The sequence below is a fragment of the Desulfoferrobacter suflitae genome, from assembly GCF_022603395.1.
Taxonomy (GTDB): domain Bacteria; phylum Desulfobacterota; class Syntrophobacteria; order Syntrophobacterales; family Syntrophobacteraceae; genus Desulfoferrobacter; species Desulfoferrobacter suflitae.
Genome location: NZ_JAIBKA010000001.1, coordinates 286,384 through 517,069 on the forward strand (window position 1 = coordinate 286,384; position 230,686 = coordinate 517,069).

A 230,686-nucleotide genomic window follows, 5' to 3' on the forward strand; every position below is an offset into this window, starting at 1 on the left:
AAAAAAGGCTGTAGAGTGCGTGCTAAGGCAGGTTGGTCTTGATGTTAACCGGCGCTGCCTCCTGGTAATGGGTCCCTTTATCCCCTTTAACGGCCACTCCGGCATGTTTGTAGAAATCGTACTCGGCGTTCTTGCCGCCATGATCCACCAGCAAATCTTCTTTCTCATAAACTAACTTAAGAATATCCCGCTGGCAGAACTCAAAGTCGGGAGTCAGCTGAATCGCCAGGGTCGGGCACGCCTCCTCACAAAAGCCGCAATAGATACAGCGGGCAAAGTTGATGCGAAACCACTGAGCATAGCGTCGTCCATCCTCCCTTTCGCCTGATTCCATGGAAATGCAGCTGACCGGACAAACAGCGGAACAGAGGAAACAGGCAACGCAGCGCTCATCGCCATCCGCATCCCTGGTAAGAATTATTCTGGCTCGACTGCGCGCGGGAAGCGGCCTTTTGTATTCCGGATACTGTTCGGTAATGGGTTTTCGAAACAAATGCTTCAACGTGATCCGATAGGCACTGGCCAAGCCAGCGACTCCCTCATAAAACGCCCTCAAAATGTTCACCTCGTTCCCCGCCATTTGTGCCTATCCTCGATTTTCACCCACGCAGCCACAGCATCACAGCACCGGTTGCCAGTATGTTGAGCAGAGCAATGGGTATCAGCAGTTTCCACCCAAAATGCATGAGTTGATCGTAGCGCAACCGTGGAAGTGTTGCTCTGGTCCAGATCAAGAAAAACGGAACCATGAGCGCTTTCAATACCAACCAAACCACAGGAGGCAGCCACGGGCCACGCCATCCGCCCAGAAAAAAGACTGCCACCAGGGCACCGAGCACCATCATGTGCACGTATTCACCAATAAAATAGAGGGCAAACCGCATACCGCTGAATTCTGTATGGTAGCCCGCATTCAATTCATTCTCGGCTTCCGGAAGATCAAACGGCAAACGCTTCGATTCGGCAACGGCGGCTATGAGAAAAATAACAAAGGCAATCGGCTGAACCACCACAAAGGGATAGCAGGCCTGAGCATTGACAATGTCAACCAAGCTGAAGGATCCCGCCAGCATCACCACCGGTACCAGGGACAAACCCAACGGAAGCTCATAGCTGACCATCTGGGCCGCCCCCCGAATCCCCCCCAACAGGCTGTATTTTGAGTTGGACGCCCAGCCGCCCAGTGCAACGCCATACACACTCAAAGAGGAAAGAGCCAGCACGTAGAGCAGACCGACATTGAGGTCAGAGATCACCATGGGGATGTCATAACCCCACAGGATCGCATCCCTGGAAAAAGGAATGACCGCAGCGATCAAAATGGCAACGGTCGCAACGACAGCGGGGGCATACTTGAAGACCACACGGTCGGCGCCCTGAGGGATGGTGTCCTCCTTTAAAATCATCTTGATGCCATCGGCAATCGGCTGCCAAATGCCAAAAGGGCCTGCCCGGTTGGGACCGAACCGAATTTGGAAACGGCCGAGGAGTTTTCGCTCCACGAGTATCAGGTAGGCCGCCAGGCCAAGCAAAATCGTCAGCACAATGGCGGTTTTTAGCAGCAGCAGAACAAATCCCAAAAACCACATGACTCAAATCCCGGTCAGGGTGTACAATTCCCTATCTTTTCCACCGGCAAACCTTGCGCAAAACAGTGCAGCTTTTGCCACTCGAAACGGCTGTGCCGCGGCAAGATGAGAAACCCCCTGGCCATCTTGTCTGACACCGTCAGGTCAATTTCCAAAAAACCGTCGTCCACCGCTATCCTGATTCGATCACAGTCCAGCAGACCGCACCGTTCAGCGTCATCCGAGTGCAGGTAAGCGCAGGGAGACCCGATCACCCTCTGAATAATCTCCGAATAGGAAGCCAGCTCCTCGGTAGCAAAGGTCGAGACGACCGGCAACAAGGTCAAGTGCCCATCCATCGGCTGCTTTGGCTGGAGATCCAGGTCGCCGTCAAAAAACGCGGCAGTGCTCGTTTGAGGAATGATGCGAAGCCCATGGAGCGGCCCATTGTGTTGGTGGTGCCGGGCAAGAACCGCGCATTCTCCGCCAATAACGGGCCATGGATCATTCTCGCTAATCTCATTTTGCGAATGAACCAGTGTGTGGGCAATTTGCTGCAGCACTCGCCAGGCAGCCCTGGGTTCACCCCCGCAGATGCCTGTTCCATAAAGCCTCGGAGGATGGCCTTTGTTGCTCACCTGCCAGATGGGAGTGCCGGGAGAGTGGATTTTTTCGGCAACCTGCAGACGCCCTTCCTGATTGATAAAACTCGAACGGGTTTCAAAAATGGCTCTCGTGGGCAAAAAGATATGAGCCTTGCGCACGGTTTCAGAGGGAAGGTAGTCCAATACCAGCAACAGCTCAAGTTTGTTAAGCGCCCGCTGCAGCCGGTCCCGATCCGCGACATAACGGAACGGATCACTTTCGGCAACGATCAGCGCCTTTATGGCCCCATCTTCGATTTCCTGCACAACACTTTCAAATGAGGAGCCATTGGCGGCATCAAACAGGGCGGCACCATATGCATTGGCTCCGGGCAAAACATAAAAAACTCCGCTCTGATCCTTAACCTCACCCATCAGCAGCGCCACATCGGCGGCAAAGGACACGCTACTCGCCGGAGCAATGTCACTGCCACAGATGATGATTGGCCTCCTACACCCTTCGACAACCGCAATCAACGGCTCCAGTCTTGCTTGAACGGATGCGTCCAAGGGGTCACATGAGAGCATCCGGTCATACAGTGTGACGGCAGCTTCCCCATGTTTGCCCACCCGCTCCCGGTCGAAGGTGGATTTGACCAGTGCGCTCAGGCAAACATCAAAGAGCTCGGGGGAAACGGAGAGATGTTCAAAATCGCATGGCAGAAAGAGCGGACGAGGATCCATCATCACCACCTTCGCCCCGGCGCGCTGCGCCTGTCGCATGGCCAGGGCGAGCATGGGCGCTGCGTTAATGGGGTCCGCCCCTACCCCGATGAGCAAGTCCGCCTTTTCGATGTCGCGCAGGGAAACGGCCGTGCGCCCGTCCAGTTTTGAAACGATTTCACCCATCTTGAATTTGACGGCGGCATCGTAAAAGCAAACAAAATGATCGCTTCCTACCCTTTTGCTCAAATACTTGAGCGTACCCAGCGTCTCGACGCTGGCCCTGGCCGAGCTCAAACACGCGATGGACCGTGGCCCCAACCTGGCCAGCCTGTCGCAGGCAACGGCCACGGCCTCCTGCCAGCCGACTGCCTGCGAACCGATCCGGGGCGACCGTGGACGCTCAGGATGACCGGCATAGGCAAACCCGTATCTCCCCAAGTCGCAGATGAAATAGCCGTTCACCTCTTCATTGAGGCGCGCCTCCTGCCGAAGGACTTCGCGATAGCGGGCTCCGGCGACGGTATTACAGCCCAGGGAGCAATGGATGCACAGGGATGGCCCGCGCTCCAGGTCCCATCTTCTGGCGCGGAATCGTGCCGGCTTATCGGTGTAAACCCCGGTTGGACAGAGATCCACCAGGTTGCCGGCAAAAGGGCTTTCCAGGGGACCGTCGGCAAGGCGGCCAAAATAGACCTTCTGCGCAATCTGCAGCGCACCGAGATCGCGGTAGCCGGCGAATTCGCGGTAGAAGCGAACGCAACGGTAGCAGTGAATGCAACGGTTCATCTCGTGCTGAACCAGCTCCCCCAAATACTGGTCTCGATAGGTTCTCTTTTCCCCGGAAAACCGGCGCATTCCATGGCCGCCGGAAACGGTCATATCCTGCAGCAGGCAGTGTCCGCCCTCATCACATACGGGGCAGTCATGAGGATGGTTAAGCATGAGCCACTCTATGACATGTCTGCGAAAATCCAGGGCCTCTGCATCGGTGGTTGAAATCACCATGCCATCCTGCGCATCGATCATACAGCTCATCTGCAGGCCCTTGAACGGTCCCTGCAGAAATTTGACAGCACACATACGGCAGGCGCCGACCGACCCCAGCCCCCTGTGATAGCAAAAACGGGGGATCATAATGCCGAGACGTTCGGCAGCATCAATCACTTTGGTTCCGTGCGGAACTTCTATCTCGATATCATCAATCGTCAACCGGGGCATGAAACTCTCTTCACGTCAGGAGTCAGCATTCCGAATTCGGCATGGAAGTGTAGCTTCCATGGCTGTGCATTATAGTCTCCCGCCTTCTCTCCTCCGTTACCTGAACGGACATTTCCGTTGACTGATATGCTCGCGCACCTCATCTTCAAAAAATGTCAGCAAGCTCTCCACCGGTGAAGCGGCTCCCGGCGCAAGCGCACAATAGGCATTCCACATGTGCTTGGCCATAGTTTCCAGTCGGGGAATGTATTCTTCTCTGCCCTCCCCGTTTTCGATCCGCCACAGCAAGTCCTGAATATACGGCAAACCTTCCCGGCAGGGTGTACACCACCCACAGGATTCCCTGCTGAAAAACTGTATGAGGTTCAGCGTAACTCCAACCAGACAGGTCTTGTGATCAAAAACCATGATGGCGGCGGTTCCCAGCCGATGCCCAATGGCCTTGAGAGAGTCAAAATCCATCGGCACGTCATAATGCTCTGGAGTCAAGTAGCGCGTAGAAGCACCTCCGGGAAGACAGGCCTTAAATTGCGAGCCATCCAGCATTCCTCCACAATGGTCTTGAATGATTTCGCTCAGTCGCGTGCCGATGGGCAGCTCGATGCAACCCGGTTGCCTGACCTTGCCGCTGATGCAATAAAGTTTGGTTCCGGCTCCGTTTTCCGTTGCTGCAAGGTTTTTGAACCAATCCGCGCCGTTTCTGATGATGTGTGGGACAAAGGCCAGGGTTTCGATGTTATTGACCACCGTCGGCTGCCCCCACAATCCTTTCACCGTCGGATAGGGAGGCGGTTTCATCGGGTTGGGGCGTTTGCCCATGATGGCATTCAGAATGGCGGTTCCTTCGCCGCAAATGTATCGCCCGCCGCTTCGGTGAACAACGATTTCAAAGGAGAAATCACTGCCGAGGATATGCTTCCCCAGGTATCCCGCCTGCCTGGCCGCTTCCACTTCCTGCTCCAGGATTACGGCGCTTGTCTCGTATGAAGGCCGCACAAAAACAAACGCCTTTTGGGCGGAAACGGCATAGCCGGTGATGATGATGCCCTCGATGATGGTGTGCGGGTCGGTGTGGATCAATACCCGATCCTTAAAAGTCCCCGGTTCCATCTCGTCTGAATTGACCACGATGTAGCGAGGAAAAGGCGCATCCTCGGCAACCAGCGACCACTTTTTACCGGCGGGGAAACCGGCACCGCCGCGTCCCAACAGGTTGGCCTCGGTTACGCGCTGGATGACATCGCGGCGGGACTTGTCCCTGAGGATCCCGCTTAAGGCCGTATAGCCGCCACTCCGGCGATATTCGTCGAGGGTGGCGATTCGGTCAGGCCGGCGGTTTTGAAAGAGCACCTGTACACTCATGACATCGTCGCCTGATCGGTCTGGACGGATTCGGCAAGGCTCCTCAGCCGGTCCAGTATCCGGTCAATTTTTTCAGCGGTCAAGCGGCCATACACCCTGCGATTGATCAACATTGCCGGGGAGCGGTCGCAATAGCCGATGCAGCAGGCGGGCAGCAGTGTGAACAGGCCGTCGGATGTCGTTTCACCAAGCCTTATGTTCAGTCGCGCGCAGAGATGCTCCAGGATGGACTCATAGCCGTCCAGCCAGCACATGGCGCTGTCACAAATCTGAATGACATATTTCCCGACCGGTTCGCGAAAAATAAAATCGTAAAAGGTCGCCAATTCCTCCAGTTCCACGGGAGCCATGGTCAGCAACCGGGCAGCCTCCTGCATCGCTGCATCGCTCATGTAGCCAAAGTGTTTCTGAATCTCATACATGACCTCGATGGCCTTTTCCCGGGGGTATTCCGCCTCCGATATGACTTTCTGCAGATGTTGCCTCAGCTGATCCGGTAGCATGGCCAGAAAATCCTATCGATCCACGTCGGGCATGATGAAATCAACCGAACCGATAACCGCCGCCAGATCCGGGATAGTCCGTCCCACGGTCATGAGCGGTACGGCCTGCAGATTGGCGAAGGCGGGGGTCCTGATGCGCATGCGGTAGGCCATGTTGAGTCCGTCGCTGACCACGTAGTAGCCCTGCTCGCCGTGCGCAATCTCGACGGCGTGGTAGGCTTCCCCCCGCGGTATCCTGGGACCCCGGGTGGAGTTGATGAAATGATGAATCAAACTTTCAATGTCGTTCAGCGTATCCTCCTTCTGCGGCAGGCAATAGCGATAGTCATCCGTCATGTAGCGGCCCGCAGGCATTTGGGCGGCTGCCTGCCGGATAATCCGCAGGCTCTGGCGCATCTCTTCGATCCGAACAAGGTAGCGCGCATAGCAATCGCCTCCATCGGCAGTCGGGATATCGAAGTCGAAAGCTGCATAAGCGGCGTACGGCATTTTCTTTCGCAAGTCCCACTCCAACCCGGACGCCCGCAGATTCGGCCCGGTCACTCCCCACTCCATGGCATCCTGCAACGACAAACAGCCGACACCCCTGGTGCGGGCTTTAAAGATGGGATTGCGGTTGAACAGGGCTTCGTACTCTTTGATACGGCCGGGAAAAATGCGCACCAACTGATCGATCGGCTCCTTCCACCCCTCGGGCAGGTCGGCCGCCACCCCGCCGATGCGAAACCAGGCCGGATGCAGCCGACCCCCTGTTATGTGCTCAATAATATCGAGCACCATTTCGCGCTCCCGGAAAGTGTAGAAGGTGGCGCTCATCATGCCGATATCGTGAACAAACGTCCCCAACCACAGGAGATGATTGCTGAGCCGGAACAACTCGGAGAGCATTACGCGGATGTATTGCGCTCTGTCCGGCACACGGATCCCCGCCAGCAGTTCGACGGAACTGAGATAGGCCAGGTTGTTGGCCACCCCACTGAGATAATCGACGCGATCCGTGTAAGGGATAAACTGGTGCCAGGACTGGCGTTCTCCTATTTTTTCCGCGCCGCGGTGGTGATAGCCTATATCGATGTCCATGTCAGTGATCTCTTCACCCGACAGGGCCAGGATAAAGCGGCAGACGCCGTGAGTGCCGAAATGGTGAGGGCCGTAATTGAGAATGAGCTCTTGATCGATGTTGCGTCCACGCAGATGAGCCGCCGCATCCAAAGGTTGATGAATGCGTGCATCCTCCAAGGCATAGGGCGGCATGTCGGTCGCTCGACCGGGGTGGGACTTCAGCAGTGGATGGCCGGGCCAGTCGTGCGGCATGATCAGGCGGCGCAAATGCGGATGCCCGGCAAAGTGTATCCCGAACATGTCGAATACTTCCCGCTCATACCAGTTGGCGCAAGGCCACAGGTCGGTGATGCTTGTCACGGCGGCCGCATCGTTGCCGAGGGGCACTTTCAGTCGAATGCGGCTGACATTCTCGAAACTGAGCAGGTGGTACACCAGTGTGAAATCAGCACCATCTTCCACGTGGCGCGCCACTGCCGCGCAGTCGCCGGCGCCGCTGTTGGTCGGATCTCTGTAGGGACGACGGGCGCGCCGGGCCGATTCATCGATGGCAGTGACATCCTCGAGCCTCAGAAACCTGGGCGCCGCCTCATTTTTCAAATACCGCAAAACCTCTTTGACACGCTCCTGCCTTACTGTAAAGGTGATCATGTCCGATGTTTCTGGGACCTGGGCGACGGCATCGCCAAAGCGCTTGGCAAGAACCCCGGCCAGCGACTGGTCGGCTTCCGACAGCTCAATTCGCCTGGCCGGTGGAGTCCACATCACATCGGATCGGCTTCCCCAAAACCTGGGAGGAATGACCGAGGTTCCCCTGAACGCCGTCCCGTCATATCCCGGCCCACGGGTATCGCGGGATTTTGTCTTCCCGTCTGCGAGGATGGGCCTGGTGGTGCCCTGGCTTCCACCGCCGAGATGGAAAACCGCACGCGACGGTCTCTCCTCGGCCACGATTTTATGCTGCAGCAGTACAAGACCCTGCAACAGCGCTTCAGGACGTGGAGGGCAGCCCGGCACGTAAACATCGACAGGGAGGATTTGATCCACCCCTTGAACAACGCTGTACACGTCGTACATCCCGCCGCAGTTGGAGCAGGAGCCCATGGACATCACCCATTTGGGCTCGGACATCTGTTCATACAGCCTGACAATAGACGGGGCCATCTTTTTGAAAATCGTCCCCGAAGTGATCAGCAAATCCGCCTGCCGCGGTGATGCCCGGAACACTTCCGAGCCGAAGCGGGCAATGTCGTAGCGGGAAGTGAAGGCTGTGGACATTTCGATGAAACAACACGACAATCCAAAAAAAAACGGCCACACGCTGTTCTTGCGCGCCCAGTTGATGACGGTATCGGCCATACTGGGCGCCGGACCTGCAGACGCTGCTAGTTTCTGCCCCTCGATGGTCCCCACTCCAGTCCCCCCTTGCGCCATACATAGAACAGACTGATCAGCAAAATGATTATGAAAACTGATATTCTCAGCCAGCCCTGCCATCCCAGCTCGTGGAAGGCCACTGCCCAGGAAAAGATGAATGCCGCTTCGACATCGAAGATCAAAAAAAAGACCGCCACCAGATAGAACGGTACCGGATAGTTGAAACGTCCAGACCCGGTGGGGATAACCCCACTCTCGTAGGGCCTGAGCTTCTCACAACTCTCCTGCTTCACACCGAGCCGGCTGGTCAGAAAAAGAATGACCCCCATCAGAACCAATACGATGGATGCAAACACGCCCAGGGCAAAAATATTGGGATGCCAGGGTGATAAGGCTTCTACCAGATGTTGCGGGGCACGCTCCATAATGCAGCCTCAGGATCACACTCGTTGTCGCGCATCAGCCAAAAAATTCGGCAGCCGAATTATCCTTGCACCAAAACCATAGAGGATACAGCGGAAAATTTCCACCCACAGCCAGGGGTACGCTCGTTTTCCATTTTGCCTTATACTATCAATCCGTTGCTCCGAGGAATTGTTTTCTTTGGCGTAACAGGGACAAAAGGTAAAATCTTATGCTACAAAGTCAAGAGTCACCTTGATGCACAGCTTGAAACCCAAAGGGTGAGGTTGCAAAACAATGAACAAATCCTTTCTGGAGCGATTGGCCGAACCGCAGCCCGATCCTGGAGGCGGGGCCGCCGCCGCCTACGGAGGATCGCTCGGCCTCGCTCTGCTGGAAAAAATTGTCCGGCTGGAACACGCGCGCAATCGAGGCGCCGGCGAATCCGTGGACGACTGGCGGCAAATGTTGCAGGAAATTTCCGAGCTGTCGGGCGATTTTTCAAGACTCATGAAAAGCGATGTCGAGGCTTACAAAGCCCTTGTCGAGGCCCGCCGCAACGGCGATGCAAACCAGCTCCGGGAAGCAGTTGAAAATGCCATCCATTGCCCCGAGAAGATCATGTTGACAGTGCGCCGTGCATTGCAGCTGGCCTGCACGGTGGCAGAATCATGCAAACACCACCTGGTGGCCGACTTGCTGGTTGCTGTTGGGTTTTTGGGAGCGGCGCTGCGCGGCGGGCATCACATCGCGCTAGCCAATCTCCCTTTGATAAAAGAGATCGGCCATCGGCAGATGCGTCAATCGGAGCTTTCACAAGTCCTTGAGTCCGCCCGTGAACTTGAAGATCAGACCACGGGGGAACTGCTCGGGCGCCTCCACTGCCGCCTCAATAGCGAATGCCACGGGAAATGTCGCGGCGAAAGGCATGACCCGTAGGGCAATTCGACCCGGGCATGTCGCAATCCTTGATCACTCCGATCCCTGTGCTCAATTGCCATTTGGACTCGCTGCAGGCAGTGGCTGCAGCCTCGGCATTTGCAGGCGCTCTTGCAGTCGACGCGTCATCTTTTCGAGGGCAATCTCCAGAGACGGCTCCATCACAACCACATCGCCCTGGGTGACAATGAGCCGCGTCAATTGGGGAATCTTCAAACGCCCTGCGGCCTTCAGATAGATTGGTAGAATATATTCCACCGTGCCCCCGAAGGGCAAAATGATCAGCTTGCCGCGCTGTACCTCGGTGCCGATCTGATCCCAGAGGGTGAGCTGCTGGGCCACGTGAGGATCTTGATCAATGATTGCTTCAATTTGAGAAGGTCCGTAGACCACCAACCCCTTGGGAAAAGAGTAGACGATGATTTCACCGTAATGAGGCTCATCGCAGCGCACAACTGCCATGGCGCGCAGATTGTCGAGCCCCTTGGGACGCATGGGAACCATCAGGATGAATTCTTCGCGATCCTTTTCGATCAGGTTGAGTGTCAGATAATAGGGTTTGACCTCGATAGCTTTTTCGCCCCTGAATTCCCTGGCAAATTCCCAGATGTCCTCCTGTTTGTAGTAGGTGTCCGCATTGGCCTGATGGTATTTGGCATAGATACTCATCTGAATCTCGAAGATATCTTTCGGGTAACGCAGATGAGGTTTCAGCTCGGCATCCATGGCAACCATGGATTGCAGTAACCCCGGGTACATCCGGCTGTAAGCCCGAATAATGGGATCGTTTGGATCGGCTATGTAGTAAGTCACGCTGCCGTCGTATGCGTCCACTACAATTTTGACCGAATTGCGAATATAGTTGAATTCTTGTGACGCGCCAGGAAACGGCTGGGCGTTGGGATACCAATCAGAAGTCGTGTACGCGTCCTGGATCCAGTAGATCCTTTCCGAGGTGACCACGACATACGGGTCCTTGTCGAGAATGAAAAAGGGCGTGAGGGTCGTGATTGCGTCAACGATATTGCGCCGAAACAAGATACGACTGTTTCTGTTGGTTTCCGGCGTGAAGAAGATATTCTTATCTTTGAAATACACGGCAAACATCAACTTGCTAAACAGAGAGGAAATGGGAACTCCGCCGGTACCGCTGTAATCAGTCATTGCGAAGGAATCGCCCGAGGGATAATCAAATTCGTGGTTATCGTTTGGGGCGATGGCGTACTCGTAAGGTTCAAGTCCGTAATAGATCCCCGGTTGTTTAATGGTCAAACCATAGCCGGATCTGGGCGGGAGGTCCCCGATAAACCACGTCATCGCCTCCTCCCCCCGTTGGGCCGCAGGGTTCATGGCCACACCATAACCATGTGTGTATTTCAAGTGCTTATTAATCCAATTTTGGGCCCCTGCCGGAAGCTTTTCCAAGATCAGGTCCCGGGCCGAGATGAACACCTGCTGATAGACCCCATTGACCGTGTAACGGTCCACATCCACCCCGGTGAACTCATAATACGGCCGAATGGCCTGCAACTGCTCATACACCTCCAGCAGCACATCCTCGAACCAAACAGGAATATTGCGAATGCTGTCTTCCATTTTTGGCTCTTTGTCGATTTCAGGAATCGGAGAGACATTATATTCTCGAATCTTCGCCTTATCCAGATTGTAGGAAGCCATGGTGGATTGAATGCTGCTTTCGATGTAGGGAGTTTGCTTGGACAGTTCCGCCGGTTTGACCCAATACTGCTCCACGAATTTGGGCAAAAAGGAGGATTCGCGTGCTCCCAGAGCTAGCAGGAACAATACCGTGGAAGCAATCAACACCCTAAGACCCCGTTTGGTGTTGATATAGAATATGAGGGAAAGAGCGGTACTCATGAGCAGCAGCAGGGTAATCCAAATGAGCGGCAAAATGACGCGCATTTCGATATAGCCGGGGCCGAAGAAAAGCGGTTCGTTGTTGACGCTGTAGAGCAGTTCATAACGCTGTAGAATGTAGTCCCAAATTTCGATTGCAAAAATGACCAGAATGAGCAGGCTGAGATGGATCTTGGCACCCTGGGGCAGTTTTTGCTCGTGCTGAAAAAGCACACGACGTTCCATCCAGTAGAGCACAACCAGGCCAATGAAGAGTAGCCCAAAAGCCAGCAACAGGCGATTCTGCAAGAGGCTGTAGATGGGAAAGGCAAACAGATAATAGCTTATGTCCTTGCCAAACACCGGGTCGGTCACACCTTGATTGGGACCAAAGATGTACATCAGGGAAGCTTCCCACTGTTCGAACAGGGGCAAGGCAATGATGATTCCCAGAATGAGCGAAAGCGGCAGATAAAATTTCAGGGAACCGCTGCGAAACAGCCTGAAGATATCGCGATAGGCTTGCCGTATTTTGCTGTTGGTTTTGGATTCGACGGGCTCGGTGGTGCCAAGGAAGCGCGAGGCAACCCAGAAGTTGAGAAAAAAAATCAAGAAGAAAAGGCCCGTGACCGCCAGGAATATAGCATACCGGTAAAGCATTCTCAGCCAGAAATAGGCGCCGTAGTTGAGTGATTGAAACCACCAGAAGTCAACTATGAAATTAACGAAAAAGATATTGAGTAGAACAAAAAAAACGGCAAGAACTGAGAGACTGATTCCGATCAGCAAGACACTGCGTTTCAACTGCTGCATGATGCTCCCCTCTGGAGATGAAAATATTTTGCGAGAAAAAGCTCAGCTTTTTTCAAGTTTGAGTGTAATCACCCGGTCCATATAAGGCAATTCAGGGTCTGTTGTCCATGGGCAAGCACAATGATGCCGTCCATATACCTGACCCGACGACCCTGCCGGGAATCCAAGACCAATAAAGCCATGATCGTTCTTCTGAATCAACTGTAAAATCAATCATGGCCAATTGAACCGTTACGTATTAATACTACAGCAAGGCTTCTGGATAGAAGGTTGAATGACACAATCTGAACGGGGCCGGAAAATGTTCATTGAGTCAGGCAAAAAAGAGAAGTTTCCTATGGAGCGTCATGGCATGCTGCTGTTGAACCGCATTTTCCATCGCTTTCTGCTGCTGTGTCTTTTATGGTGGGTGCTTACGGAGGGTTATCCCGGATCGTGGTGGTTCGGTTTGCCCGGAGTGACTGTGACGACCGCTGCCACTCTTGGGCTGAGCAGCCGGTTCACGTGGCATTGGCGCCCGCTGGGAATGATCCGCTTCGTGCCGTTCTTTTTTCTCCAGTCTCTGCACGGCGGAATCGATGTGGCCTGGCGCGCTTTGCATCGGCAGACGCCCATGAATCCGGCACTGTTCGATTTCCCGCTGCGTCTCCCGCATGGGCCGGCGCGAGTATTCCTTGCCAACACCGTCAGCCTGTTGCCCGGCACTTGCAGTGCCGACCTGAGTGAGGAATGTCTGAAAGTGCATGTGTTGGATGGATCCATAGCGATTCATACCCGGCTGCAGGCAGTAGAAGAGCATGTAGCCGCGTTGTTCGGCCTGAGCATTCCACCTGCTGAACGCTTTGAGGAGGCCTCGCCGCATGAATGATTTTTACCTGGCAGTGAGTGCCTTTCTTCTGGTGAACATACTGGTTGGACTGGTGCGCATTCTACGTGGTCCCACGCCACCCGATCGAATGCTGATGGCGCAGATGTTTGGCACCACGGGCGTGGGCATTCTGTTGTTGCTTTCCGAAGCCATGGGTCTCCCGGTGCTGCGTGATGTCGCGTTGCTTTTCGCCCTGCTCGGAGCTCTCGCTACCGTCTCCTTTGTCAGGCGGTACTGGCCCGTGGAATTCGCAGAGGAGGAATCAAAGGAATGATGTTTGAGGAATGGATCTCTTCTGCTCTGGTGTGTGCCGGCGCGTTTTTCTACCTCGCGGGGACTCTCGGCATGCTGCGCTTTCCAGATATTTACACCCGACTGCATGCGGTAACCAAAGCGGACAATCTGGGTTTGGGGTTACTGGCTGCAGGTTTGATGCTGCGCGCTGAATCATGGCCCGCCATGATCAAACTGGCCCTCATTTGGATGCTTGCTCTCGTAACAAGCGCAACCGCTTGCTATCTGGTTGCAAACAATGCCTTGCGGGCGGGGTTGCCTCCCGTCCTCGGTCGGTACCGTTCCGGGAGCAGGCCATGACTGCGCTGACCTGGATATTCGACGGATTGCTCACCGCCGCCATGGTGTACCTGGCATGGTCGCTTCTGTCGGAGCGCGATCTGTTCAAGGCAGTCGTCTTGTTCATCGCTTTTGGACTGCTCATGGCCCTCGCCTGGGTTCGATTACGGGCGCCCGACATAGCCCTTGCGGAAGCCGCCATCAGTGCCGGCCTGAGCGGAGTGCTGCTGCTTGATGCAGTGGGCGCCATCCGTTCTCCCAACCCGGTTCCTGAAGACACTTCCTCTGACTCCGGGTAAGGCGCTGTACCTGAACCCGCTGCAATGAGCCACAACCAACAGGAAATGATCAACCCGTGACCAGCAACAAATCGCCGACAACCGAGCCCGCTTCCACTCGAAGACCAAAGAGCTCCTCCGGCGCTGCAGGAGTGAGGGAGTTTGCTGCTGAAATCGGCTTTGCCCGGGTGGCATTTAATCTGCTGGTTGTGCTGCTTTTGGGTCTACTCTTCTGGACCGTGCTGGATTTGCCGCCGCAGTCTGCGGGGCTCCATGCCAAGGTTAAGGCGCACATGCATGTGAGCGGTGTGGCTTCTCCCATAACCGCTGTGCTGTTGAATTTTCGCGGATACGACACATTGCTCGAAATCGTCGTCCTCCTTTTGGCCTCCATTGGATGCCTGATCCTGCGCGATGCACCCCAATCGCATCCCGCCTTGGCTCCAGGCCGGCCGGGAAAATGGGTGCTTGACGGCATGATTCATGTGTTGATTCCAGTCATGCTGCTGACCGCCGGATATCTCCTCTGGGCGGGAGACCATGCACCCGGCGGTGCTTTTCAGGCAGGAGCCGTTTTGGCTGCAGCGGGCTTCCTCCTCGTCCTGGGGAACAGAATGCGCTTTTGGCGAACCCCGGAGTGGCTGCTGCGGCTCTCCCTTTCCTTCGGCATGATTGTTTTTGTGCTGGTGGCGAGCGTTGTGACCATCCTAACAAAAAACCTTCTGCAGTATCCGGAAAATTACGCTGGCATTCTGATTTTATTAATTGAAATTTCTGTTGCCGGGTCCATTGGCTGTGTTTTGATCACGCTTTTTGCAGGGCATCCGCCTGTCACTCGTACGCCTGCTGCCGATCAGCTTTGGCATTCCAACGATGAACCGAAGGAATAAAAACATGAATCAACCGACCTGGTATGCTCTGACCGGAGTCATACTTTTCTCTATGGGAATCCATGCGTTCGTAATACGCACCCACCTGGTGCGCAGAATTCTGGCATTCAATATCATGGGAAGCGGAGTGTTTCTTCTCCTTGTGGCGATTGCCCACCGCATCCCCGGTGCCGCTCCGGATCCCGTACCGCACGCTCTGGTTTTGACCGGTATCGTGGTTTCCGTGAGCTTCACAGCATTCGGTCTGGTACTGCTGAAAAAGATTTATGCAAAAACGGGAAAGACTGCACTGATTGATCCAACGGAATCGACCAGCGACCAAACCAACTGAAGGAGAAACAATCGTCGACTCGATAGCCTGGGAAGCATGGACTCTGATCCTGCCTCTCGCGACAGCAACTCTGACCTTCATCACGAAGAGGCATATACGCACCGTGCTGGTTTCGGCCGGAGCCGTTTCCACCCTGGTTTGCGTGGGTGGCCTGCTGCGGCGCGTGTGGCTCACCGGACCGATCCGGCACACGGTTGGCGGGTGGAGCTCCCCGCTTGGCATTGAACTCTATGCCGACGGCTTGAGCACCGCTCTGCTTGCAGTGACTGCGGTCATCATGGGCACCGCCGGTTTTTACGTGGTCGATGCAATCCGTCACAAGAACGGCCACACCGAAGGGTACGACAGTGATTTTTTCTGGCCCCTGTGGTTTTTCCTCTGGACCACGTTCAACGCGGTTTTCCTGTCCCGCGATGTATTCAACCTTTACATCACCTTGGAACTGCTGGTGCTGTGCGCCGTACCCCTCCTGATCCTGGCCGGAAGCGGCGCCGCTTTGATCGCCGGCATGCGTTATCTGCTGGTGGCCATGCTCGGTTCCATGTGCTATCTGCTGGGAGTTGCCCTGCTCTATGCTCAGTACGACACGTTAAGCATCCCGCAACTTGGCGCCCTCATGGTGTCATCACCGGGCACTGCGGCAGCGGTTGTTCTGATGACCCTGGGACTACTTCTCAAAACCGCACTGTTCCCCCTGCATTTTTGGCTTCCCAGCGCGCACGGCAATGCTCCTGCAGCAGTGAGTGCCCTGCTGTCCGGTTTGGTGGTGAAGGCCTCCTTTTACCTGCTCGTGAGGCTATGGTTCGGCGCCTTTGCCGGAATAGTTTCGGTCGGTGCGGGAAATTTCCTCGGCTTGCTCGGGTCGCTCGCCATCATTTGGGGCTCATTGCTGGCTTTGCGCCAGCAACGGTTGAAACTGGTCATTGCCTACTCGACGGTAGCCCAGATAGGTTATTTCTTTTTGCTGTTTCCTCTGGTGATCGGCGGAACCCAATTGTGTGCGCCGTCGGATCGGGTCGATTGGCTGACCATGGCGGGGTCGGGCGCCATGTATTTCATGTTGTCACACGCTCTGGCGAAGGCAGCCATGTTCCTGGCAGCCGGCTGCATCGCCCATGCGGCCGCTTCCGACCGTCTGAATGAAGTGATCGGAATTGGAAGATATTTGCCGGTGAGCGTGTTCGCCTTCGCGCTGGCCGGCGTCAGCTTGATGGGGCTGCCGCCCAGTGGCGGATTCGTCGGTAAATGGATGATGCTGAAAGCCGCCTTTGCTACAAATCAGTGGTGGTGGGCGATGGTGATCAGCTTGGGCGGCCTGCTGGCGGCGGCATACGTTTTTATGGTTTTGAAGCAGACGGTTGTTTTCCGCCTCGTTGACATCCGCTTTTATGAAGTCCCGCGCGGCATGCAATGGGCCGCACTGCTGCTGGCACTGTTCTCGCTGTTGCTCGGGGTGAGCGGGCAGGTCCCTCTGGATCTGCTGGCGGTAGGCTCGCCATTTTCCCCCCGGGCCGGCCAGGGGTGGCTGCCATGACCTTGCACGACTGGCTCCCGCTGCTCACTCTACTCACCTCTCTTGTGACCGGCCTGTTGATTTTTTTCCTGGCTGAGCAGCAGGTACGCCTGCGCACTTTTTTGAACATGGCGGGCGCCATCATAAAACTTGCGCTGGTGGCAGTGATGTTGTGGGGAACCTTTCACGGGCAAAGCTATGAGACCCGGTTGCCGCTGCTGGGGCAAACCGATTTGGTGCTGCGCGCGGATGCACTGGCGATGCTGTTTGTGGGGCTGTCGTCGCTGTTGTGGTTTCTCACAACCATCTATGCGATCGGCTATCTTGAAAAATCGCCTCATCGCAGTCGTTTTTTTGGTTTTTTCAGCATCTGCGTGACGGCCACGGTGGGTATCGCACTCGCCGGGAACTTGCTGACATTCTTTGTATTTTATGAGTTATTGACACTCTCGACCTATCCTCTGGTTGTGCATCGAGGTACGCCGGAAGCTCTGCGCGCCGGCGGCAGATACCTCGTTTATACCCTGAGCGGTGCTGCGCTGCTGTTGCTTGGAGTGGTATGGCTCTATGTGTTGGCCGGGCCAATCGAATTCACCGCCGGAGGCGTCCTGTCCCACCTTGAGGAAGAGTCGCACAGGGCTGCGCTCATTGCCATTTTTGTTCTTCTGGTAGGAGGACTGGGAGTGAAGGCAGCTTTTGTACCGTTACATGGCTGGCTGCCTTCCGCAATGGTGGCCCCGGCGCCGGTGAGTGCCCTGCTGCACGCCGTTGCGGTGGTCAAGGCCGGAGCTTTCGGCATCGTGCGGGTCGTCTACGACATCTATGGCATCAAACTGACTGAATCTCTGGGAGTCACGGGTCCGCTGGCGGCCGTTGCGGCCTTCAGCATCATTTACGGCTCGCTGCGCGCTCTCATGCAGGATGACCTGAAGCGACGCCTGGCCTATTCAACCGTGAGCCAACTTTCCTACATCACACTCGGAGTCGCCATCGTCGGACCGCTCTCCACCGTCGGCGGTGTAGTGCATCTGGTCCATCAGGGTATCATGAAGATCACCCTTTTTTTCTGCGCCGGTAACCTTGCAGAAACAGTCGGCATCCATCGCATCAGCGAAATGGACGGGGTAGCGAAACGCATGCCCTGGACCATGACGGCTTTCACCATAGCAGCGTTCGGCATGATCGGCCTGCCCCCAGTGGCCGGTTTCATCAGCAAGTGGTACCTGGGACTGGGAGCTTTGCAGGCGGGTCAAGGTTGGGGTGTTGGCGTGCTGCTCATGAGCACTTTGCTCAATGCGGGTTATTTTCTCCCGATTCTCTATGCCGCCTGGTTCAAGGAGCCGCATGCGGCGTGGAATGAGAAAGGCCTGAAAGATTGGTGGGAAAGCGATTGGCGTCTGCTCCTGCCGACTCTGGCCACAGCGGTTTTGTCGTTGACCGCAGGATTGCTGGCCGGCCTTCCCATAAGCCCCGTCGGCTGGGTTAGAATGATCGTCAAACAGGACTACAAGCTATGGACACCATTCTTGGGGATACCCTGACCCCGCATGGTCTGGCCTGGCTGTTGCTTTTCGGGCTGCCGCTGACGCTGGCGGCAGCGGCAGCCGCGCGCCCAGTGCGCAGGATGGCCCTGCCGCTTGCTCCCTGGTCGATGGTACCGGCCTTGGCTGTAGCTGTCTGGCCACTTCCGGCAGCAGATTATCCCTGGTTACTCCTGGGCCTCCGGTTGGGTCTGGACCAAACCGGGCGAATATTCCTTTCGTTCACCGCCTTTCTTTGGATCTGCTCCGGCATCTACGCCAAAAGTTACCTGGCGGAAGATCCAAAGCGCCACCGTTTTTTTGCCTTTTTCCTGCTCACGGCCGCCGGCAACCTGGGGCTGACCATAGCTCAGGATATGATTGGATTTTACCTGTGCTTTGTCTTGATGACCTTCGCCGCCTACGGCCTCATCATTCACCAGGGTAGTCATGCAGCGCGACACGCCGGGCTCATCTATGTTATTTTGGCGGTCTTTGGCGAGGTCTTACTGGTCACGGCCATCATCATGATCGGACTGGCAGGCTCCGGCAATGTGATCAATCCCGGCCAGGTGGTGTCGCAAGCAGTCCACCGCAACCTGATCATGGCACTGCTGCTCATGGGTTTCGGCATCAAGGCGGGCGCTGTTCCGCTGCACGTATGGCTGCCCCTGGCCCATCCGGTTGCGCCCACCCCCGCCTCGGCAGTGCTCTCGGGTGCCATGATCAAGGCCGGACTGCTGGGCTGGCTGCGCTTTCTGCCCCTGGGAGCAGCGGCTCTGCCGAATTGGAGTGCGTTATGCCTGGCGGCAGGGTTGACGGCTGCCTTGTACGGGGTGGCGGTCGGCCTCACCGAAGATGAGCCCAAGACCATTCTGGCCTATTCCAGTATCAGTCAAATGGGCGTCATGCTGAGCGCAATCGGTATCGGTCTGGCCCTTCCCAAATCATGGCCGCTGGTCATGGCAACCCTTCTGCTTTACGCGCTGCATCATTCCCTGGCCAAGGGCGCGCTGTTCCTTGCTGTCGGAATGACCGGAGCCGTCCATGCAGGTCGTTTCCAGCGTTTATTCTTTAGAGCGGGCACCCTGCTGCCGGCGCTTGCCATGGCCGCCGCTCCTCTGACCAGCGGCGCGTTGGCCAAAACGGCGATCAAGGAAGTCGCCCTTTTGCTTCCCTCCTTCTGGCGCGAGCTGCTGACGTGGGTGCTGACCCTGTCGGCGCTTGCAACCGCACTGCTGATGGCCCATTTCCTGTGCTTTTTCTGGTCTCGCAATGAAACCGAGCACGGCCACCATCAGCCGGCAGCCGGCCAATGGTATTCCTGGACGTTGCTGCTGATTGCGGTTCTGTCCGCCGCCTGGCTGCTCACGCCCATGCAACTCGAACCATTGAGAGGAAAACTCTTATCCCCGTCATGGTGGTGGGGCAGCACATGGATCGTGCTGCTGGGCGGCCTGCTCGGTTGGGCGCAATGGCGTCGAACCGGCCGCACCGGCAAGATGGTGCTGCCGGCCGTGCCGCCGGGAGATATATTAATACCCGTGGCGACACTCCTTAAACAACTGCACAAAGTTGGATACAGTGCCGTTCAAAGAGTCCGTGGGAAAGATTTGATGAGGCAGCTTTTGGCCTGGAGAACCGCGGTCCACCTCAGGCCCGCCCTGTTATCCATCCTGCGCGGGGGAGAGGAATCAATTTCTCGCTGGACTGCAGTCGGAACTCTGTTTTTCTTGCTGGCGATGATTCTGCTGACAATCATCCTTAGTTGATCACAGCCAAAGCCGGCGAACGACGCACCATGCTATAAGTATTCAAGAAGAGGCAGGAAACCCAGCCCAACCGAAAGCATTATCTTGGAAGCTATACAAAGAGACGGTCTTCAGCCCGCAAACAAGACCGCTCCCGCCGCCCAGGCAAGAACACCAAGTGTGGTCAAAGCAAAAACTCCGGCGGCCAGTTTGTGCACATACGCCTCAGGAGTTCTTTCGTTGTAGCCGAGCAGGAAACCCAGGAGGGCCCCTGCCAGCAGTCCGCCGCCATGCCCCCAGTTGTTGATGCCGGGCACCAGCAAGCCAAACACAAAGATGCCGACCGCCCAGCCGCCGACCTGCCCGAACAGCGTCCTGCCGTATTCCCCGCCACGGCTCCTGCCGTAGTACAGTGTCGCCCCGATGAGACCACATATGGCGGCAGAAGCGCCAATGGTAAAAGTTACTCCCGCCAGGTAGGACAACCAGTAGCCGAATACACCGCTCAGCGTGTAGATGATAAAGAAACGGTAGTTGCCATATTCACGGATGACCAGCGGTCCAATCTGATAGAGCGCAAACATATTGAACAGAATATGCAGCAAACCGGCGTGCAGATAGTTTGCGGAAAGGAGCGTCCACCAGCGGTGCAACCGGTCTATGGGAAGCGTTCCTGTCGCCCCCAGCAGCAGCAGGCTCCTGTTGTCCGGAGAAAGCAGCGCGAAGGGATTCAATGCCAGGCTCCCGAATCGGGGAACGAGCACGAGCGATAAGACGAACATTAGAATATTTAAATAAATTATATTCTTAATGAGCTGTTCGGGATTGTTGAAGCCCCGTACCAGCAGGCTGTTCTTCCACCACGATCCCGGTCTTGCCAGGCCGCAATGGGGGCACCGGGGCTCGTCTGCACTGATGAGCCTGCGGCAGTTGGGGCAAAGGATCGAATTTCTGTTAACTGTCATGCGCTGCCCTTCTTCGCGTATAAAAGTGTTCTTGGTCCCTTGAGCAAATGACTTACAGATATTAAAGTTGCTGTGGTCAAACCGCAACTGGACAGGAGGATAACAGAAAGTGAGCATCTTTTACCGCATTTTGATTTGTCTGGGCCTTGTCGTTTTGCACTATGCCGGGTTTTTCCTGCCGCTCACCGAGATCTTCCTGATCTACATACTGCTGTTTAATCCGCGTTGGTTCAGAGATTTTCTGAACAGTATGGCAGCGAGCGGCTGAGCACATAAGAAGCATGGGCACACTTTATTGTGCGGCGGCGTGCTGGATCTGGGAGCAGGCGACGCAGCACACCGATTCATGGCACCGTCACTTTCTCGGGTCTTGAGACGATGTCTTCTCCTCTATGTTTTCCGGGGAGTTTCCCTGCCGGTTCTTGCGGAAATACAACTGCCCTGTTCTAATGAATAAAGACACCGACAACCACACGCAGAAAATGCTCACCGGGATGGTCAGCACCAGGGGCCAGAACCAACTGAGCAAGGCGATGAGCAAAAGCAGGAGGCCGGCGGCGGCAGTGATTTTCGCCTCCGCATGGCCCAACAGGCGATGTTCCGTCAGGGCCGCCCCGACGGTATAGCCTATGCGGATCGTACCCCTGCCGGCGCGGCTCACACTGCCGGCGTGGACCTGCCGATCGCGGCGCTGTTTTCGAGGCCTGGCATCGACGAGGGCTACCCTGTTTTTTGTGCTCAGGACCACCTCCGTTGAATTCTCCAAATCCCTCAAGAACATTTCCTGCATGGTGCGCGCGACACCTGCATCCTCGATGGCAACATCGAGCTCATAGTTGCCTATCCAACTGGCGATGTTCAGGTTGGTCGACCCCACACGGGCCCACATGCCGTCTGCTACCGCTGTCTTGGCGTGCATCATGGTGCCGTTCCACTCGAACACCCGCACGCCGGCCTCGAGCAACGGTTGATACCCGGCCCTGGATACCGCCCGCAGGATGGGAATGTCGGTTGAACCCGGAACCAGCAGCCGCACATCGACACCATCGAGGGCAGCGGCTCGAAGCGCCTGCACATAGGAGCTCACCCCCACAAAATAGGCGTCACTCAGCCATAGGGAATGTCGCGCCAGTGCGGCAACAATATTGTCGAGCCGGTACAGGCCGGCCGTGTTGGGGACCGAGGCAATGACTCTTAGATCCACCTCTCCGGCCGTTGCCATATCCTCACGCGACGGCACCTCCTCGTCACGAATCGGTCGCCCGGTAGCCGCCCACACATCCGCGAAGGCCCATTCAATATCGGCCACGGCCGGTCCGCGAATCTCCACTCCGGTGTCCCTCCAAGGTCCGATCCCGCGCTCCGGATACCCCCGCCACATCTGTCCTATGCACAGCCCCGTTACAAAAGCCGTGCGCCCATCCACCACGATCACCTTACGATGATCCCTCGATAGCCAACCGAGAGGGCTGTCCAGCTGCGGCGGATTGAAGCACCTTACTTCCACCCCGGCCTCCCGCAACCTTTGCCAGTAGCGCCGCGAAGCCCTTAAAATCCCCCCCAGCCAATCGTATACCACGCGCACCCGGACACCGCGCCGCGCCTGCCGCATTAAAATTTCCGCAAACTCAAGCCCGACTTCGTCTTCGTGGATGATGTACATCTCGAGATGAATGGTCCTGGCGGCCGACGCGATACTGGACATCCAGGCCGGGTAGTTGTCAGCGGCGTCAGACAAGACACGGATGCTGTTACCCCCTACAAGAGGCGCCCCCGCCGCCCTGGAAAAGATTTGTTCGGCAAGTGCGCGACTTGCCAGCCAGGTCCGGGGTCTAGAATTCAAAGTCGCGTGGTAGGCCATGGCCGAGCAACCCTTTTTTCCCTTTTGGTGCAATTGACAGTGAGAAGAACTTGCCCACCTCCGTAACACTCCAACCAGGCATGCCGGCGCTCGGACCGAAGCGGGCAAACCCTGCTCCTGTTCCGGTCCCTGGCCTCGGCCTCCTGTGCTTTCGTTTCTGACCTGCGAGCTCTCACATGAACGAAGTTGGGCGCCTTGCGGGATGGGTACTGAATACCGTAGAATTTTCAGGTACACAAGATAACGGAACAGATGCTTATTCGATGGGCGAGCGGACCTTGCTCAAAAAGCTGATGGTGCGCTCATTGCGAGGATTGGCGAACAGTTCCCGCGGAGTGTTTTCTTCAACGATGACTCCTTCGTCCATAAAGATGACCCGGTCGGCCACTTCTCTGGCAAACCCCATTTCGTGACTCACGACCACCATAGTCATGCCCTCCTTGGCCAGAGTTTTCATGACTTCCAAAACTTCCCCGACCAGTTCCGGGTCCAAGGCACTGGTGGGTTCATCGAACAGCATCACTTTCGGTTTGAGGGCCAACGAACGGGCAATGGCAACCCTCTGTTTCTGCCCGCCGCTGAGCTGATCGGGAAAAACATGGGCCTTGTCCTTCAACCCGACTTTTTCCAGCAGCTCCATACCCAAGGCCTCCGCTTCTCTGCGGGGAATTCCTCTGACCTTAACGGGGCCGAGCGTGACATTCTTGAGGGCCGTCATGTGGGGAAACAGATTGAACTGCTGAAACACCATTCCCGCCTCGGTGCGGATCAAATTGATGTCGGTCTTCCTGTCGTTGATATCATAATCATCCACGATAATTTGACCTGAAGTCAGCTTTTCCAGACGGTTGATGCAGCGCAGCAAGGTGCTCTTGCCGGAACCGCTCGGGCCGATGATCACCACCACTTCCCCCGGTTGGACATGGAGATCAATGCCTTTGAGCACCTCGAGCGCGCCAAAACTCTTGTGCAGCCCGCGAATCTTTATCATTACCTGATTTCCAGTCTTCTTTCCAGCATGCGCAAAACCTTGGCTATGGTCATGGTGAGCACCAGATACATGACGGCTACCGTCAGCCAGACCTCAAAAGCCCGGAAATTGGCGGCTATGATTTCCTGACCGGTTCGGGTCAATTCGCCAACACCGATGACCACCAGCAAAGAAGTGTCCTTCAAGCTGATGATGAACTGGTTGCCCAAGGGCGGGATCATGCGCCGGAATGCCTGCGGCCAAATGATGTAGAGCATGGTTTTGACATGAGTCAGCCCGATGGAACGGCCAGCCTCCATTTGGCCTCTGTCGATGGACTGAATAGATCCGCGCACAATTTCCGCGATATAAGCACCCGAGTTTATGGCGATGGCCCCAATGCCTGCCGCCAGCGGCGGTATGCGTGCATTGAGCGCCAACGGCAGGCCAAAATAGAGGAACATCACCTGAACCATGAGCGGCGTACCGCGAATGCTTTCGATGTAGAATCCGGCCATGCGATAAAAAATGGGATTTCTGGAGGTTCTGGCCAGCCCGGCAACAGCTCCCAGACAAAAACCGATCACCAAGCCGAAGATAGTGATGAAGATGGTGTATTTGATACCAACCAGCAGTATCGGGATGGACTCCCAAATGACGCTCGCTTTGAAATTAAAGTGGCCGGCCATAACACTCCATTGGTGTAAACCTTCATTGATTTATGGTGCGTCGTTCCTGGTGCGCCAATTCCGCCTGGCGGCAGGCAAATACAACGGCTGGGGGAAAAGGGGTCAAGGGGTATAATGGATTTCACCGGCCGACGCTGCTGTGCTTGCCGCTCGGGAGACCGTCACCCGCCTGCACCCCCAATTTTTGAACCTTCGCATCCTGGTTATTTGGGTTCCGTTCCAAACCATTTCTTGTAGATTTGATTATACGTTCCATCTTCCATGAACTTGAGGATGGTGATCGTTACCTTCTCTCTCAGATCACTCCCCTGCGGAAAAGCGATTCCATAGGACTGTCCCTGATAAAGGGGGCCCACCGTCTTGACCGCTTCTTTACCTTCGGTCTTGATGTAGTAGAGGATTGCGGGCGAATCAAAGAGGACCGCATCGGCCCCGCCCCCACGCAATTCCATGTAGGCTCCGTCAATGTTGGGGAAAAGCTTGACCTCTTTGGTCTTGAGCCCCTTGGCAAAATCGGCGCTGGTGGTTCCCAGCTTGGTGGCCACCACTTTGTCCGCAAGATCCTCAACCCCGCTGATGCTCTTGTCGTCCGCCTTGACCATCAGGAGAAGTCCTGCATCGTAGTAGGGATAAGCAAAATCGACCACCTCTTCGCGTTTTGACTTGATGGTCATGCCGGCGATGGCCAAGTCGATGTTTCCCGTCTGCAGGGCGGGAATGAGGCCGTTGAAATCCATCGGTTGCAGCTTGTATTCGAGGCCTAGATCTTTGGCAATGGCATCCCACAGATCGATGTCAAAGCCAACATATTTGTCGCCCTCCTTGAATTCGAAAGGCATGAAATTGGTGTCGCAGCCCACTACCAAGGTCTTGGCATGGACACCAACAACGCAAAAGATGGAAACAAAAAACACAGCAACAAACAATCCGGCCAACTTCTTCATGGTACCCTCCTTCTTCTGTTGGTTTGCACTTGCCACCAGCCGCACAACTCACGCGCCCCGAAACCTATTCGGGAATATTGGGAAGCGTGGTGAGCTGTCCTTTGTAATTCCTCAAAACATACTCTCCGGCATTTTTTTCAACAATGTAATAATCCGGCATCAGTGGGATCTTGCCGATGTTTGTGGCGATCACATACATGGGTTGCGCCAGCCCGGTCGTATGTCCTCTCAGGCCGTCGCGGATGAGCTGCGCCCCTTTTTCCACCGGGGTGCGGAAATGGTCGATCCCGGGGGCCGGTTCACAATAAAAAACATAATAGGGACGGATTCGCACGGACAAGAGTTTTTTGTGCAGGGTTTGGAAGGATTCCATATCGTCGTTGATCCCTTTCAGGAGCACCGCCTGATTGCCGACGTTTACCCCGCAGCGCAACAGGCGGTAGACGGCCTGGGCAGTCTTTTCAGTGATTTCCCTGGCATGATTGCACTGGGTGTTGACCCAGACGGGCACCCGATGAAACCCCTCCAGGACTTTCATCAGCCCCGGGGTAATGCGCTGCGGCAACACGATAGGGGTACGGGTGCCGAACCGGATCATTTGAAGATGTGGAATCTCGCGCAACTTGCGAATCAGATATTCAATTTTGTCGTCCGAGAGGATAAAGGGATCGCCACCGGTAATGAGCACATCGCGTATCTCCACATGCTCCCGAATCCATTGCAAACCCTCATCCACATCGAAGCGCAGAGTGAGCTCCCGATCCACTACCAGTTCCTTGCGAAAGCAGTGCCGGCAGTAGTTGGCGCACATGTCGGTCACGGTGAATGCGACACGATCCTCGTACTGACGGGCGATGCTGTCCGGTCTGTTCTCGCCGTTGGCCCGATTCTCCTTGAAGATGAGATAATCTTTTATGCCGTAGCGATTTTCCTTCTCTTTAAAGGACGGGATCACTTGCCTGCGGATGGGGCAGGCGGGATCGTCCGGGTCCATCAGGGATGCAAAATAGGGCGTTGTCCCCCACTTGGTTTGAAGGCTTTCAATGGCTTGCCTTTCCCGCTCCGTAACATGGATGACTTTTTCCAATCTATCCAATGTATTGATGCTGTTTTGCAGCTGTTCGATCCACTCTTCCATCGATCTTTCTCCCTGAAAAAACGTCTCAATCGGACTGCTGAATTTCACCCGTAAGCGTTTACTCCAGCCTCCAGAATTATCTTTTGGGTTAGGTCGGGATTGCCCTCTTCCTTGTTCAGCCGGAACTCGCCGGCAATACGTCGGAACCAAACATGGTCATCATTTTTCCCGTCACCAGGTAATGGTTGCGGATGCACTGCTCTATGCCCTGGGGATCGCCGCCGCGCAATTGATCCACGATCACCTGGTGGCGTTGTCGCACCTGTTCGGGCTCGTAGACTTTTGTCCAGTGTTTGCAGAAAATGAGGTGCAAGAGCAGCGTGAGGTTCTTGGCAAAGGCTATCAGTTGTGCATTTTGGCATTTGCTGAAAATGATTTCGTGGAACTGGTTATCGATGTTGGCCAGCTGGTAATGCTGCTTTTGCCGGGCCGCTTCATACATTTTGGTGACCAGTTTCTCCAACTTGGCCAAGTCGCTCTCCTCGAAGCTCTGTACGGCGTAACTGGCAGCGAAGCCTTCCAGCAGCCCGCGGGTGACATAGGCATCGTAGATCTGCCGCGCCGACAGGGACGCGATGAAATTGCCCACTTGCGGCCGGTATTCCACCAGGCCGTTTTGAGCCAACTGCCGCAGTGCTTCACGAATGGGTGCGCGGCTGATCTTGAGCTGTTCCGCCAGCCAGGTCTCGGAGATGCGCTCGCCGGGATTGAGCCTGCCTTTCAAGATGGTGTCATAAATGAAGGCAATCACTTGATCTTTATAGGTGCTTTTGGTGAACTTGGCCATATCCTCTCCCAAAGTCGAACGTCGATTGTCGACAATAACTCATGGGTGATCGACTGTAAAGGCAAAAATCGGTCGGACACCTTGCCAGCACAGAGCACGCATACCTTCCCCAGCCCCGCGATCAAACGCCGGAAGTTTGCTCGAAAGCATCTCACCCGCCACTCAAGGAGCTTTCAATTTTATGCTTTTTATCATATACTTCCCCACAAGATCATAGCCACGCGCCCAAAACGCCGACAACAAAGGTAACTTGAAAAACAGGAGAACAGCGATGGAAAAAATGCAGGTTCGCGATCTGATGCGGCCCATCGACGAGTTTCCGCGTATCTCCAATCACGCCACCCTGATGGAGGCAGTGGAAGCTCTGCAGGAGGCCGACAAAGAATTCCAGGCGGGGCGTTCACCCCAGAGAATTCTGCTGGTTTACGACGAAGCCGGCCATGTGGTGGGCAAGATATCGCCCATGGATGTCGTGCAGGGACTCGAGCCCAACTACGATAACATTGAAGCCTTGAAGCACATGCCCCGATATCATCTTGCCCCGAGTGTGGTCGATTCCATGAAGGAAGAGCTGCTACTATGGCAGAGACCGCTGGCCGAACTTTGCAGCAAAGCCACCGGCGTCAAGATCGGAAACTTCATTAAGTTGCCCACCCCCGACCACATGGTGAACGCCAACGACAGGATGGACAAGGCCTTTCATTGGTTCGTGGTAGGACGTCACGATTCCCTGTTTGTCAAAGAAGGCGAGCGTATTGTTGGAGTCATCCGGTTTTCCGATGTCTATCGTAAAATCACTCAGACCATGCGCGAGTGCCCTGCGCCGCAATAGCATGCGCACAGGGGCTGCTTACATCGCCAGCGAGGCTCGTGCGCGATTGCGTTGCGAAGAAAACTTTATCCGCGCGCACTTTGAAAAACCATCAACGGCCCAAACCCATAATCGCGGAAGGAGAGACAACATGGCTTTTTCATTGCCCGAACTTCCTTACAAGAAAGATGCCCTGGCGCCCCATATCAGTTCGAAAACCTTGGATTTCCACTATGACAAACACCATCAGGCGTATCTCACGAATCTCAACAAACTGCTGGAAGGAACCGCTCTGGCGAGCGAAACCCTTGAGAGCGTCATCCACAAATCGGCTGGGAAAGCAGACATGATTGGAATTTTCAACAATGCGGCACAAGTCTGGAATCACACCTTTTACTGGCATTCCATCAAGCCGGGAGGCGGCGGCAAGCCGGCAGGGGCCATAGCTGAGAAGCTGCAGGCCGATTTCGGAGGCTACGATGAATTCGTGCAGAAATTCAAGAATGCCGGCCTCACCCAGTTTGGCAGCGGATGGGCATGGCTGGTTATGAAAGACCACAAACTTGCAATCACCAAAACAGGCAACGCCGACACTCCCATGGTTCACGGCATGACGCCGTTGCTCACGGTAGACGTTTGGGAGCATGCCTATTATCTCGATTATCAGAACCGCCGCGGCGACTATCTGGACGCTTTCGTTGCGCACCTGATCAATTGGGATTTTGTCAATTCAAACCTTGCCTGAACAGGCAAGACGGCGGGTTCGCTTTTTTCATCTCTCTTCGATGTTTGGGCTCCACTTGCTCGAATTATGGGTGCGACACGGCCCCGACCAGGTCAAATGTCAGGGTGTCTCCCGGCTCGAGCTGGTAGATTTGGTTTTGAAACGAGATCTTGGTCGCCTGTAGTTCGCACTGGTCACAAGCAATGGACAACAGCTCCGAGGTTGCGGAGAGCTCAAACCAGCTGCCGCGGTATTTGATTCTCATGGAAAGCCTGGGCAAGTTTTCAGGAATGCTCGGGTTGACAAAGAGAATGTCGTCGTGGAACTCCAACCCGGTGTAGCAGCGCTGGAGAATGTCTACGGTTCCCGCCATGGCGCCGAGATGGATGCCTTCATGGGTGGTACCCCCCTGGACATCCGAGATATCGCTCTCCAGGCCTCGGCAGAAAAGCGTGAGCGAGCGCCGCCGATCGGAGCGGGCCAGGACCCAGGAATGGACAATGTTACTCAAGGTGGAACCGTGGGAGCTCCGCTTCCCGTAGTATTCGATGTTGGCCGGTATGCTGGCGGGCTCAAAGGCATATCCCATACAGTCGAAGAGCTGTTCCAACTCCTCGGCCGAGAAGAGGTAAAAGAGCATGAGCACGTCGGCCTGCTTTGAAACTTTATAGCGGTTGGGAGTATCCCCCTCCGCTTCGAGGATGCGGTCCAGGCGCTGTATATTGCCGTATTTTTCCCGGTATTCCTCCCAGTCGAATTCCAGGAGCCGGTCGTACCCTTCAAACTGGCTGATGATATTATCTTCATGGAACACCACGCGCATCTTTCGGGTGATGTCCTGCCAGCGATCCAGTTCGACTTGTCCCAGACCCAGCATCTCCAGCAAATCATTCCTTCTTTTGGGGGCGAGCGTCTCAATGGCTTTGCGGGCCGTGCGCAGCACATAGACGGTCATGACATTGGTATAGGCATTGTTGTCGAGGCCGGGCTGCTCCGCATCCGGATAGCGGTCGTGATATTCGTCGGGCCCCATGACGCCGAGGATTTCGTAGCGGTCCAGTTCATTGTTATAGGTGGTGATGCCGGCCAATAGACGGGCAATTTCCACAATCATCTCCGCGCCGTAGGTGGAAAGAAACTCGCGGTCTTCGGTTGTTTTGAAATAGTGCCAGACATTGTAGGCGATGGCGGCATTGACATGGCGCTGCAAGTGGGTATTGTCCGGCAGCCAGCGGCCCGATTGCGGATTGAGATGGAGCTGCTGAGTTTCCTCGCGCCCGTTGCTGCCGCTCTGCCAGGGGTAGAGTGCGCCCTTGAGCCCTTCCCTCTGGGCCGCCCGGCGCGCCTCACCAAGGCGCCGGTAGCGGTACAGCAAGAGGGACCTCGTGAGCATCGGCTGGCGCAGGTTGAGATAAGGAAAGATGAAGAGCTCATCCCAGAAGATGTGTCCGCGGTACGCCTCGCCGTGCCAACCCCGGGCAGGGACCCCTACATCGAGGTCGATGGAGTTTCTCGAAACTGTCTGGAGCAGATGAAAGATATGCAGACGCAGGATCATCTGCGAACGGCCGCTGTTCTCAAGGGCAATGTCGCATCGCTTCCACAAATGGTCCCACTGCAGCAGGTGACTTTCCAAAAGCTCGGCAAAATTTCCGGCATGACCGACGGCCTCCGCCGCATCCAGGGCCGGTTCGGAAATGGCAAAATCCCTGGAGGTGAAAAACGCCACAATTTTTTCGATACGCACGGGGTGCTTTTCCACTCCCTCCACACAAAACTGTTGCCCGACATAGCCGGGCCGCTCGACAAGCTTCCTGGTCACCTCGATCTGTTCATCTCGAGCATAAACCCGAATCCTGGCGGCTTCGGCCACGCGCAGATGAGACTGGTTGGTCTCGGCCAGCAGAAAAATCGATTCGTCGTCCACCGCCCCGCTTTGGACGGGCTCGAGGTGCTTGCTGTTCAGCTTCTTATAGCGCTCGACCCCAGCGTTGACCACGGTCCCGTCAAGACCCGAAAAAACCTCGATCGATCCGCACCAGTTTTCCGGGATAATGATGGTTTCAAGTGCTGCCAGGTGCATCTGCTCCATGTGTACGAAGCGCCTTTGCATCAAACGGGTCTCCCGTCCCTGAGGGTCTCTGAAGTGGACCGTCCTGGAAAGCAGCCCCTGCTTCAAATTGAGCTCCTGGCGATAAGCAAGGATCTCGACCCGCTGAAGATCGAACCACTGGCCCCCTTCGGGACGGAACGAGGTTACCAGCCAGTTGGGCATGTTCACCAGGTCTTCGTTTTCGACGATGTGTCCTGCAATCTCAGTTTTCAGCCGGTTGTAACCGCCGGCCAGATAGGTGCCCGGGTAATGCACCTCGTCCGCCGTGGATTCGGGTGCCGCGCCGCGCGTGGCGAAATAGCCGTTTCCCAGGGTGCACAGGGCTTCACGCAGGCTCTCTGTCGATGGTTCAAATTCTTCATAAACTAGAGTCCATGGATTCATGACGACCTCCTGCTCGAATGGATCGGTTGGCGAGAAACCGGCGGATCTCGCTGGGGTCTTTCAGGCTCCGGGTTGAAAACGCAAGCGGTGCCTTGCAAACCGCACCGACCAAGCCCATTGGTTGCTCTTCGTGTCAGGGCTGACGCCCACCGGCGAATGTCACCCAGGTAACGGTGCATCACCGCGCCGCTGGATGGATACCAGGGTCGCCAATCCCGCACCCCGGTCCAGCATTTCCAGGCGGGACCTTCTTGAATTTGTCAACCTGTCGTTCGGTACTCCTGGTGATTTTGCTGACCGCCGAGGTGGATACGCCCAATGCCCTTGCCGCCGAGGGAACGGATCAAGCCGTCTCCCACCAACTCGGGCCGGCGCCCCATCGCAACGCCATCTTCTGTCAAATTTGCGGTAATTCCTGATGGCCGTCCTGACGGTTCCACCGAAACTGTGCAGCACGAACTCCCGGTCCCGGCAGTCGTTTTTGATTTTGCCGGTCACCACCCCATGCCCGTACCAGGCATTTCTTTGCAGGCCTGCAAGGTCGTCAACAAGCTTGGCACGTAATGGATTCAGGTGGATGTAGCGGACCAATTCCTGGAAATAGGTTGTTAATCAAGAGTCAGCAGAAACACGGGAATTATCGCTCGGCCGAACATGGATTCATAGGCACCCACGTCCACCCTGCCTTTTAAGATGCGCGCATTCCCTTCGAAATCCTCGCTTGGAATCTCGGGCGCCGTGTTGAGCCCTCTATTGATACAGGGAGAAGAGCAATCCAGATGGTAGTCCCCATCTACCCAGACATCATCTGCAGTATCTCCGGGAGTTCCGGCATCGTCCCAATAACCGGTTGCGATAAACCGGGGATCGGCATCCAGGTTACCTGCTCCAAAATCCCAGGGAGCAGAAAGACTGGTGTAATTGTTGTGGTAGCCGTAGGCAGTGCCAAGGGCCAAGGTGATATCATCGCCGCTATTTCCCCGAATGATATTGTTGTAGACATACAGGTTGTGTTCATCCGAGTTGAGATAAGCCCCCCCATAGCTGAAGGCACTGTTCTGCGTGATGGTGTTGTTGGTGAGTGTGACGGCGCCTGTGGCGCCTCCCACGTTTGTGGCAGAGTCGCACTTCAGGCCGCCGTAGGAGTTGACAGCCACATTCCCGGCGACCACGTTGTTGACCACACGGATGGAGCCGGCTGTCCCGGAGAGTGCAAAAGATTTGGCAAGTACTCCACCACTGTAGGAAGCCTTATTCCCCGATACATTGTTCCCCGTGAGAAAGATAGCACCGGCAGCACCCATATGTGTATAGGTGTTGGCGTATGCTGCGCCACCGTGCTGGCCGACGACATTGGCGCCAAGAGTGTTTTTCTCGATGGTAACCCCACCGGCGCCGGTATATCCATTCGATGTGGCATACAATCCCCCGCCGCTGCCGTCACTGGTGTTTTCAGTCAAGATGTTTTCCCGGACGCTGATATTGTCCGCTGCACCAGAGACTGAATGAGATTGACCGTATATTCCCCCGCCATGATTGCCGGCATGGTTTTCCGTAAACGTGTTTTTTTCTATGGTGACGGGTCCTGACGATCCTGGATCGGCATAGCTTGAGGCAATTATCCCTCCGCCATTTTCACCGGAGCTGTTTTGTGCAAAAGCATTATGGGTGATGGTGATCATGCCTGCACCGGCTTTGCCATACGATCTGGCATCTGCCCCCCCGCCCCCGCCCGGGGCGGTGTTCCCAGTGAAGATGTTGTTCGTGACAATGACATCGTTACCCCTCCCTGAATCGGAATCGGAGTCGGAATGGGCAGATAACCCTCCGCCACTGCCCAAAGCGGCACGGCCGTTACGGATGGTGAATCCGTCCACGGTAACGTTGCCTCCGTTGGAATTTTCAAGCACCAGAACCCTCCCGCTGCCGCCGCCATCGAGAATGGTGCTCGCGGGATCAATCACCCGGGTGGCGCATCCCGTACCGGGTGTGTATCCGCCGCGCAAAATAATAGAGTAGCCCTGGTTCGAGTAGCTGGTAAAGTGTCCGGTGTAGGTTCCCCGAGCCACCTTAATCAGATCGGGAGCTCCATTTCCTGTCGCAAAATCCAAGGCGCTCTGAAGGTCCGTAAAATCTCCACTGCCGCCGTGATCCACACAACGGGTTATCAGTTGCGCTGCCCATGCGCTCTCGTTCTCAATGACCACTGAGGTAACACTCAGAAAAATCAGCAGCAATGCTTTTTTCATCTCCGCTCCTCCCGATTGGTTGAGACCGCGGCCCCCCATGAGCCACAGGGCCGGACTGTTTCAACATGAGTATACCCGCTACTGGACAAAAAGCGGGTTTTCGGCCGGCAGCTATCACATGAAAGTCTGAAAAAGAGCGGGCGTTGAGTCCTCCGAAAAGAAGGCAGAGCCTGCGAGAACTGACCGGCAGGGCCAATAAGCAGATGAGGCAGGAGGTGAGGTGGCCGCATGAAACCACCCGATGCGCATACGCCGCCGTTGCATCAACGCGAATACTCTTTAATCCTTGCAACTTTACATATGAGACTACGGAAGCAGACATTCTCTGTCAAACAAAAACGGTGATCGTCCGTCGCCACAGCTCAGCCCTGTCCGTAACCCGTATCAGTATACCTTGAACTGAACTCTGATCTTTCCGTCAGGGCAGAGGTTTCTAGGCCAGGCTAAAGCAGTCCGCGATAGCGGATAAAGGTCAACACGATGGTCCAGGCTCCGAAGGTCACCTTGAGTGCGATCAGAACATTCAACAGAGGAATAAAGACATTGTCGAGGGGCACCCAAACCGGTTGGGCAAGCATCCTCAGACCGGACAAGCTCAAAATCGCCAGCAGCAGGAAAACCAGCACAGTCGCTTTCTCCCAGCCGCCGATATGCCATTTGACGTAGTGCTCGACCAGAACTGATGCCTCGGTGGTTATGGCCACCAGCCCGATGGCGGTGCCTCCAGCCACTCCCGCTGCGAATGCGCCGCCCGGCGCCAGGTGCCCTCGGAGGGACAGCTCCAGCGCCACCAACGCGGCCACCATGGCTCCAGTGCGAGCCACGATGACGGTGGTGTCGTCGGAAATATGAACAATTTCTTCCTTGGCTTCATGATGAGACAGGTAGTGTTGAACACCGAGCACCGCAATGGTGAAAACAAAGACTTCAAAAATGGTGTCATAGAGCCGGTTGCGCAATAGAATACCGGTCACCGCGTTAGGAATGGCGGCTTCCCCGGCAATCGTCGCCGCGATATCCAAAGGCGGCAACTGCACATTGGTCGGCGTCCAGGCGATGCAGCCAAAGATGGCCGCAATCACAGCGGCGTAGACCCAGCGCATCATGGGCAATTCTCCTCAGTGTTACACTAACAGGCTGTCTGCACACGGGTTCAAATTGCAACTCCGTCATTCCAACGAATGCCAAAATCCAGTACCCCTGCTTGGTTGCGAATTCCCATTTGGACCGGCATGATGCAAGCCCGAGGTTCTCGCAGAGGCTCCCAGGGTGCAAACGAACAGTTCGGCCTCAGCAAAAAAACTCTTCATCTTCCTGCCGATGGAATCACCGTGACGCGCCAGACAAACTGCATGGGCGGCGTCCCGCGGAGGTTCAACGAAGGTCAGGTGTGAGGTTTTTTCCGCAACCAGGCCGGCGGGCCCGTAAACGGCGTCAATGGCGCCTTTCTGCAACGCGTCCAACAGCGACTCCCAGTCATCAAAATAGAGATAGCGCAGCGCCAGCTCATGGTGTGCGCAGAACAGGCGAACGGGTTCAAACATCGGGCTGCAGGCCGGCCCGTCCGGCTCCACACCAAAGTCTGCCACCCAGCCGAATCGCAGCACCATGGAGGAACGGACGGCGATGGCATACAGCAGTATGGTCAGCAAGGTACCAATCAGGGCTTCGGTCAGCGCGACGTCGGGGGCACCAAGCAGAGCATAAATCAGGGTTGCGGCCACACCCATGATGCCTCTCGAGATCAGGGCGAAATAAGGCCTTCTCTGTATGACCGTAAACAATGCCGTGATAGGCAGCAAGGCAACTATGGCCAGTTCGATATAATTCACGAATCGCTCCGCCTGGCAACCGATTTGGCCAAAATAAAGGCAAGCATAACACCCCAGAAGAGGATTGATCCCAGCGGCAGCAGCAAATTGTGCCATTGGGCGGGTGAGCGCAGCAGCAATCCGACGACGATGAAAAGCGAGCCGAGGGTGTCCGAAATGCCCAAAGCGTGCAGCTTCCAGAGGTAGGATTTGTTGCCCGGCAGCTTCGCGGTGCCCCACAGCCAGAACAAAACGCCCACCGCCACCATGGCCGTGCCCATAATCAGTCGCATCTGTCTTCCAATCGTTTCAGTAAATGCGCCAGCAGCATGAGGTCCGCGTTGCCCAGGCTTAGGGCGACCACCGCCACCAACCCAATCATCGAATCGTCCCGCAAAACGGAAAAGACGATCACAATGACAGCGGCCTTAGTCGAGACGCTGGCATAGCACAGCATCTGCTCCCAGATATCCCCGCAGCGGACCGAATGGACAATGGGAATGAGCAGCGCCAAGAGCATCAAGGCCATCAAGTACATCATGATCGAGTCTTCCGCTCAAGTTCATGAACATTTATTTTTTCTTCCGATACTTCGCTGATGGCAAGAGACTTGGGAGTGAGCGTGATCAGGAATACTGCTTCGAACACTTTCCAGGCATTGCCGGACTCTTCGAGTCGATCGCTGTAGATGCGTTCATAGCGGTGCGGCAAGACCATGATCTGGATTGCCTGACCGACGGCTGCCGGCAGCATGGTCAAAATTCGAATCCCGGTGACGGACATTCGCCAGGCAGACACCTTATGTTTCGGCAGAAAGGCGACGGCCACCGAAGCCAGTGCCCCAACGGTGAGATTCACCCAGGAAAAATCGGCCGTCAACAAGACCCAAAAGAGAAAGCTTAGCAATATCGGCCCACTCATGGCATTACTCCAAACAGCAGAAGAATCAACAGCATCACACAGGTCATACCCACTAGATGTTCGAAATGCTCCCAGTCCGCCGGCAGTTCAATCCGGTTCAACCGCCCGAGAAACAAGCGGTGCAGCAGCCAGCCGACAAGCAACGTGATGGCGGCTTTGGCCCAGTCGGAGAAAGCTTCCGGTACACCAATGATTCCAAACAGCAGCATGATACCGGTCAGGAACAATAACGCCTGCCAGTGATCCAGCGACCCTGGCTGCGCATCACGCTCACGCACGGGCAAAAACAAGAGACGTGCCAGCAGCCCGGCGGTGCACGTCGCCGCCGCCAGCATGACCCAATACTGCCACGAGACGAGGGATTGAAAGACCGCGGTTTTTGCGTTGAAGCCGACCATCAGGGGCACCCCGCAAATGGACAGGCCGGCGGCGGTCAGCGCTGTCATAGAGATTGCTGAAACACCGTTCTCCCGCAACGTTGGCAAATCTCGCGTGGGCAGATTCGCAGTGGCAAGAAACAGTGAGGCTTTCGCCACTCCGTGGCCGAAGGCATACAGGGCTCCAGCCGCGGGCGCAACCAGAACAAAGCCCACCTGGGACAGGGTGGAGCACGCCAGAAAGCGCTTGATATCGCGCTCAAAGGCGGCCAAAGTGATACCCAGCACGGCAGCGCAAATGCCTATAACGCTGACCACGGAGCCCAACCCGGGGGAGAGCTCAGCCAATCGAATGAGAGGCAGCAGGCCCATTTTGACCACCACACCCGAAAGTATGGCCGACACCGGGGTTTCTGCCTGCGAGTGAGCATGGGGCAGCCACAGCCCCGGCAGAAACACCCCGCCTTTGACCAGCAGACCGGTGATGATCAGCAGCGAAGCGGCATGCGGCGCTTCTGTCAGGCTTGCCAGGGCAAAATCTCCTGAGGATTCATAAACCATGATGGTTCCGATCAGAAAAAAGAGCATGCCGATGTTGCTCAGAAAAAGGTAGCGCAGCGCGTTCCACAAATGCCGGTCCTTCAGCGTGCAGCCGATCATCAGAAAGGCAATGATGGTAGTGAGCTCCAGCACCACGTAGAGATTGAACAGGTCGTCTGCAACAAAGCATGCATTCAGCGACCCGTGCAGGAAAGCCATCAACATCAGGAAGAAGGGAAGGCGCTTGCGCTGGATGATGTAGATCAGCACAGCGGTAAACACCACACCATTGGTGAGCATGAACCACGCGGCGGTGGGATCGGCCATGATGGCGACACCATAGCTGTCGATCAGATGGTAGCGCAGGGTGATCCCAGCAAGGATAATGAACAGACTGCTGCTGCAGGTCAGCAGAAAGCTCAGCAGCAGCATCCCCACAGCGATCCGCGGAATGAGAACACCAATGACACCGGCAGCAAGCGGGCCGAGAACCAGAGCAAACAGCATTCAGTCCTCTCTGTACCTTTCAATCTCTTTGACATCAAGGGTGGGAAACCGCTTCGCAAGGGAAATAGCGCAAACGAGCAGCAATGCGACGATGGAAAATCCAATCACTATAGAAGTGAGTACGACCGCCTGCGGAACAGGGTCGGCATAGGGACTGGCAGGGTTTGTAACGATGGTCGGCGCGCGCCGTCCGGACCGGGCCGCGGTGAACACAAACAGGCTTATGATGCCGGTGCTCATGACGTCCAAAGAGAGAATCCGCAACAGCAAGTTTCGTTTAAACAACACCCCTACCAACCCGATAACGATGGTCATCAGTATCATGATCTTCATGGGTTGCATGGCCTATCGCCTCTCTGTCCCTGTTGCAGTAGATCCCGTTGAATTGAATTTACACTCGCATTGGAACATCTTATTTTAAAGATCGGAAGCAAAGAAAGAATCCTTTTTTCAAAGAGAAGTTAATCATGGCACCTGAAAAGTCTGTCCCAAAAATTTCCGAGGAGTCTCTCTCATCCCATACGGATGACCCTTTCATCAACTTTCTGCATGCCATCATTCGGCTGGCGGTCAGAGTTCTGGCGGTACTGATGATATTTGTCATCATCTGGGGGATCTGGGATGTCATCTATGTGCTTTATAACCAGCTGGGAGAACCCCCTTTTCTGCTGCTGAATATCAGCGACATCCTCAACACATTTGGCGCATTCATGGCGGTGCTGATCGCCATCGAAATATTCATGAACATCTCGCTGTACCTGAGAAAAGACGTCATACATGTCAAACTGGTGGTCGCGACCGCTCTCATGGCTGTCGCACGAAAGGTCATCATTTTTGACTTCAACAAACTGGACGCCCGGTACGTGTGGGCCACGGCCGCGGTCGTGCTCGCTCTGGGCATCACTTATTACCTGCTGATCAAAGAGGGCGAAACGGTCGTTTGCCAACCTGAAAATCTCAGCCCATTGCGGCACAACGAACAGGTTGCAGCGCAAGACTCACAGAGCAATCGAGTCGCTTGAATCGCACGGGAGCTCCCCGCCGTTCCCATACTGCATTAACAAGTGTTTGATTTACTTATCTTTTTACGATTTCTTCCGGTTTTTTGTAGACACGTGTAGTGCCTTCTTGATAAGTATACCTAAATTTGCTTCTACTTCATTTTGTTTGATGACCTCAACCCTTGGATAAGGGTGGGTGGGTGGTTGGGGGGAAATCAAAGAAAGGGGGTGGATGCCATGTGTAATCGAACACTGCGCAGGTATCTGGGAATGGTCTCACTCTTTTACATTCTCGGCCTGGCGGCAGCGCTTGGCAGCATAGCCGTAGCCAGGTTGGGACTCTAACAAGGAGCAGGTTATGCCAGACGTTAACCTTGAAGACCAACAACACATCCGTGACAGCTGAAGGTTCCTTATCACCAGCTGTCACGGACCCTTCCAGGCAAACCCTGAGCCATCCTTTTCTCTCCATTTCAACCGCATTTCATTCAGCCGGGCTTTGCACTGCCGCGGCAGACAGCCTTCAAATTCATTTGCAATATGCCAAAGTTTGGTTACTTTATTGCTGCATTGCGCGGCGGTGCGGGTAGCGGATCTGCTGCTGGACAGGATGAAGGAAACAGACGAATGCCCAATAAACTTCGCCTCTTGGATGTCTTCGAAGGAAAAAGGAACCTGAAGCTCGTTTTGGGAGTCAGCGTATTTTTGTTTCTCGCTATCGAGCTACTGATTTTCATCGCCGCGTCGGCTTCTTCCGGCGACCGCTCTTTCGTTGAAGTCAAAAACCAGAACGGCCAGGTAGTCTATCGCACCCCGGGCAGCACCGTCGGGCACATTCACCGCCCGTACTTTGAAAGGCACCACGGGGCACTGGATAATTACGTAATAGAAATCACCACCGAATACAAACCTTTCCCGGTAAGAGAATGGGTCGTGGCGTCGGTCGGTATTCCCATCGGCTTGATTCTCCTGGTTTCGTTCCTCATTAAAGTTTATCTTTCCCTGATCTATGGTGAAGAACCACCGGACAATGCAGATCCGCTCATGTTTGACGGCAGAAAGCAGGCCCTTCTTTCCTGGTCGCGGCTGATGAGCAGTGTTTCTGTGTTTACCATTGGAGCACTGGTGCTGTTTCTGGTATTGCTGTTCTGGCTGGTGCCCAATTTTTTCTGGAACATGGTCTCATCCAGCGTGTATGCGGTTCAGGAGCACAAGGGACTATTTTTGGGAGCGCTCATCTGCTTGGCTTTGTTCATTAGCTGGATCGCCTTTCTGCGCTACAAGCTTTCCAAAAAGATGATGGAAAATCAGCTCACCCTGGAGAAATATCGCATCGACAAACAGTTTCAGCTGGAACAGGAGCGGCGTGAACAGCTCCCGCCGCAAGAGGATAGAAAGCAGCTGGAGCCTTGAGGAGACCTGCAGAAGGAACGAGGCAATGATGGGACGATGAAACCGAATCTGACTCTCATTCGCGGCCTGGGGGCCAACAATTCATCGCACAAACCATTCCCCATGCCAAGATGACGGTGATTGAACACTCCGGCCACCAATGCGGAAGTTTGCGCGTACAAACCGGCGCCTTGCTCCACTCAGTCCCCTCCGGGGTCATCCGTTCTCTCATGGGCATAACTGCCCAGCTCCAGTTTGCATCGATCATAGCGATCGCACAGGTGGTCAATGATGGAGTTTTTCCAAAGGGGAACCTGCACGATGTAGGCTGATCGACCGATCATGTGAGCGGCCACCGGAGCCGTTACCACTACAAAGATAATGGTTGCCGTTGCACGGCTGCTCACCCCGAACTGACCAAAATGGACCGCCAGTGCCAGCAATATGAAGCCCACACCCAGGGTAGAGGCTTTGGTGGCGCATGACATGCGCATAAAAAGGTCGGGCATGCGCACAATACCCAGGCCGGCAATGAACATGAAGGCACTGCCGATGATCAACAGAATCGCACTGACTGCCTCTTGCATTGTCCTTTCCTCGAGTCAGGAATCTTCGATACGCTGCACCGACTGCTCTCGAGACAGCTCTTCAGCCTGCCCTCTTTTGGCAACATAATAAGCGAAAGCAATCACTCCCAAAAATGAGACGAGCGCCAATACACTGGCCACATCCAAAAAGACCGGAGCCCTGGTGGCGATGGCATACACGGCGACAGCCCCAATCCCGACGGTCGACATCAAATCCAGGGCCACCACCCGATCGGGAAGGCTGGGCCCGATCAACAGGCGCACAAAAGCCAGGACCACCGTGATGCTCAAAAGCAACACGGCCATACCCAGTGATATCTGCAGCAGACTCATTGAAACACCTCCCGAATCCTACGTTCGAATCCATCCTTGATTTGCCGCTGAAATTCGTTCACATCGTCGATATACATGGAATGAACGTAGAGTACCTTGCGATCGGTCGATACGTCCAAACTGAGGGTTCCCGGCGTGAGGGTTATGAGATTGGCGAGCAGGGTGATTTCGAGGTCCGATGTGAGCTCCAGGGGAATCGCCACCACGCCCGGTCGCATGTGCCATTTGGGAGAAAGGACGTCGTAGGCCACCTTCAGATTGGCTTTGATCAATTCCCAGAGGAAAAAGGTCAACAAGGCGATCATCTTGGGGACCCGGGCAAAATATCCCGAGGGATCGGCTTCCACCTGAGCCAGCCACAGGATCAGGTAGGCGACGGCGAACCCCACAATAAAGTTGGAAAGCAGGAACTGCCCGGTCAGGGCCATCCAGGCTATGGTCAGCAAAAGATTCAGCAAAAGGGTCTTCATGGCAATCTCCCCAGGACCGTCCTCACGTAGTCGGTTGGATTCATCAGCTGTTCTGCAGCACGGCCGGCAATGTCATAAAAAGGCTCAGGCAGGGCTCCGATGAGAACCATCAAGCAGGCCAGCACCCCCACTGGAATGAAGTACAACAGCCGGGAATGAAGTTGCGCTGTCGGCAACAAGGGCGCTTCGGCTTGCCGATCGTCCGGCGCCCTTTTCCAAAAGGCTTCCGACCAGACAATGGCCATCGAGTAAAGGGTCAGCAAACCCACCACCAGAGCCACAGCCACCATGAGATAGGCCTGCCGATCGAGGCCCGCTTTGATCAGGATGAATTTACCCCAGAACCCGGAGAGGGGCGGTACGCCCGCAAGGGAGAGAGCCGGAACGAGGAAAACAACGGCAACCACTGGTCGGGCTTGGTAGAGCCCTCCCAGCTTTGACAGTTTATACGTGCCCCGCAGACGGTAGATGATCCCCCCCACCAAAAACAGGCACGTTTTCACCAGCACATCGTGGATGGTGTAAAACACGGTGCCCGCAAGGGCCAGAGGAGTGAACAGCCCCAGCCCCATGATCATATAGCCGATGTGGCTCACCAGGTTAAACGAGAGGACGCGCCTGAAATCATTTTGTACGAGCGCACCTAAAATGCCGGTTGTCATGGTCAGACCCGCCGCAACGAGGATCAGCCGGCTCAGCTGTTCCGACTGTTGCACAAACATCAGGGTGAAAACTCGAACCAGGGCATACACGCCCACCTTGGTCAGCAGCCCGGCAAATATGGCGGAAACGGGAGCCGGCGGGGTGTGGTAAGAAGCCGGCAGCCAGAAGAACAACGGGAAAATTGCCGCCTTGATCCCAAATGCGAGCAAGAACAGAACGGACACGGTGGTAAGCATTTCCTGCCGATCGGCGCTTTTCAGCTGCACCGCCAGGTCGGCCATGTTGAGCGTGCCAACCATGCCGTAAAGAATGGCAATGGCCGTCAAAAACAGAGCCGAGGAAACCAGGTTGATGGTCACATACTTGATGGCGCCTTCCAGCTGGGCCTTTTCTCCGCCGAGCTGCAGCAGCACAAAGGAGGAAATCAAAAGGACCTCAAACCAGACGTACAGGTTGAAGATATCGCCCGTTAGAAATGCTCCGCACACGCCCATCAGAAGAAAATGCATGAGTGCATGAAACCCGAACGATTCGCGCTCGGGGTCGATTGCCGCCAACGAATAGACCACCACACCAAGCCCCGTCAGGCCGGTAAGAACAACCATCAGCGCGCTGAACAGATCGGCGACCATGGTAATGCCGAAAGGCGCCGGCCAGTTGCCCATTTGGCTGGCCTGAACGCCGTCCTGCCAAACCACAGCGAACAATGCCAGACTGACCCCAAACAAAGCACAGGCGCCGGTGGTACTGAAGACCCGCTGCAGACTGCGATTGCGCCAGGCCAGCAGCGAGGAGATGGCGGTCAGCAAGGGAATCAGGATTGGGAGGATCAGCAAAATGTTCATTGTTTAGTCCCGGCTGTTAGTCAAAGCTGTCGGTGGACCGCATCTCATCCAGATCGTCTGTGCCGACGGTTTCATGGGAGCGCCAGATCAGGACAATGGCAAAGGCGGATACGCCAAAGCCGATCACGATAGCCGTCAATATCAGCGCCTCTGGAACCGGATCGGCAAATTGACCGATCAGGTGAGTCTTGCCGTGGTCGATGATTGGGGGAGCACCCCGTACCAGCCTGCCGATGGTGAAAATCAGCAGATTGGCCGCATGCCCCAGCAATGCCAGCCCAATGATGAGCTTGACGATGCTGCGGCGCATCATCAGGTAAATCCCCGCAGCGTAAAGGCCGCCGATGACAAAGGCCAGGGTGACTTCCACTTTATTCCTCCGAGAGCGAATAAATGATTGTCAAAACCACACCAAGAACCACAAGGTAGACCCCCATATCGAACACCGCGGGCGTGCCTATCTTCCCCAGAATTGTCAGCCCATCACTGTTCCAGATGCCGGTCATGAAGGGCCGGCCTGCAAACAGCGACAGACTGCCGCTGAGGGCAGCGGTGAGCAGTCCGACGGCTATCAAGGTTCTCGGCTGGACGCGCAGCACACGTTTGGACGTCTCCACCCCGTGAGCGATGCAATGGAGAGCAAAGGCGGCTGCTCCGACCAAACCGCCGACAAATCCGCCGCCCGGCAGGTTGTGCCCGCGCAGCAACAGGTAAACCGACAACAGCAGCAACAGCGGCAGAAGGTAGCGGGTGGCTGCAGACAGAATCAGCGAGCTCATGGGTTCCCCTCCGACTCTCTTTTCCCCTTCAGAAATAATTTCAACAGGGAGAAGACGCCAATGGCGGCGATGGAAAGCACCGTGATCTCTCCCATGGTGTCCAGGCCACGAAAATCCACCAGAATGACATTGACCACATTCATCCCTTTGGCGTCGGGGTAGCTGTGTTCGGCAAAAAACGGAGCCAAACGGGCTTCCCTGGACAAGGCGGTGACGGTCAGCACAAGAATCGTCATCAGGCCGCCGAAAATCAAGGCCGGCACCGCATCGCGCACGCGTTCCGAAGTCCTGGAATAGCGCTCGATTTCGGGCAGTCGAAAGAGCACCAGCACCAGCAGCAGAACACTCAGGGATTCAATGGCAAATTGAGTCATGGCCAGATCCGGCGCACTAAAAAACAAAAAAAACAGCGCGACCCCATAGCCCACGACCCCCAGGGAGACCACCGCGGTGATCAGTTTCCTCGCACGCACCACCAGAACAGTAGCCGCCAGAACCAGAACGGCCAGAACAAACTCGTGGATGCGCACATCCGACCAGCGGGAAACCCCCAAAGGCAGGTGCTGGGTGAGCAGCGAGCCGCCGATCAAGGCGATGGCCGTCACCACGATGGTGAGCAGATAAAAATGCAGGTGGCCGCTCTGCAAAATGCGAGTCGTTGCACGGGCAGCGGCTGAAGTGGCGGTCAGCAGCAGGTCGTAACCGCGCGCCGGCCCAAATGACGCGGAAGCATCGAGGCTGGTACAGACCGCGCGAAATCCATCCCACCTGGAATAGACGAACATACCGGTTGCAAAGGCAAACAGGGTGAGCAGTAGATTATAATGGAAACCGTGCCAGAGGGCCAATTCGACCGCAACCGGTTGAAACCCTATGGCACTGGCGGCAGGGGCAACCAGCCAGTGTTCCACCAGGCCGGGCGCCACGCCGATGATCAACCCCAGGGCCGCGAGCAAAGCAGGACCCAGACAAAGACTCAACCCGGGCGGATGCGGTTCTCGCGCAACATCCCTCATCCCTTCAAAAAATGGACGGTACCCGACCACACCGGCGACGGCCACAAATGAGATGCTTGTGAGAAGCATCGCCCCCAACAAAATTGCGTTCAAAAGGTGCTCGGAAAGCGCCTGATAAACCAGTTCCTTCCCCACAAAGCCCAGGTGAGGCGGAACTCCGGCACTCGACAAGGCGGCCACCAAACCCGCTATGGCCACCACCGGCATCTGGCCAAAGAGGCCACCCAGTCGCGTGGCATCCCGCACCCCGGTTGCATGGTCAATGGCCCCGGCCACCAAGAACAGTGCACCCTTATACAGCGCATGAGCCAAAAGAAAGACGACACACGCCTGTATGGCAATCGGAGTGCCGATGCCAAGCAGCATGGTCATCATGCCCAGCGCGCTGATGGTAGTGTAGGCAAGAATCCGCTTCAAGTCCACGTGTACCAGCGCGAGATAGGCTCCAGTGACCATGGTGGCAGCCCCGAAGGTTGTCACGAGGGCACTCCACATTACCGTATCGCCCAACACGGGGTTGAGACGCGCCAGAAGATAAATGCCCGCTTTCACCATGGTCGCCGAGTGCAGATAGGTGCTCACCGGCGCCGGTGCCTCCATGGCATTGGGAAGCCAGAAGTGGAAGGGAATTTGCGCCGACTTGGTGAAGGCAGCGCCGGCAATGAGCAACACAATGGGAAGATAGAGCACATGAAAGCGGATGGCATCTCCGGTCAGCATCCACTGTGAAATCTCCAGCGTGCCGAACACGCTGCCCATGAGAATCAAACCGGCGAGCAGCGCCAGTCCACCCAGGCCGGTCACCAACAGCGCCTGCAGGGCTGCGTGTCGCGCGCCAGCCCGGCGATGGTCAAACCCGATGAGAAAATACGAGCTGAGGCTGGTCAATTCCCAGAAGATGAATAAAACGATGGCATTATCGGCCAGTACCAGTCCAAGCATCGAGGCCATGAAGGCGAGCATGTGGCTGAAAAATATTCCCTGCTCCGCGTGCCCTGCCAGGTAGCTCCCCGAATAGACGATCACCAATGCGCCTATGGCGGCGATCAGCAGAGCAAACAGCAGGCTCAGGCCATCCACATGAAATGTCAGGTCGATCCCGAGGGAGCCAAGCCAGGTGTACGCAAACCTGGGGGGCTCGGCCTCTGCAATGCGCCCTGAAAAACTCACAAAGTAGACGAATAGCCCCGCCGGCAGGGTAGCAAACAGCCACCCGCTGTAACGAGGCAGCCTGCGATGAATGAAAGGCGCAAAGAGAGCAGCAGCAAAACCGGAAACAACCGCCAATAGCATTTTTTACTCCCTCATTCTGTTTGCAGACTCGCTGATTCTATCGCTTCCCAGAGCAGACTGCCGCTATTTCATGACATGGTTCACATAGCCGTAAAGCTCGGCCGCCTGCCGCCTGCTCAAGGCCGATTCCGAAAATGCCGGCATGGGAGCATCGGGAGATCGAATCCACGTCAAGAACGTATCGAAATCAGTCAGCTTCTGGGAGCCTTTAACGGGTTTGCCCGCGTTCATGACGTTGCCCCCGCGGGGATGGCACCCCGCGCAATTGGATGCATAGAGTCCGGCTCCAGCTTGCTGCAGACTTTCCTGGGCACCTTTTCCCGCAAAAACTATCTCACCGCCAAAATAACCCAAACCACCGACCGTCAGAAAACAGCCAAGGTAAATAGCCGTCAGTGCTTTCCCCGGCAGCTCTTCACGCCGCGCCGCAAAAATTCCTGCGAGCAGAAGCACCAGCAGCAGCACCGCCAGCAGCATTTTCATTTTAAAGGCAAAGATCCACGCTCCGCCAAAGAAGTGCTGCCAGTCCATGAATCCGAACAAAACCGTTGGGAACCAAAAAAAGAGCGCCAGTCCCATGCAATGGCGAGCGGTCCTGAACAGTCCGGCGCGGCGCAAAAGTACCGCACCCAGGCAAAAAACAAAGGCCCCCACCACAAGGCCTATGGGCATATGGGCCTGGGTGGGATGAACCGGATGAGAATAAGGAATTCTCTCAAGAAATGCATAAAAAGTGCTGATCCATGAATCAACCATCGTGACTACCCTCTGGGAAGCGATTGCGCATCCATCATAATGCAAATGCCCGCCAAAAAGAAGAAGGACCATCGGTTGGGCCGGGAAATCCGCACCCCGTCATTTGCCCAAGGGCAACCGCCGCACTGCCCGCCGTCAATGCCCCAGCCTCAATACCTGGTGGGGCAAACCGGCCGCCTGGGCCAATTCCAGTAAATGAACATGGTGGGTGAAGAAGATGATCTGGGTCTTTTTCGAGAGATCCGCCAGTACTCTCAATGTGGCTTCGGCGCGCTGATCGTCAAAGTTGATCAGGATATCGTCCACGATAAACGGCATCGGCTCATTATGCTCCAAATACCTCTCAAGACTTGCCAGGCGCAGGGCCAGGTAAAGTTGATCGCGCGACCCGTCGCTCATGCCCTGCACGCCCACCCGCTCTCCTGCAGGACGAATCCCGAGGAGGATCGGCTGGTCGGCTTCATTGAAATCGGGCTGCAACCCGACAAAAGAGCGCAACGTCAATTGCGCAAACAGCTCCTCGGCTCTCCTCAGCACCGGGTCCTGATTCTCCGCTCGATAGCGCTCCATTTCCCGATTCAGGATGATACAGGCGAGCTTCAAACGAATGTAGCGATTGGCGTGTTCACGCATATCAGTCAAAACGGATTGCACTTGCTCAGCGGCTTCCGCCGCTTTGGCGCCGCCGTCCATCAGCGCCAACTGGGTCTTTTCTCGACCGATCTGCTCGAGATACTCCACTCGCCTGGCCTCCAATTCTTCACTCTGCTGCATCAGCGCGGCAATCTGAGCCGGCAATGCATCTGCATCCACCGCCTCCACTTCCGCCATGAGCTCATCCAGGCCGGCTCCTCCGCTGTAATCCAGCAGCTGTTTTTCAAGCGATTTCAATTCCTCCAGCAAGCGCTGTGCCTGGAGAGAACGCTCTTCAATCTCTTCCAGTTGGCCAAATTCCTGACAACCGGCTTCGCGGCACAGCTCTTTCAGTTTCAGTTCGGAATCGCGCATGACCGCACTCGCGTCACCCATTGTCTGTTCTCTTTCCTTCCGCTGATTCTGCAATTCCAGTCGAGTGGCCGAATCGGTGCGGGCCTCCTGAAGACGTTTGTGCAGATCCAAAACCGCCTGTTCCGCCGGGAGCGACCGCAGATCGGGTTCAAGCCTTTCCACCAGTTGAGTCACGTCCTTTTCGAACGTCTCGCCGTCTCTCGAAATCCCCTCGATGCGATGGTCCAGTCCGGTTATTTTGTCGACTTTGTTGAACAGCTCTTCAATCCTGTCGAGCACTGCATTGGCTTCTGCAGGCGAGGTCTCGACGGGCAATCCCAGAACAGAGAGGGCATCCTTCCATCGCTCGCGCCACTGGACCAGGTCCCCCTGGCAACCGGCAAGACTCTGCCGGGCGGCCGCCGATTCTTCCATCGTCGCCTTAACGGCCTCCTGCAAGAGCTTGTACTTTCCGGTCACTTCGTCGATCCTGTCAATCACCGCCTGGCTTCTGACAATGAGGGATGCCAGTGATTCATCCTGCACGCGCGGTTTTTCACCCAGGCTCTCCAGGCATCGGCCCAAATTGGCGCGATGCGCTTCCATCCGCTGCAGCAGAGCATCAATGCGCCCCTGTTCTTCTCTCAGTTTAACGCTTTGCACAACCAGCTTCTCCTGCCTGGCAAGCCACGGCCGCATCTCGGCAGGTGTCAGAGGATTTGCCCCAAGGGAGCGCCACAACTTCACCCATTCCTGCTGCAACGCGTCGATCTTTGCCTGCCTCTCGCGCTCTTCCCGCTCCCCCCTGGTGAGAGCTTCAGCACACTTCTGGGCCTGAGAAATGAGATGTGCCACCTGAGCCACCCGGTCAGCCTCCCGGCGCAGTCGATCGGCTATGCGGTCGGCTCTTTCGACACTTTTTTCATAAGCAGTCGCCAGCGGATTGTCGGGATCGAATGTTCGCTCGGACTCAGGGTCGGGATCGCTCTCGAGCCATGCCCGTTTCACCAGAGACCAGCCGTGCTCTCTTCTTCCGCGGGCCGTGTCGAGATCGACTTCGGTCGGCACCGGGCCGCTCAGCTGGAGCTCCCTGAGCCTGACTTCCAGCTCCAGCTTGAGGTTGTGATTCTCCCTGTTGCGCTCCTGCACATTCTGCAGGTGCTTGAGTTGGCTGCTCAATTCCAGGTCAAAGCGGTTGATGGTCTCAGCCGACGGGATTGGGACGGCTTCCAGCTCCTCGAGAGTTCCAGACCAGAGTTCCAGCTTGGTGAGCTCCAGCTGCGCCTGCTTCTCACCAGTCTCCAATTCACGGCCGGCTTTTTGTAGCTCCTGTTCGATTTTTCCTTCCTGCAGGGCGAGCGCAATGGCCGCCCGAAGCTCACCGCCGCCGGTCGGAGTTTGCATGGCGGACAGCTCCTGCTTTCTGGCATTCAGTTTGATCTCACATTTCTTGACATCCTGCTGAGCCCTTCGCAACCGCTCCTGGAGAGTCTGAAAGCGGATGCCCAAATCGCGAATTCTGGCTCGCCTGGCGGTCGAGAGTCGCAATCTTTCAACTTCTTCAAATGCCGCACCGGGGTTCAGCTCCTTCAATAGATTCTGAGCGTCCGAGGCGAGCACAATTCTTTCGCCCTGCAAGCGTGGTAGATCCCTGAACGCCTTCCGGTGGCTGCCCAGCCTTTCCACCAGCTGAGTGACCTGGTCGGCCTCGCGCAGAAGCTCCTCCGGAATAGTCAGGCTCGCGACTTTTTCCATGATCCGGCTCAAAGCTTCCCCGGCTATGCGCTCCGTTTCCTTGGCCCTGTCGAGATTCTGCATCGCTTCCCGACGTTTCTTGGAAAAGTTCGGGGAAAGTATTTTCACCTCTCCCAAAGCACCAAGCTTCAACATCAGCTCTTTACGCTCGGCGATTCTGGGGAGCGCTTTGTGCAGGCGCTGCAACCGGCTCTTTTCCTTTTCAATGGAGCGGATCTGCTGCTCCAATCGTTCTCTTCCGGATACGGCACTGCGCAGGGCCTGATCGTGCTCACTCCATTCACGACTGGAAAGAGACGCCTGCACCATAGCCTGCCGGGCATCGCGGTAGGCGTTGATGCTGAGGGGGATCAACTGCGTCCTTCCCCGCGGAAGAAACAGCCTGGCCGCCTCTTCCTCGAGCCCTCTGATGACTTCGCGAATGTTGGTCCTCCCCATACCGGCCGCAAACAGGCTCTCGCCGATGGCTCCGCCTCCGCACAGAATTTGTTCGCCCCCCTTGATGAGCACCTCATGGTTCAAACCAAACATGGTCGAAAAAAACGCTTCCTCGGCACCGTTCAAATATTTGTTCAGCGCCGATTCGGGTATGGGCCGGCCGGTTCTGTCGAGAAGAGTATCCTTTCTCCCCTTGCGCCGCACAAAATACAGCTCATCACCGTCGGAATGGATGATGCGGGCAGCGATACGCAGATTTGGATTGTCATGCAGGAAATTGTCGGGGGTACGTTCCGGAATGCCGAAGAAAAGTGCCGTCAGGGCTCGCAGCGAGGCGCTCTTGCCCGCTTCATTGGGACCGTAAATGATATGCAGCCCATTTGGGCGCTCGGCCAAATCCAAACTCAGGTCCGTAAAGGGACCAAAAGCCATGAAATGCAACTCACGAATTTTCATTGGGAAACCCGCGCCTTACGGATCAGTTGGGATCATCGTGAGAGAGCAGCCTCCCCACCAGAATCTGCTTGACATCCTCGATTATGCTCTGGTGCTCGTGCGGATCATCAAGCTCGATAGCCTGTTCACCGAAGTGCAGTTCCGGAGGAAGCTTGCGCCTGAATTCCGCCAGTTCGTCGAGCAGGGACAGGAATTCTTCGTCGTTGGCACTCAGCCGCTGAATGGAGCGGAGCAGACCTCCAATGGCATCTTCCCGCTTGAGCATTTCATCCAGGCTGGTGCGCGAGCGGGTCTGGATTGCTATTTTTTCAAGCCACACATTGCCACCGCTGAAATCTGTGGCCACCATTCTCATTTCATTGACCCAGCGGTCGGTTTCCCGCATCAGCCGGGAATGCGCGCGGCACATGCCGACAATGTGCAAACGCATGGCCAGCGGTCGTCCATCGCTCTGGTCGAGCTGTTCTTTCACGGCGGAACCGAGCATCTCCACCACTTCCTCGGGGCTGGAAGCGCCTGTCACATCCAAATCATGGACCACCCACCTCAGCACATCCAGATCGCGATGCTCGACGGCACTGATGCGGCCGTCTTGGACACCCACCACGGTGCATCCCTTGGCCCCCGTCTCCCGGATATGCCGCCCCTGGATATTGCCGGGGAAAATGATGAAAGGGTCCTGACACAGCACTTCGCGTCGGTGCACGTGTCCCAGCGCCCAATAATCGTAACCCTTGGTGAGGAGCCCCTGGATGGTGCAGGGTGCGTAGGGTTCGTGCCCTTCTCGGCCGTTCAGGCTGGTATGCAGCATGCCGATGTTGAAAAAACCGGGGACGGCCTGAGGGTAAGCGAGCGAAAGGTCTTCGGTCACCGCCCCTTTGGGAAATCCCTGGCCGTGAACGGCAACACTGAGATCATCAAGAACCACCGTCTGAGGCTTCCTTGCAGAAAATCGCACGACATTGTCCGGCATACTCAGCTGTCGGCTGATCTGGCTCGCAGCATCATGATTTCCGGCAACGACAAACACTTTGACGCCGGCTTCGCGCAGTTTCGACATCTGTGCGGCAAAGAACAGACCGGTGTTGTAATCTTTCCAATCGCCGTCGTAGAGATCCCCGGCAATCAAGAGAAAGTCCGCCTCCTCAGCCAACGTCACATCCACCAGATTGTTGAAAGCCTGGCGGGTGGCTGTGCGTATTCTTTCCACCGGGGCACCCTCATAGCGGGCCAAACCGCGCAGCGGGCTGTCCAGGTGAATGTCGGCAGCGTGGACAAACTTAAACATTCCGGTCTCCCCTGCTAACCTCTATGCCCTCTCGCACCCCACAAAACATGAAAGGGACTCTTTCTCCGTTCACCGAACACGGCCCTTTCACTTGCCCGCAACAACATCATTCTCCGAACCAGGTCACTTGTAGAGGATCGCGCACCGGCATCCGCTGGTAGCGATACCGCGGAAATCCCACCATCATCATCCCGGTTATTTTGTGCTCCTGCGGGATCTTCAAATAATCCGGCAAAGCCGGGTATTGCTGAGCGCAGACTTGGGCAAAACCGGCCCAGCAGGTCCCCAGCCCGAGGGTGGTGGCATACAGTTCGACGTACTCGAGGGCCAGGTAGGTGGTCACCTGGGCCGCCGGAAGGTGCCCGGGGGCGTGCGCCACCAGCAGCTGCGGCGCCCGGCGTAAAATGCGATCCTCGCCGCGCTCATGCGCCCTGATGATTCCAGGCATGTGCAGCCGGTTGGCCAGTTCCGGATCGGTTTCTATCACTCTGCCCATCCACGCAAGGACCATGTCGCACACGCGCTGCAGCGCCTGCGGCCGTTCGACAACGAGATAGGCGACCCCCTGGGAGTTGTGTCCGGAGGGAGCATAACGAGCTGCCTCAAGCAACTGCAGGGTGAGCTCGCGCGCTACCGGCTCCGGTTTGTAGCAGCGGATGGAGCGGCGCGAGCGCAAAAAGTCGAGCGCGCTGCCGCTGTCAATCACCGGAAAATGCTTCACCGGTGCCTGTTGGGCGAGTGGGTTGCGGACATTGTCCAAGGCCCCGTGCGGGCAAACCGCCACGCAGTGACCGCAGGCGATGCAGAACCGGGTCATGCCCGGGCGAACTTGCGGGCCGATGTCCTTGTCGAGAACAAGAATGCCCAGGGGACAAACCTCCACACAAAAGCCATCCTTCTCGCATTTTTCCTGGAGAACCTGTAGCAGCGGCATTTTGAATTTATCCTTTCAATCAGTTGGTGCATACCTTTTCAAGGTTAGCAGCATTGAGCGGATGTGTGAATGGAAAAAACGGTCGGCAGTGGCTATAATGTGTTTTGAAATATCGGTAACGCCGTGACGGCGTCTGATGCATTTTGGATAGTTGCAAAGGAGAGAAAGCTCTTATGGAGCGCCCCCTGGCTGTGAACCATGACGGCAGCGAACATTGTTCAAATCAGTCGAACAAGTGCGGCGATAACCACCCTCATGGTGCAGCGTGCGCGCATCAGCCGATCGAGGTTGAGGACACCAGCGGCCCCCGCCTGCTGATGACTCTCATTCTGAATGTTCTCATTCCGATAGTCCAGGTCATCGGCGGTATAGTCGCTCACAGCATGGCCCTGATCTCCGATGCGGCGCACAATTTCAGTGATTTCACCGCCGTCCTGATCGCCTATGTTGCCAACCGCATTGGGAGAAGGGGCGCTTCGGTCAGCAACACTTTCGGTTATCGTCGCACGGAAATCCTCGCCGCCGTCATCAACGTCGCCCTACTGCTGGGTGCGTCGGTTTTTATTGTGTACGAGGCCATCCACCGGCTGCACCACCCGACACCGGTGATCGGAAGCATTGTGGTTCTGGCGGCCGGCGTTGGAGTCATCGGCAATGGCCTCTCGGCCTGGCTGCTGCAACGGGACGCGCGTCACAACCTCAATGTGCGAGGCGCTTTCCTGCATATGCTGGGCGACCTTCTCACTTCCGTTGTGGTGGCGTTCAATGGAATCATCCTCATGTATCGTCCATGGTACTGGCTGGATCCGGTCCTGTCGGTCCTCATCGCCCTCTTCATACTGAGGAGCTGTTGGACCATTTTGCGCGAGGCCACGCGCATTTTGATGAACGCCACACCGGACGGACTGGATATCTCCAAAATTAAGGAATATCTTGAACGCATGCCGGAAATTCGGGGAGTTCACTATGTGCACGCGTGGAATGTGTGCTCTTCGAGTGTCGCGTTTTCCTGCCATGTGGTGGTGCCGGACCAGCGGTTGAGCGAGGTCGATGCGGTTTCCCGGAAAATCCGACGAGGCCTGCTCACGCGCTTTGGAATCGACCATCCCATCCTGCAGTTTGAATTCACTCCCTGCGGAGAAGGGGGCTTGTTGTGCGAAATGTCCTGCGGCAACGGAACTCGATCCGGGAACGCGGACCGAAGCTGACAGCCGCCGCCTTCGTTATTCCAAGCCAGACACGAAGTCGGGGGCTATGTGCCATACCGCCTGTTCATGCCGGTCTGTCTCAAAGTCATTCGCCACATTTAGGTGACCGTCGTCGAACCCGTTTGCGCTGTTCACCATGAATCCGGCAGGGAACGACCTCATTCCCTTGACAGTCACGGGAACACTTGCTACTCAAGTCGGGCAAGTAACACCGAGGGAGCAGGGGCAGGCCGCCAGCGTGCAAGCCGGCATATTTCTCGCCGGTTCAACCAGAATGAAAGGAGAAATCATAAGGTGATCCGATCACTCATTTCAGCCGCTTTACTGAGTTTGTTGCTGGTAACCGGAGCGAACTGTGCAGAATTTTCCGCAGACCTTTTCACACAAACCGTGGGAGGAACGGATAAAGGAAAGATCTATTTCAGGAACGAAAACATCAGCCGAACGGAAATGATGGGAATGATTTCCATTATGAAACGGCCGTTGATCTATCAACTGTTCACCGACACCCAAAAATATGTGGTCACAAATCTTGATGAGATCAAGGACAGGAATCCCCTGGCCGATACCGCCGACTTCGAGGAATGGATCGGGAAGAACCACCTGAAAAAAGTGGGATCGGAAACCCTGCAAGGATTTGAGTGCGATATCTTCGAGGGCGATATCCAATTCGCCAAAGATCACGACCCGGTTCATGTGAAACTCTGGCAAAGCCGGGAACTGGGCTATCCCATCCGCCATGAAGGCACGCTCCCCGAACAGGCAGGAACGGTCATTTCTTACCTGGAAAATATTCAGACGGGAAAGCAAGCAGATTCCCTGTTCGAGATCCCTGCCGACTATTCCAAGGCGAAGAACATGCAGGAGGCCCTGGGAATGGGCGGGATGCCCGCATTGGGCGATTATGACGAGGGGCAAATGCCCTCGCAGGAAGAACTGCAAAAAATGATGAAAGAGATGATGAAAATGATGGAAAAACAGTAATATGTGCGTCCACTATCAGCCATTCAGCGTGGCCCGAAAACCAGTTAGGTGAGTAACATCCCTGCTCTCCTTAAGCCTGGTCGAGCACCTTTCCATCGGGCCCAATCAGAGCAATGGAAAATTCCTGCTGCCCCAGCACATGCGTCGAGCAGCTGAGACACGGGTCGAAGGCCCGGACGACCGCCTGTATGCGGTTGACGGCCGCATCGGTCAACTTGGGGCCGTCGATGAAGCGTTTGGCCACCTGCAGCACTCCACGATTCATGGCCAGGTTGTTGTTGCCGGTGGCGACGATCATATTGGCCCAGGTCATGAGGCCGCAGTCATCCACCTGGTAGTGATGGAAGAGGGTCCCGCGCGGGGCCTCGACCACACCGATGCCTGCGGTGTAATTGGGCTGGGCGAAGGCTCTGGTGCGGGTGTTCAAGATATCCGGATCCTGCAGCAGCCGATCCAGGGTCTCAATGGAATAGAGGATTTCTATGAGCCGTGCGTAGTGATTATAAAACGAGCTCAAAACGGGGCCGCGCTCCAGGCTGCGGAACTCGGCCCATTCCTGGTCGGCCAGCGGCGTGCCGCAGCCGTTGCACACATTCAGGCGGGCGGCCGGCCCGACCCGGTAGATGCCTTCGGGATAGCCGAGGGGCTTGTAATAGGGGGACTTCAGATAGGAATATTCCTCGACCGCCTCCCCGATGTATTCCTGATAGCGCGCCGGATCGATCTGATCGGCAACGATGTTCCCCTTGGCATCCATGAACCTGAGTTTTCCGTCCACGTGATCGAGGTTGCCCTGGGCGTCGACCAATCCCATGAAATACGTTGGGAAATTGGCAAAGGTGCGAATTTCTTCCCGGTAATTTTCCAGGGACTGCTTGAACACCGCCAGGGTGCGCTGGATGATGTCCACCGCTTCGGGAACCAACGCCAGCATGTTTTCACGGTGATCCGCAGTGAGCGGAGCATTGACGCCTCCCGGGACCACCCAGGCGGGATGAATGCGCTTGCCGGCAAACCATTCGATGATCCGCTGCCCGATCTGGCGCAGCCGAATGCCGTCGCGCGCCAGCGCGGGATGCTTTTCCAGGACCCCTAAAATGTTCCGTTTGGCAGGATCCGAGTCCATTCCCAGCAGGAGATCCGGTGACGAGAGATAAAAGAAACTCACCGAATGGGACTGGATGAATTCTCCGCAGTTCAGCAAGCGTCTCAATTTCATGGCAGTGGTAGGCACCTGCACGCCCAGTATTTCGTCACAGGCCTTTACCGAGGCAAGGGAATGGCTGATGGGGCAAATGCCGCAGATTCTTTCCACCAGAGACGGCATCTCCGTGAAGGGCCGTCCTTCGCAAAATTTTTCAAACCCGCGATACTGGGTGACGTGCAGCCTGGCATCGGCTACCCTGCCCGCATCGTCCAGGATGATACTGATCTTGCCGTGCCCCTCGATGCGGCTGACCGGTTCGATAACGACCTGCTGACCCATGACAAACCTCCTCTTGACAACCTGCTCATGCTCCGAAACGGCTCTTGCCCGTGAGATCGGGGATGCGCCCCTGGAGCAATTCGGATAGCAGGAAAAAAATGGCATCCGCGGGCGGCGGGCAACCGGGCAGAAACACATCCACCTCGACGTATTCATGGACGGGGCGGACCTGCGGCATGAGAGCGGGGACTCCGACCCCGGGAATCTGACCATGACAGGAAACGTTTTCTTCATACCCGCGTTGGAGCACCTCTTGGACCCTGAATTCATTGCGCATGGCGGGCACGTTGGAAGTCACCGCGCAATCTCCGAAGGAAACCAGGATCTTGCTCCGTTCCCGAATGAGCCGCACTTTTTTCACATCAGCATCACTGCTGACGGCGCCTTCCACCAGCGCTACATCGACCGCCTCGGGAAACTCCAGCGCATCCACCAACGGACCGTAGACGATTTCGATCTGCTGTGCCATATCCGCCAGGCGATCATCCAGGTCGAGCAGCGACATATGACAACCGGAACATCCATCCAGCCAGGTCGTGGCAATGCGCATTTTACTCATGGCGAGCTCTCCTTTTCATCTCATTCCCTGTCGACACCGCGCATCAGCTGCAAATAGGGCAGAAACTGCCTGCGCTTGACCATTTCCGCCACCGACTTGCCTTTTTCCGAGAGCGCCCCGGTGGGACACACCTGAACGCATTTGCCGCACCCGGTGCAGGTTGACGAAGATCCCCAGGGCTGGTTGAGGTCGGTGATGACCCGCGAATTGATGCCCCGCTTCATCACATCCCAGGTATGGGCGCCTTCGATCTCGTCGCATACCCTCACACAGCGCAAACAGAGCACGCAGCGGTCATGGTCGAGGGAGAAGCGTTCGTGCGAAGCATCGATGGCCAGACGGGGATAGAGGTAATCATAGTGGACATGGGTCATGCCGAGGTTGACGGCCAGCTGCTGGAGTTCGCAATGGCCGTTGGAGACGCACACCGAACAGACGTGATTGCGTTCTGTAAATATGAGCTCGAGTATTTTCCTGCGGTAATCGGCAATCCGCTCGGAATTGGTGATCACTTCAATGCCTTCTCTACCACGGGTGACGCAGGCGGGAACCAGCTTCGGCGAGCCTTTGATTTCCACGATGCAGAGTCGGCAGGCGCCGCGTTCCGACAAGCCGTCGAGGTGGCAAAGGGTGGGGATGTAGATGTTGTTTTGCCTGGCAACCGCCAAAATGGTTTCATCCTCGCGGGCGCTGACGTCCCGGTCGTCGATCTTGAAGGTCAAGATGCGAACGGACCTGGCCTCGGTGTTGCTCTTTTTTCGAGAAAAAGCGTCGGCAGCTGTCATACGACCTCCTTGGCAGGCTGCATTTTGCAGGCCTTGGCGGGACAGACTTTATCTTCAATGTGTGCCGTGTACTCGTCGCGAAAATAATGCAGTGTGCTCATTACCGGATTGGGGGCCGTTTGCCCCAGACCGCACAAGGCCGTGTTCTTGACCAGGTCGCACAGTTCCTCGATTTTATCGAGATCCGACGGCTGAGCGGCACCGCTTGTGATCTTGCACAGCAGATGGTAGAGCTGCGTCGTTCCCACCCGGCACGGCACGCATTTGCCGCACGATTCCGACATGCAAAATTCCATAAAGAATTTGGCCACATCCACCATGCAAGAGCTCTCATCCATGATAATCATGCCGCCGGACCCCATGATGGAGCCCGCTTCAGCCAAAGACTCGTAGTCCACCGGCATGTCCAGGTATTGTTCGGGTATGCAGCCCCCCGAAGGGCCGCCGGTCTGCACCGCCTTGAACCGACCGCCGCGTGGGATGCCGCCGCCGATTTCAAAGACGATGTCGCGCAGCATCGTCCCCATGGGCACTTCAATCAAACCCGTGTGATTGACCCGACCGGCAAGGGCAAAGACTTTGGTTCCCTTGCTCGTTTCGGTGCCGATGCCGGCGAACCAGGCGCCGCCGTTGCGAATGATGGGAGCGACATTGGCAAACGTTTCCACGTTATTGATCAGGGTCGGACAGCCCCACAGCCCATATTCGGCGGGGTAAGGAGGCCGCGGACGGGGCTTCCCCAGACGCCCCTCGATGGAAGCCATGAGGGCCGTCTCTTCCCCGCACACAAAAGCGCCGGCACCCAACCTCACCCGCACATCAAAGCGGAACCGGGTATTGAAGATGCCGTTGCCAAGCACCCCCAGGCGCTCGGCGTGAGCAATGGCGGTGCGCAGCCGTTTGACGGCGAGTGGATATTCCGCACGGACATAAATGAAACCCTGAGCGGCGCCGACCGCGTAAGCGGCGATGGCCATCCCTTCGAGGACACGATGAGGATCGCTCTCCAAAACGCTGCGATCCATGAATGCGCCGGGATCGCCTTCGTCGGCATTGCAGATGACATATTTCGTGGCATTCACCGCTTTGGCTACGGTCGTCCACTTGAGGCCGGTGGGGTAGCCTGCTCCGCCGCGTCCGCGCAAACCGCCCCTGGTGATTTCCTGGATCACTTCGCGCGGCGTCATGTTGCGCAGAGCCTGATAAAGTGCATAGTAACCGCCTTCGGCGATGTAATCCTCGATTCTTTCCGGATCGATCCTGCCGCAATTTTCCAGCACGACTTTATGCTGCCTGGCGAAAAACGGCAGATCGGTGGAGCAATGCAGGGCATCGATCGGCTCCGCCCCCAGGGATTCGATGATGGGCCCCGCGTCTGAGACCTTGACCCCCTGATAGAGGATCCCGTCCGGTTCGACAAAAACCAGTGGTCCCGCGGTACACAGACCAAGACAGCCGACCCCCTTGACATCCACCCAGTTTTCCATGCCGCGGCGGCTCACTTCCTTTTCCATGGCCTCCTTCAGCGTTGCACTTTGACACGACAGGCAGCCGGCCGCCACGCAGATCTTGATGCGATGCTGAAATCCCTCCCGCCGATCTTTTTCGATTCTCGCGATCTGTTGCAGTTCCTCAAGACTCAGAGTCATGATCCGCCCACCTCGCTATTTTTTCAACCACTGTCGCGGCATCCAGTTTGCCCGCCACCTCTCCGTCAAACACCGCGGCCGGAGCCAAACCACACGAACCAAGACAGCGCGCCGTCAGGAGCGACACTTTGCCGTCCGGTGTGGTCTCTCCCGGGCTGATTCCAAAACCTTCATGGATGCTGTCCAGAATGGCGGTAGAGCCCCCGATGTAACAGGCGGTTCCCATGCAAACTACACAGGTGTGGTCGCCTGGCGGCTTGAGGGTGAAATAGTGATAAAAGGTCGCCACCGCGTAAACCCGGCTGAGTGGTACCGTGAGTTCGCGCGCCACGTACTGCATGGCATCCAGGTCAATGTATCCAAACGATTCCTGCACCGCATGCAGCGTCTCGATGAGGGCGTCGGGCTGATTGCCGTTGAGCCGTATGGTGCGATTGACCGACCGCCAGCGCCGGTCCTGCGACTGCTTAGGGTTAGTTTGCACCGATTGAGAAGCATCCGCCGCTGTCTGAGTCATAGGTCCCTCTCCGGCATGGCGTTTCCAAAGTGTTTCAGTGGTTGGGTGAGTAAAGTTATACGTGACTGTTGGTATGGCGAATTATATAAGGATAATGGTTAACATGCTACCAAAAACGGTGCGGGGAGGATTCACCTGTTCAAGGATAGCTCTCCCGCTGCCTGGCATTGGCTCGATCAATCGGCGGTTGTTTGTTACAGAGCGGACGAGGTTTGAGACAGCCCCTGGTTGGTAAAGTGATCCATCGACGTGACGACAAGAGGTGATCATGCCCAAGAAAAAACGCATTCTCATCGTGGGTGGGGTGGCCGGCGGCGCATCCTGTGCGGCACGTGCCAGAAGACTTTCAGAAGAGGCCGAAATCGTGATCTTTGACCGCGGCAGTCATGTATCCTTTGCCAACTGCGGTCTTCCCTATTACGTGGGCAATGTGATCAGGAGAGAAGAGGCGCTTCTTGTGGCCACTCCCGAATTGTTCAAGGATTGGTTCAACATCGAGGTGAGACTTGAGTCGGAGGTTTTAAGTATTGCCAGAGACCGTCAGGAAATTGAAGTGCGCAATCTCCAGGAGGGCCGAACCTACCGTGAAAGATACGACGCACTGGTGCTCTCACCCGGAGCGGCGCCCATCAAACCACCGCTGGCGGGCATTGATCTGCCCGGCATTTTTACCGTCAGAACCATTCCGGATAGTCGGCGCATAAAGGAGTGGATAATCGACAAGAAGGCTGCCAGCGCCGTCGTTGTCGGCGGCGGCTTCATCGGCCTGGAGATGGCTGAAAACCTGGTCAACCTCGGATTGTCGGTCACCATCGTGGAGATGCAACCACAGGTTATGCCGCTCTATGACCCGGAAATGCTGACCCCGGTACACAAACACCTGGTCCGCAAAGGGGTAAAACTCCACCTGAGCGAAACGGTAGCGGGATTCGAAGCAAACGGTGACCGCCTGACCGTTCAACTCAAATCCGGAGGCCAGGAATGTGCCGACCTGGCCATTCTGTCCGTCGGCGTGCGGCCCGAAACCGGGCTGGCCAGGAATGCCGGCCTGGAGATTGGCAAAACCGGCGGCATCCGGGTTGATGAACAGATGCACACAAGCGATGCGCACATCTGGGCCGTCGGTGATGCCGTCGAAGTCAGGGATGCGGTCACCGGGCTCCCGACCCTGGTGCCGCTGGCCGGCCCGGCAAACCGCCAGGGACGTATCGCCGCCGATGTGATATTCGGGCGTAACTCACGATTCCGCGGCGTTCAGGGGACATCGGCCGTAGTGGTCTTCGGACTGACCATCGCGTCCACCGGCCCGAGCGAAAAGACCCTCCGGCGTCTCGGCTTATGGGATGATTTGAGGTGCGAAAAGATCTACCTTCATCCCAACCAGCATGCCTCCTACTTTCCGGGTGCGAAGATGATGACCATGAAGCTCATCTTCACCGGGGACGACGGGCGCATCATAGGGGCCCAGGCGGTCGGCGAAGCAGGCGTGGAAAAGCGCATCGATGTGCTGGCCTTTGCCATCCAGAAAGAATCAACAGTCTTCGACCTCGAAGAAGCCGAACTGTGTTATTGCCCTCAGTCGGGATCGGCAAAAGACGCCGTCAATTTTGCCGGAATGATTGCCGCAAACGTGCTTCGCCACGATGCTCACATCGTCCATTGCGACGACTTGGCGAGCAGGGACTTTTTGCTCCTGGATGTGCGCGACCCGGCGGAGTTCAGAAGAGGCCACCTCGAGGGAGCCGTCAATATCCCCCTCAAAGAACTTCGAAACAGGCTTGATGAACTGCCGAAGAACCGAGAAATTTTGACGTACTGCCTGATCGGGCAACGCTCCTACTACGCCGATCGCATGCTGACAGAACACGGATTCAAGGCAACGAACATCAGCGGCGGTTACCTGCTACAGACTTTTCATAAGGAAAGTCGCCCCGGAGCCCCCTCAAAATGAATGCCGGGGGCCTTTGACCTATCTCGCCATGGCCTCCGCTTGCGGGGGACAAGGAGCCAAGAGCCTCATTGTAGTGACAGACGGGGACGTCATGGCCCAGCAACATGGAGAGGTTATTAAAAAGAGATTATAAGACATGGACTATTTTAAGGAATTCGCGCCGAATTTTTATTCGGCCGCTCCCGTGGACAGGCTGTGGCACCGGCGAGCGGATCAGGAATGGTTGGAGGCCGCCCTGCGCAACCCGCACACTCGCTTCCTCCCTGTGTGGCAGGCGAAAAATCTCGTGACGCCGGACCAGGAGCCTCACCCGCTTGAACTCACTGCTGCACAGGTTGCCAATGCCGTTTGCGATACGGGCACATTGGTACTGCTTGGAGACTGGAACAATCGGATTTACTTTGCGGTCGACTTGGCAACCAACGGTTCGACTGCTCCTGCAAGGTTTGCCGAGCTCGGACGATTTCGCGATCTGAGAGTCCTGGGCCCCTTGCTGGATCACCGTGAAGCGGCGCTGCTCGCTTATGCAAGAGCCATCACCTATTGGCATGGGCAGAATCGATTCTGCGGAACATGCGGCGCCGCAACCAAGAGCGCTCACGCCGGGCACATGAGGACCTGCACGAACGAAGGGTGCGCCAAAGAGCACTTTCCCAGGACCGATCCGGCCATTATCGTCCTCATTACTTGCGGCGCGAGCTGTTTGCTTGGCCGCCAGCCCCAGTGGCCGGAAAAGATGTATTCCACCATCGCCGGCTTTGTGGAACCGGGCGAAAGCCTGGAAGACGCCGTCATGCGCGAGGCATCTGAAGAGACCGGCATTCACATCAAGCAATTATGCTATCGGTCTTCCCAGCCGTGGCCGTTTCCTTGCTCGATAATGCTGGGGTTTAGAGCCGAAGCGGCCAATCACGAAATTCAGCTGAAAGACCAGGAATTGGAGGATGCCCGCTGGTTCTCGCGAGATGAAATCGAAACGGCACTGCGCGGGGGACATCTACGCCTGCCCACTGCCGTCTCCATCGCCTACCGCCTCATTGAAGAATGGTTTAATGAAGAACACTCCGAGGGTCTTCACAGCCTATTGCGGTGAAGCCGCGAGGAATTTGCCAGAGAACTGCCTCTGCTTCGAATGAGAGGGATAGGGTGAGGAGTGATCGGATAGACCGGTTGCTCACCCGCCATCACCCCGACCCTCTCCCCCCGCGGTGAGAGAGGGGGGCGTCCCCCGAGCAGCGCGGGGCTATATGTGGATAACTGTCAGCCCATGGGAGCCGTCAGGTGTTTAGAATTCGAAGAATTTTCGATGCAATCATGCCCGGCAATCGCGAGATTGTCAGACAGGTTCAACAAATATTGAGAGAGCAGCTGCCGGAGCTGAACCCGGCCGACATCGACAAGATTCCGGAACAGCTTCGGAATCCTCTCAAGCACCGCTTCCAGTCCATCCTGTACACGGCCGAAGGGTTCAAACGAACCGTCAAAGGGTTTGCCCTCCTGTCCTATGAACCAAACCTGCATTTCTGTTTCCTCGATTACATCTCCGCCGCCAGGCTGGCAACGGGCGCCGGGGTAGGCGGCGCCCTGTATGCCAGGATACGGGAAGAGGCAAATTCTTTGAACGCCATCGGCATTTTCTTTGAGTGTTTGCCTGACGACCCAAGACTCTGCCGAGACCCAGAGGTACTCAACTACAACAAGGCGCGACTGCAGTTCTATGAAAAATTCGGGGCTCGACCCATCATCCACACCGCCTACGAAACTCCCGTCAAGCCCGGAGGCGACAACCCTCCCTATTTGGTTTTCGACGGGCTGGGCCAGAACAGGCCGCTGAGGAAGGAAGACGCCCAGGCTATCGTGCGTGCAATTCTGGAACGTAAATACAAACACCTTTGCCCAAAATCATACGTCGACATGGTGGTGGATTCCTTCAGGGATGATCCCGTGCTTTTGCGAGAACCCCGCTACGTCAGGAGAGAAAAGTCGCGAGCGATCCCTGCTGTCAGCGGAAAGTTGCGCAAGATAGCTCTGGTCGTGCATGACAAACACACCATCCATCATGTGCATGAAAGGGGTTACGTTGAATCGCCGGTCCGCATCAAATCCATATTGAAGGAGCTCGAGTCCATTCATCATATCTTTGAAAAAATTTTACCTCGTGAGTTCTCGGAAAAATACCTCAAAACAGTGCACATGAGCAGTTATATCGAATACTTCAAGCGCGTCTGCAAGAAGTTGGAAGTCGGCAGGTCCGTCTACCCATACGTTTTCCCCATCCGCAACGCCGCCAGGCCTCCCAAAGAGCTGGTGGTGCGAGCCGGCTATTACTGCATTGATACCTTTACCCCTTTGAATGCCAATGCGTTTCAAGCGGCCAAAAGAGCTGTCGACTGCACGTTGACCGCCGCCGAACAACTGCTGGAAGGCTACCGGCTGGCCTACGCTTTGATCAGACCGCCCGGCCACCATGCCGAAAATCGCGCCTTCGGAGGCTTCTGCTATTTCAACAACGCGGCTATTGCGGCGCAGTTCCTCTGCCAATATGGCAAGATTGCCATACTCGACATCGACTATCATCACGGCAACGGTCAGCAGCAGATTTTTTACGAACGAAACGATGTCCTGACGGTTTCGATTCACGGGCATCCGCACTTCGCCTATCCCTATTTCAGCGGCTTTGAGGACGAGACCGGCCAGGGGCTGGGCAAAGGGTACAACATCAACTATCCTCTGGCAGAAACCATTGACGGCGAGCACCATCGGCGCCCGCTGGAAAAGGCGGTCAAGAAAATAGCGGCTTTTGCTCCTTCTTACTTGATCGTATGTTTTGGACTGGACACCGCAAAAGGAGACCCGACCGGCACCTGGAGCCTCGTCGCCAGGGATTACGACAAGCTGGGGACAATCATCGGGCAGATGCAGCTGCCCACTCTGGTGGTGCAGGAGGGGGGATATAACAATCGGGTCATCGGGGTGAACGCCCGGCACTTTTTCCTCGGCTTGTGGTCCGGCCGGTTCGAGCAGCGAAAACGATGACCATGGTTCCCGCGATCTTCACAAAAACATTGCATTTTCAGTGCTTCCATTGGTATAGTGTTTAAGAAAATGATTTCGGCTTTCAAGCAGGCTGGGTTGAGGTACGAAACTCATCAAAATGGGCGTTGAGTTTTGTCACGCGTGGCCCAACCTACGCCATACCCTGATTCCATCCACCATGCAGATTCATGATGTGACATGGACCGAAGCAGCCCCGCCGGCAAGAATGATCGAAGGCAGTTCCTGTTTCATATGCTCAAGGGAACCGCGCTTTTGCTGCTGCAGGGATGCAGCGGCCTGGCGAACCGGACATTGGACTACCTCCCGCCACACGCCTATCTTCCCTCCCGCCGCGCCATCGAAACGGCAGCCGCGGTGCAAACGGATCTCCCGAAAGAAACCTGTGTAACGCACGAAGTGGCTCCAATGGAGACTGTTCCCAGGCTCGCCCAGATGTATGGGGTGACCGAACGGGAGCTCACAGAGGCCAACCGACTGAAGCCCGGAGAAGCTTTGCAGCCGGGGCAGAAACTCATCATTCCTCACCCTGCTCGCTACAAGAATATCGTGCCGGTTTATGAGAATGACCGCTGGCAATACATCGTTATCCATCATACCGCCGGGAAGACGGGGAAAGCGCTGCTGGTTGACCGAATCCATCGCGAAAGAGGGTTTGACGAGGGGTTGGGCTACCATTTTCTGGTTGACAATGGTTCTCTTGGAAAAGGCGATGGGCAGCTGGAAGCGGCGCCGCGCTGGATCCGACAGGACGAGGGAGCGCACTGCAAGGCTTCAAACATGAACGTCAGAAGCATCGGCATTGGTCTGGTGGGCAACTTCAACGACCAAAAACCCTCGGCTGCACAAATGAACACTCTCATACAGCTGGTTGCCCTGCTGGCAATCCATTACCAGATTCCCGCATGCAACGTACTGGGGCACTGCATGGTGCCGGGCGCAAAAACCGACTGCCCCGGTCATCGATTTCCCTGGCAACGGTTCCAGCTCAGCCTGCAGCAGGTCATGCCGGCTTCTTCGATGCTGGCAAGATCCCGATAAATCCTCCTATCCTTCTATGCTTGTTAAGGAAAGCAACATGCATTTCTATGCCGGCAGTCACTGATGGGTTTCGTCACGCTCGGGCGTGACTCTATTCATCCTACATCAAAGTGGTTACGGGCAATGCCGGAATGCCGCAGGATGAGTAGAGCGAAACGAAACCCATCAACAAGGCCTGCAAACAATGAAACATCTCATGCTTGACCGGTAAAAATTGCGCTTCGGTCAATAACTTACAGGTGACGTTACGGATTTCGACTGAAGCTCACTCTTCCATCCTCTGCAAATAAGAAATTGATAAAAAGAGGTTTTTTTTGTACAAAAGCAGGGTTCTGGGCGGGCTGGTGCCTGCAGGATGAGAGACTTCCGGATCTGACAGGAAAGCCGAACATGGGGTAAGCATTGCGGGATGAAACGAGTTCCTTTTCAACAAGAAGAGATCGCCGTTCTGAGGAAGGCCATTGAAATCTCAGAGGAGCTCATCAGTGACTATTACAAGATTTCCACTTCCGAGTGGAAACGCTACCGTTACGATATTCAATCCCTGGCGGATCTGCAGGAAGATGAAATCATCGACATTGCTTTTGCCCAGATTCGCCGTTATGTAAAGCACCCGCAGTCGAAACTGCGCGGCAGCGAAGTGGGGGATTATTTCAAGATTTGCCTGCAGGATCATGTCATTCGAAAAGCCGTGCAGCGGGACTGTCACATACAGATGCTGCCGCTTGCAGCGTACATTGTGACCCACGAGTTGATTCACGTCGTCCGTTTCGCCAAGTTCGTACAGCGCTTCCACAGCACAAAGGCCGAACAGGAGGTCGAAGAGGCGAGGGTCCATGCCTTGACTCAACAACTGCTGGAGGGACGTAAGCTAGAAGGAATGCCGGAAGTGTTGGACGCGTTCAGGGACTGCCGTGCCATGGAGACATTCCGTGCCATCTAACGGCAACAGGATTTTTAGAAAGGAATGGGTTGTCCGCGATCATGAGAGAGAAAATCACCCGAAGTGAAATTCGCCACGTTGCCAAACTGGCCAGGCTGGAATTGCAGGAGGAGGAAGAGAGGCTCATGACCGATCAAATGAACAACATTTTGTCCTACATGGACAAACTCAACGAGCTCGACACCTCCGCGGTCGCACCAACGACTCACGCCATTCGATTACAGAATGTGTTCCGCAAGGACCAGGTTGAACCGTCACTGGAGCGTGAAGAAGTGCTGGCCAATGCTCCGCAAAGCGATGGAGCAAGCTTTGTTGTGCCCAAAGTTTTTTAGTGAGCGGCAAATCACATAAGAAAAGAGGTTTCTGTGGAAATATTTTCATTGACAATGCATGACCTGCATGAATTGTTGGTTCGCAGGGAACTGAGTGTTACCGAAGCCGTCAGGAGCTTTCTGGAGCGCATCCAAACATTCAACGGCAAATTGAACGCCTACCTCACCGTGCTGGCGGAGCAGGCGTTGCAAGAGGCCGACCGGTTCGACAACGGCAAAAAAGATCTGACAGAATCCCCGCTCGCGGGTGTCCCTCTGGCCATTAAGGATGTCCTGTGCACGCGGGGTATCCGTACTTCCTGCGGTTCAAGAATTCTCCAGCAGTTTGTCCCGCCTTTTGATGCAACGGCTGTCGAAGCACTGCACAGAGCCGGAGCGATTTTTCTTGGGAAAACCAACATGGACGAGTTCGCCATGGGTTCGTCCAACGAAAATTCCGCCTATGGCCCATGTCGCAACCCGTGGGACCTGGAACGGGTGCCCGGAGGGTCGAGCGGCGGTTCGGCTGCGGCGGTTGCGGCGGATTTGTGTGCCGGCGCACTGGGTACCGATACGGGAGGATCAATTCGTCAGCCGGCATCATTTTGCGGCGTCGTTGGACTCAAACCCACCTACGGCCGAGTATCGCGCTTCGGTCTGGTGGCCTTCGCGTCTTCGTTGGACCAGATCGGCCCCATCACCAAGGATGTCGAAGACGCCGCCATTCTTCTGCAGGCGGTCGCCGGCTATGATCGACGCGATTCCACATCGGTGGATCGCCCGGTTCCCGATTACCGGGAAGCTCTCCGGACCCCGATAGAAGGTCTCAAACTCGGCATTCCCCAGGAGTATTTCATTGACGGGATGAATCCGGACGTGGTGCAGGCGGTTCAGCGGGCCATCCAGACCTGCCGGGATTTAGGGGCAGAGATCGTTGACCTGTCACTGCCGCACACCGACTACGGCGTGGCCGCCTATTACATCATTGCGCCGGCTGAAGCCAGTTCCAACCTGGCACGTTATGACGGGGTCAAATATGGCTTTCGTGTTCCCGACGCCAAAGATCTGATGGATATGTACTGTCAGAGCCGCGTGAACGGTTTCGGATTTGAAGTGAAACGGCGCATTATGCTGGGCACTTACGCTTTATCGGCGGGTTACTATGATGCCTATTACAGAAAAGCATCACAGGTGCGGAGCCTGATCAAACAGGATTTTCTCGCAGCCTTCGAAAAATGTGATGCGCTGTTGGCGCCCGTTTCCCCTGTGCCGGCCTTCAAGATTGGTGAGAAGAGTGATGATCCGCTGCAAATGTATTTGAGCGATGTGTTTACCCTGCCCGCAAGTCTCGCCGGTGTTCCCGGAATTTCCGTACCTTGTGGTTTCACCGCGGAGCAGCTGCCCGTCGGTTTGCAGATCTTGGGACCTCATTTCCAGGAAGAACTCATCCTGCGGGTAGCATTTCACTACGAACAGGCGACCCGCGATCAAAGGCCAAAACCGGCCGTCCTGTGACAGGCCCTGACCTTAGCTGGTTCTCGCCCGGGAAACCCTCGCTTCCTCTCCGTTCATGCTGACAGTTACCGGCACACGGCCCCGCGGCACACTCCCGCTCCCCCCCCGCGGCTGATGGTTGGGCGCACTTGACAGCGCAGAGGGAGAGGGTCGGGGTGAAGGGGCTCTTTCGTGATTCAAAGGTGGCAAGGATGGGCAGAGTCACACGATGTGCGCGCCGAAGCCGTAACCCGTCACCGATCGGCTGGCAATAAGGGAAGGTTTGATCCCCGGCGTAAAACAGCATCTTCGCTCAAGGCCGGCTGTCAGGATGTGAAATGGCCTTTGGGCACCGTCACGATTCCGCGCGGGGTGACTTCGAAGTTCTGGCGATCCTCCTGCGGGTCGATACCGATCTGGGTGTGCGGCGGAATGACATTGTCCTTGTCGATGATCGCCTTTTTGATTCTGCAATTGCGCCCAATTTCCACGCCGTCCATGATCACCGACTCGTCTACTTCCGCCCAGCTCCTTACCATTACGTTGTAGGACAAAACCGAACTGCGAACGATGCCTCCGCTGATGATGCATCCGGGGGCAACCATGGAGTCGACCGCCATACCGATGCGCGGCGGGTTGTCGCCGTTGCGTTGATTGAAGACAAACTTGGCGGGGGGATACTGACGCTGGTAGGTGCGTATGGGCCACAGGCTGCCGTACAAGTTGAAGAAAGGATCGACCCCCGTGAGATCCATATTGGCATTCCAGTAGGCATCCAGGGTACCGACGTCACGCCAATACTGCGAGTCGCGTGTGCCGTCGACCAGTTCCAGCCGCCGGACCCCATCGGGTCCAACCATGTGAATGTAATCCCTGATCCTGTTCAAGCGCCGGTAAGGGTAGGCCAGCACCTTGAGCTCCTCGACGCACTTGGGGATAATGTCTTTGCCAAAATCTTGAAAGTCCGTTTCCTTGAGCATCTTGAGGAGGACTTCAGTCTTGAACAGGTAAATGCCCATCGACGCCAGCGAACGATCCGGATCGTCCGGTATCGACTTCGGTTCACGTGGCTTCTCCTCCCACGCCCGTATCTTGAAGTCGTTGTCCACTTCCGCGATACCAAACTCCGATGCCTGACCCCTATCGACTTCAAGGAGACCAACCGTTATATCGGCGTCATTTTCTTCATGATAGATTCTGAACTGTGAATAATCCATCTTGTAGACATGATCACCGGACAGAATTAATACCAGGCGCGGACGCTCTCTTTCGATCAAATAGAGGTTGTGCCGTACGGAGTCGGCCGTGCCGCGATACCATTCCGCTCCCATACGCTGCTGAGGGCCCACGATACGCAGATAGTGGCCGAGGTCACTGGAGAATATGTTCCAGCCGTCTTCCAGGTGATCGACCATAGACTGCGATTTATACTGGGGAAAGATAAGGATCTTGTAGAGTTGCGAATTGATGCAGTTGCTCAACGGAATGTCAATGAGGCGGTAAATGCCGCCAAAAGGCACCGCCGGTTTGGAGCGGTCGAGGGTAAGCGGCATAAGCCTTGTGCCACGCCCACCTGCCATTATGATCGTGAGTACGTCTTTCATGAGATCATTCCTGATCAGTGGATAGGTTCGGCAAGCTCTTCAACGGGACTCCACCACAACTACTCGACATGTTCTTTCAGATTCGGCAGTTCATGGCTCCGGTAGACAATCTCACCCTTCTTATTGACCAGAATGTATAAAGGTATTCCCTGCACCCGGTACAATTCAGTTACTCTTTCATCCTCATCATACAATATCGGCCAAGATACGGGATGTCCCTTGTGAAATCGTTTCAACCTCGCCAGAGAATCCCCTGCTCCCACGTTGATCCCGAGAATCTCCAAGTCCTCCGGAGATGTCTGTTCACGAATCTTGGCAATTTGAGGTCGAGCTGAAACGCATTGAGGACACCAGGTAGCCCAGAAATACAGAAGAACCGCCCGCTGATCCCTGAAGCCGCCTAAACGAAATGATTTTCCGTCCAGATCTTTGAGCTCGAAGTCGGGAGCTGGATATCCGGGCTCCGGTCTGTCCGACGACGCCAGGACCAGATTGCCGCCTGCAGTTGAAGCCAGGCTCAAGAAACCGCAGAATAGGAGTGTCAGGGAAACAGTTGCAAGGCACTTGATGATTTTTCCGGCACTTAAGCTCATAGCCAAAATTCTCCAGTCTTTATGAAAAAATATTCCGCCACCAGGATCATGACAAATCCAAAAAACCTCTGCACACGGCGCATCCATATGCCCGAACGGGGCAGCGAGGTGAGCAATCCGGTGAAGGTTCCGACAATGATGACCATGATCCCCATGCCATAGGCAAACACGAAGAGCATGGCGATCCCCCAGAGAACCTCCTGCCTGGTGGCGACCAGCGTCAGCAGCACTCCCAGTATGGGCGTGGTGCAGGCGGTGACAACCAATGCGGACGCCCCCCCGAGCATCAGACAGTTGATGACGTCATGGCCGGGGAGGTCCCCAACGCGAAGCCGGCTCAAAAAAGTGGGGTGCGGCAGTTTGATCACGTCCAGCATGACCAGCCCAAAGAGGAGACAGACATTACCCACGAACAGATTGATGTAAGGGCTGCTGGTCATGGCTCCGAACATTTTCCCGGTTAGAGCGGCAAAGGCACCAAGCACCGCGTAGACAGTCGCCAGTCCCAGTACATACAAGGATGAAAGGAAAAACCCCCGCCACTTGCTGCCCTGGGCTCTTGCCCCCACAAAAGCAACTGTTATGGGCAACATCGGGTACATACACGGGGTAAAACTAGCCAGGATTCCGCCGACAAATGACAAGAGAACGGCGACAAGAGGCTGTTGAGTCGCGATAGTCTCAAATTGCTGCATCCAGCCCAAGGCTTTTTCCCTCTAGACTCCGTTCTGTATCGGACGAATCTGCTCCAACAGCTTCAAACTGTTCAGATCTCTTCCTATCTGTCCCCGCATCCATTCCACCAATGCGTTGAAAACCCTAGACTTATTGTCCTGTAACAGGTGCAGACGCCAGATTTTTTCGAGCGGCAATTGCCTCAACTGGCGAATCAACATTAAAGTTCCCAAGTCCAATGAAACTCCCCCACCTTGCGCGTGGTGCTCGGGGCAGAACAGCGTGCCGCGGCCCATATTCCAATTCCAGCGGGTAGCCGATCGCACCCTTTTCTTGCAGACACTGCACTCGCCCAGTTCCGGCAGGTATCCAGTAATACTCAGAAATCGCAGCAGAAAAAGAAGTACCAGGTTTTCCGGGTCCTTGCCCGCCGCAAAACGGGGAAGAGCGCTCTTTAAAAGGAGAAACAACTCCTCTTCCGTGTCCCCTTCCGGCGTCATTTCAAGTACAACCTCACAGGCCAGAGCGGCATGGGCCCAGCGCTGCAAATCGGAGCGTAATGCCAGATGCGGCTCCAGCAACTTGCACGCTTCGATCCACACCAGCGATTTGGGGGCCCTGTAAGTCAAATTAACCAGGCTGAAGAGCTCAAATGTATTTGCGAAACGTTTCCGGCTTCTTCTGGCCCCCTTCGCAAGCCCTTTCAGCTTACCCGCTCCTCTCGTATAGAAGGTAATTAACCGGTCGGACTCCTTGTAATCTTGAGTCTGCAGTACTATGGCTTCGGTCGTCTGGACGATCATGCAGGGAACGAAGAACAAAGATGAGCATTGTGGATGGTGTTTGTCAACGGTTACACCTCTGCGGCCGGCAACCCTCAAGATTCTTCCATAAACTTGGGATCGGGCAGTTTGAAGCGTACCACTTCACCGGATTTACCGAGCTTCCTCAGTGCCTTGCCATCCCATTTGAGATCAAGGCCGCCGGCATTTCCGATGGTGATCTGCATGCTTTCCTGCGCTTTCCATTCACGCCTTTCACCCGGTTTCATCAGAGCATTGTAAGTACTTTTGTTGTCGGTTCGAACCTGTATCCAGACTTCCTGTGAGGCATCAGCTGACAATGTGTGTTCGTTGGATTGGGCAACGGGTTGCTCCCCTTCCCGCATTTCATTGCCGGGCTCTCGATTCACCTGAAGAAAAATTTCCTCCGGGGAATTCTCATCGACCCTCTGATCGGCAGCAGGTACCACCTCCTCCATCTGCTTGCGCACCACTTCCTGTGAAGGAGCAGACGAAGCAGTCTCGGTCGGTTTGCTGTCGAGGGCAGCGATGGACGGTTCCTTTATCGGGGCGGCGGGCAGCGCTCCCACCACCCTGTTGGAGGACGTGGCCGCCGTCTGCTCCGAGCTCTTCGTCTCGCCAGGCGATGTCGCTACGGGCCCAGTCGTCGCTTTCTCCGCCGCTGTTCTTGGGAGATCCGGTGGCAGCTCTTCCCGGGGTATGACCTCATTGGTGAGGGATTGAGACACGGATAATTTGGCTTTGCGGTTGGCGATCCAGGCTCCGGTGACAATGCTTGCCAATATCAGAACCACTAAGGCCATTGCCAGGACTGACCAGCGTCGCTTCTTGTTGGCAAACGCCAGAGAAAACTTGCGGTAATCCCTGATTCCGTCCGGCTGTCGATCGCATGAAACGATGACGGCAGCATGATCTTCCAAGATGGGTTCGGCATCAATTCCCAATGCCGAACAGTAAGTCCGAATGAAATTACGCACCAGCAGAGGCGTGCCGATCTGATCATAGTTGCCCTCCTCCAGATGGTGAAGCACACTCTCGCTGATACGAGTCCGCTCGAAAACATCCTGCAGGGAAAGGCCCTGTCTGATTCGTTCCTGTTTGAGGCTCTGTTGCGGCTCGGTCATAGTGTCTCTGATTGACGGTTAAAGATTGATCTGGATGAATGACTTATCCATAAGTTCCTTAATCCACTGCTCATATCTCCTGTCGATTTCCTTCTGGAAAAGCATATTCCGAGCTTTTTCGCGGGAGGCGGCACTGACGCTTGAGACCTCTTGCTGTTCGCGCTGCACTGCGATCACTTTAATGAGGTAGTACCCCTGGGGTGTTTTCAGCACTTCGCTGACCTGGTTGGCGCTGAGGCCGCGAGTCGCTGCTTCGATAGCAGGCGCCAAGTCCGTTGCAGCAATAAAACCTATGTCACCGCCTTCCTCGGCAGCGGGCCCCTGGGAATACTCCCTGGCGAGCCTGGCAAAATCCGCTCCGCCTTTCAACTGGCTGTGGATGCTTTTCGCCAGTTGTTCGACTTCGGCCGCCTGGCCGGCATTTTGGACGGGTAGAAAGATAACCGCGAGATGACGCCGCTCGCTTGTGGAAACCGCCGGCGCTCCAGCGTCCTGCAGATAGGTGTCAATTTGTTGGTCGGTGATCACCGTTTTTGACTTGAGCACGCGCTCGATCAAGCGGGAACGTTCCAACTGTCTCTTTATGCCCGCTCGGAATTGATCCACCGTCTGGCCCTGCTGTTGCAAGACGTACTGCAACTGGTCCTCGGTAAACCCGTTTTCTTGCTTGAAATTCTCTACTGCATTGTCCACATCGCGATCGGAAACATTAATGTTCATTCGCTTGATTTCCTGCTCCGTCAATCGATCCTGAATCATCCGCTGCAGGACCTCGCGCTCGAACTGCTCCCGCTCGGCCTCCGTAGTCAGTCGCAAATCGGGAGAAATCTCCTGTAATAACTTAACCTGCTCCTCGAGCTCGCTGTACAGGATGATATCATCGTTGACTACAGCCACAATGCGATCGATGGTCTCGGCCTGGAGCACTCCGCCCCCCAAAGCCAGGCAGAGCGAGCATAAAACAACTGTCAGGCCCCATGCCGATGGGTAGCGTTTCATTGGGCAGTTACCTGTCGTGGGAACAGCAAGATGTGTTTTCATAAAAATTCCATATTTTGAGACAAATTCAAACTTTTACAATAACTTACTGAACCAGGCCGTTATCACTAGCATGTTCGGCCATCTCTTGCAAGATTCTTTTGAGGCGCAGCAGTCGCTGAGGCAAACTTCGGGCCCAAATTTCCATCGTCAGCTTGCACTCCGATTCAGGACGAAATTCGCACTTCTTCCTGGCCAGATGAGAAGAGATCAAAATCATCTGTTCCGGCCTTTGGAAGTGCAACACGACGGCTTCGCCGGCACTGTCCATTCTCACGACACCATGGCGCTTGAAAAGCAACCGCAACCTGGCCAGCAAGATCAGGTTCTTGGCGCTTTCCGGCAACGGACCGTAGCGGTCCCGCCATTCCGAAGCCAGCTCGTCGATATCGGCATCTTCAGAAATAGTCGCCAAACGTTTGTATGCCAGGAGCCTCTGATCATTGTCTGCAATGTAGGTCTCCGGCAGAAACACAGGCAGCGACACATTGATTTCCGGATCGATCGCATCGGATTCTCTTTGTTCGCCTTTGAACTCCCGTATCGTTCTTTCCAGCAACTCCAAATAGAGTTCATAGCCGACCGCAGCGATGTGCCCGGATTGGGAAGCTCCAAGGATGGCGCCCCCCCCTCTGATTTGAAGATCGTTCAGAGCGATTTTAAAACCCGCTCCCAGTTCACTGAAGTCCATCAGTGCACGCAGCCGCTTTTGTGCATCGCGACTGATCAGATGCTCGCCTGGAATGATCAGGTAGGCAAAGGCCTGTTCGCGTGAACGTCCCACCCGCCCGCGCAGCTGGTAAATTTGAGCCAGCCCGAATTTATCCGCACGGTTGATGATGATGGTGTTGGCGGCCGGGATGTCCAAGCCCGATTCGATGATGGTGGTACAAACCAGGACATCAATCTGTTTGTGCACAAAATCGAGCATCATCCGTTCCAGATCGCGTTCTTTCATTTGTCCATGAGCAACACCGACCCGCGCTTGCGGCACCAGTTTCTTCAAAGTGGCGGCCATCGGGTGAATACTTTGCACATGGTTGTGCACAAAAAACACCTGCCCGCCACGTTCCAGTTCTCGATAAATGGCTTCCCTGATGGTGAATTCATCGTAGCTGCAGACGTATGTTTCAATCGCCCTGCGATCCTGCGGAGCGGTTTCTATGGTGCTCAGATCGCGAATGCCGGCAAGCGACATGTGCAGGGTGCGCGGAATGGGAGTGGCGGTTAAGGTCAGCACATCGACCGACACCCGCAACTGTTTGAGCTTTTCCTTGTGCTTGACCCCGAATCGATGCTCTTCATCGATGATAAGCAGACCCAGATCGCGGAACGCGACGTCACTTTGCAGCAGACGGTGCGTGCCCACCACCAGGTCTACAGTGCCCTTCTTGAGCGCTTCGAGCACCTCTTTCTGTTGAGCTCGACTCTTGAATCGGCTCAGTGAAGCAACCCGCAACGGAAAACCAGTGAATCGCTCGGCAAAGGTCTGGAAATGCTGCTCCGCCAGAACCGTCGTGGGCACCAGCATGGCTACCTGCTTGCCGTCCATGATCGCCTTGAAAGCCGCCCGCACGGCGACTTCGGTCTTGCCGAAACCCACGTCACCGCAGATCAGCCGATCCATTGGCCGCGGCGACGTCATGTCGGCAATAACATCCTCGATGGCCTCGAGCTGATCGGGAGTCTCCTCGTAGGAAAAGGTCGCTTCGAATTCTCGATAGAACTGATCCGGGGAGGAGTAGCGAAAACCCTCATTGACCTGTCGCAGAGCATACAGATTGAGCAGCTCTTCAGCCACCCTTTCGGCAGATTCCCTGGCCTTTTTCTTGGCGTTTTCCCAAGACTTTCCCCCCAACTTGTCGACACGCGGTTCCTCACCCTCGATCCCCAAATATTTCTGAACTTTCTGCAGCTTGTCCACGGGAACGTAAAGCCGGTCGCCACCCTGGTACTCGAGCAGCAAAAAATCGCTTTCGGCACTCCCCACCATCAAGTGAGCCAGTTCCTTATAGACGCCGATGCCATGATCCACATGGACAACGTAATCGCCCACATGCAGGTCCCTGAAGGAATTGAGGAAAATTCCAGCCACAGCACTCTGTGAACGGCGCCGGGATCGCTTGCCGAAAATCTCCTCTTCACACACAACGGCAAGCCCTTCTTCACGCCAAATGAATCCCTTTTCCAGGGGGCCGGTGATCACTTTGACCACCACCGCAGAGTAAGACTCTTCACCAAAGGCCAGCGCACTGAACATGGCATCCACGTCGTAGCCTTTCAAAAGCTCAGCCAATCTCCTGGCCTGTTCCTTGTGTCCGCAGACGAGGTAAGAACTGATGCCCTCCTTCTGCCATTCCAGGAACTGTCTGGCGAGAGGCTCCAGCAATCGTTCCCTGCCGGGATGAGAAGAAACCATGAGAGCCAGATCCTCATGCGTTCTGGCCTTGACTTCAAAAATCCTGGTGGATGACAGTTGCCGGGCAAGGGAATTGGCCCATATTTGCTGAAAGTCCCCGCTCGCCAGCTCAAAGCGATCTCGCGGCTGCAACAGATCCGCAGCGGGCCGTCTCCATTCGTGTACCGATCGGCTATCAATGGCATCCTGGCGAAGCCGCCCATAAATGTCGTCTGCTTGTTTGCGAATTTGGTTGCTGTCGGACCAAACCACGACCATGGATGGATGGAGATAATCGAAAAGGGTTGCGGTGCGTTCATAAAATACCGGCAAAACCTCTTCAAAATAATCCATCTGATACCCTTCCTGGATTCTTTCAAGCCACACATTGCCGGCTGCCGGCGATAATTTCTCACTCTTTACATCTTCGTATATGGCCTTTTTGGCCCGCTCCTTCGCCTCTGCATCGAGAATGATTTCACTGCCGGGGAGCAGCACGGCATCCTCCAAAACCCCCATGGACCTTTGGGTACCGGGATGGAACAGCCTGATGGACTCAAGCTCGTCGCCAAACAGCTCCATGCGCAGCGGCCACCTGTGGAGCGGTGAATAGACATCCAAAATTCCGCCCCGCTGACTGAAGTCGCCATATTCTTCCACCAGAGAAACGCGGGAATATCCTCGTTCCACAAGTCGGCGGCAGAGGTCCTGCAAATTGATTTGTTCACCGGGAATCAGGTATTCATACTGTTCGAGGAGCACCTCAGCGGGAGGCAGAAGTTCCAGCAGGGCGAGGGTCGAGGTCACCACAACCACAGGCGACGCGGCGGTCCGAAGCATATGAAGAGTTTCCAGCCGGCGGGCTGTGGCCTCCATCTTTCCCAGCCACTGGGCCTTATGGCCGCTGCGTGAAGGAAAGTGCCAGATCCTGTTGGCTGCAAAGGATTTGGCGTGAGGATCATCCTTTCCCCAAAAAAAGGAAAGGTTTTCCAGGTATTTTTCAGCCTCTCGATCGGTAGGCGCAACCAGCAGGAAGGACTTTCCAATGGAATCGAGCCCACGGGCAATGAGATAGGCCAAAACGGATGGATGGGCTCCCTGCAGGCATGCTGAATCGCGTGAACTCTTGAGGAAGGACAAAATGTCCTTTGCATCGCTCTTCCATTGGGCGGGACTGGTCAGTGAATCATAGTCAGGCAGTTGTTGCTGGTAATCGACAGAATATTTCATTAAATTACTCATCCCTCGGTATTTAACATTATTCGGCGGATGTACTATAACCGGGATGGTTGCCGAAAAAAAGTTTTCCTGGAACCCCATGCCCAGGGTTGGCGGGTGTGTAGGTCTGTGCTAGAACATTCCATCATCATAAACAAGGTGCCACGAATATGATCCCAGCGACTGCCCGGAAAATACTTCGAAAACTGCCCGCGGTGGATTCCCTGCTGCAACACGACGCTCTGCAGAAGGCTCTGGCCAATCAGCCGCGCAAACTGGTTGTAGAAAGCATTCGCCAGATTTTAGCCGAGAAGCGGCATTTTGTCCTGACAAATCCCGAAAGCATCGAAGGTCTCAGCATTCCCACAGAAGACTTGATCGTGGAAATCCTCGCACGACTCGAGGCCATCAGCGACTATACCCTGCGTCAAGTGGTCAATGCGACCGGCATTGTCATCCACACCAACCTGGGAAGGTCCCTGCTGCCCCGGCAGGCCGTCGACCGGTTACAGACCATATGCCGCACCTATAACAACCTGGAATATGATCTTGCGGAAGGCCGCCGCGGCTCCCGCTACGTCCATGCCGAAGCCATACTGTGCGAAATCACCGGAGCGGAGGCGGCGCTGGTGGTGAACAACAATGCAGGAGCGGTCCTGCTGACCTTGAATACGCTCGCCAGGGAGCGGGAAGTGATCGTTTCCCGCGGTCAACTGGTGGAAATCGGCGGATCTTTCCGCATTCCCGATGTCATGCGCAGTAGCGGCGCCATTTTGCGCGAAGTCGGATGCACCAACCGGACTCACCGCCGGGATTATGAGTCCGCTATTAACGATCACACCGCTCTTCTGCTCAAAGTGCACTGCAGCAATTACCGCATCATTGGGTTCACTTCTGAAGTCTCCTTGCCCGACCTGGTTCTCCTCGGCAGGAAGTACAATCTACCGGTCATGGAGGATCTTGGCAGCGGATGTTTTGTGAACCTGGCACAATTTGGACTGGTGGGGGAGCCCACTGTGCAGGAAGTGGTCGAGGCGGGTGCTGATGTCGTGACCTTCAGCGGAGACAAATTATTGGGCGGTCCACAGGCCGGAGTCATTTTAGGCCGCAAGGACTTCATCGCCCGATGCAGAAAGAATCCCTTGACGCGCGCTCTGCGAGTCGACAAGATGGTAATATCAGCCCTCGAGGCGACCTTGCGCCTTTATCGGGATGAAGTTCAAGTGCTGCAGGACGTCCCCACACTGCGCATGATTTCCCTCCCCCCGGCGTCTTTGGAAGAACGCGCACACCATCTGGCAGCTGGTCTAACACGGTCGGCCGACTCGGACGCCGTGCAGATCGAGGTGCGACAAAGTCATTCCCAGGTGGGCGGCGGTTCGCTGCCGGGTCAGTATCTGCCCACCTTTGTGGTGGCCCTCCGATCCTCTCAAATGAGCACGCAAAAACTCGAGACCAGCTTCAGGAGGCACAGCCCCCCGATCATTGGTCGCATCGAGTCGGATCAGTATCTCCTCGATGTGCGCACCATCCAACCCGAAGAATATTCCATCATCGAGGAAGCTTTCGCAGCCCTGCATAGCAACGCATAGCGTCGCAGAGGGAAGATTTTGCCGGGTCGGGGAGTGCCGCCCTCTCCCTGACCTGCGATTATGGTGATCATTCACCGTGAAGATCGCAGAATCCCCGTTGCCTCAAGCCTCCGACCGCCGTTTAGCTTCAGCTTACTTGCAGCTGTATGTAGAGATCGCCACGCCCCTGGGAACGACTCGGGGAAACGCGCCCCATTTCTTTGAGACGCAGTCTGGTGCCGGTTTGCACACCGGGGGGAATACGAACGGACACGCGCTTGCCGCCATCCACATGGGGCAATTCCACTTCGACGGTAGCGCCGGTGACCGCTTCACCACGGGAAATCACGAGATTGTAGGTAATGTCAGGCCCCTGCGAGACGCGTTGTGTTTGCCGACCATCGGACAAACCGGCTTTGTCGAGGCCAAGGGCTTTGGTCAGGAGGTACTTGCCGACTTTCTTGCCGGCTTTGGCCAGTTGCGCCAACCCTTCCTGTATAATTCCCCTGGGCTCTGCCTTGGCCTGGGCTGTATCTCTCTTCACATGGGGGCTTTGCGGCCTCTGACCCGGCTGTGGTCTCCCACCGCCGTAGCGGAAAACCCGAACACCCCCCGGCCCACCGAAAAAGACCCCCTGGAAAAAGATCGAGCGGTTGCCAAAAAACATTCGATTGATGAAGTCTTCATCAAACCGAAAACCCATCCGTTGAAATTCCCGCTGCATTTCCGAGAAGATGTCCTGGGTTTGCTGATTGCGAAACAGATCTCGCAAAATTTCTTCCTGGGAATATCCAAATCCTCTCTGTGAGTAACCTCCCGGTCGCTGATGGAGCCCGAGCCGCCGGTATTGGTCGTACTGTGCCCGTTTTTGACTGTCGGCCAGAACCCCATAGGCCTCACTGATTTTCTTGAAGCGCTCTTCCGCCGATGGATCATTGGGGTTTCTGTCAGGGTGCGTTTCCAAAGCCAGCTTACGGTAGACCTTCTTGATTTCTTCACCGGTCGCGTCCGGGGAAACTCCAAGAGTTTGATAGTAATCCTGTTGCTGCATTGCCTGCTGTTCTCCTCACAAATAGCCAAATATTCGTTGACCGGCAAAAACCATTATATCTTATCGAGTCAACAGATTTTTGTAGTCTAAGTATATAAGTGAAGGTTGGCAAGTTCAATAATGGGTGAATGAAGTTACGATGCTGGGTGGAGGTGAGGATCAAGGCTCGCAGACACCGCAGCGTCGGCATTTGCCGTCTGCCGGGCAGGGTCGGGTGGACTTTTCCTGCAACGCCCGTTGGTACTCTTCCCACAAGAAATCCCGCCTGATGCCGTGGTCAATGATTTCCCACGGAAAAACTTCGTCGTGTTCCCGCTCCCGCATGACCCAAAAATCAGGGTTGAAAGGTACCGCTTTCATGGCCTGCGACCATGAAAGCCCGCCGACGGCTGTTTTTTCCAGGAATGCCCCGGCTCTTCTGTCGCCCCGCGCGAGCAAAGCCTGCACATAAGCCCATTTGGGCAAATCAAAGTGGACGCGCACGTTGGGCAGCTTCTGCAGTTCCCTCTGAATCCATTTGCCTCGCTTTTTCAACTCCTGCACTCCACAAAACGGGACCCACTGAAACGGGGTGAAGGCCTTTGGTACAAAACTGTGAATACTCAAAGTGATGCTCCCGATACGCTGTTTCCCGCGGCTGATCTTCAACACATGATGTTTGATGCCCTTGGCAAGGTCCACAATGGCTTGAAGATCATCAAGATTCTCGGTGGGCAAACCGATCATGAAGTAGAGTTTGAGATGCAGGATGCCGATTCCCGTCAGTGTTTCAACAGCCGCGTAGATCTCTTCGAGGGATAGATTCTTGTTGATGACGCGGCGCAATCGCTCAGAACCGGCCTCGGGAGCAATGGCCACTGCTTGACGCCCGCCGGACTCCAGCGCAGCCCTAACTCGAGGATCAATGGCGTCGGCCCGAAGCGATGAAAAGGAGAGGGTCGCGCCCCGATCCATAAGGTCTTGACACAAGAGTGAAATCTCGGGATGGTCTGAGACGGCGGCGCTCACCAGTCCGACCCGCGGTGTATCGACAATTTTGCCGTTAAGAGCCGCCACCAGCTTCTCTGCTGAATGATAACGCACGGGCCGATACACAAAGCCTGCCGCACAGAACCTGCAACCCCTGCCGCACCCGCGACCTATTTCTATCAAATGGACACTGCTGAACTCGGTGTTTGGTGTGAGGATGACAGAACGGCAGGGGGAACTTCTTGTGAGATCACCTCTTCGATAAACGATTCTTTCCGGCAGGTCGTTATCTGAAGAGGGTTCTACCCTGTTTATGGTGCCGTCGGCTCGATATGAAACCTGGTAGAGCGACGGCGCATAGAACCCTTTAACCTCTCTGGCAAGGACCGCGAGAAGGTCCTGGCGCGCGCGCCTTTCACCTGTGTGAGTGTGTAAACATTGCAGCAAATCCGGGACAATAGCTTCGGCTTCACCGATCAGCATACCATCAAGGAAATCCGCCAGCGGCTCCGGGTTCAGAAATACCGCAACTCCTCCGGCAACCACCAGAGGATGGCTCACGCCGCGTTTTCTACCTTGTGGCGGGATGCCTGCCAGGCACAGCATCTCCACCACATGGGCGTAGTCATTTTCAAAGGGAATGGAAAAGGCGAGTAGATGAAAATCCTGGATCGGCCGCTGCGATTCCACTGAAAGCAAGTGGCCGGGGTTCAGCTGCAATTCTTTGAGATCTTCCGTCTCCGGGTAGAAGACCCGTTCGCAGACGATATTGGCGTGTTCATTGAGCAAACCATAAACCGACTGAAAACCGAGATTTGACATGCCAACCACGTAGCGGTTGGGAAACGCGAGGGCAACGCATAACTTGCCCCCCCAATCCTTGACAATGGTTCCCTTTTCCTGAGCCAGCCAGTTTTTCTGGCGCTGCTTCAATCTCCACGACATGACCTGATTCAGACGCTCGGCGCACCACTTGTATAGGGGTGAGAGAAACCCCACAATCTGCACACCCTGTCAATACCGTCCCGCTGCAACACCGCTGCAGATTGTGATCCTCTAACCCCTCCGGGTGGAAAAGTAAAGGCCGGATCAATCTGCCTGACGTCTTATGAATGTCGGGATGCTCAGGTCCTCTTCATCGGAACCGCCGGCGCCGGTCAGCCTGCGCAGAAACGTGCGTTTTTTGGTCGGCTGCTCCTCCGTCCGCTCTTCCCTGAAGGTCCGGTGACGGACCACGGTGGGGATCTGTAAATAATCGTAGTTGATTTCGGGCACAACACCATCGGCGTGAATGCGTCGTTGAGCCTGCCGAGACAACGACTCGACCTTGTGCTGCTGCTCAATGCACCCTATGCCGGTTGCAATCACCGTTACCCGCAATTCGTCTTCCATGTTGGGGTCGATGGCCATACCGAGGATGATGTGCGCATCTTCGTCCACCTCTTTGTGAATGATTGAGGAGGCTTCTTCAAACTCGTGCATGCCAAGGTCCGGCCCGGCACAAATATTGATGAGGGCGGCCTTGGCACCATGGATGGAAATGTCTTCCAACAGCGGGCTCGAAATGGCCTGCTGAGCAGCGTGCACCGCACGGTTTTCTCCTCTTCCGGCGCCGGTTCCCATCAGCGCAAGCCCCATCTCCGCCATGACCGTTTTCACATCAGCAAAATCGACGTTGATATAGCCCGGGTTGATGATAAGATCTGAAATGCCCTTCACCGCGTATAGCAAAACGTCATCTGCTCGCTTAAACATTTCCAGGAAGGTCGCCCGCTTGTCGGCCAGGCACAGGAGACGATTATTGGGGATGGTGATGAGAGTATCGACCACCTGCTGCAGCGAATTGAGACCCTGATCCGCATTGCGCAGCCTCACCTTGCCTTCAAAGGCGAACGGTTTGGTCACCACGGCTACCGTGAGGGCCCCCATTTCTTTGCAGACCTGCGCCACCACAGGCGCCCCTCCGGTTCCCGTACCACCACCCAAACCGGCCGTGATGAAAACCATATCACTGTCGTCAATGGCCTCCTTGATCTTATCAATGTCCTCCTGGGTTGCCTTGCTCCCAACTTCCGGGTTGCCGCCTGCCCCCAGTCCTTTGGTGGAGTTCACTCCCAGATGAATTTTAGTCGGAGCCAGATTGCGCTCAAGCACTTGAAAATCCGTGTTGGCGGCAATAAATTCGACACCGTCGAGTCCGACATTGATCATGTTGTTGATGGCATTTCCGCCACCGCCACCGATCCCAAAAACTTTAATTTTGGCTCTGTTGATTATGGCATCATCCATGCTTTTCATCTTCCCCCCTTCAAGTATCCCAGAGATTAACACCTGTTACAAAGCTCCATTGACACCCGCCCTTACCAAAACTCTCTAAACCAACCCTTCATGGTCTCAATCACTCTGTTGAGCAATTTGGGCTTTTCCCTAACGACCGGGCTGCCATGTTTCCATCCGTACAGGATCAACCCGGTGGCAGTCGCGTAAATCGGGTTCTTCACCACATCACCGAGCCCGTGAAAGCTGTACGGCACACCGATTCTAACGGGCATATCAAAAGCTTTTTCGGCCAGTTCCTTTATGCCCGGGAGCAACGCCACACCCCCTGTCAAAACCAGACCGGCGTGAAGCGATTCAATGTAACCCGAGCGGACCAACTCCCATTCGACGATTTTCAGAATCTCTTCCACCCTGGCCGCAATGATCTCCGTCAGGATGGACTGAGCCAATTGCCTTGGCTTCTGTCCCCCTACGGATCCCACCTCGATGACATCCTGCGGATTGACCCAATCCAGCATGGCACAACCATATTTCCTCTTGATCTTTTCCGCTTCATCGATTGACGTGCGCAGACCTACCGAAATGTCCGAAGTAATGTGGTTGCCGCCCAAACCCACCACGCAGCTGTAACGAATGGCGTGATCCTGAAAGATTGCCACATCGGTAGTTCCACCTCCCATGTCGACCAAACCGACTCCCAAATGCTTTTCATCCACATCGAGTACGGACTCACTTGAAGCGAGCGATTCAAGGACCGCATCCTGCACCATGAGGTCGGCCTTTTCGCAGCATTTGATGATGTTCTGGACGGCGCTGATGGCTCCTGTAATGATATGGACCTTGGCTTCCAAGCGGACACCGGACATTCCCAAGGGATCTTGGATGCCCTCCTGATCATCAACAATGTACTGCTGTGGAAGCACATGCAGGATTTGACGATCGTAAGGCATGGCAATCGTCTTGCCTGCATCCAGAACACGCTCGATGTCGGCTTGCGTGACCTCACGGCTCTTAATTGCAATGACGCCGTGACTGTTGAGACTCTGCACGTGTGTTCCGGCAACTCCGGCATAGACTGACGAAATCTCACAGCCGGCCATCAACTCGGCCTCTTCCACCGCCTTCCTGATGGAATTCACCGTCTGTTCAATATTCACCACCACTCCACCCCGCATGCCGACCGAGGGGTAGGTTCCCACCCCCACTATATCGATTCCCTCCGGGGTGACTTCACCGACAACGGCGCAGATCTTTGTAGTACCAAGATCCAGACCAACGATGAGCTCCTCTTTTCTTCCCATGGGCTTCGTCCTTCCCCTAACCTGTGACGGCAGAGCCTAGCAGAATTGTCATATCCCTTTTGCCGAGGCAAAATTCCCCTCAATGTAAGCCCGGTTGGGATAGTCAAGATCGATACGCTTCACCGCGTCCAAACATGCGCGATCCATCAAGACGGCGAATACTCGATTGAGGCGAGCCAACTTGCCATCAAAGTCCCGCAATCCCAGTCGGATGGGTATGCCTCCCCGGGTGGTGTAAAGAATAATTCCTGCGCCTTCCTGCCAATGGCACTGCGAAATCTGCCGTGGAGGAAACCAATTCCTCACCTTCTCAAGCGCCTGAAGCAAATCTCTAAGTATCTGCAATTTTATTTCTTTCAACTGCTTCCCCGAGTCGATATCATTGGCGGTCATACCGGTCACCAGCAAAAGGTCGGGGTATTCCAACGGCTGTGTCTGCAAGAAAAGCTTGCCCTCCCTGTCGAGCAGAAAAAAATCCGTGATATGCACAATGGCCAGCGGCTCCCTTTCGGAGATGTCCACCACCATCTTTCCGGAGAGGTCAATGCGAACCACCGCGGAACGAACCCACGGCAGGGACTCCAACCGGCTTGACAAGTGGGTTGCACGCACACTGAAAAGGTTCGCCCCTTTGGGAACTCCCATCGTATTGAGGACTTCACCGCGCTCCATGCGCCTGGTGTTTATGATTTCTATTTCCTGTACTTGCGGCCAGGCCGCATCAAGCAGGGCATAATAAGCATGAGCAAGAGCCGCACTCAACAAAGGCAGGCCAAAGATGACCAGCGACAGACCCAAGAGCCGCCCGCATAGATTGCGCAAAAACTTTTTTTGTCCGGTACGTCCAGTCTTATAGCGGTTGATCTTTTTTCCCATGTCGGGTCAGCCACCTGGAAATTGGTTAAGATATTGTTGTGTGACATGCGATGACGATCGCTGAGTGCTGAGTCCTGCTCTTACCATCTCAATTGAGCATTCCCGGCTAAGAGTTGCTGCAAATTGCATATGATGAACTTTCCCCTCGTTGATTCTTGACACCTCGACTCAGCACTCAGCGATCGCCACCCTGCAGCTGTTCCAGCAGCCATTCACCCACCTGCCAGATGTTTCCAGCGCCCAGGGTAATGACCACATCCCCGGGCGCCACTATATCCATTAGTCTCGTCAGAACCTCCTCAAGGGTCGGAGAAAAATGTAGATCATGATGACCGTGTACTGCTATTTGATCCGCCAGCACTCGACCGCTTGTCCCGGCGATGGGCCTCTCGCTGGCCGCATAAATTTCTGACACCAGCAGCACATCCGACTGATAAAAGCAGCGCGCGAACTGGTCCAGCAGGGCCTTGGTCCTCGAGTAGCGATGCGGTTGAAAAACGACAATCTTGCGACGGTCCGGGTAGCACGCCGCAAGTGTCTCGAGCACGTTCCTGATCTCTGTGGGATGATGACCATAATCATCCAAAACCAAGACGCCGCGCCGTTCGCCTTTGATCTGAAAGCGCCGCTGCACCCCCGTCATGTCGGCCAATCCCGCCTGGATGCTGGCCCAATCCACCTCAAGTTCATGCGCCACTGCGATGGCGGCAAGAGAATTCAAAACATTGTGACGACCCGGTATGGGGATCTCCACCACTCCCAGTTCCCGACCCTGAAAGAACGCCCTGTAGGAAGTCATGAGGCCATGCATGAGCACATTTCGCGCCTGGAAATCGGCCTGCGGAGAAAACCCATAGGTGGCAAAACGCTTGCGCACCTGCGGCAGCATGGCCTGCACATTCTCATCTTCCAAACAAAGCACGGCCTGCCCGTAAAATGGGACTCTACTGATGAATTCCTGGAAAGACTGCTGAATGTGATCGAGGTCGCGGTAGAAATCCAAGTGTTCGAGATCAATATTAGTCACCACCGCAATGGTTGGCGGCAGTAACAGAAAGGTACCGTCGCTTTCATCCGCTTCGGCCACAATAAAATCACCCCGTCCGAGCTTGGCATTGGTTCCCCAGGCGTTTAATTTGCCGCCGATCACGACTGTGGGGTCCAGCCCACCGCGCGCGAGGACTGTGGCAACCATCGAAGTGGTGGTCGTCTTTCCATGCGCACCCGCCACCAGGATTGAATACTTCAGGCGGATCAGCTCCGCCAGCATCTCTGCACGGCGTATCACTGGAACATTCCCCAACGTTCTAGCCGCACGCGCCTCCGGGTTATCCTCCGGGATGGCGGAGGATAGGACCACCACGTCGGCACCGACGATGTGATCGGCATGATGGCCGATTTTTATCTCCGCGCCCAACTGAGACAGTCTGCGCGTTATATCCGCATCTCTAACATCCGATCCACTCACTTGATAGCCAAGATTGAGCAGCAATTCTGCAATGCCGCTCATTCCAATGCCGCCTATCCCGACGAAATGAATGTGTTTGTAGCGCTTATACATGGGCCGCCTAATGTCTTTCCGTAGTGCGAGCAATGCTCATGAGAATGCCGATTGCCAGGCAATTGGCGGTAAATGCGCTGCCGCCGTAGGATATGAAAGGCAACGGCAATCCTTTGGTCGGTGCCAGCCCCAGTACAACCCCCATGTTGAGAAGCGCCTGCAGGCAGAGCAGCATGGTTATGCCAAGTGCCAAGAACGCCCCCAGGGTATCAGGTGCTTCCTGGGAGATTTTCAGGCCTGTCCAGAATAGAAAGAAGAACAGCAGGCAGATGGCCAGGATTCCCACAAATCCCATTTCTTCACCAATGACCGCCATGATGAAATCGGTAAACGACTCGGGAAGATAGAACAGCTTTTGATGCCCTGCGCCGAGCCCCTTGCCCCATATGCCACCGGATCCCACGGCGATCCATGCCTGGATGAGCTGGTATCCGGAATCAAGAGGATCGGTCCAGGGGTTCATAAAAGCCGTGATTCGTTCCCAGCGATAGGGGACCAAATAGACAAAATGATACAGACCGGCAACCCCTATTGGTGCGAGAATCAGCAGATGGCGAATGGGCACGCCGGCCACGGTCAGCATTAATGCGGTCAGCAACGATATGATAAAAGCTGTACCGAAATCAGGCTCTAGAAGCAGCGCAACCGCCAATATTCCACACCAAATCATGGGCGGTAGAAAACCGACCGTTATTTTCTTGATCCGTTCCTGTTTCGCGGCAAGTGAACTACTGAGAAAAATGATCCAGGCCACTTTTGCAAATTCGGCCGGTTGCAGGTTGAAATATCCCAAACTGACCCAACGTCGCGCATTGTTGAGTTTCACACCGATGCCGGGAATTAGAACCAGCAGCAGCGCCGCAACAGCAGCAAGCAGGATCCATCGCGCATGGCTCTCATAGATGCGGTAATCAATCCTGCTGATCACGATCATTCCGCTCAATCCCAATATAATCCAAACCAGCTGTCGCTTTACGTAGTGAGCCGTATCGCCGGTTTTTTGAAACGACATGACGAAACTGGCACTGTAGATCATGACCACACCCAGGATAATGAGCAGCAAGACCTCAATCCAAAGCTGCAAGTCCAATGACAGCAGGTTCCGCCCCCCGTCGTTGCAGCTCTCCTCGCGGAAATCGCCCAATTGTTGTGGTAATCTGCTGACGGGATTCGTCATCGTCGCTCTCTATCGCCGCTGTTCAAAGGCGGCCTGACCGGCTAACACCCTGGCTCCAAACATCCCTGGCGGGGGGTTCTCTGTTGCTCTGCTGCAAGCAACTGCATGACCAACCGCTTGAAATGATCGCCGCGCTGGGCATAGCTTGTATACTGGTCAAAGGAAGAACAGGCCGGTGAGAGAAGCACCGTATCACCCGGCTCCGCCACTCGCACCGCCTGCGTAAAAGCTTCCGACAAGTCCAAAAAACTCCAGATGGGAATCCACCTCTTGAGCTCCCCATAAAGTCTTGGGGCGGCTTCGCCGTATACCATGGCGCCCTTGCCCCTGGCCTTCAGAGAACGCCCCAACTCTTCATAGGAACCAAGCTTATCTCTTCCGCCCAGCAGCAATAAGACCCCCCGATCAAAACTTTCCAGTGCCTTTAGAACGGCTCCCACATTGGTGGCTTTAGAGTCGTCATAAAAATCAACCCCATGCCAGTTGCCGACCCATTCCAATCTGTGCGGCATGCTGCTGCATTGTTCGATGGATTCCTCCATACTCTTGGGCGAAATCCCCAATACCGCTCCAACGAGGGCCGCAGCCAGAATGTTTTCCTCATTATGCACACCTTTTAGACCGGCCCTTTCAAGATTCAAGGCAAACGGCTCAATACCGGGAATCTTTATCAGGGCTTTGCCGGCACGGACTGCAGCATGGGCAAGCGGATCACTGCGGCTGAAGAACAGAGTACGACTCTGGATTTGGCACATGCGCTGACGGCAGAGTGCATCATCACCATTGACAATGGCGGTGTGCGCGCCGTCCTGGCGTGAAAAAAGCGAGAACTTGGAATCAATGTAAGCGGCAAAATCACTATAGCGATCCAGATGATCTTCAGTGACATTGAGCAGCACCCCAATCTCGGGCCGAAAATGGGATGCACTATCCAGCTGAAAACTACTCACTTCCAGCACCAGCATGTCGGCTTTTTGGTTCGATAGAATCCACTGGCTGAGAGGCGTACCGATGTTCCCGCCGACAAAAACCTTCCTCCCCGCATTCTTGAGAATTTCCCCGATGAGAGACGTGGTCGTTGTTTTGCCGTTGGTACCCGTAACCGCCACGACGGGCACAGCGACCTGGCTCCAGGCCCAATCCAGTTCGCCGGTTATTTCTATGCCTCTCGCCGCAGCCTCTCGCAGGAACGGCAGATCAAGCGGAACACCGGGGCTGACAATAATCTGATCCGCACTCAGAAAATCCTCCTGCCGATGAGAACTCAACCTGAAAGAGCAACCCTGTCGCTCGAGCAAATCCAGCTCGCGCCCAATTTGCTCCCGGGATCTGAGATCCGTTGCGATCACCTCGTGTCCCTGCCGCAGCAGCAATTCACTCACGGACCGGCCGGAAACGCCCAAACCCACAACCAAAACCTTCTTTCGGGATCGGTCTCCTTCAGGCGGCATCCAACAACCCTCGCACAATCCGTTCCATGGTCATTCCTCTCGATCCTTTGACCAGGATCCAACCGTCCTTCACCTTCAAAGCGCGCAACAAATCGATTATTTCCTGGTGGTCCGCAGCGTGGTGACAGGCTTCAACGGCCATGCCGGACTCCCTCGCTCCTCGATTGAGCTCTGCTGCCAGGCCGCCCAGGGTAACAAGCCTATGCACTCGCATGGCGCCAATTTGCCGTCCCACCTCCCAATGCAACCTGGGGCCTTCCGGACCCATTTCGCGCATTTCCCCAAACACAAAAATCACAGGCCGCCCATGAGCGGCTTCCACAACAGCTCGGGCAGCGGCAACCATGGACATTGGGTTGGCGTTGTAGGTATCGTCGATCAGAACCACTCCATCGGGCAGCTGATACATTTCCATGCGTTGCCGGACCGGGCGGTGCCGGGATAAACCCTCGACAATAGTGTCTGCGGACTCTCCCATTCCATAAGCCACTGCAGCCGCGGCCACAGCATTCTGCACCTGATGAGCACCAAGCACTGCAAGACGAACCGGAACAACCTGATTTTCCAGTGCCAGCGCAAAGCTGCTCACCCCCCGGTCAACCTTCACGTTACCCGCAAGCCGCACCTGAGCACTTGAATCGGCAATAGAGTAGGTTACTGTGCGCGCTTTGAGACGCTTGGCAAAGGACCGCAGACGCTGATCATCGAGATTGATGACGGCCAGTTGTTCCTCTGACAGGGAGGTCAACAGCCTGCCCTTTTCTTCCAGAATATGCTCCTGGGACTCGAGGCCCTGCAGATGAGCCGGATGTATGTTAGTCACCAGACCCGCAGTAGGTTTGGTGATTTCCACCAATCGCTGCATTTCTCCAAAAACGTTGATTCCCATTTCGATCACCGCCACCTGGTGCTGAGCTTCCAGGGAAAGCAGGGTCAGCGGCACTCCGACTAAGTTATTAAAATTCCCGGCATTCTTTTGGACATTGTGGTGAACCCCCAGAATAGCCGCAATCATTTCCTTGGTACTGGTTTTGCCGTTGCTCCCGGTGACACCGATCACCGGCATTGAATGCGCTCCCCTGTGGCAGCGGGCCAATTCACCCAGCCCGTAAAGAGTATCAGCGACCCTTATCACGGCTGTCTCCCGGGGAACCTTCGATTCCACGTCGCGGCGGGCGGACAACACTGCGGCAGCCTTTTTGGCAAGGGCCTGGGCAATGAAGTCATGACCGTCATGGGTTTCTCCTTTGAGAGGCACAAAACAGTCGCCGGGTTCAAGCGAACGTGTATCGGTCGAAATCCCGCGAATGACTTCTTCTGGATCCCCCTGCAAGAGCTCTCCGCCTGCGGCCTGAGCAATTTTAGCAACGGTCCAATGCATTTTCCGACTGCTTTCCTTTCGGCGCCGATGCCTTCGCCGGCGAGGCGGTAACATAGTTTCGAACAACCACCCGGTCATCAAAAGGGGCAACCCGTCCTGCGATGATTTGATAGGTTTCATGCCCCTTACCACCGATGAAAACAATGTCTCCGGGAGTTGCCCACGCCAGAGCCAGCTCAATGGCTTTCTTTCTGTCTTCCTCAACGGCATACCCCTTGACACCAGGAGGCGGCCGATGGGGACCGATGCGCTGCATGCCGAGTGCCCGGACACCGGGTTCAATTTCCCCAATGATTGCTGCCGGAACTTCGCTGCGCGGGTTATCACTGGTCAGTATCACCAGGTCGCCAAATCGGGCCGCAACGGCACCCATAAGCGGGCGTTTTCCGCGATCCCGATCACCACCGCAACCGAACACCACCAGAAGCCGGCCTCCCGTCATTTCTTTTAAACATTCCAAGCTCTTTTCCATGGCATCCGGCGTATGTGCATAGTCCACTACCACCTCAAAACCGAATTGCGCCGGAATTGGAACCCTTTGAAGACGACCATCAACCAGCTCGACGGCTTCCACTCCGGCAGAGACAACTTCGGGCGATACCCCTAGAGCAAGGGCGGTGGTCACGGCGGCCAGCATGTTATACACATTGAGCTTGCCAAGGAGAGCAGAGCTAACTTGAACTTTGCCCTGAGGAGCAGCAAATTCCGCCCTTATGCCCTCTGTACTGCACTTGAACCAGTTGGTCCGCACCGTCGCCCCGGGATCGCTTATCGAGTAGCTCCAAACCCGTTTGTTAAGCCCTGCAATCAAGCGGATGCCATGGGGATCATCCCGATTGACAACAGCCACAGCCTCTGCCGCGGCATCGTCCAAATGATTCGTGAACAGCAGCGTCTTGGCCTGGAAGTAATCCTCCATACTCCTATGGTAATCCAGATGATCTTGTGAAAGGTTGGTGAAAACCGCCGCCTTAAAGCGACACCCTTCAATTCTTCCGAGGCTCAAAGCGTGCGAAGAAACCTCCATCACGACACGGCCAACCCCGTCCAGGCTCATGCGCTGAAAAATCCGGTTGAGATCAATGGCATCCGGGGTGGTCATAGGTGCCTTTTCATGCTTATCCGCCCAGCGGTAGGCCAGGGTGCCCAAAACGCCCACCGATCCTCCATCCTGCCGCAGGATACTCTCCAGCAAAAGGCTGGTCGTGGTTTTACCGTTTGTCCCTGTGATGCCGATCAACTGAAGCTTTTCTGCAGGGTGATCATAAAAACCGGCCGCAATTCCAGCCATTGCCTTTCGGCTGTCCGCCACCCGAATATAAGTTTCAGGCAGGCCATTGTTCTTCCAAGAATCAGTTAAGACGGCACTCGCCCCCCGACGTACTGCGTCGGCAACAAACACGCTCCCATCCTGATGAACGCCTCGCACTGCAATGAAAAGATTCCCCGGTTGCACCTGCCTGCTGTCCTGACTCAGACCCGTTATTGGAATCCCCAGATCGCCACGTGTTTCAATGACGTCCACATCCTGCAGCAAGCTCTTTAAGGTCTTACGCATGCGTTTCTCTCTAACACTAATTGCCGTCACTGAGAACCAGCTCAACCACCGTGCCAGAATCGATGGGCGAGCCTTCCGGCGGTTGCTGTTCAACCACCTTGCCGCTGCCGCTGAACTCGGTTTGCACCCCCAGGGAAGCCAGTTCAAAGAGTGCGACCTTGAGGCTCAAACCGATCAGGTTGGGGATCACCTTCAAATCTTTGCTGCTTTCAACGGAAAGGGGAATCCCATTGTGGCCGGATTCCCCACCCTTGGTGTTGTTGACCAAAAGAAGCTCGGGAGATACCCCTCCCGGCTGACCGTCGGACGGTGGAACTCCCAGATAAGGCAAAGCCTTGGCGGCGATATCTCGGAAAACAGGCGCCGCCACCACCCCGCCATAGCTCGCGCCCTGCGGCCCATGAATCACCACCGTCATGACAAGCCGAGGATCATTTGCAGGAACATATCCCGTGAAGATCGAAGTGTACTTATGGGCCGCATAGCGACCGGTTTGCGCATCCACCACCTGTGCCGTTCCAGTTTTGCCGGCAGCTGAGTAGCCCGCCGGTGCCGCCCGGACACCGGTTCCCCCCTCCTCCGTTACCGCCCGCATCATATCACTGATTTGCTCAGCCGTCTTTTTTTGAATGACGCGGCGCGTCGCGGCTCCGGTAAACCGGCGTATCGGTTCCCCTTCAGAATCCACTACATCCTTTGCGATGAGGGGCTGACCATATATACCGCCATTGGCAATGGCCGCGATTCCCATGGTCAGTTGTAGCGTCGTTACGCCGATGGCCTGTCCAAACCCCGTGGCGGCGACGTCCATGGGTTTCCACTTTTCCCACGGCCGCACCAGCCCTTTCACTTCCCCGGGCAGTCCGATCCCGGTTGGGCTGCCGAATCCAAAACCATGAATGTACTTGGCGTACCTTTCTCTTCCCAACCCCAAAGCCAGCTTGCTCGCGGCTATGTTGCTCGAGTATTTGATCACCTCGGGAATAGTCAGCCAAGCATAAGGATGAACATCATTGACCATGTGGTTGGCTACCTTAAATTTACCATTTTCACAGTAGATCTTGTCGGTCAATTTGACGACGTTCTCCTGGAGGGCCGCCGCCATCAAAAAGACCTTAAATGTGGAACCCGGTTCAAATGAATCCGTAATCACACGGTTGCGCCACTTTTCGGCGTCCAGCCGGCCGCCATGGTTAGGGTCAAAAAACGGCCAGTTTGCCATAGCCAGCACTTCAAAAGTGCGCGGGTCCATCACCACAACCTCCCCGGCCTTGGCCTTGTAACGCTGTGCCCCTTCTTCAAGCGCGTTTTCGGTGATGTACTGCAAGTAGGCATCCAACGTGAGACGCAGCCCTGTTCCCTCAACCGGTTCCGGAGGCGGCTTATCCTTGAGCCATAAAGCCCTTTGCAATCCATCACGCAAACACGCCTTGACAATATCACTCCCAGCCAGTAGCGGATCATAAGCCTTTTCGACTCCCTCCAGGCCTTTTCCATCCAATCCGACAAATCCCAAAACCTGGCCGGCTATCTGCCTGAACGGATAAAATCTCCGATATTCGTCTATGGTATAAAGGCCAGGTTGTTTTAGGGCCTCGATCGCAATGGCCTGTTGATCCGTTAAGTGCCGCTTAATCCAATTGAAACGCCGTTTGCTGGAAAGCCTTTTTTCCAGTGAGCTTTGCGGCTCACCCAGGATTGGCGCAAGTCGCTCAGCGGCCTGCCGGGGATCCTTTAACCACTTGCCATCGGCAAAGAGTGAAGGCTGGGGTACCGAAAATGCCATCAAACGACCTCGACTGTCGTAAATGGAGCCGCGGTAGCTTGGCACATCGAGTTTCGCTTCGGCTTGGGCCCTTGATCGCTCGAGCCAGATCGGGTGCTCCACAACCTGCAGGTAAAAGGCTTTGCCGAGAATCAGGAGAAAGCCAGCGACCACCGCAACCCTCAAGAAGGCACAACAAAGCCGATAGCGGATATTCTTGACTTTTTTTACATGCCGCTTCTCCATGACAGCCTCTCGATCGATTTGGTTTTAACGGATGACCAGTTTTTGATCCTGCCTGGGCACATTCAGACCAAATTTTTCGCTTCCCAGTTTTTCAAGATAACCGGGATTGTTGAGTTGCGACCACTCCAGTCGCAGTTTCCGGCGAACCGCCTGGAGCTGTTCGTATTCAGACTGCAAACGTGCCATTCGATAGCCATCCTGCACGTGTTGAATCCGCAGCCAAACATTGAGTGTTGCAAAAAGAATGAATGCGATGCCGAGCACCCCGGCATAGAAAAGCCAGCTACGCATAACTCACCTTTTCCATGGCGCGCAGCCGAGCGCTTCTGGCCCGCGGGTTCATGGCAATCTCTGGTGCCGTCGGTCTGAGCGGTTTCTTAGTGAGCAGGCGCACCAAGGGCCGCCCCTCGCATTGACACTGCAAAAAATCGCGCGGACACCGGCATGCTTTCGCCCAATGCCGGAACCGTTCCTTCACCATGCGATCTTCCAACGAATGGAAGGAAACGATGCACAGTCTTCCTCCCGGTTTCAAAATGTCACACACTCTGGACAAAAAGGTTTCCAATGCATCGAGATCCTGGTTGACAGCCAGGCGCAATGCCTGAAACGTACGGGTGGCGGGGTGAATTCGTCTGGCATCCCTGGTTTTGGGGACCACCCCCTTGATCAGTTGCGCCAGTTCCTCGGTACGCTCAATGGGACTCTGGGCACGGCGCAACACAATGGCTCTTGCGATACGCCGGGCGTGCCTGTCTTCCCCGAGGGCAAAGATGAGGTCCGCCAATTCTTTTTCAGATAAGGAATTGACCAAATCCGCTGCCGTTTTTGCTATGTTCTGGTCCATACGCATGTCCAATGGTCCATCCTGCAGGAAACTAAAACCGCGCTCCGGATCTTCCAGTTGAAAGCTGGATACTCCAAGGTCGATCACTACCCCATCGACCGATTCCAAACCAAAACCCAATTTATTCAAGACAGAAGGAAGGTTGGCAAAACTTGATTTTACAAGAAAAACTCGATGTAGATTCGCGCGCAATCGCCGTCGCACTCGTTCGATCGCTTCGCCATCCCAATCTAAAGCGACCAGTTGTCCATCCGGCTCGATCTCTTGCAGGATCCTCTCGGCGTAGCCGCCTCCCCCGACAGTACCATCGACATATAGGCCCCCCGGTCGGCACGCGAGCAAATCCAGGACCGCCTCGCGCATGACCGGTATATGCTCGTGAGCACGCTGCTCCACCATTTTCGGTCATAGTCCGATGTCGGCTATATGGGTTGCGATCTGTTGGTAATGCTCCGTATCCCATTCCATTTGCTGCTCCCAGGTTTCTTTGTCCCAGATCTCAAAACTGGTGAGCATTCCAGCAATCAGGACCTCCTGATGCAACTTTGCCCGCTCTCTCAATACGGGGGGGATCAGTATCCTGCCTTGCTTATCGAATTCGCACTCAACAGCACTGGAAATGAAGAAACGCATGAACGCGCGCTGCTCTGGTTGAACCTGCGAAAAATTAAGGACTTTGTTCTCTATTTTGTCCCAAATCTCCGGAGGGTATGCCACCAGGCATTTCTCCATTACGGTGATGATTAGGCCATCAGTGTAATGGTTCTGAAGGACGTCACGGAATTTAACCGGAATTCTGAGCCGCCCCTTGGAGTCGAGCCGGTTAATCGACTGCCCTCTGAAGTAAGGCTTGCCCAAAATACCCACTTTTGCCCCCTTGCCTCCACTTTTTACCACTAAGGAGCACTCTAAACAGCTGATTGGGTAATGTCAAATCAAAAAAGGAGCGTTGTGAGAAATTAACAGAAGTTTTTTTGATGAAAAAAAGTCGGTCACCTGGCCGCAACCCTCAGGTCATTTTCCGAAGGAGTTTCGCCGTCCAAAATCCACAGCCTCACCCATGTGATGCTCTTGCCCTTGAGAGCAATTATACTGAAGCGACAACGTTTCAGCGTCACCGTGTCCTCGAGACGGGCAATTCTTCCCAGTTCCTTTATGATCAATCCGGCCACCGTGCGCACGTCACCCTCGGGCAGATCAAGCCGCAGCCGCCGATTGAGATCGCGAACCGGTACACGGCCGCGCACCAAATACGAGCCATCTGCCAGCTCTTCAACTTCGCTGTCCAGCCGGTCATACTCGTCTTCAATTTCACCCACGATTTCTTCTAAAATATCCTCCATGGTCAGCAACCCGACCACATTGCCGTACTCGTCCACCACAAAGCTCAAATGAGAACGTCTCCTTTGGAAAGCCGCAAACTGCTGGCGAACTGAACGCAGTTCCGGAATGAAGTGTGGTTTGCGCATGATCTTCCGCACCGAAAATTTTTCGTCCATCGGTTGCATGAGCAAGTCCCGCACATGGATGAACCCGAGGATATCCGAGGGCCATTGTTCATACACCGGATAGCGGGAAAACTGGGTGCCCTGCACAGCTTCCAGCACTTCGTAATAGGTTGATTCTATGGGAATTGACACCACATCCTGGATGGGCACCATGATATCGCCAACCGTCGTGCGCTCCAGGGTCAGGACGCCCAGCAACATGTCCTGCTTATCCCTCTCCAGCCCCCCTTCATCGCCACTGACCTCAATAAGGCTCTCAATCTCCTCGGCGGTAAAACTCTTGGCCCCTGTCATTTGTTGCAACCCAGCCATTCTGATCAACGTGTTTGATACGATTGAGAGGAGGTGAACGATGGGGTAAAAGATCTTGATGCATGAAAATATAACCGGAGCAATGACCACTGAGATTCTTTCCGAATGGTAGGCGGCTATGGTCTTGGGGGTAATCTCTCCAACCACCAGGAGGGCCAGGGTGATAAAAAAGGTCGCATAAATCACTCCACGCTCTCCCGCCAGTGCTATGGCGGTGGCGGTTCCTAAAGCGGACAGCGCAACGTTCACCAAGTTGTTGCAAAGCAGCAATGTTCCGAGCAACCTCTGCGGTTTTTGCACTATGCCGGAGACCAGCGCAGCACGACGATCTTTTTTGGCCAAGTGACGCATCCTCACTTGGTTGACAGCCATGAGGGCGGTTTCGGATCCGGAGAAAAACGCTGAGATCAACAAGAGCAGAAGCAACACAATGGCATTGAATACCCAATTTTCAATCATTGGCAATCCTTTTGGCGCAATTTGCGCCGTCATCTGAACTCGTTCAAGAGTGCAACTTCACGTTTATCAGGCTCCCAGCGATTCTCCACATTTTATATTGCAGAGATGTTCTGCCATATGTTAAACAAATGAGGTGGTTTTGGAATGCCTCACGGGGTATTTCTACAAGCCACAAAAAGCCTCTGCTTCAACCCTTTATGGCCTTCCTTCCAATGGCAGAGGCTTTTTTTTGCCGAAAGCGTGAAGGGACGAACCAATGCATCCAGATGATGAAAAGATTCTACGTTTGGCCAAAGAAGTCATCATCAAGTTTATTGAACTGGGGAGGATTTCTCCCAACAATTTCGAAGAACACTTCCGGAGTGTTTTCTGGGCGCTGAAAAACACGCTTGTTGACGCCAGAATTGCCGATCTGGAGAGTACCGAGCCCCTGCAAGATTCCCTGGAGGAGTGAACGGGGGTTGGTTCACCGACTTACCCGGGAAAATTGCAGGTTCGCCCGGGTAATTCGGCCGGGGGGGCCGCTCATCGTTCATGTGCCGATAGTGGCGGGCAGACGCCAACCGGTTTAACCGGCTATAGCGGATGACGGGGAATTCCCGCCATCTGCCACGGCAAGGGGGGATCTCCGCAAGGAGATGAATCCGTATCAGGAGCGGACTTTTTCCAGGTAATCAAAAATATCTTTGACGGTTCGAATGTTTTCCGCATCCTCGTCAGGGATTTCCATATCAAAGGCTTCTTCAAGGGCCATCACCAATTCCACGACATCCAGTGAATCGGCGCCCAGATCATCGACCACATTCGCCTCGGGAGTGATGATATCCTTTTCCACTCCCAATTGATTCGCAATAATTTCAATGATCTTGCTTTTCATTTCATTCTTGTCCATGGTATGCCTCCTAGAAATTTTTCAACATTCCCTTTCGACGAATCCGTGAAAGAGCACTTCCAAGACCGTTGGCAATTCGTCCACCAAAGGATAACTGCAATCGTTCACCAACCACTTTTGAATGACGCCGTGCATAAACCCCATGACCCCGTAGAAAACTGTCTGAAAGTCCATGTCCTTGAGCACGCCTTGCTGACTCGCTTCGCGTATCTTGCGCTTGAGCAGAGGGATACGGCGCATGACTTTTTTGACATAGAGTTCCTGAACCTGGTCCGTCAAATCCATTCGCTCCTGCAAAATCAGTCGATAAAGTCGCTTGTTGTGATCGAAGAACTCGAAATAGATGCGGATGTACTTGGTGATCATGGTCAGGACGTCATCCTGGCCATCCAAAACAGCTTGAGCATTGCTTTCCAGGTCTTCCAAACGAGACTTTATCAATTCATGGAAGAGCGCACCCTTGTTGGCAAAATAACGATACAGGGTGCCTTTCCCGACCCCTGCCCGCTCGGCAATATCATCCACGGTGGCAAGATGAAATCCCTTCTCATAAAAAAGGTCCAGGGCCGCATCCAGAATTCTTCCACGGGTGGATTGCTTGCAAGCCGCGCGCGGGCCTTCTTCAGCTTCGCCATCCAACAACAGCTTTTCGAGTGAAACACGGTAAAACTCCTCGGGGTTGATATTGCGCTTCTCCGCCACCTGCTGGAAGCCGGTAATCAGCCTGGAGATATGACATTCGGCTGGTACCATGCCGCGCCGGCATGACTCCCGGACAACCACCAAACAATCCGAAAGTTCTTCCAAGACATCTCTGCCCGAACATTGGCCGAGGTTCCTCTCCACCTGATCAGCGATGGCTTCAGGTTCAAAAGCCTCTTGAATGAGCTTTTTCAATCTGTTGCGTGCAGCGTTTGAGTTCTTTTCTCGAATCACTCGTTATCCTTTCAACCGCCCTGACGGACTGGTCAGTCATAAACCACAGGACTCGAACAAAGTCAAGCATGATTGGCAAGTCCCCCGGGAGATCCGGCAATACCGGAAGGCAGGAATCTAAAGATCGGGATTATAAATGGAATGACGATGTTCGCTGAGACTGGCAAAAGCTTTGCGAATGATTTTTTCGGTACCCCGGGTGAGACGATAGCCTGACAGATCACCAATGCTCACAAAACGACTCTGCTGGGCATCACTTGCCGGCGAAGGTTGTTCAGCAGTATCCGCGTCACACAAAAAGTCGAGAAGGATGTAATGATATTCTATGTTCCCTTCATCATCCATGATCACCCGATCGAGGGCCGCTATGAGGTCAACGACTCTCACCCGAATGCCTACTTCTTCCCATACTTCCCTGCGGACAGCGTCGTGCAGGCTTTCCCCGATTTCAACCAAGCCGCCGGGCAACGACCATTTGCCCAAGGCAGGCTCCCTTCCCCGTTGCACCAGAAGCACGCTGTCATTGCGAAAAATTAGTGCCCCGACCCCCACCATGGGTCGCTGCGGGTACCGCCGATCCATTCTCATCCTCCCAAGGCCGTTTCTGTTTGTCTCAGCGCCTAGCGAATACATTGTTCGTTTGGCATAGAGCAGTGGTCATCGACCCACCTCACAAGAAATGAACCGTGCTAACCCTTAGTGGATTGCCAAGGTGATGTCAAGCGGGCGAAAATGGGAGCGGCAGCATCGTCTACCGGCAGACTCTTTTGGCGCTGCGCCATGAAAATGACTTGACGCACAGGGCGTGCGTGCTATCTTTTGAGAGAACTGGAGGGATTAAATGGAAAAACTGGTTTGGCTCCGCTGATCCCTCCCGAAAAACTGAAGGACTTGAAAGAAAGACCTGCGCATTTTGGCGAAAAAGATCCTGCAGGGTGCATCTCATAATCAGGAAACTCAGGTCGGGATGTGACCTTCACACCTTGTGTTCCTGATGCATCATTCTGGAACCTAGTTTGAGATCGTATCATTCCTTACGGATGATTAAAGATTAGCTGCTTGGGGTGCAGTTTCGGCAACGCTCGAGCGAGGGACAATGCGACATTTTCCCCAGGCATTGCTGACCTCCATGCCAGACGGCCGTTGCTGTTGATCATCACACATTGCAGGCGGGAAATTGCTTATGAGAAACCTCCTTGGAAAGCTGCTCATCATCAATCTAATCGCGCTCGCTGCAGTTATGCCGTTAGCTGCCATTCAAGCCCAGGAAAACGGCAGCGACGTCGAACCTGCCGTTCAGACCGCACCGGCCAAGCCGCAGGAAGAGCCTCAGGAAAAATTGACCCTGACACAGGCGTTCATGTGTGAAAAAGTAGAAAATAATACGCCGTTACACCAGGCAGTGGTTTTTTCCGTTTCTTCGGGACAGGTCTGCTGCTTTACGTCCTTTGATCCGGTGCCACAGCCCACGCTCATCTATCACCGCTGGTACCACCGCGATGAACTCAGCACCCAAATCCGTCTGCGACTCTATCCCCCGTTATGGTCAACCTACAGCCAGATTCAACTGAGGGAAACCGACAAGGGACCGTGGCGGGTTGAAATCAGCGACCAGAATGGCAAACTGTTTGACGTCCTCCGCTTCAGTATCACAGATTAATACAAGAACCGGTAAAACATGAAAGACCTCTTCTCGTTTATCGCGACCATCCGCTGGCAAGATGTAGTGGACATCCTCATCAACAGCTACATTTTGTTCCGCATTTACGTCCTTTTCCAGGGAACCAATGCATTCCGCGTGCTGGTCGGCATCACTTCCCTGTGGATCCTGCAGGAAGTAGCCGCCTCCATGGGACTCATTCTGACCAGTTGGGTCGTCAGGGGCATTACGGCAGCGGCGGCAATCATTATCATCGTCGTTTTCCGCAACGAAATCAGATCCGCATTGCAGGCCAGGAACCTGAAGACGTTCCTCTGGGGTTCTCCCAATCAGGAACAGGCGACACCCGTCGAGATCATTGCTGACAGTGTTTATCAGATGGGAAGAAAGAGAGTCGGCGCCCTCATCGTGATCCCAGGTCGGGAAGATTTCTCGGAAATTGTGCACGGGGGGATCCAGTGGAACGGTACGCTCTCCCAGGAAATGCTCTTGAGCATTTTCTGGCCCAAGAATCCGGTGCATGACGGCGCTATCATCATCCAAAACAACCGCGTTACCGAAGTAGGAGTGCTGCTCCCCCTCTCCCAACGCATGGATCTGCCAACCTTCTACGGCACCCGTCATCGCGCGGCCGCGGGTCTGGCGGAACGATCGGACGCGCTCGTCATCGTAGTTTCTGAAGAACGGGGTCGGGTGACCATTGCCAAAGGCCATACCATCAAAGCGGTTGCCCAACCCGAAGAACTGGTGCAAATTCTTAAAGAACATCTCAATCTGTTTGATCAAACGAAACAACAGAAGAAGCGAGAGCAACTCAGGCTCACAGCGGCCGCGCTGATCTCTCTGATCATCGTTGCGGGCATCTGGTTTGGCTTCACCCGAAGCCGCGACACATTCATCGCCCTCAATGTTCCAATCGAATACGTCAATCGCCCGACGAATTTGGAAATCCTCAATACCTCGATAGATGAAGTGCGCCTCCAGCTCTATGGATCGAGCGCTCTGATCAGATCCTTGCGACCCGGTCAGGTGCAGGTTCGCATTGATCTGGGCAAAGCCGCCGAGGGTCGCAACTCCATTCCAATCACACAGGAAAACATTGTGCTGCCGCCCGGGGTATTTCTGAACAAGGTTGAACCCCCCACAGTGGATGTGATGCTGGACGTTCCCATCACCAAGGAACTACCTGTGCAGGTGGACTGGGCAGGCCATTTGCCGGATAATCTGGTGTTGAAGGAAATGAAAGTTTTACCGGCAGCAGTTCAGGTGGTCGGCGGAAGCAAGATACTGGATAAAGTGGAGACCATCTATACTGCCCCGGTGCGCCTGGATAATCTCACCAAGTCGGGGTCCTTGACCGTTTCCCTGATTTTAACGCCGGCATCTTTGAAGCTCGCGCCCAATTCTTCGGAGCGAGTCACAGACAACTATGTGATAGAGGAACGTCACCCCACTGACAAAAGAGGAAGCCTACATTTGAGGCACCGTTATGCCTGCTTCAAAACAGGAAATTACTCAATCCCGTCGCAAGCGATTGCTTTGGCTGGGTTATCTGGGTTGGATCATCGTACTCTCTTTCGCATTTATCCTCAGGATCCTCGGATATAGCCAGATAACTCTGTTTCACATCGGTGTGCTCTTCACAGCGGCCAGTGCAGCGCATTTGGTCTGCTACATCATGGTGGCGACGGGCCTGGACCGTCGCTTCACTTTCGATCCTCATTTCGTATTCATCCCCAACTGGATCTTCTTTGCACCGATGGTGGCGTACGGCTACTATTGCCTCGGGAATGCCAGAGGTTTGATGCAGGTAGGCTGGTTCATGGGCTTTTTCTTCTGTGCCGGCTATGTGCGTTTTCGCGGAGTCATCCTCACAGCCTGCTGGTACATGCTCCTCTACTTGGCGGTGCTGTTGATTGCTCAATGGCGTGGACAGCCGGTAGACCTGCTGAGAGAAGCGATTCGCAGCGGCATCTTTCTCGCAGTGTGCATATTTTTTGCCTTTCTGCTGGATATGGTCGCCGCTCAAAAGCAATACCTTCAGGCATCCATCAAGACACTGAAGGAAAAAGATCGTATGATCTCACTGCTCAATGAGAAACTGGCCAAGTTTGTCACCACTCCGCTGGTGGAGGAACTGGCACGAGGTGAGGGGGAAGCGGTGTTGAGCCATCAGCGCCGCAAAATAACCGTATTTTTCTCCGACATCCAGGATTTCAGTATCATCACAGACGCCATGGAACCAGAGGAGCTTGCGCAGCTTTTGAACGAATACTTTGCCGAAATGATCCAGCTCGTCTACCACTTTGGCGGGACAGTTGACAAGATTATGGGGGACGGATTGGTAGTGCTGTTCGGTGCGCCGGTGGCCATAGAGCCTCCCGTCGGCGCACTCCGCTGCGTCCGTATGGCAGTCCAGATGCAGGAACGGCTGGTCAGTCTTAACGAGCGGTGGAGAGCAGGAGGATTTGCCCACACCATCAACGTGCGCATGGGGATCAACACTGGCTTGGCGGTAGTGGGCAGTTTTGGATCCGATGATTGGGTCAACTATACGGCGATCGGCGGCCAGATGAATATAGCGGCCCGGCTGCAGCAGATGGCGGAACCGGGCAAAATACTCTTAAGTCATTCAACTTACGCGCTGATAGCGCACAGTGTGAAAACCAAAAGGCTCGGCCAAACCACCCTCAAGGGCCCTCACTACCCCATACAAGTGTATCAATTCGAGGGGTTTACAGAAGAGGAGGAAAAGCCCCGCTCCCTGGCTTGGCATGCTCAGGGCTGCTCCGTCTGTCTGCAGCCGGATGCGCTCGATATCCCTGAAAAAGAATCTTTTCTGCTCATGTTGGAGGAATACCTGGGGAAGCCCACTGAGAATTCTTAATTCAGATTCAACTTGCTTCCATGGAACAACCATTTTTCAGGGAATGGATAATCCTGTTGGCTCGTTCTTCCACTTCGGGAATCATCTCTACGAGGGCCTTGAGAGAACTCAATACTTTCTTGGTCTGTTGCTTGTGCGGAATATCCAGTGCCGGATGGTCCAACAACTTTATTATTTCTTCGAGTTTGACAAGCTTATCTACGCTGAAATCCGTGTAAGCGAGCTGCGACCATTTCAGCCGCAGATCGAGCGGAAGGTGATCCATTTGCAGCGCCAAATTCTGGTCCATCCCGACCCAGATGGCTTTACCCAATCTTGCCAGCAGTCTTTGAATCTCCTCCGTCTCCTGCTTCCAGCTATGACTCTCCAGGAGCAGGCGCTGCCATTTGGGCAGGATCTTGTTGTTCAACCATTTCTCACCCAGCGAGGGCATGAGAGCTAGATTGGCCATTTCCGTTTGTTCGCTGAGGAGCACTTCCCCAATCTTGCCCAGGTTGCCCTTACCGTTCAGGTCTCCCAGATGCAGACTCAGGAGGTCATTGAGGCGGGCTAGGATGGCATTCTTGTTGTCGAGCTCTGGAAAGGCCTTTTCCAGTTGCTTTTCCCACTGCTCTCTAAGAAAGCTGATTTCGGCATTGATGGCGGAAAAGATAAAGCCCAGTTTGATCAGTGTGTTGCGCAATTCATGGGCGAGTACGTTGCAGCTTTGCAGGCGCTGCCTGGCGAGTTCCTTTTGGGCGTCGGACAAGGTTTCACGAATATGCAACGACAGCAGTTCGGTTCCGAGGATTCTGGAGAGCTTCTTGATGATCTTGGTGGAGCGATCGCCGCGGCGGATGGTGTAAGGCAGGAAGTGTATTTTGATGACTGCCACTACCAGATATTCCGTATCCTGCCAGATGGGCTTGCCCTCCCAATCCAAAGGATAATCCGGTTGGGCGCAGTCTCCGTACAGGTAGGGTTTCTTGACCAGCACCGGTTCCATGTGGTGGAAGTCTTCGATTTCACCTTCCAGTTGTTTGCGGACACTGCGAATGTCTTCGTATGGATTGTCCGCCGTCCAACTCTTTTGCTTTTCCACGCACCATCCCATTGCCTCAAGGACATGGCCGGGGTTGTCTTGATACTGTTGCCAGGTCTTGCCGGGAAAATTGTAGTCGGAAGCTTCAGGCAAACCCCACTGGATTTGGTCGGTATCCTCCAGACGAATACCGGAAGTGATGCGCACGGCGGTGACGTCGGGAATAGGACCGATACGATAGATAGTCCCCTTGGTGGCGTGGCTCAAACTCAATAAAATGGTTTCAATCATCTCCTTACAGGTCTTTTCAAGGAGATCATGGCTAATCAGCATTCCAGGCCTCTCAAATAAATGGTCCATCTTCCACAACAGCGACATGTATCTTGAAAATTATGTCGAGTCAACCTGATTTTGTATTCCTCGCCGGTCTCGATACACGCATGATCCGGCTGCTTCTCCGGCGCCTGCCGGCGGGAAATTACAACAACTATTATAACTCATCTAATAATTTGTTTCACATGGAGAATGCGGCCAAGTTTTCTCAGGAGTGGCTATATTCCGGAAAATTCGTGGGCAATTGCTGATAAGTGGGTCAATAAACCGTCAGATGCGGCCGTAGGTACGCGTCATTTCCAAGAGCCTCTGTTCGCATTCCGCCGTCAGCAAGTCCCCTTTGAGTCGCCAACTCCAGTTGCCGTGTACGGCTGCAGGGAGATTCATGCGGGCATTCTCTCCAAGTCCCAATACATCCTGTATGGGAATGATTGCTGTGGCAGCCACGGACATCATAGCCAGTCTCACTAGCTCCCAATGGATGTTTTCTTCATCAACGCTTCTTCCCAGGTACCTGTAAAGACGATCCTTGTCGCTTTCGCTCGCTTCTTTCGCAAACCAGCCCTTCACCGTGTTGTTGTCATGGGTTCCGGTATACACTACACTGTTTTGAGTGTGATTGTGAAGGACGTATGGATTGGTAGCCAGATCGTCGCCGAAGGCAAACAGGAGTAATTTCATGCCGGCAAAACCATAAGCGAGCATGGTTTCTCTCACATCCGGTGTGATCGTGCCAAGGTCTTCGGCTATCACGGGCAGATAGGGAAAACGTCTGAGCAGTGTGTCGAAAAAGTCCCTGGCCGGCACTGCCATCCATTCGCCGTTGACTGCGGTCGATTCTCCAGCGGGCACTTCCCAGTAGCCGACAAAACCTCGAAAGTGATCCAGGCGAATCATGTCGAAAAGGTCCAGATTGTGCTCTATCCGCTTGATCCACCAGTCGTATCGCCGGCTCTGCAGCACATCCCAGTTATACACGGGATTGCCCCACAGCTGTCCGGTTGAACTGAAATAATCAGGAGGCACACCTGCAACAAAATTCGGTCGTTTCTCCTCATTCAGCTTAAAAATTTGCGGGTGAGCCCAAACGTCCGCACTGTCCAAACTCACATAAATCGGTATGTCTCCCATGATTTGAATATTCTTCTCCCGGCAGTATTTCCTTAAAGCCGTCCACTGCCTGGCAAACAGGTACTGAAAAAACTTGGCCGCAACGACTTTCCGGGACAGCTTTCCCTGCCATTCCTGGAGTGCCGGTTCATGGCGGTCTCGCAGTTCCACCGGCCAATCATTCCACCCAGCTCCATGAAAGTTCCTCTTGCAACTGATAAATAGGGCATAATCGTCCAGCCAGTCGGCATTTGCTTCACAAAATCGGTTGAACTCGTAGTCCATTTCCTGGCGACCGGCAAACTTTTCAAACGCCTTCTGGAGCAAGTGATACTTCAATGGATATACTCTATCGAAGTCGACTCGTTCATTGTCAAAAACCGGTTGGCCGGCAACGTCTGAACTATCCAGAAAGCCCTCCTGCACCAGCAGGTCGGGACTGATGAGTAGCGGATTCCCGGCAAACGCCGAGTGGGTGCAATAGGGAGAATTACCGCAGAAACTTGAAGTCGGCTCCAATGGAAGTACCTGCCAGACACTTTGTCCGCTGGCTGCAAGAAAATCGACGAATCGATAGGCTTCCGGGCCAAAGTCTCCAATCCCGTAATGGGAGGGAAGCGACGTGATATGTAGAAGGATTCCACTTCTTCTGGTTTGCATTCCTGCCTCGCACTAAAATAGGGGGTCAGCACAACATCATCAGGGTCGTCTCATTCGTTCGATTCGTGCCTGAAGAACACGATTCCCAGGGGAGGCAGGGTGGTGGAAATCGACTGGTATTTGCCGTGACAGGGAATAGGAGTCGCTGCCAGTCCGCCGAAATTGCCGTAGCCGCTGCCTCCGTAACTCTTGGCGTCACTGTTCATGATTTCTTTCCAGAGGCCATCCCGAGGTACACCTATACGGTAGTTGGTGCGTGGAACCGGAGTGAAATTGGCCGCCACCAGGACAATCTCGCGCCCGTCCCTTGCTTTCCTCATGAAACTGATCACACTGGATTCGGTGTCATGGAAATCAACCCATTCAAACCCGTCATTACTGAAATCCAGCTGATGAAGAGCGGGTTCTTGCCGGTAGAGCCGATTCAGATCCTGCACCCAACGAAGCATTCCCTGATGCTGCTCCATTTCCAGCAAATTCCAATCCAGGCTCTTTTCATGGTACCATTCATCCCATTGGCCAAACTCAGCCCCCATGAATAAGAGCTTCTTGCCCGGGTGCGCGTACATGTACCCGTACAGCAGCCTGAGATTGGCAAATTTCTGCCAGTCATCGCCCGGCATCTTGCGAATCAAAGATCCTTTACCGTAAACGACCTCATCGTGCGACAGAGGCAGCACAAAGTTTTCGAAAAAAGCGTACCAGATGCTGAATGTCAATTGATTCTGGTGGTATTTTCTGAACACCGGGTCGTTGGCGAAATAATCCAGTGTGTCGTGCATCCACCCCATGTTCCATTTCATTCCGAAGCCCAACCCACCGACATAGGCCGGCCTGGAAACCATGGGCCACGAAGTCGATTCTTCCGCTATGGTTTGGGTGTCCGGAAAGTCGTGGTAGACCATTTCATTGAAGCGACGCAGAAAAGAGATAGCATCAATGTTTTCCCTGCCCCCGTATTCGTTGGGAATCCACTCGCCCTCATTGCGGGCGTAATCCAGGTAGAGCATGGAAGCTACCGCATCGACCCGCAGGCCGTCGGCATGATATTTTTCCAGCCAAAACATGGCACTGCTGATGAGAAATGATCGCACTTCATTGCGGCCATGGTTGAATATGTAACTGTTCCATTCGGGATGGAAGCCTTTCTTGGGATCGGCATGCTCGTACAGGTAGGTTCCGTCAAAGTAGGCCAGGCCATGCTCATCGGCCGGAAAATGGGAAGGAACCCAGTCGAGGATGACCCCGATTCCATTGTGGTGCAGTCTGTCGACCAGATGCATAAGATCCTGCGGACTGCCGTATCTCGATGTCGGAGCAAAATAGCCCACGGTCTGATACCCCCAGGAACCGTAAAACGGATGTTCCATAATGGGCAGGAATTCCACGTGAGTGAACCCCATCGTGCTCAGATAATCGGGTAGGTATTCTGCCATTTCCTGATAGCTGAGCGAGCGGTTTTCTTCCTCGGGAACCCTGCGCCAGGAACCGTGATGTATTTCATAAATGGATAGGGGAGCCTCCAGGCTGTTCTTCTCATGCCTGTCCGCCATCCACCCGCGGTCATCCCATTCATAGGTCAGGTCCCATACTACCGAAGCCGTCAAAGGAGGTGTCTCCGAGCGAAAGGCAAACGGATCGCCCTTGTCCACACGATAGCCGTTGAAGCGCGACGCGATATGATACTTGTAAACCGTGCCGTTGCCGACTCCCGGGATGAATCCTTCCCATATCCCCGAAGCATCTGCTCTCACCTTAAGGGGGTGGGATGCTTTGTCCCATCCGTTGAAATCCCCGATGACCGTAACCGCCTCCGCATTGGGCGCCCATACAGCAAAATGAACTCCCTGCACACCGTCGACCTCAGCAAGATGCGATCCCATTTTTTCGTAAAGTTTAAAATGATTTCCTTCCTTAATCAGATAAATGTCGTGGTCGGTCAAAAGGCTTCCGGCATATATCACATTATGCTGATTCATGAGTTCCTCCTTGGAGCTGCCTTTAGCATGAAAATCTTTACTGCCAAAAAGAGCGGGTATGGTTGGGCTGTCGTCATGCTATTTGAGAACAGACCCGATTCCTTTGATTGGGATACGTGCCCAGGCTGGCCGGTTGTTCAATTCGTAGCCGATTTCATACACCGCCTTTTCCGCCAGCAAAAACTGCAGCAACAACCGCCGCTGTGATGACTCCTGCGGAACCCATGGCACATTCCCGCTGCATTCCAGGTAAGAATGGAGAAAGGTCGCGGCCATGACTGAATACCAGAGGTCCGCCCAGGGTTCCAACGGGAATGCCCCCTTGGAAAACTCCGAAGGTTGTGTCAGTAGCGGCAGATACGCCGCATAGTGAAACGAGCGAATCATTCCTGCAACATCCTTGAGCGGCGCCTGCTTCATCCTTCTTTCAGCGAGCGACCTGGCCGGTTCGCCTTCAAAGTCAATGATGACAAAGTCATTTTCGGTGACCAGCACCTGGCCCAAATGATAATCCCCGTGGATTCTGGTCAACATGGAAGTCATATCAGCGGTGGCGAGCATCTGCAGATTTTCCGCCATCCGGGTATCAAGATTGAGAAGCGCGTCGGCCTCCGCCTGCAGATCCCCGGGCAACCCATTCCAATTGTCGCGCAACAGGGACAAGACCTGTTTTGTCAAATCTTGTAAAGACTTAACCATGGCTCTTTGAAAGGCCGGAGTGAAAGGTTGCGGACAGAAATTTGCATCATCCTTTCCCGAGGCGAGGGCCGCATGCAATTGTGCGCTGCGTTTGCCAAGGAGGGCAGCCAAATCGACGCATGGCTGCCCGATCAGTTGCACACAAAATGGGGCAATTTCAGCGCGGGAAAAGTCCAATAAAACGGGTGGATGCGGCACACTGTCAGACACTTGTGGACCGCTTGCAAGAATCCTGCGGTAATATTCTCCGGCTCTTTGCAAGTAATAACTCCACGCATCCCCCTGATTGGCCACAAACTTCTGCAAAAGGCAAATGGATATCGGCTCGGCCCCCCTTTTTGTGTACTCGATTTCACCCGCATACGCTGGGGTGTAGGAGAACCCGGCATGCTCAGTGAGGAATCGGCTGATTTCAAGATCGGGATTTAATCCCGTCTCAGGATGTCGATACAGCTTGAGGAAATAGTCCTGACCATACAGCACCGAAGAATTAGACTGTTCAGCGACCAACACACGCGGTTCAAGGCCCGGCAACTGATCCTCACGGACATCGAGGGCTTTACCGCGAGAGCAGCTGAGTTGCCCATCTTGGGTCGAGACCGCAGCGTTCCCGGCTATGGAGTAAAACAAAGCGCGACAAAACGCATCGCAGTAGATTGCGTCGTAGAGAATTCCGTCAGCCCCATCGACCTCCACACTGCAAATGACTCCGCCGGGATACTCCTGTACAATGTCCGCGGCCTCCTCCTTGCCTGCAAAGGCGATGGGAAGCAGGTACCGTTCTTCCATGCCAGCCGCGTAGTCCACTCTAACCAGGAGAATCAAGTACCTGCCGGAAGCGTCGCCGCCCATGGGAATCCCTTCCAGGATTTCGATTGCTTGAATCTTGCGGCCTTTACCTCCAAACCAGCGGCATTCCCTGATATAAGAAGGAAGAATCGTTCTTTCCAGCTGGTTTCGGGCGGTACCCGCAAGGACCCGTTCCCAGCTCCCTTCAACCTCCAATTGTGGCATAGATCCCTCAGTTAACCTGTTGATCGGCCAAATGCGAGCCACTCAAGGCACCCACATTCCGCGCTTACATAAAATAATCGAAATCCGTTTCACGTTTCAGTCGTTTTCGCAATTTAAAAACGTAAGCCGGGAGCACATGCGGATTCAGTTCAACGTAATTCTTCTCTCCCTGCCAGATGTACTTGTCGTCACTCAGCAAATCATGGCAGAGGTAAGGTTGATCGGCGGGAATGTCGAATTCCCGGATGGGAATTGTCAGCCACCCGGATTGGACATGAAAAGGATCCAGGTTCACCACCGTCAATATGCTCTCAGAGCCGTCATCAGCTTCTTTTCCGTAGAATAGCAAATAATCGTTATCTACTTCGTAAAATTTCAGATTCCAGGTGGTTTGTAATGCGGAGTTTTCCCGGCGTATCCTGTTTACGCGCGCAATGAACTGTTTGAGGTTACCCGGCTGATCCCAATCCCAATGTTTAATCTCATACTTTTCAGAATTCAAATACTCTTCTTTTCCCGGAAGCGCGTCACTCAAGCAAAGTTCAAAAGCGGGACCGTAAATACCGTAGTTGGACGACAGTGTGGCGGCAAGGATCAGCTTGATGACAAAAGCCGGTCTACCGCCGTATTGCAAATATTCCGGAAGAATGTCCGGGGTATTGGGCCAAAAATTCGGCCGGAAATATTCCTTTTGCTCGCTCTGGGTCAACTCCACCATGTAGTCGGTAATTTCTTTCTTGGAATTCCGCCAGGTGAAATAGGTGTAAGATTGATTAAAGCCGATCTTGGCAAGCCGCTTCATCACTTTCGGCCGGGTAAAAGCTTCGGCAAGAAAGATCGTCTCGGGGTAGTCTTTTCTGATCTCACCGATGAGCCACTCCCAAAAAGGGAAAGGCTTGGTGTGCGGGTTATCGACTCTGAATATTCGAATGCCCTTGTCTATCCAGAAAAGGACGACGCTCTTGAGCTCCTCCCAAAGCTCGCGCCAGGCATCCGATTCAAAGTTGATGGGATAGATATCCTCGTATTTCTTGGGTGGATTTTCGGCATACTGCACGGTTCCGTCGGGACGCAGCTTGAACCAGGCACGATGCTCGCTGACATACGGGTGATCCGGAGAACACTGGAAGGCCAGATCCATTGCCACTTCAATGCCGTAGTCAGCGGCTTTCTTGACAAAATCTGCAAACTCCTGTTCGCTTCCAAGCTGCGGATGGATGGCTTTGTGCCCTCCCTCCGCTGCCCCGATGGCCCAAGGACTGCCCGGATCATCCGTCGTCGCCACCGGTGAATTATTTTTCCCCTTGCGATTGGTTCTGCCAATGGGGTGAATGGGAGGCAGATAGAAAACATCGAACCCCATCTGCGCAATTTCCGGCAAGATCTTTACACAGTCTTTGAAATTTCCATGCCGGCCGGGCTGTTCCGAACATGATCGGGGGAAGCGTTCATACCAGGTGCTGTAGAGTGCTTTAGGTCGCTCCACAATGACCCTGAGCTCCCTGCAATAGCGCACGGCAAAAGTCAGATCGGGGTAGCGATTCATCAGTTGAACGGCTTCCTGCCCGCTTGCCATGAGCAGCGCCCGCCCGTGGTTATTTTCCCGCCCGATTGCCGCGGCCAGGTCGTTCAGCCTTGCGGCATCTTCGCCGGAAGCTCGTTGCGCACCTTCGTGCAGATATTGCACCCCGATCTGAAGATCCACATGGAGATCCTGCCCGGCCGCGCACTTCTTCGCTATGGCCTGCCGCCAAGTCTTGTAATGATCCACCCAGGCCAGGACGGTGTAGCAATAGGTTCCAAGCCCGTTGACGGTAAACTCGGCCGTCCAGGTGTCATTCTCGAGCAGGGTCATGTCGCACTCTGTCCAATCAATATCAACCCCTTTCTTATACAGGAGCCGTGCCGCCGGGGAATCATGACCGTCGGCGAAAATATCCGCCGTCACCGTCACCTTCTCCCCCATGACTCGCTTGATGGGAAAACAGCCCGCATCTATTTCCGGTTGCACATTCTCGATGACAATTCTCTTTCGCGCCCGCTCCGCCATATTCTCCCTCTGTCCTGGTGCCGACAAGTATTTGATCAAGGTTCTCACATAGGGGCAATGGTATCTGGTCCCGTTGAAAAGCTTTAACGCTTAATATAAAGGACAATGACTGACGATGCAACCCGAGCCACTTGTGTACCACGGTTGCACACTGGCCGTGCGGGCTTCCGTGAATCGTTCAAAAGACTTTTTTTCTTCCATCCAGACGAATTCCGCAGTAGTTTACCGGGCGAGCCCGACGGGAACGGGCTCGCGTCCCTCACGGCCGCGCATTCTCAGGAGCGGAAGGTACTCAATTGCAACAGTGATATCAGCAGCATGAAAAAAATTGTTTCGTGGGCCTTTTACGACTGGGCCAACTCGGCTTTTGCCACAACCGTCATGGCGGGATTTTTCCCCGTGTTCTTCAAACAGTACTGGAGCGCCGGGCGCGAAGTCACACTGAGCACCTTCCACCTTGGAGCCGCAAACTCCGCGGCCAGTATCATCATAGCGCTCATGGCCCCGATCCTCGGGGCCATAGCCGACCGCGGCAGCTCCAGGAAAAAGTTTCTATTCTACTTTGCCTCCATGGGCATTGTCATGACGGGGTCGCTCTATTTTGTGGCGCAGGGTGACTGGGAGCTCGCCGTCCTGATTTACGCGCTGGCTGCTGTTGGATTTTCCGGCGGCAATATCTTCTACGATTCACTGATCGTGATTGTAGCAACGCAAGATAAACTGGATTTCGTGTCCGGCTTGGGATTCGCTCTTGGATATCTCGGCGGTGGATTGCTTTTCGCTGCCAATGTCCTCATGACACTGATGCCTCACAGTTTCGGACTCGCCGATGCGACTCAGGCGGTACGCGTTTCTTTCGTGACAGTGGCCGTCTGGTGGGCTGTGTTCTCACTGCCTATCTTTTTCTTTGTGAAGGAGCCCAAAAGTAGAGGAAGAAAGGTCGGAAAAGCTGTCGTAATTGAAGGCTTCCGGCAACTTCGCTCAACGTTCGGGAAAATCCGCAAGCTGCGCGTCGCATTTCTTTTTCTCATAGGCTACTGGCTCTACATTGACGGCGTGGACACCATCATCCGCATGGCGGTAGACTATGGACTCTCCCTTGGGTTTTCTTCCCAGAGTCTACTCACTGCGCTTCTGCTCACCCAGTTTGTGGGATTTCCATCCGCCATCGTCTTTGGCAAGCTGGGAGAACGGCTGGGGTCCAAAACCGGCATCTATATTGCTCTGGTGGTCTATCTGGGAGTAACGATTTACGGCTATTTCATGCAGCGGGAATCGGAATTTTACATTTTGGCCGTGGTGGTGGGCCTGGTGCAGGGCGGAGTGCAGTCGCTCAGCAGATCGTTTTATGCGCGCATCATTCCTCGTGGGCAGGCAGCCGAGTTCTTCGGCTTCTACAACATGCTTGGCAAGTTCGCCGCGGTCATAGGTCCACTGTTGATGGGCTGGGTGAGTCTATTGGGTGGTGACCCGCGATATTCAATACTCTCTATCAGCCTGCTTTTTCTTTGCGGCGGGTGTATTCTGTACTTTGTCGATGAAGAGGAAGGACGCCGCCTGGCTGCTGAGATCGATGCCGCATCCGTCCCAGAGCCTGGAGAAGCCGGAGGTTAATGCCAAGCGTCCAGGAAACGGACCGAAAATACCGGGGTCGCACGTCATTGCGACGCACCACCGCCCACGCGGCAGGAATCCAAAAAACCGCATGATTGCAGGATTCCGGGGTACACCCGAAAGACTGAAAGCACCCGGGCCCATTCCCGGACCGTCTTTCAGCAAAATTTGGGAGGAGCTCATGAAAAAGGATCTGAAGTACTTCACCGATGTGTTGATGTTCATTGTTCTGACATCCATTGCCATCATCGGCCTATTAATGGCTTTCGTCATCCCTTCGGGCAGACAGGCAGCGGAGAGCAAATATTTCCTGGGATTGCACCGCCACGATTGGGGCGATATCCACTTATACCTTTCACTCTTTTTTTTAGTATTGCTGGCAATCCACCTCTGGCTGAACTGGACCTGGATTGTGCAAACCACCAGGAGCTATGTGGGCGACTACTGGAAGAAAGCTTTAGTGGCCATGGCCGGCGCGTGGTTGATCGTTCTGTTCGTCGCCTGGCTGGTAGTCCGCTTCTGACAATCAAGGGTTTCACCACAGAAGAGGACCCACCTGCTCTTGCCGTGGACTTCCTGCCTCCGCAGCCAACATGCACTCTGCTTTAGGCGGCGGATTGCCTGCGTTTGAGCACCTCTCCGCGCACACTCACGGTAACCTCCTCCATCGGGATGGACTTGGCGGAAGCCTCCATGCCCTTCTGGACAATGGCCGGAAGCGCTGAACAGCACGGCACCTCCATGTCAAGCACGGTCACACTCTGCACATTGGCGATCCTGAATATTTCAGCAAATTTTTCCACGTATTCCCGGGCGTCGTCAAACTTGGGGCATCCCAGCAGGACAACTCTGCCCTCCACAAAATCCCTGTGGAAATTGGGATAGGCAACGGGAGCACAGTCCGCCGCCACCAACAGATGGGCTCCTCTGAGAAAAGGAGCTTTGGCGGGAACCAATCTGATTTGCACCGGCCAATGGCTCAGTGCGGACCGACCACCCGTGTGACGGGCAGGCTCGTCAGCTTGTTTGCAGCTTGCTTCAAACATCTGTATCTGGCTGGATGGACAACCGCACGGCATGGGGCTCTCCGCCGCCTTCTGACGCTGTTCCTTCTCCTTCAGGTACTCTTCCACAGCCTCAGGATCAAACTCCTCAGCCTCCCGTTCTATGATTGTTAAAGCACCTTGAGGGCATTCACCCAGACACGCCCCAAGGCCGTCACAATAAGAGTCTTTCACAATCCGCGCCTTACCATCGATCACCTCAATAGCGCCCTCAGCGCAGGAAAGAACGCACTGCCCGCAGCCGTCACAAAGCTCTTCATTGATTTCCACAATCTTTCGCGTTGCCATTATCTTCACTCCTACTGTATCGATTTACGTCATGATTTGAGCACCACTGGTGCTCTGCACTACAAAAGGTTCTCCCGGGCAAGCCGTTTGCCGGTGTCGGTAAAGAAGCTCTTCTCTATTATTTTTTCCAGTTTCTCCCGACTGAGTGGCTGATCTTTGTGATTTTCCTCAAGGTTGACGATCAGATCGGCATCGTAGAGAATCTTGAAATTGAGCGTCTCTTCAGCGCGCGGATGGTGGTGATGGGCGATGATGTCGCACACTTCTTCAATCAAATCTTGTCTTGCCCCGAGTGCCGTCAGAATTTCCCGGGCAATGGGCGGCCCTTCCTCTTCCTGATAGCGGGCCGCAGTGCTGTTGTACTTGCGCTCAGCTTCCTTAATCCCGATATCGTGCAGGTAGCTTGCCGGAAGCACAATGGCCGGATCACCCCCCTCTTGCTTGACAATCTGCTCTGCATATCGTGCCACTTTGGTGGCATGGCCTATACGCTTGAAGTCTTTCTTGAAGTATTTTTTCATCTCGATGGCGACCCGATCCTTGAGCAAATCATCTCTTTGCGCCATGAGCTCGGGAGGAAGATCTCCCAGGCACTGCTCGGCAAATTTACAGTAAGAGGCACATCCGAAATCCATCTTGGGGTTGACAAACTTATGCCCACACTTCTTGCATCTTCTGGAAGATTCATCCTTAAAGAATTCGACCTCATGCCCACATTGGGGACATTTTTCCTCAAAAATAGCTCCCGCTTCCCAAAACCGGCTGTCTTGTCCGGGACATCTCATCGCATTTACCTCCTAAGATTTTTTCCGTTCTGACACGGAGAGCCGGAGCCAAAAGAAGAAGATCCGTCGATGCAACATGACTGATCCCGTCCGTTACCGCTCCTCGCTTCTCCGTGGTATCAGGCCCGGCGGTTTCTCCGACTACCCCAGAATGGCTTTCAAATCTTCCTCGGGCGTGGTGATGGGCTTTATGTCGAAATTTTTCACCAGCACATCCAGTACATTCGGGCTGGTGAACGCGGGCAATGACGGTCCCAACCGAATATCCTTGATCCCCAGGTGCAGCAGGGTGAGAAGAATAGCGACGGCTTTTTGTTCGTACCAGGACAAAATCAAGGAGAGCGGCAGATCATTGACCCCCACATTGAAGGCTTTGGCCAGAGCCACCGCTATCTGAATGGCGGAGTATGCGTCATTACACTGGCCAACATCCATCAGGCGCGGCAATGGTCCGATGGCGCCCAGCTCCTTGTCGAAGAACCGGAACTTACCGCAGGCCAGGGTGAGCACCACGCAGTCCTTGGGAACTTTTTCGACAAATTCCGTGTAATAGTTGCGGCCGGGCTTGGCACCGTCACAGCCTGCGACCAGGAAAAAGTGGCGAATGTCCTTATTTTTTACTGCCTCAATGACCGTATCGGCAACACCAAGAACCGTATTATGGCCAAAACCGACCGTCACCGTCTTGCCATTGCTCGTCTCTTGATAGCCGGGTAGAGCCAGAGCCCGTTCAATTACCGGAGTGAAGTCGCGGTTCTTGATGTGGGTCACCTCCGGCCATCCCACCAGGCCCGTGGTGAAAATGTTTTGCTGATAGGCCCCCTGAGGCCTTTGTATGCAGTTGGTGGTCATCAGGATAGCGCCCGGAAACTGGCTGAACTCCCTCTGCTGATTCTGCCAGGCGGTGCCGTAATGACCGTAAAAATGAGGATATTTTTTCAGTTCAGGGTAGCCGTGAGTCGGCAGCATCTCACCATGCGTATACACGTAGATGCCTTTACCTTCGGTTTGTTTCAACAGCTCTTCCAGATCCTTAAGGTCATGACCGGATATGAGAATCGCTTTGCCTTCCTTGTGTCCCAATGGAACTTTGGTTGGAACGGGATGACCGTAGGTGCTCGTGTTGGCTTTGTCGAGCAGCTCCATTGTCGTGAGATTGACTTCGCCGCACTTGAGCACCAATGCCAGCCAGTCGTTCAGAGTGAGGTCCTTGCGCAGCGTCGCTGCCAGTCCTTCATGCACAAAAGCGTAGATGGCATCATCGTCGTATCCCAGAATGTGCGCATGGTCGGCGTAAGCGGAGATTCCTTTGACACCGAACAACAGGGTGTGCTGCAGGGAGCGAATGTCCGGATCGAGGTCGGGATCAGACATCAAACCGACTTTTTCACCCTGGGCGAGCAGTCCTGAAATACTGCCTTCGGGTTTGAAATTGGCCGCATCTTCGGCAAAATCAACCTTGCCGCCCGCCGCCTTGACTTTTTCCTTCAGTGCATCGCGCAATTCAACGGTGCGCTGGATCAAACCGACAAAGCGTTCGGAATCAAAATTCACATTGGTCAGGGTGGAAAACAGAGCCTCGCAGGTAAATACATTAACCGCTTTATCGTTGACGCCGACTTTGCGACCTTCTGTGGCGTAGAGCGCCAGCCCCTTGAGAGCATAAACCAGGAGATCCTGCAGAGTCGCCGTGTCCGGTTGCTTGCCGCACACCCCGATTTTGGTGCATCCTTCACCCTTGGCCGTTTGTTCACACTGATAACAAAACATGGACATGATCATCTCCTTTCCTGCGCTTTGGTTCTATGCTTGATTTGGCCTCAACCTGTCTGCGTTGTTGCGACTAACATAATCACGACTTGGCAAAAGCTCCTTGATTTAAATCAAGAAAATCATTTTTCCAAAAATCTTTGCGCGGACCGTCGCGTATTTTCATCAGCAGGACCAGAGGCCCTTTAGTCCGTTAATTGTACTGTAGCTGTTCGGCAGTGAATTCGCTTTGACATAAATCAAGCGGTGGGATTATTTATGGAGCACACCCATTTTGGAGGATCGAATGAGCCTGGCAGAACAGATCGCGAAGGTTGCTCTCTTTGAAGGCCTCCCCGAAACACAGCTGGAGGAAGTTGCAAGTATTGTCCTCACGCAGCAGTTCAAACGAGGCGAGACCATATTCCTGGAGGGTGCCCAGGCAGACGGGTTCTATGTCACCGTTTCGGGGCGGGTAAAGATCTATAAGCTATCTCTGGAAGGCAAAGAGCAGATTCTCCACATCTTCGGCCCGGGAGAATGCTTTGCCGAAGTACCGGTCTTTTCGGGGGGCAGCTTCCCGGCACACGCTGAAGCTCTGGACGACGCAGCGGTGCTCTTTTTCCCCAGGAATTCTTTCGTGGAATTGATCCAACAGGAGCCATCACTGGCCATGAATATGCTGGCCGTGTTGTCCAGGAGGCTGAGGCAGTTCACCCACCTCATCGAAGACCTCTCGCTCAAGGAAGTCCCGGGCAGACTGGCCGTGTACCTGCTTTACCTGAGTGAACAGCAGGGCAAATCGGATGCCTTCAACCTGAACATCACCAAAGGGCAGTTGGCCAGCTTGCTGGGAACTATCCCCGAGACGCTTTCACGTATTCTGGGCAAAATGAATCAGATGCAATTGATTGAGGTCCAGGGCCCCAAAATCACAATAGTCGATCGCGAGGCTCTGGAAGATTTGGCCGCCGGGGAGAAGCTCGTTGGTTGACCTCAAAGCTTTTCAGTGCATCGAGATTTCACTATTCTCCAATAATTTTAACGAGAACGCGCTTGCGCCTGCGCCCATCGAATTCTCCATAGAATATGCGCTCCCACGTGCCCAGGTCGAGTTGGCCGGCGGTAACCGCCACCACCACTTCACGCCCCATGATCTGCCTTTTCATATGGGCATCGGCATTATCTTCTCCCACATTGTGGCGATATTGCGCAACCGGCGCATGGGGCGCCAGCCGCTCCAGCCATTCATCGTAGTCCTGGTGCAGCCCGGATTCGTCATCGTTAATGAAAACCGAAGCAGTGATGTGCATGGCGTTGCACAGCACCAGGCCTTCCGTGATACCGCTTTCTCCAAGGCAGTCCTGCACCTGGCCGGTAATGTTGATAAAAGCCCGTCGCGTGGGGACATTGAACCAGAGTTCTTTGCGGTATGATTTCATGGCCTATTCCCTGTTCTTCAGTGCCTTGCCGATTTTGAATGCCGGAGCGAGCGGCTCGCCCAGGCTGAAATAAGTCTTCTGGGCGCCTCCACCATAAATGATGGGCCTCACCTTGCGGGCATCGGGCTCGCCGTCCTGCATGCACTCCACCGACACATGGGTCTCTTCAATGAGCCCGACAAGCAACGCGTGGCTGCCCAGATTAAGCATGTGGAGCATTTGGCATTCGAGATTGACCGGGCATTCCACGATGAGAGGAGCTGTTTTCAGTTTTCCATAGAACACCGTGAATCGGCAGGTCTCGGTCTTATCGTCTTGGGCTCCGGAGACGATCCCGCAGTAATCGGTTTCCTTCACCAGGTTTTCAGAAGGAATATTCACTGAAAAGGTGTCATTCTGGCGAATGCCTTTGTAGGTGTGGCGATGGTGCTGAATGCCCACCGTCAACATGGGCGGATTACTGTTGGCAATGCCGCACCAGGCGGCGGTCATGAAATTGGACTTGCCGTCTACGCGGGCTCCGATCAGACAGGCCGGCATGGGAAAAAGCAATGTCTTCGGCCCCATAGTGATTTTTTTCATGGCATCTATCTCCTTTTTCCAACCGGCATGATGACGAGCGGCGTCACATCATCCGGCAATTCGAGTATCCGTTGCACTTTCTCATCATGGAACGCCCCGATGACAACGGTTCCCAGATCAAGTGCCGCGGCCTGCAGGTATACATTTTGTGCGGCGTGGCCCGCCTCCATATGAACATAGCGAATACCCCGCTCGCGATACTTTCGAGTGGCTCTCTCATACACCGCCGCAACCACAATGCAGGCGGGTGCATTGCGAATACAGGATTGTCCCAGGGCTGCAGCCGTCAAATCTGCGCGCAAATCGCCACTGACCATTTGCAGCAGCCGATGTTGGACCGGCTGATACCGGTAAACGCCGGTGGCGAGTCCCTCGACGTTCCCGGCCACCACATAGACCTCCAGCGGATACAGCGCACCGGCCGAAGGGGCGGTTCTATAGCCCGTGCGGCCGGTCAGCCCTTGAGCAGCCCACAGCAGTTGCGCAATGTCCTGCAATTTCATGGCGGTGGCGGCATAATGCCTCTCCGACCTCCGTTTGACCAGGGCCTCTTCGACGGATACAGAGCTTTCCATTAACGCTTCCGGCAAGTCGATCATTTTGTCCCTCCCCCGCTCAGCCCCTGTTGCACCGGCGACCATGGGCAACAAAACCAGGCCGGGCAGCATCATGCCAACCAGAGCATGGCAGTTGACTAACCCTTTCATGCCATACCTCCGTTTCATGCCACTTCATACCACTCACTCCAGTTGCCGTGTACTTCACAATAGCGCAAGAGGGATTTGCATGACAAACCGGATTTTGTCCCGCGCAATACCAACAATGCACTGCCATGGGGCCGCCTTTGCTGCGTTGAAAGCAGTTGTCGAAAGGCTTGCCGTCCTCATGGCAGCGCGTCTCCACAGGCCTTCTTCGATCCGGTTAATTTCCCTTGACATCGACTCTATTCAATGAATAGATACCAAATTTTACAGCTAATTTCGGAAATCGATGAGTTTATGAGTGCTCATATCACGCTGCCAGAAGATTATCAAATCGATTGAGAGCATCTGGCAATTTTTCAAAGGAGCCTTTTATGACGTTCCAGGAATTGATCCTTGCATTAGATAAATTCTGGTCTGAGCGCGGGTGCGTCGTTCAGCAGCCATATGATCTGGAAGTTGGCGCCGGCACCTTCAACCCGGCTACGTTCCTGCGCGTGTTGGGTCCCGAACCTTATAAGGTGGCCTATGTAGAACCTTCAAGACGCCCGACCGACGGCCGTTACGGGGAAAACCCCAACCGACTTCAACACTATTACCAATATCAGGTCATCATCAAACCGTCTCCACCCGATTCGCAGGGTCTGTACCTGGAAAGCCTGAAAAGCTTCGGAATTGATCCACTCGACCACGACATTCGGTTTGTCGAGGATGACTGGGAATCCCCCACCCTTGGAGCTTCCGGGCTGGGATGGGAAGTGTGGCTGGACGGCATGGAAATTACCCAGTTCACTTATTTCCAGCAGGTTGGCGGCATAGCTTTGAGCCCCGTCAGTCTTGAGCTCACCTATGGACTTGAGCGCATCGCCATGTACCTGCAGGGCATTGACAATGTCTACGATCTGATCTGGAACGGCAAGGTGACCTACGGCGACGTGCACCATCGAGGTGAGGTGGAGTGGTGCCACTATAATTTTGAGCAGGCCGATGTTGACATGCTGCTGCAGCTCTTCAACATGTATGAAGCCGAATCCCTCAGGATGCACGAACGCGGGCTGGTTCTGCCGTGCTACGACTATTGCCTGAAGTGTTCTCATACTTTCAATTTGCTGGATGCCAGAGGGGCCATCAGCGTGACGGAGCGCACCAATTACATCGCGCGGGTTCGCAACCTGGCGCGACTCACGGCGCATGATTACGTGGCGCAACGCGAACAAATGGGATTTCCGCTGCTCAACAAATGGGATTAGCAGTAAGCCTTGGAGGGAATCGTGGGAAAAGATTTGTATCTTGAACTAGGAAGTGAAGAAATTCCAACCAGTTATATCCAGCCAGCATTGGAAGCAATGGCGACCCAGATGGTGCGCTTTCTGGATGAAAACCGCATCGGACATGACCAACCATACACCACCGGGACTCCCAGGCGGTTGATACTGTTCATACCGAACGTGGCGGCCCAACAGGAACCCTATGCCACCGAAATCATCGGTCCCCCCAAGAATGTGGCTTACGATCCCGAAGGACGTCCTACCAAAGCGGCCGAAGGATTTGCCCGCGGTCAAGGGGTAACACTCGAAGAGATACAGTTCAAGGAGACCTCCAAGGGAGAATATCTTTGCATCGTGCGTGAAGAGGCAGGGCTTCCGACCAGGGATCATCTGGAGAGGATGCTGCCGGATTTCATTGCCCATATTCCCTTTCCCAAGTCGATGCGCTGGGCCAGTCTCAGTGTGACGTACACCCGCCCTTTGCACTGGATCACGGGACTTTTCGGGGAAGAGACGTTGAAGTGCCGCTACGGCGATATCGTGAGCGGGAATCAATCCTTTGGGCATCGCTTCATGAGTCCCCAATGGATTCCCGTAACCGGCTATAAAAACCATATGGAAAATTTGAAGAAGCACTTTGTCATGGCGGACATGCAAGAGCGCAGGGAGGCGATCCGCCGGGGCATCAAGGAGACAGCGGCCAAGGTAGGCGGGTTAATCCTGGAAGACGACGAACTGCTGGATGAGGTGACCCAATTGGTTGAGTACCCCGAACCTCTGCTGGGAGAATTCGAACAACGCTATCTGCAACTTCCGCCCGAGCTTCTGATTACGGTGATCAAGAAACATCAACGCTATTTTGCCGTGACCGATGCTCAGGGGAACCTGCTGCATTATTTTGTAACGGTTGCCAACACCATCCCGCGCGATCCGAAGCTGGTTGCTGCAGGCAACGCCCGCGTAGTGCGCGCGCGCCTCGAGGATGCCCGTTTCTATTACGAAGAAGACCAGAAGGTTCCGTTGGATAAGCGTGCTGAAGAACTGAAAAACGTTGTCTTTCACTCCAAGCTTGGCACCAGTTGGGAAAAAGTCGGCCGCTTTACGGCACTGGCACGCTGGCTGGGAGAACAGTTGGCCCCCGATTCACTCGATACCCTGCTGCGGGCAGCTTTCTTATGCAAGGCGGATTTGGTCACCGGCATGGTCGGGGAGTTTCCTGAACTGCAGGGAGTTATGGGACGAGCCTATGCGCGCTTGCAGGGTGAACCGCAGGCGGTGGCGGAGGCTGTTTTCGAGCACTATCTTCCCGTGCGGGCCGGCGGGCCGATCCCCCGGAAGGTGGAAGGCGCATTGCTCAGCATTGCAGATAAGATGGATACCATCGTGGGTTGCTTCGGAGTCGGACTCATTCCCACAGGAACCGCCGATCCCTTTGCCCTGCGCCGGCAGACCCTGGGTATCATCCGCATCATTCTGGAAAAACCGTTTCGCATATCCCTTGGGCAACTGGTCGATCAAGCGCTGCCCCTGCTAAAGTCCCACATGACCGAACCGGCAGAAACAGTAAAAGAGGGTGTACTGGATTTCTTTTCCGGCAGATTGCAGCATTGGCTGGTCAGCCAGCAAGGCTTTGCCGCTGATGCCGTGGATGCCTCTCTGACTGCTGGAATGGATGATCTGGTGGATGCAGTCGCGCGTGCCAGAGCGCTTGCCGCTTTCAAGAACCGTGCGGATTTCGAAAGTCTTGCCACCGCATTCAAGAGAGTAGTGAATATCATCAAGGAACCCGAAACTACCCCCGTGAGTCCTCAACTGTTCAGCGGCAATGCAGAAAAAGACCTGTTTGACGCATTGCAGACCACGGCAGGACTTGTCTCCGGGTGCATGGATCGATCCGACTATGACGGTGCACTGGCGGCCATGGCTAAACTTAAAGAACCCATAGACGCTTTCTTTGACTCGGTGCTGGTAATGGACAAGGACGAAGCCGTTCGCCGCAATCGTTTGGCTCTGCTGACACAGATCCATGATTTATTCGCCAGGGTCGGAGACTTCCGAAAAATCCAAACCACGTAGCTTTGTGGGGATTCGTCACGCCGCCGGCGGGACGAATCCCGGCAGAACTTTGCCGGCCTCAATCGGGCCGTTTCGCCCATTACCCCCGCGCAAGCCCACAAGAGTCGGCAGCAGGAGGAAAGCCGCTCCTCCGGCAACTACCCTCTAAGCATCCAGGGGCAATGCCGCTCCATGCCGTGCAAACAGCCTGCTGATGCGCTGCAGGGACTGGCGTGCCAGGTCCAATATGAGATTCCCTCCTCGAAGAGCATCGTAAAGCGCTGAGTACAACGGTTCGATATTGTCGGGCTTTTGACACAGGAGAAAAAAATCAATGGTTGATCGCATCCCCTGCCGTATGATTTCATCCCACGAGTAATGGCCGGAGGCTGCTTCCATATCCAGGTCGTCGCTGAACAACACCTGCCTGAAAGCAAGCCTGTTGCGCAGCCATTCAACATTGATGATGGGCGACAGGGTTGCCGGCCAATCGGGGTCGAGGGACGGATAGCGGGCGTGCGATGTCATGACACAGTGAACTCCCGCCCTGACGGCCTTCTCAAACGGCAACAGCGCCCTTTCCATGTCACCCTGGCTCTGCCAACGGATGACCGGCGCGAAATAATGCGGATCGGATTCGGCAAGCCCCAGACCGGGATAGTGTTTTGCCGTTGCCGAAACGCCGTTTGTCTGCAGCGTTTCTATCCATAGTTTGCCAAGCTCCGCCACCCGATGCGGATCAGATCCCAGGCAGCGCTCCCGCATGAAATGATCTTGCTCCTCCGGAAGAACGTCCAAAACCGGCGCAAAGTTGATCTGAATTCCACACTGCCTGAGATCCAATGCCGCCCTGCGGCTCCATTCCCTGACCGCCCGATGGCCCTCGACGGCCAGACTGTGGGCCGAAGGAAGTTGCGTGAAAGGAAGCACTAAGCGTTGAACCGGCCCTCCCTCCTGGTCGATGGCCACTAATAACGAACGCCCCAGAGCCTCCCGGGCAAACCTTTGGGCACCTTCCAGCAACTCGAGCAGCTGTTCGCGGCTTTCAATGTTTCGGCTGTACAGCACGATGCCCGCCACTTGAAACTCCTGGATGATCCATTTGAGTTCATCCTCCAGCCTCAAGCCGCGAAACCCCACAAGAAGATGTATGCCTGCCTGTGAATTCAGTCCGGTTCTAATGAGCAAAGTCTTCTCCCTGTAATCCGCAATGCGCCGAAAAATTTCGATTTGACTTGGTCAAAACCTGGTATAGTCTCTGACAAAGTGCAGCAGTCCCCGTCAAACGCTGATGCCGCGGCCGAAATGGCCGAGACAATGTAACAGATTGAACCACTCAGAGCAATTGTGAGGAAGGTATTCGATGCATGATAAAAACCACAGTATTTTCATTGGCCTGGGAGAGAGTTCCCTGCATCTGCCGCTGGTGCGCGCCAACCGGCATGGGCTGATTGCGGGAGCGACGGGCACGGGCAAGACCGTGACCCTGCAAATCATGGCGGAAGGATTCTCCAGCCAGGGTGTACCGGTATTTCTCGCCGATGTTAAGGGAGATCTTGCCGGAATCAGCCAGGCGGGAGAACCGAAACCGAAAATACTGGCAAGAGCACAAAAAGTGGGCATGGCGGATTTTCAACAGCGTGCATTCCCCACGCTGTTTTGGGACCTGTTTGGACAGCGCGGGCACCCGGTCAGAACCACCGTTTCCGACATGGGTCCGCTGTTGCTGGCGCGTCTGCTCGATCTGAACGATACCCAGGAGGGCGTCATCAACATCGCCTTCAAAGCCGCCGATGATGAGGGGCTATTGCTTCTGGATTTTAAGGACTTGAGGGCCGTTCTCAATTACATTTCCGAGCAGAGCAAAAGCTTTTCGCAAAATTACGGGCGCGTGCACTCGGCTTCCATCGGAACCATTCAGCGCAAGCTGCTCACCCTGGAGCAGCAGGGAGGCGACCGTTTCTTTGGGGAACCCGCACTGGAGCTCAACGACCTGATGATCACCGATTTTTACGGCAACGGCGTCATCAGCATCCTGGCGGCCGACCAGCTCATGCACAACCCCAGGGCCTATGCGACCTTGCTGCTGTGGCTTATGGCGGAGCTGTTTGAAGAACTTCCGGAAGTAGGAGATTTGGACCAGCCCAGGCTGGTTTTCTTCTTTGATGAAGCACACTTGCTGTTCGATGATGCGCCCAGAGCACTGGTTGACAAGATAGAACAAGTAGTGAGGCTGATCCGATCCAAGGGGGTGGGCATCTATTTTGTCACCCAAAATCCGTTGGATATTCCCGACGCCGTCCTTGGGCAGCTGGGAAACCGCATACAACATGCCCTGCGCGCCTTCACTCCGCGGGAACAGAGGGCGGTGCGAGCCGCCGCCGAAACCTTCAGAGTCAATCCCAAGCTCAACGTGAGCGAGGCGATCACGCAGTTGGGGGTGGGAGAAGCTCTGGTTTCGCTGCTCGATGAACAGGGCCGACCGGGGATGGTAGAACGCGCCATGATCCGCCCTCCCATGTCCCGGCTTGGGGTGATAACGGACGCCGAGCGACAGACGAGCATGCTCAACAGTCCGGTGCGTAGCAAGTATGATCACACAGTGGACCGGCAATCGGCCCATGAAATGTTGCTGGCACGTGCCAAAGAGGCAGCGGCTCTGGAAGGTTTGCGGGAAGAGCGCTATGCCGGCACCGGACGATCCGCTTCATCTCCCAGGAGCAATCGCCAGGGTCTCGCAGAAGCGATGGCCAAGAGCGTGGCCCGAAGCATCGGCAGTCAACTGGGGCGACAAATAGTGCGCGGCATTTTGGGCTCAATCTTCAAGAAAGGATAATGAAGTGCCGACCCGGGCAACAGAGCGTCGTCTTCCGACCGGCTCCCTTCAACCCTCTCGGTCCCACAGCAAACTAATCGGTTCTGGCCGAAGCTGAGCCGAACAGGATATCTTGGGCCTTCGGTCCGCAATTGAAGAGCAGATCGAAGGCAGAAAGGTTGGGAATGAAATCGCCCCAGAGTTGCGGGTAGATCGGTGCAGGATACTTGAAAAAATCAAGCCGGATGCCGGCAGCATCAAACTCCCCTGTGTCGATATATTTTGCCGCGGCGGTCTGAGTCAAGTACACAGAGCTTCCCAGCACCTTGCACATTTCCACGAGAAGGCGATTGCCGCGCGCATGAATGCCCAATTCCGACAGCAGCATGATCTTGGAGTCGATCTCGAGGGCATGCACCAGGTACCTGATGATCGCCAGGTTGCACTCCAGCATTGTCAGGTGCTGGCAGGTAAATATTTCATCAAGAATTCCAACATGGTCGGCGAAATAGGGAGCGTGGGCGTAGGCGCTGCGAAGGCTCTCCCTGTGCTTGTGTTGCCAGCGACCCTCATAGCAAATCTTGACATCGCTGATGCGCTGCATCCCCAACCCTTTTTTCCAAACGGGTATGGTCATCCACAGAGTGCCCTGGTCGTTCTTAAAGCGATTTCTGGTAATCCAGGTGGTTCCCCGCGGGAACTGTACAGTGTCGAGGATCACAAACACATCGCAGCGCTGCAGCTTGTAAAAAAAGCCCGAGAACGGGCAAAAGTACGGCTGGTTTGCGGCTATGATCATGATCTATTTGCGCAATATTCGGATGATCCAAAAAACCAGCGAAACAACGACACTCAACAGTATCATGCTGGTTATCGGGATAAAGACCTTTAAGTTGGGCCTGTTCACCACGATGTCGCCGGGCAAACGCCCCAGAGGAATTCTACCCAGCCACGGCCATAGAACTCCAACGATCAGGATGACGATGCCAAGGACGATGAGCGCTTTCTGCATGATGCGGACAACATCCTTTCCCCGAATGCGGCAAACATTCCGGGTTGCCGACGGAAACAAATTTCTTTAAATTGTTTGTGCTCACAGTGGCAGAGGGCAACGCCTGCCCCCATAACCAGAAAACAGCTGGGCATCGGTTGCCATCATCAAACCCCGTGGCTCCTTTCGCACTGTGGGCTGCAGGTGTTTTCTGACGGCCGCCGATTGATGCCTAAACGTGGCGATTTCACTTGTAATAAAATCATTGAGAGTTGAGAAAATCAAGAGACGGTTCCAAATGGCTCCGGCATGAGAGTCATCGTTTATCCGAAGGAAGTCGTATGAGCAAAGAAGTTGAATGCATGTGCCTCGAATGCGGCGTTTCTTTGTACCTGGATGGGGACATCATTCATCTGGGAGACTATGTCACCGATGCGCTGCGGGCTGTAGAAAAGACTTTCTGCACGCAATGCGGCGGCCAGCTGGCCCTGGTGGGGCTGGCCGGCGATGAGCCCAACTACCGAACCCGAGGCGAGCGCGCAGCAAAATGAATCAAAAAAAGTAAGTCTGGTACAGGTGGTAGATTTCCGCTTCTTCATCGGCATGCAGCAGGCGCACCGGTCTTGCCCCCAGCTGACACAGACTGTTGGGAGACGTGCCGTAGAGCCGACAGGTTAGAGGGCGCACCGGATAGATGCGGCAGCCACTGTGGCAGACATACGGGCAAGTCGTTCCCTGCGCCTCCCCAACTGCCGCACCTATTGACTGCAAATAATTCTTAATCCGCTCGTCCTCGATCCGGGTCCTGGACGGGACCCCGAAATTGCGGCAGCACTCGGTGCACCCCGGAAGGCACTGGAAACCGGGTATGAGATCGTAGATGTCGTTGATGTCCAACAGTTCCCTCCTTCATTGTCTCTCTGCGTAACATAAGGAGTGCAGCGATTGTTTTGAAATTTCGCAGCAAACTATACCGGTCAGCACAATTTTTCAAGACCTTGACCACCATCACCCGCCATACAATCGTCCGGGGCATTGTACTGTGTGTTCTGCTCACCTCGGCCGGCTGGACGGTTTCCGCGGCAGCAAGCTCGATCGCAAACAACTGCCGCGCTCTCCCTCACCTGCTGCCGGTCCGAGCACCGAACGACCCTTGGGGCCACACATCACCCATCGACACCTTTGCCATCGAAAAACTGTCATTCCAATGGGGAGCCCTGCGTTTTGACAATCTTTCCGCGCTCATATCAGTCGAATTCAGTGAAAAGTCAAAATTCTTTGAACTGAAGGAATGCCGCATCAAGAAACTCAGTTTTTCAGGAAACAGCCCCTTGCAGCGCATCGCGCTGGAAAATCTGACCGCAACTGCCAGGGTCTCCTGGAATGGCGAGGATAACCGGCTGACCGTCGAAGCCTGTGAGATCCATCTCCCGCCGTCAGGCATCATACGAGGCCGCGGTGCTTTACCGATCGGCCGCCAAGGCGGCTTTCTCCATGTCGACGGTTCTGACTTGCCCATGGGAGCTACGCTGGCTCGACTGTTTGACCTGGCAGAGGATTTCTCTGTGAATGCTCCGACCGGCATGAAATTAGAGCTGACCATGCCCACTTCCGATCAGTTGAAATTTGCCGGAACAGTGAAGGTTTCCGCCGGTAGATTTCAAGACCCCTCGTTTGCTTACGCAGCCGAGAATCTTGCTGTTTCCCTGGACATGAAAGGCTCCTGGGACCTGGCTCACGACACGGGAAATGTCGAAGGCCACCTCCGCCTCACAACCGGAGAAATGCTCGCAGACAAAATGTACCTTGATTTCACCGAGACGCCTCTGAACCTTGAGATGAATTTGCTGTTTGACGGTCTGACAAAGTTGTCCGTGAGTAACTTGAGCATCCTCCTGGAACCTATCTGGTCAGTCCGGTGCAAAGGTTCCATTGCCGATCTGCCGGACTTGTCGGGACTGGACTTTGTCTGCATTTCTCCGCCCCACTCCGTTGGAACCGCCTGGAACAAATGGATAAAAGACCCCTTTGGAGAAGTCTACCCGGCATTGCAGGGGATGCAGCTGGATGGCCGCTGGAGAAGCCAGGCAAGCCTCGAGGGCAGTCTGGCGGAGCCCGAAGTGCGCGGGTCTTTCCGGTTGGAAGATGTGTCGTTCTTTCACCCGGACTACCTTGCCGATCCCGTCACGATAAACTGTGATTTTCCCTTTTGGTTTGCCCCGATCTCGGTTGCCCCCTCGAAAGACCCACGGGATGGGAGGAAAGGCCTTGTTCAACTGGATAACATCAAACTCCCCTGGTTGAACACCGACTCGTTGACCATGGTGTTTGAAGCTCCAAAAAACGGATGGAAACTGCTCAATGATGTGACCCTGCCCATCGGTAAGGATCAGCTCAAAATCAACCGCCTGGAGCTGAACAATGCCTGGCTCCCGGATAGAAGCGGGCTGTTGGTGATCCTCGCCAATGGACTGGGTTTGCGGCCCATCCTGGAATATCTGTGGGAAATTAAACCGGACGCTGCCTTGACTTCACCGAAGCTGACCTTCAGGCTTGATAAGAACCGTTTGGAATGCCTGGATACAATCGACATGGAGGTCCTTTCCGGCGACCTCAGGGTTGAAAACCTGCTGATTGACAGGCCGCTGGCCCCCGGTCGCGTCATTTCCTTGAGTGCCTTCTGGCAGGATGTGGACCTGCGGGAATTGACCCATTTGACCGATTTCGGAGAAATCACCGGGCGCCTCAAGGGTCAGGTCAACGACCTGCAAATCAGCTATGGCACGCCGGTGGCCTTCGACCTCCTGCTGGAATCCGTTCCTCAGCCGGGGGTTGCGCAGCGGATCAGTCTGGTGGCTTTGGAAAATCTGACCGCACTGGGCGGGGGGGAATCGCCGTTCATGGGACTGGCGGGGGGAGTGATTGGGACCTTCTTTAAAGACTTTTCATACCAAAAAATCGGCATCCGCTGTATACTTCAAAATGACTTTTTCACCATCAGAGGCCTGATCGAGGAAGATGCCACGGAGTATTTGGTCAAACGAGGATTGACCGGCGTTAATGTGATCAATCAGCAGACTAACAACCGCATTTCCTGGAACGATATGATTCGCAGGCTTGAACGGATCAATCGAACCGCGGAGCAGGACGACCCACCAAGACAAGGAGAAGGAAAATGACAGTCACTGTCAAATGGAAGAAAATCATTCCTCTTATGATCTTATTGGGGCTGTTTTCTTGCGTCACGGTCAACATCTACTTCCCCGCCGAAGAGGTTCGCAAAACAGCGGAGGAGATTGTGGGCGAAGTGCGCGGCCAGACAGAGCAAACAGCGCCGCAGAGCTTCCTCGGGAATCAGCTGTTTGCTTTGGTCCGTTTCTTTGTTCCCCGCGACGCCCATGCACAAGCGGAAACCACCGTTTCCAACGCCGCCATCCGCGCCGTGAAAGAACGATTGAAGCAGCGCGCTGGGCAGCTTGCTCCATTTTTCGATCAGGGAATTATCGGCGAGAGCAATAACGGATATGTCCGAATTGTTGCATCGGGCAGCCTGGACATGAAACAGAAAGCCGCCGTGAACCGTCTGGTGGAGGCTGAAAATAGAGATCGCAAGCAGCTCTATCAAGAGATAGCGCGCGCGTTGAATCTCGATGCCGGACAACTGAATCGAATTGAGTCCATTTTTGCCGGTGAGTGGCAACAGACCGCCCGGCCCGGCTGGAAGGTAGAAAAAGCGCCGGGGCAGTGGGTGAGTAAGTAAACATCAGCCGGGCAATCAGACAATCTCCCTGGCCAGCTCCCATTTTTCCGGAGACCGCCACAGGCGTGATTTCAGGAGCTCACGGAGGTGCACAAATTCCTTCGGCAGGCGGTCGTAAAACATGTCGAACAGCTCTTCGTGCGCCCTCGCCTCCTGAGCGGCCGCTTCGCGCGACACCGACATGAGTTCATAGAAGGTTTCCGGATCGAAGTCGAGCCCCTGCCAGTGGATGTCTCTGTGCCTGGGCATGTAACCGATCGGACTTTCGACGCCGTAGCCTCGGCCCTGCACGCGATCGATGATCCATTTGAGCACCCGCATGTTTTCTCCGAATCCCGGCCACAGGAAACGGCCCTTGTCATCCCGGCGAAACCAGTTGACACGAAAAATGCGCGGCGGGTCCTGCAGATGCCGTCCCACATTCATCCAGTGATTCCAGTAGTCGGCCATGTTATAGCCGCAAAAGGGAAGCATGGCCATCGGGTCCCAGCGCACCGGCGGCTGCCCTTCGGCCGCCGCTGTGGCCTCGGAGCCCATGGTGGCTGCCAGGTACACCCCGTGGGTCCAATTGTAGGCCTGGAAGACCAGCGGTATATTCTTGCTCATCCGCCCACCGAAAATAAGGGCCCGTATGGGAACACCCTCGGGATTGTCCCATTCCGGATCGAATGTCGGGCACAGCCGGATGGGCGCAGTAAAGCGTGCATTGGGGTGAGCAGCCAGGCGCCCGCAGTCCGGGGTCCAGTCCTGTCCCCGCCAGTCGATTAGATGGGCCGGGGGCGCATCGGTCATTCCCTCCCACCACACGTCGCCGTCATCGGTCAGTGCAACGTTGGTGAAAATACAATCCTTATTCAATGAAAGCATGGCATTGGGGTTCGATTTCATGGAGGTGCCGGGAGCCACCCCGAAAAAGCCGGCTTCCGGATTGATGGCCCGCAGAGTGCCGTCATGCCCCTCTTTAATCCACGCAATATCATCCCCGACGGTGAAAACTCTCCAGCCTTTGAAGGCTTTGGGAGGCACCAGCATAGCAAAGTTGGTTTTGCCGCACGCACTGGGAAAAGCGGCGGCCACGTAAGTCTTTTCTCCATTTGGATTCTGCACACCCATGATCAGCATGTGCTCTGCCAGCCAGCCTTCGTCTCTGGCCATCACCGAAGCAATTCTCAACGCGAGGCACTTTTTGCCAAGCAGCGCATTGCCTCCGTACCCGCTGCCGTAAGACCAGATCATGCGTTCTTCGGGAAAATGACTGATGTGTGTGTTGTCCGGATCACACGGCCACGCAACATCCTTTTGCCCCGGCTCCAGAGGGGCCCCGACCGAGTGAACGCAGCGCACAAAAGGCCCACGTTCGCCGAGAACATCGAGTACCGCCTGACCCATTCGGGTCATGATGCGCATGTTGGTCACCACATAGGGAGAATCGGTGAGCTCGACCCCGATTTGCGCAATGCGAGAACCCAAAGGCCCCATGCTGAAGGGAATGGCATACATCGTGCGACCCCGCATACACCCCGCAGACAGGGCGTTGAGGCGGTCCTTCATTTCGGCCGGATTCATCCAGTTGTTGGTCGGCCCGGCATCGGCCTTGTTGATGGAACAAATGAACGTTCGATGCTCAACACGCGCTACGTCCCGCGGATCGGAGCGGCACAGGTAGCTGTTGGGACGTTTTTCCGGATTGAGACGGATGAAGGTGCCGGTCTCCACCATCTGCCGGCAAAGCCGGTCATTTTCTTCCCGACTGCCGTCGCAGATGTGAATGTGATCCGGCTTGCAGTGTTCGGCGGTTCTCCTGATCCAGTTGAGGAGCCGCCTGCAATTGGTGTGAGCACCAGTCATTGGTCTATTTTTCATGGATTTTCTCCAGCGCAGTCAATCTGCGCAAACGGACAGTTCGACTCACCATGGCTGCTGAGCCGGCGGCCGCGCCGCAGGCGTTGTTCTGCGCTGCCCACCAACAGCAGGAAACAAAGACCATGGATTCAGATCTGTCCTCAATTGGTAGCAAGTGCCGTCACCGCTGTCAAGGAGAGATAAGCAATGAGCGGGTCGGATGGGAGATTCAGGTTGCGGCTGCATTATTGTTGCCCTATCTTCCACGCATCAATGGGAAGGTTGAAGTGCTTGATCACCTGGTTCATACTTTGCCAGAAGGCATCATCTTCTTTTCTTTCAAATATAAGAACAAGCCCCGCCCGTTTGTCCGTCTTCAGCCCATAGAAAAGCGCGCGACCGATAGCCCTGTCCCAGTTTGCAGCCGGTTCGAACTTGATGGCATGAGTCTCCGTCAGACAGTCGATGAGCGTCTGGTCGGCAAGTACCCGGCGAGCCAGCCCGCCATGTTCTTCACACCATTTGTCCTGGCGGTACCCACTGAGCTCCTTTTGCACCAGCGTCTCCATCAGGCTCATGGATGCCGTCTCAAACGGCCTCAGGACCGAGAGCAAAAGCAATAACAAAAGCATTTTCCGATGCATGATAAAGCTCCCCTTAAATCCTGGCATGAGTCGCCTGCAAGAAATGTGGGACAATTATTTCCCACTCAGGAACTGTCTCAAAAATCCCTCCCACCGTCACCCCGGCTCAGGCTCGGAGCCGGGCACTGCTGATAATCCCGGATGCCGGCATTGGCCGGGATGGTGCACGGCCAAGGGTTGCTATATCTTAAGACTGCTGCTGAATATCATAACCCCGGGCTTTTGTCTGCTCACTCGGTTGACTTGCCGACAGCAATTGGATGAAACTCGTTTACTCGCCCCTGGAAAAGCACTATAAGGCTCTCAATTGGCCTGCAGCCTCCGGGGGGAAAGTTCCGGAGTGCTGAAAAACGAAGCAAAAGGCAGGTGTTGCGATGTGCGCAGCAGCCAGCCGGGAAGCCATGGATTGACCAGGTCCGAGCAATGCTGCCCGCAGGTGCTGCGAGCGCCCCTGACTCTATCGGCATGAGGGAGGATATGGAAGAACTATGAAAACCATAGGATTGATCGGGGGAATGAGCTGGGAGTCGACGGCCGAATATTACCGGATCATCAACCAGGAAGTCAATCGCAGGCTGGGAGGATTCCATTCAGCTAAAATACTGCTTTATTCGGTCAATTTTGAAGCAATCGAAAGTCTGATGCAAGCAGGAAAATGGGACGAGATCGGCGGGCAAATGGCTCGGATCGCCGCTACTCTTGAGAATGCCGGGGCCGAACTGGTGATACTCTGCACCAACACGGTGCACAAAGTTGCGGAACGGATTGACCGGGCCACGACCATTCCCTTCATTCACATTGCGGATGCCACCGGCGAGGAGATCCAGCGACACGGGCTGAAACGAGTGGGGCTGCTGGGAACCCGCTATACCATGGAGCAAGATTTCTACAGGGGGCGTTTGGCCGAAAAATTTGGGCTGCACATCCACATTCCCGATGAAAAGGCCCGAGTCATCGTCAATGACGTGATCTTTAACGAGTTATGCAAGGGTGTCATCAATGAGAGGGCGAAAGTTCAATTCTTGCACATCATTGAAAGCCTGGTTGCAGAAGGCGCGGAAGGCATCATCCTGGGCTGCACCGAGATACCTCTGCTGATTAAACAGGAAGAGAGCCCCGTTCCGCTGTTTGACACAACCCGCATCCATGCCCTGCGGGCCCTGCATTGGGCGCTCGCCAATGCCCATCCATCTGCGGGGGAAATTGCGGGTGCGACGGGCGGCCTAACGTAGCATACGGGATCTCTTCTGACCCACAGCCAGGATACGTGCAGGACTTCGACATGCATCTGTTCCCTTTGAACACTTGTAATTTTCACCCCAAACAGAGGACTCTGGCCATACTTTTGATGCTTGCAGCAGCCTCCCTGTTCACTTGCCTCAATCTCATCATTGACCTTCTGGAGTCGCATTTTCGCATCTGGGATATCGGATTTTATCGATTCTTTGGGGGGCTGGTGCTGCTTTTCATACTGTCCGGGCGGCATCACAATCCCTACCGGGGAAACCATACGCGGTTGCTGCTCATCCGCGGAATCTGCGGCTCGGTGGCCTTTCTGTCTCTGGTTTCCAGCATTCGACTGCTGCCGGTGTCGACAGCCCTCGTGCACTTCTACACGTTCCCGGCCTTTGCTGCGATATTTTCTGCGGTTCTGTTCGGCGAACGAATTTCAAGGGCGGCGCTGATGTGCATCGCTGTCGTCCTGATCGGCATCTCGATTCTATTTGATTTTACCCTCAGCGCAAACTTGCTCGGCCAGTTGCTGGCCATCAACGGAGCCGTTTTTGCCGGCTTGACCATTGTTTTGATCAGACGGCTCAAGGCAAACAACAATGCCGCCATCATCTATCTCTATTTCTGTACCCTGGGTCTGATCGTCTGCCTGCCGATGTACCTGCAGTCCCCGGTGTTTCCGGCGGATGGCAAGGAGTGGCTGTTATGCAGCGGCATTGTGCTCACCTCTCTGGCTGCGCAGCTCGCCATGAATCAGGGTTTCGCTTATTGTCGCAGTTGGGAGGGCGGACTCTTCATGACTAGTGAAGCGGTGTTTACCGCGGCCGCGGGCATCATGCTCCTGGGCGACCCGCTCAGCTGGCGTTTTCTGACCGGCGGAGTGCTGATTCTGGGCAGTGTGGTCGCCATGAATTTCGTAAAAGACCACCAGCAAACACAACTCGCTCACGCAGCCGGTTCCAGTCCAGCCGCGGGCAGACCTGTCGCGTCCGCCGCCTCTGCAAAGGAGCCTGAAGACGGCACTCATTAGTTTCAACGCTCCGTTTCGACAGGTTTTTTGTCGACAGGAAAAACGTTCCGGACCATTTCTGCCGCCGCGACGATTGCCTGATTCTTGACACTTGGTCCCCCTGATTTACCAAGCACTCCCAATCTAAAATCTGAAATCCAGGGCAAGGTAGATACGATCGCGCAGCTCTCCTTTGACCTTCAAGTTCCATTTCTTGGCCGCGTTGGCAGAACCGTAAATGTTGCCCAGGTAAAATGGTAAGCCCACTCCGACAAGTACTCCGGCCACCGCATAATACTCCGCACGAATGCCGGTAACGGCTCCGGTAATCCACAGGCCGTTGATCGCAAAGGCAGTGACGCCGTCGCCATAATGAGCTGCATACATGTACCCGCTGCCTGGAACGAGGGCCGACAACACAGCCGCAAGCACCTCAGATTTTTGTGGAATCTCCTGGTACTGATGCAATAGAGCGATCGCCTTGCCGGCCTTTTGCGCACTCTCTTCGTGAGGATACCGTTTGATCAATTGAACCAATCGACTGGAGCTCGCCGCAATATTCTCCTCGTCGAGAGCCACCAGGGAGGAACCCATCAATGAGAGCGGCGCATAGCGGGAATCGGGGTGAGATCTGGCCAGATCATCAAAAAGCATTCGCGCGGGTTCCAGTTGCTCGGCCCGCCAAAAGCAGAGAGCCTCAAAAAATTGTGCTTCGTCAAGATACTCGCTTTGTTTGTATTTGGCGCGCAGAGAGGAAAATGACTCTGCACAATCCTGGTATTCCTCCCCTTTGTAATAGGCCATCCCAATCTTATACCAGGCGTAGTCCGCATTCTGCGAATCAGGAAAAAGAATCAACATCTTTTTGTATTCGGTGACTGCCCGATAATATTCTCCTTCGTCCATGAATGCGTCCCCAAGCCGGATTTGAACCTCGTCCGTCAACCAAATGCCCTTTTCCGCAGCATAAGCCGAAAGATGGCCCACACTGAAGACCAGGGGAGTCAATAAGAGCAGGCAAAAAGCATTAACGCGGCTGCCGAATGACATTCTTGGATGGGGGATCATAGAGCTTTCCGTTGGGCAGCAGAGTATAATCGGGACCAGGCTTTTTCCAAACATTACAGCGGGTAAGGCGATCGCCAATCATTATGAGGGCGATCCAGGGATCCTGCTCGCAGACCACTTCATAGGCATAGGTTGAGCACGAGGGTCGGAATCCGCATCGGTCTATTCCTCCGGTGGGCGCAATGGTGCTCTTGTAAAAGCCGATGGCAGCCTTGAAAACAAGCTTCATACACGAGCTCTCCACTGTTTGATCGTAAGCCCGTGTCGGTCGATTTTGCGCCGGTCCCTTCATCAGAATCGAGGTTTCCGCTGCTCCGAGAGTCGCCTTGACCAGGCAGAACCATGCCCCACCAAAGATGATCATGCATTTGATCCAACGCGGCATTGTTTCGTCTCATTGAGCAGCAGTAAGTGTGCCTCTGTGGTTACTGCTCGCCAAGCAGTTTCCTTTTACCGGCCTCGAATTCTTCCCTCGTGATGATTCCCTTTTTGTAGGCCTCTTTGAGATCGTCCAGCTGCTTTCCCAATGTAGGAGCAACAGTCTGTTGCGCCGGAACCTGCTTCTCCACAATGATTTTTTCCTTGGAGGAGCTGCCACCGCAGCATCCAGCCAGGTGGAGGCCCGCCAGTAGCAGCAATACAATGGTCAACATCCTGCGAAATTCCATCCCCTAAACTCCCTCCCCTTTCAGTGACATCGATGTGCCCGCAAGAAAATTTCATTTTAGCAATGCTCATCATCTAACGCAATTGGCAAAAAACAGGAACACAACGCCATGCGCTCGGTCATTTGTGGGATTGCACCAATTCGCTGAAAACAATCATAGGATCGGTTATATTATCAATAAGTGCATTCACCGGAAAACTGAGTGGCAGGAGGTGATTTCAATGGAAGAAATTTATCGCCAGAAAGAAAAGGAAAAGCGTGAAAAGGAAAAAAGCCGCGACGAAAAGAGCTTGTGGCTGCGCCTCTTTTGTCCTGAACGCAGATGCAAGATTCGCGACTTCACTGATCTTCCTTAATAAAATAACCCTGACATAACTATCGCTGATTTACACAGAGGGGGCCAATGCGGATGAATTCGGTTGACCTCCTTTGATGTATCCTGAGCGCACCTCCCTGCCTTCGTTTTCGTTGAGCTACTCCCAAGGCGCCGGGCCTGCGGTGGCATAGTCTCTTGGGCCGGATGCTTAATCCAGCTATTCCAGCAGCAGGAGAATCGATGGCAAAAAGCCGACCTGCCTGCTGCTTATCATTGCAGGGTAAAAGAGAATCCACGGGAAGTCCTCAGGCTCTCCATTTATTAAGCTGCGGGCGCTGCACCAGGGTCCCCAGCCGGCGCTATTGTAGGCCCTGACCCGCCAGTAGTAGGTGATGCCACTGTTGGGAAAACCGCTCACTGTCCGCGAGGTATCGGTTATAAGGGCATTGTCGTAAGTCAAGGAAAAAAAATGTCGAACTGGTGCTGACCTGGAGATGATACTGGGTGGGGCTGCCGGTTGGCGTCGTCCAGGAGAAGGTGATGGAAGTTGCCGAAACTGTGCTCCCATCGGCCGGCGAGGAGAGGGAGGGCGCACCGGGCAAACCGATCGGAGGGAATACATTGGCTGCATACTGACCGACATAGTTGCCCGCGGGATCGTACTGACAAACGCAGATGCTCTGATATGTGCCGGGGCATCCGGTCACACACCCGCATCCTATATGTGCGGTACTCTTCCATACAACCTGTGTGAAATGACCTATCGGTTCGTTTGGGTCTAAGCTGAATCCGGGATTGCTGTAATCATAATATTGCTCTTCCGCGTACCAGCGGTCCACCACTCCCTGCGGGGTTTGATTGTAACCGGCAAAGGCTATATTCTCTCCGTATGCTGAACCGGAATGGACGAGCGGGCAGGAGTTGGCATAAGTCTGAGCGCTCGTTCCGATGGTCGAGTTCCAGATCAAGGCTGGTGATCCATGCAGGGCCCGGTAATTGTTGTGTGCCTGCAGCCACTGCTCAATCTCCGCGGTAGTGGCGCAAAAAGCCTTTGGGCTGAAAACGAAAAACAGGCCCGCAGCAAGTAGCGCAACCATTGCAGCCATAAGGTAGTTGGGCTCGTTCTACACTCGATCCTCCCAGTAGTCTGGTTCTCTGTGCAGGTTTGCAATAGCAATAACGAGTATCTCCGCATTTCTTATCTGGTAGATGATCCCATATGGAAAGCGGCGCGTTTGACACCTCCGTGTCCTCTTTGAGCAGGGATGCCATGCTTCCGGAAACCGCACAATCCTATCCAGAGTCTTTAAGACTTCAGTAAGAAAGTCATCGCCAAGCCCGGCGACTTCATAGTTGTAATACTGTATCGCCTCGTCGAGCTCGATCTCGGCAATTTCCAAAAAGCGGATGCGCATCCCGTATCCTATCTATACTTGTTCAGCACCTTTTCTAAAGTCACTGCCTTCATTTTGCCCTTTTCATACGCATCGATCCGACTCTCAGCCTCTTTTGCCCACAATTCGTCGATGTCCTTATCCGGTTTGTCCAAGCTTGAGAGTAGTTTGTCGATCAATTCGGCTTTCTGAGCCGGTTTCAGAGTTAATGCTTCCTTCAACACTGTATTTGGATCGGCCATTGTCAACTCCTTTGTGTATGCAAATAACGAAATCGCCGAAAAGAACAAGCAGAGATCGCGGCATTCTCTTACGTACGCCCTTCTTATGGTAGACACGCATCTTGAGTTGTCCAAAGTACGAGATATCGAGAGAACCTAAGGAGAACCTAAGGGGACGTCCTTTAGTCTTTTAGTTTTACTCTCCGGACTCACGATCCGCCGATTTAAATAGGCAGTAGTTGTGCTCTGCCACCATTTCTTCTCCTCGTTTTACGGAAAAAGTCACAGCTGCAGGAGAGATATTAAGCTTGCGCGCCAACTCAGCCTGACTGATCCCAAGCTCTCTTGACGCCCAGTAGCAAAAAAGACTCCGCGCACGAACCCTGTTGCGATCCTTGCCCGCCGTCCACAGGTTGGATTTGTCCAGTTCCAGTACTTCGCACACCCGCTCGGCCACCTTATCAAGGTTGAATCCCTGAGCACGCACTTTGTGTCTCCGCTCCATTTGCTCCCGCGCTTGCAGAAGCACCTGTTCAACAAAGTCCCCGTCGCCTAAGATTCGTTCGTCTGATTTTTGGAATATTTGCGCTCTGCGCATCGCCTTCACCTCCGCCCATCCCCCGCTGCTGCGTAACAAACCGCCCCCGGTAAGATCACTGCGACGGCCCTGTTTAATGCCTTCCTCAACAAAAGCTCGATAGCGGCGACGGGCCACCGAAACTTGTTTGGCAAACAATTCCAGCACCTCATCGATTTGCTGCCAATCATTTTCAAAATGACCCATAATCACACCATGACCGCAGTAGCCATAGCGGTCCAAATCTTCAACAGTTGAAACGATCCCGGCTCGTAGCGGATTCAGGTGAAGGTAGCGGACCAGCTCAAGAAAATACTGATCTCTTTGACAAAGAATCGACTTGTACCGGTTTTGGAAAAGGTGGCCGCTACGCCGGTGCCTGCGGTTGTACGACACCGCATAGCCGGTAAGCAACCGCCGCATCACCTGAGATATTGGCACCAAGCCACTTTTAAGTAACAGATGAAAATGGTTGGGGATCAAAGTCCAGGCATAACATTGCGTTCCCGTTTCTTTGAGGATGATCCCCAATCGTTGCACGAAGTTATCCCGGTCGGACTCGTCCTGGAAGATCCGCCGCCGTTCAATTCCTCTCGCAATGATGTGGTGCAAAGCACCGCCCGCGTCTATGCGTGAGTTCCTTGGCATGGCTATCTATTTATCACAGACCGGCTCCGTTAGAAACTAAAAATCTAAAGGGCGTCCCCTTACCCATGCATCGCGGCAGTGCTGCACCGCCTGCTGAAGAATATGGGACGCGTTCTGCCGTTCTATGTGACCTTTCAGATCGCGCTGCTGTCCTGCACAATGAATTATTTGATGGCCCTGGGGGGCTTGAGTGGGGTTGCCGCCAAAGTCTATCTCCTTTCCCGAGAAAAGATCCCCGCCAGCAATACCCTCTCCATTTCCATGGTGCACGGATTCCTCACCAACACGGTGGCCGTCGTTTTCATTTACCTCGGATTTTTCTTCCTTTACAGCAACTACAAGATGAATACCCGCCAAATGGAATTTGGCATCGTCATCTTATTCGTTGCCTTTGTGCTCACCTGGCTGACCATACAGATCCTTGTCCACGAGGCCTTCCGGAAAAAACTTTGGCAGTGGATCATGCGCTTTGCCCAGGCCGTTCCCAAAAAGCTTCTGCATCCTCGCTGGCTGCAGCGAGACCGGGCTACGGGGTTTTTCGAAAATTTCAACGAGAGTATGAACCTGCTGGTCAAAAATGCCCGCATGCTGACTGCTCCCGCCACCTATGCCCTGATGGACTGGCTGCTCATGTTCCTATGCCTCAAATGCTCGTTCCTGGCGGCCCATTATCCCGTCGATAATAGTTCCTTGCTGGTTGGTTTTTCGGTCGGCATCTTTGCCACTCTTTTTTCACTGACCCCAGCGTCCATAGGTTTGATGGAGGGATCCATGGCAGGTTCGTTCTATCTAATGGGGTTGGACTATGATCGCGCCTTGATGGCGACTTTAATCTACCGATTCGCATACTATGTACTGCCGATTTTTGTCAGCCTTTTTTACTACAAGAGATTTTTCCCCGATCGAGGAGAGACCGCCCGCACGGCATCCTCCGATACGGATGCGCCGTGATGTGGCTGCAATAACTGCCTGCTAGGCCAGCTTGCCGGACAGCATGCTGAGCGGCCAAAGCAAAAGAGGCTGCCAGAAGGTGTCCACCTGCACAAAATCACCCTGTTGGAATACTTCCTCCAATACCAGCTCGGGGTTGTTCTGCCACTTCAGCAGGGGGGACTCGGCTGAACTGATAACGAACAGCATGGGGTCGGGTGTGCTGTTCGGAAGAATCTTTCCTTGCCATGTGAATTCGTATGCTTCTTCGACCGGGTCACCTGCAGGGAAGCTAATGTAGCAGAAGTGGAATCGGCTCCAGGGCATGACCGGCCTCACCAAGATTGTTCTGCCGTCCGGCCATGATTCGAAACGTGCGAAGGGAATCGGGACCAGCAATAATGCCACGATGATTATGGTGACCCAGCGGTCCCAGGACTTGGCCTTTTTTTGATAGAAAGTTTCATTCAACATGTGTCAACGGAGACTCGAAAGCTGATGATGTCCAATGAAGGCGGCTGCCGCAGCCGCTCATCCAAGCAATTTGCCCGGCGTTCATGGGGCTCTTCGCACCAGGGGATGATAGCAGATGGGAACGGTGTTCGACAACCATGAACCCGCGACGCCCTCGCTCAGCTGGATTTATACGGTCAGGAGGCTGTCCGAAGCTCCGTTTCTGTTCGGGGAAGGGGCTGCAGAGTTAGCCCTGCAGTTGTTGACCATAATGGATCTGCCGGATATGAATAACCCCGAACGGTTTGAATGCATCCCGAGGAGGAAAAAATATGCAGGCAAGCAAAGATGCTGACTGGCTGAGTGCTTTGATAGAAGAATTCATCCTGGATTGGAAGCGATCGCAAGGGGCAGACGACTACTGGCGGCCGCCGCTGGTGGGCGTTGCCTCGGCAAACGACCCGCTGCTGGCAGAGTTAAGGCGGGTGGTAGATCCCGACCATGCCATGCCCGCTGAAATCCTTCCCGGGGCCGAGTCGGTCATTGTGTTCTTTTTGCCGTTTCAGCGCTGGCTGGGCGAACAAAATGACGGGCACGGAACGCTGGCCTCCCAGAGTTGGGCGGAATCCTACATAACGACAAATCTCCTGATTGGCGCCATCAACGAACATTTGAAGGCACGATTAAAGGACCGGGGGCATCTGGCCGCGGTCACTCCGGCAACGCATAATTTTGACGAAGCCAAACTCGTTAGCCGGTGGTCCCACAAGCATCTTGCCTACCTCGCAGGGCTGGGTACTTTCGGCCACAATCACTTGCTCATAACCTCTTCCGGCTGCTGCGGCCGCCTGGGCAGTCTCGTCACCACCATGCCGCTTGCGGCAACGGTGCGCCCGGAGGCCGAATGGTGTTTACAAAAAGCCGGCTATGACTGCCTTGCCTGCGTTCCGAAATGCAAGTACGGCGCCCTGCATGAAACGCGTTTCAGCCGACAGGCCTGCTATCGGCAATGCCTCAGGAACAACGCCCACTACAGCCATTTGCCGCTGGTGGATGTTTGCGGCAAATGCGCCTGTGAAGTGCCGTGCAGCTATCAAATTCCCGACAAGCCGGCGGCATCGGATGCATGATAAATGATCGGGCCGGGTCGGCGCTCACTGGCCGAAGTAGGCCGTGATGCTCGCCTCCGCCAGGATTTTTCCGTGAAGCGCGTGTTCGAAACCCTTGAGACCGGCGTCCCTGCCGATGGCTACCTTGGACACTTTGAGCGCATATAGGGTAATGATGTAAGGATGTTCGCCGGTTCCTTTGGGAGGTTGAGGTCCCCCGTAACCCATGCTTCCATAGGAATTCTTGAGTTCCACCGAACCTGCCGGCATGCTCCTGCCGGAAGCTCCTGCGGGGATCGATCGAACGTCGGCGGGAATATCGACCACCAGCCAATGGACCCAGTTATTTGCCACCGGGTGGAGGTCAACGATGGATATGGCAAAGGATTTTGCTTCCTTGGGCGCATCCTTCCAGTTCAGCGGCGGAGAGATGTTTTCTCCCCCGATGGCCCTCATGACATACTGCGGGGGAATGCGGGCGCCGTCTTTGAATGCGGGTGACAAAACCTGCATTGGGCCTTCTCCGAAGCTTCCGTCAACCAAGGTCAGAGTCATGATGAGTGCGCACACGAAAAACAAAACCGCCCGTCTCGTCATAGCCAAACCTCCTTTCCGGGTCTGCAAATCATCCAGTGACAGAACTGCTAATCCCTATAGCCGCGCAACAGCGTCTCGCAGATGATCAAGCCATATTTCCACGATTTCGGGGTATTCGGCCGTGCCGGTTAGCATTATTTCGCACCGAAAACCGTTTCGGGTAAGCACCGACTTCCAGCTTTCAGGGTCTTCCCCCGCCATGTCCTTTCTCGCGTGTTCGCCCGCTACGGCCATAAAAGGCAGCAGGTAGACCTTGCCGAGGTTTTTCCCCTGCAGTTTAGGCAGGATGTCAATCAAAGCCGGATGCCCCTGGACCGTCGCCACATAGGTGTGGGGCGAGAGGTCCTGAAAGATCCAGTTCATTGCCGAGTAGAGCGCATCGGCAGGGTGGTTCTTGCTGCCGTGCCCCATGAAAAGGACCGGTTCGTCGGGTTTGCGAGTTTTTGGGATTTGCTCGATCAAGGCTTTGGCGACTCGCTCCAGGTCATTTTGCGAGGAAAGTAGAGGGGGGGCCACCAAAATGCGCTGGAAGCCGCCGCTCATTTCGCCGAACAGCTTGGCATTGCGGCAGAGTTCATGAAATTCTATGCCCGGTATAGTGTGCAGCGAGAGTACCGCTGCATGGGTGAAAGCTTCGTCCATCAGGCGGGCCAGAGCGATTTCGGGCGAGTCGAGTCGGATTCCCTGCCTTGCCAGCTTTGCACGAATCGTTCTCGAGGTGTAGGCCCATCGAATTTCTGTGTCGGGAAACGCCTTTTTCACCCGCCGGTCGATATGGTCGAAGGCTTTCTGAGCTTGAGGTACGCTGGTGCCGAAGGCAACCACTAAAATGGCTCTGTTCATCGCGTGCTTTTCCTCTGGAAGTGCAGATCAACACCTTAAAAACCAAGATATATGGGATCGGCAAAAATATAAAGGCGGTTCTTTCGCATGACTCAGCCGCATAGCCTGAATGGCCGTCCTTCTGCCCTGATGCTGCTCGCGACCAGATCATAACTTGCCCTCAGGCAGGATATCTGCTGCATGCCGCGGGTAAGCATATACCACCACCCATAAGCGAGTTCACTTTCGGAGGTCGCCAAACAAACGTCGTCGGCCTCGAGCCGTTTTTTCTCGGCGCTCAGATCCATCCATTCGTCGAGTTCTTCGCGTCCTTCTGCAACATAGAGAATGATTCCCTTTTTCATGCATAGCTCCTTTTCTTGTGGACAGGGCCCTTGCCTGCAAGGGCAAGTTTGCAAAAAAAAATCCCTAGAGCTGGTAGCTCTAAGGATTGCACCCCGGTTTGCTTGGTCCCGCTGAGAAAAGTCAAACATCAACCCGTGCCGACTTCACTCACGTTCAGGCAGGTATTCTGGCTCTCGGTTCAACCTGGTCGCCACACCTTCCCGGTTACCCAGTGGCTATTGCGTGGCGTTCGTCCCCGATTACAGCGGCGGGACCGCTCCCGACTTGCACGGGATTCCCTATTAAGCTTTCCAGCGCACCTGAACGTTTTATAGAGATCAAAGCGACTCTTAGCAGGAGCCCGCCACGGTGTCAAATCAATTTTGGGCTCAGTTCAATCTTGCTTTTAGGGTGAGCCTGTGTTAGGAAACTCAGGTTTCAGAGTCGGGGCGTAGCGCAGACTGGTCAGCGCACCTGCCTTGGGAGCAGGGGGTCGGAGGTTCAAATCCTCTCGCCCCGACCAGAATTGTATGAAAAAACAGCTACTTGAAAATTTTTCAAGTGGCTGTTTTTTGCTTACAATCGGGTTTGTGTCACCTATGTGTCACTTTTTAAAATCATAGCAAATCCAGGCACCTACGGAAAACATTCATAAAATCCAAGAAATTTCTCACGTTTTTCCAAAATTGGCTAAAGTATTTATCTAGTAACTCTAGTATATTAGTAACTTTTGTACCTGCGGGAACTTACTTTTGCGGCAGGTGTTCTGGACTTGGCACAGTATGTCTCTATTGCCCCTCTTCATAACCGTTTTTAACCGCTTGAGAGAGGCAAATGCATAAGCGCGTAAGGCGCTAAATCGCCGAAGACTCTGTATCCGAATACGATCTTATTGCGAGTTTCAAGATCCATCTTCAGAATCTCTGTCGCATCCTGAGAAATCAAAATAGCTAAGTTTCTGGATTTGCTCTTACATAAATTTCGGCAGATTTCATCCTAGCCCCTCATTTCTGAGAGCCGTTTTTTTCACTTTAAGGAATGCGCGACCAACCAGTGAAAGCCACGGCTAAGCTATATTTACACGAATTACATACTTATCGTGTATTGACAGCACTGCCCAATGCACCTAAGTTTTTCTCGCAACAGGCATTATTGATGCTGAGACATTTCTATAGGAAGGGAGGGACTTCCTGCAATAACAACCGTTTTCTTTCAAACAGGTTTTCTCTTATTTTGTTCAACTTGACCGGCGACAACAGTTTTTGTTTTTGCTTCGATGCCATAATTCTCCTTCAGTACTCGTCCGAGGTGCAGTGTGTCAGTCCAGCACAGCGGAGTGGCTGTAAGTACGTAGGAGTTCTGCGCAATCCTTTATGCCCAGGATACTAGCGACCTCTTTTCTCAGATTCGCGTATTCGACAGCTTCACCAAATTTGGGTTCACAAAGAACTTGCATATTAATGAGTCTCTCCAAGATTGCTCTTCTGAGTTCCGAATTTTTGTTCCTCTCTGCAGTCCGAAGAAATGTCAGAAGACAGCTCACGTCAGCGCAATTGTTGACCAATTCAAAATCGTTCATTTCAGCCCTCCGTAATCGAAACCGTTGAGCCTCTCAGCTTTGAAAGTTCCACCTGCTATTGTTTTACGGTCTTCATCATGAGAGCCTGCAATCTCCTTTGTCCTGCTGTTAAAATCAAAACCAGACCAACACGAGAAGAATTTCCCAAGCGATGACGGCATGCCAATTTGGAATAATCGACCAAACCAGTTCCCGCCAATAATCGCAGGGATTCCCGCCAGGATCAACATCCCAATTCTCCGTGCCCAAAGCTGAACCATTCAGAACCCTCCTCTCAGTATTGGATAAATTCCTAAAAGAGTGTTCGTTCAAGCCAGCATTGACATGCCTGGATTGCCGTCAAGCTAAGTCTGGTTTTGGACTTGAAGGGGATCCAATACCGGTCCGTTGAAGAGCCTGGGTGAGCCGATTCGGGCTCACCCAGAAAAGGATCTCCTAGACTTGCTTCACCTCGATCTTCCTCCGCTTGGCCGATTCCGCCTTGGGGATCTTTAGACGGAGTACACCGTCCTTGTAGGTGGCCTCAATGCCTTCCTCCTTGACTTCGGCGGGAACCGTAAACGTACGGCAAAAGGAACCGAACTGCCGCTCGATAGAGTAGTGGTTCTCATCCTTTTGCTCCTGTTCTTTCTTTTTCTCTCCGCTGATGCTCAATACATTTCCGGACAGATTAATGTCGAGGTCCTTGGCATCGATCCCCGGTAGATCGGCTCTGACGACTATGTGATCGTCTGTTTCCGAAATGTCGAAAGCAGGCATCAAGTCTCCGGTCTCTCCAAAATTGGAAAAGAACCGGGACGATGACAAATCGTTCATCAACCGATCAGTCCAGTCCAAAGATGGAAATCTTACCAAAGATTCTTCTCTTCTACGTCGAGGTGCTAACCCGAGCATACTCAATACCTCCTTTCACCATTTATTTCAGGTGATTAACCAGTTTTTGATAAAAAATAATCCACTCGGAAAATCTGTCAAGGGGGTTTTTACATTGCAACGAAACTGAATTCATAGAGCAATAATTTGGGAATGCTTTCTTCCTCGAAAGCAACCAGGCCCGTTACTAAGGTGGTTATCAAAAGAAAAAGCGGGGAAATTTCGCCGCTTCGTGAAATGACGGCGAACATAATTTCTACTTCAGCCTACATCAACCGTGATTTTCTTGCTCCTGGAAGATTCAGTTTTGGGAATGGTTAACTTGAGAACGCCATCCTTGTAGGTTGCCTCGACTTCGTCCGCGTAAACCTCCCTGGGTAACGTGAAGGACCGGCTAAATGCGCCGAATCGCCTTTCAATGCAGTGTTGGCACTCGTCCTTTAATTCCCGCTTTTCCCTTTTCTCAGCCCTTACGGAAAGGACTTTTTGTGGCGAAATGCTCAACTCCAGATCTTTTGGGTCCACTCCTGGAACATCGGCCTCCCCGATGATTTGATCATCGGTTTCCGAGATGTCAAATTCCGGCATCCACTCGCCCGCTTCACTCCGCATTGATGGCATGAGTCTCGCAAAAAGCTTTGAAGGCACCATGTCATCAAAGAGACGATCAATCCGATCGCTCAAATCCGAAGCTGGGGGCGACAACGGGGATAGCCGCTTGCTGCAGGGTACCAACTCAGACATAACTGATACCTCCCTTCTCATTTGATGTAAATCTTTTAGACTACAATTTTGCCGTTAACCAATTTTCCCTTACTCTTGAGTCCTTTGCCCACCGTTTCCTCTCTCTACTCAGGCGGTGGGCAATCGCCGTCATCTCCTGCACTGCCTTGCAAAGTCTTCCTTATTGGGCTCTGTGCTTGATTTGGCACTTGCAAAATTGCTCGGTGAAACAGTTTGGCACCGGTCGGTTGCACTCCGGGCAACGGCTAAGCTCATCATTATCCACCGTTCCACTCGATCCCAAAGATTCCGCCCAAACCGCATGCATCGCTCAAGTGTTCGCGTTCATGGAAAAGCATGTCGCTTTACCCTCCACGTCGTAATACTTGGTGAAACCACAGTTGGGGCATCTTACTTTGAAGCGGCCTCGGCCTGTCGAACGAGCTAATTCTTGATGCTGCCGGTCGTAAAGATTCTTGAAGCAATAAGGGCAACCACTCAGCTTTGCGATTCCGTGCGTTGGGTAAATTCGAACTATCGTCGCCATGCAAGCCTCTCACTTATCACCCAGAAAAGACTTCTCCTTTCTCTCACTCAAGCACCGTAATAACTTTGAGTTTGAAAGCTTTTTTCACAGTTGTGCTCTTGACGGCCGCCCCGCCTGTCCGGCAATGAATCGAGCTTCGTCTTGTTCAAAGCCTCGTTCGCGTCAACCCGAGCAACTATACCTCCCAGTTGTTGAACTTGCTTCTCGATCTCGGGTAATCGGTTCAATTGCATTTGCAGCGAGTTAATTTTACTTTGCTCGTGCTGTTTGCGGTTAAGAATGTGCTTGCGTGCTTGATGATCAAGTTTGCCACACATTCGTTCACTCAAAAGATTGTCATATATCTCAATCAATTTGAAATGAACATGCAGATCCTCCTGCATGGCTTGCAACCTTTGGATTTCGCCAAGGATGTTTTCCAGTTGCGCGCGCACTTTTGCGCGTTTTCCGTCTAGTGCTGCGCGATTAAAGGTCTTAAGGGCTGCCAGGGTCAAGTTTTTGAGGTATTGTAAGTTTGAGCCTGTTCGGGCTTCTCCGCTTTTGCTGTCTTCCTTGAATGTCACGGACTAGCCTCCACTGTTAGCATGCATGACATGCCAAGGGCCTCCAGGCGGCTCATTCTTCCGCCATTGCAAGAAACCTGTAATACGTTGCCCTCGATATCTTGAGTGCTGCGCAAATCTGGTTGACTGTGATGTTTTCATCGAGGCTCATTGCCTTTGCCGCTCGAACGCGTGGGTCGCTGGCAAAGATGGGTCTTCTTCCCCCCTGTCTGCCCCTGGCGCGGCCGGTCGCGACGCCGACCCGGGCGCGCTCCTGAAGCAGACGGCGGCCGAATTCGGCGAGGCAAGAAAAAACGTCTGACACCACTTCGCCGTCACTCTGTGTTGTGTCAATTACCGCGTCGCACAATGACTTGAAGCCGATTTCCCGGTTCTGCAAGTCCTCAACGAAATTGACAAGTTGAGAAAGGGATTTTCCAATGCGGTCAAGTCGCCACACAACTAAAGTGTCACCTGCTTGAAGCTCATCCAGGCAATCTTGCAGTCCACTCCAGGTGTCTCTGACGACAATGGCCTCGTCACTGAAAAGCAGCTCTTCACTCACTCCAGCCTTCCGCAAATCCTCTATCTGGGGTTCGAATGACCGCTCCAGCACTGATATCCGTGCGTATCCGACAAGCCTTCCCATTGCCGTCCCTTCGTATTCAACTATATTTGATTTATGAAATATAAAAAAACACAGACAAAAATTAGCAGCTGGGGGACAAAAGTCAATGGAAAATGTCGGTTGATCATTCAATAAAATTAGATTTTTTCACACGATGAGCTCTATGCTTCAGTGATGCTTTGATCCTTTTCTACTAAGTTTTTTGAGACTATTTACTTGACAATTTTCGAAGCTGAACTAAATTTTTTTATGGACGCAGCTCCTGCGTGTTGTGGCTATCTCGTTAAGGATTCAGGGCATTTCGGTCTCATGGCGCCGGATAATCTGGAGCAAACAAGGCACAAGCTGTTTCTCGAAAAGGCTCAAGAGTTGTTTGGGCCGAGGGATGCGGAATCGATTCTTCGCGCCCTTAATTTTGCCAGGGGAAAACTCCGTTGGGATGGAAACATAGCATTCTCGACCGCCCAGCTGCTTATGGATCAAGGAGCGGATTCACTGACTCTGGCTGTTGCTTTGCTGGCTCCAACCGTATGGCTGGGTCGCGCAGACCTGCACGAGATCGGGAAATTGTTCGGCCCTGGAATCGCTACCGCCGTTGGCGAAATCGACTTTCCTGTTACTTCTCGAACGGATACGGAGCATAATCGCCGCTCTGATCTCCACAAATCACTCAAATCCCTTACCGGAGACACTCGCAGAGCTCTTCTCAACATTTCCTTTCGTCTGATCCAACTGGAACATGCAGTGGAATGCGGAACCCATGATGCCCGTGATGCCGCCCGGGAGGCCGTGGACGTCTATGTGCCCATTGCCAGCCGACTCGGTCTTAGAGAATTGTGCAAGCGTTTGGAAAATGCAAGTTTTCTCATTCTCGACCCCGTGGCTTATGAAGCTTTGGAAAGAAGAGTTAAACCAATCAGGGAAGAGGACGAGGCTTGCCTACAAATTCTGCATGAAGGGGTAGAGCGGCTTCTGAACAAAAACGGCATTAAGTGCATTGTCCAGGGAAGAACCAAAAGCCTTTACTCCATTCACTGCAAGATGCTCAAGACGGGTGCGACCCTTGATGCGATTATGGACCGGATTGGCCTGCGCATCATCGTCGGCAAAGTCGCCGAATGCTATTCCGTACTGGGACTTTTGCACACTCATTACCGGCCGATCCCTGGCACGTTTGACGATTACATCGGACTTCCTAAGGAAAATGGTTACCAATCCCTTCACACCTGCGTATACCCGGTAAGGGATATCTCCCGCAAGCCTATCGAATTCCAGATCCGCACCGAGTTCATGCATATCGAGGCCGAATATGGTACGGCCGCTCATTGGCGTTACAAGACCGGAGCCGAAAGCGCAGAAACTGCTTACAGCCAGACTCGATGGCTGCAAGCTCTTGTTGGGCAGCACTGTTCTGCGCCCAGCACCGATGAGTTCCTCCGATTGCTTCACCGGCAGGTTTATGAGGATCATCTGGTGGTATTCGGGAGGGCAGGCCTGATCGCCAGGCTTTCGGGAGACGCAACTGTGCTGGATTATATCAAAAGGTATTGTCCAGATTGTTCTCACCAAACCCAAGTGAAGGTGAACGGAACAACGGTGCCTCTGGACCATAGGCTTTGCGATGGAGACACAATCGAGATCGTTGCAGAGAAAAAAACGGATGAAAGTCGAGCGAGCGCCCAGCGGGGAACAGCTCTTTCAGAGGCAACGCCGGCACGATAAACTGGTCAGGATATTAGACCATGGGGCGCGAGATGCCGGCGGTCTCGGGTCTGACGCAGAGGAGAAGTCAAATGGCTTATTCCGATAGCTACCGAGCGAGTTTGAAGAAGATTGCAGTGATTGGGAATCACCTGCCGAGACAATGCGGAATCGCGACATTTACCGCGGACCTTCTGACAGCATTGGGCGATGAGGAAGGCGCCGGGGAATGTTGGGCGGTGGTTATGAACGACACCCCGGAGGGCTATGCTTACCCTCCCAGAGTGCGTTTTGAATTGAATCAAAAAAGCCTCTCCGACTACCGCCTGGCAGCGGATTTCTTGAACATGAGCCAAGTGGACGCGGTGTGCCTGCAACACGAGTTCGGCATCTTTGGAGGCGAGCAGGGAGCTTATGTCATTGAACTGCTCGGCGCTCTGCGCATGCCGGTGGTGACCACTCTGCACACAGTGCTGCAGGAGCCGTTGCCCGAGCAGTTGACTGTTATGAAACGAATCGGTCAGATTTCCGACCGTCTGGTTGTCATGAGTCGGAGGGCGGAGCGCATACTTGGAGAAGTCTACGGGATTCCCCGCGGCAAGGTTGCGATGATCCATCACGGAATTCCGGATGTGCCGTTCGTCGATCCCAACTTTTACAAAGACCAGTTTGGAGTTGAAGGCCGGAAGGTGCTTTTGACGTTTGGATTGCTCTCCCCGGGCAAAGGCATCGAAACCATGATCGACGCCCTGCCGCGGATCGTAAAGGAAAATCCCGAAGCGGTCTATGTGGTTCTTGGCGCCACTCATCCCCACGTCAGAAGGGACCAGGGGGAAGGCTATCGGCACTCTCTTCAGCGGCGCGCATCGGAACTGGGAGTCGCCGACCATCTCATTTTTCACAACCGCTTCGTCGACTTGAATGAACTGTGCGAGTTTCTGGGTGCGGCAGACATTTATGTCACACCCTATCTCAATCAAGAGCAGATCGTTTCCGGCACATTGGCTTATGCTCTTGGCGCCGGCAAGGCAACGGTCTCCACGCCCTACTGGTATGCCGAGGAGATGCTGGCCGAAGGGCGCGGGCGGCTTTTTCCATTTCAGGACGCGGAGGCACTTGCCACTGAGATCAACGATCTTTTGGCCCGCGAGGTGGAACGTCACGCCATCCGCAAGCGTGCCTACACCTTTTGCCGGAAAATGATCTGGAAGGAAGTGGCACGCAGATACCTTGAGCTTTTCACCGAGGTCAAACAAGAAAGGGAATGCAAGCCGCGGGCGGTGTTCAGGACCAAGACCCTGGAAATCGTTCCGAGGGAAATACCTCAGCCGAAGCTCGATCATCTCATACGGCTTACAGATGACGTAGGGATCATCCAACACGCCAAGTTCATCGTACCAAATCGTTATCATGGTTACTGCACCGACGACAATGCGCGGGCCCTCATCGCCGTGCTCATGGCTCAGGACCTGGTGCCCGATGAGGATGCACTGACCAACCTGGCTTGCACCTATATGAGTTTTTTACACCACGCTTTCGACGAAAACCGGGGACGGTTTCGCAACTTCATGGGTTACGACCGCAAATGGTTGGAAAAGGAAGGCTCGCAGGACAGCCATGGACGTGCTCTGTGGGGTTTGGGTGAAGCGGTTGGCCTCGCTCGATCGGAGGACATACTGGGCGCCGCTCATGAGCTCTTTGAGAAGGCCCTGCCGGCTGCCCTCGACTTCGATGCCCCACGCGCATGGGCATTCACCCTGGTGGGAATTCACGCCTACCTGAGAAAATACGGCGGCGACAGATGCGTCCGCAGGGTCCGAGAACAACTGGCGGACCGGTTGTTTGCTTTCTATTGCAGCTATGCCACGGATGACTGGCCGTGGATTGAGGAGACGGTGACCTATGCCAACGGCAAGATCTCTCAAGCATTGCTCATGTCGGGTCAGTGGCTGCAAAGAGGGGACATGGTATCAGCCGGTCTTCGCTCCCTTGAATGGCTCAGGACGATCCAAACCGACAGCAGGGGGCATTTCGTGCCCATCGGCAACCGAGGTTGGTACCCGCGTGCCGGATTGAAAGCCCGCTTTGACCAACAACCCATCGAGGCTCAAGCCATGATTGACGCATGTCGGGAAGCCTACCATGTCACTTCGGACCCCAAATGGATCGCCGCTGCCCAATGCTGCCTGGAATGGTTTCTGGGGCGAAACGACCTGAATGCTCCCTTATATGATTATCAAACCGGCGGATGCCGGGACGGTCTGAGCGCTACGGGACCGAACCGCAACCAGGGGGCGGAATCGACACTGGCGTGGCTCTTGTCGTTGTCCACCCTCTACCGCATGAGGAACGCGCAGGTATCGGTTGAAGCAGCTGAACAGGCTGAAAAACTAAAGGAGAAAAAAGTTCGTGTCGCATAGACCCATTGTTATGATCAGTTCTTATCCGCCTCGTTTGTGCGGCATCGCCACCTTTTGCGAGGAGGCGCGGGAATTCATCCAAAAAGCCAATCCTGACCGTCGGGTGCTGGTCATCAGCCACACCGACGGAAAGGGGGAAGGCGTCATGCCACTGATCGACATGACCCGCAGGGACTGGTGGCGGCCGGTGGCCCAACAAATCGAGAATTTAAACCCCTATGCCGTTCACATCGAACATGAGTACGGCCTGTACGAATACTACGACGAGCGGGGTATTGGCGACGGAAATGACGGATTCCTCGATTTGCTCGAGGCCATCGCCGATCATCCCATCGTTGTGGAGCCCCACACGATCCACGGACGGCTGCGCGATCAGGAAGCCGACTTCATCTACAAGATGAGCCAAAGAAGTCACGTGGTGCTCTTTAAGTGCCATTATCAGAAATGGCGGCTCGATTGGACTTTTCATGGCCGGGGGTGGCCGACTCCGCGCAACATCATGGTGGTTCCACACGGGGCGCGGCCGGACAAGCGCTGGGGGATCCATGAGATACCGGAGCTACGGGATGAATTCGGCTTCAATGACGCCGGACTGGCGGCTCACTTGGTCGGCATGATTGGCTGGATTCAGTCCAACAAGCGCTGGGACATCCTGCTTTCCATGTGGGAGGAGATTCATCACGAAATCAAAAGGCGCACCGGCCAGGATTGGGACCTCTTGGCTGCAGGCGCCATGCGAGACCCCCATCACAAAGCGGACTATGAAGAGTGGAAAGCCGAGGCGGAAGGTCTGGGCAACAAAGGTATCGCCCACTACTACGAGTTCATCCCGAGGGGTGACGATTACTATAAGATGATGGCGATATGCGATTTTATCGTGCTGCCCTCAACGGATGAGACCCAATCGGGAACATTGGCGCGCATTATCGCCCTCAATAAGCCCTTCATCACCACCGCACCCATGGAGGGACTGACCGCACAGACCCTGGAAAGCGAGGGAGGACTTCTTTTCACCACCAAGGAGATGCTCAAGCGCAAGGTGATTCATATGGCCTGCAACGAAAAGCTGCGTTTGGAGCTGGGCGAAAACCTGAGACGGTATCTGGATGAGGTGGTTTCCTGGGGCGTGGTGGCGCGGCAGTACAACGAAGCTTACAGGCTGGCCAATAAAGCGCTTCGCACAAGGAAACCCCTGGTTTTGGATCTGGAATTTTAGTGTCGGGAATGTTCGGGAGATGATGAAAATGAATCCGTCGATCTTCAGAGAATACGATATTCGCGGTATCGTGGAAAAGGACTTCAGTCTGGATGATGTAGTGAGAATAGGGCGTGGCCTTGCTACCTATCTTGCTGGCCATGGGAGTAGAACCTGTGCAGTGGGTCGTGATTGCCGTCCGAGCTCGCTCGAAATCCGAAACGCCTTGATCAAAGGCTTGAGAAAAGGTGGCGCTGAAGTCATTGATATCGGTTTGTGTCCCACCCCCGTGCTTTATTTCGCCATCAGGCATCTGAAGCTGGATGGGGGCGTGATGATCACCGCAAGCCACAACCCTCCGGAATATAATGGTTTTAAGGTATGTGTCGGACCCGATACAATCTTTGGCAGGGAGATTCATAAGCTCAGAGACATCATCGAATCCGGCCAATATACATCCGGCAACGGCACGTTGCACGAGCAGGAAATCATCTCATCCTACTGCGACTATGTGGTTGCCAACGTCAAAATTGAGCGGCCGGTCAGACTTGCGATCGATGCCGGCAACGGCACGGGGGGACTGACGGCCGTTCCCATACTGGAACGGCTCAACTGCGATTTGGTCAAGCTCTTTATAGAACCTGATGGAAACTTTCCCAATCACGAACCGGACCCGACGGTCATAAGAAACATGAAAGCGCTGTCAGAGACAGTTGTTAGTAAAGGTTTGGAATTAGGTATTGCCTTTGACGGAGATGCCGACCGACTGGGGGTGGTGGAAGAAAACGGACACATCCTTTACGGGGATATGCTTATGGTTCTGTTCGCCAGGGAGATCTTGAGGACGAACCCCGGAGGAAAGTTCATCGGCGAAGTGAAGTGCTCGCAGGTCATGTATGATGATATTCAGGCTCACGGCGGAGTTCCCATCATGTGGAAAACTGGCCATTCGCTTATCAAGCAAAAGCTCAAAGACGAACAAGCTCTGCTCGCCGGCGAAATGAGCGGCCACTTCTTTTTCCGTCATCGTTATTTTGGATTCGACGACGCCCTCTATGCCGGCTGTCGCCTGTTGGAAATCGTTTCAAGAAACCATCAGCCCCTTTCCTCCTACTTGTCCGATCTTCCAAAAACGTACTCTACGCCCGAGATCAGGGTCGATTGTCCTGATGCCATGAAGTTTCAACTCGTGAACCAAGTGAGGAAAATGCTTTCCGGAAAACATCGGTTGATCGACATCGACGGTGTACGGGTGGTTTTTCCAGACGGCTGGGGGCTGGTTCGCGCATCCAACACAAGCCCCGTCATCGTGCTCCGTTTTGAGGCCGTCAGTGAATCTCGCCTGCAGGAAATAAGGAGCGTAGTGGAAAAAGCCATTAACGACGCGAGGAGACAGTTGGCAATCACTGAGAACTAATGGTAAGGAAATGATGAACGATAAAGACTTCAAGGAAATATTTACCCGCTATTCCGCAAATCCGATCATTCGGCCAAGCGACATTCCCTACCGTGTCAACTCGGTATTCAACGCTGCAGCGACCCTGTTGGAAAAGGATACCTTGCTGCTCATGCGGGTCGAAGACCGGCGTGGCATCTCACACCTCACCGCGGCCCGCAGTCGAGACGGCGTAAGCGACTGGGTGATCGATCCCAAGCCGACGCTGCTGCCTAACCCGGCGGAATATCCTGAAGAACTGTGGGGAATCGAGGACCCCAGGATCACGTACATCTCGCAGCTGGATTTGTGGGCTGTTGTATACACGTCATACTCCAGGGGCGGGCCGTTGGTTTCTCTTGCAACAACCCAGGACTTCAAGACATTCCAACGTAAAGGTGTCGTCATGCCGCCGGAAGACAAAGACGCGGCCCTGTTCCCGGTTCAGTTCAACGGTCGTTGGGCCATGCTGCACCGGCCGGTGTCGGCCTTCGCCGGAGTCGGCGCCCATATTTGGATTTCCTTCAGTCCTGATATGAAGCACTGGGGCGATCATCAGATTGTTGTCCCGGCACGTCGAGGCGGATGGTGGGATGCCGACAAGATTGGTCTTTCTCCTCCTCCGCTTTTGACCGACAGGGGCTGGTTGATTCTCTACCATGGCGTGCGAACTACACCGAGCGGCTGCATCTACCGGCTTGGTCTGGCCCTCCTCGATCGAGAAAACCCTACGATGCTCCTGGCCCGCTCCGATGAGTGGATTTTCGCCCCGGAAGAGGACTACGAAGTGCTGGGTGACGTGGACAAAGTGGTTTTTCCCTGCGGATGGGTCGCCGCCGGGGACGAAGTGCGCCTTTACTATGGCTGTGCCGACAAAAGCATTGCTTTGGCTACTGCGAACATATCGGAAATGCTGGAATGGCTGCAACGGCACAATGAAAATGGACTGGAGGAGTAGCAGATGCGAATTGCTATGCTGTCGCCCATTGCATGGCGCACCCCTCCGCGCCATTATGGACCTTGGGAAAATGTCGTCTCTATCTTGACCGAGGGACTGGTGCGCCGGGGAATCGATGTCACTCTCTTTGCCACCAAGGATTCACAGACCGAAGGAAGGCTGATCGGGGTAAGCCCGAAAGGTTATGAGGAAGATCCGGACCTTTTGCCCAAGGTGTGGGAATGCCTCCATATATCCGAAGCGTTCGAGCAGGGAGAACATTTCGATCTGATCCACAACCATTTCGACTACCTGCCGCTGACCTATACGGCCATGACAACAACGCCGGTCGTAACCACCATACATGGTTTTTCCTCCCCGAAGATTCTACCGGTCTACCAAAAATACAACGGCAGGACTCACTATGTCGCCATCAGTGAGGCGGATAAAAACCCCCAACTGGATTATATTGCCACCATCCATCACGGCATTGACCTCGAACAGTTCACCTTTCAGGCGGTCCATCGAGACTATCTGCTGTTTTTCGGCCGCATCCACCACGAAAAAGGAGCCAGGGAATGCATCGAGATCGCTCAAAAGACGGGAAGGCGACTTGTGCTGGCGGGCATTGTACAAGATCAGGCGTACTTTGAGCGGGAAGTGAAGCCTCACCTGGATAATGACAGGGTTCTTTTCGCAGGCAGCGCCGGACCCGAGAAGCGCAATGAGCTTCTGGGTGGAGCGTACGCTTTGCTCCACCCCATCAATTTTGATGAACCGTTCGGCCTCTCTGTTGTCGAAGCCATGGCGTGCGGCACGCCGGTGATTGCCGTCAACCGGGGCAGCATGCCCGAGATTGTTGCCGATGGCGTGACCGGATTTCTCGCCACTGACGCGGAAAAAATGGCGGAGCTTGTCCCACAAGTGAAAGACCTGGACCGGCTGAATTGCCGCAAATGGGTCGAGGAACGGTTCAGCGCCGAACGGATGGTGGAGGACTATCTTGGCGTCTATCGGCAGATCATCTCTCGATCTAAGCGTGAAGACCATCGGCCGTGGGGATTTTACCATGTCCTTTCAGACAAGCCGGACCACAAGGTCAAACGGATTACGGTCTATCCAGGGAAACGATTGAGCTATCAGCGCCATTTCCGGCGCTCCGAGCACTGGTATATCGTGAGCGGCAAGGCGGTAGTGACCAGGGACGGTGAAGATACGGAACTGAGCGCCGGCCAGGCTATCGACGTGCCCCTCAAGAGCTGGCACCGGATCCGCAACGACGGCAGGGAAGAATTGGTGTTCATCGAAGTGCAGACGGGTGATTACTTCGGCGAAGATGATATCGAAAGGTCGGAGGACGATTATGGCAGAGTCTAAAGGAACTATTATCCAGCGCTACGAAAAGAATCCAATTTTGACCAAGCTAGATGTGCCCTACCCGGTGGAGACCGTCCATAATGCGGGAGTTACCAAATACAACGGCCAATACATCATGCTCTTCCGGTCTCACTTGCGCAACGGACGCTCCATCGTCGGCATGGCTGCGAGCGATGACGGGGTTCACTTCCGGGTCAAACCGGAGCCGTTTCTCACTCCGGCAAAAGAGGGACCTTTCGCTGCCTACGAAGAATACGGTGTCGAGGACCCGCGCATCTGCGCCATGGGAGACAACTACCTTATTACTTACAGCGCCTATTCAAGATACGGCGTCCGTGTGGCGCTGGCCCAGACCAGAGACTTCGAACGGGTTGAACGCATCTCTTTGATCACTCAGACTGACCACCGCAACGTGGTTATCTTCCCCGAAAAGGTCGGGGGGCGGTATGCCCGTTTGGACCGGCCACATTCCGAGATATCGCCCTGGTCCATCTGGATTTCCTACTCACCGGATCTGATACATTGGGGAGATTCCAAAGTGTTGATCAAGCCGCTGAGCTACCATTGGGATGAAATGAAAGTCGGGCCGGGGGCACCACCCTTCAAGACGGCCAAGGGGTGGCTCAACATTTTCCACGGCGTTTTTAGAACCATGGACGGCGCGGTGTACCGCCTCGGAGCAGCGCTCCACGACCTGCAGGATCCCTCAACCCTCCTTGGAGTAGCGGACGAATGGATCCTGCAGCCGGAAGACCTGTGGGAAGTGAGCGGCTATGTGCACAACGTGGTCTTTTGCTGCGGGGCCGTACCCGAGGATGATGGCACGATCAAAATCTATTGGGGCGGCGCGGATTCGGTCATGTGCGTCGGGACTGCGCAGATCGAGGATCTGGTAGGCCTGTGCCTCTCCAACCCGCGCCCCGCTCTTTAGTTTGATGAGGTGAAGCGATGGCCAGCCATGAAAATAACTTGGTTGCGACGATTATGGCCGGAGGCTCTGGCACGCGTTTTTGGCCCCTCAGTACCCGTGAGAAGCCGAAGCAATTTGTCCGCCTGTTCGATGACCGCAGCCTGCTGCAAAAGAGTTACGACCGCATGGCAGGAATCCTGCCAGATGAGCGGATCTTGATTCTAACCAATGAGCGATTCACCGAACTGGTCAGGGAGCAGCTCCCCCGCATACCGAGCCGGAATATCATTGGCGAACCCATGCGAAAGGACACGGCGGCAGCAGTGTGTCTCGGTGCACTGATAGCACGCAAGCGGTTTGGCAATCCCGTCATCATAACCTCGACGGCCGACCATCTCATAGAACCGGTTGATCAATTTCGACAAACAATGCTCTCAGCGGCCGAACAGGCGCTACACACAGGCGCTCTGTACACCTGCGGCATTCGACCCGATTATCCTGCTACGGGCTACGGATATCTGCAAGTAGGCGAAAAGATTCAGAGCGACAAAGGTGTTGAACACTTCAGAGTGGAATCGTTTAAGGAAAAACCCGATGTAAAAATTGCCGAGATGTATCTGGCCGCTCGCAGCTACCTTTGGAATTCCGGCATGTTTGTCTGGACCGCTGATGCTATTCTCGCCGAACTTTCCAGACACCTTCCGACCCATGTCGAGTACTTGAGCGATGCGCTCGAGCGAGAAGGGACAATAGACCAACAAGATGCATTGAGAAACGCGTTTGCTGCGATCGAGCGAATATCCATAGACTATGCGGTAATGGAAAAAGCCGAAAACGTTTGCTGCGTTGCTGGAGAATTCTCCTGGAAGGACGTTGGCGGCTGGCTTGCCATGCAGGATTACCTGCCAAGTGACGCAAACTGCAACTTTGTTAGAGGAAGCGTTCACACACTGGATGGCCGTAACAACCTGATATTTTGCGATGGCGATGAAGAGACGGTGGCTCTGGTAGGCTTGAGCGACGTGGTGCTGGTTCGGGCCGGGCCAAACACCCTGCTTGCTCACAAAGACCGCTTGGAAGACGTAAAGACTATTGTCGAGGCGATGACGGCAGAGCCCAGGTGAGAGGAAAACGGGCTAATCAAGCCGGATCTCGAGCAAAATGCTCATCAGGACGAAATTGGAAGATGATTCCGAATTGCACGGAAGAAGAGATTGCCTGTGAAGCAGCCAGAAATAATTATATCCGGGCCGCTCAAATGGCGGCATCCCTGGGTTGGTCGGAAGAAAAGGTACGGGAGCTGCAATGGGAAGCTCTTTGGCAGATGGCACTAAACCGGAACGTCGCCGGGACTTTGATGCTGGCACAGGAATACGGGATCTCGAAATCGGAACTCCAAAGCTACCTCGAAGGCAGGGCGGAGCGGATGCGAAAAGAAGGAGAAAACAAGGCCCTGGTGGCTTGTTATGATCTGAGGTCGCGGAAGTACCTGACTTTTGAGGAGTGGTTAGAAAGCCTGCTCAAGCGTTGGCTGAAGATTCGCCTATGATTTCCTATAATCCATCGAAAAGATTAATGAATAAATGTTCGCGCATTCCCCTCTTGACATTTGGAGAAATGGAGTTAAATAAATTTCACTGCTAGCACTCACCTCAATGGAGTGCTAATAATTCTTGGTCGAAGATCTCGACCCAACTTAAAACCAAAACAAGCATCGTGGCATGACTCAGTGCCCAAAGGAGAGTGATGGTATGAAGCTTAAGCCCTTGAATGATCGGATCGTTGTGAAGCGTATGGAAGAAGAGGAAAAGACCGCCGGAGGGATCATCATCCCGGACACCGCAAAGGAAAAGCCCCAGCAGGGCAAAGTCATGGCGGTAGGAGACGGCAAGTTCACGGACAACGGCAACAGGACCCCTCTCACCGTCAAGGAGGGCGACCGCATTCTGTTCAGTAAGTATGCGGGAACCGACATCAAGGTAGAGGGCGAAGAGCTCCTCATCATGCGTGAGGACGATGTGTTGGCCATTGTGCAGTAGGTTCGGCAAACCGGAAGTTGAGATCTTGAGAAATGTAGGAGGAATGATCATATGGCAGCAAAGGAAATCAAATACTATGCCGAAGCCAGGGACAGGATCATGAACGGCGTTAACATCCTGGCCGATGCGGTCAAAGTCACCCTGGGACCCAAGGGCCGCAATGTGGTTATCGAAAAGAGCTTTGGTGCTCCGCTGGTCACCAAGGACGGCGTCACCGTTGCAAAGGAAATCGAGCTGGCCGACAAGTTCGAGAATATGGGTGCCCAGATGGTGAAAGAGGTGGCGAGCAAAACATCCGATGTGGCAGGGGACGGCACCACCACCGCAACCATCCTGGCCCAGGCCATCTACCGCGAAGGCTCGAAGCTTGTGGCCGCGGGCCACAACCCGATGGCCTTGAAGCGCGGCATCGAGAAGGCCGTCGAGGCCGCCGTTTCGGAGCTTAAAAACATCAGCAAGCCCACCAAGGATCAAAAAGAGATCTCGCAGGTCGGCACCATCAGCGCCAACAACGATTCCACCATCGGTGGGATCATAGCCGAAGCCATGAACAAGGTCGGGAAAGAAGGAGTAATAACGGTCGAGGAGGCCAAGAGCATGGAGACCACTCTGGAAGTGGTCGAGGGCATGCAGTTCGACCGCGGCTACATCTCCCCCTATTTTGTGAGCGACCCCGAGCGCATGGAAGCAGTCCTCGAGGAGCCATACATTCTTGCCCATGAAAAGAAGATCAGCAACATGAAGGATCTCCTTCCGCTTCTTGAACAAATCGCCAAGATGGGCAAGCCGTTGCTGATCATAGCAGAAGATGTTGAAGGCGAAGCCCTGGCAACCCTGGTTGTGAACAAACTTCGAGGCACCCTCAAGGTCTGTGCCGTCAAGGCCCCGGGATTCGGTGACAGACGCAAAGCCATGCTGCAGGACATTGCCATCCTCACCGGCGGGCAAGTCATTTCGGAGGATGTGGGGATCAAGCTCGAAAATGTCACGGTGAACGATCTTGGCCAGTGCAAGACCGTTAGAGTGGACAAGGACAACACCACCATCGTTGACGGCGCCGGGAGCCGCTCGGCCATCGAGGGCCGTGTCAAACAGATCCGGGCACAAATAGAGGAGACCACGAGCGACTACGACCGCGAAAAGCTCCAGGAGCGGCTCGCCAAGATCGTTGGTGGTGTTGCGGTAATCAAAGTCGGTGCCGCAACTGAAGTCGAGATGAAAGAAAAGAAAGCCCGCGTCGAGGACGCCCTGAACGCAACGCGTGCGGCAGTCGAGGAGGGCATCGTTCCCGGCGGCGGTGTGGCGCTCCTTCGCTGCATCTCGGCTCTGGCCAAAATGGATGCCAACGGGGAGGAAGCTTTCGGCGTCAGTATCGTGAAACGAGCCCTGGAAGAGCCCGTGCGCCAGATTGCAAACAACGCTGGGCTTGAGGGCTCCGTGGTGGTTGAGCGTGTGAAGAGCGAAAACGGCGCTTTCGGCTTCAATGCTGAAACCGAAACCTACGGTGATCTCGTTGAAGCGGGTGTCATCGATCCGACCAAAGTGGTGCGCTTTGCCCTGCAGAATGCATCGAGCGTGGCCGCCCTCATGCTCACCACCGAGGCTATGGTAGCGGAAAAGCCCAAAAAGAAAGAACCCGCACCGGCCATGCCCCACGGAGGAATGGACGACATGTACTAATGGAAGAGCATGAATAGAGGCCGCCCGACATTGGTCGGCGCGGCCCCCCGTCCGCGAAAGCGGAATTGCCGGAGACTGGAACACCCGCATCGCCGCTTTCGCGTCGCAACCAATGACAAGCTTTCGGACCAGGTTCGAGTGCCTGGGACCGGCTTCGGAAAGGAGGTAAGTATCATGGATCTGAAAAAGCTCGCACCCTGGAACTGGTTCAAAAAGGAAGAGGAGCAGCAGGCCACGACGCTTCCCGTCACCGTGCAGCGACACGGCCAGCCGCGCCCCTACAGCCCCATGGCACAGTTTCACCAGGAAGTCGACCGTATGTTCGAGAACTTCTTTCGTGGCTTCGGCTTCCCCTCCATGGGATTTGGCAGAGAGCCCTCCTTTCTGGCACAAAACGAGTGGCTCAAACCCACCCTGGATATAGCAGCCGCAGAGAAGGAGTATACGATCTCCGTGGAGCTCCCTGGAGTGGACGAAAAGGATGTCCAGTTGGAACTCTCGGATGACTCTTTGGTGATCAAAGGCGAAAAGAAACAGGAGAAAGAAGAAAAGGAAAAGAACTACTACCGTATGGAACGTTCCTACGGCTCTTTTCAGAGGGTCTTGTCACTGCCCGAAGATGCGGAGCACGAAGGAATCGACGCCGCTTACAAGAACGGTATTCTCAAGATCACGATCCCGAGGAAGGCAGGACCCAGGAAGGAGTCGAGGCAGATCACCATCAAGAGCGGATAACCCAATGCGCAGGCTTTGCCGAACAAGCAGAAGCCCGTTGTCTGGATGGAAAGGAGGTAACAAGTCATGGCAATGGTCCGTTTTCCGAGCTTTGGAACTTTTCCGGGCCTCTTCCAGGAAATGGAAAGGATGAAAAGCGAGATGGATCGCCTCTTTGCCGGTTTCATGGGGCGAGCTCCGCTCAGTGCCGTGGACTCCGGTGTCTCTCCGGCGCTCAATGTCATCGAGGAGAGCGAGAGATTCCTTGTTGACGCTGAGCTTCCGGGAGTCAGACCGGAGGATATCGAGATCTCCATCGAGGGCAACACTCTCACCCTCCGTGGAGAGCGAAAGAAGGAGGATCTGGACAATGTGAGCTATCACCGCCGCGAGAGAGGGGCGGGGAAGTTTCAGAAGGCTTTGACGCTTCCCGCCGAAATCAATCCGGATGCAGTCGAGGCCAAATTCGAGCATGGTGTCCTGAAGCTTGTCCTGCCGAAGGCTGAGCACGCGAAGCCCAAGAAGATACCTGTTCTTACGGTGCGAGCGACGGAAGCCTCAACTTCAGTAGTCGATATATAGTCTTAAGAGCTTATGAGGAGATGAAACCATGGCTGACGAGGAAATGCAGGTTGTTGAGAAGAAGGAAGTCGATACCCCTTCCGAAAACATCCGCAACGTGCCGGTTTTCGCTCCGCCTGTTGACATCTGCGAGTCCGAAACCGAACTGCAAGCGAGTTTGAGCGAGGTTTGATGGAGCTATGCGCCGCTCCCGCCCAATCCGCGCTGGACGCGCTGGGAACCGGCCCCAACGGCCTGAGCGCGGACGAGGTGGAACGCCGCAGGGACGAATATGGGCCCAACGAGTTGGCCCATGCAAAACGGCTGGGGTTCTGGTCCGATATCCTGCACCGCATGAAAAGCCCCCTGGTTGTGCAGTTGCTTATCATTGCCGCGGTGTCCGCCGGCATCGGCGAAATCAAATCGACGATTATCGTGAGCGTCATGGTGCTTCTCAGCGTCGGGCTTTCCTTCATTTTGGACCGGCGCTCCAACAAGGCGGTGGACTCGCTCGGTAAACGAGTGCAGTCCCGCACCCTGGTTTTGCGCGATGGCGGGGAAAAGGAAGTCAAGGTGTCCGAGGTCGTGCCCGGCGATGTCGTGATCCTCCATGCGGGCTCGATCATACCGGCTGATTTGCGGCTGCTTTCGGCCAAAGACTTTTTCGTCAGTCAGTCGGCGCTGACCGGTGAATCCATGGCCGTCGAGAAGTCGGCCAACGTAGATGGATCCACCGGCTATAGCGCGTGGGAGCTGCCGAACGCCTGCTTCCTTGGGAGCAGCGTGACCAGCGGTGCGGCTCGTGGAGTGGTGGTGAATACTGGGACTCGCACCTTGTTCGGGGCTATCTCCCAGCGATTGACCGAGCACCGCGAGGAATCCAGCTTCGATCGAGGCGTGCGCTCTTTCACCTGGCTGATGATCCGTTTCATGGTGGTGATGGTTTGCGTGGTCTTTTTTATCGTGGGCCTGACCAAGGGCAACTGGGTTGAAGCCCTGTTGTTCGGCCTTTCCATAGCCGTGGGCCTCACTCCCGAAATGCTGCCCATGATCGTTACCGTGAACCTCGCCAAGGGCGCCCTGGCCATGGCCAAAAGGAAGGTCATCGTCAAGCGGCTTCAGTCCATCCAGAATTTCGGCGCCATAGATATTCTGTGCACGGACAAAACGGGCACCCTCACCCAGGACCGGGTTGTGCTCGAGCGACACGTGGACATCACCGGGCACGAGAGTCAAGATGTTTTGAGTTACGCCTACCTCAACAGCTATTACCAGACCGGACTGCGCAATTTGATCGACCGGGCCATACTCGACCACACCGACCTCGAGGTGGAAGCCAACTGCACCCTGGTGGACGAGCTTCCGTTCGACTTCCAGCGCCGCCGCATGTCGGTGGTGGTCGACTATGAGGGCGATCATGTGCTGATCTGCAAAGGAGCGGTGGAGGAGATCTACGCGAGTTGCAGCCGTTATCAAATCGGGGATGAAGTCTATCCTTTGATCGATATGATCCGGGAAGATCTGTTCGAGGAAGTCGAACGACTCAATAAAGACGGCTACCGGGTGCTTGGGATCGGCTACCGCGAGTTCACGCGTGACAGGGTTACCTATTCCGTGGCGGATGAAACAGAGATGATCCTTCTCGGCTACATCGCCTTCTTCGATCCGCCCAAGGTTTCCGCGTCCGAAGCCGCCGCCCTTTTGCGGGAGGCGGGAGTAGCGGTCAAGGTTTTGACCGGCGACAACGGACTGGTCACCGGAAAGGTCTGTCGGGATGTGGGGATCGAGATAAAACGGCTTGTCTCCGGAAGCGAGCTCTCACACATGACCGGGAACGAGTTTTCCCGCACCGTCGCCGAAGCGAATGTTTTCGTCAAACTCAGCCCGACTCAAAAGGAACAGATTGTCCAAGAGCTTCGCAACGGCGGCCACGTGGTGGGATTCATGGGCGACGGCATCAATGATGCCCCCGCCCTGCGGGCCGCCGATGTGGGGATTTCGGTGGATTCGGCGGTGGATGTCGCCAAAGAGGCGGCCGACATTGTGCTTTTGGAAAAAAGCCTGCTGGTGCTTGAAGAAGGAATCATCGAAGGAAGGAAGGTCTTTGCCAACATCGTCAAGTACATCCGCATGGGGGCAAGCTCCAACTTCGGCAATATGTTCAGCGTGGTCGGCGCAAGCTATCTTTTGCCTTTTCTGCCGATGCTTCCCGTGCAGGTCTTGACCAACAACCTGCTGTATGACTTTTCCCAGACCGGCATTCCCACCGACAGCGTGGATGACGAGCTGATCGAACGGCCCCTCAAGTGGAACATCGACAACATCAAACGATTTATGGTCTTCATCGGCCCGATCAGCTCGATTTTCGACTACGCCACCTTTGCTTTGATGTGGTTCTTCTTCAATTGCAGCGCCTTTTCCGATCCCGGCGTTGGAGCGCAGCAACAGGAAGGGCTCGCCCGCCTGTTTCAGACCGGGTGGTTTGTTGAATCGCTCCTGACCCAAACCCTCATCGTTCATATCATCAGGACGCGGCGAATCCCCTTCTTCGGCAGCCGCGCTTCGCTGCACTTGACGCTGACGACGCTGGTCATCATGGGCATCGGCGCATGGCTGCCGTACTCACCCTTTGCCGGCGAGCTCGGGATGGTTCCCCTGCCCGCCGTATACTGGGCCTGGATCGCGGGTTTCCTGATTGCTTACGCGCTGCTCACGCACGCCGTGAAAACCTGGTTTTTCAACAGATATGGAGGTGATTGATCGTGGATACCCTGCTCGATGCACTGCAGGAAGGCAGACTGATTGAACTGCCCGACGACAACAAGGAAGACGCGCTGGAATTCTTGGCGCACATCATCGAGGCGATCCCCGAAGTTCCCGGCGGAACGGATGTCGTGGGGCTGGTTATGGAAAGAGAGCGCTCGACCAATTCGACCCTTGGCTACGGCTGGGCCTGCCCTCACGTTCGGGTCCCATACGAAGAAGACCTGCTGTGCGTGGTGGGCTGGAGTCCGACCGGCATCGACTACGGCGCCTCGGACGGAATCCCGGTTTCGATCATCGCCATGTACCTGGTGCCGGAAAACCAGCGCAACCATTTCCTGCGTGAAGCCTCCCTGCTGGCCAAGGCCCTGGCGGCCTATCCTCAGATCCAGGAGATGCGCTCGGCGGGCGAGCTCAACGAAGTGAGAGAACACCTGCTGAATTTGATCAGCTCCGGCAAGGAAACGGCCGGCCCCGACACCCGGGCGCGCATGATTCAGCTACAGGCAAGACAGGCGGCAGCGGGTGTTCCACCTTACGACCTGGCAAACCTTGTTGTGGAGCCGGTCACCATCGTAACCGGTCCCGGCCTCAAGCACATAGTGCTCGCTCGAGATCGAAAACTCATGGAATACCTCGATTCAGCCCCGGGGCTGGTGGAGAAGCTGGCAATCGAAGGCATGTTCCAAAACGGCGGCTGGCGCATTCTCAAACGCGGTGAAACAGTCTATCAGGCGGATCGGATCTCCTACGACTGTCTGGCCGTGAGAAGCACTGCAAAGAATCGTTCGCCGAACAAATGAAAAGATAGTGCCTGCCTGACTGTTTCGACACTATCGGCGCAATGAGCCATATGCCGTCAAACGGAATGGATAGGTCTGGGGTGGGACCAAGGTAAGGTCTTGACATTGCGGATAATTGGTCGAAAATGGTGGCGATTTTCAGCTCAATAGCCGCTTTTTCGAGTGCGAAAAGAGCAGTATTTGTAAGGGTCGCAAGGGCGCGTTTTGGTTTCAACCCGTTCCTCGTTCTTCCCAGTGGGGGTAAGGGACCTTATCATCTTCCAGCTTGATGCGCCCCCCGCATGAGAAGAACGGCTCCGCTGGAAAAACTGGTCAACCCTGGTCTTCAGTTCATGAGTCAGCGCTGTGTTAAGTCAATCGAGGTTTGACACTAACCTGAATGCAGCCATATAATTGAAAACGAAGGAGATCAGTTATGACAACCCTGACACTCAGCGACATACTGGATGACCTGCGTGCCGCTGAAGAAGGCTTGCACAGATTCGAACGGCGGTATTGGATCAGTTCAGATCACTTTTTCGACATGTATTCGAGAGGCTTGCTTGATGATGGCGAAAATTCGGAAGAATTCGCTGAATGGTCCGGACATTACAGACTCAGACAAAAGAGACTGGCCGCCCTCACAAAACTTTCTCAGCAGCGTCTCGATGCTCTCCGGCCCAAGTCCAAAGGCAAAATGGTTAGGTTGACTCCGGCCGAGCCAGTGCTAAGGGTGGGATAATGCCGGCCTTTAGCCGCCAGGAATACGAAAGTCTGCTGTACTCTTTGGTAGAGCGGCATCCCGAGGTATCTGCCTCAACACTGCGTCTGTACTCCAGCAGCCCCACCACTGCATTAGTGCGCGGCAGCGTTCATTTTCACAGCGGCATCGAACTGCGCGTCTTTGAATACCTTGACCTGACCGACGGAGAGATCTTCGATTACAGCTACAGCGTGTTCCGTGGTGAGGAGCGCGTTTGTTGGTATGATCCTCAGCCCCATGCCGAAAACCCTGTTCTTGCACCAACGTTTCCACATCATCGCCATGAACCGCCCCATATCAAACATAACCGCCGCCCAGCTCCCGGCATAACCTTCCAGGCACCCAACCTGCCAACACTCATAGCCGATTGCATCGCACTGGAGGCAGGTTAAGGACTTCATTGTCAGATTGTCGAGTGCTGGCTGGGGACAGTATTGGGAGTTGGGTCTTGATCATCGTTTCAGCCGCTAGAATTCCCGTGGGTTGGGTTGAGCGCAGCGAAAGGCAACGATACTTGGCGCCTGTGCAGGGATTTAGCTACGCTCAACCCAACGCGCTAAAATTGCATTTTAGCACTCCGGTACTCGCCGCTTTCTCTTCTCCCGGAGTGCAAAAATGAAATTTTTGCAGCCCATCGATACACTCCACCAACACTCGCAAATCGTACCCTGGCCGAAACGATGATCGTCGCTGGGAGTTGGGTCTGGGGGCCTGGCGTCTGGCCAAGGTAAGGTCTTGACATCGATGATAATTGGTCGAAAATGGGGACGATATTCGGCTCAATAGCCGCTTTTTCGATTGCGAAAAGAGCAATATTGGCCCTCAAAATGCCTACTTCTGGAACACTAATGCTTGAATTTCAAAATGATAGCATGGCCCGACCTTCGGCCCGCCGGAAAGGCGAGTTCACGCGTGACAGGGTTACCTATTCCGTGGCGGATGAAACAGAGATGATCCTTCTCGGCTACATCGCCTTCTTCGATCCGCCCAACGTTTCCGCGTCCGAAGCCGCTGCTCTTTTGCGGGATGCGGGAGTAGCGGTCAAGGTTTTGACCGGCGACAACGGACTGGTCACCGGAAAGGTCTGTCGGGATGTGGGGATCGAGATAGAACGGCTTGTCTCCGGAAACGAGCTCTCACACATGACAGAGAACGAATTTTCACGCACCGTGGTCGAAGCGAATGTTTTCGTCAAACTCAGCCCGACTCAAAAGGAACAGATTGTCCAAGAGCTTCGCAACGGCGGCCATGTGGTGGGATTCATGGGCGACGGCATCAATGATGCCCCCGCCCTGCGGGCCGCCGATGTGGGGATTTCGGTGGATTCGGCGGTGGATGTCGCCAAAGAGGCGGCCGACATTGTGCTTTTGGAAAAAAGCCTGCTGGTGCTTGAAGAAGGAATCATCGAAGGAAGGAAGGTCTTTGCCAACATCGTCAAGTACATCCGCATGGGGGCAAGCTCCAACTTCGGCAATATGTTCAGCGTGGTCGGCGCAAGCTATCTTTTGCCTTTTCTGCCGATGCTTCCCGTGCAGGTGTTGACCAACAACCTGCTGTATGACTTTTCCCAGACCGGCATTCCCACCGACAGCGTGGATGAAGAGCTGATCGAACGGCCCCTCAAGTGGAACATCGACAACATCAAACGGTTTATGGTCTTCATCGGCCCGATCAGCTCGATTTTCTCCTACGTCCCACAATATTTGATTTGAACAGTCCCAAGTAATCTGATCCCGCCTATCCCGCTATACCTCGCCATGCTTTTGCACTTTACCCTGCCTACCCCGCGCGCCGGGCGCTAACCGGTCCCAAGACCACGCCGGATAACGGCTGGGCATCAGCGGGGGCGCCGAAGCACCTCCGGAATGTCAACATTACTGGTTGTCGCAGCGCCACGAGCCTCGCCGACCACCTGCAGGCCATGGCTCGGCTGCAAGATCTATTCTGCTGATGACGATGCAGACTCCAGTTCAGAGGCTTTCTTCAGAGCCCATTCAATGGCTTCGTTGTCAAATCCTGGCCTTGAGCGCATAAAAGCGGCCGCCTTTCGGTAGTACTCAGCGGCCATCCTATTCTGCCCCTTGGCTTCATAGACCGTTGCCAGTCTGTCGAGCCCGTCAACATCGTCCGGATATTGCTCCAATAGCTTGTGACACTGAGCTTCCGCTTCGTCCAGTTTCCCGGCTTGGATGAGATCAATGACACTATTCGATAGGTTGTCCAACTCCTCCATTTGGGCATGGATCTGTTTGAAGACATCTGAAGGAGCCTGCGGCGGCCGTGTCGCTGAGACCTGTTCGCGCAACAAACAGCATTTTTTGTACTTCTTTCCACTTCCACAAGGGCAGGGCGCATTGCGGGATATCTTACTCATGGGTAACGCAACTCCTTTGTTGAAAAACCGTTGCCAAACATAGCATCTGGCGCGTCGGGCGCCGGCGGTTTTGCGCTTGCGGGCGGCGCCAGGTTGGAGTAAACGAACGGCTTTTTCGGAAACCTCTTCGATCATGACTATTCGCTCAAGTGGGAGACGCCATGTTTGCTCCATTTACCCGCTCAGATATTAGAAAATACAGCTTGAATGTGCTGCGAAACAAGATCCGCTGCGGTTTGCCCTCCTGCCCCGTCTGCAATACTCAACCGTATTTGTTCAGGCGGCATCAGGCACGCCCCCGCAAATTCCGCATTCTATGCGACGCATTGGTCCAGGTGGTAAAATGCCTTGTCATTCGGTGGAAATGCCCCGGCTGCCATAAGACCTTCACCGAACAGCCTCCTTTCGCGCTTCCCTTCAAGCGTTACACCAGCGACGCGATACTTCATCGCTCGGCAAGCTATCTGGAAGATGAGACGTCGACCTATCGGAAGACAGTCCTGGAAGAAGGCTCGGAGATCTTCCATGCCTCGACGGACGAAGGAAATACGCCGGTCGATAAAGTCCTCTCCCACACAACCCCTTACCGCTGGATCGACACTCTTGGCCGCTTCAAAGAAATCCCGCGCCGCGCTCTGGACCTCATCTTACAGAAGGATCCGGCGACAAAAGTCTACCGGGATCTCGCCGCGCTAACGATCTCCCCCAATAAGTTCGTGAAAACCGCTCGGGAAGAAACCCTCAAACGCTCTCGCCGGCTCGTCCACCTGGAGGCGGTATTCCGAGTTGTTTTTGGTGCTTCAATTTTCCCCTTCTTTGCAACAGGCTGCGCCTGGCAATGATTTATGCTCGCCTCCAACCATAAAACAAAGGAGGCGTTATGAAGCAAAAAGATGAAAAATGGGCCCTGTTCTGGTGCGATCTCCTTCGCCCCGTTCTCTTCGACGAGGTGGAGCCGGAATCGATCCAGGATTTTCTCAAAGAGATCTCTCAAAAGGAGATGGTCTTTCCCGGCGGACGTACCGGCAAGCCCTCCCTTTCCACCCTCAGGCGAAAGCTGAAGCGCTATCGAACCGGAGGATTCGATGCTCTCGCAAGAAAAGACCGCCATGACCGCGGCCATGCCAGGGCCGCACCCGCAGAAATCATTGCAACCGCCATCGAGCTTAAATGCGAGCAGCCCAAGCGCTCCCCTGCCACCATCAACCGATTCCTAAAGGACCTCTATGGCGTTACGCTCTCCCGCTCTACTTTGTATCGCCATCTTAAAGGTGCGGGCGCAACCCGCCTCAAGCTCGGCGTTGTCAAAAACAAGGTGAGAAAACGTTGGACCAGAGACCATACCCATGATCTCTGGGTTGGGGACTTCGAGGAAGGCCCCTATGTTGTTTTCGGCCGGGAGGTCCTGCCCACCTATCTTTCCGCTTTCATCGACTGCCACAGCAGGTATATCGTCGAGGCCCGCTACTACCTGCGCCAAAGCCTCGATATCCTCATCGACTCGCTGCTGCGCGCCCTGGCCAAGCATGGCGCCCCCGGCGAACTCTACCTCGATAACGCCAAGGTCTATCACGCAATCGGCCTCAAGGCTGCCTGCTACCGGCTCCACATCCGGCTTCGCCACCGGCCGGCCGGGGACCCTTCCCCGGGAGGACTCATTGAGCGCTTCTTTGAGACCGCCCAAGACCGGTTTGAATCCGAGGTGCGGGCACAAGATGCCATAAGCCTCGATGATCTCAACCGAGCTCTCAGCGCATGGATCTCGGTGGATTATCATAGCTCCATTCATTCCGAGACCGGCGAGACTCCCAAGGACCGCTATCATACCGGACTTTCCGTCATCCGCCACGTGGAAATGGACCAGGTGCTCGCTTCCTTTCTTAGAAAGGTCACTCGGGTCGTCCACAAGGATTTTTCCGACATTAGCCTCGATAAGCGGCTCTACCGGGTCGATCCAGCTTTAAGGGGAGACAAGGTCTGGGTCCACTACGATCCCTTCTCGTCTTCAGATAGCGTGAAGATCTTTTCCCTGAAAGGCGAATACCAGGGATCGGGCGTGCTCCATCACCGCGAGGCCGAGCAACCGCCCCTTCCCGCACAAGCTCGGGGAAAACCCAAGCATAACCTCATCGATCTCCTCGTTCGCGAGCACCGGGAGCAGCTCGCCGCAAACACTCGCGGCATCGATTACCGCAAGGTCGTCTCCGTGCGGCCGTGGCCGTTTCATGCCTTTGTCAAAGCCTTTGCCCGGCTGCTCGGAAAAGAAGTGGGCATCTCCGCCTTCACGGCACAGGAGCTCGAAACGCTCAAAAAACTCTACAATCAAAACGTTCAGCTCACAGAATCCGTGCTCACGCAGGCCTTTGCCCGAGTGCCTAACAAGTCGTTCCCCCACCTCGTCGGTGAGCTCAAACAAATCCTACAGCAAAAGGAGTAACCACCATGTTCCTCGATCATTTCAAAATGAACAGCCATCCCTTCCAGGAACGCCCTCCCGTGGAATGGATCCTCAACGACCACCGCATCTCCCAGTCCCTGGCCAGACTCGACTACTTTGCCCGGCAAGGGACCCTGGCCCTCCTCATCGGACCAACCGGTGCCGGAAAATCCACACTCTTAAGGCTCTTCATCCATAACCTCTCTAAAAACCGCTACCGCCCCGTTTATCTCCACTTCACCGGAATCCCGTCATCCAGCCTGCTTCGCCTAATCGTGACTCAGTTGGGAGAAGCCCCCCGGCGAGGCAAGGATCATCTCTTTTTACAAATTCTCGATCGCACCGCAAAAGAAGATCTCTCAACGGTGCTTATCATCGACGAAGCCCACCTTATAGATCCGCAAGCTTTGACCGATCTGCGCCTCCTGGTTAGCTCAGCCCTCGATACCGATACTCCCGTAAAGATCGTCCTCAGCGGTCAGGAGCCCCTCGCCAAGCTCCTTGCCCGTGCCTCTCTTAGCGATCTTGTCAACCGAATCACCGTCCGATGTCACCTCGGCGCCTTAACCTCGGACCAGACCACCTCCTATATCGACTCCAGGATGCGTTTCGCGGGGAGCAACGAGAAGGTCTTCGAGCCCGAAGCCAAATCCCTCATCCATGACTATGCCAGCGGCATCCCAAGGCAGATTAATAACATCGCTACCGCCTGCCTCCTCAATGCCGCCGCCCAAAATCTCAACAAGATCAACGAAGCCCTGGTCACCGACACCATGGCCGAATTCCGCCTTCCCTAGGAGAAGACATCATGACAAAGCTCTATTCCAAGCAAAAACTCCGGATACTGCGTAATCAGATCCCCATCTCCCGGCTCATCTCTGATTTTCTGCGCATCCCCTGCAAAGTATCAGACGGGTATTTTCGCTTTCTATGCCCCCTGTGCTCTGAGTTTCAAACCGCCACCAACCCCAAAACCAACCTGGCCCGGTGCTTCCGGTGCCAGAAAAACTTCAATCCCATCGACATGGTCATGGCCGTCAAATGCTGCAACTTCCGTGAGGCTGTTGAAATGATCGACGGCTTACAAGACTGCTAAAATACTCACGTCTTCCCTCACAAGCTCCCACCAACTTGTGGGGGAGGACATCTTCATCTAAACTGGGACTCTCAGAGTCAAATATTGTGAGACTTAGCAATTTTCGACTACGCCACCTTTGCTTTGATGTGGTTCTTCTTCAATTGCAGCGCCTTTTCCGATCCCGGCGTTGGAGCGCAGCAACAGGAAGGGCTCGCCCGCCTGTTTCAGACCGGGTGGTTTGTTGAATCGCTCCTGACCCAAACCCTCATCGTTCATATCATCAGGACGCGGCGAATCCCCTTCTTCGGCAGCCGCGCTTCGCTGCATTTGACGCTGACGACGCTGGTCATCATGGGCATCGGCGCATGGCTGCCGTACTCGCCTTTTGTCGGCTCGCTGATCAAGGGATCACCGCATTCATCATAAGCGCCGCTACGGGGGCAAAGGGGTGCTCAAGGCGGTTGCGAATCTCAAGGACATGATTGCACCTCCGGTCAAGGGTATGGACCCCATGCGGCAGGCAGAGCTTGATCGTGTGCTGATCGAGCTTGACGGGACCGCCAACAAGGAAAAGCTTGGGGCGAACGCCATCCTTGGAAGGTTGGGTTGAGCGAATGCGAAACCCAACGTGAAGCATGGATGATCTCCTCGCCACTTTCTTCATCAATATTGCCCATCAAGGAAGAGGAGGCTTGGTTTGGCGCCGTTATCATCCTGAGGTTGAGTGACTACTGAACGTAGATCCGCACTCCAACTTCGATGATGTCTGTAAGCCTCGTTGTAGTACTAGTACTACTTACCGCAAGTCCTCACCCTATCTGCCCGAACAGGCCCGCTTCGAGGGTTTCGCGGCCGGCGGCTTGCTCACGGCCGTTTCTGGAAAAGAACAGAATTCTGAAAGAGAAACGGGCTTTTCCTGTTTGGATCGTATTTCGCCATTCTTGCGGCAGCAGAAAGGTGAAGCATATAAATTCATATTTCGAGTTAAGGCTCAAAAAGTCAAATCTACCCCTATAACCCCGATCAGCCCGATGAGGAAACCGGTCTGCCGTATCATTTGCCATTGCGGGTGGAAAATTTTATATTGCCTTTAGCCTTAAGCCTGGATGGACATCTTTGAGACGGACCGGGTGACGGGGGTACAACTTGAGCATTCGGTGGATGGCGGCATGCATACGGTTTCAAACAATATCATGGGAGCGCTGGAACAGCACTTGATTCAGATCATCCAGTGCAACCTACTTCCGGGCGGGACCTATCTGGCCGGAGGCACAGCCGTTTACTTCTATTTTCACCATCGGATATCGGTCGACCTGGATTTTTTTACCCCGAATAAATTCAGCAGCGAACTCTTTCTACACAGCACGCGGCAATGCTTTGATCAGGTAGTGGTTGAATTGCTTGGTGAAGATACCGTGATATTCTACCTTGGCCGTAAGAAAGTGAAATTCTCCCTTTTTCGGTTCCCCTACAAGCTCCTGTCCCGGGCTTACGAAATGCCGATGCAGGAGGGGGTTACCTGCCCCCTGGCGCCGCTGGATGACATCATTGCAATGAAAGCCGTAGCGATCAGTCAAAGAGGCTCCATGAAAGATTTTATCGACCTGTTTTTCATGTTGCGAAGAACCAATATGCATTTCAACCGCATGGCAAAGCTGGTTAAGGACAAGTATGATCTAAATCAGAGTTATGACTATCAGCTCAAAACCTCTTTGGTCTATTTTGACGATGCTGAAGGGGAATTGGATCAGATTGTCATGCTCAAGAACAACGTAGCAGTGAAAATGACCGTGCATGACTGGGAAACCATAAAAGCCTTCTACCGGGATTTCATAGAATGAGGAAAGAGCTCTTCTGGGATCGAAACATGGCGGATGTTTCCGCTGAAATCATGATTGAACGAGCGATCAATTTCGGGGGCTTTGATTTTATCGATGAAGTGCAGAAAAAGTATGGGATGGAGCGGTTTATCCAAACCTTGAAACACAACCGAAACCTGGGGAAAAAAGTAGTCAACTACTGGTGCCTGAAGCTTTCCATCGACCGGCGGGAGACCCGCACGTTTCAAGACAAAAGAATATGGGAACCGTTTAAGTAGGATCGCGCGCAACACCTTCGGACAAACAGGAGGATATCTGCGGCAAGCCGTCATCCAGGACAAGGTCCCTCACAAAATTGCATCGGCGAGGAACATTCAGAGTGAACCTGCGCGGCGTCCATTGACGCACCCCGGAGAATGTATTTTGCTTATCGCGACTTCATTATGGCTTGAGACATGAACCAACTGATCAAACTTGTCAAGGATCGTAATCGTACGGTCAAGCGTAAAGCGTCCAACACGTGGGTTGCGAATCGGTGAAAATTCCGAATGCGCCACGCCCGTTAATTTTTCGGCTGCCCAGGTTGATGACCCTCGCTCGCCAAAGGTGCGTATAATTCTCGCTGCAAGAATGGCGCGAGCCTGTTCAATGCTGGCGCGCTTCCGGCCAAAATCCCGCAACACATTGCCGCTGCCGCGAACAAGCTCAAAGTCGCCGTTCATTGTAAAACCTTGTTCAATTGTTTCAGGCGTTCACTAATAAGATCCACCTCCATGTGGGGCGGTTTGATGCCAGCCTTGGATTTCTTCCGGCCGAATGCAGGGGCTGCCGCGGCTGGAAGCCGCGGCCACAACTGGCCTTAACCATGATCACGGTTTGTTGGAAGGCCCCGGCTTGTCCAACCGGCGGCGCAATTCCGGCGCCCGGCGACGGCTGACCGGGAACCCATGCGGACAGCCGTACAGCTCGGCGAACAGCCGCCCTTCCTGACTCCGATCGAGGGACTTTAGATGACACAGGTTGATGATCGCATGCCGGTGAATTCGGAAAAATCATCGGGCAAAACATCATACCAACTCTTTAGGGAACGACGGACCATGAGAGTATCGCCGTCCGAGGCATACAGTTTGGTGTAGTCACCATCCGCGCAGACGGCGCAGATGGAAACCAACGGCACGAATATCCGCCGGTGCCCGGTATCGATGAAGACCCTGTCATGCATGGTGAGCTCGCGGGGCGAGGCCGGTGGCGGCGGCGCCGGCAAGACGCGCTTCAACGCCGTTTCCAACCGTTCGGGATGTATCGGCTTGAGCAGATAATCCACCGCATTGACCTCAAAAGCGCGGATGGCGTACTGGTCGTAGGCGGTCACGAATATGACGGCGGGAGGGTCTTCCAACTGATCGAGTAGATCGAAGCCGGAGCCGCTCGGCATCTGAATTTCGAGAAACACCAACCGCGGGCGGATGGACTGGATGACCTGCAGCGCGCGCTCGGCGCTGTCGGCTTCACCCACCACCACAATGTGTTGATATGCCCGCAAGAGAGCCCGCAGCTTTTCCCTGGCCAACCGTTCGTCATCCACCAGTACACAGCTTACAGGGTGCATGTTGGGTCCTTGTCTATCACGGGCAAGTGCGGCTCGACGGTAACCGAGCCGGTGTGGTTGTGCGTTGTCAGTCGGTGTGCTTCGCCGTAGATCATTTGCAGGCGGCGCCTGAGGTTCCGCATGCCGAGCCGCAATTGCGGGCCATCCCGGCAGGTGGTGTTGTCATCAATCCCCATTGTCCGCTGTTTTGCACCCGCAGATGCAGGCGGTCCGCCAGGCGACAGGCAGCGACCCGGACCTGCAAAGGCAAGGAACTGCAGGCAACACTCACAAACCCAGCAAGTTTTTTTCGTCTCTCATCCGGGACCCACGGGATGGCTCTCGATCTCCGAGCGAATCCTCTCAGGAACCGGCGGCTCAACCAGCACCTGAGGCAACACAAAGTGGTAAGTTTTTGCCGGATTCGGAAGGCAATGAGACAACTCCTGCCGGTTCCCGGGTTCTTTTTCAAGAGTTTGAAGCTTTTGTCTGCAAGTTTTCGGATCTCTTCAGGCAGTCTCTGATAGCACCGTCAAAACCTCTCTGTTGTTCGGTGTATCAAAGGTCCCTCAGCTTATTTTCCTTCTTGGCATTGAGAGCTTCCGTGATCAGAAAATTGAGCTTGCCTGCTTTTGAGTCTTCAATGATCTGTCTGTCCCATCTTTCCCCATCTCTTTCCAGGAACCAATTGCGGAATTGACGATAGTATTCTTCAGGTAAGTTGTTGATTGCCCTTTGAATCTCTTCCAGCTTCGCCATTTTTCGCGCCTTTCGACTTATCCAGCATGTGCTGTGTTCGACTTTCTTCAACGATAACCAGCCTTTGCTAAATCTTAGTGCGGCTTCGATATAAAAACACGCCAAGACAGCAGCCATCTTAACATTTGCCGGTCCACCTATTCAGCAACAAATCGAGGTATCAAATGAAGGAATTCTACCTGATCCAGCAAGTCGCTGAAATTTTCGGGGTGAGCGAGTCGACCATAAAGCGGCTGATCAGAGACGAAACTCTTGGCGCCATCAAGGTTCGCGGCTGCACCCGCATTCCTCTACAGGACATCGAAAAACTGAAAAAGCGCAAAAAAGCGGGTCCACAAGGGTCCAGACGGTTCAGCCCTGACTTGCGCCGCCACGGCCCAAGAGATTAATTGCCCACCACGAATCAAGGCTTGAGGATCATTGGCCATATGTGCCGACAGCCTTGGCCTCTGGATCTTAGACCTTACACCTCAAACCTTAAACCTTTTTTTCCGATTATGTTGTGGATTTTGATTTTCTTCTTCTGGATGAAGTTCTTAAGCGCGGCGATATCCATATTGAAGAGCTGAGTAAAGACGGATCGGTGCCTGAAATCAAGGTTATCAACACATCAGCCCAAATGGTTTTGATCCTCGATGGTGAGGAGTTGGTTGGGGCCAAACAGAACCGCATCGTAAACACCACTATTCTGGTCGGGAAAGCAAGTGCCATTGTGATTCCGGTGAGCTGTGTCGAGCAGGGCCGGTGGAATTATGACAGCGGGCCTTTTTCCAGCCGGGAGCGAGTCATGGCGCCGTCCCTTCGCGCCATGAAATCGGAACAGGTGCAGTTGTCGCTGAAGGTTGCGTGGCAATATCGAGCCGACCAGGGAGCCATTTGGGATGAGGTTGCCGAAAAGGCTTCAAGGCGCGGGGCGGAATCTCCCAGCATGGCCATGTCCGCCATTTACGACAAAGAGATGCCGAGTATTGAAGAATATGTAAAAAACTTCAGCCTGGTGGATTTTCAGATCGGAGCCATTTCTGCAATCAATGGGCAGGTGGTGGGGCTGGACAGTCTCGGCAAGCCGGCATCCTTTGCCAAGGTGTTCAAGAAACTCCTGCAGAGCTATGCGTTGGATGCTTTGGACTGGTACGATCCGGAGGAGGAAAAGAAGGCCTTGAAAAGCGGAGCCAGTAAATTCCTGAAGGATTGCCTGGCAGCTGAAACGGAAGCGCACGCAGGGGTGGGGCTGGGAATCGATCATCGAATTGGCTCGAAAAACGCAACGGGATTTGCCTTGACCCGGGATGATCAGCTTTTGCATCTTTGTATTTTTGCAAAAGAAAGCCGGCAAAAAAGCGAGCAATCGGGCGCGAGAATGAGACGCTTTTCAGCAAGGAGAAACCATCGACTATGATGCTAATGTTTTGAATCTCCGATGAAAGGTGCTAAATTGAAACAATAAATACGACAGATTGAAAACCCTTTGTCAGTCCAGAAATGGGGCTTCAAATGAAGGAGAACCTGCATGCATTGGCAAGAATATATCACGTCAGACCCGACGGTCTGTCACGGTAAGGCATGTATTAAGGGGACTCGCATCATGGTCTCAGTAGTCCTTGACAACCTTGCCGCAGGTCTCAGCGTTGAGGAAATCTTGACAAGTTACCCTAGCCTCACTCCTAAGGCTGTGCAGGCAGCTATCGCTTACGCAGCGGATCTTGCTCGCGAGCGCATTGTAGAAATGCCTGCTGCGTAACTTATGGCTATTCGGAGAGGAACATGAGATTCAAGGTAGACGAGAATCTTCCCGTCGAGGTAGCTGATTTGTTCAGGCAAGGGGGCTTTGAAACAAGCACAGTACTGGAGGAGCGGCTTGGCGGAAGCCCCGACACGAAAATTCTCTCCATTTGCCAGTCCGAGAAACGGGTGCTAATAACCCTGGATAACGATTTTGGTAATATGCGCATCTATCCTCCAACAGAGTTTGATGGGATTGTCGTTCTACGTCTGAGGAAACAAGACAAGCCATATACGTTAGAGGTACTCCGCCGTCTTATTCCGCTATTATCCACTGAAACTCTCCCAGGATATCTGTGGGTTGTTGATGAAAAGCGTATCCGAATCCGGCAGGAGCACTGAGTGCGTGTCACAAAATAACATTTACAGTTTATGCGGATTGTGGGTGTATTGCATAGTTCCACTCGCCATGGAATTCGTCATGGACGATGTTGACCTGGCGCAACTCCTTGTCCGAAACCTTAATTCCTTTGGGATACTTATTGGTATCGAGCTCGCACTTGACTGTCAGGCCTGTGCGGGTCTTCGTTGAAGCAATGAGGTTGACGATCACTTCATGACTCACAAGAGGTTTACCCCGCCAATTCTGACTGATGAAGGAAAAGAGTCGATGCTCGATCTTGTTCCACTTGCTGGTGCCCGGTGGGAAATGGCAAACCGATATGACAAGACCAGTTTCGTTGGCGAACTTCTGCAACTCGATCTTCCAGAGTCGAACTCTCACCCCGTTGCTGCCGCCACCATCAGCGGTAATCAGAAGGCGAGCCGCCTTCGGATAAGCTTCCCGTCCCATGGTAATCCACCACTTGCGGATGCTCTCCACGGCAAACGTTGCAGTGTCATGGTCGGTTCCGACATTGACCCATCCGGTATTGCGGGTCTGGTCGTAAATCCCGTAGGGGGCCACTTTTCCAAGTTCGGGGATCTCAAAATCGTAGACGCGGACTTTTTCCGGGTTGCCCTTTGGTCGGAGCTCCCGTCCACCGTTCTTGAAGTCACCCACACGTTCCTTCTTTTTTGTGTCCACCGAAATAACAGGCTGGTTACAAGACTGAAACTCCTTGACCTTCCCGTGAATGTGCTCAAACTGGGCATTCCGGTCCGGATGCGTGCCTCCCTCAGCGGTCTTTCGGTTCGCCTGCAGACTATAGTCCATCGCGTGAAGGAGCTCGGCAACCATCCGGTGACTGGTCTTATGTCCCATTTTCTTCAATTCATCGGAAAGATTACGCACACTCTTAGCCGTCCATCGCAATGGCGATTCGGGATCTCCTCTTGTGACGGGTTCAATGAGTCCTTCCAAGTCACTTCGAAGTGTCTCGTCAACTTCGATGGTACGCTTTCGTCCTCCGCCTTTCTTGCGCACACGCACCGCAGAGGACTTCGCAGAAGCCTCCTTTGTCGTTTCATCAAGAAGCTCTTTGCACCCCATAGTGATCGTTGGCCGCGAGATCCCTGTCGCTTGAGACGTCACGGAGATGCCTCCACGGCCAAGAACCAGCGCCTCGGCAGCCACGTAGAGTCGCAGCTGCCTCTCGTTGAGCAGTGGAGCCAGAAATTCAAATCGTTTTTTGATCAGTTCTTTCTCCATGACAGCAGTATATCATGGCAAGAAAGAGTGTAAAGTTTATTTCGTGACAGGCACTAAGTCGAGTTAGGTCTCATATCCTAAGAATGCCATTACATTACCTCAGTAACACTGATCATGACTGGTTTGTGCTCAGCGATGACCGTCAAATTTTCTCTATCAAGCGAAAGCTAGAGCTCTATTGGGCAAAAAGAGAATTCCAGGAGCTTGTAGCAGACAGAGTCGACTTCGCGCTGGCCAGGTATTTCATGCGTAGGAGACTACAACAAGCGATCTATTACTCTGAGGAGCTTTTCACTTCAGGGATAAGCGTCGAGCCCTCGTTTGCTGATAATTTTTGGATAAAGCACTCTCTCCTGCCGGCCGAAAGAAGACCAGTGGGCTTGGAATATCAAGGAACTGAGCACAAAGTCGAGATGGGTAGAAATGAAGTCGGAACCCGTTATTACATCGATTATTCTAAGAATCAGTCGCTGATTTCCACAATTCGTGAAAACCTTGCCTGGGGGCCGCAGGAGGGCGACAAAGTGTTCCTCCTGGTTAGAAAGGGCGAAAAAGTGCTCGAGCTTCTGAATGCAGCTTAGAGGGTTACAGATTGAACAAGGGACACAGAAGTTGGCGAACTTTACTCAACCAGCAGAAAGTTACAGCTGAACGTTTTGACACCGCCCCCGAAAAACTCGGCGCAACGCTCGTAGGGGGCATGAAGTGATGGTTGGAATGTCAACAGAGCCTCGAGATAACGCCTTGTTCAAAATCGTTTCTGCATCATTCACATCGTGGCCGTAATAAACTGGAATTCCAAATTGGTGAGAAAGCTCATAGGCGGTTACTTTGTTGACGGCAATCCCGCCGACTAAAACGGGTAGATCCTGTGCGGTTTCTTTCATATCTGCCAGAAGGGTCTGAAGGCCATTTACACATTCATTTTTCATACAGGAGACGGCAAGCGCCAACACATTGTGCCGATCAAGAGCATTCAGCCAGGCTTGCGGTTTGAGGTTCGCGCCAAGATCGATCACTTCGTGGCCGGCTCCCTGTCAAAACAATTTGATGAGGTTCTTGCTGCCATCCTGACGCCGGCGCCATGACTCCGATGGCGATTTGATGGCCGGTTGCATCCGAAACGGGCGGCAAGGTCTGGAAGCAGTAGCCGGCTGCAACAGAAAATGCGACCATGTCGGGAACCTTGATTCGATTCTCCATGCGAATTCCCCTCGCCTGGCTGAAGCCATCGTGGGTTTCGGTATAAAGCGCCTTGATATCGCAAATGGCGCTCTGCAATTGCCGGCGAACAGATTCCGCATCAGTTCCCTTCAACAAACTCCGCATGAGCAAAGCCATTTGCTGACGCGTGGATTGTTCATCGATTATGGGAAGGTTTATGGATGAAGCGGCAGCCCTCTGGGTAATGACGTTTCCATCGGCTTCGGTTTCATGAACGATTCGATTCAGTATTTCTCGGAATAATTTCATCTGATAAACCTCGGGAAAAGAGGAGGGGAAGCAGCTACAATTGATTAAGTAATCAGGTAATGTCAGGCGGCGTCAACAAGGGGATAACCCGTCGCTTGTGCATGCGATAGATGCGGAAATCACTGTCGAGCGTGAGAACCGTGCTGCTTTCATGCAGTTCAGCTATCCGCACCAGGCAGGCATCCGCAAGCGAAGCGGGAAGACTCCGATACTTGTTCATAAATAAAGAAATGGCAGCGATTTGATCCTCCATAGAGAAGGAGATCTTGAGCACTTTCCGTTTCAGTAATTCAAGAACCGAGCTGGGTCCTTTGTGAAACCCCCTAAGTAGAAAACACGCCTCAGAAATGACGGCTTCACAGGTTAGTAATGGAGGCCGAATTTCAGCCCATTGGGCCTTGGTCCAATCATGATACTTATCCTGCGAGTTGAGGAAGGCAACCAATGGTCCCGTATCCAGAATGATCCGCCGTTTCATTTCCCGTAATCGTCCAGATGCTTCGGATTGGTCGCAAGATCCGGCGGGCCGTGAACACAACCGGCAAGATCACCTGCTAGCGCGAGGCAGGAGTCGGCGTTCTGGTTATCGTTTTTGGCAAGAAATTCGACAAGAGCTTCACGCATCACAGCGGACTTCGTTTCATTCCTTTTGTCTGCAACGCGTTGGATTTTATCGAACAAGTTTTCGGGAATTTTGATAGCGATCGTTTTCATAGTGACCCTCGACGTAATACCTTGTTGCAAAAATTGTATTATAATGGATTGCGATGATCAAGCCCAAGTTAAAGGTGAGGAAGCTGTAGAAAGACGAAGCAGCGGTGATCGGCTTCCGCTGTTCAGTAGATTTTTCGATTTTTCATTGTCATTCAGCCGCTATATGGGTCATTCTAGATTAGAAAGGCCATACGAGCTTCTAATTTGACCAGGGTAAAGCAAACAAAATGAACTTGGAGGGTACCAGGTAGGCGGAAGTGGGTGCATCTACGGCAATGGATTACGAGGACTACAAAGACTTGATCTCAGAGCTTCCGTTCGGAAAGCAACTGAAAAATGCGAAATACCTGCACCTGGACTTCTTGGCGGACTGGTCGCCTCAGCTCCAGGAGTTGGTTGGAATGATTAAAGAGCGCATGAGCATAGATCGCGCTTCCAATGTCATAAAATTTTACCTTTTCGAGCCTAAAATATCTCTCCTCTATTACCCGGATTTTTTCGAACTGCCGCATCCGGAGCTGCAGTCATCAATTACCGTGGATCTTTCGCGGGGAAAGATACGTAAGCACGACTACAACGGTAGCGTCAATCCACCGATTCTTCACCGCAAGGAATCCTTGCTGCCGCCGGAACATCCTCTCATCGAGCAATTTCAAAGGCTCACCGAGGCTGAAGAGGCTGAGGGCTTATACGCCAATTCAAAGACGATCGGATTCAAGCTGAACTGGGAGTCCCTGTTAGCTGCGAAAGGACTTGCCTACTGCGGGCACAAATTAGTGAGAATCCAGAACCAGCCGGCAGAGCAAAAAGAGGAAGCCGCCGAAGTACAAAGACACAAAACGGCCATCACCAGGTGCCAGTTTTCCAAGCCCATACAGAGCCTCATCGAGTACGGGTTGCTCAAGGAAAACGTGAGGCTCCTCGATTACGGCTGCGGCCAGGGAGATGACGTCAACGGACTGAAGGAGCTGGGCTACAATGCTTTAGGTTGGGACCCCGTATACCGGCCGGATGAGCCAAAAGAACCGGCGGAGATTGTCAATCTCGGGTTCGTGCTGAACGTCATTGAAGACCCGATCGAACGCACCGAAGTTTTACAGGAGGCATATGATCTGAGCAAAAGCCTTTTGGTGGTAGCGACCCTGGTGGCAAGTTCTTCTACTTCATCCCAGGGGCGCCCCTATAAAGACGGCATCCTGACCAGCCGCAACACCTTTCAGAAATACTTCCAGCAAAACGAATTGCAGCACTATATCGAGGATGTGTTGAACACTTCCGCAGTTGCTGTAGGCCCGGGCATTTTCTATGTTTTCCGATCCCACTCGGAGCAGCAAAGGTTCCTCTCGAATCGAAGCAAACGCCCGATCAACTGGGAGCGATTCAGCCGGCAATTGTTTGCCGTCAGGGAGAGGCCAAAGAAGCCGCCCAAGGAAGATCCGTACGAAAAACACCAAGAACTTCTGGACGATTTTTGGGCAAGAATGATCGATCTCGGCCGGGTGCCCAAAAGAGAAGAGTTCGGCCAATACGATGCTTTATGCGGCGCCGTTGGCTCCGCCAACAAAGCGAGGCGGCTATTCGTCCGAAAGTTCGGTGAAGAAGCGTTGGCCAATGCATTCGAACAACGCAGGAACGATTTACTGGTCTACCTGGCCTTGTCCAATTTCAATAGAAGGGTACCCTTCAAACACCTTCCGGTTGATTTGAAAACGGATATCAAGACGTTTCTCGGCAGCTACAAGCAGGGAATTGAAGAGAGTCAAAGGCTTCTCTTCTCGGTTGGAAATCCGGATTTGATCGGGACCCTCTGCGATGAAACCCCCTTTGGTTATCTTGACGATCAGGCGCTCTATATCCACCGGAATCTCGTTCAGGATCTGCACCCGATTCTGCGCATCTACGTGGGATGTGCTGAATTGCTTTACGGAGATTTAAACACTGTGGATCTGGTAAAAATCCACAAGCGCTCGGGCAAGGTGACTCTGCTCGTCTACGATGACTTCGAGAACCAACCGCTTCCGGAGCTGCAGACCCGCATCAAGGTGAACCTCAGGACCCAGTCCATCGATATTTTTGATCATCAGGCTCTACCTCATCGACAGCTGCTGTATTTCAAAAAACGCTTCGTTGCTTTGGATCACCCGAAGCGTTCCGAGTGGGAAGCTTTCAGCGAAAAGTTGCGGTCTCTTGGATTGGACGAATCGATGGGCTTCGGACCAACCAAAGAGCAACTGCTAGAGCTTCTGAGGGAAACGGACATGAGGGTTTCGGATTTCTTTCCGGAGACGCAAGCGTTATCGAATGCTGATATGCGAATGGAGCAAGCGGAGCACCAATGAAGGATTCAAAAAGTTGGGATACAGCCCGCATCGTCATAGAAAGCGCAAGGGCGAAGCGGGTCATGCTGCTACTTGTTGAAGCAGTGGCTGCGGGATCAGGGCCAAAGGATACTGCTCCCGTGGCTGGAGGGAATCAGCCTTGAAAGCGGACGGCGCGCGGCCAGGGTTCAGATAAGGACGCAGAAAAGCCGGTGGGGAAGCTACTCGACCCGGGGAACGCTCAGCCTTAATGCCGCCCTGCTCTTCCTGACCGCACCCGAAGTCCGATATGTGATGATTCACGAGCTTTGTCACACCATCCATCACGGCCATACCATAGAGTTCTGGAATCTGGTCAGGCGGCTGGAGCCCGACTACCGGCGGCTGAATCTTAAAACGGGAAAAGCTGATGGGAGAGTGCCGGGCTGGGTAAGGTTTTAGGCTTTACAGCGGAGAATCCTAAATGATCGTTAGCCAGCACGGGAAAACGGCAGGGAGTGGCCCTGCACGATTGTTCGGCATTCCGCTCCTCAGCAATTTTGCAATTGACAGTCATTCTATGCTAATAGAAAATACTTTAGACTTCATCAATCGCCTATAAAAATCAAGTGCATCATGGCCAAAGTTTTTCACGAGATCAGAGATCCTATCCACACTTTTATCAGGCTTGATTCTGATGAGCGTAAGGTATTAGATTCGCGCCCTTTTCAGCGCCTGCGTTATATTCATCAGCTGGCCACGACTTATCTTCTATACCTTGGTGCCACTTGAACGTTCATCTCGATGATCCCTGCTGATCCGAAAAGATCTGGATGCATGTGGTCACCTCATCTGCGATGGCTCCCTTCAATACCGTGTAGCGGTATTTTGGCACCCATACTATGTGGTATTGGCAATGCCAAATGGTTTGTGATAGCTTTCGAAATCGGGCTTCGGGATAAAAAGGATCTCTTCGAATAGACTCTTTTCGCCGTGCAGCTTTGCGGAGTGGGTGTAGAAGCCATTGAAGATTGAGCGTAACGTTTTGTAGCCTTCAATGGCGGTTATCATCCGTTCGGTTAATTCTTTGTCAGTCAGCATTGCGGGGCTCCTGATCATCATCTTCGAAAGATGTTCTTGCCTTACAGGACAGTAAGGTTAAACGGCATCTTTCGAGATCTTTTTCAGCAGTTCCTCAATCTCATGAATCAGAAAAGGCAAGTTGGGTTGAGAGAAGCTCATTTCAGGCGCAGGAACGCGGTTTTGTTTAATATCGGGGGGTAGGTGCTTATGATGAGGATGAGTGGCTTGCAGGGTCGAATCATTCGGATGCGGCTGAGGATCATACCAATAGAGCTTCTCTTTCCCACGCCAGACTTCATAGCCATACCAGTCTATGGTGGCCGGTAACCGATCGAACGTGAGCCTTTCGCGCACGATCAGCCGAATGTCATGCGCGAAGCGAAGTTCTCCCGCTACGCGAGCAAGCGATGCGCCCCGCCGAACAAAAGTCAAAGTTGAATGCAGGATAGACGGAAAGTTATCGGCAACTGTGTATAGAAAAAGCTCATAATCCTTAGCAGTACGTAACGGGTTAGTCATGCGGCGACCTTGACCAATCCAGCTAGGCTCGGAGCATTCCGCTGCACTCGCTGGATTTCATTTCGGTAGTCAGCCTGCCTGGCAAGCCAAGTTCGATAGACGCTGGCCCACTCACCAAAATCAAGCACCCATTCGTCATTTTCGGGCTCCTCACCGCTGACATATGCCGCATAGAAAGTCTCTGACCGGACTCCATACTTGCGTTCAAAATCTAGCAGCTCTTCTTCGAGGGCATGAATATCCGCTAGTATTTGATGAACATTCACTACAATCACCTCCATTCAATAATGGTCAAAAATGATAGCAGCACCTGCTGCACAACCAAAGCAAGTCCTTAAAAACATTATACAGTTTAAGAGCAAAGATACAATATCTGACGTAGGTAAAAGGAAGTTCATAAGCTTTCGACTCGCCTTCGCCAGAGAAATTAATGAGGCCATGCCGTGGAGCATGTAAATGTGATCGCCGCTCCAGTTACAGTCAATGCATGGCCGGCTGTTGACCTTCTGGTATGGTTGCCTGTGGCTTGGCGATTTGGGACAGGACCTCCCGGAACTGGTTGAGCTTGGCGGGATTCTGCCGGCACTGCCCGAGCAGGTTGATTTGCTCCTGGAGCTGGTGCTGGTCGATCTCATCGATTGAAGCCGCCTGGTACTTGGTGGCGGCATATAGCCAGTAGGCGTTTGTGTTTAAGTTCAGGGTTTCGAGCAGCGAATGGATGTGGCTGATGAGCTCCTGCTTGGGATCGACTCCCGAGTTGAGCCAGGCGGCGAGCTGTCTTCCGGTCTCCTCGTCCGGCACGAAGTATTTGCCGTCGAAAAGGTGGGTGCGGTCCTTGGTCGAGGTGGCGATGTGGCCGTCGACGGAGAGGTCGAGCACCACGGTGAATTCGTATTCGAGCTCCGGGCTCTGGATGAAGGCCAGGCCGAGCTTGGTCACCTTGGTTTTTTTCTTCTCTTTCTGGATGACATCGTAAGCCGTCTTGGTGCGCAGGGTGGCGATGATATGACACGGGCTGGTGAGGATGGTGTCGACCAGCTCGATATGCATGGGAGTGGCCGTCCGCCAGGCGGTGAAATCGTTCATGCCTTTGCCCGATTTCGCGACCCGGTCCTTGATATCGAGGATCCCACCGGTGCCGGCCCAGGCGTGCGACAACGAGTCGATGATCAGCACGTTGTAGCCGGCCCGCTCGGCCGTTTTAATTCGAGAGATGTATTCCTGCGGCCCGAAGGGGCCGTCGATGGGTGAAATGTCATAATTGAACTCGTCGGAATAAAGATCTCCGGAGCGGCGCTCGGTGTCAATCACGGCGATGGGACCGCCGAGGCCGGTCGCGATCCGCAGAGCGGAATAGGTTTTGCCGGACCCGGAAGGGCCGGCCAGGGCGAGACGAAGCTTGGCTTGTTTGCGTTGGGCTTTACGAAACATGCTTGTACTCCTTTTTTTGAACCGCAAAGACGCTAAGGACGCGAAGATGAATTTTGTTTTGCCCGATCGACAGGGTGATCGGGCAATAACGAAGGCAGCTTCGCAATAGGATTTGCTGATCCGAGATGGAGCCAAGCATTGAGGTTTCATTTTACCGGCCGCCTCCCGGCCGGAAAAAAACACTCAAACTTTGTGTCCTCAGCGGCTTAGTGGTGAACGATTGGTTATGCTGCGAAGCGGATTTTGCGGCGGGGCAGCAGGTCCTCGAGGGATTCGTCGATGACCTCTTTGATTTTGTTCATCTCGGCCGCGATTCGAGTTCGCAGCCCGTCGTTTTGACGGAGCTCATCCGGTGAGCCGTCGCCTGGAGACGGTGCGCCGTTTGAACCCTGAGATTATCGAGGACATTCGGGTGGGGCTCATTCCACCCGGGTCCGCACGGTCACTGGCGCGGTTGCCGGAGTGCAACCAGGTGGAGATGGCAGCGGCAATCCAGCGCGATGGGCTCAAGGTGGAGGAAATCCAACGCCTTATAGGCTTGTGGTGCAGGGCCGAAAGTCCGGAGGAAAAGCGGTTCATCGTTGAGTCATCCCGGAAGGTGTTGGAGCTTGCAGGAGCAGACTGCCCGGTCGAGCCTTCCCCTCTACCTTCCCATCTGCACGGCTTCCATAAAACCGTTGAGAGCCTTGAGCGCATAGCCCGCCTGCTCAAACACCGATCTATGAGAGGCCTGGGGGCAATGAGCTCCGAGAGCCAAACCTCCCTCACTCAATCGATCAAAGCCGCCGAAAGCCTGTGTCGGGAAGCGATCTCACTGGCCCACTCGGCGCTTAATCGATAAGGAGGTGTCAGTCCCATGAGCAAGCTTGCCGATAATATCATCAAGGAAATTAAGGACACCGAGGTTTGGAATCCATGCCATAAGGCATCTTTCAGCGAGCATTTTGGATGACAAGAACTACCCCCTGAGTACCATCCAGTCTCTTCTGAGGCACAAGAGTGCTAATACGACATCAAAGTACATTCACAAATTGCGAGGCTTCAGAGCAGTTCTGGATGAGGCATTCAGGAGAGAGCCCCCGCCGCCGGTCGCAGCGCCGGAGGTTCGGGAGTTGCCGGAGCCGAAACCGGCGCCGGCGCAAAATGAAGAAAGCCACTCCCAGGTTGGTGCCTCAACCAAGGGGCGGCCATATCCGCGGCTCGTTCGATTTCGCTGATCACGAAGCCCTTTGTTTGTGTGAATCTACCCGCGTTTTACACGTAAATTTACACGCAAGGGCGGAAGGCGAATAATCGCCGAACCTAAGTAATTGATTGTTTTGGCGTCCCCAACCGGATTTGAACCGGTGTTGCCGGCGTGAAAGGCCGGTGTCCTGGACCGGGCTAGACGATGGGGACGAACTTGCAAGCAGCCTTCTAATCGATAGACCCGCGCTTGTCAAGAGCTTTCGATTGGTGGGCCGTCCGCGGCTCGAACGCGGGACTCTCTGCTTAAAAGGCAGATACTCTACCGACTGAGTTAACGGCCCTTGCTCCAAGCGAAACGAATTAATTTTTTAACATCTGGGAATTGCCGATGTCAAGCCTAAATCAGTCTCACATGCGCACTGGCATCAATAGGCCGAACGAAACCATCCGTTATTCTTATTCACCTGGATCTTGTCCACCAGCGAGCCATCCCTGGTGACGATCTCAGCTTCGTAGAATTCATCCCTGTCGGCCATGTCGCCCAGCTTGAGATTAGGATTATTGGTCGCTTTGAGGTAGTCTTCCAAGAGTGTCTTGGCTTCGTCCTGAGTCACTTGTTTACCCTGCTGGGGCGCATAAGGGGCCATTTTGCCGTAACCCCGGTGGCGCATTCCTGCACCCCTGCCGCCCCACGGGCAGCATCCCTTCCATTGACCCTTTGCTTTGAGCGACATCCAGGGACAATACCAGTCGCCCTGGTCTTGTGACTCCTGAGACGGGGAGGTTTGTGGTTGTTGAGCATTGACATGGGGCAGCGCCAACATGATAGCAGCAATGAACAACGTTATGGATAGAAAAGTCTTTTTCATGGCTTACAGCTCCTTCTTAATTTATGAGAATACAGAAATCAGGGTAAAGACCATGGTTATCTATTATGGGTTACCTGTTGGCCCAGCCGGACCGGTCTTGTCTGTAGCCCTTCGGGCTATTCCAATTGAAGCCTCGCCAGTTGGCTTTGTGCATCGGTCCGTAGTGTTGCCTTTCAGTGGTCCAGGCTCCGGCCCTGGGACAGTACCATGACCCCTGGCTGTTTTGCATTACGCCGCTCACCTTGGCCGAACGGTAGGGGCAGTTCCAGCCGCCACCCTGCCCCTGCCCAGAACCTCGGCCTCCCTGGCGGGCATAACTCAAACCCGCACCTGAGACGACAAGGACAAACAGCATCAGCACCATAACAGTCGTTTTCTTCATGCTCATCTCCTTCTTTTACTCTACTCGCAGGAGCTCGTCCGAGGCTGGAGGACTCCTCCCGCTCTAGAGCGGTAGAGGTTCAGTGAGGGGGCGAGATCACTCTCATTTGCACCCTCACCCCGCCCCTCTCCGTCAACGGAGAGGGGCGGGGTCTCGGCCAAGCTCTCAGCCTGATATTGTGCAGCCTTTACGCAAATACCAACCGTCTTCTCTTTGGCTTTTTTGCCCGCCTGTCACCTCCCTTCCGCAATACTGCGTGATCAATTTGCCGGCGTGATTTTCAACGCCTGCTCTCTGCCTTTACACATTGTGTGCCAAGGGTCCTCTTATCATTTGTAAGATATGGTAATTACATAGCTAATCTATTCACGTACAGCCCGCGAAAAAATGACAGGCGGGACCTGCTTCCGGATAAAACTTACCCATCCCTTTCCGACCCCTGCCAGGGGATGTATAGGATTTATCCAGTGGAGCTGCGGGTCAATCGCAGGGAGATGCGGTTTCCACTGCGCTGCTGAGGATCACCGAACCGCAAGAACACCACCCCAACGAACATGATTGGTCTGTTCAATTATGCCAGGGCTGGTTCAATGCCCCGTGAATACTTATCTTGATTAATAAAGATTTTATGCTGAATGTTTCAGGATCGGGGGAAACAAGGATGACATCTCGCTGGGTGCTTTTGCCTTTGCTTCTAGTGGCAGTAGGTTTATCAAGCTGCGGTTCCACGCGAGGGAACACCGTGCAGCGGGTGATCCATGCCGGGTCTCCCACGGCAAAGGAACTGAGCGTTTATCGAGACGATCCTTACGCTGCAGATTCCCGGGAAACAGCCGAACAGATAGCGGACAGCAGCGAGCGAGACATCGAAGAGCACCCCCGATACGGATGGACTCACAGGTCAGTGGACCAAGTGGAATTGTCTCAGCTGACAAACCACGACCCCCACTTGAGCTACAGCATTTCCAAACAAATCCTTGCTCGGCTCAATGTCAGGGCACCCTATTACATCGACCAGGACATCAAGAGAGGCCGTCCATTGAAGGTGCCCAATGATTTCACGTTGTACAAGGACTGGAGCCCCTTGCCGAGAGAAATCCCCGAAGTCCACAACATAGCCAAGTTTATTTTGATCGTTAAAGATATCCCCTTCATAGGGTGGTACGAATACGGCAGGCTGGCAGGCGATTCGTTCATATGCATTGGTAAAAACCAGGGGTGGACAAGAGCGGGCATCTACAGAGTACGAGACAAGGACATCGATCACGTTTCGAGAAGCTACACCAACGCTTTCGGAGTTCCCGCGCCAATGCCCTGGGCCTTGAGAATTTATGGACACGTGTGGATTCACGCCGGAGACATCACCGGGGGATACTGCTCTCACGGCTGCATCAATCTCCCCTTGATGCCCGCTCAGGCGCTCTATGCATGGGCCGATTTCGACACCGTAGTGATTATCACCGAGTCCCTGGGAGCATTGCAGACGGTATTCCACAATAATCGATCCAACTGCCTGCTCTATTCCGAGGCATGCGGTCTGAGACGAGGAACGGGGAATATTTAGCACATCACAAATTACTCTCACAAGCCGCTCCATGCGTGGCCGACTTTGTTGAGTCGGTTCTCTTTTCCCTTGACCAGAACAGGCAACCATGGCAGTTGCTAAACTCTGTCCGTGGCTGCGTGTGCACGCTGTTTTGCAGGTGCACAACAATTTGTGCAAAGGGATGTCGATCGCTCTTCTGTTCCACCGCCTCGCTCACCGACCCGGTGGCTTTTCTAGATCGGCTGTATTACCGTGGAGCAAAGAATAAGCGGCTTGGACCGCTGCGTGCGGTGACTCGAATCTGCCGCCTGCTGGATCACCGTTTTGGGCTGGATGTGAGCCACTGGCTGCGGCCTGCTTTCACGGCAGGACGAGCGTGGGACGAGCTGCCGAAAGAACTGCACAAGCCGCTGACGGTCGCGTTGGACGCGGTGCGCCATACGCTGGACGCGTTCCCTCGCATGCGCGCAGCTCTGGACCTTCCTGGTGTCATCCTGCTGCATCGACCCGACCTGTACTGCGCGAGTGCCCTGCTTACTGCCTGGCTGGGATTTCTCGATGAGCTCTTCCCCAGCATACAGTCTTTCATGACCTTTCCGGCGGAGTCCCGCCGACTGATGCCGCAAGGGATATGTCAAAACGAGCTTCCGCTGCCGGCGCCCCAGACAACAGCGACCGATCGCCCGGCGCCAATACCACCCCTGCCCCTGCGGCTTTTCAAGTTGCTCCATCACACGTCCCCCTGTTTCTGCCATGCATAGAGCTCCTCCGAAGTTCCGTCGCGACTTGGCGAGCATCAATGTTAGTACTCAAAATGCACATCGGCAATTTCGCACGTTCTTTGCGTCATGCCGAGCCCTCCTGCTGATGGCTGCCAAAAAATTTGGGATGTGCGCATTTTCATAGCATAGTTCCAGCAGGGTGCCACAGGGGAAACCACGACCCGCCCGTGTACCTTGTGTTTGACAGACTCCCTCTGCAAAAGGCATTATCTGCTGCAGAACAGGTCACCATGAGAAGATCTGCAGATGCATTGCACGATGGAAGATAATTCAGCCGCAATCGAGGAGAGATCGCTATGAAGATTCTGGGCTTTGAAGGAAGTCCGAGGGAAAACGGAAACACTGAAAAGCTGGTCAAGACCATTCTTGAGGGTGCCGGTGAGAAGGGCGCCGAAACAGCCTATTACAAAATCGCCAGGATGAGGATTGCTCCCTGCCTTGGATGCATGGATTGCAGAACCAGCGGCATCTGCATTCATGAAGACGACATGACGCCACTGTACGACGAGATACGGTCCTGTGATGCCATGATCATCGGCTCCCCCATATACATGTGGCAGGTGAACGCGCAAACAAAGACTTTCATAGACCGCCTCGTGTTGTTCGTGAAACCGGACTTTTCAACCCGTCTAAACGGCAGGAAGAGGATGGTTTTGGCCTTCACCCAGGGAAACCCGGATGCCGGTGCCTTCAAAACCTACTTTGATTATCTGGAAAAGCTTTTTACCTTTCTGCACTACGCTGTTAAGGGAACCATCGTGGCTGCCGGAACACGACACCTGGACGATCTCCTGCAACAAACCGAAGTATTGGAAAAGGCAAAGAAAATCGGCATGGATCTGGTGCCCTGAGAGATTGAGACCGGTGCCTGACCAAGTTGCACCCGGCAGCCTTCGCCGCATGGAAACGGACCTGCAGTCAATGACGAGTTTGCACGCCGAGGATAACGCAGAACAGATCGAAATAATGGATTAAACGGGGAGGCAACTGCTGATGGGAGCAATCGGCGGTGCGGGGCGGTGCGATCGGCCCGCGAGACTGACGACCCTGGACGGATTGCGAGGATGGATCATGGTCTTGATGGCACTCGACCATGCCGCCTATTTCATCAGTAATCGTCATCCTTCCGAATTCTGGGGCCTGCCCCTGCCCCACTATGACCACAGCATTGGTTTTTTCACTCGCTGGGTGACGCACGTTTGCGCTCCCGGGTTCTTTTTTCTCATGGGCCTGGGCATGGTCCTGTTTCATTTGGTGAGGCGCCGCATCAATTGGTCGGAGAGCAAGATACTGGGGCATTTTGTTGCACGGGGCTTGCTTCTCGTGGCGTTGCAACTGGCGGTGGAAAATCCGGCATGGATGCTGGTCGGCGCTTCCACCTCCGGCAGTTCCGCGGGCTCCGGCTCGACACTGTTAATATACGCGGGAGTTCTGTATGGTCTGGGTACAGTGATGATACTCTGCGCAGCTCTTCTGCGCTTGAAGACGATTTACCTGATAGGCGTGAGCCTGTTGGCGATCATGACGACCCAAGTCCTGACATTGATTTTTGTGCAACCACAAAATGTCGATTCGCTGATCTTGACACTGTTAGTGCTGCCCGGCCGATCCAGCGGGGTGCTGGTCTACTATCCTCCAATCGCGTGGCTGGGATTGTCAGTTCTGGGAATGGTTTTTGCCCGCGAGCTGCTGCGAAATCAGGATCGGGCCTATAAAGGGGTCCTTGTGGCTTCGTGTGTGTGCCTGGTCCTCTTTGCCGCAGTTCGAACCTGGGGAGGCTTCGGCAATATTCATCCACCTGCTTCCAACAGCTGGATATCCTATTTGAACGTCACCAAGTATCCGCCAAGCATTGCATTCCTGCTGCTGACCATGGGGATTAATTTTTTCTGCCTTTTTGCTTTTTCCCGGGGGACGAGACTCTTGGAAAGGTGGGGACCATTTTTGCTGACATTTGGTCAGAGCGCCCTCTTCTTTTACCTGGTGCACCTGTATCTCTACGCTCTCTTTGGCGTTATTCTGGGTCCTGACAGCTCCACGCTCACCGTATATGGGGGTTGGCTGCTGGGGCTCGTGCTGCTTTACCCTGCATGTCAAAGATATGCGGTTTTCAGGGCACACACCCCCTCAGGTTCAATCTGGCGGTTCTTCTAGAGACCGTCTCGAAATGTCGTAGGAAAATGCAGGAATCCAGTTATGGCAGACCGGGGGTCTCTACCCCGCTACCCTGCTCTTGCCTGCGTCAGCCGTTTGATGGCATCCATGCAGACTTGCAAGCCGTGCATGAAAATGTCGTCACATGTCCCCTGCAAACAGGCAAAAGCGCGCAGCCGCTTCCAGCCCGGAGCTCATCCTTCCAGATTGATCAGTTGTACATCCAGTTTGGTTCCCGTTATGTGCACTACGGCAAGGCTGACCGGCAACGTGAAGCGACGCGGACCGGCACTTCCCGGGTTGAGAAACAGAACCCCGTTTTGTTCCACAGCCGAAGGTGTGTGCGAGTGCCCGCTCACGACGATTCTGCAACCGGCGGCATTCGGGTTGAGATCGATTTCAGAAAGGTCATGAATCACATATAGCAGAATGCCGCCAATTGCGACGACTTCATACCGTGGGAGGGTCTTGGCCCATGTATCCCAATCGGTGTTGCCGCGCACGGCAACAACAGGAGCAATTTTTCCCAGTGTTTCGAGAATTTCCGGCTTGCCGATATCACCGGCATGAATGATGAGTTCTACGTCTTTGAAAGCTTTTTTCACAGCGGGTCTCAGCAGACCATGCGTATCAGAAATAACGCCGATTTTATGTGAATCTTGGCGAGACGGCATATCCAACGTACCTTTCCGCACCGTATCCAGCAACAGCACCTGCAATTTCAACTCGATCATGCATGAGCTCAGGAACAAAACTATATCCATTTTTAAACACTCTGGAGAGAGAATTCAACGGGTGCCACGCCTGCTTTGACAGTTCGCACGAAGGCCTGTCCCCGGCCGATATTGCCGAATCCATTTAAGGCGCTGTTTTATCCAGGATGGCTGCAAGGGCATAAGAGGTGGGGCCGACGATCAAGAGGAGCAGAAAAAATTCGGTCATGGGGTTTAACGCTTCACCCAGCAACCGGTCGGCGTATCCCAGCAAGGGCTGGTGCAGGAGATAAATGCTGTAGGATGCGGCGGCCACATTGGCCACCACTGGCAGGCTGCCCGCTTTTCCACTGCAAGGCGCAAACAGTATCAGTACCATGCAGACAAGGCACCAGGAAAGTAGATGAATATGCCGGACGGGCAGCCCCTTGAGCTCTAGAACCGTGCTCCCCGACAGGGCGAAAAGCAATGCTGCAGCAAGAAAAGCCGGGTAAGGCGGGGCGAGCCCGGAATGCCGGCATTTGTCGTTTTCCATCACCGTATTTCTGCGCCAGGCCGCAGCCAGCCACATTCCGAGGGTGAATTCGGGCAGCCGCGCGGGCAGGTTGTAATAGCTCATATAATTGATTACGGCCCATGGAGTTTCGGGGCGGGAGACGTGATCCAGCAGCAACCAACCGCTCCAGCACACCAGGCAGGTGAGGAGACAGGCCCTGGCCGGACCGATTTTGGCGAAAGCGGCCATTATCAGCGGAAAAATCAAATAGAACTGGGCCAGCAGTCCAAGCCACCAGTACGCGGGTACGATGGCAAAGAAGGTCGAGGGAAAAATCGAGTGGAGAAAAGTCAGGTGCGCCACATAGGTAATCGCTCCCCCTGACAGGTTCTCTCTGCCGGAAAACAGCATGGCAAGCGTCCAGAGAGATAGTGCGATGTAGTATTTGGGACAGATGCGCAGAAATCGTCGACGCAGGAACTGCCTGTAAGCCGGGGGCGGCTTCTGTTGCGGCCCCAGGTGGGGCAGCGCCAGAACAAAACCGGTGATAAAGTTGAAAACCACCACCCCCAGAAGGCCGTAGCGTGCAGCCGTTCCCAGCAGTTTACCGGCCGGTCCGCTGTGTATCACCTGGGGTGTCACCGACCAGAGATGAAACGTGAAGATTCCCGCCAAGGCGATTGCGCGCAGCAGTTCGACCTGAGGAATCAAAGAACGGGACGGCTCATGCAATGGTTGTTGTCCTGTACGGCGGATGCAATACACTACCGGAATTCCCTGCCAATGACTCCGCTCCGCCCGGCGCTGTCGTGCCGGTGCAGTCATCAAGATTTTTTGAGAGGTGCACTATAGCATGGTTATCTGTCGACGATGTCAAATTGTGCGGCGGTCTCCCTGCAAACATCCACGAGGTTGACATTGTGGCGGCACGGCGAGAGGCACTGGTGAAGTCGCTCCGGTTGGGTCCCGCCAACTGTGTCCGCGATTCACTAGATGATCCGAGTTCCCGGCAACCTGTCCGCCGCATTTGTACCGGGCGCAGCTCTTGACAATATCATGATCGACATTAATTTGCAGTTCAGGCGTAACTGATGATTATATAAAAGTAATGAGCCCGCCCATGAATGGGGCCACGAGCCGGGTTACACAGGTAGCCCGGCTTTTTTTATGGGCTCGACGGAAGCCGCCCAGGGTGGCGGGCTAATCCGGGTTTACAAACTAAAAGGAGCACGGCTCTACGGCCGAACATCTGAGGAGGATGCTATGGATGCAGCACGTCACTGGGAGGAAACGATGTCCAATGATGATCTATTTGGTACCAACGCGTTTTCACGACTGGACGAAACAGATGATGAAATATTCTACGCACGCGACCGTTTCGTGCAACATCTGGATTCGACGGCCCTCGCCACCGTGGAACAATTGATCGGTCAACTGGTGATTGAAGAAAATCCTATCATACTTGACCTGATGTCCAGCTGGGATTCCCATATCCCGGCGTCAGTTCAGCCATCCAAAGTCGTGGGACTGGGCTTGAACAAGAACGAACTGGAGCAAAATCCCGCACTTACCGAATATGTCATGCACGACTTGAATAAATTTCCGTTATTGCCTTTTCCCGACGCATCCTTTGATGCGGTCCTAAACACGGTATCCGTGGATTATATGACCAATCCCATCGAAACCTTCGGGGAAGTCGGCAGGATCCTCAAGCCGGGAGGGCTCTTTCTGGTGATTTTTTCAAGCCGTATGTTCCCTCAAAAGGTGACCCGGGTGTGGCGTCAGGCCGGAGAAAATGAACGAATCATTTTGGTCGAGGAATTCTTCCGCCACTCACAACTTTTTGAGACCCCGAAGGTATTCATCTCCAAGGGAAAGCCACGGCCCCAGGATGACAAATACGCGCATCTTGGCATTCCGAGCGATCCCATTTACGCAGTCTATGCTGACCGGAAGGGGGCGCAGGCCGGCCGCATGCGCCGGCCGGAAGTTTCCTCTCAGCATGGCAGTCCGCTCCCGGCGGAAACATTGCAGCAAAGGATCGATGCGGTCAAAGAAACCCTGCGCTGCCCGCACTGCGGCGACATCATGCGCAAATGGGCGGTGCCGTATACTCCGTTCACCACCTGGGACGTTGATTTCATGTACATTTGCTTCAACGACACGTGCCCCTATTTGATGCGCGGCTGGGAGGCAATGAACAAGCAGGGAAACCGAGGGCTTTCCCACAGGTTGATGTACGATCCCGTGAGACAACGCTGCATGCCGGTTCCCGTTCCCAGCCTGGATGCATTGAAAGAGAGCATCGTCGAGTGATCGAGAGTTGAACGCCCTTATCATCGAGCCTTCTGTAAACCTCGGCAAGTACAAGACGTTCGCAAGAGGCTTTCGGACAGGCTCGTAACTATCATTGCCGCCCGGCGGGCGGCCGTTCTCAACAAGGGCGGTCTGCGCCGGGCGCATGATGATCCTGCCTTTTTTGGCACATTCTGCCATTGACCTGCCCAGATTGACCCGTTTATCGTATAATCCGTCCCAATCGGATATCCATGCGATTACTCCGCGGCACGGGTGGAAGCAAACGGCAAGGAAAAAGTCATACTCGCCTCTTCGAGGCATATGCGAACGGCTGAAAGCGCTCAACCATGAACGGCATTCGACTCTACAGCAGCAATCGACTGGAAATTTTGGCGGAGGCACTGGCCGACATGCTGACCACGCCGCTTTCTGACCCCTTGGGACAGGAAATCATTGTAGTTCAAAGCAAGGGCATGGAGCGTTGGCTGTCCATGCAGCTTGCCAGGCATCACGGCATTTGCGCCAATTGTCGGTTTCCATTTCCGAACGCGTTTGTCTATGAAGTTTTCAGGAAAACGATTCCCGATCTGCCGGAACGATCGCCCTTCGAACCCATGATCATGACCTGGAAGATCATGAAGCTCCTCCCCACCATGGTCTCGCAGACGAACTTCGAGGTTGTTCACCATTATCTGACAGACGACGCCGGTGGCTTGAAGGGCTTCCAACTGGCAGAACAGGTCGCGAATTTATTTGATCAGTACCTCCTGTTTCGCCCGGAGATGATCCTGGCCTGGCAGCAGGGCCAGGATGAGCATTGGCAGGCCGATCTTTGGAGAGCACTGGCAGAGGGTTGTGAAAACCAGCACCGCGCCGCTCTGGCAAGACATTTTCTGGAACAAATCGAGAATTCGTCTGCAATTCCTGACATGCCTGAGCGGGTTTCCATTTTCGGTATCTCCGCCTTGCCGCGTTTCCACCTGCAGGTGATATCGGCCATAGCCGGCACCACCGAGGTGAGTCTTTTTCTCATGAATCCCTGCCGGCAATACTGGGGGGATATTGCATCCACCCGGCAAATCAGACGCGCGCTGTCGGATCAACTCGTCATGCCTGAGGAGGTCTACCTCGAGCGGGGCAACAGTTTGCTTTCCTCCATGGGACTGCTGGGGCGCGATTTTTGGGATGCCATCAGCGAATTTCAAGTCTTCGAACATGAATTGTTCCAGGAACCTGCAGAAGATCACCTGCTCTCATTGGTCCAGGGGGACATTCTCAATCTGCGGGACAGAGGTGAACAACAGGATGTGAGATTGGTCTCCGGGCATGACACTTCCATTCAAATTCATTGCTGCCACAGCCCCATGCGCGAAGTGGAAGTGCTTTACGACAGGCTCGTCGATATGTTCGACAGCGATCCCGGCCTTGCACCGCGAGACATTCTGGTGATGGTCCCCGACATCGAAGCCTATGCACCCTACATCGAGACTGTTTTCGCAACACCCGCGGATGAGCGCGCAAAAGTACCCTACAGCATAGCCGACCAGAGCATGCGCAGGGAAAGCCATACGATCGATGCATTTCTGGCCATCCTCGAACTCTGGGGAGGACGCTTCAGCGCTTCCCAGGTGATCGATATTCTGCAATCGGAAGCGGTGCGGCGAATGTTTGATCTGGAGGAAGCGGACCTCGAATTGATCCGCAAATGGGTGCGGGAAACCCGCATCAGGTGGGGCATCGATGCCGAGGATCGAAAGACCAAGGATTTGCCCGCATTCGCTGAAAACACTTGGAAGTCCGGCATCGACAGGCTGCTGCTCGGCTATGCCATGCCCATGCAAGATCAGCAGGTTTTTCACGGGATTGTTCCCTACGACAATATCGAGGGAACCGACGCGCTGATCCTGGGGCGCTTTGTGGAATTCCTGGACCGGCTTTTCAAGCGAGTATCCTCTCTCGGCCGGCCGCGCCCCGTCAAGGCCTGGTCGGAAGACCTGAGTGCCCTGCTGGAATCACTTTTTCGCCCTGATGAGTCCGCGCAGGCTGAACTGCAAACCATCCGCGCCACCCTCAAAGAACTCTCAGAAATTGCAGACCAGGCACAATTTCACCAGGAAATTGATCTAAAGGTTGTGAAAAACAGCCTGCGACGGCGGCTTGAACAGGAAGCTTTCGGGTTTGGCTTTATGACCGGCGGGGTCACATTCTGCGCCATGCTGCCCATGCGCAGCATACCCGGCAAAGTGATTTGCCTGCTCGGCATGAACCATGACGCCTATCCCAGACAAGCCAAGTCACTCGGCTTTGATCTCATGGCCAGGCACCCTCTCAAGGGGGACCGCTCGCGCCGCCACGACGACCGCTATCTGTTTCTCGAAGCCATCCTCTCGGCGCGGGAAACGCTATACATCAGTTATGTGGGACAGAGCATACAGGACAATTCGTTGATGCCGCCTTCGGTACTTGTCAGCGAGCTGATCGACTACATCAAGAGCGGGTTCGCCATGCCAGAGGAGGACATTCTCACCAGGTTGATCACACAACACCGGTTGCAGGCCTTCAGCCCGGAATATTTCAGCGATGTCACCAACAAGCTGTTCAGCTACTCCCGGGAAAACTACAAAGCGGCTGAGCAAATGCTCCAATCGCACGAGCCTCCCGTTCCATTCATAAGCAGTGGTTTGACACTACCGGAGGAACAATGGAAGGAAGTCACCTTGCGACAGCTCAGTCAATTTTTTGCCAACCCGGCACGCTATCTATTGAACAACCGCCTTGGCGTTCATCTGCAAAAGGCATCGCCGGCGATGGCCGAATCGGAGCCCTTTGCCATGGATGGACTGGAAGCCTATGCCCTGGCGGAGGAACTGGTGCAGCTTAAGCTGGATGGCTTTGATCCAGGCCGTTTGTTTCCCGTAAAAAAAGCGGCGGGCCTATTGCCCCATGGCACTCCCGGGGAGTGCACCTATACTGCCCTGGCGCACGCTGTGGTCGGCTTTGCCGACAAAACCGAGGTGTATATTCAGGATAAAATCGCGCAACCATTGGTTGTTGAGCTGGAAGCAGCGGGCTTCAGGCTCACCGGCTCCATCGCATCTATCTACGGCGACAGGCTGGTCCATTACCGCTTCGCCAAACTTAAGCCGAAGGATCATCTGCGACTCTGGATCCAACACCTTATTTTCTCGCTGGTCGTTCCGCATGTGACCCAACCGAGCCTGGTTATCGGTCTGTCTTCCACGGGCAAGGATCCTCAATGGACCGCCTTTGAATATACATGGCCCGCGCGGCCGCGTGAAATTCTTGCAGCACTGCTGGAGATTTATTGGCAGGGGCTGGTAAAGCCGGTTCATTTTTTCCCCGATGCGGGCTGGAACTACGCCGAGATGGTGTTGCAGAGGGGAAAATCGCCGGAAGATGGCATCAGGAAAGCTGAGAGCATTTGGCAAGGCAGTGACTACGGCCCCCCGGGTGAATCCAGGGATCCCTACTATGAGCTGTGTTTTCATCATGTAAACCCGATTGATGCAGAATTTGAAAGGCTTGCACGGGTGGTGTGGGAGCCTCTTCTGCACCATCAAAGGGAACCGAACAGATGAGTGTGGAATTCGACCTTCTCAGGGGGCCTCTTGCCGGAGCCAATCTCATCGAAGCCAGTGCCGGTACAGGAAAAACTTACACTCTTGTGGCTCTGTTCCTGAGGCTGATTCTCGAGAAAAACCTGGCTGCCAATCAAATTCTCGTGGTGACCTTTACCGAAGCCGCCACGGCAGAACTGCGGGAGCGGATACGCACTCGCATCAGGGAGGCGGTGCAAGTGTTCTCGGGAAAGCCGAGCGATGATGCTTTTCTGAGCTCACTGGCAGCCGAACAGCGTGACCCGGTCAGGGCGTGCCGGCAGCTGCAGGCGGCGTTGAGGGACTTCGACCAGGCGGCCATATTCACCATCCACGGCTTCTGCCATAGAGTGCTGCACGAAAGTGCCTTTGAGAGTGGCAGTTATTTTGATACCGAGTTGGTTGCAGACCAGCAGCAATTGATCCGACAGGTGGTTGAAGATTTCTGGCGAAAGCATTTCTACCCAACTTCGTCCCTTTTTTTTAACTACGTCGTCAGGAAGAATCTGACTCCGGGGAAACTGGTCTCGTTGCTCGGCAATCGAGTGGGACAGCCATTGCTGCGAGTCATTCCACCGGCGGATATTGTGAATACGACCGACCTGGAAAGAGCATTTCGAGAGAGCTTTGTCCAACTGGCCGCGGAATGGCCGGCGGCGCGCGAGCCGGTTCGTGCTCTGCTGTCTAACTCCGAAGGCCTCAAGCAGGCCCAATACAAAGCGAATAACGTTGCCCAGTGGGTATCGGCGATGGACGCGTATCTGACCTCCGATGGGAATGATCCTCAGCCGTTCCCAGAGATCGAAAAATTCACGACCGGCATGATCCGCCGGGCGACAAAGAAAGGTCATGCACCGCTCGAACACAATTTTTTCGACCTGTGCGAAAGTTTTGTGAGGGTTCAAAACAGGCTCATCGAAGCGTTTGAAAACCGCCTGCTGGGACTCAAATCATTCTTGTTCCGCTTTGCTGCGGAACAACTCGCCGAGCGCAAGCAGGAAGCCAACGTGCTCGCCTTTGACGACCTCCTGTTCAAGCTGCACTCAGCTCTTACTCATGCCGGGGGGGACGAATTGGCCCGTTCCCTCCGAGCAAAATTTCCGGCCGCTCTGATCGATGAGTTTCAGGATACCGATCCCGTCCAATACTCTATTTTCAAGAAGATATTCGATCATGAGGGTGCGACCCTGTTTCTCATCGGCGATCCCAAGCAGGCCATCTATGCATTCCGCGGCGCCGATGTGTTCGCCTACATGGAGGCGGCCAGGAACCTGGAGCAGCGTTTCACCCTCGGCAAGAACTGGCGTTCCGATCCGCGCTTGATAACAGCGGTCAACGCCGTGTTTTCGAGGACCCCGTGCCCCTTTGTCTACGATGAAATCCCCTTCTACCCCGTCGCCCCGGGAAAAGCAGGAAAGCAGGGAGAAACTCTCCAGATCGACACCGAGTCGGAACCCCCTATGCAGCTATGGTTCCTGTCGGGAGATCGTTTCGGCAAGGCGGACAAGCTCATCTCCAAGGCGGAAGCACGACAAGCCATTGCCGACGCGGTGGCATCGGAAATTTCCCGCCTTCTGGTTCTGTCGCGCAACAGCCGGGCAATCATTGCCGGAAAACCTCTCGATGCCGGCCACATTGCTGTTCTCGTTCGCACCAATGCCGAAGCCGGCCTCATGCAGAAGGCCCTGAGCACCCTTGGGATTCCGTCGGTGCTCTACAGTGCCGAAAACATCTTCGATTCATTTGAAGCAAAGGAGATGGAAAAGCTCCTGGCGGCTCTCATTGAACCTGACAACGAGACACTTCTCAGGGCGGCGCTGACCACCGAACTGATGGGGGTGCGCGGTGAACGGTTGGAGCAGATGCAAATATGCGATGAGGCCGAATGGGAAAAGTGGCTGATCCGGTTCCGGAAATACCATGATCTTTGGGCTTCCAGCGGGTTCATGCGGATGTTTCGAAAACTTTTGACGGAACACGGACTACTGGGAGGGTTGATGGCCTTGCCGGGAGGGGAGCGCCGCATAACCAATGTATTGCATCTGGCCGAAGTGCTGCACCAGGCGGCCACGGCAAGAAAACTGAACATGGCCGGCCTGGTGAGATGGTTTGCGGAGCAAATGGATCCCGCCGCATTGCGCCTGGAAGAACACCAGCTTCGGCTGGAGAGCGACGCAAATGCGGTGAAGCTGGTGACCATGCACAAGAGCAAGGGATTGGAATATCCGGTGGTTTTTTGTCCATTCACCTGGAGCGGGTCAAGGATCAAAAACGCCGAGACGCCGCTCATGTTTCATGACCAATGGGAACGGATGGCTTTGACACTGGATCTCGGATCACCCCAGGCGGAAAATCACCGAGCGCTCGCCGAGAAAGAACTGCTGGCGGAAAACGTTCGGCTTCTCTACGTGGCGCTGACTCGCGCCAAGAACCGGTGCATCGTGGCTTGGGGCAAAATGAGAGACGCGGACACGTCGGCTCCGGCCTATATCCTGCACCCACCGGGCTCGATGGAGGAAACCGGTCCGTTGGCGGCGGTCGCGAAGAAATTTCTGGCCATGAGCGAAGCTGATTTGGCCGATGAACTCAAAGATCTGGCCGGTTCTGCCGCGGACGCCATAGCCTTCAGCGCCATGCCGGAACAGCCCGGGGAGAGGTATGATCCGGTTGCGGTTGAAGGAGCGCCCCTGTCGTACCGGGAATTTCACGGCACAATCGATCGAGAATGGCGCATTTCCAGCTTTTCATCCCTCGTATCCGACCAGCCCCGGCGTGCCGACCTGGCGGATCATGATGAATTCAGCACCCCCGAACCAGTTGCCGAGCCGGCCCCGGAACCGTTGCGGCGGGCTGAAGGACGGCTGAATATCTTCACGTTTCCGCGAGGCGCTGCAGCCGGAACACTGCTGCATGCGATATTTGAACAGCTTGACTTCACCAAAACTCATGATTTGTCAGCCGAAGAGCTCATCGCGGAAAAACTGCAGGAGCACGGCTTCGAACAGCAGTGGCGGGGCGTTCTGTCCACGATGGTGCGCCACGTGACCGCGACACCGCTGGATCCGCTTGTGCCTAATCTTGAACTGCGTTTCATAGAGCAGCATGACCGCTTGAATGAATTGGAATTCTACTTTCCCTTGAAGCGATTGACCAACAAACTGTTGCAGAATGTCTTCAGCCGCCATGGGAATTCATCCTGCCCGGCCGATTTCGCCAAACCCGTTGGACGCTTGAATTTTGCACCGGCAAAAGGATTCATGAAGGGATACATCGACCTTGTTTTCCGATTTGACAACCGCTTCTACCTGGTGGACTGGAAGTCCAACTTTCTGGGCGGCAGAATCGAAGACTATGACGGCCCTTCCCTGCATGCCGCCATGCTCAGTGAAATGTACATCCTGCAATACCATATCTATGCTCTGGCGCTGCATAGATATCTCACTTTACGTGTGGCCGGATATGACTACGAAAACCACTTTGGAGGAGTTTACTACATCTTCCTGCGGGGAGTCGACCCCGAACGGGGACCGGCCTACGGGATATACCGGGATCGACCTGCGCTGGAACTGATACAGACTCTCGACGAACAACTGATTGAGCACGCACCATGAACCGTGAACACCTCTATAAACTGCTCGATGGTAACGTTCTATGCCACCTGGACGTGCATTTCGCCAAGCAGATGGAAACACTGAACGGCGCAAGAAATTCCGGGCTGCTCCTTGCCGCCGCCCTGACAAGCGCGGCAACCAGGCAGGGTCACATTTGCCTTGACCTCACTCGGGTTGCGGGAACCGATCTCATGCAGGAGTGTGAAGGCAACGACAGCGTTCTGTGTCCAAACCATGCGCAGTGGCGGGCGATGCTCCAGGGTTCGGCCGTAGTGGGAATTCCGGGAGATTACCGGCCACTGATCCTGGACGACCGGTCGCGACTCTATCTGTACCGCTACTGGAACTACCAGGACAAGTTGGTGCACACGCTGAGAGAACGAATCGACGAACCAATGGACGTATTTCCCCTGGAGAAGGTGAGCAGGACGCTGGATAACCTTTTCCCTGAACAGCAGGGGGATGCTCCGGATTGGCAAAAGATTGCCGCTTTTGTCGCCGTCAGAAAACGCTTTGCGGTCATCTCGGGAGGTCCCGGAACCGGCAAGACCACGACGATCGCAAAGATCCTGGCGTTGCTCCTGGAGCTGCAGACAGACCCCGGACGACTGCACACGGCGCTCGCCGCCCCTACCGGCAAGGCGGCCGCCAGGCTGCAGGAAGCCATCAAGCGTGCAAAGGGCATGTTGCATTGCTCGGAGATTTGCGCGCAATCCATTCCTGAGGAAGCTTCGACCATCCACAGGTTGCTCGGAACGATACCGGGGTCCCCCTATTTCCGTCACCATGCAAAGAACCTGCTGCCGGTGGATGTGGTGGTCGTGGATGAAGCCTCGATGGTCGATCTGGCATTGATGTCCAAGCTGGTTCAGGCGCTTTCGCCCAAGGCGCGACTGATTCTGCTGGGTGACAAGGATCAACTTGCCTCGGTGGAAGCCGGCGCCGTCCTGGGGGATATCTGCGATACGGGACGATTGCATGGATATTCGCGCAGTCTGACCAGACAGATAGAAACGGCTCTCGGCTGCACGCTCGACCCCGATCCGGGGGGCGCAAGCCATAGCCTGGTAGGGGACTGCATCGTGCAGCTGCAAAAGAGCTATCGTTTTGGCAGTGAGAGCAGAATCGCCGCCTTGGGCCGCGCCGTCAATGCAGGGGATGGAGAGTCAGCCATTGCGCTTCTCAAGAGCAGCAAACGCGAGAACGTCCAATGGAACCAACTGCCCTCTCCAAATGCCTTGCCTGATCTTATCAGAAACATTGCCATGCGGAATTTCCGGAGCTATCTCGGCTGTTCAGACCCGATCGAAATCTTCCACCTGTTTGAACATTTGAGAATTTTGTGCGCCGTCAGGGAGGGACCCTTCGGCGTCAGCGGATTGAACCGCCTGGTAGAGAAAATCCTGGCCGAACAAGGATGGATGGAGCCCAGACAAATTTGGTATGCGGGACGGCCCGTTTTGATAAGGAGCAACAACTACCACCTCGGCCTGTTCAATGGAGATGTTGGCATAACTCTGCCCGACCCGGATTTCCAAGGCTCACTGCGGGTCTTCTTCCCCGCTGCGCAAGGTACCTTCAGAAAATTCCATCCGCTGCGCCTGCCCGACCATGAAACAGTCTTTGCCATGACGGTGCACAAGAGTCAGGGTTCCGAATTCAACGAGGTGCTGTTGATCCTGCCCGACAGGGATGTCCCGGTGCTCACCCGCGAGCTCATCTACACCGCCGTCACGCGTGCCAAGGAACGCATCACAATATGGGCCGACGAAGAAGTTTTCAAGAAAGCCGTTGCCCGCCGCATTGAACGCATGTCCGGGCTGCGCGACGCCCTGTGGCAGGATTGACAGTGGTTCCCGGCATGCTAAACATACACCTCGACTAACGGCAAACCATTCCTAACGAGAGAGCTGCACTATGAAACCTTCAGCAAGCGCAACTTCTGCCAAGACAAAACGACTGTACGAACTGGTCACTCCCCTTCGGCAATTCTTTTTTGAGTCACCGTGGGCAAAACGTTTCGGCGATCCCGACATCTGCGACTTCACCATTGGAAACCCGCACGACCTTCCCATGACCGCATTCACCGAGGCCATGCGTCATTGGACTCTACCTCAGGACAAGTACTGGTATTCCTACAAAATGAACGAGGACAAGGCGAGAAACGTGGCCGCCACATCACTGGCGGCCTCCCATGGGTTGCCCTTCAGACCCCGCGATATCTTTCTCACCAACGGCTCCATTGCTGCTCTGGCCGTGGTGTTCGACACCATTCTCAATTCTGGAGATGAGGTCATATTCATCAGTCCGCCCTGGTTCATGTACGAAGCCATGATCGTGAGCGCCGGAGGAACGCCGGTCAAAGTGAGGATTGATGAGAACTCGTTCGACCTGGATCTGCGAGCCATTGCATCGGCCATTACCCCCAGAACCCGTGCGCTTATCGTCAATTCCCCGCACAATCCGACAGGCAAGATCTACCCGCCGCCGACGCTGCGGGAACTGGCAAAAATTCTGGAGTCAGCGACAGCGCAAAATGGCCGAACCGTCTACCTGATTTCCGACGAAGCTTACCGGCGTATCGTTTTTGACCAACGACAATACCTCAGCCCGGCCACCTGTTACCCGCACACTTTTGTAGTGTATACATACGGTAAAGTTCTGCTGGCTCCGGGCCAGAGGATCGGCTATGTAGCACTGCCGCCGCACATGCCCGCAGCTGACCAGATTGGCGATGCCATACAGGCATTGCAGATGATCAAGGGATGGTCTTTTCCAAACGCTTTGATGCAACACGCGCTGACCGACTTGGAGCAAATGAGTGTCGACATGGAACATCTCCAGCGCAAACGCGACCGCCTGGTGGCCGCATTGCGGCAACAGGGCTATGCGGTGCGGACGCCGGAAGCGACCTTCTACATCATAGTCCGCTCACCGTGGGAAGATGACACCCAATTTGTGGAGCTCCTGAACAGTCTCGATATATTCTGCATTCCAGGATCGCTCATGGATTTTTCTGCCCATTTCAGGCTTTCGCTGACGGCAAGCGATGCCATGATCGATCGAGCGTTGCCAAAGTTTGCACAGGCACTGAAAAAATTCGCCGGCGACAAACACTCCTGACGCAACAACGGGGATTCCCGATTTAGTCTTTTGCTTTATTGACGCAATAGAATGCCAGTACGAACAGGAGCGCACCGATTGCAGCAAGCAGAACATAGGAAAACCAACCGGGCATTTGGCCAAAGGAAGCACTTCGCACAGCTGCCGCGGCATGGGTTAGAGGCAGAAACTGGAGTGCTTTTTGCGCCCAATGGGGCATGCGGTCTACCGGGAAAAAGGTACCGCCGAGGAAAGCCATGGGAGTGATGAAAAAATTGGTCAGCAGAGCCTGGTCGGCGTGGGATTTCACCAGCATTGCGAGACACACGGCCAGAGAAGCAAAGACGAAACTGTTTAAGACCACCGCAAGCCAAAAGAACACATTGTAGGAGAGCACAATGCCAAAACACAGGGCCAGTATGATGATGACCGCGACCGACAACAGCGCTCGGGTAATGCCGGCCATAACCTCGCCCGTCACATAGGCAATGTTGCGGATGGGGGCAGCCTGAAATTCTTCGAAAATTCTCCAGTAAAATCGTGCAATATTGATTTCGCTGGCGATGGCAAACGATTGCGTCATGCTGTTCATGGCCACCAGGCCGGGAATGAGAAACTCCAGATAGCTGTGGCCATCGAGCTGCACATCCTTTCCCATACCCAGACCGAAGGCGATCAGATACAATGTGGGACCTACCGACATGGAGGCCACCTGACGGAAAAATTTCTTCTTCAGGATCAACAACTCCCGGTAATAGATGGCAAAACAACCCCTCACGGCACGACTTTCTTTCCAGTCAAGAAAATGAATACATCCTCCAGGTTGACCCTGCGCAAAGAAAAACTGCCTTCCTGCCCCTGAATGTGACGATTCGCTTCCCCGCGGTCTTTGAAATAGGTGGTCTCCATTTCGCCATTGGCGATCTCATCCAGAGCCCATGATCCCAGGTGAGCCATCAGGTTGTGCGGCGTATCGACAGCAATGATTCTTCCCTCATCAAGAAATGCCACACGCTCGGCCAGAAACTCCGCCTCCTCAATGTAGTGAGTCGTCAGGAAAATGGTTGCTCCCGCCTGTTGTATTCTCTTGATCAACGACCAGATGCGCCGCCGAATGCCGGGGTCCAATCCCACTGTGGGTTCATCCAAGAAAAGGATTCTTGGTGAGTGCATCAGGGCCCGAGCGACCATCACCCGTCTTTTCATGCCTCCCGACAACTGCTTGATGGGGCTCGACTTGCGCTCTTGAATTTCCACGTACTCCAACAATTCGTCGATCCGCCGCAACCTCTCTCGGGCCGGCATATGGAACAGCCTGCCATGAATGTCCATGTTTTCAAACACCGTCAATTCATGGTCCAGATTGATGGTTTGCGGGACCAAACCACATTCTTTTTTGACCTTCAAAGTGTCATGTTCTACATGAAATCCATGCAGGTAAGCGTCTCCTGAAGTGGGCCGCGACAGGCCGGTCAGGATCCTGATGGTGGTGGTCTTGCCCGAACCGTTGGGTCCGAGGTAGGCGAACAGTTCCCCCGCCGCCACCTGCAGATCGATCCCCTGCAGAGCCCTTACGGTCTTGTAGTGCTTGGTGAGCTTTTCTATTCGAATCATGGCTGCTGTCAATTATATCGCCTTCAGGATACCGGCTGCCTAATTCCACTCCAATCCGATCCATGATACCAGAAGTTGTGCACTGTGCGAGATAAGCTCCCGGACCGAACCATTAATTATTTATACTAACCGCAAACAGACACCCGAGTACACCGGAAGCGTGAACTTTGTTATGATGCTTTCCGGATGTCAAGGGGTTTACCGTCAGTTCAAAAACGGCATGACTGTGCCATCGGTTTATTGCGTCGGTTTATCAAATTGCACGACGAAAGATGGTCATTCCCGGCAAAAATGGTTATATGTTGACTTTAATGTGGGCTAGACTCTTGATCATCAATGGGGGTTGATGCGGCCAGTCGGGTGGCATCATGAGGCGTGCAACGCTTCTCCCTGCTTTGGCCGTAAGGGATTGATGATGCAAGAATTTTTTATGTAGGCAGCGAGGGATAGAGGGAAGAGTGATGGTTTACGATGTAGGTGTAGATGTCGGTTCGGTAAGCATCAACTGTGTGGTAGTCGATAAAAACCAGCAGATTGTTTACGTGGCTCCTTATCTCCGACACTACGGTCTGGTGTTTGAAGAAACCCATGCACTGCTGAAAAATATTCTGCGACCAACCTTTTTTCCGGGTTCCTGCCAAATTCGCTCAGTGTCATTTACCGGAGTTCAAGGGCAGGTAGTCGCCGAGCTTCTCTCGGCACCGTGGGAAGTGGAAACCATCGCTCAGGTTCTTGGAGTAACCCATGTAGTTCCTGGAGTACGCACCATTATCAGCATCGGCGGCCAGGACGCAGCCCTTTTTCAATTGGCCCATGACGGTGATCAATGGCAGCTGGAAGCTTTCAATATGAACGGTCCCTGCGCCTCTGGAACGGGTTCTTTTATCGACCAGCAGGCAGAGCGCCTCACGCACTCCATTTACGGCAGTGATTTCGACATGGATCAGGAAAAACATCAACGGACCTTGGACGATTTCATCGCTCTTGGCCTGCAAAGCACCTACCCGGCCCCGGTGGCATGCCGCTGCACCGTTTTCACCAAGTCCGATATGATCCACCTGCAGAACAAGGGCGAAACCCTGCCCAACATCATAGCCGGGCTGCACCACGGCAACGCCGCCAATTACATGAGCACCATTGTGGCCAACCGGGATCTTTACGAACCCATCGTTTTCATCGGCGGCATAGCCTCCAACCGTCTGCAGGTACAGGCGTTCCGGCACTATTTTCCGCAGCTCAAGGTCCCCCCTCATCACACTGCTCTGGGGGCCCTCGGGGTGAGCCTGCAAGCTCAGAAGCAGGGCTGGACCAACACAGTCGACCTGGCACGACTGGGCAATCACCATAAGCAATCCCGCTACAGCTTTCCGAAGGCCGAACGACTGGAACTGAAGTTGACCCACTTCGACCCGGACAACTCCCTTTCAGCCTGGACGACTCACAGAAAGAACCCCGTCAAAGCCTACCTGGGCGTCGACATAGGCTCGACTACCACAAAATATGCTCTGATGGACGATGACGGACAGATCCTCAATAAATGTTACGTACCGACCCAGGGAAAACCGATCGAGGTCACGCAGAAGCTCCTGCGCAACCTGTGTGATGAGATGCAAAAGCATGTCCGACTGATGGCCATCGCCACTACCGGCTCCGGGCGCAACGTTGTGGGGGACTTTCTCAAGGCGGATCTGGTGATCGACGAGATCACCGCTCACGCCAGAGGTGCCGTAGCGATTGATCCGCAAGTAGACACAATTTTTGAAATCGGCGGCCAGGATTCCAAGTACATCCGCATTGACAACACCCATCCCCTCGATTTCGACATGAACAAGGTATGTGCAGCGGGAACCGGCAGCTTTCTGCACGAACTGGCAAACAAGCTGAAAATCAACATCGTGGGAGAATTCCAGGAAATCGCGCTTTCCGCCAAAACTCCCATTCATCTGGCGGAACGCTGCACCGTCTTCATGGAGTCCGACCTGGTCAGTTATGCGCAGAAGGGAGCGGAACGCGAGGATTTGATTGCCGGACTGTGTTATGCGATTGTCTACAACTACCTGAACAGAGTCGTTGAGAAACGCTACGTCGGCGAACGCATCATGTTTTTGGGCGGTCCTTCTCTCAATCAGGGGATTGTGGCGGCGTTTGAGAAGGTCACGGGCAAGCCTATTCTGGTGCCCAAACATCGCGAGGTGATGGGTGCTTATGGAGCCGCTCTTGCTGTGCGGGAGCTGCTGCAAAAAGGCGATATAGCGCAACAGGCAAGAGATCTGGAAAAACTCTCTCAGATTCAGGTCAATTACACGGAAACCGTGTGTAAAGCCGACAAGAAGTGCCACAATGAATGCAAGCTGAAAGTGTACAGTTTCGGCGGCCGCAAGAGCGTCTGGGGAGGCGACTGCGGAAGATACGAAGTGAGCCGCTACGACGGGGCACAGCAACCGAATTTCTTTCAGGAACGTCAGCAGCTGTTTCAGGAAGTCCTGGAAGAAAAATGTTTGGTGAGTCTGGAAGCGGCCAAACCCGAGAATACCAGCAAGCCGACCATAGGCGTGCCGCTGGCCCTGCATACGCTCGAATGGGGAATTCTCTGGGGACATCTGTTCGCAGAGCTCGGTTGGCCCGTTCGGTTCAGCCCCAAGACCAATAATCGGCTGGTGTTGAGCGGTCTGGAAAGCATGACCGCTGAAACCTGTTTTCCGGTGAAGGTCTTCCATGGGCATGTGCGCCATCTACTCGAGGAATGCGATTATTTGTTTTTGCCCAACGTCATCAACATGCCCACCCCGACGGCGGAAGAAACCGGGTTTTTCTGCCCTCTGGTGGAGAGTTCGCAGTACATGGTGCGGGCCGCACTGAGAATTCCGGATGACAGGATGATTCGCCCCACCCTGTATTTGAAGGAAGGACAGCGCAGCCTGATTGACTCCATTTATCGGAGTTTCCCTGAGCGCTTGCGCCCCGAGCGGGTAGAGCTCGAAAGGGCCTTTGAGAAGGCCTGGAATCGGCAGGTTGCATTTCGCGCCAGACTCATCCAAAGGGGTAACGAGATTCTGCAACAGACGTCACCGTCGGAACCGCTCTGGATCATCACCGGCCGTCCCTACAATCTTTATGACGAACGGCTCAACCTGCAGCTGGGCAAGCACCTGGCAAAACTTGGAATCAAAGCACTGCCGATGGACTTTCTCTACCTCGATGCCGAAGACCTGAGCGATTACCCGCGCATGTACTGGGGGCTCGGTGCAAAAATTTTACGCACCGCCAAGCGCATCGCTCGAACCCCCAACTGGTACGGGTTGCATTTGACCAATTTCAGCTGCGGGGCGGATTCTTTCATCGAGCATTTCTACCGCCACATATTGGGGGACAAGCCTTCTTTGATTCTTGAACTGGACGAGCATAGCGCGGTCGCAGGCGTTATGACGCGCCTCGAGGCCTACAAGAATGTGGTCAAGAACCTGCAGGAACGCTACATGGCCACCATGGACTACGGGATCGAGGCGTTGGGATAGAGACTCTGGTCGCTGGGCACACTGATCGTTCCCTTTTGTAAAAATCATGTTTGCAAACGTGAGAATTTGTAATAATTACAGGTGGCACACGGCAATAAGGGGTACTGCATGAGTGGGCCGCTGCCGGTTCATGCGGGGCTGGTCTGGGTGGCGAGGGAACATCTGGGGCGGAAGTGCATCGTCATGACGTAAGGCCGGCATTCCCGGACAGGCTGCCCGGCGGGGCAATCGCTTTTGTGAGGATATTCAAAGTATAAATCAAAGCGGGAGACATCAAGAGAGCAGACTAATGCCGTCAATGAGTGATCAACCCACCTTCGACCGATTCATCACCAGTGTAAAGCAATTCGATATTTCAGGCAAAACCCTGCTGCTGCCGGACATGGCGCCATTTGCCGTACGCCTCCTGGCGGCAAGCTTTCGCGCCATTGGTGTGCCCGCAGTGGTTATGGAAACCTACAAGGGACTTTCGCTCGGCAAACAATTCACCTCCGGCAAAGAGTGCTTCCCCTGCCAGGTCACCCTCGGAGACATCCTCTACCATCTGCAAAAAGAGAAAAAACGGTTGGGCGCAGCCTTTTCTCCCGACAACTACGTCTATTTCCTCCCGGAAGCAGACGGCCCGTGCCGCTTTGGCATGTACAACAAGATGCAGCGGCTGATCCTGGACCGATTTGACGGATTCAAGGAAGTCCCCATCGTCTATATCTCAACGAAAAATGCCTATGCCACAGAGACCATCATGCCGCCGGATCGATCCCCCATCTTTCGGCGTTTGAGCTTTGTGAGCATGATCATCGCCGATGTGCTGGACCGCATCGTTTGGCGGGTGCGCCCCTACGAACTGCGAACCGGCATGACCGATTCCTTCATGCAGGAAGGTCTCGCCGCCATGATTGCGACTATCGAAGCAGTGGGCGCCGACCTAAACTTCAACCGGCTCTACCGGGTCCTCGAAGACATTGTGATGACCGCTCGCGGCTTCATCGACCCGTATCAACCACGACGTCCCCGCATCGGATTGGTGGGAGAGATCTATTTGCGTCATCACCCCGATTCCAACCAGGACCTCATACGCAATATCGAGGAGTACGGCGGTGAAGTGGTGGATGCCTCCTGCGGCGAGTGGATCAACTTTGTAGCCTTTGAGAGGGCCAGAAAGCTGCGGCGCAAGTGGCGGGAACATTGGCTGGAAGGGGATTTCAAAGCACTGCGCGCCGCCGCCCGCAAACTGATTTCCCATGAGATCGAAAAACTATACCAGGCCTGGCGCCAGGGCCAGGTATACCGGAGCGCATTACAACATTTGGACATCGCAAGCGACCATAGCATCAGAGCTGTGGAGCGCAGACTGGATCGCAATCGCCTGTTTAACTTCGATATCGGCACCGAGGCGGCTTTGAGCATTGGGGGAGCTTTAGAGTATGCCCATCACGGGTTCAACGGCATAGTCAATGTATTTCCTTTCACCTGCATGCCCAGCACCATCTGTTCGGCGATTCTCAAGCCCTTGCTGCATGAAAAGAAAATACCGTACATCGACACCGCTTACGACGGGACCACCCAACCCAATCGCGAAGCGGCCCTGCGTACTTTCATGTATCAGGCCAAACAGCATCTGGAAGCCAGTCGTGCGCGTAACTGAACAAGGACTTTAACTACATGACACAACACATGATCATTAACGCCGTCCACCCGGAGGAGTTCCGGGTAGCGCTGGTGGAAGGGCAGTCCCTGGAGGGTTTCTTCATTGAAACAGCGACCAGAGGCAAGTTCGTCGGCAATCTCTACCGAGGCATCATTGCCCATGTGCAGCCAAGCCTGCAGGCCGCCTTTGTGAACTACGGCATGGAGCGCAACGGGTTTCTCCCCTTCAGCGAAATCCACCCGGAGTACTACCAGAAGGAGGTCAGCGAACCGGTTAAGATCCAGGAGGTCATCTTTCCAGGCCAGGAAGTACTGGTGCAAGTGGTAAAAGAGGAGATAGGCAACAAGGGAGCCCTTCTCACCACATACATTTCTCTTGCCGGGCGGGACGTGGTGTTGATGCCCGGCCAGTCACAGCGGGGAGTTTCGCGCAAGATTGAGGACGACAGCCAGCGGGAAAGACTCAAGGAATTGGCCAAGGACCTCAATATCCCCGAGGAACTGGGGATTATTATCCGCACCGCCGCAGAAAACCGGACCAAACGCGAAATCACCAAGGACCTTAATCACATGGTGCGGGTTTGGGAGGAAATCAAAAAGCGCGTGGAGGAAAGCACCGCGCCCTGCCTCATTTACAAGGAACAGGACCTGGCCATAAGAGTCGTGCGGGATTTCTTCAGTCCCCAAATAAAATCCATCCTGGTGGACGACAAGGACGTGCACCGTCAGGTCAAGGATTTCCTGCGCATCATCAGCCCCAGGCATCAGCGCAACGTCAAGCTTTACCGGGGAGATGGGCCGATTTTTGTCAAATACAACCTGGAAGATCAAATCGAACAGATTTTTCAGAAGAAGGTGGGCTTAAAATCGGGCGGCTATCTGATGATCGATCCAACCGAGGCACTGGTGGCCATCGATGTCAACTCGGGTAAGAGCAGCAGCAACGGGGCCCTGGAAGAAACCATTTTCAAAGTCAATCTGGAGGCGGCGGCAGAAATTCCTCGCCAGTTGCGGTTGCGCGACCTCGGTGGACTGATTGTGATCGATTTCATCGATATGCGCGACCGCCGTCATATTCGGGAAGTGGAACGCAAGGTCAAGGAAGAAGCAAAGAAGGACAAGGCTAAAATCACCATTGGCAAGATATCTCGCTTTGGCCTCATGGAACTGTCAAGGCAGCATCTCGGGCTGAATATTCAACGCGGTTCCTACCAGGATTGTCCGGTGTGCAAGGGAACCGGCCTGATCCGATCACCCGAAGCAACCGGACTGCATTACCTGCGAAAAATCTGGTTGACACTGGTGCAGAAAAAGCCTGCCGAAGTCAAGGTGACCGTCTCTCTTGCGGTAGCCAATTATCTGCTCAACCACAAACGGACTGACCTCGCCAAACTGGAAGAACGCTTCGACACCAGCATTTTTGTCGAAGCTTCACAACACCTTTTGCCGCATGAAGGTACGCTGGAATTTGTCACGCGCGAACCGGTTTCCCAGACATAGCCCAACCCGGGAGGCTGTCCCACAATGCCGCCACACCGGCAGGAATCCAGAAAAGCGGCCTCAGCCGCTCGATGTCGCATGCCGGCAGAAACAACGCAAGAAAGCATGAATAAAGTCCGTCTGAAAGGATTCACCCGACCGGTGCCCGATTCACCCCTGGTTTCCATCATCATACCTACCTACAATTACGCTTGCTATCTTCCTACGGCACTGCAATCGTGCTTCACGCAAACTCACAAGAACATCGAGGTCATTGTTGTGGATGACGGCTCCACCGACGACACTCGACGACGGGTAGTCGAGTTCAAAGATCGCGTTCACTATCATTACCAGCCCAACAGGGGGGTTTCCGCAGCCAGAAACAAAGGGCTGGATCTCGCCTCAGGAGAATACATCAATTTTCTCGACGCCGACGACTACCTGACGGAGGATTCCATCGCAGCCAGACTGAAAATTCTTGTGCAGCATGAGGACATAGGCGTCGTCGTCAGCAACAGCTATCGTCAGCGGGAACCCGAAGCAGGAGGAACGCCTGGTTTGACATTCAAACCCAAGGTCAGACGCGACATCATTTCAGACCGGTTCTATGAGCACCTTTTACTGCAAGAAATCTCTTTTGCCACCTGCACGGCATTGCTACGGGGCACTCTGGCCAGACGGTTCAGATTTCCCACAGACATCACCAATGGCGAGGACATAGCCTACTTCAGCAAGATATTCTTCTGCGCCAGGGTCTACTATCTGGCAAACCCCACCGCGGTGGTGGTCAAACATCCGGACAGCCTGCGACAAGACATCAAGAAAATAAGGGATCAGGACCTGGCGCTTGTTCACACCATTTTCGACGATCCTCTTTATGGAGGCAAACTCGATTATTTGCGAAAAACATTCACCTCACTCAGTTATCTTTCTCTTGCAGGGAGCTTTTACCGGGCCGCAGACAAGAAGCTCGCAAGGAAGTATTACCGGGCGGGAATCAAGCACAAACCACGCAATATTTTGCGCGTGAATGCGCTGTCAAAATTTCTCAGATCTTACCTGTGAGTCGGCACTCGATGGCCTCATCGTTGATCTCAACTCTCCCGGGGTATCCAACAGATCTCGTCTCATAGGCAGCCCACTCTAGTCGGCTGCACCACGCGCTTGGCATGATGTGGCCGCGCATCAGCGAGACTTGTCACAGGCCACGGTGGGAGAGAAGTGCGCCTTCACCCGGTCTATGGTGGCAGAGGTCGTTCACTCCGTCTGCAGCTGGAATTGTTGACCCGGGTATGCTATGTGTCTTTTTCGTTGGGACACGCAGACTCCGGGGGGCGGTGCATGAGGCCCGACTTATGGTCCATACCCGGGAGCCTGCTCAGGAATCCTCGGGGCCGCCAATCGTGCACGAGTAAAACTTGGCGTGAAAATCTATGACTCACCAGGCGCATCATTGAGGGATGCCGGCCCAACCGGCCTGCAACCGATCGACTGGGCAGATGGGATCGTTGTGAAAATCGCTTTGGTCAATAAGGTCATGAGCCGCCGCGGCGGCGGCGGAGAACGTTATGCAGTGGACCTCGCCCACCATTTGCTGTCTTTCGATTGCCAGGTTCATGCCTACGGGCAGCTGCTTGAAGACCTGCCACAAGCAGTCCAGCGCCACCCCGTCACCGCTCCCGTAAGACCCGGCTTTCGCAAAATCACCGGCTTTATCCGAAGCGTCAGGTCAGCCCTCGGCGATCAACACTACGACATCATTTATGCGCTGACCCAGTTTTATCCGACCGACATTTACTTCATGGGCGGAGGCATGCACGAGCACTGGATGCATGTACGAGATCCCAACCCGGTGATGAGGCAATTGAGATACCTGATCAATCCGACCCATCTGGTCATGCGGAGAGTTGAACGCCGCTTGTGTCGAGCGGCAAACTGCCGGGTCGTCATCGCCAACTCCAACATGGTCAAACGCCATGCCATGGTGTACGGAGGGGTCCCCGGGGAGCGCATCCAGGTCGTTCACAACGGTGTCGACCTGAACACCTTCAATCTCGGCGTATGCAGACAATTGCGCACCTCGGTACGCCGGGAGCTCGGCTTCGGAGAGGACCAGATTGTCATTCTGTTTATCGCCCATAATTGGCGGCGCAAGGGACTGGAGACCTTGATGAGGGCACTGGGCATGATCCTTCGTCAGGTCCCCCGCTACCAGCTTGTGGTGGCGGGGCGCGGGCGAATTGGCGCATTTGCCAAAATCATCCAACAAAACAAACTGCACGACCATGTGCGGTTCGTTGGCCCCGTCGATGCTCCGCAACGCTATTATGCCGGCGCTGATCTGATGGTTCTGCCAACCATGTACGACCCCTGTGCCGGGGTCACCCTGGAAGCAATGGCGTGCGGGCTGCCCGTCATCACCACGGCATCCAACGGCGCCAGTGAGTTGATCAATGAACAGAGCGGCTTCGTCCTTGAAAATCACACCGATGCGACAACCCTGAGCCACTACCTGCTGTACCTCGCCGAGGACCCGATTCGGACGGCAATGGGCCAACACGCTGCAAGGGTGATGCAGGATCATTCATTTGCAAAGGTCGCCCAGAGAACCTATGAAATCATGCGCGCAATGATTAGGAAATAGGCCTGCTGCTCATGCACGTGGCAATGCCGCAACCGGTTTGGGGCAAGAGTGTCACACGATCACGTAGCGCTTGATGGTGCGCACCACTTCGTCGGGATCATCCAGGAGGGTGAACAGATCCAAATCCTGAGGCGAGATGTAGTTGCGAGCGAGCAGAGTGTCCTTAATCCACTCTATGATGCCGTTCCAATAGCTCGATCCCACCAGGACGACCGGGAATGGCTTGGTTCGCCTGGTTTGAATCAGCGTCAGCGCCTCGAAGATTTCATCCATTGTTCCGAACCCTCCCGGCATCCCCACATAAGCTTGCGCGTACTTGACAAACATCACCTTGCGGACAAAAAAATATTTGAAATCCACAATGATGTCCGCAAACTGATTGCTTTCCTGTTCGAGGGGCAAACGAATATTGAGCCCCACCGACTTGGCCCCCCCCTCGCCGGCTCCTTTGTTACCCGCTTCCATGATCCCGGGACCACCTCCGGTGATGATATTGAAGCCGCTTTGGGCAAGCTTCCTGGCAATGATGACGGTCTTCTCATAGTTCTCATCGCCCTCGCGGACCCGAGCCGAGCCAAAAATGGAAACGGCGGGATAGATATCGGAAAGATTTTCAAAACCGTCCACAAATTCTCCCAGGATCTTGAACAGCCTCCACGAGTCCTGAACGGTCATCGCGTCGATAAGATATTGCCTTTCAGCCATGGTTGAGGTCCTTTCCGGGATCCAGCACATCAATCCTCCGCTCTAATGGGAATCGGCAGGACGGGCTTCGTGTAAAGCAAGTGAGGATATTACGCACTCAACTCATCATTAGCAAACTAATTCTATAATCCAGACGCGCCGTGATCAACCGCATTGGACCGTCGACTGTGGCATCGCTTGCCGGCCCGGCAAGGGGGCATTAATTTCATGCAGAAGACTTTCAACAAACACATTGAAGCGTTATTTAAAATAGGCTATGTAGCCAATGCGTAATCGAATCCAGCGCACCATGACTGTTTCGCGCCCTGAGCCGGGCAGCCCCGCTCAGTCTGGCAATCAATAAGAATGGAGGCCCCAGTGACAATGGATATGAAGGAATTTGTGCGAGCATCTCTTAAGAAGGTTTCAAAAAAAGTGACCGAAGGGTCTTTGGACATTCACGAGGAGGGCTACGATGACCAGGAGGAAATGCTTCTGGATTGGATTTGGATCGAATTGAAGGAAGAGTCTCCGGATAAGGACGCTGTGGTTAATATGGATCTGGACGATCTTTACGAAGTCATTGAGGCTTCGGCGGATATGTATGAAGATTATCGCATCCTGCTCGAATCAATCAGGAGTGACGGCAACTGACGGGTACTTCCGATTTTCAGCTTTCTCCCAGCGTCCCGTAAAGGACGCTTTTTTTTTCTTATGGAAAGGTAGCAGCAACGGGCCACTATGCAAACCGTGCATCTGAAACCGGGCAAAGAAAGACGCATCTTGAAGGGGCATCGGTGGATTTTCAGCAACGAGATTGCTGATTCTCTGGCAAACTTCGAGCCGGGCCACTGGGTCAAGGTGTTCACTGCCAAGGGAAGTTATTTGGGATCAGGATACCTCAATCCCAGCTCTCTCATTACCGTGCGGTTGGTGTGCCTGCCGGGCCAAGAGCCAAACAAGGACTTTTTCTTCTCCCTGTTGCGCAATGCCGATCACCGGCGCAGCCGGACCCTTTACCCGGCATCGGCGTGCTACCGGGTTGTCTTTGGCGAGTCGGACGGTCTCCCGGGTCTGGTGGTGGACCGCTATGGCGATGTAATCGTTTATCAAGTCACCACACTGGGCATGACGAAGCTGGAACAGCTCTTTCAGGAGCTGCTCATCGACTTGTACGGGCCGAGCGCTGTGGTCTTTCGCAACGATATTCAGGTGAGAGAGCTCGAGGGCCTTCCATTGAATAAAGGGGTGGTCCACGGGGCCATCCCCGAAGAACACTGGGTATCAGTTGAAGACCTTGCACTGCACACCGACGTCATCAACGGCCAAAAAACCGGTCATTACCTCGATCAGCGGGACAATCGCAGGGCTCTGATTCCCTGGGTGCGAGGGAAAAAAGTGCTGGATTTGTTCTGTTACAGTGGCGCCTGGGGCCTGACGGCAGCCATGGGAGGAGCAGCGGAGGTGATCGGCGTGGACCGGTCTGCAACGGCTATCGCTCAGGCGCAAGGGAACGCGGTCAAGAATCGGCTGGAGGCTGTCACCACTTTTGTCGAACAGGATGTCTTCCAATATCTCAAGGGAATCCCTCGGGGAGCCTTCGATATTATCGTCTTAGATCCGCCGGCCTTTGCCAAGACCAAGAAATCATTGCCGGAAGCGAAGAAAGGCTATACCGATGTCAACCGGCGTGCGCTGCTGGGGTTGAAGCAGGGGGGGCTTCTGGTGAGCTGCTCCTGTTCCCATCACCTGAGTGAAGAAACCTTTCGTGAAGTGCTGTTACAGGCCGCTCAAGCGAGCGGCCGTCAGCTCCGATTGATCGAAGCGCGCGGGCAGGCGAAGGATCACCCGATGCTTTTGGCCATGCCCGAAACGAGCTATCTCAAGTGCCTATTCCTTCAGGTGATCTAATGGATCATCCGCCCTCACCGGGAACAAGCCAGCCGTCGCACGTCCCTACAGCCGCGGCATCCAACTCTCCACATCCGTATACTCCGAAATGACCGGCTGATCGAGAACACTCTCGAGCTTGTTCAATCCGTCGATCAGAGCTTTTGCGCTGGCCAGGACGATATCGGTATCTGCCGCTCGAGCGTTGACCAACTGACCATTTTCTTCCAGTCGCAGGGTCACTTCTCCCTGGGCGTCGGTCCCGGGAGTAACGGCGTTGACTTCATAGCGCACCAGACGGGGAAATCGATTGGTCATCTTGCAGATGGTCTTGAAGGCGGCATCCACCGGGCCATGTCCAAATCCGGCATCCTGCACGATGAGTCCATCCACTTCCAGTTGCACCGTGGCATTGGGTACGGAAATGGAGCCGGCGGTAACGTTGAGATAGAGCAGCCTGTAGCGGGCCGATTCCATCGCGGCTCTGGCGCCCACCAGGAACTCGAGGTCGGCGTCGAACACGATCTCTTTCTTGTTCGCCAACTCCTGAAAATCTTCGTAGCACTGCTGCAGTCTCTCCTGGTCCAGTTCAAAGCCCAGTTCGGCCACGCGAGTCTTGAATGCATCAAAGCCGGCGTCCGTGGTCAAAAAGTCCACTGTGGAGGAAATCCCGAGCATCTCTGCGGACATGATTTGGTACGGCGGCTTTTCTTTGGCATCTGCCAGTTGCGGCACCGCCGTTTCGCATATGAATGCATTGGCACCGACGATGGGTTTATGCGGCTGCATGGTGATCCCCGTAAGCCGTTTCACCAGCCTGCTGGTTGGATAGATTTGGTTCAGCTGGATTTGAGTCGACCAACCGGCGCTGGAACCACGCGTGTTGATGGCTGCGACAATTTCTTCCAGTGCTGTGTTCCCGGCCCGTTCACCGATTCCGTTGACCGTACAGTGCACCTGACGCGCACCCTCCATGACTGCAGCCAGTGAGTTGGCCACGGCAAGTCCCAAATCGTTATGGCAATGGATGCTGAAGGTCACCTTATCGGACCCGCCTGTTTCTTCCTTCAGTTTCCCGAACAACTGATGGATATCGGCGGGAGTCGTATAGCCTACCGTATCGGCCAGGTTGATGCTTGTAGCTCCGCTCTGAATCGCCGCCTTAACCAGCGGTATCACCTCCTCAGGCGCTCCGCGGAAGACGTCCACCAAGGAAAATTCCACATCCGAAGTGATATCCTTGGCCATTTTGATAGCCGAGACAGCCAGCTCCAGTGCCTCCTCGGCACTCTTTTTCAGGAAATGTTCGCGGTACTGCCGGGATACGGGCACAAAAGTGTGGATTCTCTTCCGTTCAGCATCTTTAAACGCCCTGGCGGCAATCTCGAAATCCCGTGGATTGGTGGCACGCGCAAGGACAGCCATCACCGGTCCGCGCACTTCCCGGGCAATGCGCTCCACGGCTCCATACTGCTCTTCCGAGGCCGCCGGAAATCCAATCTCCAGCACATCAACCCCCAACCGGGCAAGCTGCTTGGCAAGTCGCACTTTCTCTTCCACGGTGAGAATGGTCCCAGGTGATTTTATGCCGTCGCGAAGCGTTGTTTCAAATATCTGTATGTGCCCCATCGATTCCTCCTTGCCTCAACATGAACAATGAGCATCAGTCCCTAGAGACTCGTAACATTACCCGATTACCCACAAAAAGCCGCTTGCAGTTCGTCCTTGCTCTTTTGTTTCAATAAGCGATAGTTGCAAGAGCGGAGGTGTCTTGTCAACTTTTTTCACCATCTCCATGGTCATTTGATTTTTTAGTTGCATTTTTCTCCTATTTCTGTATTATTCCTCTGCTGCGGCTGCCTCCATTTATGGCATTTTCGGGCGAAGCGAACCGCTTCCCCCCATGAATAGGAGGTTTTTTCATTTAATAACCCCAAGTGAAGGTATCAGCATGACGTGAGGATGTAGAGAATAAAATGAAATCATTAGGAAAACACCTGATCGTTGAACTCTATGGGTGCTCTTCTGAGCTTTTGAACAACCTGGTTCAGGTGGAAAAGATTCTAATCGAGGCCGTTGAGCTTTCGAAAGCCACCATTGTCCAACCCGTTTTCCATCATTTTTCCCCGCACGGCGTCAGCGGGGTCGTCGTGATTGCCGAATCCCACTTTACCATCCATACATGGCCCGAATACGGTTATTGCGCACTGGATATTTTTACCTGTGGGGAACAGATCGATCCGGATGAATCGCTGCAATTCATGAAGGAGAGATTTCAGGCGCAAAATATGTCAGTGATGGAGATCAAGCGTGGAACTCTTGACGTTCCCGCGCAGGAATTGAGGCACAAGCCTTGAGCGTCGATACATCGCCCAGCTACTTGTGGTTTCGGGAACCGGTCCAGGGCGGTCTGGCGGTTTCCTATCTGTGTGAAAGAGTGATCTACAGTGGGCATTCCCGCTTCCAACGGATCGACATTGTAGACACGAAGATGCACGGGCGCATGCTCTTCCTGGATGGGGTCGGCCAATCTTCGGAACGGGATGAGTTCATTTACCACGAAATGCTGGTCCATCCAGCGTTGTTCAGCCACCCCCACCCCAGGTCGGTACTGGTGATTGGAGGAGCTGAGGGAGCTACGCTCAGAGAAGTTTTCCGTCATCCCGGTATTGAGCGGGTGGTCATGGTGGATATCGATGACCAGCTCATCGAAATCTGCAAACGGCATCTACCCAGCTGGCACCAGGGAAGTTATGAGGATCCGCGGCTTGAGCTCATCACCGCCGATGCCCGAAGCTACATGCAGGAGTGCTCGGAAACCTTCAATAGTATCGTCGTTGATTTGAGCGATCCGCTGGAGGGCGGGCCGGCGGTTTTGCTGTTTACGTGCGAATTCTACACGCTGCTCAGGAGCCGACTCACCCCCCGTGGAGCGATAACCATCCAGGGTGAAGGGATCAGCCCGCAGGATGTGGCGTTACACGCTCGTATGGTGAACACCCTGAGAGCCGTTTTCCCATTGGTGCGGCCCTATCCCTACACAATCCACAGCTTTCACCGCCCGGACGCACACATTCTGGCGACCCTGGACCCCGGCTGGTCCGCAGCCGGTTTTGCCCGGCGGGTTGAGCGGGCCGATTTGCCGCTGCGTTATTTATCCCCGCAAATGGCGCGGGGAATGTTTGACTTGCCTCCCTACCTTAATCAAGCCTATATAAGCCATGATCAGGTTTTGACTGACGAGAACTGTTTCATCCTGGCCGGTGATATCACTTGAACGGCATTCTCTGATAAATCCCGCCAGGTCGATTCCAAGCATGTTGGATGCATGTGATTCTTAGTCATTAGCGAGGTGTCACCATGCCAATCTATGAATACCGTTGCAGGAAATGCGGCAGGAAAAATGAATTCATCACCTTTCGAGTCTCCGAAGCAGTCCCTTCGACCTGCCGCCATTGCAGCAGTGAACAGATTCAGCGGATTCCCTCGAGAGTGCGCGTGCGCCTCTCGGAGGAAACCCGCCTGGAACGTTTGGCCGATCCGATGCGTCTCGGCGGGTTGGATGAAAACGACCCCAAGAGCATGGCGCGCTGGATGAAGACCATGGGACAGGAAATGGGAGAAGATTTTGATGAAGATGTAGACGCAATGGTCGAAGAAGCCATGGAAGAGGAAGCCCGAGGAGCATCCCATGAGGGCGACGGCGTTGCCGACGAAGACATTTGACAAGCTTGCAGGGACAACCGCATGCGATGGACTGTCGCGTTTGGGTTGGCAGGTGGAGGCAGGCCACAAGGGCTTTTCCCTGGGTGAATCCGTTGCCGCACAACTCCATATCTCCGTCGATGTATCGTGTGACTTGATTGACTTTGGCTCCGTGCAGATCGATGGCCGGGCGGAACGTGATCCCGGGAGAAAGCTGAACGGCGGGGAACAGGTTAAGGTTTTCTGGCCGCAAGATGGCATTCACCGCTGGTACGAAGTCGATGGCCGGCGCATTCTGTACCACGACCGGCAACTGCTTGCCTATGACAAGGAAACGGGCATACCCAGCCAGCAAACTCCCTCAGATGCCTATAACAATCTCTTTGCCGCACTCCACCGGTTCCTTGCAGAAAAGAGCGCAAGACCCTATCTGGCACTGCATCACCGGCTCGACCGCGACACCAGCGGGGTGATGCTGTTTGCCGTCGATCAATCGGTGAACCGTAAGCTCGGTAATGCCTTCAAGCATCACAACATCGCCAAGGACTACTTGGCCTGGGCGGAAGGACACCCGAAACGCGATGAATGGATTGCCCGGGAAGACATCGGGCGCAAGGCCGGCAGCTACAGGACTTGCCCGCAGGGACAGGGCAAGAGCGCAGAAACCTGGTTTAAGGTGCTCTTGCGCAGGGAAGACCGCTCCTTCATTTGGGCCCGGCCGAGAACCGGACGTACGCA

Annotated in this window: 217 protein-coding genes, 3 tRNA genes, 5 pseudogenes and 1 riboswitch (1 of these 226 cut by a window edge); of the genes and pseudogenes, 102 read left to right on the forward strand and 123 right to left on the reverse strand. The window is 54.4% G+C overall.

Annotated features, from left to right (window positions below; all coding sequences use genetic code 11):
* Positions 1-22: 22 nt before the first annotated feature.
* From nuoI to K1V27_RS01400, 7 genes are all read right to left on the reverse strand, one after another.
* Positions 23-580: an NADH-quinone oxidoreductase subunit NuoI gene (gene nuoI, locus K1V27_RS01365; protein WP_258927726.1), complete on the reverse strand. Its 558-nt coding sequence runs from the start codon at positions 578-580 to the stop codon at positions 23-25.
* Between the two features lie 19 nt (positions 581-599).
* On the reverse strand, positions 600-1,589 hold the full coding sequence (gene nuoH / locus K1V27_RS01370) for an NADH-quinone oxidoreductase subunit NuoH (protein WP_258927727.1): 990 nt from the start codon (positions 1,587-1,589) through the stop codon (positions 600-602).
* A gap of 14 nt (positions 1,590-1,603) precedes the next feature.
* Positions 1,604-4,096, reverse strand: a complete 2,493-nt coding sequence (gene nuoG, locus K1V27_RS01375) for an NADH-quinone oxidoreductase subunit NuoG (RefSeq protein ID WP_258927728.1) — start codon at positions 4,094-4,096, stop codon at positions 1,604-1,606.
* Between the two features lie 96 nt (positions 4,097-4,192).
* Positions 4,193-5,458, reverse strand: a complete 1,266-nt coding sequence (locus K1V27_RS01380; protein ID WP_258927729.1) for a complex I 51 kDa subunit family protein — start codon at positions 5,456-5,458, stop codon at positions 4,193-4,195.
* Positions 5,455-5,961 carry an NADH-quinone oxidoreductase subunit NuoE gene (gene nuoE, locus K1V27_RS01385; RefSeq protein WP_258927730.1) on the reverse strand — a complete coding sequence of 169 codons (507 nt, stop codon included), beginning with the start codon at positions 5,959-5,961 and terminating at the stop codon, positions 5,455-5,457. The genes K1V27_RS01380 and nuoE overlap by 4 nt, the downstream gene beginning before the upstream one ends.
* 12 nt (positions 5,962-5,973) lie before the next feature.
* A complete protein-coding gene (nuoD, locus tag K1V27_RS01390) occupies positions 5,974-8,382 on the reverse strand; it encodes an NADH dehydrogenase (quinone) subunit D (protein ID WP_353740507.1) in 2,409 nt (802 codons plus the stop codon).
* 26 nt (positions 8,383-8,408) lie between these two features.
* On the reverse strand, positions 8,409-8,825 hold the full coding sequence (locus K1V27_RS01400; RefSeq protein ID WP_258927731.1) for an NADH-quinone oxidoreductase subunit A: 417 nt from the start codon (positions 8,823-8,825) through the stop codon (positions 8,409-8,411).
* A 274-nt stretch (positions 8,826-9,099) separates the two neighbouring features.
* Here K1V27_RS01400 and K1V27_RS01405 point away from each other — a divergent pair, with 274 nt between their 5' ends.
* Positions 9,100-9,741, forward strand: a complete 642-nt coding sequence (locus K1V27_RS01405) for a cyclodeaminase/cyclohydrolase family protein (RefSeq protein ID WP_258927732.1) — start codon at positions 9,100-9,102, stop codon at positions 9,739-9,741.
* Positions 9,742-9,792: 51 nt separating this feature from the next.
* Here K1V27_RS01405 and K1V27_RS01410 read toward each other — a convergent pair whose 3' ends face one another.
* Positions 9,793-12,411, reverse strand: a complete 2,619-nt coding sequence (locus tag K1V27_RS01410; protein ID WP_258927733.1) for a UPF0182 family protein — start codon at positions 12,409-12,411, stop codon at positions 9,793-9,795.
* Positions 12,412-12,685: 274 nt separating this feature from the next.
* Between K1V27_RS01410 and K1V27_RS01415 the strand changes: the two genes are divergently transcribed.
* The 9 genes and pseudogenes from K1V27_RS01415 (at position 12,686) to K1V27_RS01455 (ending at position 20,156) form a co-directional block, all read left to right on the forward strand.
* A complete protein-coding gene (locus tag K1V27_RS01415) occupies positions 12,686-13,279 on the forward strand; it encodes a Na+/H+ antiporter subunit E (protein ID WP_258927734.1) in 594 nt (197 codons plus the stop codon).
* The gene (locus tag K1V27_RS01420; protein ID WP_258927735.1) at positions 13,272-13,553 is read left to right on the forward strand and encodes an MrpF/PhaF family protein; all 282 of its coding nucleotides are present in this window, start codon (positions 13,272-13,274) and stop codon (positions 13,551-13,553) included. The genes K1V27_RS01415 and K1V27_RS01420 overlap by 8 nt, the downstream gene beginning before the upstream one ends.
* Positions 13,553-13,873 (forward strand): monovalent cation/H(+) antiporter subunit G, encoded by a 321-nt coding sequence (mnhG, locus tag K1V27_RS01425; protein ID WP_353740508.1) that lies wholly within the window; start codon positions 13,553-13,555, stop codon positions 13,871-13,873. Before K1V27_RS01420 ends, mnhG (K1V27_RS01425) begins: the two co-directional genes overlap by 1 nt.
* Positions 13,870-14,109: pseudogene (locus K1V27_RS01430) on the forward strand (Na(+)/H(+) antiporter subunit B); the annotation flags it as partial. The gene mnhG (K1V27_RS01425) and the pseudogene K1V27_RS01430, both read left to right, overlap by 4 nt.
* 98 nt (positions 14,110-14,207) lie before the next feature.
* Positions 14,208-15,020: an MnhB domain-containing protein gene (locus K1V27_RS01435; protein WP_258927738.1), complete on the forward strand. Its 813-nt coding sequence runs from the start codon at positions 14,208-14,210 to the stop codon at positions 15,018-15,020.
* Between the two features lie 4 nt (positions 15,021-15,024).
* Positions 15,025-15,351: a sodium:proton antiporter gene (locus K1V27_RS01440; protein ID WP_258927739.1), complete on the forward strand. Its 327-nt coding sequence runs from the start codon at positions 15,025-15,027 to the stop codon at positions 15,349-15,351.
* Positions 15,352-15,454: 103 nt separating this feature from the next.
* Positions 15,455-16,885, forward strand: coding sequence for a complex I subunit 5 family protein (locus K1V27_RS01445; protein ID WP_258927740.1), 1,431 nt, complete (start codon positions 15,455-15,457; stop codon positions 16,883-16,885).
* Positions 16,882-18,405, forward strand: a complete 1,524-nt coding sequence (locus tag K1V27_RS01450; protein WP_258927741.1) for a complex I subunit 5 family protein — start codon at positions 16,882-16,884, stop codon at positions 18,403-18,405. Before K1V27_RS01445 ends, K1V27_RS01450 begins: the two co-directional genes overlap by 4 nt.
* Positions 18,378-20,156 carry a complex I subunit 5 family protein gene (locus tag K1V27_RS01455; protein WP_258927742.1) on the forward strand — a complete coding sequence of 593 codons (1,779 nt, stop codon included), beginning with the start codon at positions 18,378-18,380 and terminating at the stop codon, positions 20,154-20,156. The genes K1V27_RS01450 and K1V27_RS01455 overlap by 28 nt, the downstream gene beginning before the upstream one ends.
* Positions 20,157-20,266: 110 nt before the next feature.
* Here the strand turns inward: K1V27_RS01455 and K1V27_RS01460 are convergent, their stop codons facing one another.
* Positions 20,267-21,100, reverse strand: a complete 834-nt coding sequence (locus tag K1V27_RS01460) for a rhomboid family protein (protein ID WP_258927743.1) — start codon at positions 21,098-21,100, stop codon at positions 20,267-20,269.
* A 109-nt stretch (positions 21,101-21,209) separates the two neighbouring features.
* Between K1V27_RS01460 and K1V27_RS01465 the strand changes: the two genes are divergently transcribed.
* Positions 21,210-21,368, forward strand: coding sequence for a hypothetical protein (locus K1V27_RS01465; RefSeq protein ID WP_258927744.1), 159 nt, complete (start codon positions 21,210-21,212; stop codon positions 21,366-21,368).
* A gap of 87 nt (positions 21,369-21,455) precedes the next feature.
* On the opposite strand, the gene K1V27_RS01470 is transcribed toward K1V27_RS01465, so the two are convergent.
* The 6 genes from K1V27_RS01470 to K1V27_RS01495 all read right to left on the reverse strand — a co-directional run bounded on the left by K1V27_RS01470 (position 21,456) and on the right by K1V27_RS01495 (position 27,489).
* Positions 21,456-22,838 (reverse strand): phospholipase D-like domain-containing protein, encoded by a 1,383-nt coding sequence (locus K1V27_RS01470; RefSeq protein WP_258927745.1) that lies wholly within the window; start codon positions 22,836-22,838, stop codon positions 21,456-21,458.
* Between the two features lie 379 nt (positions 22,839-23,217).
* Positions 23,218-23,952, reverse strand: a complete 735-nt coding sequence (locus tag K1V27_RS01475) for an amino acid ABC transporter ATP-binding protein (RefSeq protein WP_258927746.1) — start codon at positions 23,950-23,952, stop codon at positions 23,218-23,220.
* Positions 23,952-24,620, reverse strand: a complete 669-nt coding sequence (locus K1V27_RS01480) for an ABC transporter permease subunit (protein ID WP_258927747.1) — start codon at positions 24,618-24,620, stop codon at positions 23,952-23,954. The genes K1V27_RS01475 and K1V27_RS01480 overlap by 1 nt, the downstream gene beginning before the upstream one ends.
* 203 nt (positions 24,621-24,823) lie before the next feature.
* Entirely contained in the window at positions 24,824-25,564 is a 741-nt protein-coding gene (gene glnH, locus K1V27_RS01485) for a glutamine ABC transporter substrate-binding protein GlnH (RefSeq protein ID WP_258927748.1), read from the reverse strand.
* Positions 25,565-25,628: 64 nt separating this feature from the next.
* Positions 25,629-26,732, reverse strand: coding sequence for a KamA family radical SAM protein (locus K1V27_RS01490; protein WP_353740509.1), 1,104 nt, complete (start codon positions 26,730-26,732; stop codon positions 25,629-25,631).
* A gap of 85 nt (positions 26,733-26,817) precedes the next feature.
* Entirely contained in the window at positions 26,818-27,489 is a 672-nt protein-coding gene (locus tag K1V27_RS01495) for a GntR family transcriptional regulator (protein WP_258927750.1), read from the reverse strand.
* A 271-nt stretch (positions 27,490-27,760) separates the two neighbouring features.
* On the opposite strand from K1V27_RS01495, the gene K1V27_RS01500 reads away from it, so the two are divergent.
* Both K1V27_RS01500 and K1V27_RS01505 read left to right on the forward strand, forming a co-directional pair.
* Positions 27,761-28,321, forward strand: a complete 561-nt coding sequence (locus K1V27_RS01500; RefSeq protein ID WP_258927751.1) for a CBS domain-containing protein — start codon at positions 27,761-27,763, stop codon at positions 28,319-28,321.
* Between the two features lie 130 nt (positions 28,322-28,451).
* Positions 28,452-29,045, forward strand: coding sequence for a superoxide dismutase (locus K1V27_RS01505; protein ID WP_258927752.1), 594 nt, complete (start codon positions 28,452-28,454; stop codon positions 29,043-29,045).
* 64 nt (positions 29,046-29,109) lie between these two features.
* Here K1V27_RS01505 and K1V27_RS01510 read toward each other — a convergent pair whose 3' ends face one another.
* Positions 29,110-31,521: a glycoside hydrolase family 65 protein gene (locus K1V27_RS01510; protein ID WP_258927753.1), complete on the reverse strand. Its 2,412-nt coding sequence runs from the start codon at positions 31,519-31,521 to the stop codon at positions 29,110-29,112.
* A gap of 251 nt (positions 31,522-31,772) precedes the next feature.
* Between K1V27_RS01510 and K1V27_RS01515 the strand changes: the two genes are divergently transcribed.
* Positions 31,773-31,940: a hypothetical protein gene (locus K1V27_RS01515; protein ID WP_258927754.1), complete on the forward strand. Its 168-nt coding sequence runs from the start codon at positions 31,773-31,775 to the stop codon at positions 31,938-31,940.
* 189 nt (positions 31,941-32,129) lie between these two features.
* Here K1V27_RS01515 and K1V27_RS01520 read toward each other — a convergent pair whose 3' ends face one another.
* The 8 genes from K1V27_RS01520 to K1V27_RS01555 all read right to left on the reverse strand — a co-directional run bounded on the left by K1V27_RS01520 (position 32,130) and on the right by K1V27_RS01555 (position 38,268).
* Positions 32,130-33,770, reverse strand: coding sequence for a choice-of-anchor Q domain-containing protein (locus K1V27_RS01520; RefSeq protein WP_258927755.1), 1,641 nt, complete (start codon positions 33,768-33,770; stop codon positions 32,130-32,132).
* Positions 33,771-34,213: 443 nt separating this feature from the next.
* Positions 34,214-34,876, reverse strand: coding sequence for an MnhB domain-containing protein (locus tag K1V27_RS01525; protein WP_258927756.1), 663 nt, complete (start codon positions 34,874-34,876; stop codon positions 34,214-34,216).
* Positions 34,877-34,939: 63 nt separating this feature from the next.
* Positions 34,940-35,602, reverse strand: a complete 663-nt coding sequence (locus K1V27_RS01530) for a hydrogenase subunit MbhD domain-containing protein (RefSeq protein WP_258927757.1) — start codon at positions 35,600-35,602, stop codon at positions 34,940-34,942.
* Complete coding sequence (locus K1V27_RS01535; protein ID WP_258927758.1) at positions 35,599-35,874, reverse strand: monovalent cation/H(+) antiporter subunit G; 276 nt, start codon at positions 35,872-35,874, stop codon at positions 35,599-35,601. The genes K1V27_RS01530 and K1V27_RS01535 overlap by 4 nt, the downstream gene beginning before the upstream one ends.
* On the reverse strand, positions 35,865-36,122 hold the full coding sequence (locus tag K1V27_RS01540; RefSeq protein WP_258927759.1) for a hypothetical protein: 258 nt from the start codon (positions 36,120-36,122) through the stop codon (positions 35,865-35,867). The genes K1V27_RS01535 and K1V27_RS01540 overlap by 10 nt, the downstream gene beginning before the upstream one ends.
* Positions 36,119-36,502 (reverse strand): Na+/H+ antiporter subunit E, encoded by a 384-nt coding sequence (locus tag K1V27_RS01545; RefSeq protein WP_258927760.1) that lies wholly within the window; start codon positions 36,500-36,502, stop codon positions 36,119-36,121. The genes K1V27_RS01540 and K1V27_RS01545 overlap by 4 nt, the downstream gene beginning before the upstream one ends.
* Positions 36,499-37,926 (reverse strand): proton-conducting transporter transmembrane domain-containing protein, encoded by a 1,428-nt coding sequence (locus K1V27_RS01550; protein ID WP_258927761.1) that lies wholly within the window; start codon positions 37,924-37,926, stop codon positions 36,499-36,501. The genes K1V27_RS01545 and K1V27_RS01550 overlap by 4 nt, the downstream gene beginning before the upstream one ends.
* Positions 37,927-38,268, reverse strand: a complete 342-nt coding sequence (locus tag K1V27_RS01555) for a cation:proton antiporter subunit C (protein ID WP_258927762.1) — start codon at positions 38,266-38,268, stop codon at positions 37,927-37,929.
* Positions 38,269-38,393: 125 nt separating this feature from the next.
* Between K1V27_RS01555 and K1V27_RS01560 the strand changes: the two genes are divergently transcribed.
* Together K1V27_RS01560 and K1V27_RS01565 are read left to right on the forward strand one after the other, a co-directional pair.
* The gene (locus tag K1V27_RS01560) at positions 38,394-38,948 is read left to right on the forward strand and encodes a phosphate-starvation-inducible PsiE family protein (RefSeq protein ID WP_258927763.1); all 555 of its coding nucleotides are present in this window, start codon (positions 38,394-38,396) and stop codon (positions 38,946-38,948) included.
* A gap of 606 nt (positions 38,949-39,554) precedes the next feature.
* The gene (locus tag K1V27_RS01565) at positions 39,555-40,340 is read left to right on the forward strand and encodes a hypothetical protein (RefSeq protein WP_258927764.1); all 786 of its coding nucleotides are present in this window, start codon (positions 39,555-39,557) and stop codon (positions 40,338-40,340) included.
* A 179-nt stretch (positions 40,341-40,519) separates the two neighbouring features.
* Here the strand turns inward: K1V27_RS01565 and mnhG (K1V27_RS01570) are convergent, their stop codons facing one another.
* From mnhG (K1V27_RS01570) to K1V27_RS01620, 11 genes are all read right to left on the reverse strand, one after another.
* The gene (gene mnhG / locus K1V27_RS01570; protein ID WP_258927765.1) at positions 40,520-40,906 is read right to left on the reverse strand and encodes a monovalent cation/H(+) antiporter subunit G; all 387 of its coding nucleotides are present in this window, start codon (positions 40,904-40,906) and stop codon (positions 40,520-40,522) included.
* A gap of 15 nt (positions 40,907-40,921) precedes the next feature.
* Positions 40,922-41,239 carry a cation:proton antiporter gene (locus K1V27_RS01575; protein WP_258927766.1) on the reverse strand — a complete coding sequence of 106 codons (318 nt, stop codon included), beginning with the start codon at positions 41,237-41,239 and terminating at the stop codon, positions 40,922-40,924.
* Entirely contained in the window at positions 41,236-41,709 is a 474-nt protein-coding gene (locus K1V27_RS01580; protein WP_258927767.1) for a Na+/H+ antiporter subunit E, read from the reverse strand. Before K1V27_RS01580 ends, K1V27_RS01575 begins: the two co-directional genes overlap by 4 nt.
* The gene (locus K1V27_RS01585) at positions 41,706-43,217 is read right to left on the reverse strand and encodes a Na+/H+ antiporter subunit D (RefSeq protein WP_258927768.1); all 1,512 of its coding nucleotides are present in this window, start codon (positions 43,215-43,217) and stop codon (positions 41,706-41,708) included. Before K1V27_RS01585 ends, K1V27_RS01580 begins: the two co-directional genes overlap by 4 nt.
* A gap of 16 nt (positions 43,218-43,233) precedes the next feature.
* Positions 43,234-43,587, reverse strand: a complete 354-nt coding sequence (locus K1V27_RS01590) for a Na+/H+ antiporter subunit C (RefSeq protein ID WP_258927769.1) — start codon at positions 43,585-43,587, stop codon at positions 43,234-43,236.
* Between the two features lies 1 nt (position 43,588).
* A complete protein-coding gene (locus tag K1V27_RS01595) occupies positions 43,589-43,996 on the reverse strand; it encodes a Na+/H+ antiporter subunit B (RefSeq protein WP_258927770.1) in 408 nt (135 codons plus the stop codon).
* Positions 43,993-46,305, reverse strand: a complete 2,313-nt coding sequence (locus K1V27_RS01600; protein ID WP_258927771.1) for a putative monovalent cation/H+ antiporter subunit A — start codon at positions 46,303-46,305, stop codon at positions 43,993-43,995. Before K1V27_RS01600 ends, K1V27_RS01595 begins: the two co-directional genes overlap by 4 nt.
* Before the next feature lie 63 nt (positions 46,306-46,368).
* Complete coding sequence (locus K1V27_RS01605) at positions 46,369-47,061, reverse strand: c-type cytochrome (RefSeq protein ID WP_258927772.1); 693 nt, start codon at positions 47,059-47,061, stop codon at positions 46,369-46,371.
* Between the two features lie 135 nt (positions 47,062-47,196).
* Positions 47,197-50,697 (reverse strand): YhaN family protein, encoded by a 3,501-nt coding sequence (locus tag K1V27_RS01610; RefSeq protein ID WP_258927773.1) that lies wholly within the window; start codon positions 50,695-50,697, stop codon positions 47,197-47,199.
* A 22-nt stretch (positions 50,698-50,719) separates the two neighbouring features.
* A complete protein-coding gene (locus K1V27_RS01615; RefSeq protein WP_258927774.1) occupies positions 50,720-51,985 on the reverse strand; it encodes a metallophosphoesterase family protein in 1,266 nt (421 codons plus the stop codon).
* A gap of 106 nt (positions 51,986-52,091) precedes the next feature.
* Positions 52,092-52,919, reverse strand: a complete 828-nt coding sequence (locus K1V27_RS01620; protein WP_258927775.1) for a nitroreductase family protein — start codon at positions 52,917-52,919, stop codon at positions 52,092-52,094.
* A gap of 173 nt (positions 52,920-53,092) precedes the next feature.
* Here K1V27_RS01620 and K1V27_RS01625 point away from each other — a divergent pair, with 173 nt between their 5' ends.
* A complete protein-coding gene (locus tag K1V27_RS01625) occupies positions 53,093-54,127 on the forward strand; it encodes a cation diffusion facilitator family transporter (protein WP_258927776.1) in 1,035 nt (344 codons plus the stop codon).
* A 294-nt stretch (positions 54,128-54,421) separates the two neighbouring features.
* Positions 54,422-55,111, forward strand: coding sequence for a DUF4412 domain-containing protein (locus tag K1V27_RS01630; RefSeq protein WP_258927777.1), 690 nt, complete (start codon positions 54,422-54,424; stop codon positions 55,109-55,111).
* Between the two features lie 70 nt (positions 55,112-55,181).
* Here the strand turns inward: K1V27_RS01630 and K1V27_RS01635 are convergent, their stop codons facing one another.
* The 5 genes from K1V27_RS01635 to hoxE are packed head-to-tail and all read right to left on the reverse strand — an operon-like array spanning position 55,182 to position 60,107.
* Positions 55,182-56,597 (reverse strand): Ni/Fe hydrogenase subunit alpha, encoded by a 1,416-nt coding sequence (locus tag K1V27_RS01635; protein ID WP_258927778.1) that lies wholly within the window; start codon positions 56,595-56,597, stop codon positions 55,182-55,184.
* Between the two features lie 25 nt (positions 56,598-56,622).
* Positions 56,623-57,156: an NADH-quinone oxidoreductase subunit B family protein gene (locus K1V27_RS01640; protein WP_258927779.1), complete on the reverse strand. Its 534-nt coding sequence runs from the start codon at positions 57,154-57,156 to the stop codon at positions 56,623-56,625.
* A gap of 20 nt (positions 57,157-57,176) precedes the next feature.
* A complete protein-coding gene (gene hoxU / locus K1V27_RS01645; RefSeq protein WP_258927780.1) occupies positions 57,177-57,941 on the reverse strand; it encodes a bidirectional hydrogenase complex protein HoxU in 765 nt (254 codons plus the stop codon).
* Positions 57,938-59,590, reverse strand: a complete 1,653-nt coding sequence (locus tag K1V27_RS01650; protein WP_309573989.1) for an NADH-ubiquinone oxidoreductase-F iron-sulfur binding region domain-containing protein — start codon at positions 59,588-59,590, stop codon at positions 57,938-57,940. Before K1V27_RS01650 ends, hoxU begins: the two co-directional genes overlap by 4 nt.
* A complete protein-coding gene (hoxE, locus tag K1V27_RS01655) occupies positions 59,574-60,107 on the reverse strand; it encodes a bidirectional hydrogenase complex protein HoxE (protein ID WP_258927781.1) in 534 nt (177 codons plus the stop codon). The genes K1V27_RS01650 and hoxE overlap by 17 nt, the downstream gene beginning before the upstream one ends.
* Positions 60,108-60,375: 268 nt before the next feature.
* Between hoxE and K1V27_RS01660 the strand changes: the two genes are divergently transcribed.
* From K1V27_RS01660 to gatA, 7 genes are all read left to right on the forward strand, one after another.
* Positions 60,376-62,058, forward strand: coding sequence for an FAD-dependent oxidoreductase (locus K1V27_RS01660; protein ID WP_258927782.1), 1,683 nt, complete (start codon positions 60,376-60,378; stop codon positions 62,056-62,058).
* A gap of 136 nt (positions 62,059-62,194) precedes the next feature.
* A complete protein-coding gene (gene nudC / locus K1V27_RS01665; RefSeq protein WP_258927783.1) occupies positions 62,195-63,151 on the forward strand; it encodes an NAD(+) diphosphatase in 957 nt (318 codons plus the stop codon).
* 188 nt (positions 63,152-63,339) lie between these two features.
* Positions 63,340-65,094: a histone deacetylase family protein gene (locus K1V27_RS01670; protein ID WP_258927784.1), complete on the forward strand. Its 1,755-nt coding sequence runs from the start codon at positions 63,340-63,342 to the stop codon at positions 65,092-65,094.
* A 198-nt stretch (positions 65,095-65,292) separates the two neighbouring features.
* Complete coding sequence (locus K1V27_RS01675) at positions 65,293-66,153, forward strand: N-acetylmuramoyl-L-alanine amidase (protein ID WP_258927785.1); 861 nt, start codon at positions 65,293-65,295, stop codon at positions 66,151-66,153.
* A gap of 409 nt (positions 66,154-66,562) precedes the next feature.
* The gene (locus tag K1V27_RS01680; RefSeq protein WP_258927786.1) at positions 66,563-67,096 is read left to right on the forward strand and encodes a hypothetical protein; all 534 of its coding nucleotides are present in this window, start codon (positions 66,563-66,565) and stop codon (positions 67,094-67,096) included.
* Positions 67,097-67,137: 41 nt separating this feature from the next.
* On the forward strand, positions 67,138-67,428 hold the full coding sequence (gatC, locus tag K1V27_RS01685; RefSeq protein WP_258927787.1) for an Asp-tRNA(Asn)/Glu-tRNA(Gln) amidotransferase subunit GatC: 291 nt from the start codon (positions 67,138-67,140) through the stop codon (positions 67,426-67,428).
* Positions 67,429-67,461: 33 nt separating this feature from the next.
* A complete protein-coding gene (gene gatA / locus K1V27_RS01690; protein WP_258927788.1) occupies positions 67,462-68,922 on the forward strand; it encodes an Asp-tRNA(Asn)/Glu-tRNA(Gln) amidotransferase subunit GatA in 1,461 nt (486 codons plus the stop codon).
* A gap of 305 nt (positions 68,923-69,227) precedes the next feature.
* Here the strand turns inward: gatA and glgC are convergent, their stop codons facing one another.
* The 7 genes from glgC to mfd all read right to left on the reverse strand — a co-directional run bounded on the left by glgC (position 69,228) and on the right by mfd (position 78,366).
* Complete coding sequence (glgC, locus tag K1V27_RS01695; RefSeq protein ID WP_258927789.1) at positions 69,228-70,505, reverse strand: glucose-1-phosphate adenylyltransferase; 1,278 nt, start codon at positions 70,503-70,505, stop codon at positions 69,228-69,230.
* Between the two features lie 59 nt (positions 70,506-70,564).
* On the reverse strand, positions 70,565-71,098 hold the full coding sequence (locus K1V27_RS01700; protein WP_258927790.1) for a peroxiredoxin family protein: 534 nt from the start codon (positions 71,096-71,098) through the stop codon (positions 70,565-70,567).
* Entirely contained in the window at positions 71,095-71,793 is a 699-nt protein-coding gene (locus tag K1V27_RS01705) for a cytochrome c biogenesis protein CcdA (RefSeq protein WP_258927791.1), read from the reverse strand. The genes K1V27_RS01700 and K1V27_RS01705 overlap by 4 nt, the downstream gene beginning before the upstream one ends.
* Positions 71,794-71,814: 21 nt before the next feature.
* Positions 71,815-72,576 carry a DNA repair protein RecO gene (gene recO, locus K1V27_RS01710; protein ID WP_258927792.1) on the reverse strand — a complete coding sequence of 254 codons (762 nt, stop codon included), beginning with the start codon at positions 72,574-72,576 and terminating at the stop codon, positions 71,815-71,817.
* A gap of 74 nt (positions 72,577-72,650) precedes the next feature.
* Positions 72,651-73,700, reverse strand: a complete 1,050-nt coding sequence (locus K1V27_RS01715) for a helix-turn-helix domain-containing protein (protein WP_258927793.1) — start codon at positions 73,698-73,700, stop codon at positions 72,651-72,653.
* Between the two features lie 18 nt (positions 73,701-73,718).
* Entirely contained in the window at positions 73,719-74,699 is a 981-nt protein-coding gene (locus K1V27_RS01720) for a peptidylprolyl isomerase (protein WP_258927794.1), read from the reverse strand.
* 85 nt (positions 74,700-74,784) lie between these two features.
* Complete coding sequence (mfd, locus tag K1V27_RS01725; protein ID WP_258927795.1) at positions 74,785-78,366, reverse strand: transcription-repair coupling factor; 3,582 nt, start codon at positions 78,364-78,366, stop codon at positions 74,785-74,787.
* A 158-nt stretch (positions 78,367-78,524) separates the two neighbouring features.
* Here mfd and selA point away from each other — a divergent pair, with 158 nt between their 5' ends.
* Complete coding sequence (gene selA / locus K1V27_RS01730) at positions 78,525-79,946, forward strand: L-seryl-tRNA(Sec) selenium transferase (protein ID WP_258927796.1); 1,422 nt, start codon at positions 78,525-78,527, stop codon at positions 79,944-79,946.
* 127 nt (positions 79,947-80,073) lie between these two features.
* Here selA and K1V27_RS01735 read toward each other — a convergent pair whose 3' ends face one another.
* The 15 genes from K1V27_RS01735 to K1V27_RS01805 form a co-directional block, all read right to left on the reverse strand.
* Entirely contained in the window at positions 80,074-80,976 is a 903-nt protein-coding gene (locus tag K1V27_RS01735) for a DnaJ domain-containing protein (RefSeq protein ID WP_258927797.1), read from the reverse strand.
* 159 nt (positions 80,977-81,135) lie between these two features.
* A complete protein-coding gene (locus K1V27_RS01740; RefSeq protein ID WP_258927798.1) occupies positions 81,136-82,890 on the reverse strand; it encodes a radical SAM protein in 1,755 nt (584 codons plus the stop codon).
* 144 nt (positions 82,891-83,034) lie between these two features.
* Positions 83,035-84,243, reverse strand: a complete 1,209-nt coding sequence (gene ftsZ, locus K1V27_RS01745; RefSeq protein WP_258927799.1) for a cell division protein FtsZ — start codon at positions 84,241-84,243, stop codon at positions 83,035-83,037.
* 62 nt (positions 84,244-84,305) lie between these two features.
* Positions 84,306-85,526 carry a cell division protein FtsA gene (gene ftsA / locus K1V27_RS01750; protein ID WP_258927800.1) on the reverse strand — a complete coding sequence of 407 codons (1,221 nt, stop codon included), beginning with the start codon at positions 85,524-85,526 and terminating at the stop codon, positions 84,306-84,308.
* 48 nt (positions 85,527-85,574) lie between these two features.
* Positions 85,575-86,402, reverse strand: coding sequence for a cell division protein FtsQ/DivIB (locus K1V27_RS01755; RefSeq protein WP_258927801.1), 828 nt, complete (start codon positions 86,400-86,402; stop codon positions 85,575-85,577).
* A gap of 175 nt (positions 86,403-86,577) precedes the next feature.
* Positions 86,578-87,963: a UDP-N-acetylmuramate--L-alanine ligase gene (murC, locus tag K1V27_RS01760; protein ID WP_258927802.1), complete on the reverse strand. Its 1,386-nt coding sequence runs from the start codon at positions 87,961-87,963 to the stop codon at positions 86,578-86,580.
* 7 nt (positions 87,964-87,970) lie between these two features.
* On the reverse strand, positions 87,971-89,140 hold the full coding sequence (gene ftsW / locus K1V27_RS01765) for a putative lipid II flippase FtsW (protein ID WP_258927803.1): 1,170 nt from the start codon (positions 89,138-89,140) through the stop codon (positions 87,971-87,973).
* Between the two features lie 41 nt (positions 89,141-89,181).
* Positions 89,182-90,591 (reverse strand): UDP-N-acetylmuramoyl-L-alanine--D-glutamate ligase, encoded by a 1,410-nt coding sequence (murD, locus tag K1V27_RS01770; protein ID WP_258927804.1) that lies wholly within the window; start codon positions 90,589-90,591, stop codon positions 89,182-89,184.
* A complete protein-coding gene (locus K1V27_RS01775) occupies positions 90,581-91,972 on the reverse strand; it encodes a UDP-N-acetylmuramoyl-tripeptide--D-alanyl-D-alanine ligase (protein WP_258927805.1) in 1,392 nt (463 codons plus the stop codon). The genes murD and K1V27_RS01775 overlap by 11 nt, the downstream gene beginning before the upstream one ends.
* A complete protein-coding gene (locus K1V27_RS01780) occupies positions 91,953-93,530 on the reverse strand; it encodes a UDP-N-acetylmuramoyl-L-alanyl-D-glutamate--2,6-diaminopimelate ligase (RefSeq protein WP_258927806.1) in 1,578 nt (525 codons plus the stop codon). The genes K1V27_RS01775 and K1V27_RS01780 overlap by 20 nt, the downstream gene beginning before the upstream one ends.
* A gap of 16 nt (positions 93,531-93,546) precedes the next feature.
* Positions 93,547-95,541: a penicillin-binding protein gene (locus K1V27_RS01785; protein WP_258927807.1), complete on the reverse strand. Its 1,995-nt coding sequence runs from the start codon at positions 95,539-95,541 to the stop codon at positions 93,547-93,549.
* Between the two features lie 24 nt (positions 95,542-95,565).
* Positions 95,566-95,832 (reverse strand): FtsB/FtsL family cell division protein, encoded by a 267-nt coding sequence (locus tag K1V27_RS01790; protein WP_258927808.1) that lies wholly within the window; start codon positions 95,830-95,832, stop codon positions 95,566-95,568.
* The gene (rsmH, locus tag K1V27_RS01795; protein WP_258927809.1) at positions 95,825-96,787 is read right to left on the reverse strand and encodes a 16S rRNA (cytosine(1402)-N(4))-methyltransferase RsmH; all 963 of its coding nucleotides are present in this window, start codon (positions 96,785-96,787) and stop codon (positions 95,825-95,827) included. Before rsmH ends, K1V27_RS01790 begins: the two co-directional genes overlap by 8 nt.
* 6 nt (positions 96,788-96,793) lie before the next feature.
* A complete protein-coding gene (gene mraZ, locus K1V27_RS01800) occupies positions 96,794-97,285 on the reverse strand; it encodes a division/cell wall cluster transcriptional repressor MraZ (protein ID WP_258927810.1) in 492 nt (163 codons plus the stop codon).
* A gap of 95 nt (positions 97,286-97,380) precedes the next feature.
* Positions 97,381-98,667: an HlyC/CorC family transporter gene (locus tag K1V27_RS01805; RefSeq protein ID WP_258927811.1), complete on the reverse strand. Its 1,287-nt coding sequence runs from the start codon at positions 98,665-98,667 to the stop codon at positions 97,381-97,383.
* Between the two features lie 256 nt (positions 98,668-98,923).
* Between K1V27_RS01805 and K1V27_RS01810 the strand changes: the two genes are divergently transcribed.
* Positions 98,924-99,121, forward strand: a complete 198-nt coding sequence (locus tag K1V27_RS01810) for a hypothetical protein (protein WP_258927812.1) — start codon at positions 98,924-98,926, stop codon at positions 99,119-99,121.
* A 195-nt stretch (positions 99,122-99,316) separates the two neighbouring features.
* Here the strand turns inward: K1V27_RS01810 and acpP are convergent, their stop codons facing one another.
* From acpP to K1V27_RS01825, 3 genes are all read right to left on the reverse strand, one after another.
* Positions 99,317-99,559 carry an acyl carrier protein gene (gene acpP, locus K1V27_RS01815; protein WP_258927813.1) on the reverse strand — a complete coding sequence of 81 codons (243 nt, stop codon included), beginning with the start codon at positions 99,557-99,559 and terminating at the stop codon, positions 99,317-99,319.
* Between the two features lie 21 nt (positions 99,560-99,580).
* Entirely contained in the window at positions 99,581-100,495 is a 915-nt protein-coding gene (locus K1V27_RS01820; protein WP_258927814.1) for a TetR/AcrR family transcriptional regulator, read from the reverse strand.
* A gap of 117 nt (positions 100,496-100,612) precedes the next feature.
* Entirely contained in the window at positions 100,613-101,077 is a 465-nt protein-coding gene (locus tag K1V27_RS01825; RefSeq protein WP_258927815.1) for an NUDIX hydrolase, read from the reverse strand.
* 601 nt (positions 101,078-101,678) lie between these two features.
* Here K1V27_RS01825 and K1V27_RS01830 point away from each other — a divergent pair.
* The 3 genes from K1V27_RS01830 to K1V27_RS01840 are packed head-to-tail and all read left to right on the forward strand — an operon-like array spanning position 101,679 to position 105,042.
* Positions 101,679-102,155 (forward strand): DUF2914 domain-containing protein, encoded by a 477-nt coding sequence (locus K1V27_RS01830; protein WP_258927816.1) that lies wholly within the window; start codon positions 101,679-101,681, stop codon positions 102,153-102,155.
* An 18-nt stretch (positions 102,156-102,173) separates the two neighbouring features.
* The gene (locus K1V27_RS01835) at positions 102,174-103,763 is read left to right on the forward strand and encodes a diadenylate cyclase (protein ID WP_258927817.1); all 1,590 of its coding nucleotides are present in this window, start codon (positions 102,174-102,176) and stop codon (positions 103,761-103,763) included.
* 55 nt (positions 103,764-103,818) lie between these two features.
* Positions 103,819-105,042 (forward strand): adenylate/guanylate cyclase domain-containing protein, encoded by a 1,224-nt coding sequence (locus K1V27_RS01840; protein WP_258927818.1) that lies wholly within the window; start codon positions 103,819-103,821, stop codon positions 105,040-105,042.
* Positions 105,043-105,049: 7 nt separating this feature from the next.
* Here K1V27_RS01840 and K1V27_RS01845 read toward each other — a convergent pair whose 3' ends face one another.
* The 5 genes from K1V27_RS01845 to K1V27_RS01865 all read right to left on the reverse strand — a co-directional run bounded on the left by K1V27_RS01845 (position 105,050) and on the right by K1V27_RS01865 (position 113,908).
* Entirely contained in the window at positions 105,050-106,396 is a 1,347-nt protein-coding gene (locus tag K1V27_RS01845; protein WP_258927819.1) for a hypothetical protein, read from the reverse strand.
* Between the two features lie 270 nt (positions 106,397-106,666).
* Positions 106,667-108,166 carry a 4-alpha-glucanotransferase gene (malQ, locus tag K1V27_RS01850; RefSeq protein ID WP_258927820.1) on the reverse strand — a complete coding sequence of 500 codons (1,500 nt, stop codon included), beginning with the start codon at positions 108,164-108,166 and terminating at the stop codon, positions 106,667-106,669.
* Between the two features lie 50 nt (positions 108,167-108,216).
* Complete coding sequence (glgB, locus tag K1V27_RS01855) at positions 108,217-110,145, reverse strand: 1,4-alpha-glucan branching protein GlgB (protein WP_258927821.1); 1,929 nt, start codon at positions 110,143-110,145, stop codon at positions 108,217-108,219.
* 78 nt (positions 110,146-110,223) lie between these two features.
* Positions 110,224-111,858, reverse strand: a complete 1,635-nt coding sequence (locus K1V27_RS01860) for a putative maltokinase (protein WP_258927822.1) — start codon at positions 111,856-111,858, stop codon at positions 110,224-110,226.
* A gap of 64 nt (positions 111,859-111,922) precedes the next feature.
* Positions 111,923-113,908 carry an alpha-1,4-glucan--maltose-1-phosphate maltosyltransferase gene (locus tag K1V27_RS01865; protein ID WP_258927823.1) on the reverse strand — a complete coding sequence of 662 codons (1,986 nt, stop codon included), beginning with the start codon at positions 113,906-113,908 and terminating at the stop codon, positions 111,923-111,925.
* 318 nt (positions 113,909-114,226) lie between these two features.
* Here K1V27_RS01865 and K1V27_RS01870 point away from each other — a divergent pair, with 318 nt between their 5' ends.
* Together K1V27_RS01870 and K1V27_RS01875 are read left to right on the forward strand one after the other, a co-directional pair.
* Entirely contained in the window at positions 114,227-115,522 is a 1,296-nt protein-coding gene (locus K1V27_RS01870) for an MFS transporter (RefSeq protein WP_258927824.1), read from the forward strand.
* Between the two features lie 181 nt (positions 115,523-115,703).
* Positions 115,704-116,045 (forward strand): DUF4405 domain-containing protein, encoded by a 342-nt coding sequence (locus K1V27_RS01875; protein ID WP_258927825.1) that lies wholly within the window; start codon positions 115,704-115,706, stop codon positions 116,043-116,045.
* Positions 116,046-116,127: 82 nt separating this feature from the next.
* On the opposite strand, the gene K1V27_RS01880 is transcribed toward K1V27_RS01875, so the two are convergent.
* The 3 genes from K1V27_RS01880 to hcp all read right to left on the reverse strand — a co-directional run bounded on the left by K1V27_RS01880 (position 116,128) and on the right by hcp (position 119,429).
* Positions 116,128-116,874, reverse strand: a complete 747-nt coding sequence (locus K1V27_RS01880; protein WP_258927826.1) for an ATP-binding protein — start codon at positions 116,872-116,874, stop codon at positions 116,128-116,130.
* Positions 116,875-116,933: 59 nt separating this feature from the next.
* Positions 116,934-117,659 carry an HD domain-containing protein gene (locus K1V27_RS01885; protein WP_258927827.1) on the reverse strand — a complete coding sequence of 242 codons (726 nt, stop codon included), beginning with the start codon at positions 117,657-117,659 and terminating at the stop codon, positions 116,934-116,936.
* A gap of 141 nt (positions 117,660-117,800) precedes the next feature.
* A complete protein-coding gene (hcp, locus tag K1V27_RS01890; RefSeq protein WP_353740511.1) occupies positions 117,801-119,429 on the reverse strand; it encodes a hydroxylamine reductase in 1,629 nt (542 codons plus the stop codon).
* A 286-nt stretch (positions 119,430-119,715) separates the two neighbouring features.
* On the opposite strand from hcp, the gene K1V27_RS01895 reads away from it, so the two are divergent.
* Positions 119,716-120,402, forward strand: a complete 687-nt coding sequence (locus tag K1V27_RS01895; protein WP_258927829.1) for a Crp/Fnr family transcriptional regulator — start codon at positions 119,716-119,718, stop codon at positions 120,400-120,402.
* A gap of 31 nt (positions 120,403-120,433) precedes the next feature.
* Here the strand turns inward: K1V27_RS01895 and K1V27_RS01900 are convergent, their stop codons facing one another.
* The 3 genes from K1V27_RS01900 to K1V27_RS01910 are packed head-to-tail and all read right to left on the reverse strand — an operon-like array spanning position 120,434 to position 122,139.
* Entirely contained in the window at positions 120,434-120,850 is a 417-nt protein-coding gene (locus K1V27_RS01900) for a secondary thiamine-phosphate synthase enzyme YjbQ (RefSeq protein ID WP_258927830.1), read from the reverse strand.
* Positions 120,851-120,853: 3 nt separating this feature from the next.
* Positions 120,854-121,432, reverse strand: coding sequence for a flavin reductase family protein (locus K1V27_RS01905; protein WP_258927831.1), 579 nt, complete (start codon positions 121,430-121,432; stop codon positions 120,854-120,856).
* Between the two features lie 5 nt (positions 121,433-121,437).
* Complete coding sequence (locus K1V27_RS01910; protein ID WP_258927832.1) at positions 121,438-122,139, reverse strand: SagB/ThcOx family dehydrogenase; 702 nt, start codon at positions 122,137-122,139, stop codon at positions 121,438-121,440.
* A gap of 368 nt (positions 122,140-122,507) precedes the next feature.
* On the opposite strand from K1V27_RS01910, the gene glyQ reads away from it, so the two are divergent.
* Positions 122,508-123,383 (forward strand): glycine--tRNA ligase subunit alpha, encoded by an 876-nt coding sequence (gene glyQ, locus K1V27_RS01915; RefSeq protein WP_258927833.1) that lies wholly within the window; start codon positions 122,508-122,510, stop codon positions 123,381-123,383.
* A 21-nt stretch (positions 123,384-123,404) separates the two neighbouring features.
* Complete coding sequence (gene glyS / locus K1V27_RS01920; RefSeq protein ID WP_258927834.1) at positions 123,405-125,477, forward strand: glycine--tRNA ligase subunit beta; 2,073 nt, start codon at positions 123,405-123,407, stop codon at positions 125,475-125,477.
* Positions 125,478-125,621: 144 nt separating this feature from the next.
* On the opposite strand, the gene K1V27_RS01925 is transcribed toward glyS, so the two are convergent.
* The gene (locus tag K1V27_RS01925; protein WP_258927835.1) at positions 125,622-126,644 is read right to left on the reverse strand and encodes a glycoside hydrolase family 3 N-terminal domain-containing protein; all 1,023 of its coding nucleotides are present in this window, start codon (positions 126,642-126,644) and stop codon (positions 125,622-125,624) included.
* Between the two features lie 175 nt (positions 126,645-126,819).
* Between K1V27_RS01925 and K1V27_RS01930 the strand changes: the two genes are divergently transcribed.
* Entirely contained in the window at positions 126,820-128,292 is a 1,473-nt protein-coding gene (locus tag K1V27_RS01930) for a DUF853 domain-containing protein (RefSeq protein WP_258927836.1), read from the forward strand.
* A gap of 73 nt (positions 128,293-128,365) precedes the next feature.
* Here K1V27_RS01930 and K1V27_RS01935 read toward each other — a convergent pair whose 3' ends face one another.
* Positions 128,366-129,070: a WbqC family protein gene (locus K1V27_RS01935; RefSeq protein WP_258927837.1), complete on the reverse strand. Its 705-nt coding sequence runs from the start codon at positions 129,068-129,070 to the stop codon at positions 128,366-128,368.
* Between the two features lie 3 nt (positions 129,071-129,073).
* Positions 129,074-129,283 carry a DUF2905 domain-containing protein gene (locus K1V27_RS01940; RefSeq protein WP_258927838.1) on the reverse strand — a complete coding sequence of 70 codons (210 nt, stop codon included), beginning with the start codon at positions 129,281-129,283 and terminating at the stop codon, positions 129,074-129,076.
* A gap of 320 nt (positions 129,284-129,603) precedes the next feature.
* Between K1V27_RS01940 and K1V27_RS01945 the strand changes: the two genes are divergently transcribed.
* Positions 129,604-129,813, forward strand: coding sequence for a hypothetical protein (locus tag K1V27_RS01945; RefSeq protein WP_258927839.1), 210 nt, complete (start codon positions 129,604-129,606; stop codon positions 129,811-129,813).
* Between the two features lies 1 nt (position 129,814).
* Here K1V27_RS01945 and K1V27_RS01950 read toward each other — a convergent pair whose 3' ends face one another.
* On the reverse strand, positions 129,815-130,159 hold the full coding sequence (locus K1V27_RS01950) for a YkgJ family cysteine cluster protein (protein WP_258927840.1): 345 nt from the start codon (positions 130,157-130,159) through the stop codon (positions 129,815-129,817).
* Between the two features lie 53 nt (positions 130,160-130,212).
* On the opposite strand from K1V27_RS01950, the gene K1V27_RS01955 reads away from it, so the two are divergent.
* Positions 130,213-132,441 (forward strand): hypothetical protein, encoded by a 2,229-nt coding sequence (locus K1V27_RS01955; RefSeq protein ID WP_258927841.1) that lies wholly within the window; start codon positions 130,213-130,215, stop codon positions 132,439-132,441.
* Positions 132,438-133,022, forward strand: a complete 585-nt coding sequence (locus K1V27_RS01960) for a YdbL family protein (protein ID WP_258927842.1) — start codon at positions 132,438-132,440, stop codon at positions 133,020-133,022. The genes K1V27_RS01955 and K1V27_RS01960 overlap by 4 nt, the downstream gene beginning before the upstream one ends.
* Before the next feature lie 15 nt (positions 133,023-133,037).
* Here the strand turns inward: K1V27_RS01960 and K1V27_RS01965 are convergent, their stop codons facing one another.
* Positions 133,038-134,885: a phosphoenolpyruvate carboxykinase (GTP) gene (locus K1V27_RS01965; protein WP_258927843.1), complete on the reverse strand. Its 1,848-nt coding sequence runs from the start codon at positions 134,883-134,885 to the stop codon at positions 133,038-133,040.
* A 224-nt stretch (positions 134,886-135,109) separates the two neighbouring features.
* A complete protein-coding gene (locus K1V27_RS01970) occupies positions 135,110-135,508 on the reverse strand; it encodes a hypothetical protein (protein WP_258927844.1) in 399 nt (132 codons plus the stop codon).
* Positions 135,509-135,996: 488 nt separating this feature from the next.
* On the opposite strand from K1V27_RS01970, the gene K1V27_RS01975 reads away from it, so the two are divergent.
* The gene (locus tag K1V27_RS01975; protein WP_258927845.1) at positions 135,997-136,740 is read left to right on the forward strand and encodes an aspartate/glutamate racemase family protein; all 744 of its coding nucleotides are present in this window, start codon (positions 135,997-135,999) and stop codon (positions 136,738-136,740) included.
* Between the two features lie 50 nt (positions 136,741-136,790).
* Positions 136,791-137,771 carry a DMT family transporter gene (locus tag K1V27_RS01980; protein ID WP_258927846.1) on the forward strand — a complete coding sequence of 327 codons (981 nt, stop codon included), beginning with the start codon at positions 136,791-136,793 and terminating at the stop codon, positions 137,769-137,771.
* A gap of 123 nt (positions 137,772-137,894) precedes the next feature.
* Here K1V27_RS01980 and K1V27_RS01985 read toward each other — a convergent pair whose 3' ends face one another.
* The 3 genes from K1V27_RS01985 to K1V27_RS01995 are packed head-to-tail and all read right to left on the reverse strand — an operon-like array spanning position 137,895 to position 139,486.
* The gene (locus tag K1V27_RS01985) at positions 137,895-138,818 is read right to left on the reverse strand and encodes a tetratricopeptide repeat protein (protein WP_258927847.1); all 924 of its coding nucleotides are present in this window, start codon (positions 138,816-138,818) and stop codon (positions 137,895-137,897) included.
* On the reverse strand, positions 138,778-139,203 hold the full coding sequence (gene yidD, locus K1V27_RS01990) for a membrane protein insertion efficiency factor YidD (protein WP_258927848.1): 426 nt from the start codon (positions 139,201-139,203) through the stop codon (positions 138,778-138,780). The genes K1V27_RS01985 and yidD overlap by 41 nt, the downstream gene beginning before the upstream one ends.
* Before the next feature lie 40 nt (positions 139,204-139,243).
* Positions 139,244-139,486, reverse strand: coding sequence for an SHOCT domain-containing protein (locus tag K1V27_RS01995; RefSeq protein ID WP_258927849.1), 243 nt, complete (start codon positions 139,484-139,486; stop codon positions 139,244-139,246).
* 220 nt (positions 139,487-139,706) lie between these two features.
* Between K1V27_RS01995 and K1V27_RS02000 the strand changes: the two genes are divergently transcribed.
* The gene (locus tag K1V27_RS02000) at positions 139,707-139,841 is read left to right on the forward strand and encodes a hypothetical protein (RefSeq protein WP_258927850.1); all 135 of its coding nucleotides are present in this window, start codon (positions 139,707-139,709) and stop codon (positions 139,839-139,841) included.
* A 319-nt stretch (positions 139,842-140,160) separates the two neighbouring features.
* Here K1V27_RS02000 and K1V27_RS02005 read toward each other — a convergent pair whose 3' ends face one another.
* The 4 genes from K1V27_RS02005 to K1V27_RS02020 form a co-directional block, all read right to left on the reverse strand.
* Entirely contained in the window at positions 140,161-140,907 is a 747-nt protein-coding gene (locus K1V27_RS02005) for a CAP domain-containing protein (protein ID WP_258927851.1), read from the reverse strand.
* Positions 140,908-140,925: 18 nt separating this feature from the next.
* Positions 140,926-141,216 (reverse strand): type II toxin-antitoxin system RelE/ParE family toxin, encoded by a 291-nt coding sequence (locus tag K1V27_RS02010; RefSeq protein WP_258927852.1) that lies wholly within the window; start codon positions 141,214-141,216, stop codon positions 140,926-140,928.
* Between the two features lie 8 nt (positions 141,217-141,224).
* Entirely contained in the window at positions 141,225-141,437 is a 213-nt protein-coding gene (locus K1V27_RS02015) for an addiction module protein (protein WP_258927853.1), read from the reverse strand.
* A gap of 175 nt (positions 141,438-141,612) precedes the next feature.
* Positions 141,613-142,641, reverse strand: coding sequence for a transposase (locus tag K1V27_RS02020; RefSeq protein ID WP_258927854.1), 1,029 nt, complete (start codon positions 142,639-142,641; stop codon positions 141,613-141,615).
* A 78-nt stretch (positions 142,642-142,719) separates the two neighbouring features.
* Here K1V27_RS02020 and K1V27_RS02025 point away from each other — a divergent pair, with 78 nt between their 5' ends.
* A complete protein-coding gene (locus tag K1V27_RS02025; protein WP_258927855.1) occupies positions 142,720-143,592 on the forward strand; it encodes a lysylphosphatidylglycerol synthase transmembrane domain-containing protein in 873 nt (290 codons plus the stop codon).
* Between the two features lie 21 nt (positions 143,593-143,613).
* On the opposite strand, the gene K1V27_RS02030 is transcribed toward K1V27_RS02025, so the two are convergent.
* On the reverse strand, positions 143,614-144,045 hold the full coding sequence (locus K1V27_RS02030) for a hypothetical protein (protein ID WP_258927856.1): 432 nt from the start codon (positions 144,043-144,045) through the stop codon (positions 143,614-143,616).
* Positions 144,046-144,356: 311 nt separating this feature from the next.
* Between K1V27_RS02030 and K1V27_RS02035 the strand changes: the two genes are divergently transcribed.
* The gene (locus K1V27_RS02035; RefSeq protein ID WP_258927857.1) at positions 144,357-145,154 is read left to right on the forward strand and encodes an epoxyqueuosine reductase; all 798 of its coding nucleotides are present in this window, start codon (positions 144,357-144,359) and stop codon (positions 145,152-145,154) included.
* A 24-nt stretch (positions 145,155-145,178) separates the two neighbouring features.
* On the opposite strand, the gene K1V27_RS02040 is transcribed toward K1V27_RS02035, so the two are convergent.
* From K1V27_RS02040 to K1V27_RS02050, 3 genes are all read right to left on the reverse strand, one after another.
* Positions 145,179-145,730 (reverse strand): YbhB/YbcL family Raf kinase inhibitor-like protein, encoded by a 552-nt coding sequence (locus tag K1V27_RS02040; protein ID WP_258927858.1) that lies wholly within the window; start codon positions 145,728-145,730, stop codon positions 145,179-145,181.
* Between the two features lie 54 nt (positions 145,731-145,784).
* Positions 145,785-146,573, reverse strand: a complete 789-nt coding sequence (locus tag K1V27_RS02045) for a sirohydrochlorin cobaltochelatase (RefSeq protein WP_258927859.1) — start codon at positions 146,571-146,573, stop codon at positions 145,785-145,787.
* A 92-nt stretch (positions 146,574-146,665) separates the two neighbouring features.
* Positions 146,666-146,917, reverse strand: a complete 252-nt coding sequence (locus K1V27_RS02050) for a hypothetical protein (protein ID WP_258927860.1) — start codon at positions 146,915-146,917, stop codon at positions 146,666-146,668.
* A gap of 140 nt (positions 146,918-147,057) precedes the next feature.
* A riboswitch (cobalamin riboswitch) is annotated at positions 147,058-147,236 on the reverse strand.
* A gap of 106 nt (positions 147,237-147,342) precedes the next feature.
* Between K1V27_RS02050 and K1V27_RS02055 the strand changes: the two genes are divergently transcribed.
* A tRNA-Pro gene (locus K1V27_RS02055) sits at positions 147,343-147,420 on the forward strand.
* A gap of 1,052 nt (positions 147,421-148,472) precedes the next feature.
* Here the strand turns inward: K1V27_RS02055 and K1V27_RS02060 are convergent.
* The 5 genes from K1V27_RS02060 to K1V27_RS02080 form a co-directional block, all read right to left on the reverse strand.
* Positions 148,473-148,736, reverse strand: a complete 264-nt coding sequence (locus tag K1V27_RS02060; RefSeq protein ID WP_258927861.1) for a hypothetical protein — start codon at positions 148,734-148,736, stop codon at positions 148,473-148,475.
* Between the two features lie 175 nt (positions 148,737-148,911).
* Positions 148,912-149,235, reverse strand: coding sequence for an Hsp20/alpha crystallin family protein (locus K1V27_RS02065; protein ID WP_258927862.1), 324 nt, complete (start codon positions 149,233-149,235; stop codon positions 148,912-148,914).
* Between the two features lie 375 nt (positions 149,236-149,610).
* Positions 149,611-150,093, reverse strand: a complete 483-nt coding sequence (locus tag K1V27_RS02070) for an Hsp20/alpha crystallin family protein (RefSeq protein WP_258927863.1) — start codon at positions 150,091-150,093, stop codon at positions 149,611-149,613.
* A gap of 573 nt (positions 150,094-150,666) precedes the next feature.
* Positions 150,667-151,182 (reverse strand): hypothetical protein, encoded by a 516-nt coding sequence (locus K1V27_RS02075; protein WP_258927864.1) that lies wholly within the window; start codon positions 151,180-151,182, stop codon positions 150,667-150,669.
* A 52-nt stretch (positions 151,183-151,234) separates the two neighbouring features.
* Complete coding sequence (locus tag K1V27_RS02080; protein ID WP_258927865.1) at positions 151,235-151,810, reverse strand: recombinase family protein; 576 nt, start codon at positions 151,808-151,810, stop codon at positions 151,235-151,237.
* A gap of 288 nt (positions 151,811-152,098) precedes the next feature.
* On the opposite strand from K1V27_RS02080, the gene K1V27_RS02085 reads away from it, so the two are divergent.
* The 19 genes and pseudogenes from K1V27_RS02085 to K1V27_RS02175 form a co-directional block, all read left to right on the forward strand.
* On the forward strand, positions 152,099-153,511 hold the full coding sequence (locus K1V27_RS02085) for a RelA/SpoT-related domain-containing protein (protein ID WP_258927866.1): 1,413 nt from the start codon (positions 152,099-152,101) through the stop codon (positions 153,509-153,511).
* A gap of 71 nt (positions 153,512-153,582) precedes the next feature.
* On the forward strand, positions 153,583-155,910 hold the full coding sequence (locus K1V27_RS02090; protein WP_258927867.1) for a glycosyltransferase family 4 protein: 2,328 nt from the start codon (positions 153,583-153,585) through the stop codon (positions 155,908-155,910).
* Positions 155,900-157,126, forward strand: a complete 1,227-nt coding sequence (locus K1V27_RS02095) for a glycosyltransferase (protein WP_258927868.1) — start codon at positions 155,900-155,902, stop codon at positions 157,124-157,126. The genes K1V27_RS02090 and K1V27_RS02095 overlap by 11 nt, the downstream gene beginning before the upstream one ends.
* 28 nt (positions 157,127-157,154) lie before the next feature.
* Entirely contained in the window at positions 157,155-158,522 is a 1,368-nt protein-coding gene (locus K1V27_RS02100) for a phosphomannomutase/phosphoglucomutase (protein ID WP_258927869.1), read from the forward strand.
* A gap of 10 nt (positions 158,523-158,532) precedes the next feature.
* Complete coding sequence (locus K1V27_RS02105; protein ID WP_258927870.1) at positions 158,533-159,498, forward strand: glycoside hydrolase family 130 protein; 966 nt, start codon at positions 158,533-158,535, stop codon at positions 159,496-159,498.
* Between the two features lie 3 nt (positions 159,499-159,501).
* Positions 159,502-160,854 (forward strand): glycosyltransferase, encoded by a 1,353-nt coding sequence (locus tag K1V27_RS02110; protein WP_258927871.1) that lies wholly within the window; start codon positions 159,502-159,504, stop codon positions 160,852-160,854.
* A complete protein-coding gene (locus K1V27_RS02115; RefSeq protein ID WP_258927872.1) occupies positions 160,841-161,785 on the forward strand; it encodes a glycoside hydrolase family 130 protein in 945 nt (314 codons plus the stop codon). The genes K1V27_RS02110 and K1V27_RS02115 overlap by 14 nt, the downstream gene beginning before the upstream one ends.
* Before the next feature lie 17 nt (positions 161,786-161,802).
* Positions 161,803-162,888 carry a mannose-1-phosphate guanylyltransferase gene (locus K1V27_RS02120; RefSeq protein WP_258927873.1) on the forward strand — a complete coding sequence of 362 codons (1,086 nt, stop codon included), beginning with the start codon at positions 161,803-161,805 and terminating at the stop codon, positions 162,886-162,888.
* 62 nt (positions 162,889-162,950) lie between these two features.
* Positions 162,951-163,313, forward strand: a complete 363-nt coding sequence (locus tag K1V27_RS02125; protein ID WP_258927874.1) for a hypothetical protein — start codon at positions 162,951-162,953, stop codon at positions 163,311-163,313.
* 202 nt (positions 163,314-163,515) lie between these two features.
* Positions 163,516-163,803, forward strand: coding sequence for a co-chaperone GroES (gene groES / locus K1V27_RS02130; protein WP_258927875.1), 288 nt, complete (start codon positions 163,516-163,518; stop codon positions 163,801-163,803).
* Positions 163,804-163,854: 51 nt separating this feature from the next.
* A complete protein-coding gene (gene groL, locus K1V27_RS02135; RefSeq protein WP_258927876.1) occupies positions 163,855-165,483 on the forward strand; it encodes a chaperonin GroEL in 1,629 nt (542 codons plus the stop codon).
* A gap of 174 nt (positions 165,484-165,657) precedes the next feature.
* Positions 165,658-166,218, forward strand: a complete 561-nt coding sequence (locus K1V27_RS02140; protein WP_258927877.1) for an Hsp20/alpha crystallin family protein — start codon at positions 165,658-165,660, stop codon at positions 166,216-166,218.
* 66 nt (positions 166,219-166,284) lie between these two features.
* Positions 166,285-166,779 carry an Hsp20/alpha crystallin family protein gene (locus K1V27_RS02145; RefSeq protein WP_258927878.1) on the forward strand — a complete coding sequence of 165 codons (495 nt, stop codon included), beginning with the start codon at positions 166,285-166,287 and terminating at the stop codon, positions 166,777-166,779.
* Between the two features lie 28 nt (positions 166,780-166,807).
* A complete protein-coding gene (locus K1V27_RS02150; RefSeq protein ID WP_258927879.1) occupies positions 166,808-166,951 on the forward strand; it encodes a hypothetical protein in 144 nt (47 codons plus the stop codon).
* Positions 166,951-169,518 (forward strand): magnesium-translocating P-type ATPase, encoded by a 2,568-nt coding sequence (gene mgtA / locus K1V27_RS02155; RefSeq protein WP_258927880.1) that lies wholly within the window; start codon positions 166,951-166,953, stop codon positions 169,516-169,518. Before K1V27_RS02150 ends, mgtA begins: the two co-directional genes overlap by 1 nt.
* A gap of 2 nt (positions 169,519-169,520) precedes the next feature.
* A complete protein-coding gene (locus K1V27_RS02160) occupies positions 169,521-170,324 on the forward strand; it encodes a PTS sugar transporter subunit IIA (RefSeq protein ID WP_258928022.1) in 804 nt (267 codons plus the stop codon).
* Between the two features lie 415 nt (positions 170,325-170,739).
* The gene (locus K1V27_RS02165) at positions 170,740-171,045 is read left to right on the forward strand and encodes a hypothetical protein (RefSeq protein WP_258927881.1); all 306 of its coding nucleotides are present in this window, start codon (positions 170,740-170,742) and stop codon (positions 171,043-171,045) included.
* Positions 171,045-171,458 carry a toxin-antitoxin system TumE family protein gene (locus K1V27_RS02170; RefSeq protein WP_258927882.1) on the forward strand — a complete coding sequence of 138 codons (414 nt, stop codon included), beginning with the start codon at positions 171,045-171,047 and terminating at the stop codon, positions 171,456-171,458. The genes K1V27_RS02165 and K1V27_RS02170 overlap by 1 nt, the downstream gene beginning before the upstream one ends.
* A 510-nt stretch (positions 171,459-171,968) precedes the next feature.
* A pseudogene (locus K1V27_RS02175) lies at positions 171,969-172,757 on the forward strand (HAD-IC family P-type ATPase); the annotation flags it as partial.
* Positions 172,758-173,005: 248 nt separating this feature from the next.
* Here K1V27_RS02175 and K1V27_RS02180 read toward each other — a convergent pair.
* Positions 173,006-173,575: a tetratricopeptide repeat protein gene (locus tag K1V27_RS02180; protein WP_258927476.1), complete on the reverse strand. Its 570-nt coding sequence runs from the start codon at positions 173,573-173,575 to the stop codon at positions 173,006-173,008.
* Between the two features lie 26 nt (positions 173,576-173,601).
* Between K1V27_RS02180 and K1V27_RS02185 the strand changes: the two genes are divergently transcribed.
* From K1V27_RS02185 to K1V27_RS02220, 8 genes and pseudogenes are all read left to right on the forward strand, one after another.
* Positions 173,602-174,282 carry a DUF6431 domain-containing protein gene (locus K1V27_RS02185; protein ID WP_258927475.1) on the forward strand — a complete coding sequence of 227 codons (681 nt, stop codon included), beginning with the start codon at positions 173,602-173,604 and terminating at the stop codon, positions 174,280-174,282.
* A 38-nt stretch (positions 174,283-174,320) separates the two neighbouring features.
* Positions 174,321-175,877, forward strand: a complete 1,557-nt coding sequence (locus tag K1V27_RS02190) for a helix-turn-helix domain-containing protein (RefSeq protein WP_258927474.1) — start codon at positions 174,321-174,323, stop codon at positions 175,875-175,877.
* Positions 175,878-175,882: 5 nt separating this feature from the next.
* Positions 175,883-176,674: an ExeA family protein gene (locus tag K1V27_RS02195; protein WP_258927473.1), complete on the forward strand. Its 792-nt coding sequence runs from the start codon at positions 175,883-175,885 to the stop codon at positions 176,672-176,674.
* 11 nt (positions 176,675-176,685) lie between these two features.
* Positions 176,686-176,973 carry a CHC2 zinc finger domain-containing protein gene (locus K1V27_RS02200; protein ID WP_258927472.1) on the forward strand — a complete coding sequence of 96 codons (288 nt, stop codon included), beginning with the start codon at positions 176,686-176,688 and terminating at the stop codon, positions 176,971-176,973.
* A 96-nt stretch (positions 176,974-177,069) separates the two neighbouring features.
* Positions 177,070-177,354, forward strand: a pseudogene (locus K1V27_RS02205) (magnesium-translocating P-type ATPase); the annotation flags it as partial.
* A 28-nt stretch (positions 177,355-177,382) separates the two neighbouring features.
* A pseudogene (locus K1V27_RS02210) lies at positions 177,383-177,553 on the forward strand (phosphopyruvate hydratase); the annotation flags it as partial.
* Between the two features lie 571 nt (positions 177,554-178,124).
* Entirely contained in the window at positions 178,125-178,796 is a 672-nt protein-coding gene (locus K1V27_RS02215) for a nucleotidyl transferase AbiEii/AbiGii toxin family protein (protein ID WP_258927885.1), read from the forward strand.
* On the forward strand, positions 178,793-179,053 hold the full coding sequence (locus K1V27_RS02220; RefSeq protein WP_258927886.1) for a hypothetical protein: 261 nt from the start codon (positions 178,793-178,795) through the stop codon (positions 179,051-179,053). The genes K1V27_RS02215 and K1V27_RS02220 overlap by 4 nt, the downstream gene beginning before the upstream one ends.
* A gap of 96 nt (positions 179,054-179,149) precedes the next feature.
* Here K1V27_RS02220 and K1V27_RS02225 read toward each other — a convergent pair whose 3' ends face one another.
* The 4 genes from K1V27_RS02225 to K1V27_RS02235 all read right to left on the reverse strand — a co-directional run bounded on the left by K1V27_RS02225 (position 179,150) and on the right by K1V27_RS02235 (position 181,122).
* On the reverse strand, positions 179,150-179,497 hold the full coding sequence (locus tag K1V27_RS02225; protein ID WP_258927887.1) for a helix-turn-helix domain-containing protein: 348 nt from the start codon (positions 179,495-179,497) through the stop codon (positions 179,150-179,152).
* 147 nt (positions 179,498-179,644) lie between these two features.
* Entirely contained in the window at positions 179,645-179,818 is a 174-nt protein-coding gene (locus tag K1V27_RS22685) for a LytTR family transcriptional regulator DNA-binding domain-containing protein (protein WP_353740512.1), read from the reverse strand.
* Positions 179,782-180,384: a LytR/AlgR family response regulator transcription factor gene (locus K1V27_RS02230; protein WP_258927888.1), complete on the reverse strand. Its 603-nt coding sequence runs from the start codon at positions 180,382-180,384 to the stop codon at positions 179,782-179,784. The genes K1V27_RS22685 and K1V27_RS02230 overlap by 37 nt, the downstream gene beginning before the upstream one ends.
* Before the next feature lie 537 nt (positions 180,385-180,921).
* Entirely contained in the window at positions 180,922-181,122 is a 201-nt protein-coding gene (locus K1V27_RS02235) for a hypothetical protein (protein ID WP_258927889.1), read from the reverse strand.
* A 164-nt stretch (positions 181,123-181,286) separates the two neighbouring features.
* Between K1V27_RS02235 and K1V27_RS02240 the strand changes: the two genes are divergently transcribed.
* The 4 genes from K1V27_RS02240 (at position 181,287) to K1V27_RS02250 (ending at position 183,246) form a co-directional block, all read left to right on the forward strand.
* A complete protein-coding gene (locus K1V27_RS02240; RefSeq protein WP_258927890.1) occupies positions 181,287-181,511 on the forward strand; it encodes a helix-turn-helix domain-containing protein in 225 nt (74 codons plus the stop codon).
* A gap of 113 nt (positions 181,512-181,624) precedes the next feature.
* Positions 181,625-182,521, forward strand: coding sequence for an ARPP-1 family domain-containing protein (locus K1V27_RS02245; RefSeq protein ID WP_258927891.1), 897 nt, complete (start codon positions 181,625-181,627; stop codon positions 182,519-182,521).
* A 111-nt stretch (positions 182,522-182,632) separates the two neighbouring features.
* A complete protein-coding gene (locus tag K1V27_RS22690; protein WP_353740499.1) occupies positions 182,633-182,863 on the forward strand; it encodes a DUF433 domain-containing protein in 231 nt (76 codons plus the stop codon).
* A gap of 23 nt (positions 182,864-182,886) precedes the next feature.
* Positions 182,887-183,246, forward strand: a complete 360-nt coding sequence (locus K1V27_RS02250) for a DUF5615 family PIN-like protein (RefSeq protein WP_258927892.1) — start codon at positions 182,887-182,889, stop codon at positions 183,244-183,246.
* A 28-nt stretch (positions 183,247-183,274) separates the two neighbouring features.
* On the opposite strand, the gene K1V27_RS02255 is transcribed toward K1V27_RS02250, so the two are convergent.
* The gene (locus K1V27_RS02255; RefSeq protein WP_258927893.1) at positions 183,275-184,495 is read right to left on the reverse strand and encodes an ISAzo13 family transposase; all 1,221 of its coding nucleotides are present in this window, start codon (positions 184,493-184,495) and stop codon (positions 183,275-183,277) included.
* Positions 184,496-184,620: 125 nt separating this feature from the next.
* On the opposite strand from K1V27_RS02255, the gene K1V27_RS02260 reads away from it, so the two are divergent.
* Positions 184,621-185,076: a hypothetical protein gene (locus K1V27_RS02260; protein WP_258927894.1), complete on the forward strand. Its 456-nt coding sequence runs from the start codon at positions 184,621-184,623 to the stop codon at positions 185,074-185,076.
* Positions 185,077-185,136: 60 nt separating this feature from the next.
* Here the strand turns inward: K1V27_RS02260 and K1V27_RS02265 are convergent, their stop codons facing one another.
* Genes K1V27_RS02265 through K1V27_RS02280 form a run of 4 tightly spaced genes read right to left on the reverse strand, consistent with a single transcriptional unit; the run spans position 185,137 to position 186,682 of the window.
* A complete protein-coding gene (locus K1V27_RS02265) occupies positions 185,137-185,514 on the reverse strand; it encodes a hypothetical protein (RefSeq protein WP_258927895.1) in 378 nt (125 codons plus the stop codon).
* Complete coding sequence (locus tag K1V27_RS02270; protein WP_258927896.1) at positions 185,462-185,968, reverse strand: hypothetical protein; 507 nt, start codon at positions 185,966-185,968, stop codon at positions 185,462-185,464. Before K1V27_RS02270 ends, K1V27_RS02265 begins: the two co-directional genes overlap by 53 nt.
* Before the next feature lie 52 nt (positions 185,969-186,020).
* Positions 186,021-186,446 carry a type II toxin-antitoxin system VapC family toxin gene (locus K1V27_RS02275; RefSeq protein ID WP_258927897.1) on the reverse strand — a complete coding sequence of 142 codons (426 nt, stop codon included), beginning with the start codon at positions 186,444-186,446 and terminating at the stop codon, positions 186,021-186,023.
* The gene (locus tag K1V27_RS02280; protein WP_258927898.1) at positions 186,443-186,682 is read right to left on the reverse strand and encodes a ribbon-helix-helix domain-containing protein; all 240 of its coding nucleotides are present in this window, start codon (positions 186,680-186,682) and stop codon (positions 186,443-186,445) included. Before K1V27_RS02280 ends, K1V27_RS02275 begins: the two co-directional genes overlap by 4 nt.
* A gap of 257 nt (positions 186,683-186,939) precedes the next feature.
* Here K1V27_RS02280 and K1V27_RS02285 point away from each other — a divergent pair, with 257 nt between their 5' ends.
* Complete coding sequence (locus K1V27_RS02285; RefSeq protein ID WP_258927899.1) at positions 186,940-189,021, forward strand: DNA phosphorothioation-associated putative methyltransferase; 2,082 nt, start codon at positions 186,940-186,942, stop codon at positions 189,019-189,021.
* A gap of 75 nt (positions 189,022-189,096) precedes the next feature.
* Positions 189,097-189,441: a M48 metallopeptidase family protein gene (locus K1V27_RS02290; RefSeq protein WP_258927900.1), complete on the forward strand. Its 345-nt coding sequence runs from the start codon at positions 189,097-189,099 to the stop codon at positions 189,439-189,441.
* Between the two features lie 349 nt (positions 189,442-189,790).
* Here K1V27_RS02290 and K1V27_RS23140 read toward each other — a convergent pair.
* From K1V27_RS23140 to K1V27_RS02310, 5 genes and pseudogenes are all read right to left on the reverse strand, one after another.
* Positions 189,791-189,958: pseudogene (locus K1V27_RS23140) on the reverse strand (transposase); the annotation flags it as partial.
* Positions 189,880-190,080 carry a hypothetical protein gene (locus K1V27_RS02295; protein WP_258927901.1) on the reverse strand — a complete coding sequence of 67 codons (201 nt, stop codon included), beginning with the start codon at positions 190,078-190,080 and terminating at the stop codon, positions 189,880-189,882. The pseudogene K1V27_RS23140 and the gene K1V27_RS02295, both read right to left, overlap by 79 nt.
* A gap of 57 nt (positions 190,081-190,137) precedes the next feature.
* On the reverse strand, positions 190,138-190,581 hold the full coding sequence (locus tag K1V27_RS02300) for a toxin-antitoxin system TumE family protein (RefSeq protein WP_258927902.1): 444 nt from the start codon (positions 190,579-190,581) through the stop codon (positions 190,138-190,140).
* Entirely contained in the window at positions 190,578-190,847 is a 270-nt protein-coding gene (locus tag K1V27_RS02305; protein WP_258927903.1) for a hypothetical protein, read from the reverse strand. Before K1V27_RS02305 ends, K1V27_RS02300 begins: the two co-directional genes overlap by 4 nt.
* A 214-nt stretch (positions 190,848-191,061) precedes the next feature.
* The gene (locus tag K1V27_RS02310; protein WP_258927904.1) at positions 191,062-192,012 is read right to left on the reverse strand and encodes an ATP-binding protein; all 951 of its coding nucleotides are present in this window, start codon (positions 192,010-192,012) and stop codon (positions 191,062-191,064) included.
* Between the two features lie 125 nt (positions 192,013-192,137).
* Here K1V27_RS02310 and K1V27_RS02315 point away from each other — a divergent pair, with 125 nt between their 5' ends.
* From K1V27_RS02315 to K1V27_RS22700, 3 genes are all read left to right on the forward strand, one after another.
* Positions 192,138-192,368 carry a hypothetical protein gene (locus K1V27_RS02315; protein ID WP_258927905.1) on the forward strand — a complete coding sequence of 77 codons (231 nt, stop codon included), beginning with the start codon at positions 192,138-192,140 and terminating at the stop codon, positions 192,366-192,368.
* A complete protein-coding gene (locus K1V27_RS02320) occupies positions 192,365-192,853 on the forward strand; it encodes a DUF1016 N-terminal domain-containing protein (protein WP_258927906.1) in 489 nt (162 codons plus the stop codon). Before K1V27_RS02315 ends, K1V27_RS02320 begins: the two co-directional genes overlap by 4 nt.
* 103 nt (positions 192,854-192,956) lie before the next feature.
* Positions 192,957-193,229 (forward strand): hypothetical protein, encoded by a 273-nt coding sequence (locus tag K1V27_RS22700; RefSeq protein WP_353740501.1) that lies wholly within the window; start codon positions 192,957-192,959, stop codon positions 193,227-193,229.
* A 103-nt stretch (positions 193,230-193,332) separates the two neighbouring features.
* Here K1V27_RS22700 and K1V27_RS02325 read toward each other — a convergent pair.
* From K1V27_RS02325 to K1V27_RS02340, 4 genes are all read right to left on the reverse strand, one after another.
* Positions 193,333-193,410 (reverse strand) — tRNA-Glu (locus K1V27_RS02325).
* Between the two features lie 55 nt (positions 193,411-193,465).
* Positions 193,466-193,541 (reverse strand) — tRNA-Lys (locus tag K1V27_RS02330).
* Positions 193,542-193,625: 84 nt separating this feature from the next.
* Entirely contained in the window at positions 193,626-194,069 is a 444-nt protein-coding gene (locus K1V27_RS02335; RefSeq protein ID WP_258927907.1) for a hypothetical protein, read from the reverse strand.
* Between the two features lie 70 nt (positions 194,070-194,139).
* Positions 194,140-194,451, reverse strand: coding sequence for a hypothetical protein (locus K1V27_RS02340; protein ID WP_258927908.1), 312 nt, complete (start codon positions 194,449-194,451; stop codon positions 194,140-194,142).
* Positions 194,452-195,112: 661 nt separating this feature from the next.
* Here K1V27_RS02340 and K1V27_RS02345 point away from each other — a divergent pair.
* From K1V27_RS02345 to K1V27_RS02360, 4 genes are all read left to right on the forward strand, one after another.
* A complete protein-coding gene (locus K1V27_RS02345) occupies positions 195,113-196,015 on the forward strand; it encodes a L,D-transpeptidase (protein WP_258927909.1) in 903 nt (300 codons plus the stop codon).
* 272 nt (positions 196,016-196,287) lie between these two features.
* Positions 196,288-196,758: a hypothetical protein gene (locus K1V27_RS02350; RefSeq protein ID WP_258927910.1), complete on the forward strand. Its 471-nt coding sequence runs from the start codon at positions 196,288-196,290 to the stop codon at positions 196,756-196,758.
* A 317-nt stretch (positions 196,759-197,075) separates the two neighbouring features.
* Positions 197,076-197,630, forward strand: a complete 555-nt coding sequence (locus K1V27_RS02355) for a flavodoxin family protein (RefSeq protein ID WP_258927911.1) — start codon at positions 197,076-197,078, stop codon at positions 197,628-197,630.
* Positions 197,631-197,772: 142 nt separating this feature from the next.
* Positions 197,773-198,933 carry an acetyltransferase domain-containing protein gene (locus K1V27_RS02360; protein WP_258927912.1) on the forward strand — a complete coding sequence of 387 codons (1,161 nt, stop codon included), beginning with the start codon at positions 197,773-197,775 and terminating at the stop codon, positions 198,931-198,933.
* Between the two features lie 194 nt (positions 198,934-199,127).
* On the opposite strand, the gene K1V27_RS02365 is transcribed toward K1V27_RS02360, so the two are convergent.
* Entirely contained in the window at positions 199,128-199,607 is a 480-nt protein-coding gene (locus tag K1V27_RS02365) for a metallophosphoesterase family protein (protein ID WP_353740513.1), read from the reverse strand.
* Positions 199,608-199,791: 184 nt separating this feature from the next.
* Positions 199,792-200,874 carry an acyltransferase family protein gene (locus tag K1V27_RS02370; RefSeq protein ID WP_258927913.1) on the reverse strand — a complete coding sequence of 361 codons (1,083 nt, stop codon included), beginning with the start codon at positions 200,872-200,874 and terminating at the stop codon, positions 199,792-199,794.
* 531 nt (positions 200,875-201,405) lie between these two features.
* Between K1V27_RS02370 and K1V27_RS02375 the strand changes: the two genes are divergently transcribed.
* The 5 genes from K1V27_RS02375 to K1V27_RS02395 all read left to right on the forward strand — a co-directional run bounded on the left by K1V27_RS02375 (position 201,406) and on the right by K1V27_RS02395 (position 212,791).
* Complete coding sequence (locus K1V27_RS02375; protein ID WP_258927914.1) at positions 201,406-202,458, forward strand: methyltransferase domain-containing protein; 1,053 nt, start codon at positions 201,406-201,408, stop codon at positions 202,456-202,458.
* Between the two features lie 329 nt (positions 202,459-202,787).
* Positions 202,788-206,039, forward strand: a complete 3,252-nt coding sequence (recC, locus tag K1V27_RS02380; protein ID WP_258927915.1) for an exodeoxyribonuclease V subunit gamma — start codon at positions 202,788-202,790, stop codon at positions 206,037-206,039.
* Positions 206,036-209,668: an exodeoxyribonuclease V subunit beta gene (gene recB / locus K1V27_RS02385; protein ID WP_258927916.1), complete on the forward strand. Its 3,633-nt coding sequence runs from the start codon at positions 206,036-206,038 to the stop codon at positions 209,666-209,668. Before recC ends, recB begins: the two co-directional genes overlap by 4 nt.
* The gene (gene recD / locus K1V27_RS02390) at positions 209,665-211,515 is read left to right on the forward strand and encodes an exodeoxyribonuclease V subunit alpha (RefSeq protein WP_258927917.1); all 1,851 of its coding nucleotides are present in this window, start codon (positions 209,665-209,667) and stop codon (positions 211,513-211,515) included. The genes recB and recD overlap by 4 nt, the downstream gene beginning before the upstream one ends.
* Positions 211,516-211,585: 70 nt before the next feature.
* The gene (locus K1V27_RS02395; RefSeq protein WP_258927918.1) at positions 211,586-212,791 is read left to right on the forward strand and encodes an aminotransferase class I/II-fold pyridoxal phosphate-dependent enzyme; all 1,206 of its coding nucleotides are present in this window, start codon (positions 211,586-211,588) and stop codon (positions 212,789-212,791) included.
* A 22-nt stretch (positions 212,792-212,813) separates the two neighbouring features.
* Here the strand turns inward: K1V27_RS02395 and K1V27_RS02400 are convergent, their stop codons facing one another.
* Both K1V27_RS02400 and K1V27_RS02405 read right to left on the reverse strand, forming a co-directional pair.
* Positions 212,814-213,548 carry an ABC transporter permease gene (locus K1V27_RS02400; protein ID WP_258927919.1) on the reverse strand — a complete coding sequence of 245 codons (735 nt, stop codon included), beginning with the start codon at positions 213,546-213,548 and terminating at the stop codon, positions 212,814-212,816.
* The gene (locus K1V27_RS02405; RefSeq protein ID WP_258927920.1) at positions 213,545-214,384 is read right to left on the reverse strand and encodes an ABC transporter ATP-binding protein; all 840 of its coding nucleotides are present in this window, start codon (positions 214,382-214,384) and stop codon (positions 213,545-213,547) included. The genes K1V27_RS02400 and K1V27_RS02405 overlap by 4 nt, the downstream gene beginning before the upstream one ends.
* A 461-nt stretch (positions 214,385-214,845) precedes the next feature.
* On the opposite strand from K1V27_RS02405, the gene K1V27_RS02410 reads away from it, so the two are divergent.
* From K1V27_RS02410 to K1V27_RS02430, 5 genes are all read left to right on the forward strand, one after another.
* Positions 214,846-217,899 carry an acyl-CoA dehydratase activase gene (locus K1V27_RS02410; protein ID WP_258927921.1) on the forward strand — a complete coding sequence of 1,018 codons (3,054 nt, stop codon included), beginning with the start codon at positions 214,846-214,848 and terminating at the stop codon, positions 217,897-217,899.
* Positions 217,900-218,188: 289 nt separating this feature from the next.
* A complete protein-coding gene (locus K1V27_RS02415) occupies positions 218,189-219,544 on the forward strand; it encodes a CoA activase (RefSeq protein ID WP_258927922.1) in 1,356 nt (451 codons plus the stop codon).
* A 17-nt stretch (positions 219,545-219,561) separates the two neighbouring features.
* Positions 219,562-221,046 (forward strand): Rne/Rng family ribonuclease, encoded by a 1,485-nt coding sequence (locus K1V27_RS02420; protein ID WP_258927923.1) that lies wholly within the window; start codon positions 219,562-219,564, stop codon positions 221,044-221,046.
* 105 nt (positions 221,047-221,151) lie between these two features.
* A complete protein-coding gene (locus K1V27_RS02425; RefSeq protein ID WP_258927924.1) occupies positions 221,152-222,090 on the forward strand; it encodes a glycosyltransferase family 2 protein in 939 nt (312 codons plus the stop codon).
* A 358-nt stretch (positions 222,091-222,448) separates the two neighbouring features.
* Entirely contained in the window at positions 222,449-223,669 is a 1,221-nt protein-coding gene (locus K1V27_RS02430) for a glycosyltransferase family 4 protein (RefSeq protein WP_258927925.1), read from the forward strand.
* Between the two features lie 51 nt (positions 223,670-223,720).
* Here K1V27_RS02430 and K1V27_RS02435 read toward each other — a convergent pair whose 3' ends face one another.
* Positions 223,721-224,374, reverse strand: a complete 654-nt coding sequence (locus K1V27_RS02435; RefSeq protein WP_258927926.1) for an LOG family protein — start codon at positions 224,372-224,374, stop codon at positions 223,721-223,723.
* Positions 224,375-224,731: 357 nt separating this feature from the next.
* Between K1V27_RS02435 and K1V27_RS02440 the strand changes: the two genes are divergently transcribed.
* Together K1V27_RS02440 and K1V27_RS02445 are read left to right on the forward strand one after the other, a co-directional pair.
* A complete protein-coding gene (locus K1V27_RS02440; RefSeq protein ID WP_258927927.1) occupies positions 224,732-225,007 on the forward strand; it encodes a hypothetical protein in 276 nt (91 codons plus the stop codon).
* A gap of 87 nt (positions 225,008-225,094) precedes the next feature.
* The gene (locus tag K1V27_RS02445) at positions 225,095-226,264 is read left to right on the forward strand and encodes a class I SAM-dependent rRNA methyltransferase (RefSeq protein ID WP_258927928.1); all 1,170 of its coding nucleotides are present in this window, start codon (positions 225,095-225,097) and stop codon (positions 226,262-226,264) included.
* 45 nt (positions 226,265-226,309) lie between these two features.
* Here K1V27_RS02445 and K1V27_RS02450 read toward each other — a convergent pair whose 3' ends face one another.
* The gene (locus K1V27_RS02450; protein WP_258927929.1) at positions 226,310-227,872 is read right to left on the reverse strand and encodes a 2-isopropylmalate synthase; all 1,563 of its coding nucleotides are present in this window, start codon (positions 227,870-227,872) and stop codon (positions 226,310-226,312) included.
* Between the two features lie 347 nt (positions 227,873-228,219).
* Here K1V27_RS02450 and speD point away from each other — a divergent pair, with 347 nt between their 5' ends.
* From speD to K1V27_RS02470, 4 genes are all read left to right on the forward strand, one after another.
* The gene (gene speD / locus K1V27_RS02455; RefSeq protein ID WP_258927930.1) at positions 228,220-228,600 is read left to right on the forward strand and encodes an adenosylmethionine decarboxylase; all 381 of its coding nucleotides are present in this window, start codon (positions 228,220-228,222) and stop codon (positions 228,598-228,600) included.
* Positions 228,597-229,520 (forward strand): spermine/spermidine synthase domain-containing protein, encoded by a 924-nt coding sequence (locus K1V27_RS02460; protein WP_258927931.1) that lies wholly within the window; start codon positions 228,597-228,599, stop codon positions 229,518-229,520. Before speD ends, K1V27_RS02460 begins: the two co-directional genes overlap by 4 nt.
* 83 nt (positions 229,521-229,603) lie before the next feature.
* The gene (locus tag K1V27_RS02465) at positions 229,604-229,969 is read left to right on the forward strand and encodes an FmdB family zinc ribbon protein (protein WP_258927932.1); all 366 of its coding nucleotides are present in this window, start codon (positions 229,604-229,606) and stop codon (positions 229,967-229,969) included.
* A protein-coding gene (locus K1V27_RS02470; protein ID WP_258927933.1) for an RluA family pseudouridine synthase crosses the window boundary here: on the forward strand, positions 229,935-230,686 show its 5' portion. The gene runs 247 nt beyond the window's last position; 752 of the gene's 999 nt are visible here — the first part of the coding sequence; it begins with the start codon at positions 229,935-229,937; its stop codon lies beyond the right edge, outside the window. Before K1V27_RS02465 ends, K1V27_RS02470 begins: the two co-directional genes overlap by 35 nt.

Coding starts and splice junctions, on each gene's coding strand:
- K1V27_RS01720 (WP_258927794.1), bottom strand. CDS start 74,699: ATGAAACGCTACCCATCGGCATGGGGCCTGACAGTTGTTTTATGCTCG.
- K1V27_RS01975 (WP_258927845.1), top strand. CDS start 135,997: ATGAAAACCATAGGATTGATCGGGGGAATGAGCTGGGAGTCGACGGCC.
- K1V27_RS01560 (WP_258927763.1), top strand. CDS start 38,394: ATGGCACCTGAAAAGTCTGTCCCAAAAATTTCCGAGGAGTCTCTCTCA.
- groL (WP_258927876.1), top strand. CDS start 163,855: ATGGCAGCAAAGGAAATCAAATACTATGCCGAAGCCAGGGACAGGATC.
- K1V27_RS01980 (WP_258927846.1), top strand. CDS start 136,791: ATGCATCTGTTCCCTTTGAACACTTGTAATTTTCACCCCAAACAGAGG.
- K1V27_RS02375 (WP_258927914.1), top strand. CDS start 201,406: ATGGATGCAGCACGTCACTGGGAGGAAACGATGTCCAATGATGATCTA.
- K1V27_RS02195 (WP_258927473.1), top strand. CDS start 175,883: ATGTTCCTCGATCATTTCAAAATGAACAGCCATCCCTTCCAGGAACGC.
- K1V27_RS01825 (WP_258927815.1), bottom strand. CDS start 101,077: ATGGATCGGCGGTACCCGCAGCGACCCATGGTGGGGGTCGGGGCACTA.
- K1V27_RS02395 (WP_258927918.1), top strand. CDS start 211,586: ATGAAACCTTCAGCAAGCGCAACTTCTGCCAAGACAAAACGACTGTAC.
- yidD (WP_258927848.1), bottom strand. CDS start 139,203: ATGCCGCGTTGGATCAAATGCATGATCATCTTTGGTGGGGCATGGTTC.
- K1V27_RS02270 (WP_258927896.1), bottom strand. CDS start 185,968: ATGAAATTATTCCGAGAAATACTGAATCGAATCGTTCATGAAACCGAA.
- K1V27_RS02050 (WP_258927860.1), bottom strand. CDS start 146,917: ATGAAAAAGGGAATCATTCTCTATGTTGCAGAAGGACGCGAAGAACTC.
- glgB (WP_258927821.1), bottom strand. CDS start 110,145: ATGAATCAGCATAATGTGATATATGCCGGAAGCCTTTTGACCGACCAC.
- K1V27_RS02435 (WP_258927926.1), bottom strand. CDS start 224,374: ATGGCTGAAAGGCAATATCTTATCGACGCGATGACCGTTCAGGACTCG.
- K1V27_RS02105 (WP_258927870.1), top strand. CDS start 158,533: ATGATGAACGATAAAGACTTCAAGGAAATATTTACCCGCTATTCCGCA.
- K1V27_RS02000 (WP_258927850.1), top strand. CDS start 139,707: ATGGAAGAAATTTATCGCCAGAAAGAAAAGGAAAAGCGTGAAAAGGAA.
- K1V27_RS02295 (WP_258927901.1), bottom strand. CDS start 190,080: ATGCTGACTGACAAAGAATTAACCGAACGGATGATAACCGCCATTGAA.
- murD (WP_258927804.1), bottom strand. CDS start 90,591: ATGCCGCCTGAAGGAGACCGATCCCGAAAGAAGGTTTTGGTTGTGGGT.
- K1V27_RS01780 (WP_258927806.1), bottom strand. CDS start 93,530: ATGCGTAAGACCTTAAAGAGCTTGCTGCAGGATGTGGACGTCATTGAA.
- nudC (WP_258927783.1), top strand. CDS start 62,195: ATGGACTATTTTAAGGAATTCGCGCCGAATTTTTATTCGGCCGCTCCC.
- groES (WP_258927875.1), top strand. CDS start 163,516: ATGAAGCTTAAGCCCTTGAATGATCGGATCGTTGTGAAGCGTATGGAA.
- K1V27_RS01400 (WP_258927731.1), bottom strand. CDS start 8,825: ATGGAGCGTGCCCCGCAACATCTGGTAGAAGCCTTATCACCCTGGCAT.
- K1V27_RS01440 (WP_258927739.1), top strand. CDS start 15,025: ATGAATCAACCGACCTGGTATGCTCTGACCGGAGTCATACTTTTCTCT.
- K1V27_RS02120 (WP_258927873.1), top strand. CDS start 161,803: ATGGCCAGCCATGAAAATAACTTGGTTGCGACGATTATGGCCGGAGGC.
- nuoG (WP_258927728.1), bottom strand. CDS start 4,096: ATGCCCCGGTTGACGATTGATGATATCGAGATAGAAGTTCCGCACGGA.
- K1V27_RS02300 (WP_258927902.1), bottom strand. CDS start 190,581: ATGACTAACCCGTTACGTACTGCTAAGGATTATGAGCTTTTTCTATAC.
- acpP (WP_258927813.1), bottom strand. CDS start 99,559: ATGGACAAGAATGAAATGAAAAGCAAGATCATTGAAATTATTGCGAAT.
- K1V27_RS02340 (WP_258927908.1), bottom strand. CDS start 194,451: ATGAAGAAAACGACTGTTATGGTGCTGATGCTGTTTGTCCTTGTCGTC.
- K1V27_RS02140 (WP_258927877.1), top strand. CDS start 165,658: ATGGATCTGAAAAAGCTCGCACCCTGGAACTGGTTCAAAAAGGAAGAG.
- K1V27_RS02405 (WP_258927920.1), bottom strand. CDS start 214,384: ATGATTCGAATAGAAAAGCTCACCAAGCACTACAAGACCGTAAGGGCT.
- K1V27_RS01965 (WP_258927843.1), bottom strand. CDS start 134,885: ATGAAAAATAGACCAATGACTGGTGCTCACACCAATTGCAGGCGGCTC.
- K1V27_RS01495 (WP_258927750.1), bottom strand. CDS start 27,489: ATGGCCAAGTTCACCAAAAGCACCTATAAAGATCAAGTGATTGCCTTC.
- K1V27_RS01380 (WP_258927729.1), bottom strand. CDS start 5,458: ATGAGTGTACAGGTGCTCTTTCAAAACCGCCGGCCTGACCGAATCGCC.
- K1V27_RS01900 (WP_258927830.1), bottom strand. CDS start 120,850: ATGAAATCATACCGCAAAGAACTCTGGTTCAATGTCCCCACGCGACGG.
- K1V27_RS01905 (WP_258927831.1), bottom strand. CDS start 121,432: ATGAAAAAAATCACTATGGGGCCGAAGACATTGCTTTTTCCCATGCCG.
- K1V27_RS01680 (WP_258927786.1), top strand. CDS start 66,563: ATGAAACGAGTTCCTTTTCAACAAGAAGAGATCGCCGTTCTGAGGAAG.
- K1V27_RS02220 (WP_258927886.1), top strand. CDS start 178,793: ATGAGGAAAGAGCTCTTCTGGGATCGAAACATGGCGGATGTTTCCGCT.
- K1V27_RS02420 (WP_258927923.1), top strand. CDS start 219,562: ATGACACAACACATGATCATTAACGCCGTCCACCCGGAGGAGTTCCGG.
- K1V27_RS02415 (WP_258927922.1), top strand. CDS start 218,189: ATGCCGTCAATGAGTGATCAACCCACCTTCGACCGATTCATCACCAGT.
- K1V27_RS01600 (WP_258927771.1), bottom strand. CDS start 46,305: ATGCTATTGGCGGTTGTTTCCGGTTTTGCTGCTGCTCTCTTTGCGCCT.
- K1V27_RS02020 (WP_258927854.1), bottom strand. CDS start 142,641: ATGCCAAGGAACTCACGCATAGACGCGGGCGGTGCTTTGCACCACATC.
- K1V27_RS02035 (WP_258927857.1), top strand. CDS start 144,357: ATGCAGGCAAGCAAAGATGCTGACTGGCTGAGTGCTTTGATAGAAGAA.
- K1V27_RS01420 (WP_258927735.1), top strand. CDS start 13,272: ATGAATGATTTTTACCTGGCAGTGAGTGCCTTTCTTCTGGTGAACATA.
- K1V27_RS02110 (WP_258927871.1), top strand. CDS start 159,502: ATGCGAATTGCTATGCTGTCGCCCATTGCATGGCGCACCCCTCCGCGC.
- K1V27_RS02365 (WP_353740513.1), bottom strand. CDS start 199,607: ATGCCGTCTCGCCAAGATTCACATAAAATCGGCGTTATTTCTGATACG.
- selA (WP_258927796.1), top strand. CDS start 78,525: ATGATCCCAGCGACTGCCCGGAAAATACTTCGAAAACTGCCCGCGGTG.
- K1V27_RS01410 (WP_258927733.1), bottom strand. CDS start 12,411: ATGCAGCAGTTGAAACGCAGTGTCTTGCTGATCGGAATCAGTCTCTCA.
- K1V27_RS02345 (WP_258927909.1), top strand. CDS start 195,113: ATGACATCTCGCTGGGTGCTTTTGCCTTTGCTTCTAGTGGCAGTAGGT.
- K1V27_RS01415 (WP_258927734.1), top strand. CDS start 12,686: ATGACACAATCTGAACGGGGCCGGAAAATGTTCATTGAGTCAGGCAAA.
- K1V27_RS02170 (WP_258927882.1), top strand. CDS start 171,045: ATGCCGGCCTTTAGCCGCCAGGAATACGAAAGTCTGCTGTACTCTTTG.
- K1V27_RS02465 (WP_258927932.1), top strand. CDS start 229,604: ATGCCAATCTATGAATACCGTTGCAGGAAATGCGGCAGGAAAAATGAA.
- murC (WP_258927802.1), bottom strand. CDS start 87,963: ATGTATAAGCGCTACAAACACATTCATTTCGTCGGGATAGGCGGCATT.
- K1V27_RS01785 (WP_258927807.1), bottom strand. CDS start 95,541: ATGGAGAAGCGGCATGTAAAAAAAGTCAAGAATATCCGCTATCGGCTT.
- K1V27_RS02005 (WP_258927851.1), bottom strand. CDS start 140,907: ATGGCTGCAATGGTTGCGCTACTTGCTGCGGGCCTGTTTTTCGTTTTC.
- K1V27_RS01910 (WP_258927832.1), bottom strand. CDS start 122,139: ATGAAAGGGTTAGTCAACTGCCATGCTCTGGTTGGCATGATGCTGCCC.
- mfd (WP_258927795.1), bottom strand. CDS start 78,366: ATGAAATATTCTGTCGATTACCAGCAACAACTGCCTGACTATGATTCA.
- K1V27_RS01460 (WP_258927743.1), bottom strand. CDS start 21,100: ATGACAGTTAACAGAAATTCGATCCTTTGCCCCAACTGCCGCAGGCTC.
- K1V27_RS02240 (WP_258927890.1), top strand. CDS start 181,287: ATGAAGGAATTCTACCTGATCCAGCAAGTCGCTGAAATTTTCGGGGTG.
- K1V27_RS01715 (WP_258927793.1), bottom strand. CDS start 73,700: ATGACCGAGCCGCAACAGAGCCTCAAACAGGAACGAATCAGACAGGGC.
- K1V27_RS01455 (WP_258927742.1), top strand. CDS start 18,378: ATGGACACCATTCTTGGGGATACCCTGACCCCGCATGGTCTGGCCTGG.
- rsmH (WP_258927809.1), bottom strand. CDS start 96,787: ATGGTGGAGCAGCGTGCTCACGAGCATATACCGGTCATGCGCGAGGCG.
- K1V27_RS02125 (WP_258927874.1), top strand. CDS start 162,951: ATGATTCCGAATTGCACGGAAGAAGAGATTGCCTGTGAAGCAGCCAGA.
- K1V27_RS02360 (WP_258927912.1), top strand. CDS start 197,773: ATGGGAGCAATCGGCGGTGCGGGGCGGTGCGATCGGCCCGCGAGACTG.
- speD (WP_258927930.1), top strand. CDS start 228,220: ATGAAATCATTAGGAAAACACCTGATCGTTGAACTCTATGGGTGCTCT.
- glyQ (WP_258927833.1), top strand. CDS start 122,508: ATGACGTTCCAGGAATTGATCCTTGCATTAGATAAATTCTGGTCTGAG.
- K1V27_RS02150 (WP_258927879.1), top strand. CDS start 166,808: ATGGCTGACGAGGAAATGCAGGTTGTTGAGAAGAAGGAAGTCGATACC.
- K1V27_RS02280 (WP_258927898.1), bottom strand. CDS start 186,682: ATGAAAACGATCGCTATCAAAATTCCCGAAAACTTGTTCGATAAAATC.
- ftsW (WP_258927803.1), bottom strand. CDS start 89,140: ATGACGAATCCCGTCAGCAGATTACCACAACAATTGGGCGATTTCCGC.
- K1V27_RS02450 (WP_258927929.1), bottom strand. CDS start 227,872: ATGGGGCACATACAGATATTTGAAACAACGCTTCGCGACGGCATAAAA.
- K1V27_RS01895 (WP_258927829.1), top strand. CDS start 119,716: ATGAGCCTGGCAGAACAGATCGCGAAGGTTGCTCTCTTTGAAGGCCTC.
- K1V27_RS02080 (WP_258927865.1), bottom strand. CDS start 151,810: ATGGGAAGGCTTGTCGGATACGCACGGATATCAGTGCTGGAGCGGTCA.
- K1V27_RS02045 (WP_258927859.1), bottom strand. CDS start 146,573: ATGAACAGAGCCATTTTAGTGGTTGCCTTCGGCACCAGCGTACCTCAA.
- glnH (WP_258927748.1), bottom strand. CDS start 25,564: ATGAAGAAGTTGGCCGGATTGTTTGTTGCTGTGTTTTTTGTTTCCATC.
- K1V27_RS02200 (WP_258927472.1), top strand. CDS start 176,686: ATGACAAAGCTCTATTCCAAGCAAAAACTCCGGATACTGCGTAATCAG.
- K1V27_RS02190 (WP_258927474.1), top strand. CDS start 174,321: ATGAAGCAAAAAGATGAAAAATGGGCCCTGTTCTGGTGCGATCTCCTT.
- K1V27_RS02275 (WP_258927897.1), bottom strand. CDS start 186,446: ATGAAACGGCGGATCATTCTGGATACGGGACCATTGGTTGCCTTCCTC.
- mgtA (WP_258927880.1), top strand. CDS start 166,951: ATGGAGCTATGCGCCGCTCCCGCCCAATCCGCGCTGGACGCGCTGGGA.
- K1V27_RS02215 (WP_258927885.1), top strand. CDS start 178,125: ATGCATACGGTTTCAAACAATATCATGGGAGCGCTGGAACAGCACTTG.
- nuoI (WP_258927726.1), bottom strand. CDS start 580: ATGGCGGGGAACGAGGTGAACATTTTGAGGGCGTTTTATGAGGGAGTC.
- K1V27_RS01640 (WP_258927779.1), bottom strand. CDS start 57,156: ATGAGTAAAATGCGCATTGCCACGACCTGGCTGGATGGATGTTCCGGT.
- K1V27_RS01660 (WP_258927782.1), top strand. CDS start 60,376: ATGCCCAAGAAAAAACGCATTCTCATCGTGGGTGGGGTGGCCGGCGGC.
- K1V27_RS01615 (WP_258927774.1), bottom strand. CDS start 51,985: ATGTTTAAGTTTGTCCACGCTGCCGACATTCACCTGGACAGCCCGCTG.
- K1V27_RS02010 (WP_258927852.1), bottom strand. CDS start 141,216: ATGCGCATCCGCTTTTTGGAAATTGCCGAGATCGAGCTCGACGAGGCG.
- K1V27_RS01535 (WP_258927758.1), bottom strand. CDS start 35,874: ATGCGACTGATTATGGGCACGGCCATGGTGGCGGTGGGCGTTTTGTTC.
- K1V27_RS01810 (WP_258927812.1), top strand. CDS start 98,924: ATGCATCCAGATGATGAAAAGATTCTACGTTTGGCCAAAGAAGTCATC.
- K1V27_RS02230 (WP_258927888.1), bottom strand. CDS start 180,384: ATGCACCCTGTAAGCTGTGTACTGGTGGATGACGAACGGTTGGCCAGG.
- recO (WP_258927792.1), bottom strand. CDS start 72,576: ATGATCGTCCAGACGACCGAAGCCATAGTACTGCAGACTCAAGATTAC.
- K1V27_RS01960 (WP_258927842.1), top strand. CDS start 132,438: ATGACAGTCACTGTCAAATGGAAGAAAATCATTCCTCTTATGATCTTA.
- K1V27_RS02425 (WP_258927924.1), top strand. CDS start 221,152: ATGAATAAAGTCCGTCTGAAAGGATTCACCCGACCGGTGCCCGATTCA.
- ftsA (WP_258927800.1), bottom strand. CDS start 85,526: ATGGGAAGAAAAGAGGAGCTCATCGTTGGTCTGGATCTTGGTACTACA.
- K1V27_RS02185 (WP_258927475.1), top strand. CDS start 173,602: ATGTTTGCTCCATTTACCCGCTCAGATATTAGAAAATACAGCTTGAAT.
- ftsZ (WP_258927799.1), bottom strand. CDS start 84,243: ATGAAAAGCATGGATGATGCCATAATCAACAGAGCCAAAATTAAAGTT.
- K1V27_RS02310 (WP_258927904.1), bottom strand. CDS start 192,012: ATGTTTCGTAAAGCCCAACGCAAACAAGCCAAGCTTCGTCTCGCCCTG.
- K1V27_RS02070 (WP_258927863.1), bottom strand. CDS start 150,093: ATGTCTGAGTTGGTACCCTGCAGCAAGCGGCTATCCCCGTTGTCGCCC.
- K1V27_RS02060 (WP_258927861.1), bottom strand. CDS start 148,736: ATGGTTCAGCTTTGGGCACGGAGAATTGGGATGTTGATCCTGGCGGGA.
- K1V27_RS01550 (WP_258927761.1), bottom strand. CDS start 37,926: ATGCTGTTTGCTCTGGTTCTCGGCCCGCTTGCTGCCGGTGTCATTGGT.
- K1V27_RS02335 (WP_258927907.1), bottom strand. CDS start 194,069: ATGAAAAAGACTTTTCTATCCATAACGTTGTTCATTGCTGCTATCATG.
- K1V27_RS01505 (WP_258927752.1), top strand. CDS start 28,452: ATGGCTTTTTCATTGCCCGAACTTCCTTACAAGAAAGATGCCCTGGCG.
- K1V27_RS01985 (WP_258927847.1), bottom strand. CDS start 138,818: ATGATCCCCCATCCAAGAATGTCATTCGGCAGCCGCGTTAATGCTTTT.
- malQ (WP_258927820.1), bottom strand. CDS start 108,166: ATGCAAACCAGAAGAAGTGGAATCCTTCTACATATCACGTCGCTTCCC.
- K1V27_RS01870 (WP_258927824.1), top strand. CDS start 114,227: ATGAAAAAAATTGTTTCGTGGGCCTTTTACGACTGGGCCAACTCGGCT.
- K1V27_RS02255 (WP_258927893.1), bottom strand. CDS start 184,495: ATGGAGAAAGAACTGATCAAAAAACGATTTGAATTTCTGGCTCCACTG.
- K1V27_RS01865 (WP_258927823.1), bottom strand. CDS start 113,908: ATGGCGGAGCGGGCGCGAAAGAGAATTGTCATCGAGAATGTGCAACCG.
- K1V27_RS01605 (WP_258927772.1), bottom strand. CDS start 47,061: ATGGTTGATTCATGGATCAGCACTTTTTATGCATTTCTTGAGAGAATT.
- K1V27_RS01735 (WP_258927797.1), bottom strand. CDS start 80,976: ATGCAGCAACAGGATTACTATCAAACTCTTGGAGTTTCCCCGGACGCG.
- K1V27_RS01830 (WP_258927816.1), top strand. CDS start 101,679: ATGAGAAACCTCCTTGGAAAGCTGCTCATCATCAATCTAATCGCGCTC.
- K1V27_RS01775 (WP_258927805.1), bottom strand. CDS start 91,972: ATGCATTGGACCGTTGCTAAAATTGCTCAGGCCGCAGGCGGAGAGCTC.
- recC (WP_258927915.1), top strand. CDS start 202,788: ATGAACGGCATTCGACTCTACAGCAGCAATCGACTGGAAATTTTGGCG.
- K1V27_RS01880 (WP_258927826.1), bottom strand. CDS start 116,874: ATGGCAACGCGAAAGATTGTGGAAATCAATGAAGAGCTTTGTGACGGC.
- K1V27_RS02235 (WP_258927889.1), bottom strand. CDS start 181,122: ATGGCGAAGCTGGAAGAGATTCAAAGGGCAATCAACAACTTACCTGAA.
- K1V27_RS01790 (WP_258927808.1), bottom strand. CDS start 95,832: ATGCGTAGCTGGCTTTTCTATGCCGGGGTGCTCGGCATCGCATTCATT.
- K1V27_RS02225 (WP_258927887.1), bottom strand. CDS start 179,497: ATGAACGGCGACTTTGAGCTTGTTCGCGGCAGCGGCAATGTGTTGCGG.
- K1V27_RS02100 (WP_258927869.1), top strand. CDS start 157,155: ATGAATCCGTCGATCTTCAGAGAATACGATATTCGCGGTATCGTGGAA.
- K1V27_RS02015 (WP_258927853.1), bottom strand. CDS start 141,437: ATGGCCGATCCAAATACAGTGTTGAAGGAAGCATTAACTCTGAAACCG.
- K1V27_RS01875 (WP_258927825.1), top strand. CDS start 115,704: ATGAAAAAGGATCTGAAGTACTTCACCGATGTGTTGATGTTCATTGTT.
- K1V27_RS01700 (WP_258927790.1), bottom strand. CDS start 71,098: ATGAGCTTAAGTGCCGGAAAAATCATCAAGTGCCTTGCAACTGTTTCC.
- K1V27_RS01480 (WP_258927747.1), bottom strand. CDS start 24,620: ATGGCCGGCCACTTTAATTTCAAAGCGAGCGTCATTTGGGAGTCCATC.
- glgC (WP_258927789.1), bottom strand. CDS start 70,505: ATGAAAGACGTACTCACGATCATAATGGCAGGTGGGCGTGGCACAAGG.
- K1V27_RS01650 (WP_309573989.1), bottom strand. CDS start 59,590: ATGACTCTGAGTCTTGAGGAACTGCAACAGATCGCGAGAATCGAAAAA.
- K1V27_RS01540 (WP_258927759.1), bottom strand. CDS start 36,122: ATGATGTACTTGATGGCCTTGATGCTCTTGGCGCTGCTCATTCCCATT.
- K1V27_RS01575 (WP_258927766.1), bottom strand. CDS start 41,239: ATGAGTCTGCTGCAGATATCACTGGGTATGGCCGTGTTGCTTTTGAGC.
- K1V27_RS02355 (WP_258927911.1), top strand. CDS start 197,076: ATGAAGATTCTGGGCTTTGAAGGAAGTCCGAGGGAAAACGGAAACACT.
- K1V27_RS01520 (WP_258927755.1), bottom strand. CDS start 33,770: ATGAAAAAAGCATTGCTGCTGATTTTTCTGAGTGTTACCTCAGTGGTC.
- K1V27_RS01585 (WP_258927768.1), bottom strand. CDS start 43,217: ATGAACATTTTGCTGATCCTCCCAATCCTGATTCCCTTGCTGACCGCC.
- mnhG (WP_353740508.1), top strand. CDS start 13,553: ATGTTTGAGGAATGGATCTCTTCTGCTCTGGTGTGTGCCGGCGCGTTT.
- K1V27_RS01885 (WP_258927827.1), bottom strand. CDS start 117,659: ATGAGATGTCCCGGACAAGACAGCCGGTTTTGGGAAGCGGGAGCTATT.
- K1V27_RS02085 (WP_258927866.1), top strand. CDS start 152,099: ATGGCGCCGGATAATCTGGAGCAAACAAGGCACAAGCTGTTTCTCGAA.
- K1V27_RS01860 (WP_258927822.1), bottom strand. CDS start 111,858: ATGCCACAATTGGAGGTTGAAGGGAGCTGGGAACGGGTCCTTGCGGGT.
- K1V27_RS01930 (WP_258927836.1), top strand. CDS start 126,820: ATGCATGATAAAAACCACAGTATTTTCATTGGCCTGGGAGAGAGTTCC.
- nuoE (WP_258927730.1), bottom strand. CDS start 5,961: ATGCTACCGGATCAGCTGAGGCAACATCTGCAGAAAGTCATATCGGAG.
- K1V27_RS02410 (WP_258927921.1), top strand. CDS start 214,846: ATGGTTTACGATGTAGGTGTAGATGTCGGTTCGGTAAGCATCAACTGT.
- K1V27_RS01525 (WP_258927756.1), bottom strand. CDS start 34,876: ATGATGCGCTGGGTCTACGCCGCTGTGATTGCGGCCATCTTTGGCTGC.
- K1V27_RS01545 (WP_258927760.1), bottom strand. CDS start 36,502: ATGAGTGGGCCGATATTGCTAAGCTTTCTCTTTTGGGTCTTGTTGACG.
- K1V27_RS01675 (WP_258927785.1), top strand. CDS start 65,293: ATGGACCGAAGCAGCCCCGCCGGCAAGAATGATCGAAGGCAGTTCCTG.
- gatC (WP_258927787.1), top strand. CDS start 67,138: ATGAGAGAGAAAATCACCCGAAGTGAAATTCGCCACGTTGCCAAACTG.
- K1V27_RS01620 (WP_258927775.1), bottom strand. CDS start 52,919: ATGCCGCTGCTACAGGTTCTCCAGGAAAAATGCGAGAAGGATGGCTTT.
- K1V27_RS02315 (WP_258927905.1), top strand. CDS start 192,138: ATGGAGCCAAGCATTGAGGTTTCATTTTACCGGCCGCCTCCCGGCCGG.
- K1V27_RS01595 (WP_258927770.1), bottom strand. CDS start 43,996: ATGAGCTCGCTGATTCTGTCTGCAGCCACCCGCTACCTTCTGCCGCTG.
- K1V27_RS01625 (WP_258927776.1), top strand. CDS start 53,093: ATGGAGCGCCCCCTGGCTGTGAACCATGACGGCAGCGAACATTGTTCA.
- K1V27_RS02030 (WP_258927856.1), bottom strand. CDS start 144,045: ATGTTGAATGAAACTTTCTATCAAAAAAAGGCCAAGTCCTGGGACCGC.
- K1V27_RS01565 (WP_258927764.1), top strand. CDS start 39,555: ATGCCCAATAAACTTCGCCTCTTGGATGTCTTCGAAGGAAAAAGGAAC.
- nuoD (WP_353740507.1), bottom strand. CDS start 8,382: ATGGCCGATACCGTCATCAACTGGGCGCGCAAGAACAGCGTGTGGCCG.
- K1V27_RS01635 (WP_258927778.1), bottom strand. CDS start 56,597: ATGGGTCAGCAGGTCGTTATCGAACCGGTCAGCCGCATCGAGGGGCAC.
- K1V27_RS01705 (WP_258927791.1), bottom strand. CDS start 71,793: ATGCAGCAATTTGAGACTATCGCGACTCAACAGCCTCTTGTCGCCGTT.
- K1V27_RS01610 (WP_258927773.1), bottom strand. CDS start 50,697: ATGAAAATTCGTGAGTTGCATTTCATGGCTTTTGGTCCCTTTACGGAC.
- K1V27_RS01755 (WP_258927801.1), bottom strand. CDS start 86,402: ATGGGAAAAAAGATCAACCGCTATAAGACTGGACGTACCGGACAAAAA.
- K1V27_RS01940 (WP_258927838.1), bottom strand. CDS start 129,283: ATGCAGAAAGCGCTCATCGTCCTTGGCATCGTCATCCTGATCGTTGGA.
- K1V27_RS01845 (WP_258927819.1), bottom strand. CDS start 106,396: ATGCTGATTAGCCATGATCTCCTTGAAAAGACCTGTAAGGAGATGATT.
- K1V27_RS01945 (WP_258927839.1), top strand. CDS start 129,604: ATGAGCAAAGAAGTTGAATGCATGTGCCTCGAATGCGGCGTTTCTTTG.
- K1V27_RS01995 (WP_258927849.1), bottom strand. CDS start 139,486: ATGGAATTTCGCAGGATGTTGACCATTGTATTGCTGCTACTGGCGGGC.
- mnhG (WP_258927765.1), bottom strand. CDS start 40,906: ATGCAAGAGGCAGTCAGTGCGATTCTGTTGATCATCGGCAGTGCCTTC.
- K1V27_RS01970 (WP_258927844.1), bottom strand. CDS start 135,508: ATGCATCGGAAAATGCTTTTGTTATTGCTTTTGCTCTCGGTCCTGAGG.
- K1V27_RS02090 (WP_258927867.1), top strand. CDS start 153,583: ATGGCTTATTCCGATAGCTACCGAGCGAGTTTGAAGAAGATTGCAGTG.
- K1V27_RS01935 (WP_258927837.1), bottom strand. CDS start 129,070: ATGATCATAGCCGCAAACCAGCCGTACTTTTGCCCGTTCTCGGGCTTT.
- K1V27_RS02040 (WP_258927858.1), bottom strand. CDS start 145,730: ATGACGAGACGGGCGGTTTTGTTTTTCGTGTGCGCACTCATCATGACT.
- recD (WP_258927917.1), top strand. CDS start 209,665: ATGAACCGTGAACACCTCTATAAACTGCTCGATGGTAACGTTCTATGC.
- K1V27_RS01555 (WP_258927762.1), bottom strand. CDS start 38,268: ATGCAACCCATGAAGATCATGATACTGATGACCATCGTTATCGGGTTG.
- K1V27_RS01835 (WP_258927817.1), top strand. CDS start 102,174: ATGAAAGACCTCTTCTCGTTTATCGCGACCATCCGCTGGCAAGATGTA.
- K1V27_RS01580 (WP_258927767.1), bottom strand. CDS start 41,709: ATGAAGACCCTTTTGCTGAATCTTTTGCTGACCATAGCCTGGATGGCC.
- K1V27_RS01805 (WP_258927811.1), bottom strand. CDS start 98,667: ATGATTGAAAATTGGGTATTCAATGCCATTGTGTTGCTTCTGCTCTTG.
- K1V27_RS02115 (WP_258927872.1), top strand. CDS start 160,841: ATGGCAGAGTCTAAAGGAACTATTATCCAGCGCTACGAAAAGAATCCA.
- K1V27_RS02065 (WP_258927862.1), bottom strand. CDS start 149,235: ATGCCTGCTTTCGACATTTCGGAAACAGACGATCACATAGTCGTCAGA.
- K1V27_RS01500 (WP_258927751.1), top strand. CDS start 27,761: ATGGAAAAAATGCAGGTTCGCGATCTGATGCGGCCCATCGACGAGTTT.
- K1V27_RS01510 (WP_258927753.1), bottom strand. CDS start 31,521: ATGAATCCATGGACTCTAGTTTATGAAGAATTTGAACCATCGACAGAG.
- K1V27_RS01405 (WP_258927732.1), top strand. CDS start 9,100: ATGAACAAATCCTTTCTGGAGCGATTGGCCGAACCGCAGCCCGATCCT.
- K1V27_RS01740 (WP_258927798.1), bottom strand. CDS start 82,890: ATGTCGTGGAGATTGAAGCAGCGCCAGAAAAACTGGCTGGCTCAGGAA.
- K1V27_RS01450 (WP_258927741.1), top strand. CDS start 16,882: ATGACCTTGCACGACTGGCTCCCGCTGCTCACTCTACTCACCTCTCTT.
- K1V27_RS22690 (WP_353740499.1), top strand. CDS start 182,633: ATGCATTGGCAAGAATATATCACGTCAGACCCGACGGTCTGTCACGGT.
- hoxE (WP_258927781.1), bottom strand. CDS start 60,107: ATGACTCAGACAGCGGCGGATGCTTCTCAATCGGTGCAAACTAACCCT.
- K1V27_RS02180 (WP_258927476.1), bottom strand. CDS start 173,575: ATGATCGAAGAGGTTTCCGAAAAAGCCGTTCGTTTACTCCAACCTGGC.
- K1V27_RS02250 (WP_258927892.1), top strand. CDS start 182,887: ATGAGATTCAAGGTAGACGAGAATCTTCCCGTCGAGGTAGCTGATTTG.
- K1V27_RS02145 (WP_258927878.1), top strand. CDS start 166,285: ATGGCAATGGTCCGTTTTCCGAGCTTTGGAACTTTTCCGGGCCTCTTC.
- hoxU (WP_258927780.1), bottom strand. CDS start 57,941: ATGACAGCTGCCGACGCTTTTTCTCGAAAAAAGAGCAACACCGAGGCC.
- recB (WP_258927916.1), top strand. CDS start 206,036: ATGAGTGTGGAATTCGACCTTCTCAGGGGGCCTCTTGCCGGAGCCAAT.
- nuoH (WP_258927727.1), bottom strand. CDS start 1,589: ATGTGGTTTTTGGGATTTGTTCTGCTGCTGCTAAAAACCGCCATTGTG.
- K1V27_RS02165 (WP_258927881.1), top strand. CDS start 170,740: ATGACAACCCTGACACTCAGCGACATACTGGATGACCTGCGTGCCGCT.
- K1V27_RS01475 (WP_258927746.1), bottom strand. CDS start 23,952: ATGATAAAGATTCGCGGGCTGCACAAGAGTTTTGGCGCGCTCGAGGTG.
- hcp (WP_353740511.1), bottom strand. CDS start 119,429: ATGTTTTGTTATCAGTGTGAACAAACGGCCAAGGGTGAAGGATGCACC.
- K1V27_RS02445 (WP_258927928.1), top strand. CDS start 225,095: ATGCAAACCGTGCATCTGAAACCGGGCAAAGAAAGACGCATCTTGAAG.